The organism is Terriglobia bacterium (assembly GCA_020072845.1).
In the GTDB taxonomy this organism is placed as follows: Bacteria; Acidobacteriota; Terriglobia; order Terriglobales; family Acidobacteriaceae; genus JAIQGF01.
This window is the reverse complement of sequence record JAIQGF010000007.1, coordinates 1-230,686: the sequence shown is the minus strand read 5'-3', so window position 1 is coordinate 230,686 and position 230,686 is coordinate 1. Positions and strand designations below refer to the sequence as shown.

Here is a 230,686-nt window from a genome sequence, read left to right as displayed (position 1 = left end):
CGAATCACCATGAACCATGTACTGAACGCGGCGCGGCGCGAGGTTGCCAAGCACGGCGTGATGCTGCGTCCGGGAGATTGGGAGGGGTGAGCTGTGGTCGAGCTTACGCTGGATAACGTCCGGCTGAACCTCTCCGGAATTTCGGAGAGCGAAGCAAAGCGCCTGGCCCGTCTGATTGCCGATGCCCTGGCCGGCTCGGTTGTTCACCTGCGGCGGTCCGGAAACGTAGAAGCGATGCGAGTGTCGGTGCCGGCCGGGGCCGGCTCGACGGACATGCTCGCGAAATCCATTGCGGACGAGATTGTGAGGCAAATCGAGCGCTCGCTCTGAGCCGCGTGCGCCGCAACTTCGAGGATTCGTCGCCGCAAGCATCGCGGGCCCAATGACAACGGAAAGGAACACGAACCTGTATGCCGGGCAAGTATCTACGAGGCGCGCTGGTGGAGTTCATGCCGACGTTCCTGGTGCCTCTGCCGAACGTCATCATCTTCCAGTACAACCCGGAGACGATGACGCACACCTGGAGTCAGCCGGAGCCGGCGCACGCCGCGGAGGCGACCGGGTCGGCGAATCCGCTTGCCGTCAAGGGCATGCCCGGAGAGCAGTTCTCCTTCACGCTGTTCATGGACGCCGGAGACATGATCGCCGACGGGAGTCCTGTGGCGGCGGGCCTTGCTGACTCCACCGGCGTGTACAGCAGGCTGGCCGCCCTGGAGATGCTGTTGTATCCGACCGGCGGTTCCAGTGTCCGATACCTCCTCGGCTCGGTGTCCGCATCGGCCGGCGCGGGCGGCATTTCCATCGGAGGCTCCGCCGGCGCGCAAGCGAAACGCTCGGTCCCGCAGTCAACCGTCCCAACCGTGCTGTTCGTTTGGGGGCCCGGGCGAATCCTGCCGGTGCGTGTCACCCAACTGCAGATTACCGAGCGGCTCTACGACGCGCTGTTGCTCAACCCGACCCATGCCGAGGCGACGATCACGCTGAGAGTGCTGACCAGCGACGAGCTTCACGCCGTTAAGGGTCCGCTCAGCAACATCGCCAAGGCGGCCTACGTGTACTCGCAGGGACTGCGGCAGACCCTGGCGCTCGCGAATCTGGAAAACGCGGTGGAGTCGATTATCGGCATGTTGCCGCTGTAGTCGTTTTTCGAGTGGGGTCCATATGTTCTTTCCAGGTAGCCGGTACGAAAATTCGGCCACGTACACGATCACTAAGGCGGACGGCGCCAGCATCTCCGTCGCCCGTCTTCCGCTGCCCTCGAGCAATCCGCTGATCGGTTTTCATCGCCGGCACGAAGGACAGCGGCTGGACTTGATCGCGTCGCACTACCTCGCGGACGCAACCGCCTTTTGGCAACTGGCAGACGCCAACAACTCGATGGCGCCGGATGCTCTGGCCGTCCATGACCTGGTGGGTGTGCCGGGAAAGGGCCGCTGAGCGATGGCAAGCGCGTATCGAATGCTGTTTAACGGAGCGGAGGCGGACGACGATCTTTATGCCCAGACCACCGCGCTGGAGGTGGAGGAGAACGCCGATGGACCGGCCGCCATTGAATTCACGCTGCCCGTGAGCGCCGACGATGCTGGCGACCTCGCCTACGTGAACGACGACAGATTCAAGCCGTTCGCGAACGTGGCCGTCGTCGTGAGTGCGGACGGGGGATCGGATCAGTGCATCTTCGATGGCTACGTGCTCACGCACAAACTGCACCTGGGCAGGGGGACCACCGGTTCGAGCTTGACCGTTTGGGGACAAGACGCCTCGTGGCTGATGAACCTGGAGGAGAAAGTGAAACAGTGGGTGGACGTGACCGATGCGGACGTGGCGAACGCGGTTTTCAGCGATTACGGCATCACGCCCTCGCCCGACAACACCGAAGACGATTCCCCTTCCCATACGGAAGACGGCCACAGCCTGATGCAGCGTGCGTCCGACATCCAGTTTCTGCGCAACCTTGCGCGCCGCAATGGAAAGCTCTGCCGCGTTACCTGTGCCGATACTCCCGGGCGGCGCGTCGGCTACTTCGCCAAGCCGAGTCTGGGCGGCGACCCGGAGGTCACTTTCGAGCTCAACGACCCAGATGCGTGGAACGTCGATGCGCTGGATTTCGAGTGGGACGTGACCCGCCCCACGGAGGTAAGCGCGCGGCAAGCATTGTTCAACGATGACGATCCCGACGGCGCCAGTGGCGGCACCAACGATTCCGGGCTCGACCCTCTCGACAGTCGAACCCTGGCAGAGTTCGCGGGCAAGGACATGGTTGTTGTGCTGACCACCCCCGTGGACGACGCCCAGGAATTGACGCTCCGCGCCCAGTCGGTGCTCCGCGAAGCCGGCTGGTTCGCGCGCTGCGAGGGCGAAGCCGACGTGGCGCGGCTGAATGGCGTGTTGCGAGCGGGCATGATCGTTTTGGTCAATGGCGCCGGCAGCCTGAATTCCGGCAAGTACCTGGTGTGGAGCGTCCGGCACAGCATTACCGCGGAGTCGCACAAGATGAAATTCACGCTGGTGCGCAATGCGGTCGGGCCGGCCCCATCGGGAGGGAGTTTGCTGGGAGGTCTGTTATGAGCGGCATCAACGAACAGGCGATCCTCGATGTGCTGGAGCGCATCCGTTACCGCTTCTACGGCAAGTATCGCGGAACGGTCACCGACGTTGACAAGGACACGCTGCGAATTAAGGCAAAAGTGCCGGCCGTCCTGGGCGACCAGGAGAGCGGGTGGTGCGTGCCTTGCGTTCCCTACGCCGGCCCGGGCGTGGGCTTCGCATTTCTGCCCGAAACCGGGGCGGGGGTCTGGATCGAGTTCGAGGGCGGCGATGTGTCGTACCCGATCTGGACGGGCTGCTATTGGCGCGCGGACGAAGCGCCTTCCGACGCAGCCCCGGCCGTCAAAGCCATGGTCACCAAGTCCGGCAACAAAATCCTGCTGGATGATGACGGCGAGAGCATCACCATCACCGACTCGCACGATAACAGCATCACGCTCGACTCTTCCGGCGTGACGCTGAAGCACGGATCGAACACGGTCGTCATCAACGACTCGGAAGTAAACGTCAACGATGGCGCGTTGGAGGTGATGTGATGGCGGGCTTGCTGAACTCATCCAGCGTCTTGATGTGCCCCCACCTGGGGACCGTCTCAGTCGTTACCTCAAACACGCGAGTGAAAGGCGGGGGCGATTTTCTCTTGCGTTCGTCCGACACCTTCACCATCAAGGGATGCACGCTGAACGTCTCCGGCGCGCCGCATCCGTGCATACAGGTCCAGTGGATGGAAAGCGACCTCCGCAGCAAGGCCGCGGGAGATTTCACATTGAGCGAGGACAGCGTGGGAATGTGCGTCGCCGCGGATCAGGCGCCGCAGGGAACCGTGCTGATCCAATTCACGCAGCCACAGGTTTCAGGCGAGTAGCGCGAGACCGACATGAACCGTTGCGATTACGCATTTCCGTTTCGTATTGACGCCAACTCAGGGCAGGCGGCGCAGACCACGTATGAGGCGCACGTCGAACAGATGATCCGCCAGGTTCTGCTCACGTCGCCGGGCGAGCGCGCCGACCTGCCCGATTTCGGCTGTGGCCTGCGGCGGTTGCTGTTCGCACCCCATTCGGACACGCTCGACGCGACCACGCAAATCATCGTGCAACAGGCCTTGAACAAGTGGCTGGCTGGGCAGATCGATCTGAAGGCGGTCACGGTCGCGCCGCCCTCCGAAACCGGAGACGAGGCGCAATTGTCAATCCGCATTGACTACGCGCTGGTCGAAACCCGGACCGACAAGAGCATCACGGTGCTGGTGTTCTGAGATGAACGCAAAAGACAGGCTCGAAGCACTGCTGGTTACGCCGCTGGCGCTGAACGGCATCGACTACGTCGAGATCGCCAACCCGGCGCAGACCGAGCTGCGCGTCCACTTCCTCACCAAGGTTGCGGTCGCGGGCACGATCACCGGCGTGCGCATCAGCGGCGGCGAAACCATCCCCGTCGTGCCGACGCACAAGATCAACGACGCAACTGACTGGCTCACCGACCCGAGTGGGCGTCCGGTGCTGAAGCTGTTGGTGGACAGCCCGGGAGACTTTTCCCTTTACACCCTGGCCATCACCAGTTCAAAGCTGGACGATTTCTTCAGCGACGCGCAGTTCACGTTCAAGGCCGCGTGCCCGTCCGATTTCGACTGCAAGCCGCCGGCCACCGTCTGCCCGCTACCCGAGGGAGACATTCCGCCGATCGATTATCTGGCCAAAGACTTTCTGAGTTTCCGCAAAGCGCTTTCCGATTTTTCGGCGTTGCGCTACCCCGAATGGCGCGAAGGTTCCGAAGCCGATTTCGGCGTGATGTTCATGGAAGCGCTGTGCAGCCTCGGCGACGATCTCAGCTACACGCAAGATCGCATCGCCGCGGAAGCCACGCTGGACACCGCCACACAACGGCGGTCGATCGTGCGCCACGCCCGCCTGGTGGACTATGAGCCCCGGCCCGCGACCTCCGCCGGCGTCCTGCTGCAGTTTGACGTCGAGAGCGGGCCCATCCCGTCGGGACTAGTGGTCAGCGCTCTCGGGCCGGACGGGCTGGTGATCGACTTTGAAACCGGTACAGGCCTGGTCAATCCCACGACCGGCACGTTGAACGCAACGAATTATCTGGTCAGCAAAACCTGGAACCGTCTCGACGATGCGGGCGTCAACCCGAACATCGTGGCGTATTACTGGGACGATAGCCGGCGCTGCCTGCGTAAAGGCGCCACCGAAATGTGGGTCGCCGGGCACAACTTTAATTTCTATCCCGGCCAGCAATTGTTGCTTGACACGGCTGGCGAAACGACGGCGGACCCGCATATCCGCGAGATCGTGCAACTGATTTCGGCGACTGAAGAGACCGACAAGCTGTTCAACCAGGACGTGACGCACCTCGTCTGGCGTCCGGAAGATGCGCTGCAATTCGATCATGATTTGACGCGGCAAGCAGATGGCCAGCCCAAGACGGTGTTGGCGGGGAACCTGGTTCCGGCGACGCAAGGAAGACGCTACACGGAGGCGTTCGCGATCGACACTGCGCCGCCGTCCGCGCCGGGAACGGCACTGGCCATCGATCGCATCGGCCCGAACAGCGCGCCGACATTCGACTGCGTGCAGTACCTGTACACACTGCAACGCGATCCGCTGGTGTGGCTCGCTCAGCCCGGCGGCAATACTCCGCCGCTCCCGGAAATCCACCTGACGCAGTTGCCGGAGCAGATCAGCGGACAACCGACGGAATGGATGTGGCGACGGCGCCTCCTGGAGGCCGGCGCAACCGACCCGGCGTTCACCTTGGATTCGGCCCGCTTCAGCCGCATCGCGCGCAATGGGGATGCGACAGTTTCCTACGACTACGACGACGACACCGGCGCTACCATCCGTTTCGGCGACGGCATTTTCGGGAAAATTCCTGACCCGGGCGCCGTCTTCCAGGTCACGTACCGCGCCGGGATGGCATCCGCCGGCAATGTAGCTACCGATTCGATTACGCGCGTCGATCCTGCTGCAGGCTCGCTCGTCTTCCGGGTCACGAATCCATTTCCTGCGACCGGCGGCGCCGACCGCGAGACCGATGAACAGGTGCGCCGGCTGGCGCCGCAAGCATTTCGCGCCAAGCGTTTTTTTGCGGTCCGGCCCCAGGACTATCAGGACGCGGCTCAGACGTTGGCCTGGGTTGCGCGCGCGGGTACGACCTTCCGCTGGACCGGCAGCTGGTTAACCGTGTTCACCACGGCGGATCCCAAGGCCGCCGAACAACTGACGGTTGGCCAGCACACGGAGCTCATCAACCTGCTCAACCGCTACCGGCTTGCGGGATACGAATCGTATGTTCCGGCCCCGCGCTTCGTGTCGCTGGACCTGCTCATCACAGTTTGTGCTCAGTCCGGCGCGTTTCGCGGCGACGTGGAGGCGGCGATTTTGGCCGCACTCTCCGCTTCCCGCCTGCCGGATGGAACCGCCGGATTTTTCACCCCGGACAATTTCACCTTTGGGACCCCGCTTGAGCCAAGTGATCTGGACGCCGCCATCCAGAAGGCCTATGGCGTCGCGGGTGTAGTGGCCGTGCGGTATCGCCGCCGCGGCGTGAATAAGGACTACATCGACCTGACAGACAGTTACGCGCCTCGCGCGGACGAAATCCTGCGCGTGGACAACGATCCGAGCCGGCCGGAAGCGGGCTCGATCAAAGTGATCGTGAACGGTGGGAAATGAGTACAGGCGTTTGTCCGTGCCAGCAAACTGACGCCAGGGCGATCTCCAACCCTCCCGGCAGGGATGCGATCGCCTATCGCGTGGGCGATTACCTCAGCTTTCGCCACGCACTGTTGTTGCCGCGCGCCGGCGAAACCGAGCTGGCGGCCTGGCGCCCGGGCGCGCAAGGCGACTTGGCGGTCCAGATGCTGGAATGGTGGGCCTACGTTTCCGACGTGCTTACGTTTTACAGCGAGCGCATCGCGAACGAGGACTACCTGCGCACGGCGATATTGCCGGAAAGCGTCCACCGGCTGATCCGGTTGCTCGGGTACCGTCCACGGCCCGGCATCGGCGCAAAAGCTGTCGTCGCCGCGCTACTGAGCGGGCCGAAAGCCGTGAAGCTCCCGCGCGGGTTCGCCATCCAGAGCAAGCCCGGTCCAGGCAAACAACCGCAGGTGTTTGAACTCGACGCCGATGTCACCGTCCCGCAACGCGATCAGCTTCCGGACGCTGTCCCGGCCGAGCCCGCCCCCAGTCCGTTGCTGCTCATCGACGGCAACAGCGTCTTGGTCAGGGGCACGATCTCCTCGGTCAAAACAGGAGACAAATTATTGCTGCTGCAGAAGGGCTGGCAGGCGTCGGCACAAAACTACGCACTCGTGACCGTGGGCCTCGTTCAGCCGGCCAAGGATCCGCTTGGCAAAACGAACACGCGCCTGTTTATCACGGGCGACCTCAGCGGCCTCGGCGCCGATCCAAAGTCGGCCGACTACCGCCTGTTGCGCGGCACGCGGACTGCGCGCCTGTGGCAATACGATGTTGACACTGGTCACCCGGTCGTGGACACGACCGGCAAGACGATTCACCTCGACTCGGCTCACCGCGACCTCAAGGCCGGCGACCCGCTATTGCTTACTTCGGCGGGCGGCGCTACGGCCAGTGGAGGAGCGCTCAACAAAATTGGGTTCAAGGTCAGCGCAGTAAAGAAGACGGGCGGGTCACACTTCGCCAAGGCCGGAGCAGTTGCAGGTGAGTACACGATTTACACCGGCATCGAAGTTTTTAATCCCCCGGTCGCTCCCGAGTTGGTGTCCGTAACCAGCTATCAGGAACAGATCTGGTACGCGAATGGCGATTTGAAGGATCCCACAAAGCCGCCCGCAGCGACGGCTCCCCCAATCAGCATCCTGCACTCGGTCATCGGTTATTCACCGAATTTGAAAGGCGATTGGGGCGGGAGTACGAAGCTCGCACTGCTCCGCTTCGGATGGCAGGAGGTGGGGGAGTTGATCGGTCAGGCGGCGACAACATTCGACGGAAAGAATCCATTGCTGCAGTCGGTTCTGCCGGCGGTTTTCCCGCAAATACAGAGCGAGGCCATCTTGGTCGAAGACACCAATGGCAACGGTGTCTCGGCGAGCGGTTCTCTTGATAGCCAGGATGCGTCGCTGTTGCATCTCTCCAATCTGCCTCAGTCACCCTTTTCCTTGACGCTGCCGTTACGAACGCTCTTTGATCTGCTGCCTTGTTCGCGCGGCAAGACTGTCCTGAATGAAGTCTTGGGCAGCGGTGATGCGACCATCGCGGCGCAGGAATTCGTTCTGCAGAAGTCTCCCCTGACCTATCTGCTGAGTGGAGATTCGACCTCCGGAGCGAGTTACAAAAGCGCGCTTCGCGTGTGGGTGGAGGGAGTGGAGTGGAGTGAGGTGCCGAGTTTCTACGGACAGAGTCCGGCGGCGCAGATCTTTGTGACTCGGGAAGATGAGGGCAACAAAACACATGTGCTGTTCGGAGACGGCATGAACGGCCAGAGGCTTCCTTCGGGCGTCAACAACGTTGTTGCCACGTATCGACACGGAAGCGGGGCGGATGCGCCCGCAGCCGGCTCTTTGAGCGTGATTCTGCAACCCCAGCCCGGACTCAAGGCGTTGCGCAATCCCGTGGCCGCCGGTGGGGGAGCCGATCCCGATGCTTCTACTCAAATCAAGCAATATGCGCCGCTATCGGTTTTGACCTTCGGACGTGCCGTCTCCGGCGCCGACTATGAGGCCATCGCCGCGCGCGCTCCCGGCGTCGGCCGGGCGCGTGCCTACTGGTCGTGGGATTCGAGCCAGCAGAGGACAGCGATCACGGTCTACGTGGGGGACGACGCCAATGCGGTCTCCGCCGCGCAGACGGCCCTGGCCGGCGCGGAAGATCCCAACCGTCCCGCCGTCGTGAAACAAGCTGTCCCCATACCATGCGCGCTTGGTCTCACCTTGCGCATCGACGTGCGTTATGTTCCCAGCAACGTAGTTGCGGCGTGCCAGACCGCGCTGGTTGACCCCGACAGCGGCTTATTCGGCGCTCATGCCGTTCGCATTGGACAATTCGTTTATCGCAGCCAAATTGAACAAGCTTGCCTGGCAGTGCCCGGCGCTCTTGCGGTGCACGGATTGAAGTTTTCTACCGACCGCGGAGCGGGCCCGCAAGTCGAACCAGGGTTCCGGTTCGATCCTGGCGAGGGCGGCTTTTTCCAGCTTGATCCATCCGACCTGACTGTTGCACCGGAGATCGCAAACGATGCCGGATGACTTGGATCATTACGAGGCTTACTACGCCGATAAGCTGTGGAACCTGCTTCCCGCAGTGTACCGCTCGGAGGACTCTGCGGCGCTGGGCGCCAACGGGCCCTTGCGCGAACTGGTCAACCGCATCGGGGCGCAAGCGGCAATCCTGCGCCGCAGCATCGACCGCCTGTGGGAAGACCAGTCCATCGAAACCTGCGACGACTGGGTCATCCCCTACATCGCCGACCTGCTCGCGACACGGCTGGTGGCCAGCCTTGATGCCCGCGGACAGCGGCTCGACGTCGCCAACACCATTTATTACCGCCGGCGGCGTGGGACAGTTGCCATCTTGGAGCAGATCGCCTCCGACATCACCGGCTGGGACGGCCGGATTGTCGAGTTCTTTCGCCGCCTGGGAAGAACCCGTCACGGCCTCGACCCGGAACTTGGCCTCCCGGCGCAGAGCGACGATCCCGCTGGCGCTCGCGCTCTGCAATTCGCCGAAGGCCTCACCGGCATGTGGACGCACACCGCGATCGGCGGCTGGGCCGACCTCCGCAGCGTTTACGGTGCCTCGAAGGTGCAAAGCGCGTTTGACGAATACTTCCACACGGCAGACTTCCGTTTAGGCCGCGGACAAATCGGCTGGCACAACATTCCGCGCTTGGGCGTGTTTTTGTGGCGGCTGAAGAGCTTCGGAGTCGACTACACCACGCCGGTCGCCGTGAAGAACTGCCCCGGCTACTTCACTTTCGATCCGACGGGAAGGCAGATTCCTCTGTTCGCCCGGTCCGCGCGCGCATTCGGAGATGCGTGGGTGAGTCCGCAGGAATGGCAGTTGCCGGTGCCGATCAGCACCCCGCTGTTGCATTCCGCCCTGTCGGACCCGGGATCCGAGCCTTTGTACGCAGCCATTGATCCGGCGGACGGGACAACTCTGCAGGACAACTCGCTTGGAATTTTCACCAAGCCAGGCGTGTTTTACCAACTGGTCAGCGGGTCGCAAGTTACCACCAACCCGGAAGTCGCGCCCCCGCACGTGATCATGATCTTTCCCGAGTGCGGAGAATTCCAGGCGCTTCATCCCCCATTGGACGGCCCGCCGTTCGTGAAGTACCACTACGGATTTCCGTCCGCCATCGGCGCCGGACCTTACGACCGCAGTGCTGCCAGGCGCGAAGCCACGCCGACTCCCGTCCCGGTCCAGGCTGTTCCCGCAGTGGGGCCGCTGGACGCGGCATTAACAGCCACTGGCGCTACCGGCACCGTGCGCATTGACGACTCGCTCACCTACACCGCGGTCAAAGACTTGAGCGGAATCAGCGCCGTCACGATCCTCGCCCGAAACGGCGGTCGTCCAGTGATCCGTCTTGCCGGCGGTGCAAAGTGGACCTTCACCGGCGCTGCCGGCGGCACCCTGGTGCTTGAAGGCCTGTTTGTGACCGGCTGCGACATTGTGCTGGCCGGCGAATTCGACAGCGTCACCCTGACCTGCTGCACGTTGGATCCCGGAAGCCTGGATGCAAAGACCGGCAAGATCGCCACAGCTGTCGACGGCCAGGATTTGGCGCCGTGCCATCTGTCGATCACGGCGAAAATCCGGCAACTTACCATCGATCGCTGCCTTCTGGGGCCGATCGCTACTAGCGCGGCCGGCGCGGTCGAAAATCTTGCCATCAACGACAGCATCGTGCAGGCATTGCAAGCCGACAAAGCCATCGATCTTTCCAGCGGAAGTGTCTCGCTGACGCGCTGCACCCTCCTGGGCCCCGGCCACATGCACCGCCTGTACGCGAGCGATTGCATTCTCGGCGACGTGGCCAGCGTGGAGAACGCGCAGGATGGCTGCGTTCGCTTCAGCGCCTGGTCCACCGGCAGCACTCTGCCGCGAAAGTACGAATCCGTGGAGATCGCGCCGAAGTCGCCGCTGTTTGCCAGCCGCACCTTCGGCCAACCCGCCTATGCGCAACTCATTCAGGCTGTGGACCGACAGATTGTCTCCGGTGCGGTGGGCGCCAGCATTTCCCAGGGCGCGGAAGACGGGTCGGAGATGGGCTCGTATGCGCTGGAGAAGGGTCCGATCAAGGAGCGCAGCCTGGCAATCAAGTACGAGGAGTTCATGCCGTTGGGACTGGTCCCGGTCATTGTTTACGTCACGTAAGAGAAGGATGTGGGCGTCGGGCCGAAACTGCTGAAATCACCGGCGAGCAATCACTGCGAAGCAAGGAGCAATCCATGGGCAGCGACAGGGTACGCGTTTCCTACGACGAGAAGCAGCAGTACCGATCCGTGGTCATGCAACAGGGGCGCGTCACGCTGGAAGCTGACGCCAATGAAGCGCTGCAAATCGTCAACGAAGAGATTCGTCACGACGCGCTCGATTTCGTGGGGCCGACTGGCACTCCCGACGACGGCTATCGCATCACGCCGGACGGCGCCGGCACCGATTTCCAAGTCCAGGCCGGAACCATGTACGTGGGCGGTGTGCGCGCTTACCTCCCCAAGGGAAACCCGCCCATCACCTACAAGTACACTAGCCAGCCGGATTGGCTTTTTCCCGCGCCGCCTGATCCTGCGCCGCCTTCAACCGAGCTTGTCTTCCTCCATCTGCTCGAACAGGAAATCAGCGCGGTTGAAGTTCCTTCCCTGAAAGATGTTGCGCTTGGCGGTCCGGATACGGCGCAGCGCAGCCGGCTACTCCAGCATGTTCATCGCCTGGCGACGCAGTCGAAGGACTGTTCCGGAGCATGGCAGGAAGCCATCGCGCGCTGGAACGCACAAGGCCTTGATTTCCATCCCAACTCCATGCGCGTCCTGCCGCAGGCGGCATTGAAGGTCAGCTTCAGCCAGGACAACACCAGCCCTGACCTGTGCAAGCCGGTCGCTCAGGGAGGATATCTCGGCGCGGATAACCAGTTGATCCGCGTGGAAATCTGCGAAGTCGATCAGGCGGGCAACGCGAAGTTCCTGTGGGGCTTTGACAATGCTTCATTTCTGTACCAGGTGACCGCGGTCGACAATCAACACCTGCAATTGGGCTCGCGTCCTGTCGATCAGTACCACCAGCCCCGCAATCAACAGGCAGTGCAAGTGTTGCGCTCCACTGCCAAGCTCAGCAACGGCGCCTACGTTGCTTATGCCGCGGATATCGACAATCCACCGGCGAACAAGTTCAGCGTGGTCACGACGCTCGCCGGCGCTTACATTCCGGATAGCCAACAGGTCGCACTCAATGACGCCTTGTCCAATGACTTTGTCAATCTCACTGATCCCACCGATCCAACTCAGAAGACCCAACTCTACCTGCGCATCTGGGAGGAACGGCTCGACCTTGTGGCGAACACGGCCACTTCCTTGGGACAGACAGGCGTGCAGGTGACGTTCAAGGCGGGAGCAAGCGGGAAGTACCACGTGGGCGATTACTGGACATTCGCAGTCCGGCCCAGCACCTCGACCCCCGTGTATCCGGAGCGTTATCTGAATGACTTTCAGCCGGCCGATGGTCCGCGTCAGTGGGTATGCCCGTTGGCCGTGATCGACTGGAAAGCGACACCACGTTCCGCCGTCGACTGCCGAAACCAGTTCGATAACCTGGTTGAACTCACCAAACGCACGCTCACGGCTGGCTGCTGTACAGTCCAAGTCCGGCCCGAGGACCTGAAGGGCAACGCCAGCTTGCAGTCGGTGGTGGACCAGTACAAGGGCAAAGGTCCGGTCAGGATTTGCTTGATGCCAGGGAAGTACTTGCTGGCCGAAACACTCCGGCTCGGTTCCGAGCACTCGAGCTTCACCATTGAGGCGTGCAATGGGGGCGTAGTTCTCCAAGCCGCCGAAGGCGCAGGACCCAAACTGCTCCACGGCCTGCTGCTTGTGGACCGTGCGAGCGACGTTACGGTGAAGGGTTTGCAATTCGAAATGCCTTGGGCGCCGTTTGAGAAGGCGGGCGGGAAGCTGGCGGCGATCGATGCGCAAACCATACGTAAGGTCGGCGGGCCTGTGGTCAGCAGGCTGCAGGTGTCCATTGGACTGAGGGCATTGGAGTGTTCAGGATTGACGATCGACTCCTGCGCTTTTCACTTCACCGATGCTAAGGAGGCGAACGCCATCGCGATCGGCGTTCTCGCCAGCGGCGCTTGCAACGGCCTGAAAGTTTCGCGCAACAGTTTTCAGCACGATGGGGAGTCGATCCAGACCGCCAAGGAACCGTTCCAGGTTTCTTTCGGCCTCGTAGCGGCGCCGTACGCGGCCGGCAAGCTGGACCTTTCAGGTGAAAACCGCGTCTTCGAAGTCGTACTCGTCCCCAGCCTGTTGCAGGACTGCATCCTGCAAAACAACGACTTTGAGCGCCTGACCGCCGCCGCCGTGCTGTATGCCGAGTACGGAGATGTTTCCATCCAGCACAACACGGCACGCGATTGTTATGCAGGCATCGAAATTTTCTCCCTGCGATCGCTCCCGGTTCCCCCTGACGTCCCGAACCAGCCAGTAGATAAATGGCTGAACGATTCCGTGGTGCTGCTGGGGGCGACGCTGGCACGAGCGTATCCCTGGCCGTCCGGCTTCAAGCCCGCAAACCCGATCGAGTTCAAAGTGACATGGCCTGTTGTACAACCGCCGGCGATCGGCCCCGTCCTGACCCCGTTTTTTGTCCTCCACAACCTGCTTTCGGCGGCGGAGCGGCAAGGGTTCGCAAAGCCCATCAACAATGTGACCTTGAATCTGGATTGCTCCCACAACACGTTGGTGGCGATCGCAACCAATAAAAGTGCGGTACCCCAGGAGATCAAGGTGCTTTCCACCTTCGCCCTGTTCGTTTTCGACGACCGGTTCGACCTCGGCGGCAGCGCCATTGTGCATGCCAACAACTTCAGCAACGATACGGGGGAAGGAAGCATTCCGACGGTGGCGCTGATTCAAATTGCGCGCGCGACCGTGACCGGCAATTTGATATTCAACCAGAACGCGCAGGGCGGCAAGCGCAGCATCGTTGTTGTGCCGCTTCCGATCGGCACAGAAAACGCCACCGTGGCGGTGACGGGAAACGTCTTCGCTGGTACGCCCCAGCTACCGGTGAGGCCGCTGCCGGCTCCACTTAATACCTGGGGCGTCTTGAATGCCGTGGTGCCCTGAGGCTGTCTGATGCTGCACGTTGCCACAACCGAAACCAAGCAGCGCAACGATCCGGCAAACGCTGCGCCGGCGCCGGAGCCGCGGCGTGAGTTCCACTCCCGCGTGGCATCGCCGGGCGCGTATCTCCACGGCGGGCCTGAAAACTCCGGCGGGCGTGAAGCGTCGTGGCGTCACTCAGCTCATCAACTTCAGCGGTCGATGGGCAACCGGGCCCTGATGCGGATGGTCGATCGGCGCGCAGCGCGCCCCCCCGCTACACCTGTGCCAACTGTCCAATTACAGCGGAAGTGCGCCTGCGGCGGGTCAGACGGCGAGTGTGAATCCTGCAAAGAAAAGCGCGAGCAAGGCTTCCTGCAACGCAAGACCAGCGGCGCATCGGCAGAGACTGGAGTACCGCCCATTGTGCACGAAGTTTTGCGTTCGCCGGGCCAGCCCCTGGACGCGGTCACCCGAACATTTTTCGAAAACCGGTTGGATCATGATTTCAGCGATGTGCGCGTGCACACCGGTGAGCAGGCCGGCGCCTCGGCGAAGGCTGTCAATGCGCTGGCCTACACCGTGGGAAGTGATGTTGTGTTTGGAGCCGGACAGTATGCTCCTTCCTCAAGCGCGGGTCGGCGTTTGCTCGCGCACGAACTCGCGCACGTAGTGCAGCAGCGAGGCGCTGCCCCGGCGGCGGCGAGAAAGCTCACCATCAGTGAACCTCAGGATGCCGCCGAACAGCAGGCCGACCGCGTAGCCGAATCGGTGACCACGGGCCATTCTGTTCCTTCCCCAGGTTCAACTTCCGGTCCAGTTGTGCAGCGAGCGTGCGGAAGTTCGGCGGTCAAGGCGGGCGAGTGCCCCGGGCTCAGCGGGGATGTAACCGGCGAACCATTCTTGTTCAAAGTCGGATGTGATGAATTTCGTGACGGAGAAGAGCCGCGCCTACTCGCCTTTGCAGCCACACTACCACGGAACAACATCTTGGAAGTGCACGGCTTCGCCAGTGAAGAAGGTCCTGTCGCGTTCAACGATACGCTCTCGTGCGCGCGTGCGGAAAAAGCCATAGACGTGCTGACGACAGCCGGCATCTCCGCTAGCCAGATACGTATCTTCAAGCACGGCGCGACAGCAGGTCCAAGGCCGGAGCATCGGAGCGTAGTGATTCATCGTGTCTCTGCCGTTGAACCAGTCGACCACAAGCACAAGGTGGATTGTGTCCCAGCGTACGACACGACCTCCTCCCCATCCGCCACGAACTGCAGCGCGTACCAAGGTCCGTTGGCGAAGACCTGGCTGACTTGGACTTATCGCCACAATGCAACGTGCGCGTGTGAGAACACGCCGGACAATGCCACTAACAATTGCGTGCGGAAATGCCTGCAAGCAAAAATGAGTGCGTTCCTGTCAGGTCTGAGCCGCGCCGGCGCCGTGAGTGGAACATGCCTCGATCCCATCGGTCTGCTTGATCCGGCGTGTCCAGAGCCGTATTGCCGCGATCTCTACCGTCACCACGTCGAATGCTATCGCGAATGCTGTTGTACTCACGGCTTCATCGCTTATCCCGCGTTCGTGACGATGTGCGAATCTCCGTTCCCTTGTTCGTTCGTCGGTACAACGATCGACTGGTTTAATCGCTGTCTTTGAACCGCTTTCCTCCCTTCCGGGTGACGCCCGGCAGCTCATCGCTGAGTACATTGGGGGGAATCACGACAACCGCTGGCGCGCGCTCCGGGCGCAAGATCCTGGTCCAGGTCGGCGTTGACGTCGGCACCCTGGTGCACGAGGCTTGTCATTTCTACGTGCACAACAACTTCACCCAGATGATCGCCGCACGCAAGGACAGCGAAGAATACCTGCGGGGAGCTTCCACGACGTTCGGGCGCATGTCGCCTTTGGGCGCAGCGCAAGGCGGAAATGGCTGTCCGCTTAAGTTGGTAATTCAAGCTCCACTTTTCGCGGAGCGGTTTGACTTCGCGGGCGCCCCGCTGCGGGAGCAAGTCATGTGCGCTGGCTCTAAAGTGAGCGGTTTAGAAAACGGATTTCTGTTCTGACGCGCATAGCTCTGCCTCCAGATCCTCGCAGCGCCTTTGCCCGCGCCATACCCTCAAGCCTCGCGGCGGCATCAAACGCTGTCTTGCCAATTATCCTGTGCCGGTTCGGTGCTTCCATCATCGTAGGTGGCGGTCACGACAAGTGTGTGATCTCGAAACGGACTTGCGCCGCCCGCTTGAAGATGCGTGTGAGCATGGTGATCGACCGGGACCATGATCGTGGGCTCCTGTAAGCCGAGGCCATCGAGGAGGCACTTGACCGCTACGATGCGCTTCCCCTGCGGCGCCGTCACCTTGATCCCCAGATCGTTGCCGGTAATCGCTCGCTTGTGAGTGGTCTCGATTGCCATTGTCCTTTCCTTTCCTGTGACATGGTCAATGGGTGCGACGATGGCCACGTGCAGCCAGTTCGCCTGCCGCCAACCTGATTGTCAGGATTGTTCTCGTCGGCGGCCGGAACGCCGTCGATAACGGATTCTTGTTCCGAAAACGGAACAAACCCCTGGCGGTTGGCACATCCTCCCTTCGTGATCCTCTCGACCCGCCGACGCGCCCCGATCTGCTGCAAGTCCCCGGCAGAAGCTGCGTTCTTGACTCTCCGGCAAGTAGCGGCAGACCCGTACACGCAATTCCTCAACCAGCTTTGGCATTAAAGAAACTTCTACTTGACGCAGGGGGGCATATTGGCCGGGCCTGCGACGCAGAGAACATCCGTCGAGCACTGCGTGTTCGCGCAGTATCTTGCCGCTGCTCGCAATGCGCAACACGGAAAACGGCAGCGCTTTGGGACGATGGCGCTGGGTCATAGAATGACGGCATGCCTCACCTCGGGCAGACTTTCGCGGGCTTTGTCCCGAGGCGCGCCACTACCGCTGAATGCGTGCCGAGCCCCCTGCCGCGAAGCTTCGGACTTGGTCGAGAGTCGCCATCGTAGTGTCGCCCGGAAACGTGGTAAGAAGAGCGCCATGCGCCCACCCTAAGCGAATCGCCTGTTCTGGCGACTCGCCGTTCATGAGCCCGTAAAAGAAGCCCGAGGCAAACCCGTCGCCGCCGCCCACGCGGTCATACACTTCCAACTCCGCCGCCGGCGCTGATACGGTCTGACCGTCAATCCACGCCACTGCGCTCCAACTGTGACGATTCGTCGAATGCACTTCGCGAAGAGTCGTCGCGACGATTTTCACGTTCGGGAAACGCTTCTTCACCGTCTCCATCATGGAGAAGAAAACGGTAGGGTCCAGTTTCGACTTGGCAGCAACATCCGGCCCGGCAAGGCCCAAGCCTTTCTGCAGATCCTCTTCGTTCCCGACCAGGACATCCACATGCCTCGCGATCTCGCACAAAACATCTCGCGCACGCGCAGCGCCGCCCGCACCCTTCCAAAGTTTTTCGCGGTAGTTCAGGTCGAAAGAAGTGACGCAACCAGCCGCCTTGGCTGCCTGCATGGCTTCGATCACCAGTTGCGAAGTGGTCTCGGAGAGCGAAGAGAAAATGCCACCGCTGTGGAACCAGCGAACGCCCTCCGCAAAAATCGACTTCCAATTGAAATCTCCGGGTTGGAGCTGAGCGGCAGCCTCATTGGATCGATTGTAAAAGACCACCGGCGGGCGAACCCCGAAGCCGCGGTCACTGTAAACCGTGGCCATGTTCGGCCCTCGGCTGCCGTCGTGGGTGAAATGCTTGTACAACGGCACCACACCCATGGCTCGCACCCGTTCGGCGATCAAATCGCCGATCGGGTAGGAGACCATCGCCGTCGCGATCCCCGTGCGCAGGCCAAAGCAGTTCGCCAGGTTGGCGGCGCAGTTGTATTCGCCGCCGCTGACATGCATGTCACAATGTGTCGCCTTGCGGAAGGGAACGATCCCGGGGTCCAGTCGGCAGACCAAAGCTCCCAGCGACAGGAAATCGAAGCGACCTAGGTGAGGAATTTTCAAGGATGAAGCCATCTCTTCGTCTCCGAACAGTTGGAAATACCGTGGCGATCTACACCTCTAACTGGACTGGTTTGCCAGTACCGGAAAGCAGGTGAACGAAAAGGAGAGCAACCAGGTAAGCGGAGCCCGCGATCATGAAGACCAGCACGTACGAGCCGGTCCACTGCAGCACATAGCCAACCACCTTGGCGATGAGCATCCCGCCGATAGCGCCCGCCATTCCTCCAATGCCAACCACCGAACCCACAGCACGCCGCGGAAATAAATCAGAGGCGACCGTAAAGAGGTTTGCCGACCAACCTTGATGTGCCGCGGCAGCAAGGCTGACCAAGGCGACTGCCGCCCACAGGCTGGAGACTCGCGACGCGAAAACGATCGGCACCACGGCGAGGGCACACATCAGCATGGCTGTTTTTCGGCTGGAGTGGACACTCCAACCGCGCTTAATGAGCGAAGATGAGACCCAACCTCCGAAAACACTGCCTACTGTGGCTACGTTGTAAATGATCAGCAGTGGAAGCATCATCCCGCTGAGATCCACGCCATGGTTCCGATGGAGAAAATCAGGCACCCAGAACAGATACAGCCACCAGATAGGATCGGTAAGGAACTTGCCGATGCAGAACGCCCAAGTCTGGCGGTACTTGGTTAATTTCAACATCGGTATGGAGGAGGCCTGGTCCGGAGGATCACTGCGAATGTAAGCGAGTTCCCCGGCCGACAGTCGGGAGTGAAGCTCGGGCGCGCGATAGAACCAGACCCAGAGCACAACCCACACAAATCCCAGAGCGCCGGTCGCGATGAATGCCATCTGCCAACCGTAGGTGTAGGTCAACCAGGGGACGACCACGGGAGTGACAATGGCGCCGACGTTCGTACCGGAGTTGAAAATCCCGGTCGCCAGTGCCCGTTCTTTCTTCGGGAACCACTCCGCCACAGTTTTGATCGAGGCCGGAAAACTGCCGGCCTCTCCCAAACCGAGAGCGAACCTGGCCGCGGAGAATCCGAACACCGAGCGAGCCGCTGCATGGCACATGGCGGCAATGCTCCAAACGAACACTGCCAGTCCAAATCCTCTCCGGGTTCCGAGCCAATCCATCACCCGTCCAACGATCAGCAAACCGGCGGCGTAGGCGACCTGGAAATAGAAAACGATGTTGCCGTAATCGATCTCGTTCCAGTGCAGTTGTGCCTGCAAGGTGGGCTTGAGAAGTCCAATCACCTGGCGGTCGATGTAATTGACCGTAGCGGCGAAGAACAGAAGTCCACAGATCACCCACCGGAGTCTTCCTACGGGTGAAACTTGTTGAACTCCTTCCACCTGTGCTGCTAACGCGGAGCCGGTCGTTTCGGTGTCGGCCATTTTCTTATTCCAGTTCCTAAACCCGCGTACCCGTTTCCGGATGCGACCACTCGGTATGGAATACGCCTTCCCGGTCCACTCTTCGATAGGTGTGTGCGCCGAAATAGTCGCGTTGCGCCTGCGTCAGATTGGCCGGAAGCCGCTCGCTACGATAGGCATCGAAGTAGGCCAGCGAAGAGCTGAGGGCGAGTACGGGTATGCCCATACCGACAGCGGTCTGCACGACCAGGCGCCATGCCGCTTGACGACTCTCCACCGCTTCACGGAAAGCAGAATCAAGCAAAAGGTTGACGAGCCCAGGATCGCGGTCGTAAGCCGCCATGATTTCGCCCAGCAGCGTCGCGCGGATGATGCAACCCGCACGCCAGATTTTCGCGATGTCGCCGGGGCGCAGCTCGTACTTGTACTCGGCCGAGGCGATCCGCATCAGCGCCAGGCCTTGGGCATACGACGTGATCTTGCTGGCATAGAGCGCCTGCTCGATCGCCTTGATGAGCTTGTTCCGGTTTCCACTGTAGGCCGGCTTCGGACCACGCAGTAGCGTGGAAGCCCGTACACGCTCCGGCTTGAGGGCGGAGAGGATCCGGCTTTCCACCGCCGCATTAATCGTGGGAATGGGCGCACCGATGTCGAGCGCGTTCTGACTGGCCCACTTTCCGGTTCCCTTCTGCTGGGCCTCGTCGAGGATGACGTCCACGATCGGCCTGCCGGTGGTATCGTCGATCTTGGAGAAGATGTTCGCGGTGATTTCGATCAGGTAGGACTTCAGCTCCCGCTGGTTCCAGTCGCTGAAGATGGCATGCAATTCGGCCGCCGGGATCCCCAGGCCACGATGCATCAGGTCGTAGCACTCGGCGATCAACTGCATATCCCCGTACTCGATTCCGTTGTGAACCATCTTCACGTAATGCCCGGCGCCGCGTGGCCCGATGTATTCCACGCAAGGCTCGCCGTCTTCGGCGCGGGCCGCGATGGCCCTCAGAATGGGCGCGACCGCCTCCCATGCTTCCCGCTGCCCGCCCGGCATGATCGCCGGGCCCCAGAGCGCGCCTTCTTCGCCGCCGGAAACGCCCGTACCGATGAAGTTGAATCCCTCCGCCTCGAGCGCCTTGCTGCGGCGCTCCGTATCGAGGAAGAAGGAATTGCCGCCATCCATCAGAATGTCGCCGCGCTCCAAGTGCGGCTTCAGGTGGGCAATGGCGCTGTCCACCGCCGCACCGGCAGGCACCATGATCAGGATGCGCCGGGGTCGTTCCAGACACTGCATCAAGGCAGCGGGAGAATCCACTCCTTCTGCGAAAGCGCGTGTTTTGGCCGGGTCGAGATCATAACCCGCGACGGGAAAGCCATGGCGCTCCATGTTCCGCGCGAGGTTCGCCCCCATGACGCCCAAACCCACGATGCCGATCTTGTATGCCAAGTTGGTTCTCCTACGATGCCGCTGCCATCGTCGCTCTCTTGAGCCGGAACAGGATTTCGCCGGCGCGCGGGATCGCGACCACGCCTTCGTCCTCGCGACCACGCCACTCGTCGAGATGAACGGTTGCCGGGTTCAGATATCCCAGGTTGATGCGGCGGCAGCGCTCTTCGGGAATACCGGTGGCCAGCGTCACCTTGATGCGTGGAGTTTCAATCCCAGTACTGGCGTCGTACTGGCCGAGGCCTTTGACGTGCGTCGAGTGCGCCAGTACTCCGCCCGGAAAATGCTTAAAGCGGTCCCACTGCTTCATGAAGTAATCGCGGCAGTGGTAGCCAATCTGATCGATCAGCTTTCCGTGGGTATAGCTGACCTCGGTAAGGCCCGGACTGTAGATGACGACTTCGCCGCCGTCGGCAACCGCAGGCTCGATCTTGTACATGCCTTTGGCCGCGGTCCACAAGTCGTCGTACATCTCCGGCATGATGGACAGCACGCGACGGAACGGCCGCTCGACATAGACAATGTGCTTGCGGGCCGAAAGTGCCGACGCCGCGGTCCACGCCTCCTGGGGAGATCCGAAGTACAAGCCGGCGACTCCCTCATGGGTGACGACCAGCGCGAAACAGGACCTGGGGCGGGGAATCATTTCGGCGGCGCGATCAATCACCGCCCGCACCGGCGTGTAGCCCGCGCCGATCACCTCGTAGTTGGTGATCACGGCGCCCAGCCAGTGCGTGAAGTTGATGATCTCCGGGCCGGCAATGCCCGGGAAAAAGTATTTATTGCCGCCCGAGAACCCGACCACTTCGTGCGGGAACACCGGGCCACAGACCACAAGATGGTCGTAATCGAGGATCAGCCGGTTGAGCGTGACCGGCACTTCTTGCGACATGAGGCCGCTGGTAATCAGCTCCATATCCAGAGCAGGGATGGCGCCGAGCCGGATAAAGTTCTCTGGGTTTTCCCAGCGGTGGTTGAAGACGTAGGAATCGCCTGCCTTCCCATCCACCACCGGCTGGCCGACCAACTTGCTTAGCTGCGCATCGCTCATGGGAGGATGGGTGCCCAAGGCAACCAGGTAGTCCAGCGCCTTCGTCCGCGGCCGCAGCAGCTCTCGAAAAATTACAAACATTTCCGGCATGGGCATGGTGCGTGTCCCATCCGGGATAATGATCAGAATGCGTTTGCCATCGAAGGCGGCCGTGGCAATCGCCTCGGAAACGATCTGCCGCATGTCATCGGCACTCAAGTATCCAACGGCAGATCCTCTTCCGACCGTCATCTCTTCGCTCCTTCAAACACCGCTGTAGGCTGAGAAACCACCGTCGACCGCGACCACCGTGCCGGTAACGAACGCGGACGCGGGCGACAACAACCACAGCACGGCGCCAAACAAATCTTCGGCTTCACCAAACCTGGCCATGGGAGTGTGGGCGATGATCGATTTGCCGCGCGCGGTCAATGCGCCGGTGTCGCGATCCGTCAGCAGGAACCGGTTCTGTTCTGTGAGGAAGAATCCGGGCGCAATGGCGTTGACGCGAATGCGCGGCGAGCACTCCTGGGCCATGTGCACCGCCAGCCATTGGGTGAAGTTGCTGACGCCCGCCTTGGCCGCCGAATACGCGGGAATGCGAGTCAGGGGGCGAAAGGCATTCATCGAGGAAATATTCAGGATGGTTCCGTGCCCTTGCTCCGCCATGATCTTGCCGAAGACCTGGCACGGCAGGATGGTTCCGAGAATGTTCAAGTCGAAAACCCAGCGCAGCGCTTCGGTGGGCAGGTCGAAGAACTTCAGCTCAGCACTGGTGGTTGCCTGGGGCTTGTTTCCTCCCGCGGCGTTGATCAGGCAATCGATCTTTCCGAAACGGGCCAGGACGTCGGCCGCCGCCTTCTTCAGGCTGTCAACCTGAAGCACGTTGCAGGCAAACAGTTCGGTCTGCGCGGCGCGCTTGCCCATTCGCTCCAGGAGTGCCTTGCCGGGTTCGAGGTTGAGGTCCAGAATGGCGACCTGCGCGCCGCAGCCGGTCAGGGCGCACGCCATTTCGCCGCCCAGGACGCCGGCGCCGCCAGTGATCACCACCGTTTGCCCGGTAAAGTCAAAAGCTTTGATGAACCCCTCGTAACTATTCATCGCCTCGATATTGCCTTCCCTTTCTTCTCCGCGGGGAGCGCTCATTCCCGCTACGCGAACCAGGCCCTGGCAATAAAGCAGACCTGCGCTCTGTGCCGGATTGCTCTTGCGCCTGATGTTGGCCGGATATCAGCAGGTGCTTGTCCATGGCGGATCGTGCGGCTTCGGGATCGTGAGCGCGAATCGCCTGATAGACAAGCCGGTGCATCTGGGCTGCATCGCGAAGATTGGTATCGGTCGCCAGCCTCGCCGTCTGTTTGCGCCTCTCGTAGAAAAGAGTGGAGACCATCTCCACCAATGACGCAACGATCGGATTCTCCGATGCTGCTGCCACCGCACGGTGGAAACTCATGTCGTGGACCAGGAAAAGTTCCTTTTCGTCGATCGCCGCAAACAGATTGCTGACCTCATCGGCAATTTTGGCGATCGCTTCCGGCCGGGCGCGCTGTGCCGCCAATCCCGCTGCGCCAACCTCGAGAATGCGGCGTGCCTCGAACATTTGTTCCTGAGTAAACCCGTGCAGCGCCGCCTGAAAATTCAGCGGCTCAGTACCCAAACTCGGCGGCCCCGCAGTGATGTAGGTTCCCGAACCAGGTCTCGACTGCACCACCCCCATGGCGGACAAGGCCCGTAGGCCGACGCGAACCGTGGGACGGCTGACGCCGATTTGCAGGGCCAGGTCCCGCTCGGCCGACAGACGGTCTCCCGGGCACAACTGACCGCGCTCGATCAAGTGGCGTACGAAGGAAACCACTTGTTCGGCGCTCCCTTTCCAGGTCGCCTTGCCGTTGCCGCGCTGAGGAGTATGCATTGGGCTGCTGCTGGCCATGTCATGTACGAATCGACAACCAACCAAAGTGGTATAGCCACCTTGGGTAAGAGTGGGCAGATTGCGGCACGAGTATCCGCTTCGAAATAAGCGTTGTCAACGGTAATAAATGCTATTTTGAGCATGCGTGAGTGCCATTATGGTCCGGCGGTCGGGGTATCCTGCTCGCATATGTGGCAATGCCACTTTTGTTTTGCTAAACATATTGGTCTATCCTAACGCCGCTGACCTGTGGCCACTCATCTGGGATCTAATATGTCGGTTGCCATGCGCATGCGCAATGTCGCCATCGCGGGTTTGGTCCTTCTGCTTGCTGGGCGCCTTGCCGGCGCGCTCGACATTACGGTTGCGGCGCACGGGCCGGCCCAATTCCCGACCATTCAAGCCGCGGTGGATTCGGTGCCCGAGGGCAATCGCGAGCGCGTCGTAATTCACATCAAGAACGGGACGTACCGCGAGCAGGTGCGGATTCACCGGTCCTTCCTGACGCTGCGCGGGGAAGACCGCAAAAGGACGTTGATTACAGCCGAAGTTGATACCAGTTCCTGTCCCACCGCTGCCGATCAATCCAAAGAGGAGCAGTGCGCCACCGTAATCGCCGACGGTTCGGAATTGGTCTTCGAGAACCTGACCGTCGCCAACTCGTTCCAATCCGAGAAGGGCAAAGGGGCGGCGCTGTCGATCGTCGGTGATGCGACGCACATCGTGATCGCCAACGTGGACGTGGTGGGATTTGGCGGGGATACCTTGGTGCTCTCGGCGCGGCGATGGAAGCTTGGGGACGGCGCCGAGTATTACCTGAACGACGTGTATGTGTCGGGCACCTATCACATCATGGTGCCGCGCGGGACCACCTACGCCGTGAACTCCAGGTTCTGGTGCGCGGGCGGAACGAAGAGTTGTTTGTTCAACGAAGGGCTGGCGCGCGAGTCCGACAAACTGGTCATCCGCAACTCGGTGATCGACGGCCCGGAGCCATTCGGACTAGGGTCGTATTTCCGCGACGCGGCATGGTACTTCGTGGAGGACAGGATTTCAGACCGGCTTTTACCGAGCGGACAAATCTGGCGCGAGCCCGCGAAGAATTATCAAATGAAATGGGGGGAGGGGCGCATCTACTTCGCCGACAACAAGGCCCCGAATTACCCGTGGCTCAAGAACAACATTGAACAATCCCCGGCCCAAACCAAGACAACGGTGACGGCGGAGTGGACGCTGCCCGGCTGGAATCCGGAAAGCACGTCGGTGCCCCGGGTCGTCAAGGTTGAGCGGACAAGCGGCCGCGTGCTGGTGAAGTTCAATGAGAGCGTCACGGTCCGCGGAGTTCCCGCCCTGGCTTTTGCGTCAGGAGCGAAGGCCGGTTACAGGCGCGGAAGCGGCACCGACTCTTTGGAGTTTGCGGCGGGCCCTGCCAGCGAACCAGTAGCGATCGAGTTGCGCGGAGGAGATATCTTTGCCTCCTCCGCATCCCTTCGTCGCCGCAATGCCGACTTGTCACTCACCCGGGCCGGAAGAAGTCGCTGAAATCTCAGCTTCGCTTGACGATGGCGCTGTCGCTGGCGCCATTGACCAGGCCGACTTCGTGAGCAGCCCGGCTCAAGCGGTTGCCGATCAAGCTGATGTCGCGATTGGCCGTACCCTTCAGTTCCAGGAAAGTGCCGGTGCCTTCGGGAGCGGTGCACGATTGCACCACCGCGTCGGTGACATTTTCAAAACGAATGACCGGTTCGCCGCTCCTTGGCTTGCGCGTGGTTGCCCTGCTGATGTCGAGGTTGTGAACTGAATCGGCAGCCACCACCGGTCCCTTCGCCACATTCACTACGACATCGGAGAATCTGACTCCGATTGCGTTGGTACAAGCAATGCCGGTTTCGGCGCCCTCGACCGTGAAGTTGCTGATACTGACCTCCTGGATCGGCATCTCCTGCAGTCCTTCGATGACCGCGGCCTTCTTCACATTGGTGGCGAAGATGTCGCTGAAATGGAAGTTGCGGAAGCGGGGCGTACCCTGGTTGACCGGTTCGGACTTGTGCAGGTCACCCCCGGTGTAGAACATCGTGACCACCACAGCCTCGCCGACATCGCGCATCACCACGTTGGAGGCGCGGACGTTTTCCACCACGTTGCCGCGGCTCCTGGCGGTCTTGAAGCGCAGCCCTCGGTGGGTCCCGTCGCAGAGGCAGTTACTGATGGCAACGTTTCTCACGCCGCCCGCGGTTTCGCTGCCGATTCCCACCCCGGCATGACCTGTGCCAAAGACGCAATTGGTGACGGCGATGTTCTCGCAGGGGATTCCATCCTCCCGGTATTTGTATCCGGACTTAATAATGATGCAGTCGTCGCCCACGCTGATGTAGCAGTTCGCGATGCGCACATTGCGGCAGGAGTCGGGATCGATGCCGTCGGTGTTGGGAGAGCCCCAGGGCGCGGTGATAGTGAGGCCGTCGATGACCACGTCGTTGCACTGCACCGGGTGGACATTCCACGAGGGCGAATCGACGACGCTGATGCCGGCGATTCGCACATTGCGGCAGCGGAACAGGTTGATCATCCGCGGGCGGCCCCATTTCAGCAGCGATCCGGGAGGATTTTCCGGTTCACGCTCCTCCAGCCCCAGCTTGCGCCGCAGTTCCTCGTCCCGGCGGAAGGCTTTCCACCAGGCTTCGCCCTGTCCATCGAGCACGCCGCGGCCGGTGATGGAGACGTTCTCCAGATCAAGCCCGGTGAACAGCGCGGCATAGGTTGTACGATCGATCCCTTCCCAGCGTCCTTGCATGGCAGGAACACCACCGAAGTCGGTGGTGAACAGCAGAGTCGCGCCCGCCAGAATCTCGACTTCCACGTGGCTCTTCAGGAAGATTGCGCTGGCGAGAAACTTCCCGGGCGGCACGATGACCTTGCCTCCGCCGGACTTCGCACAAGTGTCCACAGCCGCCTGGATCGCCGGAGTGCACAGAGTCTTGCCGTCGGGAACGGCGCCGAAGTCGAGGATGTTGTAGAGCGAGGTGCGCGAACCCGCCGGAGTCGGATCAGGTTCAGCACCGTACGCGCTGGCGACTGGAACGGTTACGGCAGCCACAGCCGCCAGGTTCCTGATGAAGCCGCGACGCGGATTATCGTCAGACATCTTTCCCCCTTCTTCCGCGGGCGCTACTGGGCCGCCAGTGACACCTGAAGCGGCGAGCGCAGGCGAGTTGCGAACTGGGCAACGTAGCGGTCCCACTCTTCGGGGCCTTTGAAGTCGCCACTTTTATTCCAGCCAAAGCCGGCGTAATAGACGGCGACTTTGTCGGGCGGCATTTTCGCGGTCACGAGGTAGTTCTTGATGTCTACTGTGTTGCCGATCACGCTGGCGGGATCGACGATGACAGCGCAGCCCAGTTGACCATCATCGCCCTGCAGGGCTTCCCAGGCACGGAGCGTGCCCTGGTCCCGCGAAAAAGCCAGTTGAACCGCCGGCGTCTTCCTGATGCCGATAGCTTCGGCGAGATCGCCCGAGCCACTCTCCACGGTGTAGTGGCTTTCAAAGCGATCAAGGTTCTGGCCCGCATCGAGCGTGATTCGCTTCACCATGGAAACTCGGACGCCGCCCGCCTGCCATGCCGGGTACACCAGCTCGAACATCACGCGGATGGGCCCGTTGGCGAGCACGCGAGTATCGCGGAAGTTGGCCGAGGGATAGAGGCGTCCACCGGCCCAAAGGCCGTCTCCGCCGCAACCGCGGCTGCTGCCGGCAGAGTACAGGTCTGCGCCCTCACCGTGGTCGTGGTGATAGTCGTCCACCATGTACCAATCGTTGATCACCAGCTTGCGGGTCCGCTTCGTCCACACATCCACCGCACTGCTGGTCAGCGGTTCCTGGGCCCAAGTCTCCAGCGCCGCGCCGTACATGCGGTGAGCGATGCGATCGTTTTCCCAGGCGAAGTCGTCGCGGCGTTCTCGAACGAAGCGGCCGTAGGCCTTGAACTGCTCACGGGCGGCGATCTGGACTTCACCAACCGTGAGGACAAACTTCCGCGTCTCCGACGGCCCGATGTCGGTCTGGAACAGAAGTTGGTCGAACGTTCCGTCGTCGTTGAGGTCGACGGCTTGAACGAGCAGGTCCTGCGCGGAGCGGGCATCGCGCACATGGACCCGACGTACGTCTTTGACGCCGAGAATTCGACGCAGCTCGGCAGCGTCCAAGACAATAGTCTCCGAGGATCGAGCGAGATCAATGGGGTTCTTCACCATGACCGTGGCCGATGAGGAAGCGGCAGCGGCGGGGCCCGCGGCAGCCATGAAGCTGAGGCCGATCAGCAATGTGGCGATGATGCGGGCCATGTACTACTCCTCTCGCGACTATTTCCCGCGCGGACGGTAATGAAAGGTGTTGAGCTTGCGCTCGACATCGAATGACCGGAGCATCTGGATCATCTCCGCGCCGGCGAGCAGGGTAGGGCCGTAGCCCTGCATGGCGCGGGTACTGGTCGGACGGTGGTAGTAGTAAACGGCATCATAGGCAGCGGTCGTGCCCACGCAGATGCCGTCAATCTCTCCGCTCTCGCGCACGCGCTTGGCTACCGCCTGCCAGCCGGCTTGCGCAACCGGGGCATAGATCGGGCTAAGCCAGCCGCGATTCACTCCACGCGCAATGGCAAAGGTAAACATCGCCGATGCCGACGTCTCCAGATAGCTGTCGGTACGATCGAGCAGTTGGTGCCACAGGCCAGTGCTGCCTTGCAGTTCGGCGACCCCGCGAATACCCGCTTGGAAGAGTTCGAGCACGCGTGCGCGATCTGGATGATTGTCCGGCATCACGCTCAACAGTTCCGCCAGCGACATCAGCGCCCAGCCGTCGGCGCGGCCCCAGTAGAACCTAGGGTCGTGATCCACTCCTTGAAACCAGGCGTGGTCGTAGAGTCCATTGGCGGGGTTGAAGACGCGTGCCGACATCTGTATGGCCTGCCGGGCGGCATCGTCGAAGTACTTGCCATCGCCCGTGAGGTGCCCCATCTGCGCCAGCAGCGGGATGCTCATGTACATATCATCGGTCCAGATGGAGACCGGCAGCGGCCGCGGGCGCGCCAGCGTGCCGTCGGGCATGCGCGTCATCTTGTGGGAGACGAAATCGGCAGCTACGTCGATGGTTTCGCGGTAGCGCGGATCCTGCTTCTTCGCATAGGCCTTGACGAGTGCAAAGCCGATGGCGCCGCAGTCATCGAGTTCATGCATCGCCAGCAGTCGGCGATAGCCGTGCGGCTGCGGCCCAAACTGCTGGGCCTGGCGGCGGAAGTAATTGAGGTGGTCGAAGATGAAGTCGAAGTTCTTGAGCGCGTAATCCTGGTAGCGCCGGTCCCCGGTCACATCGGCAACGTGCAACATGCCGGCCAGCGCAACGCCGGTAGAGTAGGTCCAGTCGTTGAACTCCCCGTTGCTGAGATCGACTTCGGCGGTTTTCACCGGATGAGAGAAGTCGGTGATTGGCTTGCCGGTACTGGAGTCAATGATGCGATACGGTGTGGAGCGGACGAAGTGAGCAAGAATGCGATCGAGCGTGGCCTTGATCTCGGTCTCGGTGGGAACGGTATAGTCCACGCCCGGCGCGAGAGAAGGTTCTGTGAACGATGGATCGCTGCGCCCCGGCTGCTGAGGAACCGCCGCCTGGGTCTGCTGTGCGATCGCGCCGATGGTGACCGCCAGGACGAAGGGCAGCACTCTTCCGAAGACGATGGTCGCTGCTCCCCTCATGCCGGTTCTCCGCACTTCGCCAACTGCTTGCCGGCGGCTGCGCTTTCGGTCGTGCCCAAGTCGAGTTCCAATCCGAGATACTGACGGGCGTTTTCGAAGCAGATGTTCTGCACCATGCCGCCGATGAGCGCTTCATCGCCGGGCAACTCGCCACTTTCCATGTCGGCCCCGAGCATATTGCACAGCACGCGGCGGAAGTACTCATGGCGGGGATAGGACATGAAGGAGCGCGAATCCGTGAGCATGCCGATGAAACGCGACAGCAGGCCGGCGTTGGACAGGGCATTGATCTGCCATTGCATGGCTTCCTTCTGATCGAGGAACCACCACCCGCTGCCGAACTGAATTTTTCCGGCCACCGACCCGTCCTGAAAGTTGCCGATCATGGTGGCGAGGACGTAGTTATCAGCCGGGTTCACGTTGTACAGGATGGTTTTCGGCAGCGCATGCTCGCGATCAAGCGCGTCCAGGTAGCGGCCAAGCGCCTCGGCCTGCGGCCAATCGCCAATGGAATCCGAGCCGGTGTCGGGACCGAGTTGTTGCAGCAGGCGGGTATTCGCATTGCGGAGCGCACCCAGATGCAACTGCTTGGTCCAGCCTTTCCCGGCATCGAGGTGGCCGAAGTAGAGCATCATGAACGACGCGAATTGGTGCTGCTCGACCGGCGTAGCGGCCTTTCCGGCACGCGCGTTGTCGAATATGCGCGCCGCCGTCGATTCCGAACACAAATCGGCATAGCAGTAGTTCAGGCCATGATCGGAAAGACGGCCGCCCATGGCGTGGAAGAAGTCGTGCCTCTGGCGGAGGGCAGCCAGAAAGCTCTCGAGCTTGACGATATCGACGTCGCTGGCCGAAGCCAAGCGATCTACCCACGGGTTGAACAGGTCGGGGTGGTGGACGTTGAGCGCTTTGTCGGGCCGGAACGCCGGATAGACACGCGTGCCGAACGGCCGGCCGGCAATCTGCCGGTGGAAGGCGAGGTCGTCAGCAGGATCGTCGGTGGTGCAAACGGCCTTCACCTTGAACTTCTTCAGGATGGCCTGGGTGCGAAGGCTTTCTCCTGCAAGTTGGGCGTTCGCCTTCTCCCATACCTCGCGGGCGGTGCGCTCATTGAGGAGGTCATCGATTCTGAAGTAGCGCTTCAGCTCGAGATGCGTCCAGTGGAAAAGGGGATTGCGAATCGTGTGCGGCACCGTGCGGGCCCAAGCCAGGAACTTGTCGAACGGAGAAGCGTCGCCGGTGCAGTAGCGCTCGGACTCGCCGTTGGTTCGCATGGCGCGCCACTTATAGTGGTCGCCTTCCAGCCAGATTTCGAAAAGATTGCGAAAGCTGCGGTTCTCGGCAATGTCTCGGGGCGAGAGGTGGCAGTGATAGTCCAGGATCGGCTGCTGCTCGGCATAGCCGTGATAAAGGCGCTTGGCGGCTTCCGAGTGCAGAAGGAAGTCTTCGTTGATAAAGCCCATGGCTCTCCTCCTGGGCTAACGGGCTTACGCTGACGCGTCCCCAGCCAGGAAAATCGGGGTGATATGCCGTTCGTACAAGTTGGCGATCACATTACGTGAGATGGAGTCTTCGCACGCCACCAGCATGTCCAGATAGCGCTGGCCCAGCTTGGCGGCGACCTTATAGCCAACGTGCAGCAACTGGCGGAAATCGGAGTTGTACTCGGGACACTTCTGGTCGTGACGCAGAGCGTTGGCGTACTGCTGTGACGACCACCCGTTGACCTGTTGCGGGGAGGGCAGCCTCCCTGCGCTGATGTCAATCACGGCTGCGTACGGAGCGCACAGCTCATCACGATGCGCGTGCGCCTCGGCGTAGATCTCCTTCGCCAGTCCAAGTCCATCGCCGCCGGCTTCCGCCAGTCCGACCAGTTCTTCGAGCCAGGTGGTGCCGGCAGTCTTTACATGCACGCCGGCCCCGGTTTCGCGCAAGGCGCGGCGGATGGCCGGATAGATGGAGAACTTGTCGCTGCCAGAATGGATGCTCAGCTTCAACTGGGCAGGCAGGCCGTAGACCTGGATGGCATGAGCGATTACCGCCAGGTCGCTGCGAAACTCGACTTCAAACTGCGCGACGTCTCCCACATAATCCACGCCCTTGTTGAAGCGGCCGGTGAACTTCGGCGCAATCGTTTGCAGCGGAATGCCCTCATCGGACAGGGCCGCGAGGATCACCAACAACTCGGCTGGACTCTGGGGAGTGTCGGTTTCGTCCATCGAGACTTCGGTGATGAAGGCGCCCGTTCCCAGCGCGCCCGCGATGTGCCGATAAATCCTGCCCGCCTCCAGGGTGGCGAACAGGTACTTGGTCGCAATCTCCGCCAACCCTTCGCGCGACAGTTGCCGCGAGAACCCGCGGCCTTGCAGTTCGATGGGCCGCAGCAACTCAGGATGGCGGTGGATAAATGCGTCGATTGCCGACGCCTCCGATGGTTTGCCAATGGCGTAAGCAACGTCCAGGGTATAGAAGTCGCTCGATGGCAGGAAGCCGTCCACGGTGTCGAGGTTGATGTGGTCGGCGTCCACGTGGAAGGGCCTGGTCCATTCCAGTTCGCGCACTGCCTTTTCGGCGGCGGCACGCACACTCCCAGGCTTGGAACCAACAATAAGGTGTTCGCGGTTCGACTTGTTCCAGACCGGAATGATCTCGACGCCACGCTGCGCAGCCATGACGCAGGCGCGCAACTGAGCCCGGGCCTGATGGGCAAAGCGGTCGCCGACGCCCAAAGAGTATCTCGCGAGGCGGAGGCCGGCTGAGGATGCCAGGGAATGAGTCGCGGATGAGGTCATCGGGGTCCCTCGCGGAGCGGTCTGGGCAGAATCATTGGATGTGCCCGCTTAGTTGCTCCGCATCCTGAATCGTTTTATACAATACAACGATGTTGTAATTGACAAAACAATAGTTTCGTGTTTCCTGTTGTGTGTCAACCCACTTCTTGGTCCGCGACCCCCGAGACGACGCCATGCCGCAGCCCGCAAATCAATCCGTCGCCGCCATAACAACGGGTGACGTCGAAGGGGCAGTCGCGGTCTGCAAAGTGGGGGCCATTGTACGACTTCACCGTCCCGGCGGCGGCGCCGGCAAGCGAGCCGGCTTTGCGCCCCACCGGGGACGGGTGGATTCCCGAAGCGGGACAATCAATCTTTCCATGAAAGGAAGAATGCTGCTTGACAAGCCGGCTCGCCGGTGACAGGCTGTGGCCGATGATTTGTCTATTGCAACAGCATTTTAATAGATAAAACATGAAGGTAGCGCGAACCACCTCCGGCAAGTACGTTGTGGATGCGGTCGCCAAGGCGCTGGATGTGCTGGAAGTCTTTGGCGGCAGCGAAGGCCTTACGTTGATCGAAATCAGCCGGCGGGTCGGGTTGAACAAGAGCCGCACGTTCCGGCTGCTGCACACCCTGGCCAAGCGCGGTTACGTGGAGCGCAGCGCCGATGGCAGCCTGTACATGCTGGGCATCAAGTTGTTCGAGCTCTCCACCCATGTCCGCCGCGACATCAAGGACATCGCCCGCCCGCTGATGCTGGAACTGCGCGAGCGCTTTAACGAGATGGTGAACCTCAGCGTGCTCGACGACGGCAACGTTCTCTATCTGCAGATTGTGGATAGTGCGCGTCCGTTCCGCATGAGCGCGACCGTGGGATGCCGCATGCCGGCCCACCAGACGTCCATGGGAAAGGCGATGTTGGCTTTTCTGGGAGCGGACGATTCGCGTTCTCCCTACTTCTTCTATCTCGCCAAGCTTTCGCGGCAGCGCCTGCAAACCGTGCGCAAGGAGCTGGAACTGGCGCGCCAGCGGGGCTATGCGGTCGACAACGAGGAGAACGAGCCCGGTGTGGCCTGCATCGGGGCGCCCATCTTCGACGAGAGCGGGCAGCCCATCGCGGCCATGAGTGTCTCCGGGCCGGTCCATCGAATTCTGGAAGGCGAAAGCAAGATTGCGAACGCGCTGATCGCGGCCTGCAAGGGCGTTTCGAAAAAGCTTGGCTACAGTGCGCAAGTGGCCGCGGCGCCCGCCAAGCAGCGCCTTCGGGCGAAAGCATGAGGCCGCCGGGGCGGCAACATGACGGAGGGAATGCGAACCTGCTTTCCTTCCGCCATGCGACCCCAGCCGGGTGAAGGGCAATTCGATGTTGCAGAGTAAGCCCAAGGCCGGTTGCAAGTGGGACCTGGTCAGCTTGGGGGAAGTCATGCTCCGGCTCGATCCCGGGGATGAGCGCATCCATACCACGCGCACTTTTCGCGCCTGGGAGGGCGGCGGTGAATACAACGTCGCCCGCGGCCTGAAGCGTTGTTTCGGAATGGACACGGCGATCGTCACCGCGTTCGCCGATAACCCGGTGGGCAGGCTCATCCAGGACCTTATCTATCAGGGCGGCGTGGACCAGTCGCATGTGAAGTGGGTGCCGTATGACGGGGTGGGGCGCTCGGTGCGGAATGGCCTCAACTTTACGGAGCGAGGATTTGGGGTGCGTGCGGCCCTGGGCTGCTCCGATCGCGGGCACACCGCGGTTTCGCAACTCAAGCCCGGCGACATCGACTGGACCGGGATTTTTGCGCATGAGGGTGCGCGCTGGTTCCACACCGGCGGAATCTTTGCCGCGCTTTCCGAAACCACGCCGGGCGTTGCCAAGGAAGCCATGCAGGCGGCAAGGCAGCACGGGGTCGTCGTTTCCTACGACCTCAACTACCGCGAGTCACTGTGGAAGTCGGCCGGCGGCAAGCCGGCGGCGCAGAAGATCAACCGCGAGCTGGCTCCGTTGGTGGACGTGATGATCGGGAACGAAGAGGACTTCACCGCCGCCCTGGGGTTCGAAGTCGAGACCCTGGATGAAAACCTTTCGAAGCTGGATCCGGAAAACTTCTGCCGCATGATCGAGCGCGTGGTGGCCGCCTTTCCCGGGATCAAGGCGGTTGCCATCACGCTGCGCCATGTGAGGTCGGCAAGTATCAACGACTGGAGTGCCGTCTGCTTTTGTGACGGGAAACTCTATCGCGCCACGAGTCGGGAAAGTCTCGCGATCCTGGATCGTATTGGCGGAGGCGATTCCTTTGCCTCCGGTCTTATCTATGGGTTTCTGACCGGCCGCGAGCCCCAGTGGGCTGTCGAATGCGGAGCGGCGCATGGCGCACTGGCCATGACCACACCCGGAGACACCACGATGGCGACGCTGCCGGAAGTCGAGAAAGTAATGAAGGGGGCAAGCGCGCGCGTCACTCGATAGGTTTTTGTGCGCCCAGCAGCCCCGGACCGATCCTTGGGAGCTTTACCAACTTCCTAGCCGAAGGGCAGTTTGGAGAATCGCCATGAAGTTCGTACAGATGCTGAAGATTCTGGCCGTAGTTGCGTTCGTAGCATTAGCGCAAAACGTTCTCTTCGGCCAGGCAGTTAACTTCGCCCAGATCCATGGCCGCATCACCGATGCGACCGGGGCGGCAATCGTCGGAGCACAAATCACCGCCAGCCAGTTCAATACAGGATTGGTCAGGACCACGGTCTCCGGTTCGGAGGGCAATTACGCCCTGCCCAACCTGCCGGTCGGCCCCTACCAATTGAAAGTCACGGCCACCGGGTTCCGGAACTTCCTGCAGACGGGCATCGTGTTGCAGGTGGGCGAAACCCCAGAAGTGAATGTCAAGCTCGTCGTGGGCAGCGTTGCCGAGACCGTCGAGGTGAGAGCCAATGCCGCACTGGTCGAAACCCACGAAAACTCAATCTCGACCATGATCGACAACGCGCGCATCCTGGAGCTTCCGCTCGATGGCCGCAATATGGTGTCACTTGTCATGGGGTCGGGTGCGGCGACGAATCCCACGCTCACCAGCAACGACCTGAACAGCACCAAGAACTACGGCAACAACCAAGCCAACGGGCCCTCGCAACCCATCTCGGTGGGTGGCGGCCAGGAGAATGCCAACAACTTCTTGTTGGATGGCAGCGACAACAACGACGCCTTCTCGAACGTGAATGCGCCTTATCCGTTTCCGGATGCGGTCCAGGAATTCAGTGTTCAGAGCAGCGGACTTTCGGCGCGCTACGGCGTGCACGCCGGCGCCACGGTGAATGCAGTCACCAAGTCCGGCACCAATGCCTATCACGGCAGCGTTTTTGAATTTCTGCGCAATCCGGCAGTGAATGCCCGCCTCGTGGTCTTCTCTACTGGCGCGAAAGACGAGAGCATCAAGCGCAACCAGTTCGGGGGAACCTTTGGCGGACCCATCAAGAAAGACAAATTGCTGTTCTTCGTGGGCTTCCAGGGTACCCGGCAGTCGGCATCGGCGCCGTTCGCAACCATCATCGTGCCGACTCCCGCGACGCTTACTGGCGACTTCAGCGTGATGATGTCGGCGGCATGCCAAGGCGTCGGCAAAGCCAAGACATTGAAGACGGTGAACGGCATCACCATTCCAGGCAACAAAGTCAATCCCGCAAGCTTCAATGCCTCGGCGTTGGCCCTGCTGCAGTTCGTGCCTCCTGCCACCCCCGATCCTGCCTGCGGCAAGATCAGCTATTCCTACCCGCAGATTTGGAACGAGGACCAGGGCGTGGCCAAAGTGGATTGGAACCTGAGTCCCAAGCAGACCGTGTTTATGCGTTATTTCGGCACCGATTCCAGAGCGCCGCTGCCTTTTGACAAGACCAACATCGTACCGCAGAGCGTGGTCTCTAACCAATTTGCCCGGTTCCAGACCGCGGCTATAGGCCACACGTCTACCATCAGCTCGAACCTGGTCAACTCCTTCCACGTCACAGCTACCCGGCTCGCCATCCACCGCGGCCCGGCTAACGACATGATCAATCCTGCCAGTATCGGCATCACTGTCCCGAGCCCGGTTCCGAACGGATTAGTGCTGAGCATTTCCAACTACTTCGCGGTCGGCGGCGGCTCCTCCATGCCGGGATACTTCATCAACAATCTGTACCAGCTTGCCGATGATGTGGACATCGTGCATGGCAAGCACCAGTTTTCTTTTGGCGTCAACTTCATGAAGATGCAGCTCAACTACCTCTCCACCTTCCAGTCCAACGGGCAGTTTACGTTCAACACCACCGGCGGCAGTGGAGACAACCTGGTTGACTTCATGCTCGGCTTCCCCTCCAACTTCGCGCAGGGCAATCCGGAAGCGGAAAACTGGAGATACACTTACTGGGGTCTCTACGCACAAGACAACATCAAACTGCTGCCCAACCTGACGTTCAACGTCGGTGTGCGCTGGGAGCCGTATCTACCGTCGACTGACATCATGCATCGCGGCAGCCATTTCGACTACGCTGCCTTCGTGGCCGGCACGCACAGCACGGTATACCCGAATGCGCCCGCCGGCTTGCAGTATTGTGGTGATCCCGGCGTGCCCTGCGCGTTCGCGCAGCATAAGTTGGCGCAGTTCTCGCCTCGCATCGGCCTGATCTGGGACCCAACCAAGAAAGGTAACATGACCGTGCGGGCCAGTTACGGCCTGTTCTATGACAGTCCGGAGCTGTACTACTTCGATCGCTATGCCGACAATTCACCTTTCGGCAGCGGGGTCAGCTTCGTTCCGAAAGCCAGCGCGGGCGGTACGCTTTCGAATCCCTACGCCGGCCAGGCGGGCGTTCCCCAGTTCCCACTGCCATTCCCCAAACCGGGAGATCCGGCCGCCTTCTTCCCGCTGAACGGCGTCTACATCAACAACAATTTCGACGTCCATCCCATGTACGTACAGAACTGGAACTTCAGTGTCGAGAAGCAGTTCGGCGCCGACTGGCTGTTCTCGTTGAGTTACCTGGGCAGCAAAACGACACACGTCTGGGTAGCGTATGAAGCCAATCCGGGCATGAATGTCGCGACAGTAGCTACGCCCTCAGCGGCGAGCGGCGGAAGCGGTTGCACGGCCGGAGCCGCCGCCGCCACCGGCAATACCAACTGCCGCCGCGCCCTGGTGATAGCCAACCCGCTGCAGGGCCAGTACTTCTCTAACATGACCTCGCTTTGGGATGGCGCCAACGCCAACTACCACGCGATGCTGGCCAGCTTGAGGCATCGCTTCAGCCACAACTTCACGCTGCTGTCGAACTACACTTGGTCGCACTGCATCAGCGACCAGGATTTCACCGGAGAGCTGACCAACAGCCGTCCGGATCTTTACGTCTCTCCGGTTACGAATCCCAACCTGGCCGTGCTCAAGGGCGACCGCGGGAACTGTGGCTTCGACGTGCGCCACAACATGAACATCTCTCTGGTGGCGAATACGCCCAAGTACCAGGGTTGGAAGGGTGTGGTGCTCAACAACTGGCAGATTGCGCCACTTCTGACCTACCGTACCGGAATCCCCATCACGGTACTGACCGGCGTGGATACGGCCCTCACCGGCACGACCACCTCGTTCAAGGACCGTCCCAACCTGGTGGGCGATCCCAGTAGTGGGACCTGCTCTAACGGAGCCACCGTGGGAAGCCGCGATTGCTGGTTTAACAACACGGCTTACGCATCGCCCACCAACGGCACGTTTGGAAACGTGGGGCGCAACTCCCTCTCGGGCCCGGGCGCCTTCACGCTCGACACCGCTCTCTCCCGTAAGTTCATTTTTAGCGAGACCAAGGAACTGGCTCTGAGGCTCGACACCTTCAATCTGCTGAACCACCCGGTTCTGGGCAACCCGGTCACCAGCCTCAACAACACCGCCAACGTTGGCAGAATCCAAACCCAGAATGGCTTTGGACGTACTTTCCAAGCCGCGGTCAAGTTCAGCTTCTAGCCGACAATCCGGGCGGCAGTCCACGGTGCCTGCCGCCCGGGTTTCCAAGCTGAAGGGGCCAAGAACATGATGCCAACCGCCACGTAGGTCCGGAGTCATGAACAACCAGTCGAACGTTCCCGTCGACAAGATGGTGTTCCGGGGCACCAACTCCCATACCGGCCGGGTCATCTCGGTTACTCCCGAAAACAGCACCAATAAGCACCTGGCTTACGGCCGCATCATTTTGAATTCCTCAAAGCCAGCCGTTTCCTTCAGCAATGGGAATCGCGAGACGGGCCTCATTGTGCTCTCGGGGGAAGCCACGCTGAAGGTAGCGAGCCAGTCGTTCCAACTTGGCCAATACGACTCGATCTACATCCCGCGAGAGTCTTTCGTCGAAGTCATGAGCGGCAGCCTTGTTGATATCGCTGAGTTCTCCGCCGATGTCGAACACCGGTACCCTCTACAGGTCGTGCGCTACGCCGAAATACTGAAGGATCCGGGATTGGTCTTCCAGGCCGGGTCCGGAACTAACGCGTCGCGCCACCTGCACATGGCGATCGCGAAAAACGTTGAAGCGGGAAGGCTGGTGGCGGGCTTCACCTGGTCCGATCCCGGCAATTGGACCAGTTGGCCGCCGCACGAGCACGCCGCCATGCTCGAAGAGATGTATGTGTACTTCAACATGCCGGCGCCGGCCTTCGGAATCCAGATGGTTTACAACAACCCTGACTACCCCGATTTGGTTACCGTGGTGCGCGATGGCGATGCGGTGCTGATGCCCACCGGTTATCATCCCAACGTCTCGGTTCCGGGCCATCGTATTTGCTTCCTCTGGGCCATGGCCGCGCACCGCGAGGTCCTGGACCGCCAGTTTGGCGTGGTGAATGTGCAGCCCGGATTCGACGGCGGGGGCTCAGGCCTGGAAGCCGGGCGTAAGAAGTAGATGGTGGTTGCGAAGAGCCGGGCCAGGTCAGGCCCGGCTCAATCGTAAGGGGCGCTACCGTGATCTTGGATGCTTTCCGACTCGAAGGTAAGAATGCGCTCGTGACCGGCTCGCAGAGTGGGCTTGGCTTTGGGATTGCCCGTGCGCTGGCCGAAGCCGGGGCCAACGTCGGCTGCCATGGGCTGACTCCGGAGCCGTGCGACATCCGCGACCACGTTCTCCGGCTTGGCCGCAAGGCGTTTTTCATGTCGGGCGACGTGGCCGAGGAGAAGGTCTGCTCTGCACTGATTCAGCGAACCGTGGACGAGTTCGGATCGATCGACATTCTGGTCAACAACGCCGGCACCATACGCCGCGCGCCGGCCGCCGAGTTTCCGCAACAATACTGGGATGAAGTCATCGCAGTAAACCTGACCTCGGTATTCCGTCTTTCGCAACTGGCGGCGCGGCACATGCTGAAGCAAGGTAGTGGGAAGATCATCAATATCGCTTCGCTGCTGGCGTTTCAAGGTGGCGTGCTGGTGCCCTCTTATGCGGCGGCGAAGTCGGGGGTGGCCGCCCTGACCAAGGCCTTCGCCAATGAGTGGGCCTGCAAGGGGATCAATGTCAACGCCATCGCGCCCGGATACATGGCAACCGACAACACCGCCGCTCTTCGCAAGGATGCGGAACGTTCCAGGCAAATCCTGGAACGCATTCCCGCCGGGCGATGGGGCGAACCCTCGGACCTGGGGGGTGCGGCAGTTTTTCTCAGCTCCGCGGCCAGCAATTACGTCCACGGCCATATTCTCCTCGTGGACGGAGGCTGGATGGCCCGATGAGTTTGCGCCCACGCTGTCAACCGCAGCAGAAGAGGCGAGTCGATGACTAAGCAGGAAGTGCGCCATCAGATCACCCAAGTCGGCATCGTTCCGGTAGTCCGGGCAGCTTCCGCAAAACAGGCGATGATGGCCATCGAGGCGGTATGCCTCGGGGGCATCCCTGTCGCCGAAATCACCATGACGGTTCCGGGGGCGGTTGATCTGATTCGCGAGGTGGCCAGGTCCATGGGGTCGGAGGTGCTGGTTGGGGCAGGAACGGTACTCGATGCGGCCACCGCCAGACAGTGCGCCGATGCCGGCGCGCAGTTTCTGGTCAGCCCTGGACTGGATTACGAGACAGTGGATTTTGCCAAGTCTCGGGACATCGTGATGATGGCCGGCGCCCTTACTCCCACCGAGGTGATGAATGCCTGGAAAGCGGGCGCGGACTTCGTGAAGATCTTCCCGTGTGGCGAACTGGGCGGCGCTAGCTACATCAAGGCGCTTCGCGGCCCGCTCCCGCAAGTCCCGATGGTGCCAACCGGCGGCGTGAACCTGGAGACCGCGGCAGATTTTATTCTCGCGGGCGCAGTTGCCTTGGGCGTCGGCGGTGAGCTGGTTTCCTCGGCCGCACTCAACGCCGGCAATAACCACGTGATTTGCCAAGCCGCCCGCCGATTCATCGAGGTGGTTCAGAACGCCCGCATGCTGCTGGACCAGCGAAAGGACGAGGCGAGCGTCGCTCGGCGCTAAGCCCGCCCACTGAAATTGACGGGGAGTGGTCCGCCGCGATATCAGCCTAACTTGGGCACGGAGGATCAGCGACCGGACTCTTCCGTGGTGCCGGATGTGCCGACCTTGACAGTTTTCTGGCCGATTGTTAGCATCCGCAACTCAACGGAAACTCTCCCAAAAATTTGCTTCCTGTGAGGTGGCCTATGGCCTCTGTCAATGCTCGCCGGGTCCTCTTGGGCGCCTTGGCCGGAGGCGTCGTGTGGAACATCTGGAGCATCATCATCAACCTGGTGGTACTGCGTGATCGATACGCCGCCGCTCAGCAGGGCGGCGCCTTCTTGCAACAACCGCGGTACCCATTCTTCGTGGGTGCGTGGATAGTGATGCTGTTTATCCTCGCCGCTATCGTCGCATCGCTTTATGCGTCAGTGCGGGCGACCCGAGGGGCCGGACCGAAGACTGCGGCTGAGGTCGGTGTTCTCGTCGGCTTTGCTGCGGGGCTTCCCACAAACTTCGCCATCGCAACTTGGGCCCCGTTTAGCCGGCACTTCCCGCTGTGGTGGATGCTGGAGCTCTGGGTGGGAGCAATTCTTGCAGCCCTGGTGGCTGGCTGGATCTATCAGGATTAGGCAGTTTCCTGAAAAAGGAGCTCAACGCCAGTACAGCCCCCGGTCGTGAAGCCGCTGCCATCAGGTGGAGGAGGGGCTCCGAGTTCCATCACTTGCGCCGGAGGCGGGCAAGTGCGATTCGTCCACGATCTGCTGCAGAATATCGACAACTTCGAAAACGGCGCAGTTGAAGTACTGGGCTACATTGGGACGAAACATTGCGCCAGGGCCCAGCATTTCAGCGAGGGCCCGGTTGATGTCGTCGAAACTGCGCAGCACGATGCCAAAGCGATTGCTCCGGATCCACTCGGCGTTGTAGCGCTCTTGGGGAAGCGTCCAGGCATTGCACACGACAATGACGGGCAGGCCGCAGGCCAAGGCCTCGCTGACGCAACCCGGCCCCGGTTTGCCGATAAAAAAATCCGCCAGGCGCATGAAGTACGGAATCTCGAAGGTGAAACCTTCGATGTGCCGTCTCTTGCCGGTGCGCATGCCCCGCAGCTTTGCTGCCAGGTCCTTGTTGCGTCCGCAGATGAAAATGAATTGCAGGGCGCCCGGATAGTGATCGACGCGGCGGGACCGTTATCCCGGCTCGCAGCCGGTGGAGGTCAAGGACGCCAACCTCCCCGACATCGGCATCCCCGTTGCCAGCGCGGCCTATACCACTTCCGACTCCATCGCAACGGTCGTCAGCTACTACCGGCGCCTTTACCCCGACGCCGAAGTGACGGAAATCAACGGCCAGAAGATCATCGCCGTCAGCCGGCCGGGGGCCACCAAGGTGTTTGCCATCGGCACGACCGGCGCGGAGACGCGAATCGCCATCGTTCAGCCGGCTCATTAGTTACCAATGAAAAAGCCGACGGAAAGCAGCGGTGCTCATGGGTCCCGGTGGTAAGTTAGGGTTTGCTGTAACTCAACTTGACGCCGAAAGGAGTACCATGAGCACGCGCCAGAAGCTTATCAACGCCTGGCTTTCTATGCTAGCCCTGGCCGAGCAGAATCTGACCTAACACGAAGTGATGGTCACGATTGGAAACAACCGCTGACCCCGAGGAGGTCCAGATGGAAGACGGCACAAGAGAGCTCGTTGACCTGCTCTATAAAGAGCTCGTGCGGGTGAAAGCAAAGAGTCGCGCGACCGATGAGTGGGTCTATCGGTTTGTGTCCATAGGCGTGGTTCCGTTCTTTTTTTTTCTTGGCTACTGTGCCGTAAACTCAAGCTACCGAATTCTGCTGACTGCCCTACCATATCTCTCCACCCTTGGGTTTTTGCTGGTTATGAACCTATGGAACCACTATTCGTACTCGAGTCACTACGGCCGCTACCTTGAGGAGCGTATAAATAGGCTCCTGAGAGGAGAGGAACTTCTCGATTCGCGCTTTAGCAAAATCTATTATGAAGACTGGCGCTCACTGGTGCCCTTCACTTTCATTCTTAGTATCGTATTGCTCATTGCGTTGAACGTCGCGGCGTATCCGGTAATTACCACCGCGATCGAGACGTTCCGCACCTCTCAACAGAAAGCTATTTGCGAATCCAAGATTTTGTTGTTTCTAGTGAATTACTTCTGGTACTTAACCATCGGGTTCTTCATCGTGGCGGTAGCCATGTCCTTCGTTTTTGTCGTCAGCTCGGAAAAGCGCGCCAAGGCCTTTGCTGCGGCCCAACGCCTCACCTCTGCCGCTCGTGCCGATGATCCTGTGGAACCAGACCCCAGGGCTGCGGACCAACTGCCCAAATGATCCCGGTGAAAACGGGTTCTGATCCCGTAGCCTAGGAGCGAACTCCCAGTACAGCCAGGAACCGCTTACCCTTGCTGCTGATGCGAATCGATCGGTGTGGTCGTGGCTTTGTCGCGCACGATGAGACCAGGACGAACCAGCGCGTCCACGGTCACCTCCCGAACGGCGTCCACGATTGCCATGCCAAGGCCAAAGTAGAAATGTCCGTGCGTCGGCTGGAAGATCAGGTGTGCGTCGTTCTGATCCAAACGGCGGAGTAGCCGGTGAGCGGTTTCGGTCAGCCGCAACCATCGTGAATTCTTGCGATCCAACCAGCGTGCGATCTTGCTGTCCTTGAAATCAACCTTCTGAATGTGGAGGTAAATCAACTCGCCGAGCGCACTCAGCAAGGCGCTGTCCACGAGAAAGCGGTCGAACTGGTGGCCATGAATGCCGCGATACTTTACGCCGCGGTATTGCCACCCGTAGTCGTCGTACACGCGCACGCCGACCAGGTGCGACATCAACTGCGCCAGGCCGCGATCGTGATTGCCCTCAACCCAGACGACTTCGACTCCACGTTTCGGGTTCGAGAGCTTCCGGATCAAGGAAAGGAACTGCCAGTGCTCCTTCTTGAGCCGCCGGAAGTTGAGATCGCAGAAAATGTCGCCCAGGAGGATCAACCGATTGAACATGGCGGAATGCAAGAACTGCGCAGCCTCGCGGGCACGGCTGGTCTCGGATCCCAAGTGCAGGTCGGACACGAGAATCGTATCGGCGATAACGGTGTCCATGCCACATTAGAAACCGGCTTAAGTTAACGTTCGATGACAGCCAGGTGAATTAGCGTTCACATCGGCGTGCGGGAACCAGGATCGTTAGGAGGGTGCTGAACATCACCCAAGCCATGAAATCCCGGTGGCCGATTCCTGTCACGGAGTTTTCACATTCCAGTAATCCTCCCGTAACAGACTCAACCTAGCATCACGACCAGTAGCTCGCCGCATGGCCTAAGGCTATCCGGGCGTGGTTGCATGAACTTGTATTTCGTGAGACACGGAAGCGCCGGCGCCCCCAGACCACATCCACAGGCGGACGCCGCGCGCGGGCTCGATCGAGAAGGGCGGCGGCAATGCGAGCTGATCGGCAAGCTTCTGGCGGCGCTTGGCATCCGATTCGACACAATTGTCTCCAGCCCACTGCGGCGAGCGTCCGAATCTGCCGCCATCATTGCCCAACAAACCGGTTATCAAGGCCGGATTGCGCGCGCGCCGGCATTGCGGCCGGACGGCACCTACGAACGGTTCCTCGAACTGCTCTCCGGGATGCGAAACGCCGATTCCGCCTTGCTGATCGGGCACAATCTCAAGCTCGCCGAATTCATCGGAAAACTGATCAGCAACAGCAGCGGGCGCGCCGGCATTCATCTGAATACGGGCGCAGTAGCTAAGGTTGTAAAGAGGCGCGCGGGCGCCGCTACGCTGCAGTGGTGCCTGACGCAACAGATGCTCCGTGCATATCTGGCGGAGCAGAATAGCGGGCCGCCTCGCGCACGGGGGCTACGCTAAATGACCCAGGTCCAACCACGACAAACCGTCTTCGTCGTTGAAGATGACCCGGACGTGAATCGGCTGATTCGCACCAACCTGCAAACCGCGGGATACATCGCCGAGCCCTTCACGAACGTACTGTCGGCTCTGGCCAAGGCAAGAATTCAACCACCATCTCTGTTTCTGCTCGACATCATGGTGCCGGGCGAGGACGGGCTTGAATTTTGCCAGCGCCTCCGCAGCATGCCGGAATTCAGCAAGACCCCGATCATTTTTGTGACCGCGAAGGGTTCGGAAGACGATCGCATCCTCGGCTTCGAGTGCGGCGGCGACGACTACATCACGAAACCTTTCAGTCCTCGGGAATTGGTGGCTCGTGTCAAGGCCGCTCTGCGCAAGCAGGGCGACGACCCGGCAATCCTGAGATTCGGGGATCTTGAAATCGACACTGCGGCTATGTTGCTCCGCGTTCGCGGTGTAGAAAAGACTCTGACCACGGTTGAGTTCCGCATTCTGGAAATGCTGGCCCGGTCGCCAGGGCGAGTTTTCAGTCGCGAGCGAATTTTGCGCACCATCGGCAGCGACGTATTTGAATCCAGCCCGCGCGCGGTGGACGCGTTCATCAGCAAAATCCGCGCAAAAATCGAAGATGATCCTCGCTCCCCGGCTTACTTGCTGACGGTTCGTGGCGCTGGATACCGGTTTGCCGGCCGGTAATGTCGCGCGGACGGCATGTTTCCGATCAGAAATTCAGGCGATTCGAGAGGGCAATGGCAGACTTGTCGCCATTCCTGACGCTTGGACGATGGTTCCCGAGTAACGGGCTATCCGGAAGTATGGGCAGCCCTATTTCACCAGACCCACCATCAGGTCGCTCGGCCCGGGCAGGTTGATCCGGCCTACCTCGGTGAACCCCGCATCCTTCATCCAGCGGGTGTACTCGAGCTCGCTGTAACTGGCGCCGGCGTCGGTGCCGACGAGCATGTTCAGGGAGAACAGTGCCGCCTGTTGCGGCGCGGTTTTGTCGGGATTGAGGATGAAGTCTTGCACGACGAGGCGGCCGTTCGGCGCCAGTGCCTGGCGGGCCCGGCGGAAGATGTCCCGGTTCTGCTCCTCGGAAAACATGTGGCAGATCGCGTTCAGCATGATGAGGTCGTAGCCGGAGCCAAAATCGTCATGCAGCATGTCTCCAGCGCGAAGGCTGACTTGCGCTGAGACACCGGCCTTGCTGACATATTCGGCGGCGAGCGGCACGACCTCCGGGATGTCAAGGATCTCGCACTGCACATCGGGAGAAGCCTTGGCGAAGGCGATGGAGTAGGCGCCGGAGCCGCCGCCGAGATCGAGGATGCGGCGAACCCCGGCTGTGCCCAGGGTCTTCACCACAAGTGGGGCGCGATCCTTGGCGATGCGCTGCATGCCGGCAATGAAGTTGTGTGTCCATTCGGGGCTCTTGTCGCGCACGGCGGTGCGGGTACCCTGGCGCACGGCGTCGGTCAGCGTGCTCCAGCGATGCCAGATGTTGGCGGTGTGCAGCAGACCATTGCGGTGGTTGTCCTTGGAGCCCTGAACAAAGAAGCGTGCTGACTCGGGCGTGTTCTTGTAAGCGTCGCCGCTCTTCGAGAGTAGCCCGAGAGCGACCAGCGCGTTGAGCAGCATACCTGCCGCGCGGACATTCGCGTGGATCTTGGTCCCGATCTGTTGGGCATTGGCCCCGTCCCCGACGGCGGTAAAGATGTCGAGTTCAAGCGCCGTAAGAATGCAGCGACTCGGCATGTAGCCGCGGATCATCTGATCGAGGCGATCCGGCAGCGTCCCTGCTTTGTCGCGGGCCGCCATCGCGTCACGGAACTTCTCCCCATGCTCGACCGACATGGCCTTCATCGCCAGCGCATCGTTCCATAGGAGACGATCGACGGGCTTGCCGTCCCGCAGATGCGCACCGACGATTTCGCCTACATCGGCCGGTTGCACACGCCGGTACCACACCCCTGCGGGATAGACGACTATCACTGGACCTTCATCACACAGTCCCATGCAGCCGCAGGTGGTGAGTTGCACATCGCTGTGGAGGCCGCGCGCCCCTATCTCGCGGTCGAGCGCGTCGAGCACAGCGAACGACCCGCTGGCCGGGCAGGAGGGGACGCCTTCTGGCTTTTGCTGCGTGCAGACGAAAAGATGAAAGCGGAACGGTTCCATCGCGGTCTCCGATCGTAGATCAATGTTAGCGCTTTATCTCGCGGACGCAGAGCCCGACGCTGGAGGTTGCGCGCTCGGCATCTGTGCCGGCGGCTGCGCAGGCGGCGTGATTGTTGGCGACGACGTTGGCGGTGCGGGAGTGCCCGGCTTCGGCTGCGGCGGAGGCGGGGGCACCGGGTTGTAGAACCCCAACTCTTCCGCCGGCGTCATCACGCCGGTGTCTTGCGCATTCGCTTTTGCCGCCTTGACCGCTTGGATCTTTGCCGTATACAGGTCCGCCAGGTGGTCGTACCGGACCTGCACGTTCGCCAGCCAGTACGGCCGGCTCTCCTTCAGCCACAGGTCCGAATAAAACTTTTCCGCGCGCGTGGTGGCGTCGCGCAAGTCCTGCAGGCGTCCGTTGGTTCCGGTGATTTGGGCGATGTCGCGGTTGATGCGCCCACGCGCCGCCGGGTTCTGCGCCGCTTCCTGATGCGCCTGTTGGGCGTCGCGGTAGCAGCGGTTGATCTCATCGGCAAACTGCACCTTCATGCCGAGCAGATCGAGCCGCATGGCGGCAACAACCATGTAGTCGAGCGTGTCGGCGTGCAGGCGCGCTTTCGGCGCATTCTTGTAGAGCGCGACCAGCGCGTTCTCCGCTGCGATTCGCAGGTCGTGCATGACCGGCAGGGTCCGCCCGACCAAGCGCGCGCCCTCGGGCGTGAACGGATCGATCCAGAACATGTCGTTCGACGCGGCGCCGGCGCCGGCCTGCTTGAGCAGCGCGTTGGTCGTGTTCAGGTTCAGGATGACGTCGCGAAACGTGTTGTCCTGGTGGTTGCGGTAGAACGCCCAGTCGTAGTTGGCAAGGACTCTCTGGATGTCCACTTCGCCGGGCTGCCACGAGGCCGCGGCGCCCAGCACCAGCGCGGCCCAAGTCGAGCCGAAGAACGCCTCGCCATCGTCGTCCCAGGTGGTGTTCAGCATTCCCATCGCGCCGAGCTTCTGGCCGTCGCGCACGAAATTGCGCACGTTGACGAAGGCCACGTCGAGGTCCGGCCAGACTCGATTCCAGGAGTTCGATCCCGGCGAAACGAAGACGTCGAGGCCGGTATCGCGGAACGGCTTGATCTTCGAGGTGAAGTCGGGACGCGCATCATATCCCCACGCGTTGGCGATCATGTCCTTGGGCAGAGCGCCCAGCAGTTGCGGATACTTCTCCGCAACATCGGCCCAGAACAGCAGCCGCTTGTGGTACGGCTTCATGATTTCGTAGAGCTGGATGATGTCGTCGAGGTAGACCTTCCCGAGACCTTCCTTCTGCGCCAGTTCCTGGGTGCGCCCCTGGCCGAGCTCGAAGGTCTCGTCGGCGCAGATGTGGAAGAGCGGGGAGGGAAATGCCTGCGCCAGCTCGGCGAACATGCTGCGCACAAATTCGAAGCTCCGGGGGTTCGTCGGCGTGATGACGTGCCCGTGCGGCGTTTCGGCGATGTCCTGATACAGCTCGTACTTGAGCACGTGGTGCAGGTGCCCGAAGGGCTCCTGTTCGGGCATGACGGTGACGTGGTAACGCCTGGCGTAGGCGACCAGTTCCTTGACCTGCTCCGGCGTGATCGCCGCCTCGTGGGGCGCGACCAGCGGCTGGCTGGCGTAGTCGAAGACGTGCTCCATGTAGAGCGAGAACAGGTTCATCTTGTACTCGGCCAGTGTCCGCACCTCTTTTTTCATGTACTCGAGCGTGGGAATGGGGCCGCGGCTGATGTCATCATGGACGCCGCGCCAGCGCATCGCCGGCCAGTCGCGGATCGCCACCGCAGGCACGCTCAGCTTTTTCGGGTCCCCGGCGGCGGGAAGCAGCATCTGCCGCAGCGTCTGTGCGCCGTAGAACACGCCCGAACCAGTGCGCGCGACGATCAGAATGCTCGACGGCGTGGCGTCGAGCACGTAGCCTTCTTCGTCGAAGTCGTCGGGAATTTGCAGGTTGGCGGCTTGCAGGCGCCGGGCGACTCCGGGCTCGTCGGTACGCGCCAGGTAAATCAGGCCGGCGCCGGAAGGCAGTGCGCCGGCGGTAATGCGCAGCTTGCGCCCGGTGGCGTTTTCAATCTCCGCGGCGATGGTTTCGGCGGCGACGCGATCTTCGCCCGCGTGCTTGGCGCCGACCACGATACGAGTGGCCGCACCGACCTCAAACCTGCCGCTCTTGCGCTGTACCTCGCGCGGTTCGGGAATCAGCTTGAGCTCCTGCGCGGCGACCGGCGGCGCGAGCGCGCAGAGCAGCAACAAAATTGCGGATGATCTACGCATACAAGTCCTGAACCATGGAAGGATCACGTCAATATAGCAGCGGAGCGGGTGTGACCCGGTGCGCCGCAAAAAAAAGGGGGGCCTGCACAGGCAGGCCCCTCATGTTTCCACGAACGCGACTCAGAAATTCAGCTTCATGCCGACCTGCATGGTTCGAGGATCGCGCGCCGAGCGAATTTTGTTGTAGCTGCCGCTGCTGGTTGTGAATGAGGCGCAGCAGATGGGGTTGAGGTGGTTGAACGTATTGAAGGTCTCCAAACGTACCTGGCCGCCGAGACGCTCGGTAAATTTTATGTTCTTGAAAACCGACATATCGGTGCGCCAGTAGCCGGGGAGACGGAGCGCACCCGGTCTTTCCGAGGGAGGCGTAGCCTGGCCGGCCACCGGGTTCGTAAAGGCGGCTGCATTGAACCAGTTCTCGTAAGACTGAGGCTGGCCGCTATTCGGATTGCCGACCTGGTTGGCTCGGAGCACGCATGGTGATGGGCCAAGGCAATCCGCTCCCGTCGGATCGATCAACTGGTTGGCAGCGACGGTCGCGGGAATTCCGGTCTGGAAGGTCTGGATTCCCGAAATCTCCCAGCCGCCCAGGACGTGCCCGATGAATCCCTGCTGGGCGCGCAGCCACGGCAGGTCCCAAACGAAACTGCCCGTCAGTACGTGGCGGCGATCAGCTACGCAGGGCCCGTAATTCGCCGCAAGATCGCCTTGCACCGGCATGATGCTGCCGGTGGTGCGATCGGCCTGGTAGGTAGTGAGGCAGTGCGACCAGGTGTAAGCGACATTGATGAGCGTGTTGGCCGAGAACTGCTTCTGCAGTTGGGCTTGCAAGGCGTTGTAGTTGGAGGTGTAGATCTCGCGGAACCCGTTGCCGCCGGCCCATCCGATGTACGGCCGAACTACATTCAGCAGGCTCGTGTTGCTGGTATCAACCACCGTCGTGGGCACGCCATTCACGTTATGCGTGAAGCTGATGGTGTTCGGCCCGCTATGGCACGGAGTGGTGGCGTTGCACGCCAGATAGGCGTTCGGCGCCGGCTGGTTGATGTCAATAAATCCCGGCAGGTGAATGCCTGAGTTGCCGTAGTATCCGACATCCACCAACCAGCCATGTCCCACTTGACGCTGTACGTCGAGGCTCCACTGCGTGGTGTAGGGGTACTTGTAGTCGATCGGGACGCGGCTTTGGAGCTGCGCCGCGGCGGGCGAAAAGCTGCGCGTTCCACCCGTGGGATTCTGCATGGTGGCGTTGGTAACGGAGAGGCTGGTCACAAATCCGGTGCCGAGAAAAACGTCATTCTCGGCGTTTCCGAACTCCTGGCCGTTGTCATAGAACATTCCGAAACCCGCCCGAATGGAGGTCTTCCCATTCGACCACGGGTCCCAGGCAAAACCGATCCGCGGAGCGATGCCGCGGTTATATTCCTTACCCAGCTTGTCGCCATAGGGCGACTTGGTCCCGCCGGCGGGTGGGTGGGCGAAGATGTAGCCATTGAAGGGGCTGAAGTTGGGGTTGCAGGCGCTGACGATCTGCCCGCTGGCATTCAGGCTCGTATCCAGGTTGCCGTTCGACAGCACACACGGCGCTTTGGCCGGATCATAGAATGCAGGATCGAACTGACCCAGCAATCCGTTGGCGTCCGTCGGTTGCCGGAAGAACGAGTGGCGGATGCCATAGGTTAAGCTGAAGTTCGGCTTCACGCGCCAGGTATCCTGAACGTAATACTCGAATTGATTGTCCATGATGTTGGCGGTGAGGTCGAACGAAGTCTGGCTGAAGGTGCCCACGCGCCCCAACAGGAAATTGGCCCACGCCTGCTCGAAGGAGAACGAACCGGTGGGCACTCCATTGTTGTTCATGGCGAACGATCCGGCGTTGCTGCTGGCGTTGTTTTCCTGCTTGTTGTAGTGGTAGTAGGTCGCGCCGAACTTGATCGTGTGGTTGCCCGCAATTTTCGTGACATTGCCGAAAACGGTGTGATTGCGGTTGAAATCGCCATAAGGCCCGTAGCTGCCCGGACCGGTGGTGAACCCACTAGTGACGGAGACGCCGGCGAACGTCAGATTCGGAATGCGGGGTAGGGTTGACGCAAACGGCAGCTTGACTGCGGCGGCGACATCGGGAGAGTTCGCCGTGTTCATCAAGCCGATCGGGTTGCTGATGATGGCGCCATAGGAGTAGGCGTATCCGGACTCGATCAGGAGTGTCGGACTCAAGGTGATGGTGGCGCTGACCGTGTAGTTGTGGCCGGGGGAATTGGTCGAGGTCGTTCCGATACCCGCCACCGCCGGACCGCTGGAGAACAAGGCTCCCGGTTCCTGCGTGGGAATGGTGTCGCGGAGCAGCTTTCCGGATACGCTCAGCTTTGGGCCGAATACGTGGTCAATCTTTACGAGCTCTTCCCGGAAATTGAAAATCGCCTGCAGGGTGGCAGTGTATCCAAAGGGATCGCCCGCGGTAGCCGCGTTCGGCTGCGGCGGATAATGCGAGTAGATGTCCTTCAGGTAGGCCTGCGCGATGGGATCGAACGCCGTTATCGAGTTGCCGGTCGTGGCGCATGTGTTGTTGGCGTTAAAGGCCACGCATACCGGGTGGGCGAATTGACCCTGGAACATGCCCGCGGTCGGCACATCCGAAAATGTCGAAACGTAATTGATGTTGCGACGCGCTTCTTCGGAGAAGAAAAAGAAGGTCTTGTTTTTCTTTTCGTAAATCTTGGGGATCCAGACCGGGCCGCCGATCGTCCCCCCGAAATCGTGATACCGCAGGTAGGGAATGTGCGGCAGGATGGTCGGGTACTTGTTGGCGAAGGGCCGGGCATTGAGGGCGTCGTTGCGCCAGAACTCGTAGACGCCGCCGTGCAGCGAACTGGTGCCGGAGCGGGTGATCACGTTCACCTGTCCGCTCGCCGCCCGCCCGTATTCCGGATCGTACTGGCCGCGAATGACGCGGAATTCCGCAATCGCGTCAACGCTGGGGAAAGCCAGCAGCGTCAGATTGCTGCCGCGATCTATGTTGTCGGCGCCGTCAATCATGTAGTTGTTCTCTTCGCGCCTACCCCCATTCATGGAGAACGTGATCAGGTTCGTGCCCTGGGGGGCGAAGGCTCCCACGTACATCACGTCGGAATCGTTGCTGGCGGACACTCCGGGTGTCAGGGTGACCAGTTGTTCCCAGTTGCGGCCGTTCAGAGACAGCTCCCGCACCTGCGTCCCTGTCACCAGGCCCGCCGCCTGCGCCGACTGCATTTCCACCTGGAAGGGGGCGGCTTGCACCGTCACCTGTTGCGAGGTCGAGCCCACCTTCAGTTCGGGATAGAACGTCAGCTTGTCCCCGGCGTTGAGCACGATGCCAGTTTGCGTGGATTTCTGGAAGCCTCCAGCCTCGACCGACAATGAGTAGTGCCCGATCGGCAGCAACGGGGCGGTAAATTCTCCTCCTCCCCCGGTCTTGACAGTTCGCACAACAACGTTGGTATCGGTGTTAGTCAGAGTGACCGTAGCGTTCGGGACCACCGCTCCGCTGGCATCTTTCACCGTTCCGGCGATCAGCCCCGTGTTCACCTGCGCCCATGCCCCGGAACAACAGAGCAGCACGGCGAGCAAACACACCGACGTGATCTTGAACGGTAAAATTCCTCCACTCATTACTTTGTGCCTCATATCGCCTCCCAAACCAAGGTTGAAGAGCACGGCGGTCCACCTTTGTGGCGGATCAGCAATCTCCGAACTTCGCGTCGGAGCACAAGCTTGCATTGGAAAACAGGCGGGTTATTCTACGCCTAGCATGTGGGACGCTTTCAAGGAGAAATTTCACTTACATTTGCGCCCCATCAAACCCATTCCCATTCTGGCCTAGGCCCCCCGCATGCGCGTTACACCGTCTGGGTAATCTTTTTGAGCGCACGCGGACGATCCGGATCCAGCCCTTTCACCTCGGCGAGCGACGCCGCGAACAATTGCGCTGGAATAATGTAGGGAATCGGTGTGTATAGATCTCGCGGCCCGCGGCTCGCCGCCAAATCAAGCGGAATGAGAATGTGATTGCTGAGCCTGCCGGAGCCGAACCTCTCGACCGCTGCCCGCTGGCTCTGATCGGTGATCATCAGCATTTCTGCCCGGATCTGAACCAGCCGCTCCAGCAACTGTGCCAGGCCGGTCCAAGTCACGCCCGGCGGGGCAAACAGGAAGACCGGAAACGCCGCCTCCAGCATCGCGATCGGACCATGGAGGAGATCGGCGGAAGAAAACCGCTCCGCCACCACATAACATGTCTCCATCAATTTGAGCGCAAATTCAAATGCGTTTGAATAATTCAGCCCGCGCCCAACGACCAATGCCTGGTCCATGAAGCGATAGCGCTCAGCGCGCTCGGCGATTTCTGTTTCCATCTTCAACGCCGCGCCGGCCCACTCCGGCACGCGCCGCAATTTGTCTAGATCAATCGCGCCACCGAGGGCGTGCGCCAGCAGATACAGCATCAGCAACTGGCCGGTGTACGTCTTGGTCGCCGGCACGCTTTTCTCTTTTCCTGCCCCGACCAGGAACACGTGATCGGCAAGCTTGGCCAGTGTGCTCGACGCCTCATTCGTGATCCCCACCGTCATGGCGTGTTGCTGGTTCGCCTCGGTCAGCACCAGGTTCGTGTCCGTTGATTCGCCCGACTGCGAAATCGCCACCACCAGCGTGTCATGCAGGTTCACCGATGCGTGGTACAGCGTGTAAATGGACGGCGCCGCCAGCGACACCGGAATGCCGGTCATGATCTCCAGCAGATAGCGCCCGAACTGTGCGGCATTGTCCGAGGTTCCTCGCGCCACCAGCACGATCAGCCGCGGCTTCTTCTTCTCGAACAGGCGCCGCAAGCGGTTGCCGCCCGGCAGCTCGGCCTTCAGGGTGCGTTCCAGTACGGCGGGTTGTTGCCGGATTTCCTGCAACATCTTCGAAATAGTCATGGTTGCGAATCCCAGTGTGCACACCCCGGTGGGATTAAGCAATGGCGCCGTGCGGGTGGGCCGAGCGAAGGGCTCGACCGGCCGCTCGGAGCGCGGGACCTCGGTCGAGGTTTGGCAGGCGCCGACGCAGCGGCAAGACAGCAGGTGGAAGCGCCGGTCGTCCTTCACGACTTGAACAATCAGTTCGACAACTTGCATACTGCCTGGAACTTGGCTAAGCAGGACATGGTCGCTTCTGATCAGATTTAGGGGAGGCCCACACGACGGACAAACTGTTGGAAACGCGGATCGGATCTTAAACTGTCAAGGTAGGGTTCCGCATTGAGCAGGATAAATCCACCAACGTGGCTGCGATATGCCTGCTCCATGGACCTGAAAGCCAGGTCTTTTTCGCCCAGATTGCCATAAATTTCGATAACGATGACTTCGTCAGGCAAAACACCGCCCCGGCTCATACGGGCAGCCTTTTTCAAGCAGGCTTGCATTTCTGAGTTTTTGCCCGCCAGGGCGTAGGTGAGCGCCAGCTCACACAACATCCAGACATCATCTTGATTGAGCGCCACCGCGCGCCGGCCTTCAGCAATGGCTTGGGCAAACAGATGCTTTTGGTTGTAAATGCGCTCCAGCATGCGGTGAACCATGGAAAAGTTAGGATGCAGATCAGCCGTGGCGCGGGCCTGCTTCAGGGCTTCGTCATACCTGTGGTCGAAGTAGAGCATCTCTGCTAAATCAGTGTTGATGATGGGTGAAAGCGGGTCGCTTTCCAGTGCCCGCTTCATTTCCGCTACCGCGTCCTCGGTCCTGCCAAGAGCGACGAGATCAAATGCATACCATTGGTGAGCGACGGAATAATTTGGGTTCAGCGCAAGGGCGCGCTTGAACTCCTGTTCCGCTTCCGCAAACTTCCATTCGTAATGCATTTTGACGAAAGCCAGTGAGGTGTGCGCGTCGGCCAGCGAGTCATCCAGGCGCAACGCCGTCAGCGCCGCATCTTTGGCTTTGGGCATTGCCGTCTCGCGCGGGATTGCTGCGCCGGGCAACGAACCCAACAAAGCATTGGCATCCGCCAGCCCGGCGTACGCTGGTGCGAACTGTGGGTCTGCGGTTACCGCTTGCTGGAAGTATTCAATCGCCTTCAGGTAGCCCGCCTGGGTGCGCTGGTTCCAAAAGAACCGGCCTTTCAAATAGTCTTCGTGTGCCTTCGGGCTGGCCGCACCGATATTTCCGAAAATGGTTTCAGCACTGAGACCGACATTTCGCTGCTGAAGTGGGAGCGCCGGCCACCATCACCGCAGGCGGCGGCAGCGGATCGCAGAGCACGCCTATTCACACCGCTTTTCCGCTGCCGTTGCAAGCAATAGTAAAGGACAGTGCCGGCAACGGTGTCCCCGGCGTGGCAGTGACATTCACAGTGCCGGGCAGCGGACCGAGTGGGACCTTCCCCGGCGGAGTGCTCTCCGTTCAAGTGACGACTGACGCCACCGGCACGGCCACCTCGCCTACGCTCACCGCCAACGGCACGGTGGGCTCGTACCTCGGAACGGGGACAGTGGCGGATGGCGGCGCACCTGAATCTCCCCGCAGCGCCAGCGTCACGGTGGGCTCGTACCGCGCGAACGGGGCAGGGACGGGCCCTCTAACGGCGAACTATTCGCTGACCAACACATTGAGCGCGGGCGCAACCATCACCGCGGGCGGCGGCAGCGGATCGCAGAGCACGCCCATCCACACCGCTTTTCCTTTGCCGCTGCAAGCGACGGTGAAAGACATCGATGGAACCCCTGTTCCCGGCGTGACGGTGACGTTCACCGCACCCGACAGCGGAGCGAGCGCAACCTTCCCCGGAGCAGTGCTCTCGATTCAAGTGACGACTGATGACAGCGGCGTAGCTACTGCTCCTACGCTGACCGCCAACGGCACGGTCGGCTCCTACCTCGCGACGGGCACGGTGACGGGCATTGCAACGCCGGCAAACTACTCTCTCACCAACACGCTGAGCGCCGGGGCGGCGATCAGCACCGGGGGAAACGGCAGCGGTACGCAGAGCACGCCCATCCACACCGCTTTTCCGTTGCCGCTGCAAGCGGTAGTGAAGGATAGCGGTGGCGTCGGCGTTCCCGGCGTGACCATCACCTTTACGGTGCCAGACACCGGACCCAGTGGGACCTTCCCAGGAGGGGTGCTGTCGGTCCAAGTGACGACCGACGCCACCGGCACGGCTACCTCGCCTACGCTCACCGCCAACGGCACGGTGGGCGGTCCGTACACGGCGACAGGAACGGTGACCGGAATCGAGACGCCGGCCAACTACTCGCTCACCAACACACTGAGCTCCGGGGCGACGATCAGCACCGGCGGAAACGGCAGCGGGTCGCAGAGCACGATGATCCACACCGCATTTCCGTTGCCGTTGCAGGCGACGGTTAAGGACAGCGGTGGGACTCCTGTTCCCGGTGTGACAGTGACGTTCACGGTGCCGAGCAGCGGACCGAGCGCAACCTTCCCCGGTGGAGTGCTATCGGTTCAAGTGGTGACTGACGCCACCGGCACGGCCACCTCGCCTACGCTCACCGCCAACGGTACGGTGGGTGGGCCTTACACGGCGACAGGAACGGTGACCGGCATCGCAACGCCGGCGAACTATTCGCTCACCAACACTCCGGGACCGGCAAGCTCGGTTGCGGCCAACGGCGGTTCGGGGCAACGCGCGGCCGTCACTACAGCTTTTGCCTTGCCGCTGCAGGTGACCGTGAGAGACAGCGATGGCAACCTTGTTCCGGGTGTGACCGTGACCTTCACGGCGCCGGGCAGCGGGGCCAGCGGCACCTTCGCAGGAGGCGTGAATACGGCGGTGACCAACGCCAGCGGCGTGGCCACCTCGGCCACGTTCACCGCCAACTCGGCCTCCGGCAGCTACAACGTGAATGCCACCGTGCCGGGAGTGGCAACGTCGGCCGCGTTCGCGATGACCAACGTGGACTTCAGCGTAGCCTCCGCCACGGGAACCCAGGCGGTCGCAGCCGGCGGCACCGCGAACTACACGCTCAACTTCGTCGCGATTGCGGATAAGTCGGTCAATCCAACAACGTTTTCCTGTCAGAACCTGCCGGCGAACTCGGCCTGCGCGTTCAACCCACCGTCCCTGCCCGCCGATTCCGGGAACACGCCGTTCGGGCTGGGGATCACGACGACAGCCCGGCCAACCACGGCCGCCAGCGTCGGCAGTGGTGGAGGGTTCGGCCTGCCGCTCGGGGTCCTGCCGGCGGCCGTGCTGGCCCTGTTGGCGATGATCGCGATGTCACTGGCTTCTTTCTCAAAACGCGCGCCGAAGTTTGCCCCAGCGCGGATCGCAGCCTTCGGCATGCTGGTCCTCATGGTGGGCTACATCGCCGGCTGTGGGGCCGTAGGCACCGGCTTCCCGGCGAGAAGCGCTGGCGTGCAGGGCACGCCTGCTGGCACCTACACGGTGACCGTGGTAGCGACTTCCGGCACGTTGCAGCGGACCACCACCGTTTCGCTGACGGTGCAGTAGGGATTCGGCGGTCCAGGAGGATGCTCGATGCACAGAATCCGGTTAGGGCTGGCTGGCATGCTCCTTGCCGTGGTGCCCGTGGCCGCGCAGAGTGCTGCGCCTGCCAACATCACGCCGCAAGTGGAGGTCGCCCTCGACTATACCTACGTGCGCGCCAGAACCGTGGTCGCCGGGGGCTGTTGCTTCAACATGAACGGCGGCAGCGTTTCGGCAGCCGTCGGCGTGAACCAATGGCTGAGTCTGGTCGGCGATTTCGGCGGCTATTACACCGGGAACGTGCGCAACTCAGGCGACTCGCTCAGCGTCTTTCCCTTCGTTTTCGGGCCCCGTTTTTCCTATCGCCGGAGCGAGCGTTTCACACCCTTTGCACAGGCACTGTTCGGCGGCGGCCACGCGGGGGGCACAGTCTACACGCGCACTTTTCGCGAAGGATCGGCCCCGCCGTCGGCGCGCAACGCCTTTGCCATGGCCCTGAGCGGGGGGCTGGATGTAAATATCAGCCGGCATTTTGCTATCCGCGCTTTCCAGGCCGATTGGTTTTTCACAGAATTTCCCAACGGCGCCACCAACCACCAGCATAATTTGCGGTTATCCGCGGGAGTCGTCTTCCGCTTCGGAAAGCGTTAGCGCGACTGCACCCGCGCCGTCTCAGCACGACTGAAGTCGTGCCTCACCCGACCCACGCAATCGGCAGCCGGGAGTCCGGCCAGTCGCCTGTATCCGGAAACAACAGACTCAACCCGAGAGCGCATTGAGGAGTACGATAACATCGGGTAAGGATGTAGCTCCGTATAGGAGGTAACGGTTTATGGCAGAGTCTGTATTCGAAAAAGCCGACGTGCAGGTCGCGGAATCGATCCACAAACTTACACGCGCAACCTCTGCGATGGCAGACGCGATTGACGAGGGTGTAGGGGTGATCAAGCGTGCCGTGAGACGGAGCGGCGATGCGGCTGAGGAACTGATGGACGATGCGACCCAGCGCGTGAAGCGTCACCCTGCAGAAACCATGGCCGCCACCTTCTTTTTTGGAGTGATCGTCGGAGGGCTTATCGGCTGGATGATAGCGCGAAAGTAGACGGCGTGCGCGGGAGACGCGGGCTCGTTTCCAAGATCTGCGCTCTCTCCTGAATGTGCTTTGCAGCCTTGGTCGCACCTGGCATTCGAGGGTAAACGGCGCAGCCCAGCCCGGAACCCTGTTCTTTGCCGGTGCAGGGGCTGACGTATAATCCCGCACTGCAACCAGTTATGCCGCTCCTACCCGGCTCCAAACTCGGCCGGTATGAGATTGTGTCGGCGATCGGCGCCGGCGGCATGGGCGAGGTGTACCGCGCCCGCGACCTGGAACTGGGCCGCGAAGTCGCCATCAAGATTCTCTCGGAAAGAATCGGTCTCGACCCAGACCGACTGCGCCGCTTCCAGCAGGAAGCACGGATCACGGCGAGCACCAACCACCCCAACATTCTTGCGGTCTACGATGTCGGCACCTGCGAAGGCACGCCGTTCATTGTTTCCGAGTTGCTCGAGGGGATGACCCTCCGGGACCGGCTCCGGACGGGTCCGTTGCCGACGCGTGGCGCGATTGAGATTGCGGGTCAAATTGCATCCGGGCTGGCCACGGCGCACGAAAAAGGAATCATCCACCGCGACCTGAAGCCCGACAACGTCTTCCTGACGAAAGACGGGCAAGTCAAGATTCTCGATTTCGGGATTGCCAAGCTGTCGGCGCCGGACCCAGGCGGAGATCAGCCAACCTTGACCACCGCGGGCGTGATCATGGGCACGCTCACCTACATGTCGCCGGAACAGGTGTGCGGGGCGGCGGTGGATCATCGCAGCGACATCTTCAGCCTGGGAGGAGTGCTCTACGAGATGCTGGTGGGGGCGCCGCCGTTCTCGAGTCCCAGCCGAACCGAGACCGTGCGCGCCATCCTCAACCTCGATCCGCTGGAAGAACCGGCAGCGGAAAAGATTCCTGCCGCGGTGCGGCGCGTGCTGCAACACTGCATGGAAAAAGACGCGGCGAACCGTTTCCAATCGGCACGCGACCTGGTGTTTGCTTTGCAGGGAACGGTGGGAGAAACTTCCGCCACTGTGCGGGTGCGGGTAACGCCGCAGCCGGCCCGGCGCGTAGGGCGGCGCGGGGTGCTGGAAATTGCCGGCGCGCTGGTGCTGCTGGCAGCAGCCGTTTTCGCCGTGCGGCGAGCGACGATAGTCCAGCCGCAGTTCGATCGCCTGACCTACGAGCGGGGAACCATCGCGGCGGCGCGCTTCGCTCCCGACGAACACAACATTATTTACTCGGCGTCCTGGTCGGGCTCTCCGGTCGAGGTCTACTCGACCAGCCCGGAATTCCCGTCGTCAAGGCCGCTCGGGTTGGGCGATGCCACCGTCCTGGGCATATCGCGCACCGGCGAACTCGCGCTGCTGAGGCACGGCAGGTTATCGGCGCATCTGGTCGTTGTGTTCGGGACGCTGGCGCGCGCTCCGATGGCGGGTGGCGCGCCTCGCGATGTCGCCGAAAATGTCCGCTGGGCGGACTGGGATCCACATGGAGAATTGGCCGTGGTGCGTCACCAGGGCGGGCCGGCGGGCCGCAGCCGGCTGGAGTACCCGATCGGCAAGGTACTGTACGAAACGCCCGGGTGGATCAGTCATATCCGGTTCTCACCCACGGGAGATCGCATTGCTTTTCTCGATCACGCGATCTGGTCCGACGATCGCGGGACGGTTTGCGTGATTGACACGTCCGGCAAACGGACGGTCCTCTCCAGCGGCTGGGAGGCGGCGGACGGGCTGGCCTGGTCGCCAAGCGGAGAGGTGTGGGTAAGCGCGACCCGACGCGGCTTCAGCCGGTCCTTGTATGCCATCAGCATGTCGGGTCACGAGCGGGAGGTGCTGGCCGTACCCACCGGGATGACGCTGCAGGACATCGCCAGCGACGGCCGCGTGCTGCTGACATCGGAAGACGAGCGATCGCTCATGCAAGGGACCGATGGCAGCGGGCCGGAACGCGACCTGTCCTGGTTCGACTGGACGATTGCGCGCGACATTTCACCCGACGGCAAGTTGCTGCTGTTCGAAGAAGCAGGCGCGCCCGCCGGCGAGCATTACATGGCGGGGCTGCGGAAATTCGACGCAAGCCCGCCGCTGCGGCTGGGCGAGGGCAGCCCCGGCGGTCTGTCGCGTGATGGCAAGTGGGTGGTGGCGACGACGCCCACCCAGGTGACATTGCTTCCGACCGGGGCGGGGCAACCGATCACGGTCAGCGTCACCGGGTTGGAAAACTTCGGCAGCGCGCGGATTTTTCCAGACGGCGAGCATCTCCTGCTCAATGCGGCGGAGAAGGGTCACGCGGCTCGCGCTTACATCATCGACCAGCACGGAAGCCAACCCCGCGCCATCACGCCTGAAGGAGTTCCCGCACTGGTCGTCTCGCCGGATGGCAGGTTGGTGGCCGCTCCCGACAACGAGCATCTGATCACGGTTTATGCGGTGGACGGATCACCGTCACGGCGCATTCCCAACCTGCCCACCGGTTTCGACCCGATTGGCTGGAGCGCCGATCCTGGGGCGCTTTACGTTTCCGAGCCCGCTTCTCTGCCCAATAATGTCTACCTCGTGGACATTGCGACGGGAAAGCGGCAGCTCGTCCGCAAGATGATGCCGAACGATCCGGCCGGCCTGGTCAATATCGGCGGCGCCGTCATCACGCCCGACGGCAAAGCGTACGCCTACAACTATTACCGGGTATTGTCGACGTTGTACGTGGTGCGGAACCTGAAATGAAACGTGGGTGAGCCACGAGGTTCGGAAGTCACTCTCAATCCAGCGGTCCGGCGAAATCCTCCCGCACGTAATGCAGCAACAGCGTGGTGGAGGTAAATCCTTCGACAAGTTTGGGGCGGAAGTGCGGCAACTGACGTCCGCAGAACAAAACCGCGTCCCCGACATTTTGGATCACTCTCACCGTGCGCTTGCCTGGCTGGATGCACAAGGGCCAAGGCGACTCCCGCTCTCGCTCCGGGGGATAATCCACCAGAACGCTCAGCGTGAATTCGCACTGCTCGCGGTCGGTGTGCGGTTCCAATTCCGCGCCGCCCTGGTAAGAAACCACGTAGGTGTACGACGGCTTCAGCTTCTCGCCGGCAATTTCGCTGATGGCGTCAGTCAGCTGATGGTGGAAAAAGCGCGAGACAGCCTCATTGTGGCAGGCGTAACGGCAGGACGCCTGAGCATCGCCGAGACACATGCCGCCGGTGCGAACCAGGCGGCGGTAGTACTTGCGGAGGGCGTCGATCTGGAAGGCGTGAATCAGGCCGGACACGGTTGTGTAGCGGCGTTGGCGAAACCGGCGCGCCGATGTCGCAGCCGCGGCGTGCCACCGCTTGCCGGCAGCGTCCACGCGGCTGCTCTCTACTAGAATGCCGGCCTGACGCAAGACGTCAACGGTGCGGTCCGACGCGCCGTCCGGAACGGGCCCGCCGAGAGAGCAATGGTTCAGCAGTTTTCGGTACGCGTCTCCTGCCCAGAATGCTTGCCACCCGGTTGCAGTTGGAACCCAGACGATTGGGTCATGCGCGCCGGCGGCCAGCCACGCAGCAGCTTCCGCTACCTCGCGCGGTGTTCCGCTCGTCCAGGAAAAACGGCAATCCGGGTTGATGATGAGCCGCTTGGAAGCAACGCGAGGGCGTCCGGCCGAGGATGGCGAAAGGTATCCGGGCTGCTCGTCAAGTACGCAGCGAAACACCGCGCCACCTGCGCATTCAGCGGCGGCGGCGTCCGCCCGATGATCGGCAAGTTGCGGGCTAGGCGCTGCGGTCACAGTGGATCCATCCGTTCAAGGCAAACCGGCTGTCGGCGAAGTCACGCGACGGGCAATGCACGACGGAAACCTCATGGATGGCTGCGGCAGAGAAGAAAACGACGAAATTCTGCCCCGGCACGATGACGTCGTGGTTCCAACTATCCTCTTCGTAGATGCGGAGTTCTCCGCCGGAGTACGCCTTCGGCTCGCGATGAAAGTAGTAGACGTAGGAGATCTCCCGGGTGGAATTGGCGGCATCCACGTCGCGATGAGGGCCGAAAAAATCTCCGTCATTGCTGGCGCTGAGACCGGCATCAACCTCCAGGACAGGGAAGGGCTTGCGCGCCAATCTCTCCAGCGCGTAATCCAGGAAATGGCGGACGCGACCGGTCACCAGTGAGAAAAACGGACCCAGTTCATACAACAGCCGCGACCGCCGGTGATCGAGCATGAGGGCGCGCTCGTTCTCGGCGGTCACAACTGTGCCGGCTTGAAAATCCGCTTCCCGGCTAATCGCGTATTGCAGCAGTGCCGACAGTTCGTCAGGAAAAAGGAATTCCTCCAGCACAACGAACTCCGGTTTCGTTGCCGCAGACCTCATCGGTTTGCGATCCTGCTATGTCTTCGGCCTGCTAGTAGGCGCCGCACCGGGAACAGGACCGGGTTTCGGTCCTGGTTTTGGGGCGGTTGGCGCCGCACCGGGAGGTGGGCCTGGTCTTGGGGCGGTTGGCGCCGCACCGGGAACATGACCTGGTTTCGGTCCACCCGGTGGGCTGCACTGCATACTCCTCCGTCCTGCGTCGGAAGTTGAGATGTCTGTCATACGGCTTCTCCTTAGCCAACCAGTTGATCCTGCGTAAATCGCGCACGCCGCCGCTCACCTGGATTCCGAGTGGTCGCGCACTGAGTTGCAATGGGTCCGAATGCAGTGAAATGAAAGCTGGCTTCGTAAGAGTTGGTCGCAAACGATAGAATGTGCCGCCTCGATTGTCAAGAAAGGGCAGCCACCCGAGAAAATGGCCAGCCGGCTCGTCTGTTATTCGGTGACCGATTGCGGTGAAGGACCGCATCTCGACCAGCTACTGCGCAGCACTGCCAGCCTGCGGCAATACAACACCAACATCCCGGTGTGGGTGTTCGTGTATGGCGATTTGCCGTCGGCCGCTGCGGCTCTCCTGGAAGCGAACCACATCTGTGTGAAGCCGGTCGGCGCCTACGTCGCCTCGCTTGGCAGTCTGTCGCCGCATGCGGAGGCGCTGAGTAGCTATGGCGTTCTCTGCAAGTATTTGTCGCTCGCCAAACTGGCCGATGTGGACGTGGCGCAGTTGCTGTTGGTTGATTGCGACACTTTCTTCTTCGACGACGTCACCAAGCTGTTTGAACGCTATGCGGAATGCGAATGCTACGGGCGCGAAGAGCCTTTTTCCCCGTATAGCGCTCATGGCGATGCCGCGTATCTCGATCCTGCCGCGCTGGCGGCCTTGCTGAAATCGGAAGCCTTGCGCGAAGTTCCAACCTTGAATGCCGGCGCTCTGCTGTTGAATCGTGGTCTGCACCGCAAACTGGCGCCGATGCTCGGTTTCATGCTGGACTACGCATCGCGCTTGATGATGTGGTTGCGCTTGCACCACGATGGCGCGTTGCCTTACCGGACGCCGGAGTGCGATCCCAACAGCGCCGTCGGTTCAGCGGAACCGTCGCACCCTCCGCTGCCGTTTCCTTCCTCCAACGCCTGGATCGCTGATGAAGTGGCGTTCTGGATGATGCTAGGGCGCCTGCCGGAAGTCTCGTGCGGAATTTTCGCGTGGCACGATTTCTTGCAAGGCCAGGAATTCCTCTCAACCAGCCGAGAGCAAACCTCCGCCTTGGGGTGCCACTACTTCAGCGTCAATGAAGGTGTTTTCACCGATTGGGTGAAGGACAGAGCTAAATAGGTCGCAGTGGTGGGGCAGCGTCGGCCTGGGCTTCCATTCGCCGGCTTGCGAAGCTCAATATCGGCAGGAGCATCGGCATTGCCGGCTGGGGTCTGGCAACCATGGTGCGCACCACAGTGCCTGCCCTTTGCCACCAGCCATGGAACACTTCACCGTGTTCGCAATCAACCTGCAGCGAATACCAGCGATGGACTTCGTCGGCCCACCCACTCAGGCGGACCGACACCGACCGGGTATCGAGCCGAAGTCCCTCTTGCAGTGCCTTGAGCGCGCTCTCCTTCGCGCTCCACAGGGCGGCCACAAGCGATCGCTGGTGGCTCGCAGGCGCCCGCGCAATTTCCACCCGCTCTTTATCGGTAAAGTAGTCCCGGATGAACGCCGTGCTGTGGGTTTCCACGATCTCCAGGTCGCATCCGATCGCCGCGTCCGGCCCCGCGACCGCGCACATGGCGACGCCGCCGCGGTGGCTTAGGGAAATTTCAGCCGGCGCGGGCCCGGTCGCCAACCTCACCTGCGGCGCTCCGGATGGCCGCGCACTTATTTCAATTTCCGCCATGCAAGCCGGAGGAACGCGCAGCTTCAGGTAGGCGGCCACCGCGCTTTTTGCCGTCCAGCGTCCCAGCCGCCAGTCGGCTCGGCGCTTGGCGACATGAAGTCCTTCGAGCAGGATGATTTCGTTTCCGCTGAGCCACTCATTGCCCGGCGGAACATCCGACTCCGTCTGTTCCAGCCAATAAACGTCCATGGTCATGATGGGGCGCGCCTTGCTGAGGCCGATGTTCACGCCACTGCTTGCAACGCTTTCAGCGCTTCGCCCTCGATCTTGTTGGCCAGCGCGACGGTGTGGTAGCCGCTGAGCTGAACGTACCGCGTCCCTCTCTCGTCCACAACTTCCGCGTCGAACCTTCCCCCGGCGGAGGGCGTAACCACGGCATAGAGCTGCGCATCCGCCAAGCCGGGTGCGCTGCAAACGCAGACCCGGTCCACGTGCTGCGGCAGGCCAAACCGGCCTTCCCCTGTCATCTCCAGCAGGCCGGCAGTTTGGAAGCAAAGCTCGAGCAGCCGCGGCGCGCTCACGGCCGGCCATTCGGACGGCTGGTGATTGCAGGGCAGGCCTTTCGCCAACTGTCCGATCATCCGTTTCCCATCCCGCCACGCCCGCCCGATCACCTGGTAGGCCGGTCCGTGGAAATAAATGCGGTAGATATCGGCGGCTTCGATGGTCTTTCCCGGCGGCGCGCCAGGCGCAACCACCGTCACCGCCTGCGGCGGCTTGCGCGTCAGCCGCACCCGGCCCGTGAAATGTGTCGTGACTTGCGGGTCCTTCTGGTTGGGCAGTGAGCGGCGGCCGATCAAACGGCAATCGGCGAGGATGGAATCACCCTGCGCATAGAACGTTGCTTCCGTTGTCAGGGTGCGTGGCTCGCTGCGATAAAACTTATGAGGCGCCAGGAAATTCACATCCTCGATCGCCTCGGCGTGCCAGCCCGGAAGCATCCACAAGGCCGCTTCGACGAATGCCTCGACGCCCATCACCCCAGGCAGCACGGGCGTGCCTTCGATCTGATGGTCGTACAGGAACGGTTGGATCTTGGGGTCGAGCGTCGCCTCAATGAGCAGCCCCGCGCTGTGAAGCCCGGCGCCCGTGACCTTGCCAATCATCGGTCCTTGCAGGCGATTCGTACGGGAAGCCGCCGTCGTTTCCAGTCCGCCGGCGACGTCCCACTCGTTAGTCAGAATGCCGAGTCGTTGCCCGACTACGATTTCGCCGCGGGTTGCTCCCGCCGTCAGTTCGCGGCGAATCATGGGAATGCCCGCTTCCGGCGGAATCATGTCAATACCGGCCAATTCCATCATCTTGGGGATGGAACCGCGTGTCGCCATGCCAATGCCGCCCCACGCGCTCCAGTCAAGCACGATGCCGCGCGTCCGCGGCCGGGTGGTTCGCAAGTTCGATGTCAGCTTGCAAAGCAGATCGTTGGCCGAGCTGTAGTCCGTTTGTCCTGCGTTGCCGAAGCGTCCCGCCACCGAACTGAACGCCACGGTCGCGCCCAGCGGCATGTCGCCGATCGCGCGCAGCAAGTTGAACCAGCCGATGGTCTTGACGTCAAACACCAGATCGAACTCACTTGGTGTCTTGTCCGGAAGCAAGTGGCTGCGCTCGATCCCGGCGGCGTGCAGCATCACGTCAATCCGGCCGCTGCGCGCACGTACTTGATCGACGACCTTGGCCACCGCATCCGGATCGGTCAGATTCACGCTGAAGTACCGGGCGGTGCCGCCGGCCGCCTGCACGGCCGCAATCGCGCTCGCCGCCGCCTGCGCCCGTTCCAGCGCCGCCAGTTCCTTTTCCACCAGCGCCGGAGTAGCCCGCTCCCCGCGTTGCTGGATGCGGGCGAACAGGGCGCGTTTCAGCGCGTCTTTGTCGCTGACAAAAAGTTTGAGGTCGGGATCATTGCTATCGGGCTCCGGCACCAGGTCGAGCAGATAAAACGTGCCGCCGGAAGCCGCCGCCAGATCCGTGGTGATGGCCGAGACGATGCTGCCCGCGGCGCCGGTGATCAGGAAGACAGTGTCTTTGTCCAGGGTCAGGCCAGGCTGGCCGTCGGCCGCCGGCTCTTCCCGCAGCCCAACCGCCCAGCGTAGTCCTTCCTTGTAGCCGATCTCGACCGCGCCGGGATCGCGCAGCGCTTCTTCAATGAGGGTCTCAGCAATCTGGAACGCGCCGCGGCGTGATTCGAAATCGACTGCCTTCACCAGAGCGTCAATACGCTCGCGCTTGTAAGCTTTGCTGAAGCCCGCCACGGCGCCACCCAGCGGTGCGGCTGCTCCCGCCGGATCGTAGCCGTGTTGCCCTCCCAGGCGAGTGGCGGAAACCAGGAATGTTCCCGGCGCCGCAATCTGGTCGTAGAGCCTGCGCATGGCGACGTAAAAAGACTTCAGACGGATACGCACCGCCTCGCGCCAGGATTTGAGATCCATCTCGCGATGGTTGCCCTCGTCGTCCAAGGCAGGAAGCCAAAAGACTCCGTGCACCGGGCCCGCAGCCAGACACCGGTTGAGATATTCGCTGAGCGCGTCCGCAGACAGCTCCCGGTCGAGCTGGAGTACTTCCACGCCCATCCCCTGGAGCAACTGTGCCAGCGCGCTCGCCACGCCGCCTTTGTCCGGCATGACGATCACGCGCTCGCCGTGGTTGAGCGCCACGCCGGTCGGCTTGCAGATGTCGAGTGTGGGACGCACCACGGGTGTCGGCACGCGGCGCGGGATAAGATTAGCCGCGTCGAAACTGGCGACCGCCGGGCGTGCTTTGGGTGTTTCCTCCGCCGGCCCATGCTGGTCCACCGGGGCGGCAGGAGGCGTTGCGGTTGGTGCTGCCGCGGCCGGCTGCCGGTCGTGCGCGAACTTAATGACTTGTGCCAGCGTGGGGAAGTCCCGCAGTTTGAGATTCGGGTCGCGCGGAATTTTGTACAACTCGCGGATGGCCGCAAACATTTCCGCCTGTTTTACCGTGTCAATGCCGAGGTCCGCTTCCAGATCGAGGTCCAGGTCCAGCATGTCTTTGGGATATCCGGTCTTCTCGGCGACGATCTGCAGTACCGCGTCCGCAATTGGATCTTCGGCCGTGGCCGCTGGTTCGACCGTGGGCTTGATCGGTTCGGGTTGCTTCTCTGCCACCGTTACTGGAGGGGCTGGCGCGGCAAGGTCCGGACGCCTGTCGTACACGAACTGCATGACGTGTTTCAACGTGGGGAAATCCCGTAGCTTGAGATTCTGATCGCGCGGAATGTTGTAGATCTCGCGGATCGCCGCGAACATCTCCGCCTGCTTTACCGTGTCAACTCCCAGGTCCGCTTCCAGATCGAGGTCCATGTCCAGCATGTCTTTCGGGTAGCCGGTCTTTTCCACGACGAGTGCGAGTATCCGCTCCTTAACCGCGTCGTCGGCCGCGGGTGTCGTGGGGGCAGCGAGCGCAATCGCCGCCGGTTCCTTGTCTGCCGCCCTTGTCGGAGCAGGTGGGGCCGCAAGGTCCGGGCGCTTGTCGTACACAAACTGCATGACGTGTTTCAACGTGGGGAAATCGCGTAGCTTGAGATTCTGATCGCGCGGAATGTTGTAGATCTCGCGGATCGCCGCGAACATCTCCGCCTGCTTGACTGTATCAACTCCCAGGTCCGCTTCCAGATCGAGGTCCAGGTCCAGCATGTCTTTCGGGTACCCGGTCTTCTCCACTACGAGTGCGAGAATCCGCTCCTTGACCGCATCGTCGGCCACGGCTGTGGTGGGGGCAGCGATTGCAATGGGCGCTTTTACTTCCTCCTTTATCTTTATCGCTGCCGCAGTCGGTGCAAGCTCCGGACGCCGTTCGTAGACGAAGCGGATCACATGGGCAAGAGTCGGGAAATCCCGCAGCTTGATTTTGTCGTCGCGTACGATGCCGTACGCTTCGCGGATGGCGGCAAATACCTCTGCCTGCTTCACGGTGTCAACGCCCAGGTCCGCTTCCAAGTCCAGGTCCAGGTCGAGCATGTCAACCGGATACCCGGTTTTCTCCGCTACCAGGGCGAGGATCCGCTCTTTGACCGCATCGCCGCCTGCCGCGGGCTGCGGAGGCGCAAACGGCGGGGGGGCTGCGGCCGCAACCTTCGCAGGCGCAGAAACTGAGGGCGCTGCGGCTGCAACCTTCACCACCTCCACTTTGGTTGCAGCGATTGCGGTCGCCGCCGCTGCCACGGGTTTCGCCGGCGCGGCAACCGCAGTGCGCGGAGTCGCGGGCCGCTGTTGCTCTGCAGGTATCGGCGGCGCTGATTGCATCACGGGTGCCGGCGCCGGCTTGGATTGCTGCGCGGATTCTGCGTCGCGTGCAGCTTGCGCCTCATCGCGCACGCGCAGCGTCCGGTGAACCACTTCCAGGTCGGCGGCCGAATGTCCCACGATGCGAGTCAGCCAGGCATTCCATGCATTGGGGTCGACAATGCGATAGGCATAGCCCAGGGCATTGGGACTACGGTGCACTCCGTCCGCTGTCGCCACCCAGCGCGTCAGCGTCATGCTGATTTGCGAGCCGAAGCCGGCGGCGAGCCGCAACGCATACTCCACCGGATAAGCGCCGCCCTTCGACAAGTTCAACCGCCCCAACTCAGGATCAATTTCCCTGAAATTGGCCACCGGCGGCACGCACCCGGTTTCCAGCGCCTTGATCGCGACCACGTCCTCGATCCCCGTGCCCATCGCATGCCCAGTGAAGCCCTTGGTATTGGCGATCACGATCTGGTCCGCGGCGTCACCGAACACCCGCCGCAATGCATGGATTTCCGCCGACGCGCTGCCGCCCCGTGCCGGGGTGTAGGTCTCATGCGAGACGAAGACCGTTTTCGCCGCGATCTGATGACGCTGAATGGCGCTCTGCGATTCGGCTCGGACCACCAGCTTCTCCATGACCTGCGCGATATGCTGGACGTCCAACCGGGTGCCGTGGAAGGCGCTGTTTGCCGTCACTGCGCTCAGCACTTCGCAAATCGGCTGGATGCCCCGCTCGCGCGCGCCCTCCGCGCTCTCCACCACCAGCGCCGCGGCGCCCATGCCGATCAACATGCCGTGCCGGCGGCGGTCGAAGGGAATGGCCGCCTCTTCCACGATCTCATCCGTCGCCGCGGCTCCGCTTGCCAGGAACCCGGCCCCAAACCATTCCAGCATGTTGTCGGAGGTGACGTCGTCGGCCGAGACCACAATCACCCGGCGGCACCGTCCGGCGCGGATCCAGTCCTCCGCCAGAGAGATGGCCTGCGTCGTGCTGGCGCACGCGGCATTGATTTGCGTGTTGGGACCACGCGCGCCGATGAATTCGGCGAACTGCGAATGTCCCATGGACAATGTCCTGAACAGGAAACGCCGGTCGAATTGATACGGCTCTTTTTCGATGACTGCGCGCAGCTCTTCCATGCGCCGCTCAATTTCCTGCCGCAAACTGGAGGCATGACCGTTCGCCTCCACCGCCCGTGTCCGCAACCGTTCCAGCAGCTCCAACTGCTCGCGGCGAGCTTGGTCGGCGCAGCAATGCGTGACCTCTCCGATCAGCGAATCCATGCCGGGAAATGCGGAGGCGAAAATCACTCCGGTGTCGTCGCGCATCACCTCGGGCAGCCCCCACCGGTCCGGCAGTTGCGTTCCCTTGCTGGTTTTCTTGTAGCGCATCACCAGGGGAATGCCGGCATCGCGCAGGGCATCAATACCGGCCCCGATCGCCAGCCGGGTCACGCGGTCGAGAGCGGCGATCCGCTCCGCGGAAACACCAAACTCGCTTTCCAGGTCGAACACCCCTCCGCGCCCCGCTAACTTGATCACGTCCGCCAGGTCGGTGATGGTGTCGAACGTTGGACCTCCGTTCTCGTTCTTCACCAGGCGCGTGATGTGCTTGTCGAGCATGGCGCGGCGGAAGCGCGCCGGGATGGCATCGATGAATTGCTCGCCGCGCAAAATGCGGCCGATGTTCGCGTCATCGAAGATATGTTCGGTTCCGGGCAGTCCCAGCGCGGCCCCGGTAATTGCGATAGGCCGCACGTCCACGGTTGACTTCTGTCCCTGGTAAAGTTGCAAGCCGCGTTCCACGGCTTCGGCGAAGATGCGCCCGAGGGCGATGTAGCGATCATCAGCCGCCGGCGCGCTCGTTGCCGTGGGAGCTTTCGGCGCAGCCGCGACCACAGGCAGCGATTCAGCGCGTTTTTCCGCCGGCGCGATCGCACGCTGCGGGGTCGCCGCCGCCTGCTCGGCGCGACCGTGTCCTAAGCCGGCCGCATAAAGTCCGCAAAGCGCCTGGTTGAATGACGCCACGTCGCCGACTTTCGGATGATTGGTGAACAGGGAAACCACGTCACCGCGCCCGCCGAGCACATCTTCGGCGAACCCCTGCAACGCCTTCTTCGGCCCGGTTTCCACGAACACGCGCGCGCCGGCGTCGTACAGCGTGCGCAAGCCTTTCACGAATTGCACCGGGGCAGCGACCTGGCGGGCGAGAATGTCGAGCATTTGCGGCACGACATCCGGACCGGTCGGATAAAACTCGCCGTTGACATTGGCGACGATGGGCAACTGCGGTGATTGCAGGCCAAGCCGCGCCAGCGCCTGCCGCAGCGGCTCGCTCGCCGGAGCCACGATCGAAGTGTGGAACGCATGGCTGACGGTGAGCGGAGTCACTTCGTAGCCGGCCTTGAGAAGCAGTTCCATCGCCTGCTCGACCGCCTTGCTCGCGCCGCCGATCACTCCCTGGCGGTCGCTGTTAATATTCGCGATCACCACGTAGCCATCCACCGATTTCAGGATGCGTTCGATCTCGGAAATAGGCGCAAACACGGCGGCCATTTTGCCGTTGTCGCCGAACGCCACGCGCGTCATCTCGCGCCCGCGCGCGCTGACCGCCTCCAAAGCGCCGGCCAGCGGAAGCGCGCCGGCCGCAACCAGTGCGCCGTATTCGCCCAAGCTGTGTCCCATCGTCATGTCGGGCCGAATGCCGTAAGCCGCGAGCAGCCGGGTGAGCGCGAGGTCGGTGGCCAGCACGGCCGGCTGCGTAATTGCCGTCTGCATCAGATCCGCTTCCGCCTTTGCCACTGCATCGGCGTCCGTTGACTCAACAAAGATGAATTCCGACAGCGGTTTCCCCAGCAGCGGTGTCATGATCCGGTCCGCCTCGGCGAACGTGTCGGCCACGATGGGCTCAACGGCGCGCAGCGGCTTCAGCATGTTGACGTACTGCGAGCCCTGGCCGGTATAGAGGAACGCCACCTTGGGCGCGGGGCCGTGGCCGCGGAAGATTCCTTGCGCGCGCAACGCTTTCCAGACCGCCGGCTGATTTGCGGCCAGCGCCTGCAGTGCCTTGCTCGATTTCTCCGCCAGATCGGCGGCGTCGGTGTAGTCAATCGCCAGGCGTTCCGGCGCTCGCAGGTCCGATTCCGCAGGAGCAAGCCAAGCCGGCGCGCGGCCCGCTGCCGCAGCCTTCTGCACCGGCCGCAAACGGTCGGCAAGGGCGGCGTCTGAGTCAGCGCCGATGACCAGCGCTCCGCGTAACGGCGCCTTGTCCGACAACTCGGCATGGGAAGTCTGGGAAACACCGCTCGTATTCATGGCTCCGCCTTCCGCCGTGACCGGCCCTATGTTGCTGACTGCCACCGACCGCTTGCCATTGCCGGTCAGCTTGTGGGGAATGTGCTCTTCCAGCACGCAGTGGAAGTTGGTGCCGCCAAAACCAAAAGCGCTCACGCCGGCGCGGCGCACACCATCGGCGGCCATCGTCCACGGCTTGAGCTCGGTATTCACGTAAACCGGCGAGTGCGCAAGATCAATGCCGGGGTTGGGACGCTCGTAGTGCACGCTGGGCGGCAAAACCTTGTCGTGTATCGCAAGGGCGGCTTTCAGCAAACCGGCCGCCCCCGCCGCGCTCTTCAGGTGCCCGATATTCGATTTCACCGAGCCGAGCGCCACGGAGTGCGTGGGAAGATGAAGATCGCTGAGCACGTCCAGCAGGCTTTGCAATTCCGCCAAGTCACCCGCGCGCGTGGACGTGCCGTGACCTTCGATCAACGTCCCGGGTGTGGGTGACAGCCCGGCATTTTCCCATCCCCGCTGCATTGCCAGCCGCTGCCCCACCGGGTTCGGCGCCGTAATGCCTTTTCCCTTGCCGTCGCTGGAGCCGCCGACCCCTCGCAGCACCGCATAGATTTTGTCGCCGTCGCGCTCGGCATCGGCCAGGCGCTTGATCACAAATACCACCGCGCCTTCGCCCATGACAAAGCCATCCGCGCCCTCGGCATAGGGACGCGATCCCGTCCCCGACAGCGCGCCGATCTTGCAGAACTTCACGAAGGTTGACGGGCCCATGTTGCGGTCAATGCCGCCAGTGATTGCGACATCAAAATCGTGTTCCGCCAGTCCCTCAACCGCCGCGCTCAGCGCCGCCATGGCCGAAGCACAGGCAGCGTCCACCACGTAATTGGGACCTCGAAAATTGAATAGGTTTGCGATCCGCCCGGCAACGCAGTTGGACAACTCGCCCGGCATGGTGTCTTCGGTGATTTCCGGACACAGATGGTTCATGCGGCCGTGCACTTCGTCGAGAATCGTGTTCCGCACCGGCTCTGGCAGCGCGGCAAAACTCGCGCCTTCCGCCAGCTCGCGCGCGAATTCGGGAAACAGGGCACGCATGACCGTGAAGTAATGTTTCTCTCCGCCCATGGCGTTGCCCAGGATCACCGCCGTGCGCTCCAGGTTCAGCGGCCGCTTGGGATAGCCATAATCCTCCAATGCTTCGCGCGTGCATTCGATCGCCCACTGCTGCGTCTCGTCCATGGCCGCGGAAACCCGTGGCGGAATCGGCAAGTGCCACTTCATCGGGTCCCATACGTGCTCTCTCACCCAGCCGCCGATCTTGGAATACGTCTTGTCGGGCGCGGCGGGATCGGCATCGTAGTAGAGTGCCGGGTCCCATCTCTCCGGCGGGACCTCGGCGATGCTGTAGCGGCCGTTCTTCACGTTTTCCCAGAAAGCTGCCGCGTTCGGGGCGTCGGGCAGGACCGCACCCACGCCCACAATTGCCATCGCGCGATGAACGTTGTTTTCCATGATGGCGCTCCTCAACTCGAAACCGTCCGACCTGCGGATCGGGGCCGGACTGCTGTCGTTTCCTTTTAGGCGGACATGAGTGCGCTCTTGAGTGCGCTCTTGGCGGCGCGATCGTAGAGGACGTCCGCAATGCTATCCATGTCGGCCAACCAACCCGCTTGTGCACGGTGAATGGCGGGCATTTGTAAAGCCGCTTCCAACGCTGGCAGGTCGGCGTCAGCTACGCCGCCCGCGCCGATGACCAGACGCAATCCTTCTTGCGCGACCTTGAGTGCTGCCTCGCGCGCAAAAACCCGGCTGAGCATTTCCAAAGCGGTCGCATCGAAACGGCGATTCGTTTTCTCGTGCAGCCGGTTTTCCGACGCGAGCGCCGCCCGGCGAGATAAACAGCCGGCACATTCGGCGAAAGCGATCAGCTCGCCGAGGCGCAGGAGAATGTGCTGGTAGCGGGTGAGGCGCGCGACCCTCGCCCGCTCCATCACTTCGGCCAAGGCATGCGACGCCAGTGCAGCGATCCCGGCGCCCACGTCCGGATGCCGCGCGTGCAGCGCCTCCAGCTTGCGCGCCTCTTCGTGGTAGTGCTGGCCGCGTGTTTTCAAGTGCACCTGCCAGCGGTCGCGGCTGATCGTCATCTCCATGATCTCGGAGGTGCCTTCGTAGATGGTGGTAATGCGAACGTCGCGGCTGATCTTCTCCACCATGTACTCGTGCGTGTAGCCATAGCCGCCGAGTGCCTGGATGCTGGCTTCGGCAGCCTGATTGCCGGCCTCGGTTGCCATGTACTTCGCAATCGCGCCTTCGGTGTTCAAGCTGCCTTCGCCGCCGGCGTCAATGCGCGCCGCCGTTTCCTCGATATATGCGCGGGCGGCCTCAAGCCGAGCCACCGGCGGCACGATCAGCTTGTGCGTATAGCCCTGCTTTTCCGAGAGTGGCGCGCCGGCCTGGATGCGCTTGGTCGAGTAGGGTATGGCGCGATCGAGCGCGGCCCAGCCCGCGCCCAGGCCAAACGCCGCCACCATCAGGCGCGTGTAACCGAATACGGCCTGCGCTTGGAGCAATCCCTGTCCTTCCACGCCGCCGATCAGCCGGTCGGCGTCCACGTAGACGTCATTGAACGCGAGCGCAGCCGTGTTGCTCAGGCGGATGCCGTGTTTCTCTTCGGGTTCGTCGTGCGTAAAACCCTTGGCGCCCTTTTCCACGATGAACCAACCCGGACCCGCGGGCGTGTTCGCCAGCACGGTGTACGCGTCGGCTACGCCGCCGTTGCTGATCCATTGCTTGTTGCCGTTGATCTTGTAACCCACCGTCCGTCCATCCTGTTTGACGGGATCGGCCGTCGTTTTTAGTGCGCCCAGGTCGCTGCCCGCTTCCGGTTCGGTGGCGCCGTAGGCGAACAGGATTCCCTCGTCGGCGATGCGGCTCAGCCACTTCTTCTTTTGCTCCGGAGTCGCACCGACCCTGATCGGATCACTGCCCAGGAAGGTGGCCAGCACGGCGGTGGCGATGCCCAGGTCAATGCGCGCCATCTCCTCGCAGACGCAGTACACGTCGAACGCCCCTCCGCCCATGCCGCCGTAGTCTTCGGGAATGAACAGGAGCTGGATCCCGAGCTTGTCGGGGCTGCACATGTGCTGAACAATTTCCAGCGGACATTCGTCGCGCTCGTCCAGGTCCAGAAGCGTCTCGTCCGGCAGGCGTTTCTTGGCGAAGTCCCGGAGCGACTTCAAGCTGAGTTTCAGCGTTTTGTTTGCAATCATGGCCAGTGCCTCTCAGTGCTTCACGCAATGCATTTCGTTGATCTTGTTGGTCAACTGCGGCAGGAACTCCAGCATGTCGGTGACGATTCCAACGTCGGCCACCTGGAAGATGGGAGCTCTGGGGTTCTTGTTGATGGCAATGATGAATGCATTCCCCTTGATCCCGGCCAGGTGCTGGAAGGCCCCGCTGATACCGCACGCCAAGTACACCTTCGGTTTCACTGTCTTTCCCGATGTCCCGACCTGGCGCGACTTTGGCATCCACTTGGCATCCACCACCGGACGCGAGCAGCTCACCACTGCGCCCATCGCGTCGGCCAGTTCCTGTGCGATCGCCACATTGTCCTGCTCCTGGATTCCTCTCCCGACGGAGACCAGGATGGGTTGCTTGCTGATGTCCACATCGCCCGCCTCCGCCGCCAGCCGTCCGAGATAGCGCCGCTTCGCGGCCAGCGCGCCGATTGCGGATGACTTCTCGACCACCGGGGCCGCGGTGGCGGCGCTCTCCAGCGGCTTGAACGCGCCCGGCCGCACACTGATCACCGCTCCCGCGGAAATGTCGCAGCGCACATGTGCGCTAACCTGCCCGCTGAATTCCTGGCGGACCAGGTTGAGATGAGTCCCGTCCACTGCCTCAATCTGCAACACGTCGGGGACAAACGCTGCGTTCAACTTCACGGAAAGTCCCGGTGACAAATCGAGCCCGAAGTGATCGTGCGGGACCAGCAGGATGCTGCCGCGCGGCAAGACCTTCACCAGCGCCTGCCGCACCAGCTCGGCGTTCGGGTAGGCAAGGGCCTCGTGCGCCATCTTCCATATCTCGCCATAAGAACCCGGGAGGGCTTGGCAGACGGCATCCAGGTCCGCGCCCCAACCGGTGACAATCGCCGTGGGCAGCGTCGAGGGATCGATCTTTCTTGCGGCCGCCGCCAGCTCAGCCGCGGAATCGTCGGCCGCTCCGGCCTTGTGCTCGATGTACGCGAAAATCCTCATCGCAACCCTCCCTTGGCTTTCATCAGCTCAATCACTTTGTCGGCCATCTCTTCGCCGCTGCCTTCGAGCATCTCGGCGCCTTTGCCGAGCACCGGCATGAAGTAGTCCGTGCGTTTGACTTTCGCCGCCGCCGCTCCTGCCGCTGTTGGCGCAAGGCCCAGGCCCGCCGCGCCCAGCGTCGGAATGGGAATGGACGCAACCTGGCGGATGCCGCGCATGCCGACGTAGCGCGGCTCGTTAATGCCGGTCTGAATCGAGAGCACGCATGGCAGATCGATCTCGTTGATCTCCTTGTCCCCGCCCTCCACCTCGCGTGTCACCTTCAGCTTCGTGCCATCGAGCTCTTCGATCGAATTCACCAGGGACGCAAACGGATAGTCCAGCATCGCCGCCAGCATGCCGCCCACCTGAGCGCACCCGTCCGCCGCCTGCACACCGGTGAGGATCAGGTCGTAATGACCGTTCTGCACGAAGGCTTTCAGGATTGTGGCGATGCCCGCGCCGTCGGACCCGGTGAACGCATCGTCGGAGAGGAGCACGCCGCGCTTGACTCCCATCGCCATCTCTCGGCGCAGCACTTCCTCATCGTCCTCGCCGCCCACGGTAACCACGGTGACGTCTCCTCCGACCCGGCCCACGATCTGCAGCGCCTCTTCCACGGCGTAGTTGTCCCACTCGTTGACCGAGTACACCAGGTCGTCGCGCTCAATGTCGTTGCCTGCGCTGTTGATCTCGATTTCGTTCTCCGAAGTGTCCGGCACGCGTTTTGCGCACACTAGAATTTCCACGTCAAAACCTCCACGCCTTGTTTTGGTCCCTGATCCTTCTTCACAATGCCGGCGCGCCTTCGCGCGCCAGGTGCTTGTCGGCCAGCTCCGCCAGGTCAATGGCGGTCATCTTTCCTTCCAGGCCCGCAACCTTGATCGCATCTTCCATATTGGCCATGCAGAACGGGCACGCAGTCACGATCACGTTTGCCCCCGCCTCGGCCGCCATCTTCACCCGCAACACGCCCATCCTTTGTTCTTCCTTCGGCTCGTAAAACAGCATCAGCCCGCCGCCGCCGCAGCAGAACGAACGGTCGCGCGAACGGCGCATTTCGACTCGCTGGAGACCCGGGATCGCGTCCAGCACGGCTCGCGGCTCGTCGTAAATCTGGTTGTGCCGGCCCAGGTAGCAGGCGTCGTGATAGGTGTAAACGTTTCCGTTTTCTGCGGGTGTGAAGTTGATGTTGCCGGACTTTACTTCGCGGGCGATCACCTGGCTGATGTGTTCCACCGGCGGCACATCCCGGTAATCGTGCTTCAACGCGTTGTAGGCGTGCGGGTCGGAGGTAACGATCCGTTGCACGCCCGATGCTTTGATCGCCTCCACGTTGTGGTCCCGCAAGGCCATGAACAGCGTCTCTTCGCCAAACCGCCGCACCTCATGGCCGCTGTCCTTTTCCGCTGCGCCCAGGATCCCGAAGTTCGTCCCTGTGTGGCTGAGAATCCTCGCCGTGGCGCGCGCGATCGCCTGCATGCGGTCGTCATACGAGCTCATGCTGTCCACGAAGTACAAAGTGTCCGCGCCGTTGGCCCCGTCCAGGATCTTGACCGCGCAGGCCGGCTGCAACTCTTTCGCTTTCGTCCAGTCTGCTTTCTTCTTTTCCAGCTTTCCGTACGGGTTGCCACGGCTCTCGAGAGCTTTCAGCGGCTTCTGCAGAGTCTGCGGGACCTTGCCGTCGTCAATCATGCCGCGGCGCAAATCGACGATCTTGTCGACGTACTCCACCAACAGCGGGCATTCCTGCTCGCAAGCGCCGCAGGTCGTGCAGGACCAGATTTCGTCTTCGGAGTAAATCCCGCCGATCAGGGGCGTGCCGTTGCCGGACCGTCCGAGTACCGGGTAGTGTCGGAAGCTGTAATCTCTCGCCTTGATGGTCAGGAATCTTGGCGACAAGGGCCTGCCCACCGCGTTCGCCGGACATTGGTCCGCGCACCGGCCGCAATCGGCACAGGAATAGAAATCCAGCATGTGCTTCCAGGTGAAATCGGTGAATGTCTTCACCCCGAAGGATTTCACTTGGTTCAGTTGCTCATCGCTCACACCCCACCGCACCGGCTTGAGGATCTCCCGGTCTAACTTCGCGAAATAGATCGTGAACAGCGACGTTTCCACGTGGAACTGGATCCCAAAAGGCCGGTAGCACAGCAAAAAGAAGAAGGTCACTTCGTGCAGAAAGTAAGCGCCGAGGTGAAGGTGCTGCAGAGTGGACAGCGAACTGGCGAGAAAAACACTCTTCAACAGCCACGGCAGGGAAAAGGCCGCCAGGAATTCAATGGGTTGACCTTGTCGCGTCTGCGCGGCTGCCTTGGCCGCGTCAAAGATGCTGTCGGCCAGCATCAAGGTCGCAATCAGCGTCAGGAGGAAGATCGCGTCGGCGGCATGACCCTTGCCGTACTTTGCCGGCACCGCGTACCGCGCCGGTTTAAATGCCGCCCGGCGGATGATGAGAACGGCCATGCAGACGAACACCAGAGTGGTGGCATAGTCCCGGATAACGTCGTAGACGTGACCGGCGCTCCCCGAGAAGCCCGGCATGACGAAGCCGTCGTCCACTCCGAGAACCAGGAGAGTGAATGCCCGCGCCGCCAGGATGATGAAGCCGGCAAAAACAAGGATGTGGAGGATTCCCGCCGTCGGGAAGCGAGGGTGCTTCCACTGCCCCAACCAAAACTGAAGGACCCTGCCCAGGCGCAACCACGGGCGATCAAAACGAAAATCGCGTTCGCCCCGTACCAGTGGCGCCAGCCGCCTGGCCACGATGCAGGAAAAGCACGCCAGGCCCAGCAGGTGAAGCGCGAGGTACAGTATCTTCCCCTGGATCAACCAGTAGGTCGCGTGCGCGGGTGATTGCATGTCCATGGGGCGGCGGTTTCACGCTCGAAAGGCAGCAACTGTCGGTGCTAATGATGACCTCGCTCGGTAACTGCCACTCGCAGCCGGTATCGATCTTCTGGCGTGGGCATTATGGTTTTCACCCCTTCTGTCTGCTGTGAGGCCCATCACACAACGCGGTACTTGCAGCCAATTTTCCCGAATCAGGAGCGTTTCAATTCAAGTTTGGAACCATGCAAAAACGGGATGCCGGTTTCCCACTTTGCGCCATCACCCGCCCCTCGTCACCCGATTTGGTGCTACGTGTCACTGAAGATTTTTCCGCGAGGTGAAAACATCAGTCGCGATTTGCCTTGCCGTCGATCGATGCCTAGACCTTCAACCGCAGAAAAGAGGACGACGATGACCCATACATCTGGAAGTCCTTTTGACAGCATCGAGAGCGCGCACGATTTCATCAGCTTGTTCTCCGATTCCGTCGCCGACGCCAAGCGAGAAATTGAATCCGACCTTCAGCGCGAGTTGACCTCGAACGCTCCGCGCCGCTTGGATGCCTTGCGACTGGCCGCGTATAACCTGGAGAGGTTGGAGCTGCATTTGAACAAGAGCCGGCGGATCCTCAACGATCTCCGTTCTCTTCGCCGGCTTCTGTTCGAGGAACGGGCTGTCGCCCGGCCGCCGGCCAGGCTGAAACCAGTGCAAGAAGCGGCGCCTGAAGCCCAGGTGCACACACTCGGTTTGCCTCTTCCGCCGTCGCCGACTCGGTCTCCGGCTACCCAGCCACGGGCGAGGCGGCCGGCGCCGACACTCATGGCCGCGGACTGAACGGCAGACCTGGGGCCGCGGCAGAGCTTCGTATGTGAATGGGGGCAGCAATGACCTTGCGCCAGTGGTCGAGTTCCAATCTTCACTACGGCCGGAAGCTTCTGGACTCAGGGCTGGAGGGAGCGCGTTCCGGTGAGCAAGCATTCCTTGGCGGAGCGCGCCTCAGCCCCTTCTTGAATCGATCAGCGCGGATTGCTTTGGCGCCCGCGGCACTCGGCGCGTTCCTCGGTTTCTTCGGAAGTCATCCTGGCAGCCGGCACAGGTCCGCCGCGCGCGCCTTCACCTCCGGCGTTCTTGGTTGCGTGGTTGGGTTCGGCGCGGGCGTCGCCTGGGAAAGCCGTCGTCTGGGCGCCAGCATCGCTTCCGGTGCTATGAGAAACATCGGCAGAGTTCGCGACGAGCACTGGCTCGATCGGCATCCCATCGACTACGCCTAGCGAGCCCAAATCACAACGCCGTCGGCATCAGCACTGCCGCCCGTAAGAGCGTAGGGGGGGCCGGGCGTGCGGTCGCCAGCTTCTACCGGCCTGCTGCCATTGCCTCCGACATCGGCCGCTTCAGCACCGCCGCCGCGACCAGTCCTGCGACGAGAAAGCCCACGATTTCGATGGTCATGTACGCGACCGTGTAGCTGCCCGGGAAACCGTACCAGTTCCAGTAGGGAATGTTGGTCGGGATTGCGGCCGCCAGCCCGACGACGAACACGAATCCGACGCGCGCGGCATAGCTTGCCAGGCGCGTCCGCGACAGCAGCCATGCCGCCAGCAGCGCCTCGACCACCTCGGTGACGAACTCGGTCACCAGTTGGCGCGGCTCCATCGCCTTGCCGCCCGGCGGATGATAAATGAGCAGCCCCTGCGGATTGCTCGCCAGCTTTTTTTCATACTGCGGCATGGCAGCGTTCACGTCTTTCATGCTCGGACTCGGCCCCAGCCCCATGCCGGGAAACATGTACATGCCCGAGCGTCCCCCCATGGAGGTCTGCATGGCGGATAAGACCGCCTGTTCGTTGGGAATTTCGCCGATGCCGGTCATGCCGAGCGGCAGAACCATGTGCGCAATGGACGACCAGGCAAACATTGCAATGCCCCCCAGGATTCCCGCCAGCAGAATGCGCTGTGCCATAAAACCTCCGATTGTGGCGCGCATTCTAGCTGCTTTTTGCCGCCTGCGCATGGCCCAACCGTGGCAGGGACGAAACGTGCGATGCGACATTTTGTCCCGGAACCAATTGTCACCGGCTCACGTATTTACAGATCAAACGTCTGTTTGTGAGTGGGGGTGAGGCGTGCTCAGGAAACTCGCATATCTGCTGTCTGGATTTCTTGTCGTGCTCGCGTTGCATTACGCCGCTGATTCCATGCAGGCACAAATGGCGGTGAAGACCCCGCTCAGTCCGCGATACACCGCGGACGGAAAAATGGAGTTTCCCGCCGGTTACCGCGAGTGGATCTTCCTGAGTTCGGGCATTGACATGAGCTATAACCCGCGCGCGATGGCGATGAACCACTCCATGTTCGACAACGTCTTTGTCAATCCCGAGGCTTACAAGGCGTTCCTCGAAACCGGCACGTGGCCCGATAAAACCATCCTGGTGCTGGAAGTCCGCGGCGCCGAATCCAAGGGCTCCATCAACCATGCCGGAAAATTCCAAAACGCCGAATTCATGGGGGTGGAAGTTCATATAAAGGATGAGGCGAAATTTCCCGGAAAGTGGGCCTTCTTTGGCTTTGACGACGAAAAGCCGGGGAAGATGATCCCCACTTCCGCCGACTGCTACTCCTGCCACCAGCAACACGCCGCCGTTGACACGACCTTCGTGCAGTTCTATCCAACGCTGCTGCAGGTTGCGAAGAAGAAGAACACGCTCAGCCCTGCGTATGTGAAGGAAACGGCGAGCGTAGAGCCAGCCCGCTGACCACGCACCGCCAAAGTGGCGGAGAAGTTCGACTACGAGATCGAATTGGTGATCGTCATGGGTAAGACGGCGCACAACGTGAGCGAGGCGGATGCGCTCTCCTATGTCGCCGGTTACGCCACGGGCAACGATTTCACGGCGCGCGACCTGCAATACGAGCGTGGCGGACAGTGGCTGATCGGCAAGACGCCCGACGGCTTCGCGCCCGTGGGACCGTACATGGTGACGGCCGACCAGATTGATCCGCAGAATCTGAAGCTGGGGTGCCGGGTCAACGGCGAGACGCGGCAGTCGTGGAACACCAACGACATGATCTTCCCGTGCAAGCAGTTGATCGCCTACATCTCGAAGCACATGACGCTGAAGCCTGGCGACATTATTTATACCGGCACTCCCCACGGCGTGATCAACGGCATGCCCAAGGACAAGCAGGTATGGCTGAAGCCGGGAGACAAGATTGCGTGCAGCCTGGAAAAGTTGGGTGAGTTGAAATTCGAGCTGGCGCAAACAAGACTAACCGCGGATTGACGCGGATTGACGCGGATCGGAAATTGATCAGCGAAAATCCGTGTGAATCCGCGGTTGCGTTTCCCCCGTTTATTTCTTTACGAAAATCGACTTCGGAACCATGCAGTGGACGCCCTTGCGGATGTCCACCATCTGGGTGATGTCGCAGTCCACGGCGATCGACGTGAGTGCGTACGCCTCGTAGCGGTCCATGGGCACCATCTTCTGCGTGGAGAGCCAGTCGATGGTGTTGCGCACCGCGATCTTGGTGGCTTCGGTGAGGTCTTCGTCGAAGCCGAGGAAGATCCAGTGCGTCGGCGTCTCCGCCCACGGCCAATCGGTCTTCATGCCCTTGTGCACGATGGGCTGGATCTCGATCTCCTTGTAGGCGCACTCAATCGCTTCCAGGTTCATCTCGCCGTTGCCTTGGCGGCAGTGCGAGTCCCCGGTCCAGATCAGTGCGCCCTTCACGAACACCGGCAGATACAAGGTCGAGCCTGCCTGCAGTTCGTTCAGGTCCATGTTCGATCCGTTCTTCCACGGACGCAGCGTGCTGGTGCGTCCCTTGGCATCCTTGATCGGCGGACCGGCCTTTTCCTTGGGCTCGGCCGGATCAGGCGCCACGGCAATGATCCCGGGAAACGGCTTGAGGTCGACCATGATGCCCGGCTTGAATTCGGTTTGCATCTTCTTCAGGTCGAACTGGTAGTAGCGAACGAAGCCTTCGGGAAATTCCTTGGGCAGCAAACCCGTGGGGAACTCTTTGCCGGGAAGATTGAAGTTCTGCCCGTATTCCTTGGGAACGATTTTGAGGAACCGGATCTCGAGCGTATCGCCGGGTTCGGCGCCCTCGACGTAAATCGGTCCGGTGATGGAGTGTGGGCCCCCGCCGGGATTGGCTTTGCGCAAACGCCCCAGTTCGTCCATCTGCGGGCCGGCGATGGTGTGATCGGTCGGCGCCGGCTTGATGGCGTCGAGCGCGTGGTACCAGGTCTCGATCGAGACGGTATCGCCGGAATTGATCGTGAGCCGCGGCTTCTCATTGACGTCGAACCAGCCCCACTGCACGTTCTCCTTGGTCGCGGGCAAGGTGTAGTGCTTTCCCGCTGGCATGGAGCTCTTCTTCGTCGTTTTCGTTTTCGAAGTCTGCTGCGCGCCGGAACAGAGGCTGGCAGCGACCATCAGAGCAAGCGCGGATGTACTGGCAGCGCCCCACTTCATGTGTCGCCTCCTGAATGGGAAATCAAGGAAAATGTTGTGCCGAGTCGCCCCGTGAAATTTGGTTGCGAACTGTATTCCGCTTTGATCTCAGGGGCAACATCGCGGACGCAAAAATATCTCGTGGTGCGAGGCACGGGACCACAAGAAAAATCTATTACCTGCATTCGTTTCGTTCGCCCGCGGAGCCAGCGTTCACGACGCGTTGTGGAGCAGGCCACCCATTCGGTTCGCGCGCGCCAAGAGCGAAATCGGAAAGACTGATTCCGAAAATAGGTTTCTTGCATTGCACGAGCAAAAGCGCATGGGGCGGATGCAACCAGAGCCGCGAGGACATTGGTGTTTAATGAGGCACACCGTGGGAAGCGGCCAGTAGTGCGGGAATCGGCAGGCTGTGGAAAACTCGCAAACGCCATACCGGACATATCTTGCTCATAAGAAAGGAAATAAAAAGTTTTCCAAGCTGTTGACATGCGTGTCCACAAGCGGCGTAGAATTGGTCCGGTCATCGGACCAATTCCCGGAACGGGAATTCCGCCCTATGGAAGTCATGAGCCCGGCCGTCAAACCCGAGTTCGAAGCAGTCCGGCGCAACCGGATCTATGAAGAGATCGCCCGGCAAATCGAAAAGATGATCACGGAGAAGATGAAGACGGGTGACCGGCTTCCGCCGGAGCGGCAATTGGCCGACATGTTCGGCGTGAGCCGCAGTTCGATCCGTGACGCGATCCGCACACTGGAAATGTCGGGCCTGGTGGAAGCGCGGCAGGGGTTGGGCACCGTGGTGCGCGAACACGCCGCCGATGCCGTGGTCAATCCACTCACGCAAGTGCTCGTGCAAAAACGCAAGCTGGTGGGTGAACTGCTCGAGGTGCGCAAGATGATCGAGCCACCGTTGGCGGCACGGGCGGCGGTGCACGCCACCTCGGACGAAGTCGCGGAGATGGACAACATCCTGCGGCGCCAGGAAGAGAAGATGCGGGGCGGCGAACTTGCGATTGAAGAGGACAACGATTTTCACTACGCGATTGCGCTGGCAGCCGACAACAGCGTGGTGCTGAAGGTGCTGGACGTACTGATGGACTTATTGCGCGAAACGCGCGAGCGGTCATTGCAGGTGGAAGGAAGGCCGGAGCGTTCCATGGCCGGCCACCGGGACATCCTGGACGCGATCAAGCGCCAGGATCCGATCGGCGCGGAAACTGCCATGTGCCGGCACATCGAGTCAGTGGAGAAGATCGTACTCACGAAGTTTTGACAGAGCGGAGGACGTGATGGGCAGGTTGTTCGCGGTCGAGATCGTTTATCGAGGCATATTCCAGAAGAAACTGGCCAACAACATCAGCCGTGCCATCGTGCTGGCGGCGCACCTGGACGGGAAGCCGGGGATCAGCTTCGGCCGCTACGGCGACAGCCCGGAGCGCAACGGCATTCCGGCCAAGAACTTCGCCATCGTTGCCACCGACGAGCAGACGCTCCAGGAAGGCATGGCGAAATACGAACCCAAGGAAGTGGACGTCACCATCTGCGTGGATGACACGCTGTGCAAGGGTGTCGAGTCCTGGGCATGGTATGGACTCCAGCCGATCAACAAGCTGACCAAGCCCGGCGGGACGCTGATCATCACCTCCATGGAGCCGCCGGAGACTCTGATCGGCATGGCCCACAGCAAGGACACGCCGTACAACCTGGCGATCGTGAAGGGCACCAGGAGTTTTTCCGGACTGTGGGTGTTCAAAGACGACCACAGCGATGTGCGCATCATGGGCGCGATCGCCAAGGTGCTGCCGGAAATCTTCAGCCTGGACGCGATCAAGCAGACGATTCAAAGCGAGTGGAAAGACCCGCTGAAGGTGACGTCGGCGGAGAAGTCGTACAACCGGGTCACCAAGGTAGCGGTGAAACCGGGGCAGGGCAATCCGGAGACGCCCTACAAGTTCGACCTGCCGAAGTGGCATGAAATGGGCGAGGGTGTCGCGATCCCGTGCATTACGGCGGGCAAGCAGATGGAGGACCCGACCACGCACGTGATGGGCGGCATCCGTCCGGACCGAAACCCGACGTTCAAGAAGTTCTCCACGCGCACCATGCGGCCGGTGGTGAATTTCGAGACCTGCATCAAGTGCACGCTGTGCTGGCTACAGTGCCCGGACACCTGCTTCGACGTGACGCCGGAAGGCCTGTACGACGCCAACATGGAAGCTTGCTGCGGTTGCGGCGTTTGCGAAGCGGTTTGCCCGGTGGACAAGTGCGTGACCATGGTGGCCGAAACCGAGTTCAAGGACAACGGCAGCCAGTGGGAAATGTGGCGCAAGGATTCGACCGGCTACTTGAAGTGGCTGAACGAAAAGATCGAACACCGGCCGGAGCGGTCGCATGGCTTCCGCTATCTCGGCCAGTACCAGGAACAGGTCGGCGAGATGCTGCAAATCGCCCAAGAAAGCTAAGACGCGAGGAGAAGAGAAGTCATGGCGACAATAGCCCCTGCGATAGACGAAAAGAAGAGTGTAGAAAAGACAGCGCTCATCACCGGAGCCGAAGCGATTGCGGTCGCTTGTCAGCTCGCCGACGTGGATGTGATCACGGCGTATCCCATCCGCCCCTACGACACGGTGATGCAGTACATCTCGAAGCTGGTGTCGAACGGCGAGATGGACTGCGAATACATCGTGGCCGAAGGCGAACACTCGCAGTTTGAAATCGTGAAGCACGCCTCCGCGGTGGGGGCGCGTGTCTTCTGCGGCTCCAGCGGTGTGGGCTGGATGTACGCGATGGAAGCGCTGACGGTGACGCCGGCACTGCGTCTTCCCATGGTGTGCATGGTCGGCAACCGGGCGCTCGACGACCCGGGCGCCTTCGGCACGGAACACAACGACGCGCTGACGGTCCGCGACCTGGGCTGGATGCTGAACTGGGTGGACAGCGGCCAGGAGGCCCTGGACACCACCCTGATCGCGTATCGCGTGGCCGAGGACCGGCGCATCTTCCTGCCCTGCGCCATCAGTTGCGACGGCGCCTTCCTGACGCACTCGCAATCGCTGGTCAAGGTCCCCTCACAGCAGAAGGTCAACGAATTCCTGCCCAGGTATAACCGCGCCGATCTCCTGCTGCATCCCGACAACCCGATTACGGTCGCCCCGCAAGCGAACGAAGACTGGGTGATGGAGATCCGGCGCCAGGGCTACGCCGCGATGGAGAGAACATTCGGCGTCATCAAGGAAGCGTACGCCGACTTCGAGCGCATCTTCGGACGGTCGTATGGCAACCCGTTCTTCGACGAATACGAGACCGACGATGCCGACGTGGTGCTGATGGGCATGGGCACGCTGTCCACGCCGGTGAAGGTCGCGATCCGCCAGATGCGCAAGGCCGGGAAGAAGGTCGGGTTCGTGCGTATGCGCTGGTTCCGTCCGTTCGATGCCGACGGCGTGGCCAAGTGCCTGTCCCGGTTCAAGGCGGTGGGCGTGATCGACCGCGATTACTCGTTCGGTTCGCCGCATCTCGGCGGGGTGCTGGCCGGCGAGGTGCGCAACGCGCTGTATCCGGGAGCAGGCAAGAAGCCGCCCGTGCTGGACTTCATCTGCGGCCTGGGCGGGCGCGAGGTGACCATCCCGGACGTGGAGAGAATCACGGATTCCGTCTACAAGGCCGCGGAAGGCAAGGCGCAGCCGTTGACGCAATGGATTGGGTTGCGCGAGTAGCCCACGGGCGAAGGCGCGTTCCCTACAAGATCAGACGAAAGGGTGAGGAGTTATGGCGACAATCATACAGATTGATCCAACGCAACATTTGGATCCGTTCAAGTCAGTCAAGAAAATCCCGACGCACGAGTTTTTCACCTCGGGGCACCGCACCTGCCAGGGGTGCGAGTCGGCGCTGGTCATGAAGATGATGGTGAAGGCAGCGGGCCCGCGCACCATCGTGCTGGGCAGCACGGGCTGCATGTACGTGGCGAACACCACCTACTACAGCACGTCGTGGGTGGTGCCGTGGATGCACACCCAACTGGGAAGCAGCGGCTCGGCGGCGCTGGGAGCGGCGGCCGGACTGAAGGCCCAGATGCGCAAGGGCAAGATGAAGAAGGAGCCGATCAACGTCATTGCGTTCTGCGGCGACGGCGGCGGCGCCGACATGGGCCTGGGCGCGATCTCGGCGACCATGACCCATCCCGACTACAACCTCCTCATCCTGCTGTACGACAATGAGTCGTATGCCAACACCGACATCCAGCTATCCGGCAGCACGCCCTGGGGCGCGAACACCACCTTCAGCACGCCCGGAACGGTGAAGCGCATCATGCACCACCGCTGGAAAAAGAACATGGCGGGCCTGATGGCGGTGGGACATCCGACCTGCCGGTACGTCGCTACCATTTGCATGTCCTATGGCTTACATGGTATGAACAGCATTCGCAAAGCGCTGACGATCGGCGGGCCGACCTTTATTCACTCGCTGGATCCGTGTCCCAAGGGATGGGATTACGATCCGATCCAGTCGCACGAGCTGGGTGAACTGGCCGTCCAGACCGGCATTTGGCCGCTTTACGAAGTTGAGGATGGCAAGCTGCGGCTCACGGGGAGAACGCAGCAGATCGCCGACAAGAAGATACCGCGCAAGCCGGTTCGCGATTACCTGCTGCGGCAGGGTCGGTTCGCGCACTTCACCAACGACGATCTGGATTATTTCCAGAGCAAGATCGATGAAATGTGGACCAAATGGCTGATCCCGGGCGTGATTCCGTTCGAAAAAGATTTGGCAGCCGATAACCCGCCGGCGTAAGCCGGCGGGTGTAACCCGGGACAGTTGGCACCTCCGATTGGAAGCAAAAGGAAGTGCTGATCAAGGCCAAAGTCCGCAGCTCGGCGGTGGACATGACGCCCTGGCAGATGGTGAGCACCGGATCGTTCTGGGTGGTCTACCTGATGATGACCATGGTCGCCTTCGGCGGGCTGGTCGTGACCGCGCAGCTGAACCCGATGGCGGCGTCTTATAAGGTGGACAAGGTCGTCGTGTTCGGCGGCATGACGGCGCTGGTGCTGGCCATCGAGGTCGACCGACTCCTCAATGGCGTGACCCGCCCCTTCTGGGGCTGGGTGTCGGACCACATTGGCCGTGAGAACACCATGTTCATCGCCTTCATGGCGGAGGCGGCAGCGGTGTTCGCGCTCCTGCAACTGATCCACAAGCCCTTGTGGTTCATCGTGCTGTCCGGGTTGTGCTTTTTCGCCTGGGGCGAGATCTTCTCGCTCTTCCCGGCGATAACCGGGGACCTGTTCGGAAAGACGTGGGCAACGACAAACTATGGCATTGTTTATACCGCCAAAGGGACGGCGTCGTTGTTCGCCGGTTTCGGCGCAGCGTGGTTGTTTGAAAAGACTGGAGCTTGGAGCCGGGTCTTCTGGGTGATGATCGCCTGTGACGTGATCGCAGCGTTTCTGGCACTCCTGTGGCTGAAGCCGGTGGCGGCTAGGACAATTGCGAAGGCTGACGCCATGGCAACCTCGACTACGCCGCAAGTTGTCTCAGGCAAACGTTCGGTTGGAGTAGCATAGGCGGCTGGCGCGGAGGTGGGCCGCGCCAACCTCCACTGATTCCCCGCCCGACTAAGTTCAACAGGAGGAGGCAATATGGCGGCAAATCCGGTAGTTCCCTCTGCCCAGATCAATCTGGAAACGCAGAAAACTCCGACGGAAAACATCATTCGCTGCAGCGGCAAGATCACATCGGCAACAACCGATCAACTGCAAGCTGCCGTTCGCGGGCTGATCCCGGAAAAGAAACGCATCGTGCTCGATCTGACGAGCACCAACTATGTGGACAGCTCCGGCCTGGGTTCTCTGGTGGGCTTGTACGTCTCCTGCAAGCATGGCGGGGCGCCGCTCAACCTCGTCAACCTGACCCCGCGGTTAAAAGACCTGTTCACCATGACGAACCTGGCGCCGATCTTTGAGGGCCACGACGACATGTTGGGGCATACGCCCGACTAGCGAGGGTGCGCGGTGGCGGTGACCTGCGGTGCCCCGAGGCGGCGATGTGAAGGGGAGACAGCAAACCGGTGGGGGAGTGTGTAACTACTTATGTACCCCAGTTATTGTTAAAAGTTCGTTAATCACTTGCATTTACGCGGTTTGTTTCCTATATTGCTGCGGAAATTCAAGCGGGACGATCCAGCATCACCTGCGGAGTTGACTGAGAGGCGGGCTTTTTCATTTGCGATTTGTGATGTATCGAATTCCATCGGCGGACAGCCCCGATCCCATTTTTCATACATTGCTGTGATTTTCAAAATCGGAGTCAGTATCGGGGGCCAGGGAACTGGCGTAAGTAGTTGATTCTTCTACCAGGTTTGTTTGGCTTGGAACGTGCACAGTTGGGAGCTAAGTATAGGGCTGTTCGGTCGGGCTTAATCCGTTGTTTCCGCAGGTTGGCGTGGATTCCTTGTATCTTTGTATCTTTCTGGCAAACCGACGGAGAGAAGCAAAGGCTAAGTCTGGCGTGAAAATCGGCATCACCACATTTTTTCCAACAACCGAGGCGGTGACTCAGCACTTGTTCAGCAGTCGCAGGCGACAGCGGTGAGCCAAGAGCTCGAAGCCGCCATCGGTGAGTCTGGGCCCAGCAGCACCGACGTAGAGGGGGAGAGAGACGATGAGATCTTGGCTGGCAAGTATTCTTCTGTTAATGGTTTCTGCCCCATTGTTGGCGCAAACGGCGGCAAAGCCAAAGACAACGACAACCACCACAACCACCACCACGACCACCGCGACCACCGCAAAACCTAAAGCTAAGAAGAAGCCGGCTGCCACGGCGAAGAAGCCGATGGCAAAGCCGACGAAAGAGACGGAGATGCAGACGCTGCGCGACGCGGTGAGCGCGCAGCAACAGCAGATCCAGATGCTGCGCGACGAACTTGCTCGCCGCGATGCGGCCGTACAGCAAGTTCAGCAGCAGGTGAACTCGCTGCAATCGGCGGCGCAACAGGCGCAGAGCACCGCGCAGGCGGCGCAAAGCAGCAGCAAGCAAAACGAGGACGCGCTGGCAGCCCTGAGGACGAATGTCACCACGGTCGAAAAAACGACCACGACGGCGGTCCAAGGGATGGAGAAGCGCGTCAAGGGTCTTGAGGAGCCGGTCTCGCTCCGCTACAAAGGCGTCAAACTTACACCGGGCGGCTTCGTCGCGTTGTATGGGCTCTGGCGCAACCAAAACACCGGTTCCGACGCCACTAGCAATCTCGGCACCTTCCCGTTCACAAACACCGGGTCCAATGCGCATCTTTCCGAGTTTCGCATAACCCCGCGCCATACCAACCTGAGCCTCAGGGCGGATGGCGAAACCAAAGGGCTGAAAACAATTGCCTACTTCGAGATCGACTTCGAGGGCGCGGGCGTAGGCGCCAATGAAGTCATCAGCAGCAGCTTCAATCCGCGTGTCCGAGAGGCCTGGGTCAATGTCGAAAAGAAAGATGGCCTTGCCTTCCTCGCAGGCCAGACTTGGAGCCTGTTGACGCCGAATATAAAGGGCATCGCTCCGGCCAATGAGAAACGTCCCGCCACCGTCGACGCTTCCTACCTCGTTGGTTATCACTATGCCCGCCTCGGCTCGTTCCGCGTTACCAAGAACTTCAACAACAAGGCATGGGCCGCATTTGCGGTTGAGAATCCGGAACAGAAGTACGTTACGGTGGGGGCACCCGCCAACGCCGTTACGGCCGGCGTCCAGGGATCCGGCTTCTCCGCCGCAGTGACGACCGACGCCGCTCCTGACTTCGTGGGCAAGATCGCCTTCGAGCCCAGCTTCGCCCACATTGAACTCGGCGGCATCGTACGCTTCTTCCGCGACCGCGTGGTCACGGATGCTGCTGCCAGGTCAGGCGGTTCGAACAACGTGGCCGCGACTGGCGCCGGCACTTTCAACGCCACATTCCACGTGGTTCCCAAGAAGGTGGATGTCCTTATCAACACCTTGGCGGGCAAAGGGGTCGGGCGCTATGGTCCTGCCGGAGGCCCGGACGTGATCGTCAAAGCCAACGGAGGTCTGCAAGGGGTTCTGGGGGGGATCGGCATGTTCGGAATCGAAGGTCACCCCACCCCGCTCACCGATGTCTACCTGTATACCGGAGCTGAGTACTACGACCGAACAGAGTTCGGAGCTGGCGGAAGTGGCGGCTACGGCTATCGCACGCAAAGCCAGGTCGGGTGCTACACCGAGGGTGGCACGAACTGCAACGCCGACAACCGTGCTATTTTTGAGGTAACGCCCGTGATATGGCACAGCTTTTACAAGGGCCCTGCCGGCACTTTGCGCGTGGGGCTTGAATATGAGTGGATTAAACGTAGCGGATGGCGTAGCACCCCCGTGCTCAGCCCACACGGTACTCCCGAGGGCACCGAGCACGTCGCGTTCGCTGCCATTCGGTGGTTCTTCCCGTAAACCGAAACCCAACGTTGATCAACCGCAGGCGCCGGTTGCATGACCGGCGCCTGTCGCCGTTCATGGGCTCGGAAGCGTACAATCTCCACTCACGATCAAGGGGGCCTGCAACCCCAGTTCGGATCAATCTCTTGTGGAGGAGTGGTCATGCGCCCCAGAACCTCTGCTGTCCTCGTCATCATCGTATTGTTGAGTGTCGCTGTCCTGGTCGGCTGCCAGAACAAAGGTGGCGGCAACACCGTCAAGATCGGCGTGATCAGCTCATTGACCGGTAGCCAGGCTGCGTTCGGCCAGGCTCACAAAAACGGCTACGCCATCGCGCTGGAAGAGTTGAACGCCAAGGGCGGAATCAACGGCAAGAAAGTCGAGCTGGATTTTTACGACGACCAGAGCAAGCCCGACCAGGCGGTGCAGGGCGTCAACAAGCTGGTCGACCAGGACCACGTGCCCATCATCCTGGGATCGTATTCCTCCGAGAGCACGCGCGCCATCGTTCCGGTTGTGACCGCGAAGCAGGTTCCGCTCATCATTCCGACGGCGGTCGCGGACAACATCATGCAGACCGGGTCGCAGTGGATCTTCCGGCTGTGCGCGGGCTCGGGCGATTATGCCAAGTCGACGCTGGATTTTCTGAAGAACAACGGCAACCCGAAAAACCTGGCCATCGTGTATGAGAACACGAATTTCGGCCAGGCGAATTTCAAATCTATGAGCGAAGCAGCAACCGCTGACGGAATGAACCTTGTGGACACCGAGGCCTACCAGACCAGCTCGCCCGACTATAAGTCGCTGCTGCAGCGGGTGAAGTCGAAGAACCCGGAGGTCGTGTATTTCGCCTCCTACCTGCTGGACGCGACCACGCTGATGCGGCAATCCGAGCAGGGGACCTTCAACCCGAAGTACTACACCTCCGCCGGCACCGGTTTTGCGGTGGCGGATTTCCCGACGGAGAAGGGCGCCGGCAAGTACGCCAACTACACTTTCTCGGTGGCGCAGTGGCTGCCGTCGGCGAAATGGGCGGGCTCGAAAGAGTTCGATGAGAAATTTTTTCAGTTGACGAAAACGCATCCGTCGTTCCATGCGCTCGAGGCGTACATCGCGCTGATGGTCGCGGCGGAAGCCATGAAAAAGAACATGACATCGCCGGCGGCCATCCGCGATGAGGTCCGCAAGACCGATATGCCCACCACGCCGTTCGGCTCCATCAAGTTCGACGCCACAGGTCAGAACGCGCACCCGACCTTGGTGACGCAAGTCCAGGACCAGAAATACAAGGTGGTCTGGCCCCTGGATGCGGCCGAAGCCAAGCCGATTTATCCCACACCGACATGGAGCCAGCGTAAGAAGTCGGGCGAGCTGTAAACAGCGAGTTGCGGGCGGGGTAACGCGGTGGACTGGTTCTATCCTTTTTTGCAGGCGGTCCTGAACGGCTTGCTGACGGGATCGCTGTACGCGCTGATCGCGATGGGCATGGCGCTGATATTCGGCGTCATGCGCATCGTGAACTTCGCCCACGGCGCCTTCCTCATGCTCGGCATGTACGCCACCTGGGTGATCTTCGAGTACGGCCACGTCAATCCATATTTTGGCTTCCTTGCCGCCGGGATGCTGCTGTTCGCCATCGGCGCGGCGGTCTATGCGGGCTTGGTGCGGCACGTTCCGGTGCAGGCCGAGTTCATGATCATCCTGCTCACGCTGGGCGTGTCGCTGATTTGCGTCGACAGCATTCTGCTGATCTTCGGCGCTGATTATCACCAGCTCAACTTTCCGCTCCTCGGCAAGAACTTCCGGCTGGGATCGCAGATTTCGCTCAATGCGCCGTGGGTGATTTCGTTCGGGATCGCGATGCTGGCGGCAGCCGGGCTGTACATGTTCGTGATGCGCACCATGTTCGGTCGCGCGGCGCGCGCCATCGCGCAGAATCCCTATTCAGCGCCGCTGATGGGCATCAACGTCCACCGCGTGCAGGCGGTCACGTTTGGGCTGGGAGCGGCGGCGGCGGGAATTGCCGGCGGACTGTTGTTGCCGGTTTTCTATCTGTATCCGGACGTCGGCCACCTGTTCAACCTGAAGTCGTTCCTGATGGTGGTGATGGGCGGCATGGGATCGATCGAGGGCGCAGCGGCCGCGGGCCTGGTGCTGGGCGTGGTCGAGAGTCTCACCAGCCTGTACTGGGGCAATGAGTGGGCGCTGGTGGTGGACTTCGTCATCTTTATTCTTGTGCTGTCGTTCAAGCCCAGCGGCATTTTCGGGAGCCAGCGCGTATGAAGCGCCCGCAGGTGATGATCGGCGCGGCGATATTCGCGGTGGCGCTCGTCATCCCGTTGTTCCTGCACAACGACTACTTCCTCCAGGTCATCTTCCGGCTGTTTCTGTTCGCCACGCTCGGTCTGGCGTGGAATTTGGTCGGCGGATATACCGGGCAGTTGTCACTGGGCCACGCCGCGTTCTTCGGCATTGGCGCATACGGACTGGCGCTGCTGAGCCAGAAGGTGTCGCCATGGCTGGCGATTGGTGGGGGCGTGGTTCTCGCTCTGGTCGCCGCCGTGATTATCGGTAGCGTCTCCTTCCGCTTGCGCGGACCCTACTTCTGCCTGGCGACCATCGCTTTCGCTGAGGTGGTGCGGCTGATCGCCAAGAACCTGCCCGATGTTACCGGTGGTGACGTCGGCGCGGCGGTGCCGTCGCTGTTTCCGCGCAACACGATGGTGTCGTTTTATTACGCCTGCGTGGTGCTGGCCATCGCCGCGTTCGCGCTCAACTACTGGGTGGAGCGGTCGCGCTTCGGCTATTACCTGATGGCCATCCGCGAGGACGAGGACACGGCGCTGTCCGTAGGCGTGAATACCGCAAGGGTGAAACTGTGGGCACTGCTGCTCAGCGCGGCCGTGTCGGCACTGGCCGGCGCGCTCTACGCCAGCCTCTTCCTGTTCATCGTGCCCGACCAGATGTTTGGAATTGAAGTGTCGGTCGAAATCGCGATTTTGCCGATGCTGGGCGGCGCCGGGACGCTACTGGGGCCGGTGGTGGGATCGCTGGTGCTGGAGACGGCGTCGGAAGTGTTCAAGAACATCTTCAAAGAAGCGCACCTGCTGATCTACGGCATCCTGGTGGTGCTGGTGGTGCTGTTCCTGCCGGAAGGCATTGTGGGGACGTTGAGCCGGAAGCTGCGCTGGTTCAGGCCTGGGCCAGTCACGCCGTTTTCGAGTACGCCGCCGCCCGGACCGGCGGAGGAGAGCAAACGCGTGCCGCTACCGCAACCGCAGTCGGAGTGAGTTGTAAGTTCCGAGATTCTTGCCTATGGCGTTGCTGGAAATCAAGAACGTGAGCAAGCGGTTTGGCGGACTGAAGGCCGTCTCGGAGGTCTCGATGGCGGTGGAGGCCGGCGAAATCGCGTTCATCGTCGGGCCCAACGGCGCCGGCAAGACGACGCTCTTTAACCTGATCACCGGCGTGCACCAGGCCGATGCGGGGCAGATCATCTTTGACGGGCGCGACATCACGCATTCATCGCCCGACAAGGCCGCGAAGCTGGGTCTCGGCCGCACCTTCCAGCTCGTCAAACCGTTGCGCAACCTGACGGTGCTGGAGAACGCCATGTTGGGAGCGTTCCTGCATACGCCGTCGCCGCATGTGGCCGCGCAGGAGGCAGCCAAGGTGCTGCAATTTCTCGGCATGGGGAAGGTCATGCACCTGCCGGCGCGCGGCATGGGAGTGGCGATGATGAAACGGCTGGAGATTGCGCGCGCACTGGCGACCAAACCGAAGTTGATCCTGCTGGACGAAGTCGTGGCCGGCTTGCCGACGGTGGAAGCGCTGAAACTGGCGGACCTGCTGAAGCGCCTGCCGGAGTGGGGCATCGCGGCCATTGGCGGCGTCGAGCACGTGATGCAAGTGGTGATGAAGATCGCCGATCGCGTGGTGGTGCTCGACCACGGCGTCAAGATCGCGGAAGGCAAGCCGCAGGACGTGGTTCGCTGGCCGGAAGTGATCGCGGCCTACCTGGGAGTGAAGTACAAGGAATTGCTGAAATGAGCGCCAACGGAAATACTCCGCTGCTGGAGTTGACGGAGGTTGAAGCCGCGTACGGCGATTTCCAGGCGTTGTTCAACATCACTTTGACCGTGAACCGCGGCGAGATCGTGACCCTGATTGGCGCCAACGGCGCGGGAAAAACCACGACCTTGCGCGTGATCAGCGGCCTGCTGCGCGCGACCAAGGGTGCCGTCAGCTTCGAAGGGCAGAATATCGCCAAGACGCCGGCGCACGAAATCGTAGCGCGCGGCATCAGCCACGTACCCGAGGGCCGGCAACTGTTTCCCTACATGACGGTGGAAGAGCACCTCGCGCTTGGCGCCTACATCCAGCGCACGCGCCCCAGAATTCCGCTGTTGATGGAAGAGCAGTTCACGATGTTTCCGGTTCTGAAGGAGCGCCGCAAACAAATGGCGGGAACCTTGTCGGGCGGTGAGCAGCAGATGGTGGCCATCGCGCGCGGGCTGATGTCGGAACCGAAGCTGCTCCTGCTCGACGAACCCTCTCTCGGACTGGCGCCCAAGCTGGTGGAGGAGGTTTTCCAGAAAATCCGCCAAATCGGGGAAAAGGGCGTCACCGTCATGGTCGTGGAACAGAACGTCGTCGACGGCCTGAGCGTCTCCAAGCGCGGCTACGTGGTCGAAAATGGCGCGGTCATTCTGCAAGGGTCGGCGGAGGAATTGTTAAACAACGAGCAGGTCCGCGCCGCCTATCTGGGACTGTACTAACGCCTCTCCTCTGAAAAGTGGCCAAAAAGCTGCGTTACCCGCTATTGTCTGCCCGCGTCGCCGCCGGTTGAGCGGGCAGCGATGACGCGCCGCGCGTTCTCGGTCAGTTGTTTTGCCTGCGGTAAAAGCTCGAGTGCCTTGGCCACTTCGGGGTCCGCCTCCGCTCTGGCTTGCAGGCCGGCGTCGAGGCCAAATGCTTCGGTAAACAACTCGCCTTTGACGTTCGACTTCACCCAATCCAGGTTCTGCTGCAGGTCGGCCTCGGTCCACGGCACTTTATTGGCGTTGAGGAATTCCCGGAATTGCTGCAGCACCTGATCATCGACGGTGAAGCTGCGCGAGATCGGACGGCTGCTCAGGTAACGCTTGGCAAAATCGAAGAACACGTAGTGGATCTGCATCTCAGTCTGGAATGCGTTCGGCTTCGGCTCGGCGAACTTCACGTCCGGCGTGATGCCATCGCCCCCGTACACGGTACGCCCGCTATCGGTGGCTTTGGCCTCGCGCCCGGCGGTGTTGTCCTGGCTCCCCGCGCCGTAGTAGTAGTCGTAGAGTGACATGCCGGTATATTTTCGCTGGATCAGGCGGCCGCTCGGTGTGTAGTACCTCGCCGTGGTCAGCGCCAGACCTGTGTGGTCGGACAGCGGGTACACCGTTTGCACCAGCCCCTTGCCGAATGTGTTTTCACCCAGCACCAGCCCGCGGTCGTGGTCCTGGATCGCGCCCGATACGATTTCCGCCGCTGAAGCCGTGCCGCGGTTGACCAGCACGACAATCGGGTAGTTCTTGCCGGCGTTGCCGTTCTTGGCGCGATACACGATTTCCGGCGACGACCGCCCGCGCTGCGACACCACCACCGCGCCCTTGGGCAGGAACTTGTCCGCCACCGCCACCGCTTCCTTCAGCAAACCGCCCGGGTCCTGTCGCAGGTCGAGAATCAACCCATTCAGGTTCCCGAACTCCGCCAGTGCCATGTCGAGTTCGTGTTCGGTGGTTTCGATGAAGGAACTGATGTGCAGATAACCGATCCCCGGCCGCACCTGGAAATGCACATCCACGCTGTGCCGTGGAATTTCGTCGCGCGTCAGCGTGAACTCCAGCGGCTTCGGCGCGCCTTCGCGCAGGATGCTGATGTGCACCTGCGATCCCCGCGGGCCCTTCACCAGGTCGGCAACTTCGCCCGTGGTCATGTTGTCGGTGGGCTTCCCGTCCACCGCCATGATGACGTCGCCGGCGCGAATTCCTGCTTTGTACGCGGGTGCGCCAACAAACGGCGAGATCACTACGATCCTGTTGCCGCGCGGGCCGATCTCCATGCCAACGCCGAAGTAGTTGCCCCGTTGCTCTTCATTGAGCTGCGCGAACGCCTTGGGGTCGAAGAACGTCGAATGCGGGTCCAGCGCGCGCAGCATGCCCGGGATCGCCCCGTCATAGATTGCCTTGTCGGGCTTGACCGGCTCGGCGTAATTCTGTTCTACCACGTCGTACACCTGCGTGAAGTGGCGCAGGTTTTGCTGCATGTCGGCGTCCTCGTTCTGCGCCGTTTGTACACGCTGCCCGAAAACCATGCCCAGCAATCCGGACGCAATGAGAATTACGATGAGGGCCACGGAGGATCGGTTTGAATTTGGCATAGAGGTGAATTCGCCTGCGCGTAAGAACGCAGTCCTGGTGTATAAGATGCGCAACCCGCGCCCGCGACTGCCCTACCTGGGCCGGAACGGAGCTTTTTTCCGTTCCGGGGATTACCCCGGCTCCCGCCTTGTTCGGGCCGATTTCCCAACTTGAATACTCATCACCCTTGATTGTGACCCGCATCACACCGTGATTGGCTCCCACGGGCTCACACTGTGGCCAGGTTTGCCGGACCGGGTGGGGTTTTCATAGCGGTTCCCTTTCATAGGCCGATCATCCCCGCCCTCCGGCACTTGTTGTTTTTAGCCCTGGTTCCTCACTGCCGCCTTGCCTATTCGTCCCTGGTCAACGTCTTTCCGCACAACTGCCGGACGCCGCGTGACGCCTGCGCAACCGTGCTACAAACCTCGGAGATTCGTCGGGGACCCGTTCTTCAGAGTTCCCGCAGGGCGACGGCGACGCGGGCGCGGGCAGCGCGGACAGCCGGTGGCACACCGCCGACGATGCCCATCAGCAGCGCAAATACAACGCCTCCGGCGAGCAGCGCGGGCGTAACCCGAAACGCAAACGCCAGGTGCGAGAAGGTCTGCCAGTTCATGGTGCCGGTGGTGAGCCCGTTGAGCGGCAGGATCGCAAGGCAGCCGAGCACGCCGCCAATGAACGCGATGCACAGGGCTTCGAAAACAAAGGATGAGACCACGCTGCCCGCGCCGAAACCCAGGGCGCGCATGGTGGCGATTTCCCGGGTGCGCTCGGCGACCGCCGAGTACATGGTATTGAGCGCGCCAAACACCGCGCCGATCCCCATGACAATGCCCACCATGGTCCCGAGCACGAGGATGAGATTAGTGATCGCCCGCGATTGCTTATCGTAGTACTCGATCTCGCGGTCCGCCTGGACGGAGAGGCGCGGGTCGGAGGTGAGCGCGTCCTTGAAGGCCTTGAACGCGTCCGGTGAGGTGAGGCGCACAGTCAGCGAGGAGAAGTTCGCCGGAGGGCGCTTGTAAACGTCCTTCACGACATTGGCGTCGGCCCAGATCTCTGAGTCGAAGGCGCTGCCGCCGGCGTTAAACACGCCTACCACCGTCCAGCTGCCGCCGCCAAACTTCACCGTGTTTCCGAGTTCAAGTCCAGCGTACGTGCCGGCGACGTAGCGGCCGACTACCAGCTCGTTGAGGCCGGGCTCGAACATGCGCCCGGAAACAATCTTGACGTTGTCGCGGACCTGCAAGGCCTTCGGGGAGACGCCGCGCACCTGAACGTTGGCGTCGGTCCCGGTCGACTTCAGAGGAAATGCGGCGACAACTACAGTTTCCGGGCTGACCAGCGGGCCGGAGGCGCCGCGCTCCACGCCGCCCGCCTCTTCGATGATCTTGACGTGGTCCACCGAGACAGCGCTGTCCATCTCCGACGTGGCGCCCGCACGGCGCACCACGGCGTTGCGCGGCGAGCCGGAGGAAACCAGGGTGGATTTAAATCCCTTGGCTAAAGACAACATGGCGACGAACACGCCAACCGTGCCCGCAATGCCGAGTACGGCAACCACGGTGGACGTCCAGCGCACGCGCAAGCTGCGGAGGTTGTAGGTCAGAGGGATCGCCATGGTTCACACGCTCCGCAAAGCGTCCACGACCCTGAGCCGCATGGCCGAGAGTGCGGGCAGAATTCCACCGAGGATGCCGACCAGCAGCGCGAGGGCGATGCCGGCGACCGCCGCGCCGGGCGCCAAATAGAAGAAGGGCAGCATGCCCCGGGTAGGGTCGCCGTTCAGGGTAAGAAGTTTCGCGAGCAGAATGCCGATGCCGCCGCCTACCAATGCCAGCAGCAACGATTCTGCCAATATCATGCCGAGGACAAATTTGTCGGAGTATCCCACCGCCTTGAGCACCGCCAGTTCGCGGACGCGGTCGCGCACCGCAATCGCCATGGTGTTGCCGGTGACCAGCAGGAGGGTGAAGAAGACCACGCCTCCGATGCTGAGCATCAGGAACTCGATATTGCCTGCCTGCTTCACAAACGATGCGGCAAAGGCCTTCTCGGTATCCGTTTTCGTCTCCCAGGGCGAGTTGGCGAAACTTTCGTCAATCGCCTTGGCGATCCTCACTGCGTGGTCGGGATTGTCAATGCGCACCGTGTACCAGCCGACCAGCCCATGCCAGTACTGGTTTTGCCGTTCCTCCAGAAGCTTGTAGTGAAACCAGAATTGGGTGGTGTCGTCGGCCTGGCGGCTGCCATGATAAATGCCGCGAATGTTGAATTCCCATGTCCCGGGGAAAATCGTGCCTTTGATGGGTACGCGGTCGCCGACCTTCCAGTGAAAACGTTTCACCAAGTCCTCGCCCGCGATGACGCCTTCGCGGTCGGCGAGGAAGGCTTTCCATTGCTCGTCCGGCATGACGAACTCGGGGAACATGGCGCGATAGGTTTCGGTGTCAATGGCGAACTGCGGGAAGAAGTTGCGCTCGTCCTGGTAAACGCCGCCGAACCAGTTGGCGTGCGTGACGGCCTTCACCCCCGGGATCTGGAGAAGGCGCTCCTTGTAGGAGATGGGCAACGGCTGAATGAGCGAAACTTTGTTAATGATGACGAGCCGGTTGGCGCCTGCCACGTCCAACCCCTGATTGAAAGCGCCGCGCACCACTGCCAGCAGTCCAAACAGGAATAGCGCCACCGCGAAAGAGCCGATGGTTAGCGTGGTGTGGATCTTCTTCCGCGACAAGTTGGAGAAGAGGAGATGGCGGTATTTCATTTCACTGTCTCTCCCCAGTCAATTTCTCCGCCCAGACCTTTTCCTCCAGCACGCCCTTGTTAAGGTGCAGCACCACCTGGGAGCGCTCGGCCGCGGCCGGATCGTGGGTGACCAGCAGCACGGTTTTCTTGTGCTCGCTGACCAGCCGGGTGAGCAGGTCCATGATCTCGTCGGCGCTCTTGCGGTCGAGATCGCCGGTGGGCTCGTCGCAGAGGAGGAACGTGGGGTCGGCAACGATGGCGCGCGCGATGGCGACACGCTGCTCCTGGCCGCCCGATAATTGCCGCGGAAAATGATGCATGCGGTCAGCCAGCCCAACCACCTGGAGCACGGTTTCCACGTGCTGTCGCCGTTCCGCCTTGGAGAGCCTGGTCAAGAGCAGCGGCAGTTCCACGTTTTGGAACGCGGTCAGCACGGGAATGAGGTTGTACATCTGAAAGATGAAGCCGACGTGACGGGCCCGCCAGCTGGTCAGCTTGCCCGCAGACATGCGGGTGATCTCGTCACCGGCGACGGTGATGCTGCCGGCCGAAGGCAGGTCGAGCCCGCCCAGCAGGTTGAGCAGCGTCGTCTTGCCCGAGCCGCTGGGACCCATGAAGGCGACAAAATCGCCGGCGTCCACGTCGAGGTTCAGGCCCTGCAGCACGTGGATTTCCTCGCTGCCGCGCTGATATTTCTTGTCCAGCCCGCGTACCCGGACCAGGCTGGTGCCGTCGCCGCGACCGTCAACCCTGACCATGGAATCTCCTGAACGGCCAAGTGGTCGGTGGTCAGGGGCCAGTCTTTAGGTTTCGCTGACCACTGGCCACTGAGCACTGGCCACTTACTTTCTTATCCCCACCCTGCTGCCATCCTTCAGCCCCTCAGCCCCGCCGACTACAACCTGATCGCCGTCCGAAACGCCGGCCAGTACGACCTGGTCCTCACCCCGCGTGCCGCCCGCGCGGATGGCACGGTGTTCCACGCGGCCATCCTTGTAGATGAAAACCGCCTGCTGCCCGCCTTCGTCGCGTACTGCGGACTTGGGAACGACCACTTGCTTGGCCGCAGTCTGCTTGCCCGCGGGCTCGTCACTCAGAAACGCGACTTTCACTCCCATGTCGGGCAGAATGCGCGGATCGAGCTTATCAAAAGAAATGCGCACCTTCACCGTCGCCTTCTGGCGGTCGGCGGTGGGAATCACCGTGCGGACCTTACAGGGTATTTTCCAGTCGGGATAGGCGTCGAGCGTGGCGGTGACCGGCTGGCCGGGTATAACCCGGGCGATGTAGGACTCGTTGACGTCCACCTCGATCTCATTGGAGTCCATATCCACAACCGTGGCGATGCCGGTACGCGTGAAGCCACCTCCGGCGGAGATCGGCGACACCATTTCTCCGACCTGCGCGTCCTTGGAGACCACGATGCCGTTGTAGGGCGAGCGCACGGTGCAGTTGTCCAAGTCCTGCTGCGCGACCTTGATGCGGGCGTCGGCGGCGCGGATTTGCTCCTTGGCCAGCGCGATCTTGGCGCGATAGCTGTCCGCGGTGGTGCGGGCCAGATCGAGTGCCTGCGGGCTGGCGACGCCCCCCTTTTCCAGCGCTTCGGTGCGGCGTAACTCGCGGTCTGCGTTGGCCAGGTTAACCTCAAGATCGCGCAGCGCGGCGGAAGTGGCGTCGCGATCGGCGATGGCCGAATTGAGGCGCACGCGGGCGTCGGAGTCGTCCAGCAGCGCCAGCACCTGACCCTGCTGTACCCGCATGCCTTCCTCGGCGTTCATGACGGTGACACGCGCGGTGATCTTGGCGGCAACCGTGGCGCGCCGCCGCGGCGTCACGTAGCCGCTCGCATTCAAAAGCGCCACCCGGTCGTTGTCCCCGGCAGTGCGCGCGACCGCAACTTCCACCAGGGGAGTCTGGCGCTGCAGCACGATAACAAGGGCTGACACCAGGAGAACCGCACCCAGTACTGCCGCGAACCAGGGCAGGAATTTGCGCCGGCCGCCGCTGCCGCGGGCGCGGTCGTCAATCTTGAGCGGAGACAGATCCGGAAGGGTTGACCCTGGGCGCGGGGCCATACAGCACGCCTCCTCTCGCGGCGCGGTCCGACACCCGAAATTACACGGGGCGCTGCAATCTTGCAACCGCCACAGCCTGCATCGCCGGCCGATGGCAGCTTGGAAATCCCGTTCAGGGAACGCCGGCAGTGCGTCCGTCACAGACTGGCTCCGCGTTGTTTGCTAGTCTTGCGGTGGCATGAACGGCAAAGTCGTCGAAAAGCTCGCGCATGCGCTGGACCGTGCGGCGGGTGCGGTGGGCCGCGAAAATCCCGACCGCCTTCCCGAACACCTGCTGACCGGGCGGCGCGGCGAGGACGATGCCTACTTCTATCTGCGACGGCTTGGCTATGTGATGGTGGCGCGCAACTGGCGTTCGCCGCGGCATCGGGGCGAGTTGGACTTGGTGGGCTGGGATGGCGACGTGCTCTGCTTCATCGAAGTCAAGACCCGCACCACGCGCGACGTTAAGCCCGCCGAAGCGGCGGTGGACGACGAAAAACGCAGCGATCTTGGTGCAGTGGCGCGCGATTTTCGCCGCCGCCTGCCGGGCGAGCCAGCCCTGCGTTTTGACGTGCTTACGGTGTATTACGACACCGAGGATAACTCTCCGGATATCACCCTATTCAAAAATGCCTTCCCAATGCCGTAGAATCGTAGGTAGCGCATTACCGGGGGAGAGTCCTCTTTGCCTGAACTAAGAAAAGATCCGATTGTAGGCCGCTGGGTCATCATTTCCACCGACCGCGCCAAGCGTCCCACTGACTTCGCCCGGGAGCAGAACAAGCTCAAGGGCGGATTTTGCCCGTTCTGCTACGGCAACGAAAGCAAGACGCCGCCGGAGATTTTGGCCTACCGTCCGAGTCCGAACGGCGGCCCTACGCCGCCCAAGGACTCGCCGGGATGGACCGTGCGCGTGGTGCCGAACAAGTTTCCGGCGCTGGGCATCGAGGGCAACCTCAACCGCCGCGCCGAGGGAATGTTCGACCGCATGAACGGCATCGGCGCGCATGAGGTGATTATCGAGACGCCGGACCACGCGGCCAGCTTGGCCACGATGAAGGACCGGCGGGTCGAGGACTCGCTGTGGGCGTTCCGCGACCGCATCCTCGACCTCAAGCAGGACAAGCGGTTCAAGTACATCCTGATCTTCAAGAACCACGGCGAGGCGGCCGGCGCGTCTCTGGAGCACCCGCACTCGCAGTTGATCGCGCTGCCGATTCTTCCCAAGCAGGTGGTCGAAGAGCTGGAAGGCGCCAAGCAGTACTACATCTACAAGGAACGGTGCGTGTTCTGCGACGTCATCCGCCAGGAACTGGAGAACGGAATCCGCATAGTGGGCGAAAACGAGCAGTTCGTCACCATGGCCCCTTATGCGCCGCGGTTTCCGTTTGAAACCTGGATCCTGCCCAAGCGGCATGAGTCGGCGTATGAGAATTCCTCATCGGCGATGTTTGAGCACCTGGCGCGGGCGCTCAAGAGCCTGCTCGCCAAGGCGTACAACGTCCTGGACAATCCGGCGTACAACCTGGTGATCCATACCTCGCCGGTGCAGGACCCGTTTAACGAGCACTATCACTGGCACATCGAATTCATGCCCAAGTTGACCAAGACGGCGGGATTCGAGTGGGGCACGGGGTTTTATATCAATCCGACGCCACCGGAGGAAGCCGCCAAGTTCCTGCGCGAGGCCAGCGTGGAGACGCAGGCGCCCGTTCCTGGGCCGGCGGCACCGGCAACGAAATAAACTTTCCGCAAATTGAAAGACGCCCACAAATCTGACCGTGGGCGTCTTTGATTTGGCTGACGATCACGCCGCTCTCTCACCCTGATGCACGCCGTCATGCCCGCGCTTCGCCTGGGACGCAGCACGCCCGAAGCCCGCAAGAAGGGACGCGTGCAAGTCGGCGCCGATGCCGACCTTGTAATCCTCGACCCAGAAAGCTTCCGCGACCAATCCACCTTCGAAGCCTGCTGTACCCAGCATCGGCGTGCGCTATCTCTTGGTAAACGGAATCTTTGTAGCTCCCGGCCGCGCTCTCGTCGGCACCGTATAGTGCACCGCCGGCGAGGTGCTGGCCAGAAAGTTCGTGTCTCCGGCGTACACCGCCGTCAGGGAGTATCTGCCCGCCGCCAGACGTGACGTGCGCAGCGTCGCCACCCCGGAGGACAGTGTCCCCGTCCCCAGCGTCGTCGCCCCGTTTATGAAGGTAATTGTCTCGCCACCCGTGGTGAAGTTGCCCACCGCAGAGGGACTCAGCTTCGCCTTCAACGTTACCTTCTGCCCGATATCACTGCTCGAAGCCGGAGAGGCACTCAGTATCATGCTAGTGGTTATCCGTGATCGCCGCTGGAGCTGCCCACGGGTCGTCGGGGTCAGGGTTGAAATCAGGGATATCGTCCCGGACTCGCTGGCGGCAAAATTGGCGTCACCCGGATAGACGGCCTTGACCAAGTGCTCCTCGCCCGAGCCCGGGACCGAGATGCCGGAGATCGTGGCCGTCGCGGTCTGGGTGATGTTGTTCAACAGCACGCTCACCGTATCCGAAATGATATTCGCCACCGCCAAGTCTGGGATGCCGTCGCCGTTGAAGTCTCCCGCCGCGATCCCAATTGGAGTGCTCCCCGCCGCGTAGGCGACTGGCGGCTGGAACGTGCCATCGCCGTTCCCCAGCAACAGGTTCACCGTGTCGGAAATTATGTTCGTTACCGCCAGGTCCGGGTTGCCGTCGCCATTGAAGTCGCCCACGGCAACGAAGTATGGCTGGCTGCCCGTCGCGTAGGTGACCTGCGTCCCAAACGTCCCATCCCCGTTCCCCAGCAGCACGCTCACCGTTTCGGAAGTGAAATTCACTACCGCCAAGTCGGAGAGGCCGTCACCATTGAAGTCTCCCACGGCGATGGAGTATGGATTGGTGCCGGTCGGGTAGGTGACTTGCGTCTGAAACGTGCCATCCCCGTTCCCCAGCAGCACACTGACTGAGTTGGCGCCGAAATTCGCCACCACCAGGTCGAAGAGGCCGTCCCCGTTGAAGTCTCCCACGGCAACGGAATATGCTTTATCGCGGGTCGCATAGGTAGCCTGCGCCAGGAATGTGCCGTCGCCGTTCCCCAGCAGCACACTCACCGTGTTGTCAAGGTTATTCGCCACCGCCAAGTCCGGCTTACCGTCCCCATTGAAGTCTGCCACGGCAACCCACTGAGGAGTGGAGCCGGTCGCGTAAGCGACCTGCGCTTGGAAGGTACCGTCGCCGTTCCCCAGCAGCACGCTCACCGTGCTGGAATTGGTATTCGCAACTGCCAGGTCCAGCTTGCCGTCGCCGTTGAAGTCTCCCACCGCTAGCGAACACGGACTCGTATCCGTCGCATAACTCACCTGCGCCTGGAAGGTGCCGTCGCTGTTCCCCAGCAGCACGCTCACCGTGTTGTCGGACCAGTTCGCCACCGCCAGGTCCAATATTCCGTCGCCGTTGAAGTCTCCCACCGCAACCGGAAATGGCATAGCGCCGGTCGCGTACGCGGCGGGCGACGCAAAGGCTTCCGCCAGCGTGGCCGCCCCCAGCGCCGCCGACCCCAGCGTGGAACTGGCGGTCGTGTCCACAAACTCCACGCTTCCGGTCGGCGACAGAGCCCGGCTACCCGTGCCAACTACCGTCCCGGTTAGCGTGTAGTTGCCTGGCACGCCCGACGCTGAAATTGTTGTCGTCGTGGCATACGTCCCGCTCACCGTCAGGGTCTGCGTTGACGACGTGCTGGGCAGGTCCGTCGTCGTCCCCTTGAACACGGCCTTGTAAGTGTGGCTCCCGATGCCAGGCCGAAACTTGATCACCGCCGTGCCCGACGGTGTCAACTGCGCTGTGCCAAGCATCGCCCCGTTTAAGCAGAAGGCCGCCGCCGCATCGCAGAATGTCACCAACCCCGTCGTGACCGGAGATCCATTCGACACTGCGGCGGTAAAGGTCACCACCGTTCCCGCGGTCACCGAATTCGATGACAGCGTCAGCGTCGTGTTGGTCAGATTCGCGGCGTGGAGCATGGGCGCACCTATGTCACAACACACCGCCAGGATCGCGGCCACGCACACCCATCGCGAAAAGAAAGTACAGAAAGAAGAGCCAGCATCGGGCACGGAGGGCCGGCTTGTGCTCAGAGTACGCGATTCCATAAATTCTCCCTTCGGCGGCCGTAATGCGAATGAATCGGTCGGCGTTTCGTCCATGTCCCCTTGTACGCCCGCTGCGCCGCGCGCCCCAAGCGGTTGGTGCGCTATCTCATGGTCTCTAAATTCGTTTTGGTGCTGGTGCCGAAATGGATGCAGTCGCGAGGCGCTGCTTGCCAGGGATTGAGTCCCGCCCCAACTCGAAAATCTCGTGCCGTTAGCAGCCGCGACGGGCGTGCGCATACAGCGCCAACGATGTAACCGAGGAACTCTCTGGCGTTGTGCGGGGTTTTACATCAATCCGACGCCACCGGAGGATGCTGCCAAGTTCCTGCGCGAGGCCAGCGTGGAGACGCAGCCGCCCGTTCCTGGGCCGGCGGCACCGGCGACGAAACAAGAGTCTTCAGTCGGAAGTCTTCAGTCGTCAGGAAGAACGAAGCAGCTGAAAGTTGACACGGCAAAATTGAAGACGCCCACAGTCGGACTGTGGGCGTCTTTGCTTTGGCTGACGATCACGCGGCGTGGCGGTCTTCGTACTCCTCGTTCCAGGCCATTTGGATGGCTTCCAGCTTGCCTTCCGTGGACTTCTTGGGGTCGTCCACAAAGGTGGGCAGCTCGGTAATCATGCGGTGAAGATCGGTGAAGCGCACCTCAAGCGGGTTGATGTCGGGGTAGGTATCCGCCAGCAGCAGGCCGATGTCTTCGGTGTCGTCCCAGTGAAGGTCAGTGGGCATAGCGCTCCATTTGGTAATTTCGTAAATTCGTAATTTGGTAATTTGAAAACCAATCACGCGATCGGCGACTCGCGCCAGGGCACAAGTGAAGCAATTACCAAATTACTAAATCACCAAATTACTAAATTTCTCAGTGGTCCCCGCCCTCGGAGACGTAGTTGCGGTTCCACTCCGGCACGTTGACCACGATCTCGCCCGGCTTGGTGATGACACACTGGCAGCCCAGGCGGGAGTTGAGTTGCAGGTCGGCGGCCATGTCGAGGCGGTCGGCCTCGTCGTCGTCCATCTCGCTGAGCAGATCGGCGCCCTTGATCACCTGCACGTGGCAGGTGGTGCAGGCGCAGTTGCCGCCGCAGGCGTGGTCGAGAAACACGTGGTGGTTCAGCGCCACGTCGAGCAGCGATTCCGGCTTGCCGTGGTCCTTGTAGGGCATCTTGCCCAACTCGAATTCCACCGTCTTGCCTTCCGGCAAGAACGTCACCTTGACGGTGTTCGCGCCCGGTGCGTCCACGGTTGCCGCTCCAGTTCCTTGGGTGTTCTCTTCAGCCATAAATCCTCAATGTCAGTCTCCGCTCTTGATCTCCGCGGGCGCGATGGGATGCGGCGACTCCGGGCCTTCGCCCAAGTCCGCTTCGTCCATGGTCTTGCCCTTCAGCGCGGAGGAAACCGCCGAATCCATCATCAGTTCTGCCAGACGCATGGTGCCCTGGTTCAGCGCGTCAATGGCGGAGCGCATGGCGTGGTGGTCGTCCTGGCCCATCACCGCGCGCAGCGCCTTCTCCTGCCTGGCAATCTGCTTGCGCTCATCCGACGTGAGCTGGTTCCACGCCGGGCCGGCCTTGCCCTTCTCCAGTGCGGTCAGGATGGTGTTGGCCTCGTTGCGCGCCTCGATCACCTGGCGCTGGCGGAAATCTTCCTCCGCGTAGTCGAACGACTCCAGGATCATGTTCTCGACCTGGTCGTCGGTCAGGCCATAGCTGGGCTGCACGGAAATTTCCGCTTCCTTGCCGCTGCGCTGCTCGCGCGCGGAGACGTGCAGGATGCCGTTGGCGTCAATCAGGAATCGCACCTCGATGCGCGGCAGGCCCGCCGGCATGGGCGGAATGCCCTTCAGGTCGAAACGAGCCAGCGAGCGGTTGTCCCTGGCCAATTCGCGCTCGCCCTGCAAGACATGGATGGCAACGTTGGTTTGCCCCTCCACGCCGGTGGTGAAGTGCTCGGTGGCCGAGGCCGGAATGGTCGAATTGCGATGGATGATCTTTGCCACCACGCCGCCCAGCGCCTCGATGCCCAGCGACAGCGGCGTGACGTCCAGCAGCAGCATGTCCTGGGTGGCTTCCGAGCCGCCACCGAGAATGTTGGCTTGCACGGCGGCGCCGAGCGCGACCACCTCGTCCGGGTTCAACTCCGAATGCGGCTCGCGCCGGAACAGCTCTTTGACAATGGTGTGCACGCGCGGAATGCGCGTCGAACCGCCCACCAGCGCGACCTCGTCGATCTGCTGCGGCGCGAAGCCGGCGTCCTTCATCGCCTGCTTGACCGGGCCGACGGTGCGCTGCAGAACCGGTTCCATCAGGGCCTCGAATTGCTCGCGCGTAATCTCGCGCTGATACTTCCTGCCCTCGGGGAGGTCGATCTCGATCGTCGTTTTGTGGCTGGACGAGAGCGCGATCTTGGCGTCGATCACCGCCTTGCGCACCGCCTGCACGACTTCGGCGTTGCGCCGGTAGTCCAAACCCATGTCGCCGCGGATGTCGTCGAGCGCGATGGTGATCAGCAGATTGTCGATGTCGTCGCCGCCGAGGTGCGTGTCGCCGGCGGTCGAGATCACTTCGAAAATGCCGTCGTGGAGGCGCAGGATGGAGATGTCGAACGTGCCGCCGCCGAGGTCGTACACCGCGACCACCCCGTTGTGCTGCTTGTCGAGCCCGTAGGCCAGCGCGGCCGCGGTCGGCTCATTCACCAGGCGCAGAACTTCCAGGCCGGCAATGCGGCCGGCGTCCTTCGTCGCCTGGCGCTGCGCATCATTGAAGTACGCTGGGACGGTGATGACCGCCTTCTTCACCGGCGCGCCGAAATAGCGTTCGGCGTTGCGCTTGAGCTGGCGCAGGATGAACGCGGAGATTTCCGGCGGTGTGTAATCCTTATCGGCCAGCTTGATGCGCAACACTTCGCCGGGCTGAAGGTCTTCGGCGACCCGGAACGGAAACAGCTTCAACTCGTCCTGGATGTCCTCCACCCCGCGGCCCATGAGCCTTTTGATGGAATACACCGCGCGCTCCGGGGTCTCGATGAGGTACTTGCGTGCGGCATTGCCGACAATAATCTGGCCCTTGGGGTCGAGCGCCACCAGCGAAGGGACGAGGTTCGACCCGTCCTCGCCGGGGATGACCTGGGGCTTGCCCTCGGGCCCCAGGAAGGCCACCAGCGAGTTCGTGGTTCCGAGATCGATTCCTACAACGCGTTCTTCAGGCATGAGTCAAAAACTTTGACCGCGGATTTACACGGATGAACACGGATCCATTTTTCTTTCTCTTATCCGTGTGAATCCGCGGTGATCCGTGGTTAATCTTCTAAAACCTCGTTCACGTCCCGCACCAGGTTCCGGATATAGCTGCGCCGGTTCAGCAGCCCGACCATCTTGTCGAGGACCGGCTTGCGCTGCGCGTCATTGGAACTGGCGTCTTCCGGCAGCGCGTCCCACTCGTTCCAGTAGCCATGCAGCTCGTCCATGAGCGCATCGTGCTTGGCCTGGAGGTCGTTGCGCGTGCCTTCCACCTCGCGCAGCAACTCGGGATCGCGCTCGCCCATCTTCTTGTTCATGCGGGCTTCTTCGAGCTGCATGTTCAATTCGAAAACTTCTTCCAGCAGCTCCGGCGGGATCACCTGCTTCTTCTCTTCGCCGGTCTGCCGGGCCTTGTCGGTCGCCGCCTTCGACTGCTCCTCCCACTGCACGCCTTGCAGCTTCAGCAAGTACTGGGTGCGCGTGATGGGGTCGCGCAGCGTGCGATAGGCGTCGTTCAGCTGCGAACTCTTTTCCAGGCTCCAACTCTGTTCCTGCCCCGAGGCGCGCGCGTAGAGGTCGGGATGCAGCTGCCGGCTGAGCTTGTAATAATCGTGCTCCAGCGCCGCCGTATCCAGATTCAGCTTCCGCGGCAAGCCAAAAAATGTGAAGTAATCCGCGGGTAACGCAGGTTGCAGCTTGCCGCAGGACTGGCAAAAGTGCGCCACGCGCATGTCGCCGCACGACCAGCAGGAGTGCGTGACCGTGCCTTCGTCGAACATCTGCAGCGCGGATTCGGGTTTGTTCGTGGTGCTCATAAATCGGCTATCAGCAATTAGCGATTAGCAATTAGCCATCTGTGCCGTGCCGCAGCTAATTGCTAATCGCTAATGGCTAATCGCTGCTGTTAGCTGAACGACGTGCCGCAGCCGCAGGACTTGCTCGCGTTCGGATTCACGAACACGAAGCTCTGCTGCATCAGCGTTTCCTGGTAGTCCAGGGTCATGCCGTGCAGATAGATGAACGACTTGGGATCCACGAAGACGCGCACCTCGCCGAACTGGAAGATGCGGTCGCGCTCGCGCGGCTGCGTGTCGAAGCGGATGTTGTAAGTCAGGCCGGAGCAGCCGCCGCCCTGCACCCCCAGGCGCAAGCCGCCCTGCTCGGGCGAGATGCCTTCCTTCGCCATTGCCGCCTTGATCTTCACCAATGCGCGCTCGGTGACCTGAATGCCGCGCGCCGGCGCCGCCGACGCAGGCTTCTCCGCTGGCGCCGCCTGCTGCCCTGCGCCGTTTGGCGATACCGTTATCGCGGCCGCCTGCTCTGCCGGCTTGTCGGTCATAGTTGCCATGATAGTGCCATCGGGTGATCGGATGATCTGGTGATCTGGTGATCGAGAACTTTTTCCCGAAATGATCACCCGATCACCGGATCACCCGATCGCCAGATTCCTAGTCTCCCGCCTTGGCCATGGGCGCGTGCGTTTCTGAGTGCACCGCCACGCCGTTCTTTTTCTTCCAGTCGCCGATAGCGGCGCGAATGGCGTCCTCGGCCAGTACCGAGCAGTGAATCTTCACCGGCGGCAACGAAAGCTCACGCACGATGTCCGTGTTCTTGATCGTCAGCGCCTCGTCCACGGTTTTGCCCTTCACCCACTCGGTCGCCAGCGAAGACGATGCGATCGCCGATCCGCAGCCGAAAGTCTTGAACTTGGCGTCCTCGATGACCCGGGTCTCGGGGTTGACCTGGATTTGCAGCTTCATGACGTCGCCGCACTCGGGCGCGCCAACCAAACCCGTCCCCACCTTCTGGCTGCTCTTGTCCATCGAGCCAACATTGCGCGGGTTGGTGTAGTGGTCCAGTACCTTGTCGCTGTATGCCATTGTTTAATCTTCTCCTAAACTTTGAGAACTCGTGATCAGGTCGCTCGGTCTAGCGGTCATTCGGTCAGCAAACGACCGATAGACTGATGGACCGACAGACCAGCATTAACCTTCTGCAGCCCAAGACACGGTCTTCAGATCGATGCCTTCCTTCGCCATCTCGTAGAGCGGCGAGAGCTCACGCAACCGTCGCACAACTTCGATGAGCCGATCCGCCACGTAGTCCACCTCGGCCTCCGTGTTGAAGCGGCCGATGCCGAACCGGATCGAGCTGTGGGCCAGGTCGTCGCCCGTCCCCAGGGCCTTCAATACATACGATGGTTCCAGCGTCGCCGAGGTGCAGGCCGAACCGCTCGACACCGCGATGTCGTTGATGCCCATCAGCAACGACTCGCCTTCCACGTAGGCGAAGCTGATGTTGAGATTGTTGGGCAGGCGGTGCTCCATCGAACCGTTGATGTACACCTCGTCCAAGCCGCCCATGAGCTTGTCCTTGAGCCGGTCGCGCAGACCTGAGAGACGCTTGCTCTCCTGCGGCATCTCTTCGTGGCAGATGGCGCAGGCCTTGCCCAGACCGACGATTCCGGGAACGTTGAGCGTGCCGCTGCGCATCCCGCGCTCGTGGCCGCCGCCATCAATGATCGGCGATACCTGCACGCGCGGGTTCTTGCGGCGCACGTACAGCGCGCCGACCCCCTTGGGGCCGTACATTTTGTGCGCCGAGATGGACATCAGATCAATGCTCATCTTCTGCACGTCAATGGGAATTTTGCCGACGGCCTGGGTGGCATCGCTGTGGAACAGCACGCCGCGCTCGTGACACAGCTTGCCGATTTCCGCGATCGGCTGCAGCACGCCAATCTCATTGTTGGCGGCCATCAGCGTCACCAGGATCGTTTTCTCGTCCATGGCTCGCTTCAGGTCGTCCAGGTCAACCAGTCCGTCCTTCAACACCGGCATGTAGGTGACCCGGAAACCATACTTCTCCAGGCGCTTGCAGGAGTCCAACACCGCCTTGTGCTCGGTGACCGCGGTGATGATGTGGTTGCCCTTCTCGCGGTACATCTCGGCCACGCCTTTGATCGCCAGATTGTCGCTTTCGGTGGCGCCGGAGGTGAAAATGATTTCCTTGGTCGTCGCTCCCACCAGCTTGGCAATGCGCTCGCGCGCCTGTTCTACCGCTTCCTCGGCCACCCAGCCGAACACGTGGTTACGGCTGGCCGAATTCCCGAACTTATCGGTGAAGTAGGGCAGCATCTCTTCCAAAACCCGCGGATCCACCGGCGTGGTGGCGTGGTTGTCCATATAAATGGGCAGCTTTACCCCGTTGTGCCCAGTTGTCGTCTGCTGTTCAACGCTCATCGGAGTCTCCATGATTGCTTGGTTCAACTCAACGTCACTAATTCTTCCGGCAGCACGCTCGCAGTCGGTTCACCCATGTCGCCGATATTGATTTTGCTCAAAACCTCTTCAATACTCTGGCTGACCCTGCGCAGCGGCTCGCGGACCGTGCACCGGCTGGTATGGCCGCACTCGCCGCGCGTGGTCACGCACGACGTCAGGAACAGCGGTCCCTCGATCGCCTTGATGACTTCGAGAGCGGAAATCGTGCGCGCATCCCGCGCCAGCAGGTAGCCGCCGTTGGTACCTTGGTGCGAAGTCAGCAACCTGGCCTTGACCAGCTTTTGCAGGATCTTGGCCAGCAGTTCGGGTGGAATGCCGTGCGCCTCAGCGATGTCCTTGGCGCTGCACGAGGCCGCGGCGTTCTCCGCCAAATAGCGCATGGCGATCAGACCGTAATCGGCTTTCTTGGTCAGCTTCAGCACGCGCTCGCCACTCCTGACATTTCCGACCTAATTGGTCGCATATGTATTTTAGATGCCGCAAGGGCCTGAAAGCAACACAAAACAGGGAATGGTGATATCCGGTATTGGAGCGTAACTCATTGCGGATTAAACGGTTAAAGATCGGCGATAAATTTGGTCGGATATCGTCCGGTGACGGCTACCGCCGGACCGCTGCCTGGACGTAGTCAGACAGTATTTTGTCGGTTTGCTCGTGCATGCCGCGGGGCTGTTGATTGGTTCTGGTGACGACCACGACCATGTCGAGATCAGGGAAAATGGCTATCTTGTTTCCGCCGTCCGCACGTCCCGGCGGACGATAACTTCCTCTAAGGTTACCAAAGGTGCCAGGGCAGCAACCGGAATCGCGAGTAGCTCTTGACAACGCTCCGGGGCGGGCTAAAATACCCGGCATTTCCGGTTGCTTACCGGATCTATGAACTCGAACCAGCCGCTACCACCCGCCAAACCTCCCCTGCCGAGCATAAGCATGGATAAGTGCGAACATCCGCGTGTGCGGATCGTGGCCCGCGAAGAGGACTCGGAATTTGTCGAGTGCCTCGAATGCGGTGACATCTTCGAATCCAGTGAGTTTAAGGACATGGCAATCGAAGAGCGATCCACCGGCACGGACGCCTAGAGGACCCCTCCCGCAAGTCGCGCCCTGCATGACCGCAGCCGCGGTGTGGCCGCCGGCAAATAAATTGCTTGACTCATGCAAATACTTGGGTGTAGTCTTTCGCTCATGCGCAACACCCTCGACATCGACGCCTGGTGGAACCAGCTCGAACGGCTGGAGCGCGTCCTCATGTGCGTCGGGCCCGACGAAGTCTGCTGCGAGGGCATGACGCCGCGCCAGACCTCGATCCTGCGCACCCTCATCGCGCAGGAAGGAGCGCGCTTGTCTGATTTGGCCGCCGCATCGCGCATCTCGCCCAGCGCCATGACCCGCAACATTGAAAAGCTGGAGAAGCAGGGCATGGTGGAGCGCGTCCGCGGCCAGCAGGACGACGGCCGCGCTGCCATGGTGCGCATCACTGCCGCCGGACGCAAGGCGCGCCGCCGCATTGATCAGCTTATGCGCGAGCGCGCCCGCGCCGTCGCCGAAGCGTTTCCGGCAAACCGCCGCGCTGACGTGCTGCGGATGTTGCACGAATTTAATCACGCGTTGGAATCGAGCGGGTGTTGCGGTCTGCGCCCGGCCGCCCTGACGCAACTGAAAGGATCGTTGCCATGAAAATTCAGGATGCAGTGAAGGAACACTACGGCGCGGTGGCGCGTGGCGAGCAGTCCGCATGCGGCTGCGCCTCGACCTCTGACCTCGCCCACGCCATCGGCTACTCCGCCGAAGACCTCGCCCTGGCCGGCGCAGCCAACCTCGGCCTGGGCTGCGGCAATCCGCTGGCTCTTGCCGAGATTCGCGAGGGCATGACCGTGCTCGACCTGGGCAGCGGCGCCGGTTTCGACGCCTTTCTCGCGTGGCGGCGCGTCGGCCCGGCCGGCCGCGTCATCGGCGTAGACATGACCGACGACATGCTGGCCCAGGCGCGCGCCAATGCCGATAAGCTGGGCGCCGCCAATGTCGAGTTCCGCAAGGGCTTCATCGAGAAGCTGCCGCTGGAAGACGCGTCGGTGGACCTGGTGATCAGCAACTGCGTCATTAACCTGAGCGTGGACAAGCCGGCGGTTTTCCGCGAGATCGCGCGCGTGCTCAAGCCCGGCGGACGGATCGCGGTCGGCGACCTGGTGCTCCTGCAGGAACTGCCGAAAGACATCGCGAACAGCGTGAGCGCGTACGTCGGCTGCATCGCGGGCGCAAGCATGATGACCGACTATGTGCTGATGGCGCTCGATGCCGGCCTGACCGACCTTTCGATCCCGCAGATCGCGCACGGCAAGAAACTGGCCGACGCGGTGGCGCCCAGCGGCTGCTGCGGCAGCGATCCGATCGCCGAGGCCGCGGCCAATGCCGTTGCCTCGATCAAGCTCCACGGACGCAAGCCGTAAGAACCAGTTTCTAGCTTCTGGTTTCTAGTTCCCACTCGCTCTAGAAAACTCGAAACTAGAAACTGGAAACTGAGTTATGCTGCGCCGCACAGCGAGGGAGTTATGCCGGGAGTCAGAGCGTCGGAGCGATGGCCGATTCGGTGTGAGATTCACTGCCAGGCCGGCGATCAGGTTTTCCAGGCGGAGTCTTTTGATGTCAGCGAAGATGGCATGTCCTTCCTCACCGACGCACAGCTACCTGTCGACAGCGAGGCTATCCTGCATTACCGCCCGCACGCCGACGATCCACTGATTGTGGTCCGCGTCCTGGTGCGCTCGCAGGTCGGAAAGCGGGTGGGCGTGCAGTTCCTCGACCTCAAACACGAGCACCGCGAGCATTTGCGCCGCCACAAGGCACGCGTCGCGGCCGCCGGAAAAACGTAGCTGGTAGCTGGTAGTTCGTAGCTGGCGAGAAGCTCCGGCCCAACTACCAGCCACCAGCCACAAAACAGCGTTCATTTCCGCTTCCAGCGAACGCCGTCCTTTGTGTCTTCCAGAATGATTCCCGCCGAGGCCAGTTCGGTCCTGATCTCGTCCGCGCGCGCGAAATCGCGCGTTTTCTTTGCTGCCTGCCGCTGCGCGATCAGGTTGTCGATCTTGGCGTCACTCAGCTCCATGGATTTTGCGACTTCCACCGTTTCCTCGCTGGCCTCCTGGATGCGGCCTTCCTGCTTCGCCCACTGCAGCACCTGGCGCACTTTTTCCGCGTCATTGTCGGTCATGACGGCGAAGACTTCGTCAAACGATGCCAGCGCGCCCAGCAGGGGAGCGACATTCTCCTGCCGCAATTGCCCGGCATCGGCGGCCGAGTTCGCCTCGCGCACCATGTCGAACATCGCTCCCAGGGCCTCGGCGGTGTTCAGATCGTCGGCGAGCGCCGCCTTCATCTTCTCCACCGTTGTGTTCGCAAGCTCGGTGAGTTCCGGTTTGCTGCCGGCAGGGAACTGCGCCGTTTCCAGACGCAGCTTGAAATTCCGCAGCCGCTCCACTGCCTGCGCCGCCTGCTTCAGTCCGTCAAAGGTAAAGTTGAGCTGCTTGCGGTAGGGCACCGAGGTCAGCAGGAAGCGCAGCGACGACGGCTTGTGGCCCTTCAGAATCAGGTCGCGCAGGGTATAGAAGTTGCCCAGCGACTTCGACATCTTCTCGCCCTCGACCAGCAGAAAGCGAGCGTGGATCCAGAAGCGCGCGAACATCTTTCCCGTGAGCGACTCCGACTGCGCGATTTCGTTCTCGTGGTGCGGGAATATGAGGTCTTCGCCGCCCAAGTGGATGTCGAAGGTCTCGCCCAGATATTGCATGGACATGGTCGAGCACTCGATATGCCACCCAGGACGCCCCGGCCCGATTGGCGTCTCCCAGAACGCCTCGCCCGGCTTGGGCGCCTTCCACAAGGCGAAGTCGCGCGCATTATCCTTGTCGTACTCGTCCACGTCCACGCGCGCGCCCTCAATGATCCCTCCGAAATCTTTTTTCGACAGCTTGCCGTAGCTGGGGAAGGTAGCAATGCGGAAGTAGTAAGAGCCGTCGTCGGTGCGGTAGGCGTGCCCGGCGTCCACCAGCCCCTGGATGAACTCCGCCATTTCTTTGATATGGTCGGTGGCGCGCACCACGATCTCGGGCTTCTCGATGTTGAGAAAGCTCGAGTCCTCCAGGAACGCCTTCTCGTATTTCTTCGTGTACTCCTGGACGCTGACGCCCTGCTTGGCGGCGTTGCGGATGATCTTGTCATCCACATCGGTGATGTTCATCGCGTGCTTCAGCTTGAACCCGCTTTGCCGCAGAAAGCGTCGCAGCAGATCCACGAAGATAAAGGTCCGGAAGTTCCCGATGTGGCCGTAGTCGTAGACCGTCGGGCCGCAGGCGTACATGCGGACGAGGTTGTTCTCCAGGGGCTGGAAGTCCTCGACGCGGCCGGTCAGCGTGTTAAAAAAACGAGCCATAGTGACCCAGGCTTCAGGCTCCGGGCGGATGAGTCCACAGTGCTGACCATGAAACCTGAAGAAGTTCGATTGTAGGGGCTGCGCGAAAAACGGGTCAACCGTCGTCACAACTGCGTGAAATACTACTGCGCCGATGCCGCTGGACGGCCACTTTTTTCGTAAGCGCGGATCCGCTGGCCGATCTGGAACACGTAGTGCAGTCCCGAGATGAGCGTGAAGGCAAAGGTGGCGTAGAGGCCGACTTTGCGGCAGTAGTAGATCCACGCGGTGGAATCCACCTGGAACAGCAGCACGAAGAAAATGGTCACCACTTGCGCCCCGGTGTTGATCTTGCCGAAGATGCTCGGCCGGAAATCGCGGATTGAGGTGGTGGCGTACAGCACGGCGCAAGTGAGCAGGATGATTAGGTCGCGGCTGAACACCAGGACCGTGTACTTCCACGGAATCAGGTGAAGAATGGAGAGCACGAGAAACAGCGTGCTGATCAGCAGCTTATCCGCGATGGGATCGAGGTACTGGCCGAGCTTGGTCTGCTGGTGCAGGGTGCGCGCCAGCAGGCCGTCGAGGGCGTCACTGAGCCCGGCGATCACCAGCAGGATCAGCGCCCACCGGTGATTGTTGTCCACGATGTTGATGATGATGAATGGAATGAAGATCAGCCGCAGGAGCGTGAGCTGGTTGGGCGCGGTGAAAAGCTGGCGAAGCATCTAGGGCTGGCGCTCCGCGGAGAATTCGGATAGGCCGAGCACCTCGGCGAAATCGTGGCCGCTCTTGGACGCGAAGCGCTCCGTCAGCGAGGGAATGCTGCCGTTGCGCGTGTCCAATTCGATGCGCTCGACGCGGTGCATGGGAAAAAACACGGCGCCGGCGCCAACCGGTTCGCCCTCTCGCACCAGGCGGGCGAAGTCGTCGAATGAATTCAGGTCAATGCCGCGCACGCCGAGCCCCGCCGTGGTCAACTCGAGCACCACGCCCCAGAACTTTTCGCGCGGCGTGTTGAGCGTCACCAGCACGACGGCGCCCCGGGCAAAAATCGCGGCTGCGGCGGTTTCGGGCACGCTTCGATTGTCAACGCCCGCGAGCGCGAATGCAACAGAGTCTTCAGGCTTCAGGCCTGAAGACCGAAGACTGTCGACTGAAGACTAAAGCGCCTGAAGACCGAAGACTTCCGACGGAAGACTACGTATACAGGGCGATGATGCGCTCGATGGCGCGGCGGCAGACGGCGCAAAAGGCGTCGTGACGGGTGAACATGATGCAGTTCTCCTGTGGGCGGTAGTATCCCTTGGCCTCGTAATCGGCGCCTTCGAAGGCGCCGACTTTGCCGGAGTACTTGTCAGAGGCGAGCAGCTGGTCCTCGTGCTTCTTCTCCTCGGCGAAGAGGGCATCCATTTCGGATTCCGGGCGGTTCTGCTTGCGGATCTCACGGCGCCGCGCCTGGATTTCGCGCTCGTAGGCTTCGAACGAATCTTTATTCCAAGGCGTGGGTACGGGTGTCCCTGCCGACACCATGTCTTTCCACTTGAGCGCGGCGGGATCGAGCAGGGCGGTCACATTGGGTTCCCAGGGCTCGAATTTGCGCGCCGGCGGCAGGTAGGACACGTCGGAGGTGTAGTACTCGTCAGCCAGGCCGGCAAAGTGGTGGCCGAACTCGTGCACGAACACGTACGGCGACCAGAGGCTGTCGGCAGCGACGGTGCTGTAGAGGTTGAAGATGCCGCCGCCACCGTAGGTCGCGCCGTTGACCAGGATTTCGACAAATTCGTAGGGCGCGAAGGAGGCGATGTCGCGAAAGCGGCGGTTTTCAAAGGTCAGGACGTAACGCTCGGAGCCGAACGCGTCGTAGGTGGCGCCGGCTGGAGTCCGGTGGTGAATGCCGGTGGAGGGCCGCGAAATGCCAGATTCGGGCGAGGCCGGACAGAGCGCCCAAACGTTGAAGTCGGCGCGGTGTTCTTTGAACGGCGAGGTGGAGAAGAGGATCTCGGTCAGGCGGCGGGCGTCTTTTTCAAACTTGGGCAATTCGGCGGCGGTGTAGCCGTCGCCGAGGATGAGGAAATCAACTTTGTTGGCTGAATCGCCTGTTCTCTGCAACGTCATGAGCGGGCCGGGCGAGGGCGGGACCGAGGTGTCAATGAACCGATCTTTGGGATCGATGACCGTGGACCAGATTTCGCGGAAGGCATTGTTGGGGTCGCGCTTCATGAGCGTGACCTGAACGGGTGCGGCGGGAGCGGGGAAGCGCAGCGACTCGGAGAAGGTGCGGTTCATCTGCTTGGCTTCCTCGGTGCTCTCCCACTCGCCAAAAATGGAGGCAAAACCGCGCGAGTAAACCACGCGGTTGGTCGCCCGCTCGCGGACCTCAAAGAAGTACTTTCCCAGGTTGGTGTCGTCGATCGCTTTGCCCGGGTTGCCGGGCCAGGGCGCCGGCTCAATCACGATGCGATCAAGCGCGAACGTCTCCTGGCGGTCGTTGCCGGTATGGTAGTAGTCCACGCGCATGGTTTTGACGGCGGCGGCGGGAAGGGCCGCGAGCAGAAGGGCGGCGAGAATCAAGGATTTCATCGGCGCGATTGTACACAGGCTCAGGTGATGTCTGCACCCTCTCTCGCCAAGGAGGCCGCCTGCCCGTTGTCAGGCAGCCGGACCTGGCGCCAATCATTCTGCTTGCGTCGCGGTGCCAGGCCGGGCAATATAGGCTCAGTACTGGTTCGGCGGTCAATCCCCTTGGCCGTCTATCTTCCCTGTATTCCCAAGTGAGCAGGTTGTTTCGGGCACTGGCGCGAATGTCAGCGCAGGAGCAACATTCGAGATGCGAGTTCGATTTTGGGGCACGCGGGGGTCGATTGCGACCCCGGGACCAACCACGGTACGCTTCGGCGGGAACACGTCCTGCGTCGAGGTAGTCACCAAAGTGGGCCGGCGGTTCATCTTTGACTGCGGCACGGGCGCCCGACTGTTGGGGCTCCGCCTGATGGAGCGGGAGCACCCCCGCATCCGCGCCACCATGTTCCTGGGGCATACCCACTGGGATCACATCCAGGGATTTCCGTTCTTTAAGCCGGTGTTTCAGCCCGGCAATGAAATCCTGATCTGCGCCCCCTTCGGAATGACCGGCTCGCTGGCGCACGTGCTCTCCGGACAGATGGAAACGACTTATTTTCCAGTGGAACTGGACGAGCTGCCGGCGAAAATCCAGTTCCGTCACCTGGCCGAAGGTGTGTTCGACTTCCACGGCGTGCAGGTGAGGACGCAGGCGCTGCATCATCCGGCGGTAACACTGGCCTATCGACTGGAGAGCGATGGCGTGGCCGTGGCCTACATGACGGACCACGAACCCTTCAGCGAGGTGCTCTGGCGGCCGGGAGCGAAGCCGGGGAAGATCGAATCCATCCTGCACGACGGCGACCGCCGGCACGCGGAGTTCATGCGCGACGCTGACCTGGTCATCCACGACGCGCAATACACTCCGGAAGAGATGCCGGAAAAGAAGAACTGGGGGCACAGTACGTACGCGTACGCGGTGGAGCTGGCGGGCGCGGCCGGAGCGCGGCGGCTGGCGCTGACGCATCACGACCCGGCGCACTCCGACGCTAAACTGGTGGAAATCGAGAAGCGGGCCCGGAAACTGGCGGAATCTCGCAAGTACGACCTCGAAGTGTTCTGCGCTTACGAAGGGTGCGAAGTCGCTTTGAAACCCCGAAAGACCAAGTCAGCAAAATCAGGCAAGTGACGGTTCGCGCGCGGATAACGCTTTCCTAAACAGAGAACGGTGGGGCCGGAAGCGACTCGAGCCGCTTTGAAGCCGCGTTCTTGCTCCCGGGCTGGTCCGATTCCTGTGAGCTGCACCGGGGTTAACCACCATGGTACCTAACCTTTTCGTACTGGACGGGGGCTTCCGCCATTGCCAACATGGACAAAACTTCCCTCGGTTGAGGTGTGCTCGTGCCGGCAAAATGGATGAAGATCACTTCGTTTTTACTGCTGTTTCTTATGCCTGCGACGACCATGGCGACGAATGCGGTCGGCATGATTCACGTTTCCGGAGTTGATGCCACCATTGATGGCCGGCCTTGCCACGCCGTCGATATGGGATTCGATGGCGAGCGACTGGCTACGGGAGCGAACTCGAAAGCCACGGTCACCAGCCGCGGCACCATGGTTTCGGTGTCGTCGAACACGAGCGTGAAGCTCGGTACAAAGGCGCTGGAGTTGCTCGACGGATCGGTGGTCGTAAGTTCCGATACCGGCGCCTCCACCAAAATCGAGAATCTCACGATCTCGACGCCTCCCGGCGTGCACGCCAAGTTTCTAGCCAAGCGCGTGAATGATGAACTGCAACTGCTCGCGCTGGAAGGCAAGGTTGATCTTAGCGACGGCCAGCAAACTGAGCCAGTGCCTGCGGTGAGCGGTGTGAAACTCAAGCTTCCGAAAGACTCCAACGGTTCATCTTCTTCCACCGTGAACAAGAAGAGCTGGTTGACGAATGACGAAATCGGCATTCTGATTGTTGTCGCTGCCGGTGTGGCGGCTGGCGTAGCGCTCGGCATCGTCAACTCCGAGAACGCCACGCCCGTCAGCTCACATTAAGAATGTTGCGCTGAACCCGGTGCGCCGTCGCCATTTGGGACCAAGAAAATCCTGGGAAACCTATGCCGCATCAACCGGCAGCAGTCGACAACCTTTCCGGATTGGTGACGAATGGTGACGAGAAGGGCCAATGCGCGGCAGAGCTGCCGGTGCTTCCCCAGCAGATTCAATGAAGTAGATGGTAGGCACGAGCGGACTCGAACCGCTGACCTCTTCCGTGTCAAAGCTCATCTATGCAAGTCCCTCAACAACTTATGCCACCGCGGGGGACCGCCCAAGACTCCAGCCCGGAATGGTTCGCCAGTCGCCAGTGGCCCTATGATGCATCAGGGCATCGGTGTCGAAGCCAAGGCTTTTCTGCGACGGCGGAGATTTTGTTTGTACCGGCATGCGTCACTCCCAGTTCTCTGATTACTGCATCTGATTTCACGAAGGTGCTTGAATCGGCCCGCTGCCGCGAATCGCAGCCTCGGATTGGACCCAGGCCCGTTTTGACAAGCGCGCCAGCGCTGAGGCGAGCCGGTTGCGCTTCGCAAGGCCCTCTCGCCGGCCCGGTGATGCCTGTCACAAGCCGGCATGATCTCCGCCCTAGCGCAGGCTTACTGCATCGATGAGACTCTGAAGACTGCGGCGAATGGCAGGAGCCATGAATGGAGATTCCTCATCATCAACTGGGTGCGGCACCCATGGTTTTGGTTGATGAGAATCGCATCCCGAGCTTCGGGATCGCGGGCGGATTGCTGCTTTTCGTGGTGGCGACGGGCTGTGCGGTGTGGCTGCTTCCGTTCGGCATTGTTGCCCAGGCGTGTCTTCTGCTCCACGTGGTCGTGGGGATCATCGGCGGCGCACTGTTCGCGGTCTGGCAATGGCGGCATTGGCTGGCAGGTCGCGACCAACCTCGGACGTTCAGAAAAATCTGCGCCTACCTGGGTTTCTGGTTGCTGGCAGCGAGCGCGGTGACGGGGTTCGTCGAATCGTGGCAGGCGCTGTTCGGCCGTTACGTAAGCAGCGCCTGGGATTCACTCCACTTGTGGACGAGCCTGTGCGCACTGCCATTCCTGGCATGGCATGCATGGCCGGTGAAGAAGGCCCAGGCTGGTGAGGGTGACGTAGCGTCGGAACGCCGCGCATGGCGCATCCGGAGTTGGGCAACAGCGGCTGCGGTAACCGTGATTCTGTCCGGGGCTTGCGGTGTCCTTACGGCGTACTACGCGCGTACCCAGAATGCCGACCGTGCGCGTCAGCGCGTGGGCCGCTCGGACTTCACGCCCAGCATGGTCGACACCGAGAACGGACGCCCGATCGCGGTCGAGGTGCTGGCCAACTCGGATTCCTGCGGGACGTCGGATTGTCACGCGGGAATCTACCGCGAGTGGAAGGCGAGCGCGCATCGCTGGTCAGCGGAAGACGAATTTTTCCAGGAAGTCCGTCTGGTGACGACGCGGGTGAAGGGAACGCGGGAGACAGAAAAATGCGGCGCTTGTCACGATCCGGTGTCGATGCTTTCCGGCCACAAGGACCCGGCGCTTGGGCGCGCTGCGCCGGGGTACAGCGAAGGCGACAGTTGCGTCGTTTGCCATGCGGTACGGAAAGCGGATGAACGGGGCATTGGGAGTTACGTTCTGGGCTCGCCGGCGCCGTACTTATACGAATGGCCAACCACGGCGCTGGGCCGGAGGGTGAACCATTTCCTGATTCGGTCGTATCCGGCGCAGCACAACCGCGACTTCGACCTGGCACTGCCACGCAAGCCGGAGTCCTGCGCGGCCTGCCACAAGGAATACGACGTGCTCGATGAAAAGGAAGGGCCCGTCCAGGTTGAAACCCAGTACGACGACTGGAAACGGGGGAAGTGGAACACCGATCCTGATTTGTCGCGACGGCTTTATTGCCATCAATGCCACATGCACCTGGTGGCCACCACGCGCGCCGCAGCGGACCCGTACAACCTGAAAACGCAGCGGGGCAGCCGCCATCACAATCACGCATTCTCGGCCGCCAACCAGTACATGCCGGCCGCTTTGTCGGTGCCGAATTCGAAAGCCCACCTGGAGCGAGTGCATGAATGGCTGCGGGGCGAGCGCGTGGTGACTGAGATCGAGAAAATCTGGCCGCGCGGGCCGATCGTCGAATTGAAGATCCAGGCTCCGGAAACCGCAAGGGCGGGCGAACGCGTCCGGTTCAGGGTCACGCTTTCGAACCACAAGGTCGGCCACGGTTTCCCCACCGGGCCTTTGAACATTGCGCGCGCGTGGATTGAAGTTGTGGTGGAAGACGGGGCCGGCCGCAGGGTGTTTCACTCCGGCCTGGTGGACGATCAGAATCACATCGAAGCGGGTTCCTACATTTTGAAACCGCTGGCCATCGACACCTCGGGGCGCATGTTCATGAAGCCCGACCTGTGGCATCCGGTCGGGCCGAAATTCCGGCGTGCCGTGCTGGCTGGCGACTCGGATACGTACGACTACGATTTCAAGGCGCCGCCCGGCAGGCTGTCCATCAAGGCACGATTGCGCTATAGCAAGGCCAACCAGTTCTTCATGGACGCGGTCTATCCGGAAGCGCGCCGTGAGGCGCCGATAACCGACATCTCTTCAGCGCATGCCCAAATTGACGTCCAACCGTAGAGTGCCAATTCGGTAAAAATCAGCAGCACGGCACACCCAGAGGTGAGGAGCATCACAAGAAGCCATCTCCGCCGAGGTGTAGCCTGACGGCGTTTGCTTCGCTCCGCTCTTGGGCGCATGCGGAAAGTATCGTGCCGCGATGTGCCAGTGGAGCGCAGGCTCGCGTATGGCTCTGATTGACACACAGGGTCGACGTATCAACTACCTCCGGCTATCTGTAACCGATCGTTGCAACCTGCGCTGCAGGTACTGCATGCCGGCCGAGGGAATCCGCAAACTCAACCACAGCGAAATCCTCAGCTTTGAAGATCTATATCGCCTTGCCTGCATTGCCGTCGGGCTGGGTTTGGACAAAATCCGGGTGACCGGCGGCGAACCGCTGGTGCGCAAGGGCGTGGTCGGTTTCTTGCAGCGGCTGGCGACCATTCCCGGGCTGTCGGAGCTGGTTCTCAGCACCAACGGCATGCTGTTGCGGGACATGGCGAAGGATCTGCGCCGTGCCGGCGTGCAGCGGCTGAACATCAGCCTGGATTCGTTGCGGCCCGAGGTATTCGCGGAGATCACGCGCGGCGGCCACCTGCAGCAGGTGCTGGACGGGCTGGCCGCCAGCGAAGAGGCCGGTTTTCCTCCGGCGAAGATCAATGTCGTGGTCATGCGGGGCGTCAACGATGACGAGGTCCTGGATTTCGCAGCGTTGACGCTGCGCACGGCTTACACGGTGCGCTTTATCGAATACATGCCGACGATGATGGATCCCGACTGGCGCTCGATATGGGTGCCGGCCCACGAGGTGCTGGAGCGGATCCAGCAGCGGTACATGCTGCGGTCCATCGAGGTTGCCGACCGAGCGGGGCCCGCCCGGAGTTTCAGGATTGCGGGAGCGCCGGGCACGCTGGGCATCATCAGCCCAATTTCACATTGCTTCTGCGATCGCTGCAACCGCATCCGCATCACGGCCACGGGAATGGCGAAGGGATGCTTGTTCGCCGCCGACGCAGTCGATCTCAAACCATGCTTGCGTGCCGGCGATGATGTTGTGCGCGAGACGCTGCGTCGAATCGTGACCAGCAAACCCGCGCGGCACGGCCTGTTTGCGCCACAGCCGCAGAACGAGCCTTTTTCAATGGCGCAGATTGGAGGATAGCGAGAGTCAGTTGCACGGGAAGAGTTGTGGGTTCCAAAGATTCATTGCTGAATGAGGTATTCGAGGTAACTGGTCCCTGGCGTAACACCGAACGTTTGCGAGAAGGAGGCAAGATGGAGGAAATCAGTAAGCTCTCTCGAAGAGGCTTCCTCAAAGCCGCGGGAATCGCGGGCACGGCATCGGCAGTAGCCGCGTTCCCGTTTCAGAATCTCCAGGCCCTGGAGGAGTTCGAGAAACACCCGCAGGAAGCGCCCACGTACAAAGTCATAAAAAAGGTGCCGCAAGTCTGCACCCGCGCCTGCGAGGTCAACTGCGCAATCCAGGTAGTGGTCGGCACGGAGCCCAAGACCGGCCTCGAGCGCGCGATTACCGTCGAAGGGAGACCGGAAGATCCCGTTGCCGAGGGCAAGTACTGCGTGAAGGCGATGGGCTTTGTCGATTCCATGTACGACCCCGACCGGCTGATGGTCGCCTTGAAGCGGACCAATCCGCAAAAGGGAACCGACTTCGATCCGGGCTGGGTCACGGTGAAATCCGCCGATGCTCTCAGCGACATTATCGCGGTAATGAAGAAGCACGCGCCGGAGGAGATCCTGATCGCATCCCCCGGCAACCCGTTCACCAACAAGCTGTGCAAGTCCTTGGGCGTGATCCGAAGCGATCAGCGCACCGAGTGTTTCGGAACGCACTACTACATCAATTGCCTGACCATCACCAACCCGCCGAACGACGTTTATTCCAGCACTTACACTCCGTCGCACCACCTGCCCGGCTATGACTATGACATGGCGAAGTACCAGATCTGGTTCGGATTCGATTCCTTCACCAAGTCGGCCAAGGCAGGCATGTTGCCGCACTGGAACAAAGCCAAGCAGAACGGCGCCAAGATCGTGATGTTCAACCCGGTGAGAACGCCCATCTCCGACAATCTTGCCGACGCCTACTATCCGATCAAGCCGGGCACCGACCTGGCGGTCACGCTGGCCCTGATCAACACCATCATTGCCAACAAGAAGTACAACGTCGAGGCCCTCAAGAAGCATTCCGATGCGCCGGCGCTGGTAGACCTGAAAACCAAGTTGGCGTTGAAGAACAAGGACGGCATGTTCTACGCCTGGTGCTCGAACCACAAGCGGGTCGAGCCCCTCGACACCTGCGACGAGCCGGCAATGGATGGTGGCGCGTTCACCTTCACGCTGGATGGCAAGGAAATCACCGCCAAGCCGGTCCTGCAACTACTGGCCGAAACCACTCGCGATTTCACTCCGGAATGGCAAGAGCCCATCACCGAAGTGAAGGCGAGCGCGATCCGGCAGATCGCACTCGATTTCGCGGCGGCGGCCCCGTACGCCGTGATTCCGTCGAACAAGCGCGATGCGGCCGGCCCTAACTACGCGAATAGCTGGAGGCTGCGTCACTCCATCGCCATCATCAACACCCTGGTCGGGTCGATTGACCACGAGGGCGGACTGCTGTTGTTGCACGACGTGAAAATTCCCTGGCTGGAAGACCTGTCAGAACCGGTGCAGCCGTATCCGGCTCTACCGACGAAGTCAGTGGACTTCCGGCACGAGTTCCCGGTCACCAATGACATTTACCGGAACAAGGACTTTTCCGCGCCGGGCCACTACGGCATGGTTGGCTTCGGTCTGTACACGACGGACACCGTGAAGGTCGTGTTCTACGCCAACCCCCACCGGGGCCTGTTTGCCACCATCCAGCCGCAGATGCTGGAGGCGGCGCTGGCCAAGAAGGAAATGGTGGTGGATTGGAACCTCTACCTCGATGACCTGGGCTACTGGTGCGATTACGTTCTGCCCGCACCACACCAGTACGAAGAGCCCAAGCTGGACGTGCGCACCTACTACCCGAAGTGGGCATGCCTGGTGGGCGGTGCTCCGGTGCAGAAGAGTCCGGGCGACCAGATCGGCTGGGGCGCGGTGACGATGAAGATCGGCATGGCGCTGGCGCCGAAGTACTGGACGACGGACGGTAGCGGGGACCCCAAGAAGCAGGTGCCGCTCAACATCGGCGACGTAGCGGTCAAAGCTGTGGGCGCGGCTGCCAACACCAAGGAGTTCATGGAAAAGGGCGCCTTCTGGATCGACAAAACCCCTTACCAGAACTACAAGCAGATCAAGAAACAGGGATACAGCCGGCCTGACGGGCGGGTGAGAATGTTCATCGACGAATTTTCCAAGGTCGATCATTCGCCGCTGCCGATCTGGGCTCCGAGATGGCAAGAGCCGGACGATCAATACCGGTTCTCACTGCTCATCACCCGGGCGCCCTGGTACATGCATGCCGATCCCAACTTCATCAACAATCCCGTCCTGAAGCAGCTCACCACCAAGAACTACATGGACTGCGTGTGGATCAGCAAACGCGCAGGCCAAAAGCTCGGCCTCAAGGATGGGGAACAAGTCATCGTCGAAAGCAACCCGAAGTACATGAAGGTACTGCGGCGTCCGGTGACGGCGAAGGTGCACCTGTCGGAGCGCATCACGCGCGACGATTGCGTGCTGACCTTCCACGGCATTGGGCATCGCGCCAAGAACCTGAAGGTGGCCAGCAACTTCGGATACCGCGATGGCGACCTGATCCCGCAGAAGGACCCGATGATGAGCAAGAAACGGGATCCTCTCGGCATGGGTTGGGTGGAAGACGTTTTCGTCAGCATCAGGAAGGCGTGAGGAGGCCGGGATGAAAGAACAAGCTATTTTGGTCGATACCACCCACTGCACCGGGTGCAATACCTGTTCCTACCGCTGCATCCAGGAATTCGGCGAACACGATCAGGCTGCCCGGGGCATGTTCCGCAGCGTCGTCCTGATTAAGGACCACGGTGTCGTCAAACAACAATGCATGAACTGCAAGGATGCGCAGTGCGTGAAAGCTTCCGCCGGGGCGCTGACCAAGTCAGCGTACGGCCCGGTGCTGGTGGACGCGTCGAAGGTGAAGGACGGGAAGGCGATCGCTGACTCCTGCCCGTTCCATGCTGCGCAGTACGACGAAGTCTCCAAGAAGCTGATCAACTGCAACCTGTGCGCCCACCGGCTGACCGCTGGTCAAAAGCCGGCGTGCGTGGAAGCGTGTCTGTCGGGGGCACTGCAATCCGGAGACTACGAGGAGATGTCCGCACGCGCCAGGCAACTGGCGGCGAGCAAGCAACTCAAGATCTACGGGTTGCAGGAGAACGGCGGGACACACGTGATCATCCTGACGAAGACCGATCCGGTCGCGCTGGGATATCCGAAGGTCAAGGGACGCCTGCGGGCCGAACTCAACGACCTGGCTGCGGCTCCACTGGTTGCCGGAGCCTTGTACGCCGGGTTCAAGAAGTACAGCGAACGAAGGACCGCAGTCGAACAGACGGAAAACAAAAAGGCGGAGTAGTCGGGTTCGGTTTCGAGGTCCGGCAGGTCGAGCTCATCGATTCTGCCGGACCTCGAGGCTCGGCCCTGGCTGCCGTTAGCCAATCACAAAGGTGGATGAATGCAAGCACTCACTGAAACACTCGTTGAGCAGGAGGCCAAGGCAACACTGTACTCACTGCTCGCCAAGGCGCTGAATTATCCCGACGACCAGCTTGTGGACGCAATCGCGAAGGGTGAATTCGCCGAAGCGCTGGCCGGCTCCCTGGAAGCCCTCGGACAAGGCTCAATCGGGCGCCATGTCCGTCAGTTCGGCAAGGACATGCGGCGCAAGCCGATCAACCGGAAAAACCTGCTGCTGGAGCTCGAGAAGGACTACACGTGGATGTTTTTCGCCTCCAAGCCTCGGGCAGCGTACCTGTTCGAGTCCGTGTACCGGGAAGGGAAACTGCTGCAGGACTCCACGTTTGAAATTGCAGGACTTTACCGGGACGCAGGCTTGGTGCTGAACGAGGATTTCAGGCTTCCGCCGGACCACATTGCGGTGGAACTGGAATTCCTGTCGTTCCTTTTTTTCAAGGAGCTCGAAGGACACAAGAAAGAAAAACAAGAAACGGTGGCATACGCTCGCGAACTGCAGGCCGCGGTCGTGGATCGACATCTCCGCTCGTTCGCACAGAACGTGGCGGAAAGATTGACGCAGCACGCGAAAACTTCCTTTTACAAAACCGTAGCGCGGGTGCTGGGAACGATCTTCTCGCAAAAGGCGCCGGCCTGACGAAATTGCAATGGGCTAAGTGTCGCCCGCATGGAGGTTTGCCTTGAAACGCTCGCTTTATATCGCAATCGTACTGTTGCTGTTGGTTACGGCGACGTTCGGTGTAGCGCAGGTTGCTACGCCGTCAAACGATATGGTGGTCAGCACCGATTGGCTGGCGGCGCACGGAAAAGACGCGAGCCTGGTGGTGCTGCATGTTGGCGTGGACCGCAAGGCCTACGACGCGGGCCACATCCCGGGAGCGCGGTTTCTCGCCCTGAGCGACGTTTCCGTGAGCCGTAACGGCGTGCCCAACCAGGTGCCCGCGCCCGGCGATCTCAAGAAGTCCTTGGAGAAGGCCGGTGTGGGCGACGCATCATTCGTTGTTGCCTACGGGGACGGCCCCCTGCTGGCGACGCACGTTTATTTTGAGCTCGACTACATCGGCCATGGCCGGCACGCCATCCTCGACGGCGGCCTGGAAAAATGGAAAACGGAAAAACGTGCCGTAAGTGTGGTTGCAGCAGAAGTCAAGCCGGCAACGCTGACCGTGAAGTTACATCCGGAACTGCTCGTTGACCTCGCCACAATGCAAAAAATCGTGGCGGACAAGAAGACCCTGGTGATTGATGGCCGCGCCGCAGATCAATTCTCAGGCGCCATCCCCGGCGACGGCATCAAGCGCGGCGGCCACATCCCCGGCGCCAAGAATGTGTTCTGGCTGCAGGCCCTGGTCAGCAGGGAAAACCTGGCGCTGAAGCCGGTGGCCGACATCCGTGCCTTGTATGAGGCTGCCGGTGCAAAGACCGGGAAAGAAGTAGTGGTCTACTGCCGGACGGGACCGATCGCGAAGCACCAATACTTCACGCTCAAGCTCGCCGGATTTCGTCCCTTGATGTACGACGGGTCGTTCATGGAGTGGAGCAACGCCAGCGGAACGCAAGTCGAGACCGGAACGGGCGGTCTTTGATCGCCATGGCTTCGAACATCACGCGCCGCCAGTTCGTTAAGCTCTCTGCCGGTGCGAGTGCCGCGCTCGGGGTTTCTGGTACCGCGCTCGCCGAGCGGCCGCACCCGCCCGGCTGGCGCGGTTCGCAGCGGGTGGAGCAGATTGCGACCACCTGCGAGATGTGTTTCTGGCGCTGTGGCATCATCGCCGAAGTCGTCGAAGGAAAAGTTGTAAGGATCACGGGGAATCCCGATCATCCTTTGACCAAAGGGCGGTTATGCGGCCGCGGCAATGCCGGCACGGAGCTGCTCTACGATCCCGACCGGCTCAAGTACCCGCTCCTGGGAACCGGCAGACGCGGCGAGAAAAACCTGGCGCGCGCTAGCTGGGACCAGGCGCTGGACTACTTCGCCAAGCGGCTTTCCGACTTGAAAACCCAGTATGGTCCGGAAAGCGTGGCGCTATTTCCTCACGGCGTGGCGTCATCGTTTTTTGGCACGCTGATGAAAGCCTATGGCTCGCCCAACCGGGCAGAGCCTTCCTTCGCACAGTGCCGCGGTCCGCGGGATGTTGGCTATGCTCTGACATTCGGACGTGACCTGAATTCTCCTGAGCCCCTCGATCTGGAGGAAGCGAAGCTGATCGTCCTGATCGGCTCGCACATCGGCGAAAACGTATTTACGTCGCAGGTCACTGCCTTTGCCGATGCGCTCGCGCGCGGCGCCCGCCTGATCGTTGTCGACCCGCGCTTCTCCACCTCCGCGGGCAAAGCCGACTGGTGGTTGCCGATCCGCCCCGGCACGGACACGGCGCTGCTGCTGGCGTGGATGAACGTGCTGATCAGCGAAGGCGGTTACGACAAAGATTACCTCCAGGCCTACGCCACGGGATTCCCTGAACTCGAGGCCCACGTGCGCGGATTCACGCCGGAGTGGGCCGAGGCGATCACGGAATTGTCCGCTTCCGATATTCGAGAAACGGCGCGCGCCATGGCGAGTGCACGGCCGGCGGTGCTTTTGCATCCCGGCCGCCACACCAGTTGGTACGGCGACGACACGCAACGCGCGCGTGCCATGGCCATCCTTACTGCGCTGACCGGGAGTTGGGGGCGCAAGGGCGGAATTTTTCTCCCGACGCCGCTCAAGCTGGGAAAGCTGGCAACGCCGCCATTACCACAATCGCCGCGCGGGCGGGCCGACGGCGCGGGCACTCGTTTCCCATTTGCCTCGGAGGAGCAAGGCGTCACCAACGGGCTGGTGGATGCCACCCTCACCGGCAAGCCCTATCCCATCAAGGCATGGATCATCTACGGGCAAAACGTGCTGGAGAGCATTCCCGAGCGGCAAAAGACATTGCAGGCGATGGAAAAACTCGAGTTCATTGCCGTGGTCGACGTGATGCCCATGGAGCAGATCAACTACGCCGATCTGGTGTTGCCGGAAGCGACCTACCTGGAGCGCTACGATCCGCCGCACATTGTCGCGACCGCGAAGCGGCCGTTTGTGGCCATACGGCAGCCCGTAATCGAGCCGTTGCACGAGTCGCGGCCGGGTTGGTGGATCGCCAAGGAACTGGCTGGCCGGCTCGGGTTGGCGGCTTACTTCCCGTGGAACAAACCCGAGCAACAGCTTGCGGCGCTGATCCAGCCGCTGGGCGTCAGCCAGGATGCGCTGTATGCCCGCGGTGCCGTGGGGTTCGATGGCCGTCCCTACCTGGAGGATCGCCTGCCCGACGACGGCCCGCTGTTCCCGACCGCGAGCGGCAAGATCGAACTGTACTCATCGGCGCTGAAGGACGCGGGATTCGATCCACTGCCGCGGTACACGCCGCACCCGGACGCTCCTCTCGGGTATTTCCGCCTGCTTGACGGGCGCTCTCCGCTGCACTCGTTTGCGCGCACGCAGAACAACGCATTGCTCAATTCACTGGTCGCGGAGAACGAATTGTGGATCAGCGCAAAGGCAGCTCACGACCTTGGCCTGCGCGACGGGCAGAGAGTCGTGCTCGAGAACCAGGATGGGGTCAGGAGTTTACCGATCAAGTTAGCGGTCACCGAGGGCATACGCCGTGATTGCGTGTTCATGGTTCACGGATTCGGCCAGGGATCCAAACGGATGCGCCGGGCTTATGGCCGCGGCGCTTCCGATACCGGCCTGATGACGCGTGTGCAGGTGGATCCGATCATGGGCGGGACCGGCATGCGGGTCAATTTCGTGCGCGTACTGCGGCAAGAAGAAGGATAGAAGCGCATGGCACGATACGCGATGGTCGTAGACATGACGAGATGCGTGGGGTGCCAGGCTTGCACGGTGGCGTGCGACAAGGAATGGGATGTCCCGTTGGGATTTGCCCGCACGCGCGTACAGCGCACGGGTATCGTCGGGACGTTCCCCAGGCTGGCGTCCAGCTTCCGCGTGGCCCAGTGCAATCACTGCGATCGGCCTCCCTGTGCCGAGGCTTGCCCGACGGGCGCGACGCGGCAAGGCGTGGACGGAATCGTTCGCATCGACACCGGGGTCTGCATCGGCTGCGGATATTGCGTGGACGCCTGTCCTTACGACGCGCGCTTCATCAATCCGTCCACGCGCCAGGCCGAAAAGTGCGACTTCTGTGCCGCCCGCCTGGAGCGCGGCATGGAACCGGCTTGCGTCGCTACCTGCACCGCTCACGCCAAGTACTTCGGGAACCTGGAAGACTCCCGCAGCGAGGTCTTCCACATGGTTTTCGACTCGGGCGCACGAAGGCTGCAAACCGCGCAGGTGGCGGTCGCGCCCAACGTTTATTACCTCGGGAAAAAATCGGAGGTTGATCTCGCGTTCACCAAGTTTCCGCCCCATCCGCCGCGCGTCGTGAGGGCCAGGGAATTTTGGGGCAGAGTGGTGAAGCCGTTGGTTTTGGCGGCGGTGGGAGCAAGTTTTGCCGGGCAGGCAATCGCGTTCTTTCACCAGTTGCACTCGGGCGAAGATGCTGACGACAAGTAAGGCGATTATGGCAGCTCACACCATTTCGCAGTCTCCCCCACGGATCACGGCGGCGGAAGCGGATGTGCTCTTGCACCGGCAGATGAAGAAGCACGACGTGGCCATCATGCTGCTGCACTGGTTCAACGCGACGGTGTGGGGCCTCGAATTGATGACGGGCGCCGCCCTGGTTACCTCCACTTCCTTGCGAGTTGCGCCCCCGTCGTACGCCCGGATCGTGCAGGGCTTTTTCCATTCCCAGGCCAACATGCTGCAATTCCACATTGCCGTCGGAATCACCTGGGTGTTGGTGTTCGCCGTCTACGGCACGTTTGGGTTTCGGACCTACCTGCGCAAGCAGGTGCTGCAGCGCGAGGTCAGCCTGGATGGCGACGACATCCAATGGCTGCGTATCCGGCTACTGAGAATGCTCAAGCGCACCAGCGAGCCGTTGCCGCCGCAGGGTATTTACAACGCCGGCCAGAAGCTGTTCGCCATCGCGGTGTATGCGATGGCGCCGGTCATCATGATCACCGGCATCATCATGACATTTCATCTCGTGGGAACAGCCGTGGTCGGCTGGGCCGCGGTGGTGCACTTCGCGGCGGTCGGAGCGGTGCTTTCCGGACTCATCATTCACGTGTACATGGCGGCCGTGTTCCCGGAGGAAAAGCCGGCGTTCTTCTCGATGATTACCGGAAGCGTGAATGAGCTGTACGCCTACCGGCACCACTTCAAGTGGTGGAACGAAGTTTGCGGCAACCGCGGCAAGGCGGCATCGGAAAACGGCCCCGGGCCAGAGGTATCGCCGGTGAGTGCGCCGAAACCGCTTGAAAACTGCGCGCGCAGAGAGGCAGAAGAATGACGCAACCAATCTCACTAAGCCGAAGCCGACTGCTGGGATTCGCACTGATCTTTGTTGTCGTTGGCGTAATCATGGCAACCGTTGTCAGCCAACGTGTCAAGGCGGCGGAGACCGCAGCCGCGGTGAAGGCGATCGCCGCCGACGCCGGCCATGTCGCAGCCGGCGAACTGGCGCAGTGGATTCTGGAGAAGCGTCAGGATTACCAGTTGATCGATTTACGCGATCGCTGGCACTTCGACGACTATCACATCCCGACGGCCGTCAATATCCCCTTCGCCGAGCTTTTTCGGGCCGATAACCTGCAGCGGATCGATCGCCAGAAGAAAGTCGTGGTCTACGGCCTGGGCGCGGGCAACGCGGCGCAGGCGCAGTTGCTGCTCAGCATGAAGGGATATCGGGCCTACATGTTGGAAGATGGCATCATCGCCTGGTGGGACGAGCTGATGACGCCGACCAGCCTCCGCTCCGCCAAACCTTCGTCATCCGGGTATCAGCAGGCGCGCCAGTTGCGCGAATATTTCATGACCGGAGGCCAGGCTGCGGCGCCCGCGATCCCGGCTGCTGCTCCAGTGCCCGCGGCATCGCCAACGACTCCGGCGAAAACCGCGGCTCAAGCCCCGGCCAAGCCCATTGCCAAGCCGGCGACAAAACCCGCCAAGCCGGCCAAGCCGCCTGCAGACGACAAGGAAAAACAAAAGCTCAAGCTCGGTGTCGGTTGTTCATGAGCTACAGGTTGAATCCGGCCTAGCCGTTTGCGGGCTCCAACTGCTGAAGAAGTTCTGAGACATACAGGCGAGACTTCTGAATTCTTGCGCCAAAGTGATTCTCTAGTCTTGCTTTTACCATTGTTTCCAAGTCGAGCACCTGCTCAAATCCCGTGTATTTATTGCGCCACTGTTGTTGAGGGAAATGGTAACGAATGACCGAGTTCTTGAGCGCATGCTTGTTGGTCGGGTGGCGGAAGAAATCCGGATTGTTCAGGACAAAATTAACCAGGGGAATTCGGAGCCATGCAAGCATGATCTCAGGGGTGCTGAAATAGAAAAACGGTTCATGCCGCACACGGTTTCTGCGGCACCATTCAAGGGGAGTCGTATAGGTGATATCCGCCTTCAAATATGGATCAGCCGCGGTCAAGACTTTCTTGGATGCATCGACTTCATACAGCTGCTCCCCGCCGGCCAAAACCGCAAACCCGCCCATGTTTTCGACGACAGACATCTCTTTGATCATCATGTAGCGAAAAAGCTCGCCGGCGACATAGCCATCTTCGATGTAGGTATCGAGTTCGTTCTTCACGAAATCGAAAATGTCGAGGGCATGCAGCTCCTGATGTACTTTGTTTTGCTGGCACCATCGTTTCGCATGCATGACGTCATGAGCGTTCTTGCCATCGGCAAATTCGATTGTCAGCACCTTGAATGGCAGGTTGAGTCTGAGAAAAACCTCACAAAGCGTTTCGCTGTCGACTCCGCCGCTGGAGCAGATCCAGATAGGCTTGGTGGTGGACTCGGCTAAAGAAATCGCCGCCTTTTCAAGCTCTTGAGTCCATGAGAGCGGCGTCCGCTCACAATGGGAAAATTTGAACCGGGAAGTGGCGGTCGGATAATTGGGCTCATCCCACCGATACTGCAAATTATCCATGCTCCCCATGACCGGATTATAGCTTTCAAGCCTCCCTTCCCCTGCACTACCGCGTCACATCTGGATTCCCCAAAATGGGCAGCAGTCCGTGCAGTCGTGTTTGCACATCACTGCAGGCTTAGCCGAAGGTGTGCTAGCTTTTAAGTGTTTCGAATACTCGGCCCTGCGTTGGCTTGGGCAGACTCAAGCAGGACTGGACATGAGCAAATTGAAGAAGCGGCTTAATAGTGTTTTCGTCTTTGTGATTTTCCTTTTCAGTTGCACCCGACTGGCATTCACACGCATTTGGCCCTTTCAGCAGGCGAGTCAAAAACCTCCGAGTGTTAAGGTTTTCGCGCTCACCGAGGCTGCCTGGCTGGAGCTCCGCGCTGGTGGTGCTGGCGCGGCTCAAGACAAAAGCGGATCGAAGAGCGGCGACGACAAGAAGGAACCCTCGAAAGGCAGTGAGGATAAGAAGGAGCGAGCGAAGGGTTCTGATTGCGACAAAGGCGGTTCCAAGAGCAGCGATGACAAGAAGGACGCATCGCCGAGCGCCGATGACAAGAAAAAGGATGCACCGAAGAGCGGTGAGTGCAACAACTCTGGGCCGGGGGGCGGGGATGGCGATACCGGCGGCGGTGGCGGTTAGCTGTTTTGCTCTCAGCGTTAGCTGAACAGTAGTGGAGTCCACTCCTCCTACGTTCCTGTTTTCAATCACTTAGGATGATGCACCTGTGGTTCCGCCGATACAGGAACGCCTGCGTGACCGCCCTGAGGACCGACTCATGCGACTTCGACTCCTCATTCGCGCCCTCGCGCGGCGCACTGTGGGCCATGATGGGGTTCTAGGGCTTGTTCTACGCCTTTACCACGCCGGTGCTGAAGAGAGTGGTAGTGGAGAATGCGCCGCCGGAAGCGCGCGGCCGCGCCTTCGGCATCTTCTATTTCGTCACCAGCATCGCCGCGCTACTCTCCAGCATTCTCACCGGCGAACTCTGGAAGCATTACGGCGCCGAGCTTCCGTTCCTGCTCTCCGCCGCGCTGGCCGCGGTTTCCGCCGTGCTGGTACTGATCGCACCGAAACTGCGAATCCAAGCTATGAGCGATTTGCAACTTAGGAATTAGCCAATCACGTTAGGCCGCGCTCTCGCCCTGAATGGCTCGGCGTCCGACATTCTTCAAGTCTGCAAACCGTTGTAGCCATTCCATTGGCGATCCGATTGACCGCGAGCCGTCTGTCACGACTCAACACACTCTTTTCCATTGCTCGATGCTATTCCGGCGCTCCAAGGACGGCGTGGAAGCAACTGTCAACAACAGCACGCGACCAGTCGATCTGGCCATCGCGCGAAAATGGGGCGCCTGCGGTTTGGAGTAACTTAGGAGTAAGGAGCCAGCAGTCGAGTTTCTCGGCGGCTCTGAAGGCGTGATAAAACCCGCATGAATACTGGAAAAAGAAATGGTAGGCACGAGCGGACTCGAACCGCTGACCTCTTCCGTGTCAAGGAAGCGCTCTAACCAACTGAGCTACGCGCCTACGCGTGACCTTATTGTAGCCGCGCTGCTGGTCAGGGGCAAACGCAGGCGCGTCATGGCGGTTTCCGTTACGACTCCACGCCAGCCGCTTTCGCCGCCGAGTAGAGCAGCTCGACGACCGTGCAATCGTCCTGCAGGGGGCAAGAGCCGCAGAACTCTTTGACAGCGCGGAACACGCCTTCAAATCCAGCCCCAGCGGCGGCATCGTCGAGACGCTCGTATCCGAAGAATTCGCCCGCCGCATTTTCCGCTTCCACGACGCCGTCGGTGGTGAGGAAGAGCCGGTCGCCGGGCTTGAGTTGCATGCGCATGCTGTGGAACGAAACATCGGGCAGCAAGCCGATGGCGGGATTGACATTGTCAGGTTCGATGACCTTGCCTTCCCTCAGCAGCCGGGGCGGCACGTGGCCGCAATTCAGCAGTTCCAGCCGGCCATCCGCCCATAGCCGGACGACGACCATGGTGGCGTATTTCTCGCCGACATCCTTTTCGCAGAGAAAATTGTGGGCGGCGGCGACGGCGGCTTCCAACGAGATGCCTTGCGCCAGCTGCGAATAGATCATGCCCTGGATGACGGAGCCGAGCAGCGCCGCGGAGACGCCCTTGCCGGACACGTCGGTGAGCACGACCGAGACCGAGTCGGGCGTGCGCACGACATCAAAGAAGTCGCCACCAATTTCCTGGCAAGGCAAATTACGGCCTTGGACTTCGGCAAACGGGATGTCGGGGATGCGCACCGACATGAGCCGCTGCTGGATCGCGGCCGCGATGGACAACTCCTGCTGGTAGCGGCGGGCCGCCTCTTCGACCTCCGCCAAGTGCGCGTTCTCCAGCAGGCCGGCGGCCTCTTTCGCAATCGCGTGCAGAATGTCCTGGCTCACGCCGGAGAGATCTCGAGAAGCGATACGGCTGTCGAGATAGAGCACGCCGAGAACGGGATGGCGCATCGATCCGCTCTTGCTGCCCCGCGGAGCTCCGGCCTTATCCGCGGCGGAGCTATGGGCGCGGCGCAGCGGGATAGCGATCACGGTGCGCAAATCGTGGCTTACGATGCTGGCGCGTCCCGCCAGGTCGGCGGATTGCGCGGTGTCGCCAACCACGAACTCGGAGCCGGACTCTGCGGCCTGTTGCAACAGGGAACGGGTAATGGTGCTGTCGTCTCGTAGAGTCTCGCCCTTGCTGCTGCGCCCCGCGCCGAGGTGAAGTACGCCGTCGGAGCCGCGCAGGAACACGAATCCGCGCTCGGCTCGGGTGAGGCGCAGAGTACAGTCGAGCAGGATGGCAATCACGTCAGCCAGCACCCCGGTGGTGCGCAAGCGGCGCGCCGCCTCCAGGAACAACCTGAGTTGCTGCAGTTCTGAGCCCGCTCCGGACCGCGGCGCCAGCGACATCTGGCTGAGGAAATCGGACGCGGTCGCAATGGGCGCGGTGGGATTGAAGACCAGGTAAAAATCCTCCAGGCCAAAATCGCAGCGGTCGTTCGGCTCCAGTGGGTGACGCTCGCGGCGCATGCGGTTGACATAAACCCCGCTGCGGCCGCCCTCGTCCACAATGTAGTAGCGGCCCTCTTCCGCGACAATCGAGGCGTGTTCGCGTGAAACCCGGGAGTCGGGGATGGGCAGGTCGCGGTCGGTTTTGCGGCCGATCGTAAACGGCGTGTGATCAATGACGATGCGCCGCTGCTCGGTGCCGTGGACGAACAGCAGCACCGGCGCCGATGGCGAGACCGCGGGCATGCTGGACATGGCGTGACCTTCCGGTTTTGCGATTGCCCCGGCAATCTGCCAGGACGTCCCCAATTGCGGCACCAGGGCAGTGCCCCGAATGATCAACAGCGTAGCACAAGGCGCGCGGCTGGCGGTAGTCGCCGCCTTCTTAACGACAGAGAGACAGAGGAGGTACAACCGGACCATTTCTGATTGCCGTTTCAATCACTCCGAGAGCAGAACAGAACCCGACAGTCAGGAATCGGCAATCGAAGATGGATTTCTGTTTTGTTCCTCTGTGCCCTCTGTGGCTAATGCCCGCGCTCAGGCTTGGGCGTCGGGATCGGCGAGCATCTTGGGCAGCGTGGGTTTGTGCTTCGGTCGGGTTTTCTTGGTGACGTCCGGCTCGAACCGGGTAGGCGGAGGCGCCCCGATGTGCTCCCGCGCGGCCGCTTTGACGGCGGTGACGGCGCGAAACGGCTTGGGTTTTTTCTTCTTCGCCATCGTGCTTGGACCTGCGACTCGCTGCTGTTGTTTTGGTGAACAGCATACGCCAACACTGTTACCAGGCCGGTTGTGCCATAATTTTTCCCGGCGACATCGGCGAGGTGGCCATGGACGAGCGCGATTTCTATGACGAGCGGCAGGACAAAAAAATGACCACACTGAATTGTCCACACTGCCGTCAGCCCGGGGAATACGAGCTCGGCTGGATCGTGCGCACCAAGAAGCGTCAACTGCCCGGCCGCGCCGATGAGCGCGATCGTGCGAAATTTGCCAAGGCCCGCTCCTACATGGTCCGGCGCGACGACATGGTGATGTGCAAGAACGTGCGCTGCCGCAAGCGCTTTGAAGTCTCCGGCGTGCAATCGGTGGCATTCCTCGACTAGGCGGTCCGCTTACATTTTCTTCCACCTTCAGGGGTTCATACTCCCCGTACCGGAGCCCCGCTTTCGGCCGGGGTTTTTGTTTTGCCAAATCAGGACAGAACCGCATAGGCAACTCTGGCCATGTCCTTTCGAAGCGGCGCCCGCGTCATTTATACTGCGCGTTTGCGTGGGCGGTGACGAACCCGCTCGTCGCATTTATACGAGGTGCGGCTTGAAAATTCTGGTATGCATGAAACAGGTTCCGCAGAAAGACGCTCCGTTGAAGCTAAACGAGAGCGGAACCTGGATCCGCGAGGATGTTTCCTACGAAGTGAACGAGCCGGATGCGTACGCTCTGGAAGAGGCTTTGCGGCAGAAAGAGAAACACGGCGGTGAGGTGGTGGTGATCACCGCCGGCCCGGCGCGCGCGCAGCAGGTGTTGCGCGAGGCGCTGGCCAAGGGGGCCGATCGCGCCATTCACCTTGAGGATGCCGGCTTTGTCGGCCTCGACGCCTTCAACACGGCGCGGGCATTTGCCGCCACTATTCAAGATGAGAAATTTGACCTCGTCTTTACCGGACTGCAATCGGACGACTATGGCTTCGCGCAGACCGGTGTCCTCCTGGCCGAATTGCTCGGGTGGCCGCACGCCACCATCATCATGCAGATTGAAAAGAAGGATGGCGGCATCCGCGTCAAGCGGGAACTCGAGGCCGGGTTCTTCCAGTATGTGGACATGCCGGTCCCGGCGGTGCTGACCATCCAGTCGGGCATCAACAAGCTGCGCTACGCGACGCTGATCGGGATTAAGCAGGCCAAGAACAAGCCCATGAAAAAAGTGACGATGACCGAGGTGCAATCGGCGCTCGGTCCCAACCTTCAGCAGATTCGGCGACTCTACGTACCGGAGAAGACCAAGAAGACAGAGATGCTGCAAGGCGGGCCCTCCGAAATCGCGAAAAAGCTGGTGGAGAAGCTGCGGGATGAAGCACGAGTGATCTGAAGGGGCGGCCTGAACGTGTGTGATCCGCTTCCTGGCCGCCGGGGAAGCGGTTGTGATAATGCGTACCTCAGCAGCGACAAGGTGCGTTATGGCAGTCCACAGCGATGAAGAAAGAGTTCGGGAAAAGGGCCTGAGCCTGGAAGTGATCGGCGGGATGATTTGTTTTTTCGACTTCCTCATCCTGTTTTTTCTGCCCGCCGGTCTGAAGTTGGGCCACAAGTCAACGTTCGTGGCGCTCATGGCGGCGCTGGCCGTGGTGGGGTTGGCGCTGATCGTGAGCGGTTACCTGATTCGGGCGAGGGCGGAATAGCGGCCCGTCGCGAGTGCTCCGTGGCACGACCCGGCTGTAAACCGGGGCTCGAGGGAACCAACATTTTTCTAGCAGAGAGAAGGCACTGATGGCTGACACCATTCTTGTGATCGTCGAGCAACGCGAAGGCAAGCTGAACCGCGTTTCGATCGAAACCATTGCGGGCGCGCAGGCGATCGCCGCCGAAACCGGCTGGACGCTGGAAGCGGCGGTGGCCGGCAGCGGCGTGGGCGAGATCGCCAAAGAAGTTGCGGCCAGGAAGCTGGCCAAGGTTTACGCGGTCGAATCGGCGAAGCTGGAGCCGTACACCCCGGATGGATTCATCGCGGCGCTCAAGCAGTTCATTGGACTGCGCCAGCCGCGCTTGGTGCTGATGCCGCACACCTACCAGGTACGTGACTTCGCGCCGCAACTGGGGGCTGCGATGGGACGCTCGCTGGTCAGCGACTGCACCGGCTTCCGCAAAGAGGGCAGCGACCTGTTGTTTACGCGGCAAATGTTCCAGGGGAAATTTGCTGCTGACGTGGCCTTGGGTGGCGATCCCCCGTACTTTGTGACCTTCCAGACCGGCGCCTTTCGCGCCGATAAAGCGGAAACGGGCGCCGCCGCCGCACCCGTCGAAACCGTCAACGTTGAAATCGGCGAAGGCGTGATCCGTACCCATCCCGAGGCGCCGTTCAAGGAAGCGAAGCAGGCCGTGGATTTGACCCAGGCGGAAATCATTGTGGCCGTCGGCCGCGGAATCAAGGAACAGAAGAATATCGATCTCGCCAGGCAACTGGCCGACGCGCTGGGCGGGGAACTGGCGGCGTCACGACCGATCTGCGACTCCGGCTGGCTGCCGATGGATCGGCAGATCGGATCCTCAGGCCAGACCGTGGCGCCCAAGCTGTACCTCGCGCTCGGCATCAGCGGCGCGATTCAGCACATTGTCGGCATGAAGGGCTCGCGCACCATCGTCGCGGTGAACAAAGATGCGGAAGCGCCGATTTTCGAAGTCGCGGATTTGGGCGTGGTCGGAAACCTGTTCGACATCGTGCCGCCGCTGATTGAAGAAGTGAAGAAAGCGAAGGGCGCGTAAAATCAGAGTCGCAAGTAAATAATTTGAGATGGCGAGCAAATCCCACAGCTCGGGACCTGGGTTCTCCGGCATTGTCGAACAATGGCGAAGAGAACGTAACTCAGTGCGGCGACGTAAATCCGACCCGCTCATGGAGCGCATTCGCGCACGCCGCGAACGCATCCGCAAGCGCGTTGGCCTGCTCGACGACTCTGTTGATCTAGTCCGCGAAGATCGGGACAGGTGAAGATTGCGGTACGTGATCGACGCCAGCGCGGTGCTGAAGTCCTTACTTGCGGAAACCGACAGCGCTCCAGCCGATGCATTAATTGCGAGTCATCGCGACGGATCCTCGTCACTCATCGCCCCCGATCTCATTGTGGCTGAGGTCGGCAATGCACTGTGGAAACGCTGCGAAATCCGGAGGCAGATCACAGCTCGTGAGGCCCGCGAGGCATTCACCGATTTCCTTGCGCTGGGCGTGCTTCTTCATCCATCTGTGGCGCTGGCCGGTGCAGCCATGAACATCGCAATCAGGGAGCATCATCCGATCTATGACTGTTTCTACATTGCCTTGGCGGAGCAGGCGAGTTGTGCATTCGTAACTGCGGATGAAAAGCTTCGCATGAAGTTCAAGCGCCACTCCATCATCGGTCTGAGCAGCTTCACAACATGATCACGTTCCGAAAACCTGTCGAAGGTATCGAGCGCCCGCAAATGGAAGCCGACGTCGTGATCGTCGGAGGCGGGCCTGCCGGACTCGCCTGCGCCCTCCGGCTTTCGCAGCTCATTGACGAGCACAACGCCAGGCATTCCGACGCGCAGCTCTCCAAGGAAAACATCTACATTCTCGAGAAGGCGCGCGAGATCGGCCAGCACTGCCTCTCCGGCGCGCTGCTCGATCCGCGGTCCATGCGCGAACTGCTGCCCGATTTCGAAAAAGAAGCGCCGCTGGAGGCGCCGGTCAGCAGGGAATCCGTCTATTTCCTCACCCGGAGCGGAAAATTCAAATTTCCCATCACGCCGCCGCCCATGCGCGATCACGGCAACTACGTGATCTCGCTGAACCGATTCGCCAAGTGGATGGGCGAAAAAGTTGAGGCCACCGGCATCACCATTTTCACCGGATTTGCCGGGGCAGAATTGCTGGTGGAAGGCGATCGGGTGGTCGGCGTGCGCACCGATGATAAAGGCGTGGACAAAACCGGTCAGCAGAAAGGGAATTTCGAACCGGGGTACGATCTCAAGGCCAAAGTGGTGGTGCTTGCCGAGGGCACGCGTGGCTCGCTGACCAAGCAGCTTGTCGGACGATTCCAACTCGACAAAAACCGCAACCCGCAGACTTACGGCGTCGGCGTCAAGGAATTGTGGGAGGTGCCGGCGGGGCGGATCGTTCCCGGCGAAGTGATCTACACCATGGGCTGGCCGCTCACCGCGCGCGAATACGGCGGCGCCTGGATCTACGGCGGCAAGGACAACGTAGTGTCGCTGGGTTTCGTCACCGGTCTCGACTATCCCGATCCCCGGCTCGACCCCCAGCACGTGCTTCAGGAGTTCAAGAAACATCCGTTTGCGGCCAAGCTGCTCGCGGGCGGGCACATGATCCGCTATGGCGCCAAGTCGCTGCCCTACGGAGGATGGTGGTCCATCCCGCCGGTCTCCGGCGACGGGTGGATGATTCTGGGGGACTCCGCGGGTTTCCTGAATTCGCAGCGGCTCAAGGGCATCCACCTGGCCATCAAGAGCGGCATGCTGGCCGCCGAAACCGTCATCGACGCGATGGTCGCAGGCGACTTCACCAAGAGCACGCTGAATCTCTACGCCAGCCGCGTCGAAAAAAGTTGGATCAAGCAGGAGCTGTGGCCGGTGCGGAACTTCCACCAGGGCTTCGAGCACGGCTTCTGGCACGGCATGTTCCACGCGGCCCTGCAACAAGTCACCGGCGGGCGGGGGCTGCATGAGAAGTACGTGTCCGAAGCGGGACATCGCCGCCTGAAAAAATTGTCGCAACTGCCGGCCGACGGAGGCGCCGAAGCCCACCTTCTCAATGACACCAAGGGCGACGGCAAGCTGACCTTCGACAAGCTGACCGATCTTTATCACTCGGGCACCAAGCACGAGGAGGACCAGCCGGCGCACCTGGTGATTCACGATACCAACATCTGCAACACTCGCTGCGTGACCGAGTATGGCAATCCCTGCCAGCACTTCTGTCCGGCGAATGTGTACGAAATGGTGGAAGCGTCAGACGTGCCCGGCGGCAAGCAGATTCACCTGAACGCATCGAACTGCGTGCACTGCAAAACGTGCGACATCATGGATCCCTACGAGATCATCACCTGGGTGCCACCGGAAGGCGGCGGCGGGCCGAGCTACGACGGCATGTGACGGCCTTCTGCGCGCGTCGCCACCGCGCGCACAAGTCAGGTTACAATCTCTCCGTGCCCTTAACGTTTGCGCATCCTGCCGCGGTGCTGCCGTTGCGCCGCTGCGGCTTGGTTATTTCGGCCATGGTAGTTGGCAGCATGGCCCCGGACTGCGAGTACTTCTTTGGCCTGCGGCACCCGGCCTCGCACGCCATGCCGGGTGTGGTTACGTTTACGTTTCCGCTCGCACTGGCTGTGCTTGTCATTTTCCACGCGATCGTCAAATGGCCGCTGATTTCGCTAATGCCGGCCGGGATGCAGGCACGCTTGATCGGCCCGGCGCGGCGCTTCCGCTGGTTTCCGGCGAACAGGTTCCTGTTGATTCTGCTGTCGCTGGCAATCGGCATCGCCACTCACATTCTGTTGGACGGATTCACTCACCCGGACAGTTGGGCCATACTGCATTTCGCGGCGCTGCGCACCATGGTGCCGATTCCGGCGCATCGCCCCATGCCGATGTACGCACTCTTGCAGTATGGGACATCCGCGGTGGGCCTACTCGCGCTGGCAATCGGTTCGGCTTTCTGGTACAGGCGCGCGGCCGCGGAGAGTGTGCTGCTGCGCCCGCAATTCTCCGCGGCCGTGAAGTGGACGATCCTATCCGTCATGCTGGCGACGGCGGTGGTGCTGGGTTATGTGAACGGAGCCGCCTGGTACGGCCAGGTATTTCGCGGGGCTTCGGCGCGCGTGCGTTTTGTCTTCAGTTTTGCGATTTCCACCAGCATCGTCGCCGCGGTCGAGCTGTTCGGATTCAGCGTAATTTGGCAGACCTGGCTGGGCCGCCGCGAGACCGTATCGGACAGCCACACCGCTTGATCGCAAGGAGCTGAATAAAGGCTGCAGCAGAGGGAATCGGGTCCCTGGCTCGCCACATCCCTGATGAAGGCAATCGTCCTAGAATCGGTCAGCAAAGCGTTTCGCCCGCGGCTTGGTTTATTCGATCACGGCCGGGGACAATCGCAGCGGGCGGCGATCCACGCGGTGCGGCAGGTGTCCTTGACGGTCGAGCGCGGCCACGTTCTGGTCCTGCTGGGTCCCAACGGCAGCGGGAAATCGACGCTGTTGAAGCTGATCGCAACCATGCTGCTGCCCGACGAGGGCCGCATCGAGATTGAGGGCGATGATGCCGTTCGTCATCCTGAGCAGGCGGTCAGGAAAGTTGCCCTGGCGGTCACCTCCGAACGCTCATTCTTCCCGCGGCTGACCGCGCGCGAAAACCTGGATTTCCATGCCGTGCTCGACGAGGTCCCGGCGAGGTTGCGCGCACGCCGCGTGGATGAAGTCCTGGAAATCACCGGACTGGCGGGCGTAGCCGGCAGGCTGGTGCAGAGCTTTTCGGCCGGCATGTATCAGCGCTTGGGGATTTCGCGCGCCTTGCTGAAGAGTCCCGCCCTCTTGCTGCTCGATGAACCCTCCAACAGCCTCGATCCCGACACCGCCTCCGCCTTTTGGAGTTGGGTCCGGGAGAGCGCCGGCGCCGGCATCACGGTCGTGGTGGCGACGCACAGCTTTGAAGAGGCGGTCAACGTCGGGCGTCAAATCGCGGTGTTGCGGCAAGGCGAGCTGGTGGGCCTGCACGCGATTGATTCCCAAACCAGCGTCGAAGACCTGCGCCGCTATTATCACCAGCACGTTTCCACTCCCGGCGTCGCCGCTGCCCTGCCATGGAAGGCCCACAGTGTCGCGTCTGCTTGAAAAATTCGTGGCCTTTCTCCGCCGCGACCTGCTCATCGCCCCGATCGCGCTGGTCACCGAGCTGGCGGGAGCGTACTACCTGGCGCGGGCCATCGGCGGCGGGTTCCGTCCGGACGGTTTCGATTATTTCTCCTTCCTGCTGGTGGGGACGCGCATCACCCAGGTAATCGTCGTGACCATGCATGCCTTCGTCGGCAGCGTGCGCGATGCGCAACTCTCGGGGACATTGGAAATGATGATGGCCACCGCCACGCGCCCCTTGACCGTGATGCTGCTCTCGTCGGCGGTGCTGCTCATCAACCGCGTCGTCCTGTTTTTTGCGTATCTGGCGTGCGGCTTCGCCCTTTTCCGCGCGCCCATTCACTCCCCGAACCTGCTGGCGATCGCCGCGGTGTTGCTGGTGCTCGCGGTCATGACGGTCAGCCTGGGACTGTGCGCCGCTTCCATCCAGTTGCACTTCCAGAGAGGCAGCTCCGCCGTCTGGCTGTTCGGTACGGTCGTATGGCTGTGTTCCGGCGCCATGTTCCCGGTGAGCACGCTGCCGGCCGCTCTGCGTACCATCTCGCGTTTACTGCCGGTCACCTACATCGTGAACGCCGCCCGCGACGTGTTGCTGCTCAAAGCCACGCTGCCCGAGGTGGCGCGGCCCGTCCTCATCCTGGCCGCGATCACGGCGCTGCTCCTGCCCGCCGCCATTTGGTTGTTTTCCACCGTGCTGCGCACCGCGCGCTTGCGCGGAACCCTCTCCGTGTACTGAGCTTCGATCGCCGCGGTCTGTGCTCGCGGCCGGAATAATTCCCGGCAGCGACATTGATCGTGTTTCGACATACCGGTTCAGCCGCTCGCGGCCGCCCGGCTTTGGAAAATCCATCGGGTTACAGAGTTTACTTTCTCGGTTCCTGGGTACCTGAACGGTCATTGACCCCATTTGGGAAGCAAGTTAGCATGCGGCCAATTGCCAGAAGTCTCGTTGTCGTTCGCATCACGTTTGCAGGCAGTGGCCACGAACGGATTGGCGTTGCACGAATTCTTGTGGGCTGAGGTGAAGTACCTTGACATTTGCGAAAGAAGTTGCCGCGCGGCTGGCTCAATTTACCCTTTTACTCGCCTTCGTCGGGTTGACAGGCCTTCCCGGGCTCGCGCAGAAACGCGCGATCCAGCCAGACATCGGGCTGGTGCAAGACCGGAATGATCGCCACACTGTCGTTACTGATACCGATGCCAATGATGTGCAGGAGCCCGCGATCCAACCTAGTACCCATACCAATTCCACCAATACCAATGAAGTGCAGCAGCGCGCGAACCAGCCACACATCGGGCTGGTGCAAGACTGGAGTCATCGCCACATTGTTTTCACCAATACCAACGATGTGCAGACGCGGGTGAAGCAAGCCAGCGACCTGCGCGCTCTGTCGTTCTGGATCAAGCGTACGCGGGTGCAAAACCCGAATGGGTTCGCCGGAGGGCCGATTGAACTTCCGCGCGAGGCAACCCCCAGCAGGTTGAAGAGAAAGGGCGGCGGCACAGGCGGCGGCGCCATCAGCGGCGTGTCCGTGGATTGGGCGCTGCCGCTGGGCAAAGGCATTGGCGCCAGCATCGCCAATTACGGCGGCCTGGCTGCGGGCGCGTACCCTGCCAAATACTCCTTCGACATCAACGCCACCCCGGACTGCATCAACGACTACATTGCCATGGGGCTGAACACCCCGGGCTCGGCGACTACTCCCAATGTCGTAGGCATTAACAATCTCTACTCGAATTCCGTCGGCGGCGGTTTCTGCAGCGGAACGGGTCCGGCCGCGTACTTTGCCTATTTCACCGCGTCGGCCAACCCGACGTCGGTAGTGGTCTCGCTGGACGGCACCAAGATCGCGTGGGTGGAGAACGCTGCCACCGCAGTTTTCCACGTGCTGGCGTGGAAGGCGAACGACGGGACCTTGGCGGCGCCGGTGCAATTGAGTTTGCATGTGGTGGCGGCCGCCCCGGTGGTGAATAGTGGAACCATGACCAGCTTGAATCTGGCCTCCACCGACACCAACTCGTCGCCGTATTACGACTACACCACCGACACGGCGTATGTCGGCAACAACAACGGCCAGTTGTTCAAGATCAAGAACGTATTCTGCCAGACCATCGCCAGTCCCGGTGCTAACAGTACTTGCGCAGGCGCAGCGCCCAGTCTAGCGGCTCCCGGAGACGGGTGGGCGGCGAACCCGGTTTCGATTATCGCTGGCCAAATCTTGACCTCGCCCGTGTTGGACACTTATATAACCGCCCCTGCGGCCGTCCCGCTGGTGTTTGTCGGGGCATCGGGCGGCACCGTGCGCGCGCGCATCGCCTCCTCCGGCGCTGCCCCCACAACCAACTCTCTCGCCGTGGGTGACGGCTCGGCCAGCGGCGGGATCGTCGATCCCCCCGTGATTGACGTAACCAATCACAAGCTTTACGTGGCCACCGGCTGCAATGGCACGAGTGCGTTGGCGGTCCAGAATCCCTATAACTCTAACGGTTTCGGAGCGTCGCTCACGGCCAACATTGGCCGCAAGACCAACATTGTGACGGCCTGTCCGACGGACAACATGCACGCCCCCACGCCGGACGACGCCTATATCACGGCCATCCAGAGCAGCACCACCACGTTCAGTGGCAACATGATCTTCTGCGGTGCGACGCAAGCCGGTAACTCCAATTACCAGGCGGTGCTCTACAAGTTTCCAGTCACCAACGGGACCATGGGGACTACGCCTGTGACGAGCGGCAATACGGTAGCGGACGGGTTTGGCGTCACCGCCGCCGACGCCGAATGTAGCTCGATAACCGACGTGTTCAATAGCAACTTCGCAGCGCCGACGGAGCGCATTTACATGGGAATCGGCGGAACCCTGGATGGGCATCTGCGCAGCTTCGACGCCGCCTTCACCACGCCCGCCGTCAGTGCGGCAAAAACGGTGACCCCAGCCTGGACGGTCGACGCAAGCAACGTGGTTACGTTCCCCGTCCCCAACAGCCCGGTGACGATCGGACCGGGTAACTACGTAACCATTGCCGGCACCGCCAACGGCACCTGCGGCGGGAACACGAACGGGACCTTCGAGGTGACTACGTCTACCACGACGCAGATCCAATTCGTCAACCCTGCCCGCGTCTCTTGCACCGGGACGGCAGCAGGCACCGCCACGAGCGACAACACCATTCCCGGCATCTCGTTAGTTGACATCACGGTGCCTCTGGTGGCGCAGACGACGCGGGCCACCAGCGGGATCATTATTGACAACGTAAAGGCCACCGGCTCCTTTGCGGAAGCGTCCAACATTTACTTCACGCAACTGGCGCCGGGGAATATCGCCGGGGGAAGCTGCCCGGCCACGGCAACCATCACTACCATCACTTTTGGTGGTACGACCGTGACCGTCAATACCGCTGCTGCACATGGTCTCGCCGTCGGAGACACGGTAACCATCTCCGGCAATGCCACTGCGGCTAACAACGGTGTTTGGACGGTTCTCGCTACGCCCCTCACCACGCGTTTCACTTACACCGACGCCGCTGGAGGCGCCGGCGCCGGCGGCAGCGTGTTCGCCAACACTTGCATTTACAAATTGTCGCAATCGGGCTTGCAGTAGAATGAAGGCAGGAGTGAATAACCATATGTCTAACGAAGACCGCTCAACCGCGCAGTCGAATCCGGCGGCCGAGGGTAAGCTGCCGAAGAAGCCGTATCAGAAGCCTTCGTTCCGTCATGAGCGGATCTTCGAAACCATGGCGCTGAGCTGTGGCAAGCACGACTCCACCCAGCAGCAGTGTCACCTCAACACCAAGAGCTCCTAGGCCGGGCGACGCTTGCTTGCGGTGGGCGACAGTCCGGCTATGACCGTAGCGCTCGACGTGCTGAAGCAATTCGGCCGTTTGCGCCTGCGGGCCTGGGGAGAGAGCATGCTCCCCTCGGTGTGGCCGGGCGACGTGCTCACCCTCAAGCGGTGCCGTCCTGAACAGCTAAAGCGGGGCGAGATCGTGCTCTACCGGCGCGGCGAGCGCCTGTTTATCCACCGCGTCACCCGCATTCGGGAGGCCGAGGGAGAGAGGTGGGTCGTCACGCAGGGCGATGCGACTCCGCATTCCGATCCGCCGGTGGCGGCTTCGCAAGTTCTGGGTTGCGTGACCAACATCGCGCGCGGCGCGCGTGGGGTGTGCCGGACGCGCTGGGGACGGGCGCCGCAGTTGGCGTCGTTCCTGTTTCGGCGAGCATGGTCCAGCCGCGTGGCGCTGCGGGTACACGCGTGGCGGCGGAGCATGACGTTCTGAGCTTACCCGGCCGATCGAACGAGGATATGTGTCCGTAGCCGCGCCAACCACGCTCGACCGGATCGCCATTCACATCGGGGGCATCGCCATTGATGTGCGCACCTCCGACCCCGTCTTCCAGGACATGCTGCGGTCGCGCTATGACACGTTTGTGGACGACGCCGCCGCGCCGGAGTTCGAGTTGGCGGTGGAGCTGTGCGCGCCGGAGTCTTCCCATCCCGACGAGGACGTCAAGGTGTGGTGCCGCGACGGGCTGTGGTCCATGCGCCGGGGCGACTTCCGCGCCGAGTGGAATCCGGCCGAAGGCCGCGGCCGCGTCCGCCAGACGGCGAATCCCTACTCCATCGATGCCGTGCTGCGCATCCTGCACAGCCTTATCCTGGCGCGCCAGGGCGGATTCCTGCTGCATGCCGCCGGCGCTATCCGCAACGGCAAGGCGTTCCTGTTTTCCGGAATTTCAGGCGCAGGCAAGACCACCATATCGCGGCTGGCGCCGGCGGACGTTACGCTGCTCACGGACGAGATTTCCTACGTCCGCCGCGAGGCCGGCGGCTACCGCGCCTACGGTACGCCGTTCGCGGGCGAGCTGGCGAAAATTGGGGAAAACATTTCGGCGCCGCTGGAGGCGGTCTATTTTCTCGTGCAGGGTCCGGAAAACCGCTTCGCGCCGGTTGATCCTGCCGAAGCCGCCGGCATGCTGCTGAGAAATACTTTATTCTTCGCTCACGAGCCGGAGCTGGTGCGAACGGTGTTTCAGAATGCATGCGAATTTGCGACGCGGGTGCGCATGGAGCGGCTGGTGTTCGTTCCCGACGCCCGCGTATGGGAGTTGATCGGGTGATGTACATTGCACGGAGTTCGGCGATAGCTTCCCGCAACCTGGGTGGCGAGACCATCGTCATGTCAGCGGTGGATTCCACCTTGTTTACCCTCAACCCGGTGGCGACGGCGATCTGGGAATCGGCCGATGGCGCGACCCCGCTGCGTGACATCGTGGAGCAGCGCGTCTGCCGCGACTTTGCGGTGGACGCGGACGCGGCGTACCAGGACGCCTCGTCGTTCGTGCAGGAACTGGCGCAGCACGGGATCCTGCTGGTTTCACCGGATCCGATTGGGGAAAGCGCGAAGTTGCCACAACAGGAGCCGCGATGAGCCTGATGGTCGACGTCAATGCGCGCGCGCTGGCGCTGGGCATTCCCATCAGCGCGCAGCTCGACATTACCTACCGCTGCAATGAGCGTTGCGAGCACTGCTACCTCGACCACGACGACAAAGGCGAGCTCAGCCTTGCGGAGATCAAGGACCTGCTGAAGCAGTTGGCCGAGGCAGGCATCTTGTTTCTCACCATCAGCGGTGGAGAGCCGCTCCTGCGGCAAGATTTCTTCGACATCGTTACTTATGCCCGCTCGCTGCTGTTCAACGTCAAGATCAAGAGCAACGCGGTCATGATCCGCGAAAAAGAGGCGCAGCGGCTCAAGAACCTCGGTGTGGAACAGGTGCAGATCAGTATTTACTCGGATCGCCCCGAGGTGCACGACGGCATTACCAAGCTGCCCGGCTCGTTGAAGCGAAGCATCGCCGCCATCCGTTTCTTGAAGTCGCAGGGGCTGAAGGTGACGATTGCCAATGTCCTCATGCGGCAGAACATGGACCACCATCTCGGCGTCCATGAGTTGGCGGCGGAACTGGGCGCCAATTACACCCTCGATCCCACCATCACGCCGATGATGGACGGGAATCCGTCGACCCTGCGCATGCGGGCTACGACCAAGGTTTTGCAGGAGACATTCCGGGATCCCGCCGTGGTCGGCAACGTCGAGGAGTTTTGCGCTCCGCCGCCCGCGGCCGACGACGACGTCATGGATGGATTGCCGTGCAGCGCCGGACACACCGCGTGCTACGTCTCGCCCTATGGCGACGTTTATCCCTGCGTGCAGTTTCCGCTGCCCTGTGGGAACGTAAGGCGGCAGAGATTTATTGACATCTGGAAGGACTCGCCGCAGTTGAAGGAAGTGCGCGCCATCCGCGCCCGCGATCTGCCCACCTGCTCCAGTTGCACTCACGTCGCGTCCTGCACGCGCTGCCCGGGCTTGGCTTACATGGAAGGCGACATGCACGGGCCCTCCACGGCGGACTGCGAGAAGTCGTTCGTGCGCACGGGAATTCCTACCGCGAACATGCTGGCACGCGGAATCAATGCCGCGGCGGCACTCGCAGGACTGGTGCAGATCCGCCTGCAATAGATCTGCGGCCCTTTCAGCCCCGGACGCTGCGGTACACCATGCGCCCCGCCTTCGCGACCCCGCGCAGCACGCGCATGCCGGAGTAAAGGAAATGGACGGGGCGCGGCAGGCGCACGGTCGTCCATTCCTGCATGGTCGGCGTCAGCACGAACCGCGAAGCGTAGCGGACTCGATCCTGCCAGCGTTCGCGGACGCGCAGCAGAAAGCCATGGAACTGCACGTCCGAGAATCCCTCGTGGAATAACAACTCCCGCCTGACTTCGCCGGCGAGTGCCGCCACCGCTCGATCCTGCGCGATGGCTTGCTGGACATCGGCCGGCAGCGGCGTGTGGAACACCGACTGCACCAGCGCCAGCGCGAGCAGGACGATTCTCTCGATCCCCGCGCCGCGCGCTCTTCGGAGTACCTGGCCGAAGTTGATCTCCGGCGTAATCGCAATGAGCCGGTGGATGTCCAGCATCCACGCAAGCTTTCTCCACAGGTGATGTGCGCCGTGAACGCTGAGCGCCAGCAGCAGGTTTTCCGGCGACAACGCGGGCGCTTGCATCCCCCCGACAACCACCGTCTCCAGGGGAGCCCAGAGTTCCTGCGCCGGAAGCGCCATCGAGAAGTGTCGCGGAGCGATGTCCCAGTGCAATTCGATCAGGATTCCCGCCGGGCTCGAGAATGCCAGTTCATAGTTCGAGTCCAGGAATCGCTCCTGGTGCTCCTCCTTCACCGGGTACACCTGTGAGTATCCGGCATGGCGCATGGCCGCCGCCGCCGCCGCAACCTGTGCGCGCTTGACCAGGACGTCGAGGTCGGAATATTCCCGAGACGCGACGTCGCCGTACAGCGATACTGCCAGGGCCGGGCCTTTGAAAGGAATCGCTTCGATCTTGATTGACGACAGCAGTTGCAGGATGCGCACCAGTTCACTGGTCATCACCAGGCTGCGGCGCACGTGCAACTCAAACCGGTGGCGAACTGCCGCCCGCACTTCCGGGTCCAGGAATTGGTTCAGCGGCTCCAGGCGGCTGGCCAGCGCCGGGAACACTCCTTGCGTTTCGGCCAGCTCGAAAACCGGTGTCCAGTCCAGGTTTTTGCGGGTTTCGCTGCAATACTCGTCAAGCTGATCCGGGTCTGCGAGAGCGCGGATCAGCAACCCCTGCGCTGGGTCGAATTCGGCAGTATCGGCGTGAACGATGGGAGTTGCCTTGCTGACGATGGATACTCCTCAATGCTGCTGGCGTCAACGCCCGGATCAGCACAGGGTAATGTCGTGCACCAGCACCGGTCCGTTGTGGTGGGCCGCCAGCGGTTGCCCGGCGCCTTCCACCTCTTCGGCGCTCGCCAGGGCCGCCATGACGTAAAAGAGCGCCGCATTTGCGCCCACATGCAGGTTGAAGTCCATGAAACTGTGCACCAGGATCCCGGTGCACGCCAGCGTGGCCGCCATTTTCGCCGACGACACAAAACCCGGCGGGACTCTGGGCCGCAACCCCGAGCGGAACATCGCAATCACGAACCACAACATGATGGCGAAGCCGATGACTCCGGTTTCTGCCAGCAATTGCAAGTAATCATTGTGCGCCGCGTTCACGAAACGATCGCTGTAGAAGGTCTGGAATCGGGGGAAAACACGGGTAAAGCAGTCCAACCCCCATCCCGCGATCGGCCTCGCCTTGGCCATCAACAGCGTGTCTTTAAACAATGCCAGCCGGAAGCGCGCATCCAGCGTGTTGCTCATGGTGGCGCCGTCGGCAGTATAGGCACTCTCAATGCGGTCGGTGACCCGCGAGCCTCCGGCCCATGCCAGGAAGACCACTCCGATCACCGCCAGGATGGCAACGTCGCGAAGCCGCTCGCTGGACCGGCCGCGAAGCAGCAAGAGCGCCGCCCCCAGCACGACTTGCGCCGCGAAGGAAATCATGCCCCCGCGTGATCCCGACAGGAAAATGGTACTCCCCATCATCAGGGCGGCGAATCCCAGCAGCACCGTCTGCGCTCCGGAGTTGCGGCGCCGCATCATCAACGCCAGCGGCAGCGGTGTCAACAGTTCCATCAACCCTGCCCAGTGGCTGTGGTTGACGTAAGGGCCGAAGCCCCAGGCGGTGAATTGGGGCCGCCGGACCCAGTAAATCTTCCCATTCGCCGTGAAGTCCTGGATGATGCCAAACACCGCCAGCATGGCCCCGAAGATCGTCATGCCGGTCAGGAAGCCATGAATTTGCTGGCGGCTATGGAAGCACTGGATGGCGACAAACATCAGCAGCCCGTATGCAAGGTAACGGATGGCCTCCTGCAACGTCGCATAGCGATAGGCCGAGATTCCGGTGACCAGTTGCACCGCAACCAGCAGGGCGAAGGCGAGCGCCGGAAGGTAAAGCGGGCTGGGTCGTAATTCGATGGCCCCTTGCACCACCTGGTGCGCTGCCCACAGCAGGAACAACCCTGCGGCCGCGCACTCGAGGATTAATTCGGACCAGGGCTCCGTCGTGCCAAATGCCAGCACGGCGAAGGCGATGACGATGCCGAGTCCTAACAGAAGCACGCGGTTCCACCAGGATGCGCGATCACTTGCTTCCGGCCAGGTCAAACTCGAGGATGTACCGAACGCCGCCGAAACGGGCATTTTCACCGGCACGCCTCCGGTGCGACGCGCGTCAGGCGCACATCGTCGGCCCACGCGCGCCCGCGAATGGTCGTCAGAGGGCGCTCATGCACGATTCTCAAGTCCAGGAAATACGTGCCCGGATCGGTGCGGAACGTCTGCCGGCGCTGCTCCCATCCGTGCGTACCCGTCATGGATTCGGTCAGCACGTAACTGCGCGAGGTCTTTTCATCGCGCAGGGAGAATTGCGGGCCGCCGACACCCTCTAACTCGCTGGTACGCAAGAATGCCGAGAACTCATAGCACTCGCCGGCGTCCACCGGGATGATCTGCCGCAAACCCAACTCGGCCACCGGTTGGCCGGTAAACGTCATCAGCAGCGCGTGGGTTCCTCCGTGAACTCCCGTAGTGTCGATCTCCAGGGGCACGGCGTCGTTGCGGTTGTAGTGCCAGTCGAAGCCGTCATTCAGGATGTTGTTTTCGAATCGCCCGTTCACCACCAGGTTATCGGTGTACTGATACGGCTCCAGTTCGGGGTTCACCTTGGCGAGGTCATTCCAGGCGGAACGTGCGCGTGCCGAATCGTTGCGCTCGATCAAAGAGGAAAAATAGGCTCTCGTGGATCCGAGGTATACGCGTTTGCCCAGCCCCAGCATGCGCGACCAGATCATGTCGGCAGCATCGAAGCGGTTGGTCCTCACCGCCAGGTTGCTGAAATCAACATACAGATTCGGGTTGCGCGGGATTACTTCTTCGAGCACACGCGCGTAATCGTTGTTGGTGGCGCGCAAGCTGAGCAGGATGGCCCGCCCCAGATGCTTGTATGTGGGGTCACCTTCCAGGGTGGCCCGCAACAGCGGCAGCGCGCGGTCCGTGTTGCCGGCCACGAGATAAAAGTTGCCGGCTTCCCATGCAATGTCGGGGTCGTGCGCATCGAAGCGCACGGCGTTTTCGATTGCGTTACGCTCGGCCGCCGCGTCACCCGTGTATTCATACGCCAGCCCCAGGTCCAGCCAGTAGCGTGCGTGGCGGGGATCCAGCGAGAGGGCACGCTGCGTCGGCGCAATCGATCCCGGAATATCCTGCAGGAGTACGGAGCGCACCCTGCCCAGCCGGTACCAGGCCTCGGCGTTCTGCGGTTCCAATCGCACCGCGCGCTCCAGCACCTCGGGGTCGGTGCTGTCCAGGGAATGCGAAACCACGTAACCGCGCCCCGCTCGATACACGTATCCCGCGATCAGGCCCAGGCAGAGCAGGCCGTACAGGAGCTTGCGTCCGGGAGAGTGCAGCTCGATGCGCATACGAAGTTCGCGGCCGTGCCTGGCAATCCTAAGCAAAGCCAGCCCGGCCGCCGACGATCAGCTTTGCCGCGATTCGCTCTGTCGCGATTCGCTTTGCCGCGATTCGTTGTAGTAGCGGTTCTTCTGCCCGTAACCATACGCGTAATAGTAGTAGTAGGACCCGGGCGAGGTCAGGTCCACGCCGTTCAATAACGTGCCGGTCACGCGCGCATTCACCTGCAGGAGCAGGTCGCGCGCCTGCCGGAGCGCGTTCTTCGTGGTGACGTCGGAGCGAACCACCAGGACCACCGAATCGGCATACACCGAGAGCACCACCGCGTCGGTCACCGAAAGCACCGGCGGCGTGTCAATGAGGACGTGATCGTATTCCTGCTTCCACTTCGTCAGGCATTCTTGGAAGAACTTGGAGGAGAGCAGCTCCGCCGGTTGCGGCGGCGGCGGCCCCGCCGGCACGGCCCACAAGTTGGGGATCTGCTGCGACTTCAGGACGATGCTGTCGAAGCCCTTGCCCGTGGCCAGCAGCGTGCTCATCCCGGTGCGGTTCGGCATGCCCAGCGCGCGGTGAATGCTGGGACGCCGCAGATCGCAATCCACCAGCAAGACGCGCGCGCCCATCTGCGTCAGCACCACGGCGCAGTTGATCGCGGTGGAGGTCTTGCCCTCCTGCGGCAGCGGGCTGGTGATCACGATCGTCTTCGGCGGTGTGCCCGAGCCGGAGAGCAGCAGCGACGTCCGCAGCGCGCGGTACGCCTCGGCGGACTGCGAACGCGGACGGAAATGGGCTACCATCTGCGATTCGCCATGGTCTGGGGCAGCAGCCGTACTGGACCGAGCCAGCAATTTCCGGACCGGCGCGCGCGCGCTCAGCGGAATCACTCCCAACGACGGCAGCGCGGCGGCGGCTTCCGCCTCTTCCGGGGAACTGACGGTGGTATCCAGCGACTCGATCAGGAACGCCAGGCCTACGCCGCTGGCCAGGCCCAGTAACAAGCCCAGCATCACGTTGAGCCGCTTATTCGGCCGCGCCGGATGTGACGGCACGGCGGCGCCGTCCACCACCCGCACGTTGCTGGAATTCAACCCCGCCGAGACCTGCGCCTCCTTCAACTTCTGGAGAAGTCCGTCGTAGAGTTGCCGGCTGGTGTCCGCGTCGCGCTTCAGCATCGTGTACTCGATCGCGTTCTCGCTGAGCGCATTGGCTTCCAGCTTTTGATTCTCGAACTCATGCCGAAACATGCTCTCGCGCTGGGCCGCAATCTGGTACTCGCTGCGCAGCCGTGCCGCGCTGCGCTTGAGTTCCCCCTGGATGGAAAGCTCCACTGCTGCCAGTTGGTTGCGCACCTCCGCCATTTTCGGGTGCGACGGCCCGTACAGCACCTGCATTTGTGCAATCTGCGTCTTCAGCGCAGCTTCTTGCGCCTTCAGAGTGCCCAGCAACGTGTTTTCACCTGACTTGGACAGGTTCGCAATCAGTTCGGGGTCGTCGGTTTGCGTGATCCGGTAGTTGGCCTCCTTCTGGATGCGTTCCGCCTCGGCCTGTGTCAACTGCCGGTTCAGCTCATCCAGCTTGGAGAGAGTGATGTTCTGTTTATCATCCACGCCGACGATCTGCTTTTGCTTCTGGTAATCCACCAGCCGCTGCTGCGAAGTCTCCGCCTTCAGGCGCAGATCGGTCAGTTGCTTCGACAGCCATTCCGACGCCTGCATCGTCGACTCGAAATGGCTGCGGATATTGCGTTCAATGTAGGCATCAATCGTGGTGTTCACGATTTCCGCGGCCACTTGCGGACTGGCACTGGCATAGCGGATGTCCACCAGCCGCGTCCGCGGCACCGTGCTGACGCTCAGGCCGGACTTGATCTTGCCCGCCGAACGCGCGGTCTGCGTCACGTCGAGCTTTCCCGAGTCTCCGGCCATGGTGGCGGCGCTCGCCTTGATTCCCAGGTAAGTAGCCGAGGGCCCGGAGAGCCGCCGCGCCACATCGGCCGACAGCGCATCGCTCTGCAAGATCTTGACCTGGGTCTCGAGCTCGACCGCGTCGTCATCGCCCCCGCCGCCGGCAAACGCGCTGGAGTCCTTGAACGGCAGGATGTCCTGTGCGGGCCGGTTGATTTCGATTCGTCCCGTCGCCTCATAAATGGGCGTCATCCGCACCGTGGCGATGGTCGCCAGCGTCGTCACGATCACCAGGGACGCCAGGATCAGCCAGCGGTGCTTGTACAACGTGCGCAGGTACTCCCAGATCGAGACACCTGGTTGTTGTACGGGATAGTAGCCGGAGGTTATCGGAATGGCGGGAAATTCAACCGATTGGGGCTCGTAAGGAACAGGAATGTTGTTCCCTGCGCTCAACTGCCTCTGATCCATCATGCTCCTGGCGGCACGCCGTCGATTACGGCAGAGGCCACGATGTTGGCCGATAGTAGCAGTTTTTCTGCTTTATTAAAACGCTCTGTATGTGCCGTGGAGAACAGGCGATAATGACTTTTTGCACACATCTGATTCTTGCCCGGAACTTTCGACGCGTACTCGCGGGTGCTATATTCCTGACAACGGCGGAAACCTGATGCGGAAGAACGCGGGCGGAACTCCGCGTCCAGCGCTGGTTTTGGGCGATGCAGGCGGGCGGGAAGGTTTTCCATACCGCGTCCACGAGCCGTTTCTGGCGACAACACCCGGCGTGCGATCTCGCGCCGGCCGGCGGAAACGCAACCCTGCGCTGCTTTCCTCCCGGCGCAAGAGGAACCTTTTTAGTTAACCATGTGCGGCATCGCGGGACTCTTGAAGCTGTCCGGACCGGTGACATCGCAGGATGTGACCGCCGTGTTGCGCATGCTCGACGCCGAGGTCCACCGCGGTCCTGACGATTGGGGCGTTCTCTTCCCCGAATCCCTCGCCGACGATCCCCTGGTACGGCGGGAGATTGAGGCCCGTGGTCGCGGTCACGATTTCCGCTACGCCGCGTCCGCTTCGGGCGCGGCGGCCGTGCTCGGCGCGCGCCGCCTTTCCATCATCGACCTTTCGGAGAAGGCGCGCATGCCGATGGGCAGCTCCGACGGCCGAACCTGGATCACCTACAACGGCGAGATCTACAATTTCCGCGAACTGCGCTCGCAGTTGATGGAGCGCGGCTACCGCTTCCGCTCCGACTCCGATACCGAGGTCCTTCTCCACGGCTACGAAGAATGGGGTGACGGTCTGCTGCCGCGCCTCCGCGGCATGTTTGCCTGCGCCTTGCTGCGCACCGGCAGCGCGCCGGCGCTGCTGCTCGCCAAAGACCGCTTCGGCATCAAGCCGCTCTACTACTATGCCGACGACGAGCGATTCCTGTTCGCCTCCGAAGTGCAATCGCTGATGGCCAGCGGCTTGGTCCCGTACCAGCACAATCTTGAAACCATGGTGCGCTTCCTGCAATTGGGATCGGTGCCTTTGCCGCTGACCACCATTCGCGGCGTACACGCCCTGCCCGCCGCGCACATGCTCACCTGTGACCGTGGAAACCTTCACAAGCGGAAGTACTGGGACCTCAACCAGTGTTTTCATCCCGAGGCTGCGGCCGACCATGCCGACGATCGCCTCTTGCCGCTGCTCACCGATGCCGTGCGCGTCCACTCCGTCAGCGACGTGCCTCTCGGGATCTTTCTCAGCGGCGGCATCGATTCCTCCGCGCTCGTTGCGTTGGCCAGTCTTGCCGGCCAAAAGCCAATCAAGACCGTTTCCGTCACCTTCAATGAACCCGAATTCGACGAGTCCCTCTACGCCCGCGTGATCGCCAGGAAGTACGGCACGCAACACGGCGAGGTCCGCCTGACCCGGCGCGACTTCTTTCAGGAATTACCCCGCATCTTTGACGCCATGGACCAGCCGACGGTTGACGGCGTCAACACCTACTTCGTTTCCAAGGCGGCCAAAGCGTTCGGTTTGACCGTGGTCTTTGCCGGCACCGGCGCCGACGAGCTGTTCCTTGGCTACCAGCATTTGCAGCGCGCCGCCACCCTGTCAACGGTCTCGCGGTTCATGGCGCGCATTCCCAGGGAAGTGCGCTCCCCTCTGGTGCGCACCGCCTACAATACCGGGCTGCCCTATGGACGCCGTGAAAAGCTCACCTACCTGCACCATCCCACGCCGGAGAACATGTATCTCCTGTTCCGCGGCCTCTTCGGCCCACAACAGATCCAGGAATTTCTTGGCGTCACCCAACGCGAGGTGCGCGACCTCGGCGTCTGCATTCCCGGTTCCGGCAGCCTGCCCCGCACCAGCTTTGTCGATTCCCTCGTCGCCCTCGAGTTTCACCACTACCTGCAGAACCAGTTGTTGAAAGACACCGATGTCATGAGCATGCGGCATTCCATCGAAGCTCGTGTTCCTTATCTCGACAATGATGTTGTCGCCGGCGTGCTCGCCGTCTCCGCCGCCAAGCGCTTGCGTGGTAATTCGCCCAAGCCGCTGCTGGTCAACGCTCTGGGGGATGCCCTGCCACGCATTGTCTGGGACCGTCCGAAGAAGGGCTTCAGCTTTCCCTTCGGCGAGTGGTTGCGGGCCGACCCCGGACTCCTCGAGGCCGATGTCCAATCGCGCCGGCTGTTCGAATCCCGCGCTGTCCAGGAATTGTGGTCGCAATTCAGGAAGGGCGGAGTGCATTGGTCGCGGCCGTGGGCCCTTTCGGTCCTGGCCCGGGCCATGGAGACCCAGCGCCCCGCCGCCGCTGCCGCGCGCGCCGGCGCCGCGCCCGTGGCCCGCGTCACTTCGTCCGACACCGTATCCGCATCCACCCTTGGCGTGAAGCCGGCGTCGCTCCATCACGTTCCCCGTATGCGCCGCGGCGCTCCGCGCACGGGACAGCAACGCGTGTTGGTGCTGTTCACCGATCTGTTCGACGCTGTCGGCGGCATCCAGACCTTCAATCGTTCGCTGGTCAAGGCCCTCGACGGCATCGCCGCATCGCGCGGCTGGCAGGTCGAGCTGCTGGTCCTCAATGACCGTCGACGCACCGCATACGATTCTCCCTATTTCAACCCGGAACTCGTCTCCTGCCATGCCTTCCAGCGGAACACGGCGCGCTTTACGATCGCCGCTATGCAGCATGCCCGGCGCGCCACCACGGCCATCATCGGACACGTCAATTTTTGCCCGGTTTTGCCGCTGATGAAGATGTCGGCCCCGGCCGTCTATTCCGTGCTGGTCGCGCACGGGATCGAAGTATGGAAGCCGCTGCCCGCGTTGCAGCGCTGGGGGGTGCGGCGCCTGGATGAAATCCTGACGGTCAGCGACTTTACCCGCGACGAGATGCTCCTCCACAACCAGATCAACGGTCTGGCCTTTACCACCTTTCCCGACACGCTGGATCCGTTCTACGGCGGCGCCGACATCGCGACCGGCGACCCTCGCGCCCTGCTTCATCTGCCGCCCGGCCCCATGTTGCTCAGCGTGTCGCGACTCCATCAGACCGAATTCTACAAACGCATTGATCTCATCTTGGAGGCGATGCCCGCGGTTTTGAAGCAGGCGCCCGACACCTTCCTCGTGGTTGTCGGTGAAGGCAGCGATCGCGCCCGCCTGCAGCGCCTCGCCGCCCAGCTTCGCATCGATGATAGAGTGAAGTTCACCGGCCGCGTTTCGGAGCGCGAATTGCCGCTGTACTACCAGGCCTGCGACATGTTCGTGCTCCCCAGCCTCAAGGAAGGGTTCGGCATCGTGTTCTTGGAAGCCATGCAGTACGGCAAACCTTGCATCGGCGCGCGCGCCGCCGCCGTGCCCGAGGTCATTGTTGACGGCGAAACCGGCCTGTTGACCGCACCCGGCGATCCCCGCAGCCTGGAGCTCGCCATCATGACCTTGATTGCCGACGAACCCTCGCGCCTCATGATGGGGCGCGCCGGGCTGCGGCGGCTGGAAAACAATTTTTCCTTCAACATGTTTCGCCAGCGACTCGAGGAGGTGCTGTGGCGGCCCCCGGAGTGAGCGAACCACAGGTCAACGCGATGCAGCACCTGCCGGCCGGCGTGGTCGCTCCCGCGCCGGCGGTCACCTTGATTGCCCCCTCGCGAGGCTTGTCCGCGGTCAACCTGCGCGAGATTTGGGAGTATCGCGAACTGCTGTACTTTCTTGCTTGGCGCGACATCAAGGTACGCTACAAGCAGACCGCGCTCGGCGCCGCCTGGGCTCTGCTGCAGCCGCTCTTTCTGATGGCGATTTTCACCCTGCTCTTTAGCCGCGTCGCCAAGGTCCCGGTTTCGGTGCCGTATCCGATCTTCGCCTTTTGCGGACTCTTGCCTTGGCAGTTGTTCGCCTTCGGTCTTTCGCAGTCGAGCAACAGCCTGGTGCAGAGCCAAAACCTGATCAGCAAAGTCTATTTTCCGCGGCTGGTGATCCCCATCGCCTCCGTCCTTGCCGGCCTGCTGGATTTCGCCATCGCTTTTCTCCTGCTGTTGGCGATGATGGCGTACTATCGCGTCCCGCCCGGCAAAGGCGTGATCTTGTTGCCCGTGTTCGTGCTGTTCGCCGTGATTACTTCCTTGACCGCGGGCGTTTGGCTCTCCGCCATCAACGTCCGCTACCGCGACGTTCAGTACACTCTCGGTTTTCTTGTCCAATTCTGGATGCTCGCCACCCCGGTCGGCTATCCCGCTTCCGTGGTTCCTGCGCGCTGGCGGTGGGTGCTTGTGCTCAATCCCATGGCGGGTGTCGTCGAAGGCTTTCGTTGGGCGCTGCTCGGGACCGGCCCGAGTCCCGGCGCCATGCTGGGCGTATCGGTCGGACTGGTGCTGTTACTGCTCATTGCCGGCCTCCACTACTTCCGCCGCATGGAAAAGACTTTCGCCGACATCGTGTGAGCCGCAGCTCAGCTCCGCGGTCGCTTCGCCATCGGACCGGGCGCTGATGGAAGTCAATGGCAGAAGGCGCTGGCTCCCGAAATCCTCGACTATCTGTACCGGCGAGGGTTCGAAGTGTGGTACATCACGCCGGGATATGTGGACCCGCGCAGCGGCCAAATGTTGCAATATGACGTGCTGCTGGCACGAACCGAACATCGGCTGGCGGACTGGGAAGCTCATGGTGGCGAATCATGCGCCTGGCTTCCCGCGTCAACTTTCATTCGGTTATAATCCGGCTACTCTCCATTTTTGTTCATGAGCAACATCGCCATTCATTGCGCATCGCTCAGCAAGCGCTACCGGATTGGCGAGCGTCCCACGAACTCCTTGCGGGAAGCGCTCATGCACCGGCTGGCAGCTCCGCTCCGCCGCCACAAGGGCGCCCATGGAAATGATTCGACGATCTGGGCTTTGCGCGACCTCTCATGCCAGATCGGCGAGGGGGAAGTCGTCGGGATCATCGGGCGCAATGGCGCCGGCAAGAGCACCCTGCTGAAGGTGCTGTCTCGCATCACGGAGCCGACCCAGGGCTTTGCGGAAGTGCGCGGGCGGGTAGGTTCGCTGCTGGAGGTGGGCACCGGGTTTCATCCCGAGCTGACCGGGCGCGAGAACATCTACTTGAACGGGGCAATCCTCGGCATGAGGAAGGCGGAGATCGCGCGCAAGTTCGACGAAATCGTGGCGTTTGCGGAAATCGAGAAATTCCTGGACACGCCCGTCAAGCGCTATTCCAGCGGCATGTACGTGCGCTTGGCGTTTGCCGTGGCGGCGCACCTGGAAACGGAAATCCTCCTGGTCGACGAAGTGCTGGCGGTGGGAGACGCACAGTTCCAGAAAAAGTGTTTCGAAAAGGTGCGCTCAGTGGGACAAAGCGGGCGGACCATCCTGTTCGTCAGCCACAACATGTCGGCGCTGCGGCAGGTGTGTCAGCGCGGGATCGCGCTGGAGAGCGGGGGCATTGTCGCCGACGGTGAGATTAATGACGTCGCCGACAAGTACTTGGCGAGCGTACAGATGGCGCTCGCGACTGAAATGCAGGCGGAAACACCCACCTGCATCGTCAGGGATGTCCAGATCCGGTCCCTCAGCAGCCCGGTGATCAAGACTTTCGACCGGGTCGAGGTACGGGTGCGATTCACCGCGAAGACGGCGATGAAAGGGCCGGGAATCTACGTCTCGTTTTTGACTTTGGACGGGCAGCGGATCGCGGGCGTGCCGTCGAATGATTTGGCAACCTTTCCGCCGCTGGCGGCAAAGGAATCGGTGGAAATGGGCTTCGTGATCGAAGACTTTCCGCTGCTGGCGGGTGCTTACGACCTGGAGGTGCAGTTGCGGGACGTCCGGGAGCTGAAGTACGAGTTTGTGCCCGCCATGTTCCGCTTCACGGTGGTGGAGACGCCGGTGTATGGGGCCCGCAAGCTCGAGGGAGGATGGTTCGGAAATGTGGGTCTGCAAGCGCGTGCGTTCTGTGCAACCTTCGATGGCCCAGCGGCAGGTCAGGATTGAAGTGATACAGTGCGACTGACGCCATGAATAAGTAAGATGGCGATTTCCAACTGGAGGCAATCCGAGGTGGTGCAATTCATCCGACGCGCGGGGCGCGCCCTGTATCGCGAGAGCCCGGAACACAACTTCAAACGCATTGGGCAGGCATTGACGGCGCGGCGGCAGGAGCGGCAGGAGCCAACGACGCTGGCGCCGCATTACATCGGCCTCGAGGAACTATTTAACGCCGGTTGCGTCGGCGACCTGGTTGCGTTCCAACTGGCGCGTCAGGAATGCAATGAAATCACCATCCTGGGCGATAAAGCACTCCTCGATTCGTGGCAGTTGCCCTCACGGTGTCCGGGTATTACGCCGCAGATTGTGAATTGGGACTGGCAAGACGCGCCGCCGGCGGCGCCGGGATTAGTGTTGATAGCGCGGATCCCGATGACCGACGAGCACTGGAAAACCGTGGCAAAGCTGCAAACAGCCGTCGGTTCCCGGATCGCTGTGATCACTCAATTGTTGCTGCCCTTCACCCAGGTTACGGCGCTGATGGCGAGAGTTGATTACGCAGTGACTTCGCTGAATGACCTGGTGGGTTTCTATCTCGGGCGTGAACTGTACGGGATTACGCCGTACGAGGAAGCGCCGGCGGTTTCCCCGTTTCGTGAATTGGACCGGCTCCTGCCGCTCAAGGGGAAAAGAGTGATCGAATTCGGACCCTTGGAAGGGGCGCAGACGGCGGCCATCCTGAAATTGGGAGCGGCGCAAGTAGATTGTGTGGAAGCACGGGGAGAAAATGCGGCCAAGACTATGGCTGCGGCGCAGGCCTTCGCATGGCACGGAGTGAAGGTCATTATGGATGACTTCCACAACGTCAGCGGCCGTACCTACGGACGCTACGATCTGGTATTCGCCCACGGCGTTTACTACCACAGCATTGCGCCGTTCATCTTCCTGGAGAACCTGATCTCCCTTTCCGACCACGTATTCCTCGGCGGATTTTGTGCCACCGACGACATGCCCGCAGGACCGTGGACAGTATTGCGATATGAGGGAGATGAATACCGGGCCAAGACATACGAAGAACCCACAACCCTTTCGACCTCAGGCATCAACACCTTCAGCTATCTGTTTGACAAGCAGGATCTGCAGAGGTTCTTCTGCAGCAGAGGATTCAGTTTGCAGGTGATCAGTGACACGCCGCAAAGCGCAGTCGCCGGAAGGTATATACGTTTTCTGGCATCCCGACAAACGGCCGACAGAACGGCAAAGGACAGAGGACTTCGATGGCGTCATTCGTGAGGCGCGCAGGCGGCGTGTTGATGCGCGCGCTGCAAGATCCTTTCTTGCAATACCGGCGGATGAGGTGGCGTTGCGGCCTCACCGTATTCCAACCATTGCTCGATGGCGCGGGCGTGTACCTTTATCCTGCGGAAGAACTCTCGCGACACCTGCTGTATCTCGATTTCGAAGGCGCCGTGCGGCGAGCAATGCAGGATGTCCTCGCACCGGGAATGACCTTCATTGATGTGGGAGCAAACCTTGGACTGTACACGGTGCTGGCGGCCAAACTGGTCGGGGCGACGGGGCGCGTGCTGGCGTTCGAACCCTCGGAGCGGGATTGGAAGCGTGCGCGGAGAGCGATCGAGCGCAATGGATTGCAGAATGTCGAGTTGTTCCGTGTGGCCCTCAGCAACGCCGACGGAACGATTTCCTTAAACGTCTGCGAACCGGCTTACGGCGGATGCAACTCCGTTGGAACGGTGACCCATGAAGCGGCAGTCGGCCACGTTTCGCACGTCGAGCAGGTGACCTGCCGCACGCTCGATTGCTTTCTCGCGGAGAAGCAAGTTCGGCGGGTGGATGTCATGAAGCTGGACGTCGAGGGAGCCGAGCAGTTGGTGCTGCTCGGTGGCAAGGAACTGTTCACCGGCGCCGGCGCACCGGTCCTGTTCTGCGAACTGTCCGACTGGACCGCGCGCGGGCTGGGGACAACTGCGGCAGAGACCTGGGACCTGATGGTGTCGTACGGGTACAAGGTTTACTCGATCCAACGGAGCGAAGGCGGATACCGCTTGGCACAGTGTCCGCGGACCGAACGGATCGAGTACGACGACGTATTGGCGTTGAAGCCTGGGCACGTGAGTGACCTGGCTGGTCGAATCAGGTTTCCCCAATGAAAGAGAGCGGGATATTTCGGCAAAGCCATTGCGCCGCGACGCCCGCGCAGAGAGCGGCCTTGCTGCGTCATAACAACATCCCGGAGGCACTGGCGGCGTTGCGCTCACGGCCGGCGGTGAACCGGTAAACGGATGGACCGTCCCCCCAAGATCTCCGTGGTGACGCCCAATTTCAACGGGGCGGAATACTTGGAGCAGACGATTGCCTCGGTTTTGGGGCAGAACTATCCCAACCTCGAATTCATGGTGATTGACGCCGCCTCGACTGACGGTAGCGTGGAGATCATCCGCAAGTACGAAAAGCAATTGGCGTGGTGGACGTCACGGCCGGACAAGGGTCACGTCTATGCGATTCAAGAAGGACTGCAGCGCTCGACCGGCGAAATCATGGCGTGGCTGAGCAGCGATGACATGTACCTGCCGGGAGCATTTTCCACGGTGGCAGAGATTTTCTCGCAGCATCCGGAGGTGGAGTGGTTGGCCACCACAATGCCGGCGGCGTGGAACGAGAATGGTCAGGCGGTGCTGGTTAAAGAACTGCATGGGTTTAATCGCGATTCGTTCTTGCGCGGGGCAAACCTGCCAGGCGGGGATGTGTACACGCGCGGAGCGATCCAGCAGGAGTCCACGTTCTGGCGGCGGTCGCTGTGGGACCGGGCCGGGGCGTATTTAGACACGTCGGTACCGCTGGCGTTCGACTTCGAGCTCTGGGCGCGGTTTTATCAGCACGCGGAACTGTATGGAGTGCGCGCGCTGCTGGGAGGATTCCGTTTCCGCAAGAACCAGAACACGGACCGGTATGCAAAGGAATACCGCGAGGAATGCGGCGCCATCCTCAGTCGGTACGGCGGAATTCCGTATGGTCGGACGCAATCGTGGCTGCGCCGCAACCTGGCGTGGCGCGTGGTTCCGTTACTGAAACGGGTGCCGCGGGCGACCTCGTCAGGAGTGTTGTTTCCAGCAAAGGTCTGGGTCCATTCCGGCCGCGGCGGCGCTTGGACGTTAACCACCAAGCTCATAATTTGAGCTTACAATCTGAACCATTTCCTCCAGCAAGGCGGCAACATGAATTCGGTGTTGATAACAGGCTCTTCGGGCTTGATTGGTTCGGAATGTGTCAGTTATTTTGACCGGCTGGGATGGCGCGTCCACGGCATTGATAACAACATGCGCATGTCGTTTTTCGGGCCGGATGGCGACACCTCGTGGAACCTGAAGCGGTTGCGCGACACCTGCCATCATTTCGAACATCACGAGCTGGACATCCGCGACCGCGGCCGAATCCTCGACCTGGTGAAGCAATTGCGGCCGGCGCTGCTGATCCATTGCGCCGCTCAGCCCTCGCACGACCTCGCAAAGGACCGCCCGTTCGACGATTTCGAGATCAACGCCACCGGCACGCTGATCCTGTTGGAGGCGACGCGCCAGTTCTGCGCGCAATCGCCGTTTATCTTCATGAGCACGAACAAGGTTTATGGCGATGCGCCCAACGAGCTGCCGCTGAACGAGCTGGAGACGCGCTGGGAGTATGCGCGCCCGGAAGACTGGAATGGCATCAGCGAGTCGTGCCGCATTGATGCCACGCTGCACAGCCTGTTTGGCGCATCCAAAGCGGCGGCCGACCTGGTCGTGCAGGAATACGGGCGGTATTTCAACATGCCGACCGTATGCTTCCGCGGCGGATGTTTGACGGGACCCAACCATTCCAGCGCGGAGTTGCACGGCTTCCTGGCGTACCTGGCGCGCTGCTTTCGCGAAGACCGTGCGTACCGCGTCTACGGCTACAAAGGCAAGCAGGTGCGCGACAACATCCACTCGCAGGACGTGTGCGACGCGTTCTTCGCCTTCTACCAGTCGCCGCGCTGCGCCGCGGTGTACAACCTGGGCGGCGGGAGAGCCAATTCGATTTCCATCATCGAGGCGATCGCCCGGCTGGGCGACCTGTTCGGGAAGAAGTTGACCACAGAATACGTGGACAAGAACCGGGTCGGCGACCACATCTGCTACATCAGCGACCTGGGGCGGTTTCAGACCGACTACCCCCAATGGCGTATCCAGGTGCCGCTGGAGGAAATCTTGCTACAGTTCGTGACGCCAAGCGTGCGGGCCGTTACGGCCTGAGATTTCCTGATGCCAACCGTCCCCCAGCAAACTTCCACGGAAAAGTCGGGGCAGCGACCCGTGGTCAGTTCTCCCGAGAGCAGTTTGCCGGCCACCCAGGAGACTCAGAGCGCGCCGGCACTGCTATTCGTTTTCGAATTTCCGCCGTGCGATGCGACTGCCGGACCCATCCTGATGGCTCGGTTGCTGAAGGGTTATGCCAACGACAAGCTGCATGTGCTGGCGGGCTCTCACTTCCTGAAACGCTTTCAAAGCGGCCGCCTCGACTGTCATCACCTGTCGTTTCCCCAAACCAGCAACACTGGACGATGGGGGCTGGGCCGGCTGAAACAACTGCTGGAGCCGGCGTTGTTGCCGGTGCTGGCCGTTTACTGCTGGTGGGTGATTCGCCGGTACCGCATCGCGGCGGTGCTGAGCGTTGCCCACAACATGTTCTTCCTGGCAGCGGCAGTGGCGGCGCGCCTGGCCCGCGTGCCCTTCGTCCTGGTCGTTCACGATGACTGGATTGACTCCATGCGGTCGCGGATGTGGGTGCCGAGCGCAGCGGCGCGCTGGTGCTATCGCCGGGTCTTGCGCGGCGCGACCCAGATTTACGCGGTGTCCCCGGGGATGCAGCAAGCGCTGCGGCAAGAGTACGGCGTGGAGTCGGAGGTGCAATTGCCGGCATCGGAAGCGCAGCCGGCAAGTGGAGACCCGGGTAGCGCGCGCGACACGTTGCGGGTCGCATACGCGGGCACGATGACGGATGTGACCGTCCCGAGTATTGACTTGCTGGTGAAGGCGCTGCAATCGCCGGCGTTGTCGGGAATCAAGTGGTCGCTGGACCTCTACGGAGCATTGCCGAAGTACCTGCGACAATCCGGGTGGGACGATGAGCGGGTTCACGCGCATGGCTGGGCGCCGCAGCCGGAAGTGCAGGCCGCTTTGCGCCAGGCCGATGTGCTCTATTTGCCGTATTCGTTCGATGACGCGCATTTGAGAGTCGTGCAGACGTCGTTTCCATCGAAGTTGGCCGAATATCTGGCGGCAGGGAAGCCTGTCCTGATTTGTGCGCCTCCGCAAAGCGGCGTCGTGCCTTATGCGCGCGAGGGCGGGTTTGCCGAGTTGGTGGATTGCCCAAGCAAAGACCTGCTGGCTGCGGCACTGGTGCGCTTGGCGACTTCACCGGAGCACCGGCAACGGCTGGCGGCCCGAAGTTTGCAGGTGTTCGCCGAAAACCACGACATCCTGCGCCAGCAGCGCGAGTTCCTGGCTTGCATTGCGCGCCTGGTGCAGCAGCAGGGACAGCTCCGCGAACGGGTGCCAAACCCATCGCTTCGCAATGCCGTGCAACCCAGGACGTTTCGAGTTCTGATTATCTTCAACGACGTATCCCTCTACGGCATGGAACGAGCGACGATTGAGACCTTTGACCTGCTCCGGCCTGAGGTCGAGCCGCTTTTCCTGATGACCTACACCGCGCACCGCCTCGATTTGCCGGTATTGCGGGAGATCAAACGGCGGCAGTTGGCCCACACGTTCCTGAGCGACTGGCAAGGCTGGCCGAGGCTGGCAAAGCCGGCCGGCGCCGCGCACCTCTTGCGGATGTTCTGGGCGTTCGTTCGGGGCAATATGGACTCTCTTCGGGCAGCGCGGGGACAGGATGCCATCTACCTTCCTTCGGCAAACCATCTTGGCTTGGCACTGCTGCCGGCCCTTTGGTTTCGGCTGAGCGGACGCCGTGTTCTAGTCCACTTTCACGAACTGGCGCCGAAGCCGACGTCCGTGGAACGCTGGGCGTACCGAATCGTCACCGACGCAATCCATAACACCGAGTCGGGAATGCAGATTACGCTGGCCGGCAACCCGGCCCTGCGGCATAAGCGTAACGCGGCCCTCTCCATTCGCACTGACACGAGCCAGGGCGAGAGTGAAAGTGCCGATGTGCGGCGGCAATTTGCGGGCAAGCGCAACCTTTTCTTTGTGGGGCAGGTGTCTCACCACAAAGGCACGGACCTCTTGCTGGATGCGGTGAAGATGCTGGCGCCGGATCATCCCGATCTAGCCCTGCACATTTTTGGCGGATGCGCCGATGAAGCCAGGCTGCGGGCGGATATTTCCTCGCGTGGCCTGGACGAAATGGTGCAACTCTGGGGATTTCGGGAGGATGTCGTCGGCCTCATGCGGTTCGCGGAGATACAGATCTATCCCACTCCACCGTCGCGATATGGCGAGTCGTTTGGCCGCTCGGTGGTCGAAGCCATGGCCAAGGGCGTCCCGGCGGTATGCTTTCGCAGTGGTGTTTTGCCGGAGATCGTTGACCATGGCCGCACCGGATGGGTATGCGATTCGGAGAGCGCGGCGGCGCTGGCCGATGGCATTCGCGCTCTTCTGGACGATCCACCGCTTCGCGAGCGCCTGGCGCGCGGTGCCCGCGAAAAGTACGAAACACATTACGCAGACGCCACCGTCCGGAAGCGCTGGCTGGAATGGCTGCAACCATGAATGCTCTGCTTCACTTTCTCCGTGTTGCCGTCGGACTGGACGAACAATCCTCGCAACTCACCGCGGCCGAAACCGAACTCCTTCTCCGCCACCTGGAGGGCGCCCAGGTATTCGTCGAAATCGGCTGCTACGAGGGTAAGACTTCCTGCGCGGCGGCGCGGCGCGGCGTGCGCCGGGTGTATTCCGTCGATCCATTCCCCTCGGGGCGCCTCGCCATCTGCGACGGCGAATGGATTGCTCGCATTCAGCGGCGCCGCGACAAGTGCCAGAATCTTACGGCTGTTTCGCAGGTATTGAGGTGCGTGAGCACCGTGTTCTTGGACATGCACGAATGGATACGCCATTCTTTATCGTGGGCTATAACCGGCGGCAGCTATGCTAACATCGTAAAAATTCATCAGCAGCGGCACAAAAGTGAATACGCAACGCGGGCCCCGGCTTGATGTTTGATCGCAGAGAACTTTCAACATGCCATTGCGCCACATTCCAGTCGGACGGCCGCAAGGTAATATCCGGACGCGCGATGACGCCGCCCAACTGCTCCACTATTTGGCTTTTCCTGTCCTGGTTACAGCCTTCGCCTCGCTAACCGGCGCCGGTTCTCCTACCCTCGTGCAAACAGTGCTTTCTTTTGTGCTGTTGCAGATTGCGTGGGCCTCCTGGGTCTCCTGGAAAGCAAAGCCGCCGGCGGAGAAGGATTTTCCGTTTTTTGCCATTATCGCCGCTATGTTCTGGCTGGCGTACGGCCTGCCGCTGTTTTGGAGCCGGGAAGAGAGCTGGCGTTTTGCCGGAGGCTTCGTCTCCGCTGAAGGAATCCTCCGAGCACAGTTACTCGCTTTGCTCGGAATCGTGTCCCTTTATTTCGGGATGCATCTCGGTGTCGGGCGCCGGCTACGCACCATACCCACGCTTGATCTGCGCGACTCGACCGCGTCGCCCAAGTACCTCATGGCCGCGATGCTGTTCGGGGTTTCATTGCGCTACTTCCCCACTCTTGGCGGCATGCTTGGAGGTTCGTTCCGTCAGGTATTTGCCATCCTGCGCGGTACCCTTCCCCTGGTCGCGTACGCCATCCTGCTGCGGCGCAGCCTCATGCGCTGGGTACCGCTCTACGAACGCGCACTGCTGGTCTTCTTTGTTATCGGCACTTTTCTGTTCGGCATGGCCACCGGGTGGTTGGGAACCGGTGCCGCCATCATCATGGTGACCGGGTGTGTCCTGCTCGATACTCGCTTCACGATTCCGAAAGCAGTCCTGCTGGTCGTATTCGCGTACATACTATTTTTGCAGCCCGCCAAGGAGCAGTTCCGGGCGACGTATTGGGGCAGGGACAGCCAATCCGGCGACGTTTCTCGGGCCTCGGATTGGATTTCAATGTCTCAACAAAAATGGAAAGGCGTCTTGTCGGATTCGGACCCCGAGGCTGTCCGCCGGCAGGTTTATGGATCCATGGGCCGCTTTTCTTTGTTGCAGCAAACCGCCAACGTTATGGATCTGACGCCGTCCATTGTGCCTTACCAGGGCTGGACGATGTATGCCTACATGGCCTACACGCTCATTCCGCGGGCCATCTGGAAGGAAAAGCCGACGGTGAACGATGCCAACCGTTATTATCAGGTCACCTACGGGATGACGTCGGAACGCAATCTCGACTCGGTGTCGATTGCGGTGGGAGTATTGGCGGAAGGCTATATCAGCTTCGGCTGGATTGGTGCCGCTTTCGTCATGGCCCTTGTCGGCGTGGCACTGGATTGCATCTCGGCTTTGCTGCTGTCTCGCGACGCCGGCGTGCTGATGAAGGGTCTCGGCATGGCGCTGCTGCCGGGCTTTGTCGCCATGGAATCGCAAATGGCGCAATACCTTGGCGGAATCGTGCAGCAATTTTTTCTGACATTTGTCGTTTTGGCCCCCGTGGCAGTCGTTCGCAATCGGAACGCTGCGCGCCTGCCCTATATGAGAGCGCGCCGTTTCGCGCCGGCGGTCGCGGCGGGGCGGATTCGACCATCGCGCGTTCCGCTGATCCGACCGCGCAGCCAACCCGTACCCGCGAATGACCGCATTTGAGGTTCGCGTTTAAGAATTTGTTGCCCCATTTTCTACAGCGCGCGCAGCTCCCGTTATTGATTCTGGTGCTCGCATCAGCCGCTCTTTTCATTGTGCGCGGGCCTTTGCGCCTCCTTGCACGGTCTGACTACAACGATTTCGTTGAGCCTTACGTTAGCGCGAGAGCATGGCTCGCCGGAGGCAATCCCTATGATTCAACCACAGTCGCAGAGGTGTGGCAGTCAGCTTCCGGTCGGCCTTCATCGTCGCGTTTGGCGCCCATGTATCCTCCCACTGCATTGCCCCTGCTGGCCACAATCGCGTGGCTCAACTGGCCCCAAGCACTGCATGTGTGGGTCGCGATAAACTGCGCCGCTGCCATCCTGTTGTGTGTTGCGGTGTGGCAAATGGGGGCAGGCACACTGTCCAAGGAGGCACGGCTGATACCATTGGCGGTCGTCTTGGGGTTTGCTCCTCTGCACACAGGTTTTGCTACTGGCCAGATCAGTTTCTCGGTTGCTGCGCTGGTTGTTGCCGCGGTCTGGGTTCGTGTACACCATCCGGTCCTTGCCGGCACGATACTCGGAAGTGCGGCGGCGCTGAAGCCGCAACTGGTCATCTTCCTGCTGCTTTTTTTTGTGCTCGCCAGAGAACATCGGATATGGATTTCCGCTACCTTTACAGGTGCAATTTTCGCCGGTGTCGGGTTGCTCCGCATTCAGAGACTGCATCCCGCGTGGGCTCAAGCGCTCGAGAGCAACGCTCAGTACTGGTTCCAGCCAGGTTCCGTGCACGACTACGCCCTCGGTCCAAATCGTTTCCACCTGATCAACTTGCAAATGCCGTCCTATGCAGTGCTGCACAGCCGTACCGCGGCAAACCTATTCGCATGGTTGATGTTCTCGATAGCGCTGGCCATTTGGGGAATTTTGGTCCTCAGGAATACCCATCAGCGTCTCCTGGCTTTGGCAGGAATATCGGCGATATCGTTGCTCCCGGCGTACCACCGCACGTACGATGCCGGACTGCTCGTCCTGGCAATAGTTTGGGCGTTGCCACAATTTCTGATCACTCGATGTCGCGTTGCCGCGGCATCCCTGATTTGTCTGCTCGCATTCATGTTTCCGACGGGTGCTTTCTTGGGTGGAGCGACAATGCAGGGACGAATTCCGGGCAACGTGGCTACGTCGTGGTGGTGGCAGTCGGTCATCTTACCCCACCAGGGATGGGCGCTTCTCGCATTGGTTTGGTTGTTAATTGCCGCTTTAGGGACGAACTCTACAAATGTTGCCGATTGCGCAAGTAAGTCGCCGCCGGCAAGTCCAACCCGGTTTTCGGCGCCGTCGGATACCCGTTTCACCGCATCCGGTGCGGATTCCTGGAGCGCTCGCACGTGCCAGGGCAATGCACTAGTTCCAAGGTAATGCGCTAAATGAGAGCTATGACTGCTTCCGTGGCAAGGCAATCCACGCACTCCTCGTTATCTCCCGTGCACAAACAATCCCAAGCCGTCATTTGGGCAGCGCTCGCCTTGGTGTGCCTGGTGTACGCGCTCCCTCATCTGCTTTCCATCGCGCAGACCGGGAAAATTCTGCCGATCTTCCGCATCGATGACCAAATTTACATGGTGCGCACCGCGGCCGCGATGCGTGGCGACACACTCGGGAATCCCTATGTCGCGGGACACGAGAACGCGCCTAAGTTCATGCCGGAATTGTCGGAACGGATGGTTGCACTAGCCGGACGAGCTCTGCATTGGGATGTCGTGAGGATCGCGGCAGCCTTCCGCATCTTGCAGCCGGCTGCGATATTCCTGGGTGTTGTGTGGATCTGTTGGGTGTTCGAGTTCCCGCCGGCGCTGGCCGCACTCGCGGGACTGCTCACCGTTCTGGCGCCCTCGCTGCTCATGCTGCGTATCCACCGGCCGGGATTGGCGTCGTTCTTGCGTTATGCTCGGTTCCTCAGTGCCGGATTTCACACGACGCTCTATCTCGCTGCATTAGGTGCTGTCGCTGTCTGCTGGCAACGGCCGACACGCTTCCGCGCGATCGTAGCCGGCCTTGCCGTAGGCGCCATCTTTTACACGCCAATTTTCTACTGGGCCGTGCTTTGGGCGGGAATTATTGCATTGGTGTTCGTCAGCCAAGGCGGGCAGCGCCGCGCTATGGCAGTCATGGCGGCCGTCAGCGCCATAGTTGCGCTACCCTTCGTGATTCGGACAGTTCGCAACGCAGCAAATCCTATCGTCCAGGAAACACTGCGCCGGTGGCCGACCTACACGATGACGCCCGGGCGCCGGCTTGAAGACAATGTCTTGCCTCACCTTGCGCTTTGCATCGCGTGTGCTGTCCTGGCCTGGATGTTGCGGCGCCGGTCGCAAGTGTTTCTGTTCTTGTTCGCATTTTTCGCCGCTAGCGTGCCGCTGCAGCTGCAAAACGTAGTCACCAACCGCCAGATCCAGGCGTACCACTTCACCGATTCGCTGAACCCGCTATGGGCGATTATGGGGGTTGCATTGCTCGCGCAACTCCGCATCCACAAAGTCGTGATCACCTCGATTTTTGCTCTCCTGATCGGATTTGCGACAACGCAACACCTGGTGGATTACGTGCGGCTGCGCAGCCAAGTCGCTGCGCACCCGGAGAGTTGGGCGCTGAGCTGGTGCATGCCGCGGACCCTGGCATGGCTACAGGAGAATACGCCGTCCGACTCGGTCGTGATTGCGCCTCGACCGATGATGGAGATCCTGCCAATCTTCACCCACAACAAGGTGTACTGGGCCGACTTCGCACGCCAACACGTGATGCCGACCAGCGAAGCGGATACGCGATTGTCGGAATCGCTTCACTGGACCCCGCCCCAGCCGCTGACCTATCCCGTCAATTACTACCTGGCAACCGGAGCGAACTGCGCGCAGGTGACACCCTCTTCCGTGGTCTTCCGCGACGCCGAAGAAGGGACATGTGTATGGCAACACGCGCGCTAGGCGCGGCCGCTGCAACACTCAAAGTGAGCCAGAAGGTGCTGCGCTGCGCCGATGTCTCGACCACGCTGTACGTCCAAGTTCAGGGCTCGGCGGCATAGAACAGGGAATCGGTGGGGAAGGTGGTCAGCATTTTGGTCCCCGTCAACTCGAAAGGGCAGCCGACGCTGCCCTTATTGCCCCTTAGAATCGGGCATTTCCCTTGTGGCTCAATGAGATGCTGGGGTGGGAGATGGGAATCGAACCCACAACGTCCGGAGCCACAGTCCGGTGCTCTGCCAGTTGAGCTACTCCCACCGCAAACTACGATTATAGCAGGGCAATTTCAGCGATTAGCTGGTAGTGGCAAGACGCCGGCCCAGCGGCACCGGCGCCAGGTCCATCCAGCGATTGGCGCCGGCTTCGCGCACGAATGTCGCCTGTTCAATCAAGACGCGCCGCGAATCGCGGTAATTGTCCCAGCGGCGGCGGGCTTCCTCCAGTGCCGGCCCCGCCTGCTCCACTGAATCCATGCGGAAGATCGTCAGGTGCGGCATGTAGGGCCACTGCTCCTCGGCGTTCAGTACTCCCACGTTCAAGCGATCGTGCAACTCGCGCATGCGATACGCGGCGTGGGCGACCCGGATGAAAACTGTCGGTGTCACCGGCATGAAAGTCGCGACCTCGCCGAGCACGATCTCAAACGGGTCCACATCCCGGCAGGCGCGCTCCAGGCTTGCCAGCGCCTCCGCTTCCGAGCCCTGCAGGATGCGCGGCGGGAGAATGCTGAGGTGGGCCGGCAGATGCGCCTGGGTCGGGTGAAACTCGTGCCGCAGCCCTTCGACGAAGCCGCCGACCGGACTCTTCACATACGCGACCAAGGCATATTGCGGAGGGGCCATGGCTGCGCAGCATTATATGCCCTGTCCTCCGGCCCTGTGGCTGTCCGCTCCGCGCGCGGCCCCCAGGAGCGCCGCGCAGTTATAATTAAACAGAGTCGGGGCGTAGCGCAGCCTGGTAGCGCACCTGCCTTGGGCGCAGGGGGTCACAGGTTCAAATCCTGTCGCCCCGACCATTCGCGAATCCCGGAAGCCCTATGCAACGCCGCAACCTGATCGTCGCCATCACCGGCGCCACCGGAACCATCTTTGGCGTCCGCATCCTGCAACTGTTGCAGGGCACCGATGTTGACACTCACGTTGTCATCAGCCGCTGGGGCGCGCGCACCCTCGCCGAGGAAACCGACTACACCGTCGAGCAGGTCCAGGCGATGGCGACTCACGCCTATCCCATCGGCGACCAGGGCGCCGCCATCTCCAGCGGTTCCTTGGTCACGCTCGGCATGGTGATCGCGCCCTGCACCATGAACACGCTGGCCTGCATCGCCCATGGCCATGGCGACAATCTCATCCATCGCGCCGCCGACGTCACTCTCAAGGAGCGCCGCAAACTCGTGCTCCTCGTCCGCGAAGCCCCACTCAACGACATTCACCTGGAGAACATGCTCAAGCTCTCGCGCATGGGCGTGGTGATCTTTCCGCCCGTGCCCGCCTTCTACAACCATCCCCAGTCGCTCGACGAGATGATCAACCACCTCGCCATGCGTGCGCTCGATCAGTTCGATCTCCACCTCGATGTCATGCGCAGGTGGGATGGAACCAACGCGACGCCGCAGTCGCGAGTGACCAATTAGGATTAAGAGGATTTCAGCGAGGCGGCGCACGGGTAACCCGTAGTCGGTAGCCCGTAGCGCGGAATCCGGACTACCAACTACCAATCACAAATTACAAATTACCAATTACAAATTTCCAATTCTTCTCAGCCGCTCCGCTGCCGCGTCCAGCGTTTCATCGCGCTTGCAAAACGCGAATCGCACCTGCCGCGCGCCGTCACGCGGATCGCTGTAGAAGCTCGATCCCGGCACGACGGCCACGCCGACCTCCTTCACCAGGTGCTGCGCAAAGCGCACGTCGTCCTCGAACCCGAACCCCTCGATGTCGGTCATGATGTAGTACGCGCCCCGCGGCACAAACACCTTGAATCCCGCCTGCTGTAGCGCGGGCAGCAGCCGGTCCCGCCGCGCGCGATACGACCTCGCCAGGTGCTCGTAATACGACTCCGGCAAGCTCAGCGCCACCGCCCCCGCCGCCTGCAACGGCGCCGCGGCCCCCACCGTCAGGAAGTCGTGTACTTTGCGGATCGCGTTCGTCAGCACCGGCGATGCCACCGCCCACCCCACGCGCCATCCCGTCACGCTGTACGTCTTCGACATGCCGTTGATGGTGATCGTCCGCGCGCGCATGCCGTCCAGCCGCGCCATCGCGATGTGTTCCGCGCCGTCGTAGAGGATGTGCTCGTAGATTTCGTCGGTGATCGCCAGCGCGTCGTGCTCGACGCACAGATCGCGGATGGTTTCCATCTCGGCCCGCGTGAACACCTTGCCCGTCGGGTTGTTCGGCGTGTTGACAACGATCGCCTTGGTCTTGCGGTTGAACGCCGCCCGCAGTTCGCGCTCGTCGAAGTGCCACTCGCCCTCGCCCTCCGGAGGATGCAGCTTCACAAACCGCGGCTGCGCGCCCGACAGGATCGTGTCCGGCCCGTAGTTTTCGTAAAACGGTTCGAAGATCACCACCTCGTCGCCGGGATTGGTAATCGCCAGCAGCGACGCGATCATCGCCTCGGTGGATCCGCAGCACACCGTGATCTCGCGCTCCGCATCCACCGCGATGCCTTGCCACTTCTCCATCTGCCGCGCGATCGCTTCCCGCAGCGGCTTCGCTCCCCAGGTAATCGCGTACTGATTGATGTCGGCGGCGATCGCCTCCTGCGCCGCGCGCTTGATCTCCTCCGGCGCGGCGAAGTCGGGAAATCCCTGCGCCAGGTTGATCGCGCCGTGCATCATTGCCTGGCGCGTCATCTCGCGGATCACCGACTCGGTAAACCGCTCCGCCTTGCCGCTGATCAACTGCTTCGCCCGCCTTGGCGCCGGCTCCATGCCCGGCAGCCTAGCACATGAAATGTTCCTCCGCGTCCTCCGCGACAGATCCCGCGAAACTTTCTCCCGCTGGGCGCATCTCTTGTGCCACCCGCCGGCTCAGAACTTGTTCTGGACGTGAGGGTTTACAATACCTTTGGTGAGGATTACACGACCTACGCGGGTCTCGCTGACAACGCGGCTCAAGCCGCGCCCAGTCAGCCTTGCCGCCATGGTGTGCCTGCTTCTGATGTGCGTCAGCAGCTACGACGCCATTCACGTCCACCGCTCCGTCGGCCCGCTGGAGAGCGCTCCCCTGACGCCGCATCACTGCCTGTTGTGCCTGGCGGCTCATCTTCCGGCGACCATCAGCGCGGGTCCTGCGACGCCCATTCCACGCTTCACTTGCACGGCGCCGTTGCCCCCGGAACAAATCAGGTCCTACGAATCGGCTGCGACGCTCGTCCTCTACACCCGGCCCCCACCCCAGGTTTAGACCTCCTCGGCATTTCCATCCCGGTGCTGACGTGCCGGAACGTGTCCGATTTCGCGGAAATCGGCGGCCCTTGTTTTGTTTTGCAGGCAGGAGGTTCCAACCCATGCGCGATCGAGTTTCGGGTCTTGTGCTTCTGACGTTGTTTCTCGGAGCGGTTTCCCCGCCTGCTCGCGCCCAGCAGAGCCAGGAAGACCGCATCAAGGCGCTGGAGGAGCGCATCATCGCCCTCGAAGGCCAGGTGCGCATGCTGCAGGCTCAGCAGCAATCATCGGCCCCGGCGCCGCCTGCTCCGGAACTTGGCGCCGTCTCTGCCGCCAGCGCCGTCCAGCAGGCGGGCTCGTTGCCGGTATATGGTGGAGCTTCGGCGGCAGCCAAGGCGCTGAATCCCGACATCAGTGTCATCGGCGATTTTCTCGGCTCCATGGGCCACAATCCCATGGTTCCGACGCCCGCATTCCAAATGCATGAATCCGAGGTCGGCTTGCAGGCCATCATCGACCCCTACGCCCGCGGCGACTTTTTCATTTCTTTCGGTGAAGAGGGCGTGAACCTCGAAGAGGGCTACATCACCTTTACCGCACTGCCCGCCGGATTCGTGCTGCGCGGCGGCAAGATGCGTGCCGCTTTCGGAAAAGTGAACACCCTCCACAACCACGTGCTGCCCTGGACTGATCGCCCGCTGGTCACCAACAGCCTGCTCGGCGGCGAAGACGGCATCAACGACGCCGGCCTCTCGCTCACCCGCATTCTGCCTGCGCCCAAGGGCCTTTTCCTGGAGGCCACCGGGCAGATCTTCCGCGGCGACTCTGCCGACATCTTTGCCTCCAGCCAGCGCAGCGACGTCAGCGCCGTCGCCCATCTCCGCAGCTATCGCGACCTCACCGAGTCCACCAATCTCGATATTGGCGCTTCCTACGCGCGCGGCCACAACGACCTTGGCAGCAGCTACCTTACGCAGCTCTACGGCGTTGACGCCACTCTGCGCTGGAAGCCGCTGCGCCGCTCCATTTATCACTCCTTTGTCGGACGCAGCGAGTTCATCTGGAGCCAACGCCAGCAATTGCCGCGCTTGCAGCGCTCCTTCGGTTTCTACGCCTCGGGCGACTACCAGTTGGGACGCCGTTGGTTCGCCGGCGCGCGCTACGACCGTTCCGACCGCGCCCGCGATGCCGCTCTCACCGACAGCGGCGCGTCGCTCGTTTTGACCTACTGGCCCAGCGAATTCAGCCAGCTTCGCGGCCAGTACCGGCTCACCCGCTACGCCGAACACTTCGACGCGCACGAATTCTTGATGCAACTGCAGTTTTCCCTGGGCGCGCACGGCGCCCATCCGTTTTAGGAGGAATGTGTGAAGGTTTTTAGAACGATGATTGCGCTGCTGGCGCTGGCCTTCCTCGCCGCGCCGCTTGCGTCCGCCAAGAAACTCAACGTGGTCACCTCCACCACCGATCTCGCCGCGTTGGCGCAGGAAGTCGGCGGTGACCGCATCAGCGTCGAATCCATCGCCAAGGGATATCAGGATCCCCACTTTGTCGAAGCCAAGCCCAGCTTCCTGCTTAAGCTGCGCCAGGCCGACCTGCTCATCAGCGTCGGCCTGGAATTGGAAATCGGCTGGCTGCCGCCGCTCATCACCCAGAGCGGCAACCCGCGCGTCCAGGTGGGAGCGCCGGGTTACCTCGATGCATCGCAGTTTGCCGAGATCCTGGAGAAGCCAACCGGGCAGATCACGCGTGCCATGGGCGACGTCCATCCCCTCGGAAACCCGCACTACTGGCTCGATCCCGACAATGGCCGCCGCGTCGCCAAGGGCATCGCCGCCAAGTTGGGCGAACTCGATCCGCAGAACAGCAGCTACTTCCAGCAGCGCTTCACCGATTTCGACAAGCGCCTTACCGCCGCCGAAAAAAACTGGGACGACCAGATGAAGCCCTATCGCGGCCGCAAGGTTGTCACCTATCACACCTCCTGGACCAACTTCGCCAAGCACTTCGGACTCAACGTCGTCGGCTACATTGAACCGCGGCCGGGCATTCCGCCTACGCCGCAGCACACCATCGAGATCATCCAGTTGATGAAACGCGACAATGTGAAGATCGAGTTGATCGAGCCTTATTTCGATCTCAAGACTCCGCAGAGCATCGGTCGTGAAACCGGCGCCCAGGTGCTGGTGTTACTACCTTCCACCGGCGGCGAAAAGGGCGTTGACAATTATTTCAAGCTGTTCGATTACGATATCGGATTGTTGACCAAGGCATTCAACGCCACCAAATAGTTTCGGAGACCACTGGATGCTGCTGCTTTCGTTCTTGATCTTGCCGTTCATCGCCAGCCTCATTCTGACTGGCATTCACGCCTACCTCGGCGTGCACGTGGTGGAGCGCGGCGTCATCTTTGTTGACCTCGCGCTCGCCCAGATCGCCGCCCTCGGCGCCACCATCGCCATTCTCGCCGGCATGGACCCGCACGGCAGCGGCGCCTACTGGATCAGCCTCGCCTTCACCTTTCTGGGCGCCGGCATCTTCGCCCTGGTGCGTGCCCATCGCGGGCGCATCCCGCTGGAAGCCTTCATCGGCATCACCTACGCCGTCGCTTCCGCCGCCGCCATCCTCGCCATGAGCAAGGCGACCGGCGAAACCGAGCACCTCAAGGACATGCTCGTCGGCAACATCCTCGCCGTCTCGCGCCTGGAAGTCATCAAGACCGCCGTGCTCTACGGCGCCATCGGCCTGTTTCATTACATCTTCCGCCGCAAGTTCCTGCTCATCTCCACCGACCCGAAAATGGCCGAGCGATCCGGCATCTCCATCGGCCTGTGGGATTTTCTTTTCTACGCCTCGTTCGGATTTGTCGTGACCTCGTCCGTCGCCATTGCCGGCGTGCTGCTGGTGTTTTGCTATCTGATCGTTCCCTCGGTCGGCGCCATGCTCTTCGCCGACAGGATCGGCCCGCGCCTCGCCATCGGCTGGACCATGGGCACGCTGGTCTCCGCCTTGGGATGCTACTGCTCCGTCTGGTTCGATCTTCCCACCGGCGCCACCATCGTGTGCACCTTCGGCGCCGTGCTGCTGGTCATGTTCTTCGTCCGGCAGCTCTTCTGGCGACGCGCCCCGCTTCCGCTGCGCGAAAGCGAAGTCGTCTTGCACGAACGCCGCTGACCTTTCGCATGCGCCTCTAAACTGTCATGTCTGGGATTTCTAAAATGTGTGGGATTTCTAAAGGGATGTCATCCCGAGTTCGCGGCTGGTGGAGCCTGCCCGGAGCGAAGTCGAAGGGGCACGAGTCAGGATATCTGTGCATTTCCTCTTACCGGCCAAATGATTTAATATTGAAGTACCAATACCAGAAAACCGAAAACCGAGGACCGAAGACCGAGAACCTCCCATGAAACACTTCCACGGCGCCGCCCGGCAGGAACGCGCGCTTGACGCCTACGTCAAGCTGCTGCGCGCCGCCGATACCGTGGATTCATTCCTCATGTCGCAACTGGAATCCGCCGGCCTCACGCCCAGCCAGTTTGGCGTGCTGGAAGCGCTCTACCACATCGGTCCGCTGTGCCTCGGCGAACTCGCCCGCAAGCTCCTGAAGACCGGCGGCAATCTCACCATGGTGGCCGGCAACCTGCAAAAACGCGGCCTCGTCACGCGCACGCGTCAGGCCGCCGACAAGCGTTTCTACCTGGTTTCGATTACGGAGAAGGGAAGAAAACTCATCGCGCAGGTCTTTCCGCAGCACGTCGAGCGCATCGTTGCGGCTATGTCCGCGCTCTCTCCCGCCGAGCAGAAATCGCTCGCGGCGCTCTCCCGCAAACTCGGCACCACGGTCGCCGCGCGCACCGACAACCGCAAGTCATCAGGCAAGATCGAACAGCAGAAACTCCGACGATGCTGACTCCGCGCGTCCCGTGATCGTCAGCAACTGCTCGTCTTCGATGCCTGCGCCGTCGCCTGCCGCAAGCCGCTTTCCGTTCACCTCGATCGCGCCGGTGACCACCTGGATCCAGGCGCCGCGTCCCTGCGCCAATGCGTGCTCCACGCTCGCTCCGGGCTCGAGCAGCGAGCCGTAAACCCGCGCGTCGGAATGCAGGATGACCGATCCGTCGCTGGCGTCCGGCGACGCGACCAGGCGCAGGCGGTTCAACTTCTCTTCCGCGGCGAACGTCTTCTGCTCGTAGCTGGGCTTCAAACCGCGCTCGCTGGGGAAAATCCAGATCTGCAGCAGGTGCACCAACTCGTCGCGCGAGTGGTTGAACTCGCTGTGCAGCACTCCGGTTCCGGCGCTCATGCGCTGCACATCGCCGGGAACGATGGTCGAGCCAGTCCCCATGCTGTCCTTGTGCGCCAGCGCGCCTTGCAGGATATAAGTGATGATCTCCATGTCGCGGTGCGGGTGGGTGCCGAAACCGCCGCCGGGCTGGACCGTGTCCTCGTTGATCACGCGCAGGCCGCGGAAGTGGGTGTGCCGGGGATCGTGGTAATCGGCGAAGGAAAAGGTGTGATAGGTGTTCAGCCATCCGTGATCGAAATGGCCGCGCTCGGCTGCGGGACGAAGGGTGATCATGAGCACTCTCCTGCCGATGAGATGCTTTAACGTTCAAGGAAGATTCAGAAACTAGTTTAATGTTGAAGCGTATTCGGAGGACAAACGCGATTGTACGCTTTTGGACTTGACAAACTAATCGATTGAAACTAAAGAAGACAACCCAGGAACCAAAAACATCCTAGAAGTTTTCCAGTTCTTCCCAACCTCGGACATTCACTGACATGATAAAACGATTATCCGTTCTCCTTCTGATGCTCGCCTGGGTTACCGTTCTGCGTGCGGAACTTAGACTTCCGGCCATCATCAGCGACCACATGGTTCTGCAACAAAAGCAGTCCAATCCCATCTGGGGCTGGGACACGCCCGGCACGAAGATCACCGTGTCCTTCGCCGGCCAAACCTATTCCACGACGGCCGGCAACGACGGCAAGTGGACGGTGAAGCTCGCGCCGCTGCCCGCCAACGCCGCGCCCCAGACGCTCACCGTTGTCGGCTCCACCAAGCGCGAGATAAAGGACGTGCTCATCGGCGAAGTGTGGATGTGCTCCGGCCAGTCAAACATGGTCTTTACTCTCGCCGACGACTGGACCGGCGATCTTGAGGCCGCCCGGTCGGACCTGCCGAATATCCGTCTCATCACAGTGCCGCGCGTCGGCACGCAGGAATTGCAGAATGACTTCAAGGGCGAGTGGCAAGCGTCTACGCCCGACTCGGCTCGGAAGTTCAGCGCGGTGGGCTTTTTCTTTGGACGTTACCTCCACGAAATCCTCAACGTGCCGGTGGGTCTCATTGACAACGCGTGGGGCGGCTCGGCCGCCGAAGCCTGGGTACGTCGCGCGTCGCTCGAAAAAGACCCGCGTTTCAAGCCGCTCATGGACTCGACGGTAAAGCATGAGGCGGAACTCCAGTCCGAGAAAGGAAAGGCTGATTTCGAGCGCGCCATGACGGCGTGGAAAGCCGCCGAGGAAAAGGCGAAGGCGGAAAAGAAGTCCCCGCCGCGCGCTCCCTTCTCGCCCCAGCAGTGGCTCGCCGGCAATGCCCGGCCCGGCAATATTTTCGCAGGCGTCGTGCATCCGACCCTCGGTTACGGACTCAGGGGCGTGATCTGGTATCAGGGCGAGACCAATGCCAATGCGGGTCGGTCTTACGAATACGCCAGCCTCTTCCCCTTCCTGATCGAGCAGTGGCGTAGAGAGTGGGGGCAGGGAGACTTCCCGTTCTACTGGGTGCAACTGGCCGCCTACAAAGCGGAGCGACCCGACCCCGGCGCCTGGGCGGAACTCCGCGAGGCACAGACAAAAACGATGCTATTGCCGAATACCGGCCAAGCCGTCATCATCGACCTTGGTGAGGGCAAGAATATTCACCCGCGCAACAAGCATGACGTGGCCGCCCGCCTCGTGCGCTGGGCCTTGGTCAAGGACTACGGAATGAAATTGCCGTATCGCAGTCCCGAGTTTAAGAGTGTCGTTATCACCGGGAACAAGGCGACGATTACCTTCGATTGTTTTGGCAGCCGACTTCGGCCCTTTGATGTTGAAGAACCCCGCGGCTTCGCGATTTGCGGCCCGGACAAAGTATGGCACCCGGCCACGGGCAGGATTCTCGACGGCAACACTGTCGAGTTGTGGAGCGAGCAGGTCGAAAAGCCCATCGCGGTCCGTTACGCCTGGGCGGACAATCCGGCGTGCAACCTCTTCTCAAACGACGGCCTCCCCGTCACGCCTTTCCGCACGGACAACTTCGATTTAATTACCGGGCCGAAACCCGTCCCTCCCGGCCAGCATGACCGTGCAAGATAACGCCTGCTGCAGGCAGCCGCGATTGAATTACCTGTGAGAAAAATTCCTCATGAACGCACTCGATCCGCGAACAAATGAAACCCCGCTTAATCGGAAGGGGGCTGGCCCACCCTTTCCTCCGCAACTACTGTTGGGGTTGCCCCACCCTTGTCGCTCCTGGGCTTAGAGCGACAGGGTGGGGTAGTTCCTGACGGCGCACCACCCGTAAGGCATTGCCCATGCGCTCTCGCTTGCGCGCCGTCCACTGCGACTCGATTTTCCACTACCACCTCGCACCCAGTCGCGATATGAAGAAAACTGCTCCACTTCCAGTCATCGGGCCGTTTCACCAGGGCGCGTTTGACCGGATTGAAATGTATGTAATGCAGCTTCTCAACGCGGTTCTTCTCGCTGGAAACGGGAAAGTCATAGTAGCGGGTTTGCCAGAACTGACGCTCACCGGGCCGGCGCAACTTGCGCGACACCGTCTGCTTCAACATCTGGATCGCCACCGAAAGCTGCTTCCGCTCCGGCTCGCTGACCAGCAGATGCACGTGCTCGGGCATGACCACATAGCCGCTCACGTAAAAGCCGTACCAACGCCGCACCCGCTCCAGTTCCGCTTCGAAGGTGTCCCGCGACTGCGGTGTCGCCAGCAGCGGCTCGCGCCGGTAACAACTGAAGGTGATGAAGTGCAGGCAGCGCGCCTGCTGGTAACGCTTCAGCCCCCAAGGCATGCCACGAGGCTAACGCTCGATCAGGGTCGGTGTCTGTGATGTAGGACGGAAAATGCCCACCCTGTCGCTCCAAAATCGGGAGCGACAAGGGTGGGGCAACCTCAGGATTTGTTTCTGACGGAAAGGGTGGGCCAGCCCCCTTTATTCCACGCAGCAGGCGCCCGGCCCGCGGGAGAGCCCTCAAGTGGAGGGGCTGGCGCCGCACGCGGCCGTGGCGGGAGCGCCGGAGTGGGGCGCGCCGGCGGCGAAGACCGAAAACTGCTGCGCCAGGTTGCGGCCATGGCAGCTCGGGCATTCGGCCTGGCGCGAACCCATGATCAGCGCCTCGAAGGGCTTCTTGCAGTCCTTGCAGATGTATTCAAAGATGGGCATAGTGAATTGCGCTCGCACTAGCAAAAACGCAGAATTGTCCTCGTCCGTTACATCTATTAATTATAAGTGCCCGCGCAAGAATCCAACAACGCTGGAACTCCGCCGCCCACACGCGGGCGCGATGATTTCGTGCCGCGGCGCGGCCTGCGCGGCGGCCACATCCAGACCCTCGCCGGCCATTTCCTGCCGCGCCGTAACCTGCTGCCCGAGCCCGAACGCCGCTTCTTCACCGTCGCCGACGGCGTGCAGGTGCGCTGCGACTGCCACTGGCAAAAGGACCGTGCGCTGACCGTCGTGATCGTGCACGGCCTGGAAGGCTCGAGCGAATCCACGTACGTGATCGGCACCGGCAGCAAGGCGTGGCTGGCGGGCATGAACGTGGTCCGCATGAACGTGCGCAACTGCGGCGGCACCGAGCAGCTTGCTCCTACGCTCTACCATTCCGGGCTCTCCGGCGACGTCGGCGCGGTGGTGAACGAGCTCATCTCCAAGGACCATCTGCCGCAGATCGCCATCGCCGGCTTTTCCATGGGCGGCAACCTGGTGCTGAAGCTCGCCGGCGAGTGGGGCAGCGCCGCGCCGCGCGAGGTGAAGGCCTTCGCCGCGATTTGTCCCGGCATGGACCTGGCGGCGAGCGCCGCCGAACTGCATCGCTGGTCGAACCGCATTTACGAATGGCGCTTCCTGCTGTCGTTGTGGCAGAGCGTTGGACGCAAGGCGCGGCTGTTTCCTGAAATTTTTCGGCGTCCCGGATTGCGCGCCATGCGCAGCCTGCGCGATTTCGACGATCAAGTGACGGCGCGCTACTGCGGCTTCACCGGCGCTGACGATTATTACCGGCGCGCCAGCTCGTCGCCGCTGGTGCCAAGGATCGCGGTGCCGACGCTGGTGATCCACGCCCAGGACGACCCGTTCGTGCGCATCCTCCCCGAATCGCGGGCGGCGCTGGCGGCGAACCCGCAGGTGCGCTTCATCGAAACCGAGCACGGCGGACATTGCGCGTTTGTAGGCGAGGACAGCGGCTCGGACGGCCGATGGGCAGAGCGCCAGATCATTGAGTTCTTCCACGAAATTACCAATCAGTAAACCTTAGACGGCAGCCACCCCCCTCCCCCCTGTTTTCTCGGTCGTCATATTAGAATAAACAACTTACGCATCGGTATCCCGGCGAAATCGCCCGGTTACCGAGGATGTCGAACGTAGAATCAATAACTTACGTCCGAGTTTTCTGGAATACCGAATATATAGTGTTGTCAAAGAGCTAAGACCACACCTGACCACAATATATAGGGCCGCAAGGAGGTCGCCCGCCCTTGCAGCCCAGATGTGTGCCGGACTATCCGGCTGCCTACATTGTAAGAAGTTGGTTAACGCTGTCAATAGGGTTTAGTCACAGATGAGTGTGACAAAATCCCCACCCTCTCGCTCCAAACCCGGGAGCGCCAAGGGTGGGGCAACCGCGAGATTGGTGTTGCGGGAAAGGGCGGGCCAGCCCCCAAGCGCGCTGGCATGGTGTGTTGACAAGTGTTAAGCGACGGGCTACAGTCTGTCAGGTGAAAATAAGGAACTTCGTGCATAAGGGGCTGAAAAAGCTCTACACGGAGGACATCGCGAGAGGCGTTCCGCCTGATACGGTGGATAAGCTCCGCAAGATGCTGGCATTCCTCGATGATATGCAGGACCCCGAGGAATTACGCTCGTTCCCAGCGTGGAAGACGCACACATTGACCGGCGACCGCAAGGCCACATGGAGCCTCAGCGTTACCCGTAACCGCCGGCTGACGTTCCGTATCGACATCGCAGAGTACGAAATCTGCGACTTAAACCTGGAAGACTACCACTAGGATAGAAGGAGTAAGCCTCATGCCCATGAAGAACCCGCCTCATCCCGGGGATTTCATCCGGACGGAAATCATCCGGCCTGCGGGCCTGTCGGTAACGGCTGCGGCTACCGCGCTTCAGGTTTCCCGGCCCGCGTTGTCCAGCCTGCTAAACGGCAAGGCTGACCTTTCGGGCGATATGGCGCTCCGCATTGAGAAAGCTTTCGGAGTGAAGATGGACACGCTCATGCGGATGCAAGCCTCCTATGACATCGCCCAGACCCGCAAGCGTGAGAAGCAAATCCGTGTACGGCGGATTCACCAGGTAGCTCCCGTTCACGCGTGAGGATCATAACTTAGGACAACATCCCACGATGCTTGCGGCCTTCCGGTCCTGACCGACGAACGATTCGCAGCTGTCCGCGCACAGTTCTGGCGACGCTCGCCATGGTTCCGGCCGTATGACGGCCTATCCGGACAATGGCAAAGCGGTAACGGTCGAGAACACTCATCACCTATTCCGCATCCGGAAGTGTTCGACTACACAGAGTGAGCCGCTTCGCATCGCCACCGTTTTTTCTTCTTCAAAACTCAAGGGTCACGTAGCGGGCGGGGGTGGCGCCGGTGTTGCGCAGCTTGTGCAGCCCGGCGGGGAGCCAGCGGGCCTCGCCGGGGCGGAGATTGATGGTGACACGGGCGGCATGCGGGCGCGGCGGCGGTCACGGCGAGGACCAAGAAGCAGGTGCGGGCGGCGTGTAGACTCCTTGTAGTCATCAGTCTCCAGTCTTCAGTCCTCAGGCCGGAGGGGCCACTGAGCAGTAGATGCCGGTTGCGAGTTTCGAGATGCGAGTCGCGAGTCGCGAGTCCCGAGTCGGGAGTGAGAAATGAGAATAATGACGATGCGCGTGGTGATAATTTGCATGGTGGCGATGATGGCGGTAGCGCAGGCGCCAACGGAAAAGCGCGAGAGTCGTCCGCCGGTGGCGTCGGTGGACCAGCAGGAGCTCCAGGCCCTGACCAACGACATCGCCCGGATGCAGTCGCTGGTGCGGCAAATGGAGATGAACCTGGCGTTCGTGCAGACCACACAGACGCCGCTTAAGCACCAGTTCGAACTGGAGATTGACACGTGGCGGGTGGTGCTGAACGGGATGGAGCGCCGCGTACAGCGTCTGCGGGGAACGACGACAGGTGGCGCAGTCCCGCCTGGCACGGTTCCGCTTCGGCAAGACTCAAGGCAGGGAAGACCCTAAGAACCTGCCGCCGCCACCGGTGGATAGTGAGATACGGGCCGGAGGCTGTGGGGTGAGCGCCGAGGCTAGTCCGGGTACAATAATGAGCGGGGCCCGTAGCTCAGCCGGATAGAGCATCTGCCTTCTAAGCAGAGGGTCGCGTGTTCGAGTCACGCCGGGCCCGCCATGTTTTTCAAGAGTTCCTTCGCCTGCGGCTCAGGATTTCGCCAGCAGGCTCTCCGACGCGCTTCGCTGCGCTCGGCGCGGCGTCACGCCTGCTAAGCGGCTCAAGTTCGAGTCACGCCGGGCCCGCCACTTCAAAGTCAGAAGTCAGAAGTAAGAAGTAAGAATTGGCAAAACCACGGGATTCTGACTTCGTGGTTCTGACCTCTTAAATTCTTGCTTCTCAATTCCCACTTCTTAATTCTTACTTCTTAATTCTGAATTCTCAATTCTGACTTCCTCCCCGCCTCAGTTCCGCGCACTGCTCCGCAATCACTTTCCGTCGCCGATGACGGCATTCAAGCGCTGCAACAGGTCCTGGGCAGCGGAACGGAGTTGAAGGAGTTGGCCGGGTTGGAAGCGGAGGTCGGGCCGGCCCAGGTCCTGGCCGATGGCGCGGCAAAGCTGGTAGGCAGCGCGGACGCGTTCTCCGGCGAGCATGGAAAGAACCTTGGAGGGATCGCGCTCGGTGTCTTTGGTCTCGGCGTACTGCTGTGTAGCCCAGGCCGTGGTGCGCACCCGGTTCACGGCGTCGCGGAAGTCGGAAAGAATACGGGCATCGAGATCGGCTGAAGCCAGCAACGTTTCAACCTCGTGCAACTCACTGGTGGCGCTTTGCAGCCGAACCGAAACGGAAACCGAGTCCGCGTCCATGGAACCTCCGGAAAGTCAGACGAGAGAAGGTCAGCAGTAAGAAGTAAGACGAACGGGAGCGGTTTGCAAGTAACTATCGGCGGTCGCCCTTCGGCTTTCGCCTGGCCGGTCCTGACTTCCTGGTATCGCTCCTTGATTCTTACAGCTTGCTTCCGATTTCAATTATTCCGCAGCCGTAACCTGGCGGGCGACGGAGAGCTGAAGTATGGCGTTGCCGATGAGCTTGAGGGCGATGCCCCAGCGTTTGCGGGCGTCGGGCTCGTCGTCGCCGTAAGCCGACAAGTAAAAGGTGAAGTAAAAGCCCTCGCGGTGGCTCGCCGGTTCGGCCCCACCGCTTTCGCCGGCGTTCTCGTAGTAGCAGCGGCGGACGATGAACTCGGCGGCGGCGGAGATCTGCGGCGCACGGCCCAGGAGCTTGATCAGGCGGCGGGCGAATTCCTCGTGCTGGTCGAAGGAGAAGCGCGGGCCGCCGGCGGCGAAGAAGACATCCACGTAGGAGACGAATTTGCCGGCAGCGCCGTAGATGGCTTCCGGCTCGCTGAGTTCGGTGCTGTACCAGGCGTCGCACTTGGCGGATTGCAGCAGCGAGGCAGGCAAGTTGATCTGGACGAGGAACTCGGCGAGTTCCTGGTACCGGCTGGCCTCGTCAACATAGAGGAGCAGGTCGGGGCGGCGCTTGAGGTCATGGTAGCGCAGGCGGCCGTCGTCGGAGGACCAGGGAATGGCGAGCGTGGGATCGCCAGCCGCGAGTTCGACGGTTAATTCGGCATCCATGGCGTGGGGGGCGAGGGAATTGTACGCGAGTCTCGGGGAAATGCAGATTCCTCGCGGCGCTCGCCACGACAAGTGCCGAGAATGCGTACAACAGGCAGCGCAGGCGTTGACGAGTTGGCAGTCGCGGCATAGCATGCCGAGGCGGTGTGGGGGCGCGACCGCGCGGAGAAAATCATGATCCTGGAAATCGAGAAGAAGGCGGTTGGAAATATTGTCGTGCTGGCGATGACGGGGCGGATCACGCTGGGCCGTGATTGCCAGCAGATCGAGTCCGATGTGGATGAGCTGGTGCGCGGCAAGCAAACCAGGATCGTTTTCGACCTTTCCAAGGTGAAGTACATGGACAGCAGCGGCGTCGGCATCATGGTGATGTGCTCCGGGAAAGTGAAAGGGGCGGGCGGAGAATTGCGGCTTGCCGGGGCGACGGGTGTGGTGGACCAGACGCTGCAACTGACGCGGATGAGCGTGATCGTGCCGACGTTTGCGACGCTCGCCGAGGCGTTGGCGGGGTTTTCGGAGGCGGCGCAGGCTTCGTAGGCTGCCGGCTCACACTTCAGTACGAAATTTCAGACGCCAATATCTTCGTTCCAAAGATCAGGATGGGCGGCGATGAAGGAGCGCATCAGCTCGATGCACTCGGGATCGTCCATCACTTTCAGAATCACGCCGCGCTCCCGAAACAAATCTTCCGCGCCCCGGAAATTGCGGTTCTCGCCGATGATGACCCGCGGGATGCGGAACAACAGGCTGGCGCCGGTGCACATGACGCACGGGCTGAGCGTCGAGACCAGGGTGAGCTGCGGCCAGTCGCGGCGGCGTCCGGCGTTGCGCAAGCAGACGACTTCGGCGTGGGCGGTGGGATCGCCGGTCTGGACGCGGAGGTTGTGGCCGCCAGCGACGATGCGTCCCTCGGCATCGGCGAGCACGGAGCCGATGGGCAGGCCGCCTTCGGCCAGGCCGAGCCGGGCTTGTGAGATAGCCGCTTGCAGCAGTTCGTCGTCAATCATCGGCGGCATCACGCCTGCGGCTGCAGGTCACAAGCTTCGCGGCATTCCTGGCAGTAGTACATGCCGTCCTGGCAGAGGCGGACGTCGTGGCCGCCCTGGCACATGAAGCAGTACTTGTCGCACTGGCAGCGAGACTCTTCCTGGTCGCAGAGGGTGCAGCGAAATGTTTCTGCCATGGCGTGAATGTAGCGCGAAACCGGCCGCGTGAGAAGGGCGGAGGTACGGCCGCCAAGTTCCAAAATGAATCCGAACTGGTGTTTGACCCGTCCCAGAGCGCGTGATACCTTAGCGCGTTCATCGCTCGTCATCCGCCCCGTTAGAGGCCCGGGAGAGAGATAGCGTGTCTTCCTCGTCCGACGTTTCAACCGCAAAGGTTCGCAAGACGGCACTGAACGCGGTCCACCGCAAGATGGGCGCGAAGATGGTGGACTTCAACGGATGGGACATGCCGGTGGAGTACCCGAAAGGCTTGATCGCGGAACATCTGGCAGTGCGCTCGGGAGTAGGAATTTTCGACGTCAGCCACATGGGCGACATCCGAGTCTCCGGCCGGCAGGCGCTGGCGGCGGTGCAGCACATCACGATGAACGACGCGTCGAAGCTGCAGCTCGGGCAATGCCAGTATTCGGCGATGCTGTATCCCCAGGGTACGTTTGTGGATGACGTGATCGTCCACCGCTTCGGCGAAAGCGACTTCTACTTTGTGATCAACGCCGGAACGCGCGAGAAGGACATCGCGTGGGTGCGCGAGAACACCCGTTCCTTCGACTGCCAAGTCGAGCACCTGAGCGATGACTTCACCCAGATTGCCATCCAGGGCCCGCGCGGCGTGGACGTGCTGCAGAAGCTGACCGACGCCGACCTGTCGAAGGTGAAGTTCTACTGGTTTACGCGCGGCACGGTGTGCGGGCTGAAAGACACGCTGATCGCGCGCACCGGCTACACCGCCGAGGACGGCTTCGAGATCTACGTGCCCAGCGACGAAGCTACCAGCGAGCGGGTGTGGAATGAAGTGATGGCCGCGGGCAAGGAATTCAACCTCCTGCCATGCGGCCTGGGCGCGCGCAACACCCTGCGGCTGGAAGGCAAGCTGGCGCTGTACGGACACGAGATTTCGGATTCCATCACGGTGTGGGAAGCGGGCCTGGACCGGTGGCTGAAGATGGACAAGGGCGAGTTCATCGGGCGCGGGTCGCTGGAGCGCCAGCAGGCCGAGGGGATCACGCGCACGCTGGTCGGGTTGGAGATGATCGAGCGCGGCATCGGACGCGATGGTTACAAGGTGCTGGACGACGCGGGCAAGCAGATCGGATACGTGACCAGCGGCTCGTATGAGCCGTTCTTGAAGAAGAACATCGCGCTGGCCTACGTGCCGCCGTCACTGTCAAAGCTGGACACGGTGGTCGCGGTGGAAATTCGCGGTCAGGCAGTGAAGGCGAAGGTGGTGCCGACGCCGTTTTACAAGCGGCCTCCGCGGAAAAAGGATTAGTGCGGCATTGGTGATTTAGTGATTTGCGATTTGGTGATTCCGGACGGGTCGAAGGCAAATCACTCAATCACAAATCACTCAATCATAAATTTTGCTGGCGAGATTGATTTCTGGAGCGAACGATGGCCTATCCGGCGGATTTGAAATATACCAAAGAGCACGAGTGGATCAAGGTGGTAGGCGATACCGGCGTAATCGGAATCACCGACCACGCGCAGAAGGCGCTGGGCGACATCGTGTTCGTCGAGCTGCCCAAGCCCGGGGCGACGCTGACGCAGGGCAAGAGCCTGGGCACGGTGGAGTCAGTGAAGGCGGTCTCGGACATTTATGCGCCGGCCTCCGGCACGGTGGCCGAGGTCAACGCGGACCTGGCAACTGCGCCCGAAAAAATCAATGCCGATCCGCACGGCGCCTGGATGGTGAAGGTGAAGCTCAGCAATCCGTCGGAGGTGACGAAGCTGCTTTCCGCCGCCGATTACGAGAAATTCGTCGCCGAGGAAGCGGGGCACTGATTTAGCACGGCTGATAGCACAATAGAAGTGCTGCGGATTTGTAATTGGTAATTTGTAATTGGTAAATGGGTGGGTGCTCCATGGAAAATCCCCACCCCATCTCGCCAAACCCGGGCGAGATAAGGGTGGGGCAACCGCTCATCAAATTACCAATTACAAATTACCCGATTACAAATTCCTATGCGCTATCTTCCGAAGTCCCCAACAGACCGGGAGCTGATGCTGCGCGAAATCGGCATCCGCTCCGTCGACGAGCTTTTTGCTCCCATTCCGGCGGAATACCGGCTGAAACGCGAGCTGGATATTGCGCCTTCGATGGCGGAAGCCGACATCCTGGACTGGTACCGGCAGCGCGCGGCCGAAACCGCTGCGTCCGGCTACGCCAATTTCCTGGGCGCCGGCGCCTACCACCACTACCGCCCGGTCCTGATTGACATGCTGATCTCGCGCGGCGAGTTCTTCACCGCCTACACTCCGTACCAGCCGGAAATCTCGCAAGGCACTCTGCAGGCGATCTTCGAATTCCAGACGATGGTCTGCGAGCTGACTGGCATGGAGGTGGCAAACGCCTCGATGTACGACGGCTCGACCGCCGCGACCGAGGCGGTAATGATGGCTGCGCGCGTGACCGGCCGGAAAGGAGCGGTAGTGGCGCGCAGCGTACACCCGGAATACCGCGAAGTGCTGGCCAGCTACGCCAAGAACCAGGGTATGCCGATCGCGGAGGTCCCGTTCCTCGATACCGGGCGGTTGAACACGGCTGCCCTGGAGAAGGCGGTCACCGACGGCACGGCGTGCGTGCTGATCCAGTCGCCCAATTTCTTCGGCACCATCGAAGACGTGGCCGCGGTCGCCGAGATCGCGCATCGCAAGGGCGCGCTGCTGGTGGTGGCCATCGCCGAGGCAGTCTCGCTGGGCATCGTCAAGCCGCCCACCGAGGCGGACGTCGTGGCCATGGAGGCGCAGTCCTTCGGCGTTCCCCTCAGCTTTGGCGGGCCGTACGCGGGCGTGATCGCGACCAAGGAAAAGTTCGTCCGCCAGATGCCGGGCCGGCTGGTCGGCCAAACGGTGGACAAGCGCGGCAATCGCGGTTTCGTGCTGACGCTTGCCACCCGCGAGCAGCACATCCGGCGCGAAAAAGCGACTTCCAACATCTGCACCAACCAGGCGCTGATCGCGCTGATGGCGACCATCTTCATGACCGTGTACGGGCGCGAGGGGCTGAAGGAACTCGCGACTCACAACCTGGCGAAAACGGCGTACGCGGTGGAGCAGTTCGGCAGGACGGCCAAAGTGCTGTTCCAGGGCGCGCCGCGGTTCAACGAATTCGTGGTGCAAACCGGCGAGGATCCCAAGGCGCTGAATGACCGCATGCTCGAACAGAAAATCATCGGCGGATTCCCGTTGAAGAAGTTCTATCCCGAGCTGGGGAATGCGTCGCTGTGGTGCTGCACGGAGTTGACGCGCAAAATTGCGATTGACGCGGCGGCGAAGGGGGTGGCGCGATGAGCGGCAAAATCAAGAAGGCCACCACCCACGTGAACCAGAATGAAGGCCTGATCTTCGAGAAGTCGTCGCCCGGGAAGAAGGGGTACAAGCTGCCCGAGCTCGACGTTCCCGACGTGAATCCCGCGAAGCTATTGGGCAACGCCGCGCGCGCCGACCTGGGGAACATGCCCGAGGTCAGCGAGATCGAAATCATCCGGCACTTCACGCGCATCTCGACGTGGAACTACGGCGTGGACACCGGGCTGTATCCGCTCGGTTCGTGCACCATGAAGTACAACCCGCGGATCAACGAGATCGTGGCGCGCCTGGACGGGCTGGCGAACGCACACCCGTACCAGCCGGAGAAGGTGTCGCAGGGCGCGCTGGTGATCCTGCAGGCGTTGCGCAAGACGCTGATGGAAATCTGCGGGATGGAGGCGATCACGCTGCAGCCGGCGGCGGGCGCGCATGGCGAGCTGACCGGCATCCTGCTGGCGCGCGCCTACCTGCAGTCGAAGGGCAATCCGCGGAAAAAGATTTTGATTCCCGATTCCGCGCACGGCACCAATCCGGCGACGGCGGCGATCGCGGGCTATGAGGTGGAGAACCTGAAGTCGAATGCACGCGGCATGGTGGACATTCCGTCGCTGGAAGCGCAGATGAACGAGGATGTGGCGGCGCTGATGGTGACCAACCCGAACACGCTGGGAGTGTTCGAGCAGGAGGTCCACAAAGTCGCCGACATCATCCACCGCAAGGGCGGGCTGCTGTACATGGACGGCGCCAACATGAATGCCCTGGTCGGCAAGGTGCGGCCCGGCGATTTCGGCGTGGACGTGATGCACCTGAACCTGCACAAGACGTTCTCGACACCCCACGGCGGCGGCGGGCCGGGATCGGGTCCGGTGGCGTGCAAGAAAATTCTCGAGCCGTTCCTGCCAGTGCCGGTGGTGGTGACGAAGCCCGACGGGTTGCTCGGCTTCGATTACGACCGGCCGCAGTCCATCGGCCGGGTGCGCGCGTTTTACGGCAACTTCGGCATGCACGTGCGCGCGCTGGCGTACATCATGGCCAACGGGCGCGACGGCCTGCTGCAGACCACCGAGGACGCGGTGGTCAACGCCAATTACATCCGGAAAAAGCTCGAGGGCGTCTACGACCTGCCGTACTCGACCCCGAGCATGCACGAGGTGGTGTTCAGCGAGCACAAGCAGGCGGCGAAGGGCATCAAGACCGGCGACATCGCGAAGCGATTGATCGATTACGGATTCCACCCGTACACGGTGTCGTTCCCGATGATCGTGCATGGCGCGCTGATGATCGAGCCAACGGAGAGTGAGTCGCTGGAGGAGTTGGACTTATTCATTGATGCGATGAAAAGCATCGCCGAGGAATGCGAGAACACTCCCGAGGTTGTGCTGAACGCGCCGCACACAACGCGCATCGCACGGCTGGACGAAACCAGGGCGGCGCGGCAACCGATCCTGCGCTGGAAACCGCCGGCGTAATCGGCAAGAGGCGATTAGCCACAGAGGGCACAGAGCTCGCAGAGGTCTTCAATTCAAAAGGCTGAACCGCAGGGTTCAGCCTTTATTTTTGAACCGGACACAATCCTTCCAGTTCTGCGTCCTCCGTGTGCCTCTGCGTCCTCTGTGGTTAAGATTTCTTCGAGGTCACGGCGAAAAACGCCGTAGCTTCCTGGTGGACGTGTTTGCCGCCGCATTTCGGACATTTGACCTGGCCCTTTTCGTATTCGGCCAGGGTAAGGATTGTCTCGAACTCTTTTTGGCAGTCCTCGCAGAAGAATTCGTACCGGGGCATGGGCACCTCCGGGTGTAGAAGAAATTCTAGTCAGGGGCTGGACTGGACGCAACTGCCATGGACGGCAAACTCGGTCGCGAAGGCAGAAATGGGAAAGCGGATTTTCCGCACCTGCGGGCGAGTGTCACAAGGAAAAGCATGGATTCTGGGCTGGCGAAGCCCGCACGAGCTCAGGATGACGCCGGTTGGGGTAGTCAGCCGAGGCCGAAACTCACTTAACTACTGCGGACCACCGAAAACCGATAACCGAGAACCTATTTATTCGCCTGACTAAAATCTACCGACGCACTCGTGTTCTCCCAATCGAACTTCATCACGCCCGCGTTGGGGCCGCGCTTGTCGAAGGAGATGGTGAAGTCCTGGACCGCCGCGGGCGTCGCCGCTGTTTTCATATTGATGCGCGCAAAATCATTCTGCTCGCCGGGGTAGGGAATTCCCCACTCGCCGGTCTTTTTGCTGACGATCAGCCTCCACGGACCGCTCTGCTGCGGGAGAATGAACAGCGTGTAGCTGCCCGCGGGCACCGTGGTTCCGCCGACCTGCAAATTCGACTGCGTGACAAACGAGGTGGCTTCGTTCGCGCCGGCGCGCCACACTTCGCCGTACGGGACCAGGCCGCCGTAGATCTTTCGGTTGCGAATTTTCGGGCGGCTGTAATCGATAGTGATCGTCTTGCCGTCAGCGAACGCGAAGGTCGCGGTTCCCGGCGGGCTGGGACGCGCGGATTTGTCTTGTTGCGCGCTGCTCTGCGCCGCCAGAAAAACAACCGCCAGCATCAGCGCGCAGGCCGCAATTCCATACAGGGTGGGACGCTTCATGTTTCCTCCAGAACTTCAAAATTTGAGTGCTGAGTGCATAGATGCGGAAACCTGCCGGCCGGTGACACTCTATGTGCGGCGCTTCCCGTACAATCACCGGATGTCGGTTTTCGAGGAAAAGCGGGAAGAACTGGAAAAGTACGAATTCATGATGGGGATTCCGCGCGGGCGGCTGGCGGTGACCATGGACCTGATCACCGACGCGATGGCGTTCGTCGGGCAACATGGCGTGTATTGCCAGAGCCAGCGCTGGCCGGGCAAGCCGGTGATGGACATCCAGATCATCATGAAGCAACTGACGGACGCGAAAGAGTTAGTGCAGAGCGTGATGCTGGAGCTGCAGACGAAGAGTTAACCACAGAGGACAGAGAGTCCCCAGCGCAGGCGCGGCAGGGCAATCAAAACGGAGGCATCGAAGATGAATCTCCGTGCCTCCGTGTCTCCGTGGTAAATCAGCATTACGCGGTTACGTACTTGCCCTGTTCGATGACGCGTGCGGCGATTTTCTCCCGCAGCGCGATGGTGTTGATCGGCTCGTATTTCAGCAGGCGGCGCAGGATTGCCATCTGCGTGCGCAGCATGTCGCCCTCGGCAATGGCGGCGATCACCTTGCGCGCGGCGGCTTCAATCGACTCCATCGCACGCGCCACGTACACCTGTGTCATGGCCGTCGCGAGGCCGGCGTCGCGTCCTTTGAGTTTCTCGGCCCGCAGCACCGCCGATTCCATGCAGTAGGTTTCGATAATGATGTCGGCCAGCGCGCCCATGATCTCCTGCTGGTCAACGAGTTTCTGCATATATTTCTGCGAGGCAGCGCCGGCGGTGAACAGCGCAATTTTTTTCGCGTTGCTCACAATCACCCTCTCCGCAGCCAGCGGGCCTTCCGGAATTTCCGACATCGAAGGTCCGCCGAGGACCTCGTCCATCAGCCGCTGGATGGCGGGCATGAGCGGCAATTGGCCGGTCATGGCCCGCTTCATCAGAAAGCCGGTGATGATCAGGCGATTGATTTCATTCGTGCCCTCGAAGATACGGTTGACGCGCGAATCGCGATACGCGCGCTCGGCCGGGTACTCCTCGACGAAGCCGTAACCGCCGAAGACTTGCACGGTCGCGTCCACGGCGCGGTCCAGCGCCTCCGAGCCCCAGACCTTGATGATCGAGCACTCGACCGCGTACTCCTCGATGGCCTTGCGGATTTCGCGCGCCGCTTCGGGCGAGCTCTTGTCAATATCGCCGAGCGCCACGTCCATCATGCCCACGGTGCGATACACCGCGCTTTCGCCCGTCCAGACGTCCACCGCCATGTCGGCAATCATTTCGCGAATAAGGCCGAACTGCGAGATGGTGGTGCCGAACGCCTTGCGCTGTTTGGCGTAGGCGATGGCGTCCTGGAGCGCGGTGCGCGTGCCGCCGATGCAGCCCGCGCCCAGCTTGAAGCGGCCGAAGTTCAGGATGTTGAAGGCGATGATGTGGCCCTTGCCGATGTCGCCGAGCAAATTCTCCACCGGGACTTGGCAGTCGTTCAGGATGAGCGGGCAGGTGGACGAGCCGCGGATGCCCATCTTGTGCTCTTCGGCGCCGACCGCGAACCCGGGGAAAGTCTTTTCGACGATGAAGGCGGTGAACTTTTCGCCGTCAACTTTGGCGAAGATGATGAACACGTCGGCGAAGCTGGCGTTGGTGATCCACATCTTCTCGCCGTTGAGGATGTAGTGCTTGCCGTCGGGGGAGAGCACGGCCTTGGCGCGGCAGTTGAGCGCGTCGGAGCCGGAGGACGATTCCGACAAGGCGTACGCGCCGACGAATTCCGCGGTCGCCAGTTTCGGCAAATATTTCCGTTTCTGCTCTTCCGTGCCGAAATACACGATGGGTAGCGTGCCGATTCCGGAATGCGCGCCGAAGGTCACGACAAAGCTGCCGGACTTGGCGATGTGCTCGGCGACGATGGCGGCGCTAACCTTGTCCATGTCCATGCCGCCGTAGGTTTCGGGGACTTCCACCGAGGTCAACCCGAGCTCGCTGGCTTTCTTCAGCAGTTCCCGGGTGAGTGCCCAATCTTTTTTCTCCAGCTTGTCGGCCGCCGGCACGATTTCCTTAAGTGCGAACTCGTCCGTGGTCTGTGCGATCTGCAAGTGCTCGTCAGTGAAGTCCTCAGGCGTGAAGACTTCGTCCAGGTTGCGTTCTTCAATAAGAAAACTTCCGCCGGTGATTTTCTTGCGGGTTACAGGTGTTGCTGTCGCCATGGTTAACCCTTCCTAATTCTTAGCCACAGAGGTCACAGAGGAAGAAATGGCAGGGCCGGTCCCAACCACGTCCGTAGACAAGCCGTCTAATTCCATCCTTCAAATGAGCCGTCTGGAAATTGATGAGGAGCCCGACATTCTTGTTACTGAGCTTGAGATACGAGAGCAACTGAGCTTCATGTAGAGAACTGAATGAATCCACGCATTTCAACTCAACCACAACCAATTCTTCCACGAGCATATCAATTCGGTATCCCAGTTCGACGAGCACGCCGTCATATGTTACCGGGAGCTCAACTTCAGTACGGACGTTCAGGCCGGACTTCCGGAGTTCATGGGCGAGGCAGACTTTGTAGGCATTTTCCAACAGCCCCGGCCCGAGCGCGGTGTGCACCTTCATCGCTGCGGTAATTATGGCCCGGGTGACCTCGTTGACCTGCATTGTCTTTCCTCTGTGTCCTCTGTGGCTAGGTGATGTTCTCGAAAATTCCTGCCGCGCCCATGCCGCCGCCGACGCACATGGTCACCATGCCGTAGCGTCCGTTGCGGCGCTTGAGTTCGCGGATGATGGTGGCCGTCAATTTTGCGCCGGTGCAGCCCAGGGGATGCCCGAGCGCCACCGCGCCGCCGTTGGGATTCACGCGCGCAGGGTCCAGCCCTGTTTCCTGGATGACGCAGAGCGCCTGCGCGGCAAAGGCTTCGTTCAATTCAACAACGTCGATATCCGACAGTGTGAGCCCTGCGATTTTGAGTGCCTTGGGAATGGCGTAGACCGGCCCCACGCCCATCTCCTCCGGCTTGGCACCGGCAGTGGCGAACGCAACAAAGCGAGCCAGGGGCTTGATGCCGAGCTGCTTGGCCCGTTCCGCGGACATGACCACCGCGGCGGCGGCGCCGTCGGACATCTGCGAGGAGTTTCCGGCGGTGACGATGCCATGCGCGTGGAACGCGGCTTTCAGCGATCCCAGCACTTCCATCGAGGTGTCGGCGCGCGGGCCTTCGTCAACTTTGAAAAGAATTTCCTGGCGTTTGGGCTTCGAGCCGTTCGGCGTGGTGAAGCTCACCGGCACGGGCACGATTTCTTCCTCGAAGCGGCCCGCCTCGATCGCCGCCAGCGCTTTCTTGTGCGAGTTGAGCGAGAACTCGTCCGACATTTCGCGGGTCACGCCGAAGCGCTTGGCCAGGCGCTCGGCGGTCAGGCCCATGGAGAGATACGCGTCGGGATAATTCGCCACCAGCCACGGATTGGCCGAGACCTTTCGCCTGCAGTCCGGAGGAGCAGAAGCGGTTGACCGTCATCGCCGAACATTCCACCGGCAGGCCGGCGCGCAACGAGGCGATGCGGGCGACGTTCATGCCCTGCTCGGCCTCGGGCATGGCGCAGCCCATGATGACGTCCTCGATCTCTTTGGGATCGAGTTGCGGCAGGCGGTCGAGCGCGCCGCGAATGGCGATGGCGCCGAGTTCGTCGGGACGCGTGGCGCGCAGCGTTCCCTTGTAGGCTTTGCCCACAGGCGTGCGGACGGAAGATGCGATGACGACTTCTCTCATAAAGCTCTCAGCTTTCAGCTCTCAGCCATCAGCTTGCGGTTGTTCGATCCCAGACTCAAAACCACCCGAAGCGGGGCCTCTCTTGCGATTTACGCGAGCGCATGCGGTGCGAGCGGCGCGTGATGCGATCGGCTACGACCGCGAGATCAACCTCGACCTTGCGCCATTCCTTAAAGCCGTGCAACTGGTTCCAGGTTTCAATCAGCGCGTCCTGCATCACGCGTGAGGTCAGCCGGCGCTTCGGGCGGCGGTGACGCCACTTCGCGATTTGCTTGCGCGCGTGTTGAGCTTCGCGGCGGAATTCGTCCGGCCCGCCGAGAAGCCGGTTATTGAGCGCGCGAATAATCTTCCTCGTTAGAAACATTCGCTAATTCACGAATCCATCGACGGGACCATCGACCGCCGGCCATCGACGCTTTAGTTCCTCAGCGGTTTCCCCGTCTTCAGCGTGAACGCAATCCTCTCCTGCGTCTTCTTCTCGCCGCAGAGCGATTTGAAAGCCTCGCGCTCCAAGTCGAGCAGATACTGCTCGCTCACCGGCGTGCCGGGCGTCACGGCGCCTCCGCACAGCACCTCGGCAACCTTGTTTCCGATTTTCACTTCGTGGTCGCTGACGTACTCCGCCTGACGCATTAGATGGACGCCGAGCTTCAAGGTCGCCAAAATGCTCTCGCCCGGCGCGGGAATGTCGGTGCGAGGGCGCGGCGGTTTATAGGATCGCAGGAGTTCTACTACGTGCGCCTTGGCGTCGGCGAGCACGCGCTCGCGGTTCATGGTCACCTGATCGCCGCTGGAGAGGAAGCCGAAGGCGCGCGCTTCAGCCGCCGATGTCGAAACCTTCGCCATCGCGACCGTCTCAAACGCCTTCTTGATCGCCTCCATGAATTCCACCGACTCGCCGCGGCCTTCGGGGCGGATGGATGCCGCCGCGTCCACCGCGCGCAGCGTCATCTCTTTGCAGCCGCCGCCGCCGGGCAGCAGGCCAACTCCAACTTCCACCAGCCCCATGTAGAGTTCGGCGTGCGGATGGCGCGCCGCGCCGTGCAGCGAAACTTCGCAGCCGCCGCCCAGGGTCATGCCGAAAGGCGCGACCACCACGGGTTTCGGCGAGAACTTGATTGCCTGCGTCATCCCCTGGAACTGCCGGATGATCATGTCAATCTCGTCCCACTCCTCCTCCTGGATGGCCATCAGCAACAGCATGATGTTGGCGCCGGCAGAAAAATGCTGGCCATCGTTGGTGATGACGAAGGCGTCGAAGTTGTCGCCGGGGCCGCCGGGCTTTAACGATTGCATGACCAGTTGGAGGATGTCGCCGCCGATGGCGTTCATCTTGGTGTGGAATTCGATGCAGCCCACGCCATCGCCCAGGTCTATCAGCGTCGCGCCCGGGTTCTTCTTGACCACGCCGCCGGATTTTTTTGCCACCTGCACCGACCAGATTCCCGGCGAGACCTGCTGGTCCTTGTAGCTGGCGGCGGCGACGTCAAAGTAGGCAACGCCCGAAGGCGCGCCGATGGCGTCGCTGTACCACGTCTTCTTGCCGGAAGCGAGCAGGCGCTCGACATTGGCCGCCACCGGCCGGCCCTCTTTCTTCATGCGCGCCACCGTGGCTTCGACGCCGGCGGCGTCCCACAGTGCGAATGGTCCCAGCTCCCAGTTGAAGCCCATGCCCATGGCACGATCGATCTCCACCAGCGAATCGCAGATTTCGCCGATGCGGTTGGCCGAATACGTCCACAGATCGGAAAGCACCGACCACAGAAACGGCCCGGCACGGTCGCCCTTCTGCGGACCGCCGCCTGCGTTATCCATACCGAGCAAGGTGCGCAGGCGCTGCGGCGTATCCTCGATTTGCTTCGCCATTTCCAGGGTGGGGAATTTCGCCTTCTGGCGCGGCCGGTACTCCAGCGTCTTCCAATCGAGGCCCAGGCGCTCCTCGCCGTCAGCGCCTTTTGCCTTCTTGTAAAAACCGCCCTTGGTCTTGTCGCCGAGCCATTTGCGCTCCACCATGGCCTTGAAGAAATCGGGAAGCTGGAGATCGCTGCGCTCGTCCGTCAGGTTGGTGGTCATGTTGGAAACGACGTGACCCAGGATGTCGAGCCCGACCATGTCGGCCAGGCGGAAGGTGCCCATCTTCGGCCAGCCGACGGCGCTGCCGGTGAGCGCGTCCACTTCCTCGATGGTGAGATCCATTTCCTGCATCAGGCGCATCACGTTGAGCGCGGAGAATGTGCCGATGCGGTTGGCGATGAAGTTGGGCGTGTCCTTGGCGGTCACGATCCCTTTGCCGAGCCGCACGTCGCAGAAATGCGAGATGGCCTCCACCGCCGCGGGATCGCTGTCGGACGTGGGAATGATCTCCAGCAGGCGCATGTAGCGCGGCGGGTTGAAAAAGTGGGTGCCGAACCAGTGGCGGCGGAAGTCGTCACTGAAGCCCTCGGCGATTTTGCCGACCGGCAGGCCGCTGGTATTGGTGGTGACAATCGTGCCGGGACGGCGGGCGGCTTCCACCTTCTTCAGCAGCGTGCGCTTGATGTCGAGGTCTTCCACCACCGCCTCGATCACCCAGTTGGATTCGGCGACAAATTTCATGTTGTCGTCGAAGTTGCCGATGGTGATCAAGTGCGCCAGCGACGGTTCGAAGAATGCCGCGGGCTTGGACTTGCGCGCGGCCTGCAGCCCGGCGGCGGCGACATGGTTGCGCGCGTCGCCATCGGCATCGGGCACCACGATATCCAGCAGGAACGAGGGAACGCCGGCGTTGGCCAGCTGCGCCGCAATGCGTGCGCCCATGGTCCCGGCGCCGAGGACAGCGACTCTATCAATTCGTTTGATCATGGCAGAAATCCCTGGAGGTCCACGCGACAATATAGCAGCTTGAATCGCCGCCAGCCTGTGACGCGGCCGGCTTCCAGGCGAAAGAAATTCTGCCCTTCTGGGACACGATTTTTGCGGGAATTTACCCCACAAAAAAATTCGGGCGCGCCGCGTAGATGTGGGGTGAGGATGGCAACGGCGCGCCCTTTTCTATTAGTTGTGTTGAGCCTAGCGGAGGGCTCTCCCGGCGTCAAGATAAATCCTTGCCTGTCCTACACTTAGGAGATGAGTTCGGTTAGCACAGAGTGGGCGCCAGCGGCAAGTGCACCCGTCACCAGCGTTTGTGACGCGTTCCGAATTGGGACTGCGCCGGGGTGCGGCGTCTGCGGCACCTTTGCCTCGCTCTAAAGTTCCGGATGCGCCTTGAGGTATTCCTGCGCCAGCTTCACCACGTCGCGCTCGCCGCGGTAGCTGAGTTTTTGCGAGGCCTCGTCCAGCGGCAGCCACATGGCTTGCCGCACTTCGCGGCGCATGGCCGGCGTAATCTGCCCGATGCGCCCGCTGCGGTACCGCAGCAGGAAAAAGCTCACGACTTTGAATACGCGCCGGCGGTCGCCCCAGGAGCGCACGTAGATGTACTTGATGTCGCTGAGTTTGGCGACCAGGCTGGCTTCGACGCCGGTTTCTTCGCGCACCTCGCGCACCGCCGTTTCTTCCGGCTTTTCGCCTTTGTCTACGTTGCCCTTGGGAAGCGCGAGCACGGTGGCGGGAGCGTTCCCCGGAGTGCCCGGTTTCCGCCTGCCCTGCGGCTCGATGACCGCCACCCACCACCGCTCCTGCCTGCGGCGGAGGACCACGCCTCCAGCCGAATATTCGCGCTCCATGCGGAAAGGCCGCCTTTAGTTACCTGGAAATGCGTTCGCCGTGACTACCGTAACCTAGCGTGGCCAGGGCCACTGCTTCATCATCAATTGCAGAACCGGGCATCATACCGAATGTAACTTCCGCGTGGGGCCGGATGTGGAATTAGGCACGGTATGCTAAACAAAATAGCGCGTTCGGTGCGCGCGTTTGCTCGCGGGCTGCAACGCATTTCAGATGTCCCGCTCGCCCCGGCAGCGCCGGAAACACCGACCGTCGGACTTGCGCTTGGGGGCGGCTTCGCCCGCGGCCTGGCGCATATCGGCATCCTCAAGGTCCTGGAAGAAGAAGGAATTCCCGTCAATTTCATCGCCGGCACCAGCGTCGGCTCGGTCATCGGCGCAGCCTATTGCAGCGGCATCTCCGCCCGGGAACTGGAGGAGATCGCCGCCCAGGTTCGCTTCAAGGATTTTGCGCGCTGGACGCTTTCGCGCTACGGCTTCGCCAGCAACGACCGCATGGCGCGGTTCCTCAACAAGATGTTGAGGTGCCGCACCTTTGAGGAGCTGAAAATACCGCTGGCGGTGGCGGCCACCGACTTCACCAGCGGCGAAGGCGTGGTCTTCCGCTCCGGCAATTTGGTGGACGCGGTGCGCGCCAGTTGTGCCTATCCGGGCATGTTCCTGCCGGTCAACATCAACGGGCGCCTGCTGGTGGACGGGATGCTCGCCCACGCCGTCCCCACCGTCCCGTTGCGCGAAATGGGGGCGCAGCGCGTCATTGCCGGTTACCTGAGCGCGCACTGGGTGAACGGGGACGGCCCGCGGCACGTCTTCGACGTCATCGGGCAGTGCTTTTCCATCGCGCAATCGAGGATGTGCGGGTTGTGGGAAGCCGCGGCCGACGTCATTGTCCAGCCCGACGTGCGCGGCTTCAGCTACGACGGCTTCGACCGCGCGACGGAACTGATCCGCGCCGGAGAACAGGCGGCCCGCGCCGCGCTGCCGGCGATCCAGCAGTGGTTTCCACGTCCGGAAACGGCGGCCCTCGCGACCCAGGTGAAGGCGCCTTCGCCGGCGTAGATTCGCGCTATGGCCAAGAAAGAAAGCATCGTCTGGACACCAGCACAACCGCCAAACCTGCTAATGGTTCATTGACCCGGCAAATCTGCGCAGATAAACTTGCTCCATTCCCTTCGTGCAGGTACTGCCGTGAAAACTTATCGTTCTGCGCGTGAAGTGCTCGGAGCCGTTTGTCAGGCGCGGTTGCGTGTCGCCGCCGGGGAGAAAGCCCGTTCATGAGCACCCTGGTGGCGCCGCTCACCGGCCTGAAGCAGATCGCCAACCGCATTCGCATTGACATCGTCAAGATGATCGGCGCCGCCGGCAGCGGGCACCCGGGCGGATCGCTCTCCGCGGTGGAATTGCTGGTTGCGCTCTATTTCCGCGTGATGCGGCACGACCGCAATCGTCCCGACTGGCCCGACCGCGACCGCTTCCTGCTCTCCAAGGGCCACGGCGTTCCGGTGCTCTACGCCACGCTGGCCGAGGCCGGCTATCTCGACCCTGCGCTGCTGACCACGCTGCGCAAACTGGGTTCGCCGCTGCAAGGCCATCCCGACAAGCGCATGCTGCCCATCCTGGAAGCCTCCACCGGATCGCTGGGGCAGGGAATTTCTATCGGCATCGGCATGGCGCTGGCAGCGCGCCTGGACAAGCGCGACTGGCACACCTTCGTCATGGTCGGCGACGGCGAAATTCAGGAAGGCCAGATCTGGGAAGCCGCCATGTACGCCGGTTTTCACCGCCTGTCGAACCTGACCGTCATCGTGGACTACAACCAGCAGCAACTCGATGGTTTCCTGGTCGACATCCTCGATCCCGCGCCCGTCGCCGGCAAATTCCGCTCGTTTAACTGGAATGTGATCGAAATTGACGGACACGACCTGGAGCAGTGCATTGATGCGCTCCAGCAAGCGCGCGCCGGCCTGACCTCGCGGCCCACGGCGGTGATCGCCACAACGATCAAGGGCAAGGGCGTCTCGTTCATGGAAAATAATCCTGAGTGGCACGGCGTCGCGCCCAAAAAAGAGCAGGTCGAGGCGGCACTGAAGGAATTGGAGGCCAACGGGCGGTGAAGACCACGAGCAGCAACTTCGAGTTGAAGATGGGCGTCGCCACGCGCGAGGCCTACGGACAGGCGCTGGTGGAGTTGGGCCGCGCCAACCCCAACGTGGTTGCCCTCGACGCCGACCTCGCCAAATCCACTTTCAGCGCGAAGTTCGGCAAGGAATTTCCCGACCGCTTCTTCACCATCGGCATCGCCGAGGCCAACATGGTCGGCATGGCGGGCGGCCTGGCGCTCAACGGAAAAATTCCCTTTGCCTCGTCGTTCGCCGTGTTCCTCATGGACAAGGGCTACGACCAGTTGCGCATGTCGGTCGCGTATCCGCAAGTCAACGCCAAGTTCGTGGGCTCGCACGGCGGCATTTCCATTGGCGAGGATGGCCCCAGCCAGATGGCCGTCGAAGACATCGCGCTGGCCTGCGGCCTGGCCGGTTTTGTCGTGCTGGTTCCATCCGACGAATTCTGCGCACGCGCCCTGGTGCATCGCATGGCCGAATGGAGCGGTCCCTGCTACATGCGCACCGGACGGCCGAAGACGCCCATCCTCTACACCGCCGATGACAAGTTCGAAATCGGCAAGGCGAAACAGCACGGCAACGGCCGCGACGTCGCCATCATTGCCTGCGGCCTTGAAGTCGGCTACGCCCTGCAGGCGCAGGCGCAACTGGAAGCCGAAGGCGTCTCGGCGCGCGTCCTCGACATGCACACCATCAAGCCGCTCGACGACGAAGCTGTCGCCGGCGCGGCCCGCGAGTGTGGCGCCATCGTCACCGCCGAGGAGCATCTGCTCGACGGCGGCCTCGGCGCGCAGGTGGCAAAATCGGCCGCCGCCTCGCACCCCGTGCCGATGGAGTTTGTCGGCATTCAGAACACCTACGCCGAATCCGGCACGCCCGACCAGTTGATGGAGAAGTACGGGCTGACCGCGCCGTACATCGTCACTGCCGTGAAACGCGTCCTGAAGCGCAAATAAACCAAAGTCCATCGCACGAATGTGACGTAGCTTTCCCGGAACCCGGCTGCTAGGTTCGAGGGATGGGTATTCACGGTGAAGAGCGGATCGGGAGCCTGATCGCCGCGGCTGGAGTGATCTGGGCGGTCAGGGTTACCGCCACCAGCATGCTCCCGGCATACGCGACGGAACTGACGTTCGGCCCGCTGGAGATTTGCGCCCTCGGCATCCTCATGTGGCTGCACGCCAAGTGGAGACGCTCGTACAAGGCGCATTGATCGGCGCCGTCGTTGCGGCAGTGCAATTAAATGGTCTTCAGCCGTCAGTCTTCAGTCGTCAGTCGTCAGTCTTCAGTCGTCAGTCTTCAGTCGTCAGGAAACGCCGGAAGCCGCGGAATCTACGCGGCTTCTCGTTTTTCAGACGACAGTGGGCCGACGGCAGAAGACTGCTTTTGTTGCCGTCTGAGTAGTTAGAACTGGTTTCAAAAATCGGTTTTGGGGGGGCACGGCGGAACCTGTCCCGACCCTGAGCGAAGTCGAAGGGCGAGGGAGCCGCGCCGCTCGAAGCCGCAAAATAGGGGGCTTTAGCCCCTGAGGGACATTATTCCCGGGGCGAAAATGTATTTGGAAACCAGTTCTAGTTCGCCGGCAGGAATGCGTTTCCTGACGACTGAAGACTGAAGACTGAAGACTGAAGACTGACGACTATTTGATCGCTACCAGCTTCTTCACCAGCTCCGAGTAGTCTTTCTTCTCGATGCCGTGCACTTGCTTGTTGTACTCGTCTACCTTCGCCGAATAGTTCATGGAGCAGAATTTCGGTCCGCACATGGAGCAGAATGCCGCTTCCTTGTAGTACTTGTCGGGAAGCGTTTCATCGTGCATGGAGCGCGCCGTCTCCGGGTCGAGCGACAGCTCGAACTGCTTTTCCCAGTCGAAGGTGTAGCGCGCATAGCTGAGCGCGTCGTCGCGGTCGCGTGCGCCCGGCCGTTGCCGCGCGATGTCGGCCGCGTGCGCCGCGATCTTGTAGGCGATGATCCCGTCCTTTACGTCCTTGTCGTTGGGCAGGCCGAGGTGTTCTTTCGGCGTGACGTAGCACAGCATCGCCGCCCCGTACCAGCCGATCATGGCCGCGCCGATGGCCGACGTGATGTGGTCGTAGCCCGGCGCAATGTCGGTGACCAGCGGACCCAGCGTGTAGAACGGCGCGCCGTAACACATCTCGACTTCCTTCTCCACCTGCTCCTTGATCTTGTCGATCGGGATGTGCCCCGGCCCTTCGATCATCACCTGCACATCGTCCTTCCAGGCGATGGCCGTCAACTCGCCCAGCGTCTTCAGTTCGGCGAATTGCGCTTCGTCGCTGGCATCGGCCACGCAGCCGGGACGCAGTCCGTCGCCCAGCGAGAAGCTGACGTCGTACTTCTTGAAGATCTTGCAGAGGTCCTCGAAGCGCTCGTAGAGGAAGTTCTGCTTGTGGTGGTAGGCCATCCACTGCGCCAGAATCGCGCCGCCGCGGCTGACGATTCCGGTGATCCGCTTCGACACCAGCGGCAGGTACTGGATGAGCACTCCGGCGTGGATGGTCATGTAGTCCACGCCCTGCTGTGCCTGCTCCTCGATCACTTCCAGCATGATGTCCGCGTTCAGGTCTTCCAGCCTTTTGACGCGCGCGATCGCCTCGTAAATCGGCACCGTCCCGATCGGCACCGGCGAGTGCCGCAGGATGGCCTCGCGGATCTCGTGGATGTCGCCGCCGGTGGAAAGGTCCATCACCGTGTCGGCGCCGTAGTGCACGGAGGTGTGCAGCTTGCGCAACTCCTCGTCAATGTTGGAGGCGACCGCGGAATTGCCGATGTTGGCGTTGATCTTGCATTTCGACGCCACGCCGATCGCCATCGGCTCCAGTTCCAGATGATTGATGTTGGCCGGAATAATCATGTGCCCGGCAGCGACCTCGTCGCGCACCAATTCCGGCGTCAGCCGCTCGCGTTCGGCGACGAACACCATCTCCTCGGTGATTTTTCCCTGGCGCGCGTAATGCATCTGCGAAAAATTGGCGTCGCCGGTGCGCGCCGCCTCGTCACGCCGCTTGGTGATCCACTCTTCACGCGGCTTCAGGATCCACGCGCTGTGCTCGTGCCCGTTTCCGTTGTCTTTTGCGTCACTCATGAGCTTGGTCGGCTCCCCCCAAAACCTACATTATACCCCGCGGCTCGCTTCCTGCCGCCGCCACCCCGGTCACAGCCTTCTGTGATGTTGACCGGAGATTCCGCTACGGGTAAAGTTGGCTGAGTGGGGGCCTATGCTTGAGATGAAAAATCGGTTGACGTATATCCGTTTCGGCGTTGCCATCGCCGTTGTCGTGGTCTCCCTGGGTTACCTGGCCTTCACCGGCGTGCAGCAGAGCAAGAGCTACTACGTCACCATCAAGGAGCTGCGCGAGATGAACGACAGCCGCTACGCCAAGCGGCTGCGCGTCGCCGGCAACGTTGTACCCGGCACCATCAAGCGCCAGGGTTCGCGCGTCGAATTCGCGCTCAAGGAAGACGAGCTCACCCTTCCCGTGGTTTACAACGGGACCGAGGCCCCGCCGGACACCTTTAAGGACGACTCGCAGGCCATGGCCGAGGGCCGCTTTGGCCGCGACGGCGTTTTCCACGCCAACCAGCTCCAGGCCAAGTGCGCCTCCAAGTACGCGCCCGCGCCCGATCAACCCGGCACGCCCGGAACGCAGCCGACGAACGCGCCGGCCAAGCCGCTGCAGAAAGCCCAGGCCGGAACCGCGACGACCACCGGTCTCGCGCAGTAGAATCTTCGCGACTGACCCAGACTGACACCCAACTCGCGCCCGCCATCGTCCTCACCGAGGTCACGAAACTGTTTGGCCGCTTCGCCGCCCTGCGCAGCGTGAGCGCCGAGTTCGCGCCCGGCCGCCTCTATCTCGTGCTGGGCGACAACGGAGCAGGGAAGTCCACGCTGCTGCGCGCCATTGCCGGGCTGATGCGTCCTTCCCGCGGCGCAGTCACCGTGCTGGGTTCGCCGGACCTGCGTTCTGTCGCCGCCGAAATCGGTTACATGGCGCACGCGCCGCTGCTCTATGACGAAATGGACGGCCTGGAGAACCTCCGCTATTTCGCCCGACTCTACGGCATCCGCGGCGGCCAGCGTTGCGACCAGGTCATGCGTGCTGTCGGTCTCGATCCCGATCTTCCGCGCCGCGTCGGGCAGTATTCCCAGGGCATGCGGCAGCGCCTTTCCCTCGCCCGCGCCATTCTCAACGACCCGGCCATCGTCCTTCTCGACGAACCATTTTCCAACGTGGACATCGCCTCGGCGCGCGAGATGGTCCGTCTGCTCGCCGCCATGCGTGACGCGGGCAAGACTGTCTTCGTCGTTACTCACCAGCCGGCGCTGTTGGAGGGCGTCGCCGACGAGGCGGTCACCATGAACGCCGGACAAATCGTTGCCCGCGACCGCGTGCATTCGGCGGTGCCGCGATGAGCGCCTCCGCCATCGCGCCCCGCCGCGCGCAGACTCCCGCGTTCTTCGATATTTTGCGCGTCACCCTCGCCAAGGACATGCGCCTGGAGTGGCGCTCCAAGGACGCCATCAACTCCATGCTGTTTTTCGCCCTGCTGGTGGTGGTGATCTTCAGCTTCTCCTTCGACCTCACCGCCGAAGAGTCGCGCCGCATTGCCGGCGGGCTGGTGTGGGTGGCGCTGCTGTTCGCTGCGGTGGTAGCGCTCAATCAGACCTGGGCGCGCGAGCTGCGCAATCAAGCGCTCGATGCCTACCGCGTCTCGCCGGCGCCCGCCGAATCGCTGTTTCTTGCCAAGGCCATCGGCAATTTCCTCTTCGTCATCATCCTGGAAGCCGTGATGACGCCGCTGTTCGTCGTCTTCTACAATCTGCGCAGCGTCGGTCCCGCCTATCAACTCGTCATCGCTTCCGTCCTGGGCACATGGGCGCTGGTGGTCAACGGCACGTTCTTCGCCGCCATGTCCATCCGCACCCGCAGCCGCGAAGTCATGCTCCCGCTGTTGCTGTTCCCCATCTCGATTCCCGCGCTGCTGGCCATGGTTGCGGGCACCACCGCCATCCTGACCGGCGACAACTCTCCCTATCTCCCGCTCGTCTTCCTCGCCGTGTACGATATAGTGTTCACCATCATCGGATACCTTCTCTTCGAGACGGTCTTGCACGCGGAATGAAATCGACCTTCTCCATCCTCGCCCTCGCCACGCTCGCGCTGCTCTCCTACGGCCTTTACCAGGGGCTCATCGTCGCTCCCAGGGAAATGACCATGGGCGATGCGCAGCGGATTTTCTACTACCACGTGCCCTCGGCCTGGACGGCGTTCCTCTGCTTCTTCGCTAACCTCGCCGCTTCCATCTGGTATCTCGCCTCGCGTGACCCCAAGGCTGATGCCGTCGCGCTCACCACCGCCGAAGTCGGCGTCGTCTTTACCACCATCGTGCTTGTCACCGGGCCGATCTGGGCGAAGCCGATCTGGGGTATCTGGTGGACCTGGGACGCGCGCCTCACCTCCACGCTCGTCCTTTGGCTCATCTACGTCAGCTATCTGCTTTTGCGGCGCTACTCCACCGCCGGACAGAATCCGGTGCTGGCCTCCGTGCTCGCCGTCTTCGGCGCCGTGGACGTGGTGTTCGTTTACATGGCGATCCGCTGGTTCCGCACCCAGCATCCGCAGCCGGTCATCGGCGGCGGCGAAGGCTCCGGCATTGATCCGCGCATGATGCACGCGCTGCTGATCAACTGGTGCGGATTCCTGGCGCTCGCATTTCTGGTGATCTGGCTTCGTTACCGCCTCGAACGCCTGCGTCAGCAGGTGGAAGAAGCGCACGCCATGAAGGCCATTGCCGGCGCGAAAGGGGCCTCGCGATGAAGTGGGTTTACGCCGCCTACGGCGCCGCTTGGGCGATACACATCGTTTACCTGGTAATCCTCACCCGCGGGTACCAGCGCCTGCGCGACGACATCGACGATCTCAACCGCAGCTAGTAACCGATTGACGACTCCGGATTACCGACTACCGACTCCGCACCACCCGAAACCCGTAATCCACATACTGAAACTCAGGCGGGATGCTCGACCGTGTGTAGCACTTGGAATTCTTGACGTGGTGCCTCCACGATCCGCCGCGCGATGCCCGCCGCATTCCGCTCTCCGGTCCGCGCGGATTTCGTTCCGGCGAACTGAAGTAGTAGGACGGGTCGAACCAGTCGCTGCACCACTCGTGGACGTTCTCGCACATCTCGTGCAGGCCGAATCCATTCGGCTCGCTCCGCCCCACCCGCTCCGGCCCCGTCTTCCACCTGTCGCCATATCCCGGACGTGACTGCGGCGGCTCATCACCCCACGGATACGGCATGTCGTCCACGCCTCCGCGTGCCGCCCATTCCCACTCCGCCTCAGTCGGCAAGCGGTACTGCTGCCCCGCCGCCGCGCTCAGCCATTCGCAATACGCCGCCGCCTCGAACCATGACACCGCCACGACCGGCTGCGCGGGATCATTGAAATTCGGGTCGAGCATGTGTGGCACGGGTCTCTGACCCGTGGCCGTCAGGAATCGCCCATACTCCCGGTTCGTCACCTGCGTGGCCGCCATCTCAAAGCCATCAACCCATGCCCGATGCCGCGGACGCTCGCAGTCCAGGCCCGCGTCGCTGCCCATCCAGAACCAGCCATCGGGCACGCGCACCATCCGCGGTTCAGCGACAGCAGCCGCTCCCTTGGCGCGTGTAGTTGCGGAAACGTCCATCCGTGTCGAGGCTAGCACAGGGTGCGCATGGCGACCGTTCTAATAACCAGAAGGGCACTGCCGGCTCGCGAAAAAGTTTTGCCAGAACCTGCGCGGAAGCCGTCGAAATGGTAGTCTTGTTCCGCCTGTAGAGGGCGAGGTACCGCTACTTCGGTCTAGAGATCGCGAGCCGCACTCGGCACTGCCTTCGCTGCTTCCGAGCAAGCCCCCAATCAACAGACCTCAACCGCGAGGACAATATGAAGAACATTTACGTGGGCAACCTTGATTTCAGGACCAGCGAGGAAGAACTGCGCCAGATCTTCGAGGGCTATGGCACGGTCGAGCGCGTCAACATGATTCGCGACCGCGACACCGGACAGCCCCGCGGCTTCGCCTTCGTCGAGATGACCAACGACGCCGAAGCCGAGAAAGCCGTCGCCGGTATTAACGGCACCAACGTCGGCGGACGCAACTTGAACGTCAGCGAAGCCCGTCCCAAGCCGGAACGCGGCCCTGGCGGTGGTGGCGGTGGCGGCGGCCGTGGTGGACGCGGCGGCGGCGGCGGCGGACGCGGCGGCTACGGTGGTGGTGGCGGCGGTGGTGGTTACGGCCGCAGTTACTAAGAGCGGGTCTCTCGGTCTATCGGTCAGTCGGTCGGCGCCCAACTGTGGCGAACGGCTGCACGCCCGATAGGCCGGGAACCGAAAACCGAGAACCGGCAGTCCTCCCCCCTGTGACCCGGCGCACGCATGCGCGTGACATCGCTTTTTGGTCACTGAAAAACCCGCCCTCCCGCCGCTATAATCCGCTCCGCAGTAATCGTCTGTCGTTTTTCTCGCGAGGAGGCGACGTGAAGATTTCGAGATTGTTTGTTGTGCTGTTGGGCCTTGTCCTGTTGTTTGTTATGTGCGGCCCCGCTTTTGCCGCAGACAAGCCGGCACCTGATACGGTCATTCTCAAGGGCAATCCCGCGGGCGGCGTGAAGTTCATGCACAAGGTTCACGCAACCGACCGTAATATCAAGTGCGACACCTGCCACCATGCGTCCAAGCCGGAGAAAGCTGCCACCGGCAAAACGCAAGCCTGCAGCGAGTGCCACGCCAAGGTGGCCGTGGCCCCGATGAAGACCACCTACAAACTCGCGTTCCACGACCCGATGGCCAAGAAGGGCACCTGCATTGATTGCCATATGGCGGAAAACGCCAAGGGCAAGAAGGCCCCGGCCGCCGGAAAGTGCATGGAATGCCACCAGAAAGCCAACGTCTGATCCGATCAGAACCAAGCTGATCGAATTCGGATAACTCTCTCCCGCGCCGGCCTCACCGCCGGCGCAGTTTTTTGCAGGTAGTCCGTAGTCGGTAGTCCTGATCGCGGACTACGGACTACGATCTATTGTCCTCGCAACGCAATGGCTTTTTGGTACTCCTCGAACGCTTGTTCGGACTTCCCTTGTTTCCGCAAACATTCCGCCAGGTACGCGTGCGCTTCAAAGCTTGCCGGATCCAGCCGCGCCGCGCGCGCCAGGTGCTGCTCCGCCGTCGCCAGCTTGCCCTGCACCAGCAATGCCGAACCCAGCTTGGCCTCGGCCGGCGAGCTGCTGGGCATCAGTTCGACAGCGCGCGCCAGGTGGGGCTCCGCTTGCGACGCCCGCTTTTGCCGCAGCAGCATCACGCCCAGGTTGTACTGCGCCGCCGCCAGCCTGGGGTTGATCCGCACCGCCGCGTCGTATTGCGCGATCGCTGCTTCGACGTCTCCGTTTTTCTGGTACTCCGCGCCAAGATTGTTGTGCACTGCCGAATATTGCGGATTCAGTTCCGCCGCGCGCTTCAGGTCGGCAATGGCCGTGGCCGTATCGCCGCGTTCGCTCGCCGTCAGCCCAAGTCCCGCCCATGCCGCCCACGCCTGCGGATTACGATCGAGGGTCGCGCGCCACAGCGTGTCTTCGTCCCGATATTGCCGAGCCTGCATGAAGGTGAGCGCGCCGAGTGCGACGATGATCGCCGCAACCGCCGCCACGCGCGCTGGGTGGCCCACCCTTGTCGCTCCCGGTCTTGGAGCGACAGGGTGGGGATTCTCCAAAATTGAAGCGATCAGCGCGATCGCCGCGATCATCGCCGGATACTGGTAATGGTCGGCCACCGGCGCGAACTGCATCCACGCCATGTCGAACAGTCCCAGCACCGGCAACAGCAGCGCCGCGAAACATGCCAGCGCGACCAGCGGCCCGCGTCCCCATGGCGCGCACATGCGCCACAGACAGGCCGCGACCGCGATCAATGCCACTATGCCGGCCACGGTGAATCCGTCAAGGCCGCTGTGTTTCCAACTCGTGTAGAAGAACATGAGATCGCGCGGCAGCAGCAGTTTATAAAGGTAAAACCATGCCGCTTTCGTCACCTGCGCCAAGCGCTCGCCAATCCCGCCGAGCGGAATGTGTTCCGTGCCGATGGAGCGCCTCTGGTACCAGATCGTTACCGGCGCAAAAATCGCCGATAACGCGAAGAAGGGCGCGGTCTGCAGGTATTCGGTGCGCGTGATCGCGCCGCGCTTCCACCACGCCAGCAGCAGCAGGATCACCGGAAACATGATGACTGCCGGCTTGGAGAACAGCGCCATGGCAAACGTGACGACTGCCATCCAATACCGCCGCGGCCGCGCCTCCGAATTCAGGTACAGCAACAGCGCGCTTGCCGCCAGCAGCAGCGACAGCGTGTTTTTCTCCTCGGCGATCCATGCCACCGACTCGGCGCCCACGGGATGGACTGCGAAAATGGCCGCGGCGATCCATGCGCCGCGCACTTGCAGCCGGCGCAGCACGCGCCACAGCATGACCGCAGCGCCGCCGTGCAGAAGCACGTTCACCAGGTGAAACGCCATCGCGCTGTCGTGCCAGATGCGCCATTGCAGCCAGTACAGCGTGTACGTCAGCGGCAGGTAATCGATGGCCTCGGGTGCAATCCATAGCCTCCAAAGCGGGCGGCGCATCAGCGTGCTGTGCGTCAGGTACATGCGGTCGTCCCAGATGAAGCCGCCGCGCACAGCGGGCAGGTACACGACCACCGCCATGGCGATCAGCGCCGCGGCTTGCAACCAGGCGTGATTCCACCACCGCTGCGGGCTGCGTTTTGCGGAGGTCGGCTGCTGTCGCGGAAATCGCTTGCCGGATGACAACGGGAGTCCTCGATGTGATGGGGATGTTAGCCGATTCCGGCTTGACCCTGAAGCCTGGAGCCTGACGCCTGACGCCTTCCCTTGAGCACCGTGGTTCACGCTCCAACGTAATCTCTTTTTTTCGTTGTAACACCGCTAAAATTGCTATCCATGGATACCAGCGCGGTCATGAATCCAAGCTCGACGGATACCGGCGCGACCCCGCAGTCGAATGCTTTGGCCAGGGCGAGGCTTGCGGCGGTTGCGGTCGTCGTCATCGTCGGGCTCAGCCTGGGCGTCGCCAGCGCCGCCAACCGCGCCGGCTGGGTGCCGCACCGCGAAGACACGACGGTATATTTCGGCCGGGCCGACTGGGCTGTCGGCGAACAGCGCAACTGCATTGCGCTGCCGGAGAGCGATGGCGGCGTGATCTTTCTCGGCTGCGTGGCCGGGGGAACCCCGGAACTTTCGCCCGAGGTATGGCCGGTGACCTACTGGGGCCAGACGCGGCGCCCCGACATGTTCGAATACGTCCACCTCAATCCGGGCATGCACACCTGGAACTGGCGCTGCCGCCGTTACCGCAATTCCTTGACCTGCTGGGCCGTCAATTAACCTCTCCAACTCAGGTTTGCAGAATGTCGGGCCGGTTGAGCGCCTGTTGCCATTGGATCTCCACCTCCGGCGGAGCCACCTTGTAGTGCGCCTGCATCTGCGCGATCACGTACTTCTGGGCCTCGGCAATGGAGGGGTGATTGTGGGCGGCGGCGGCGGCCTGTTTCTTGCCGAAGTCGAACAGCATGGCGGTCCAACTCGAAGGCGCCTCGCAGGTGAGCAGGAGCGCGACGTCCGGGCGCTGTAGGATGGCGAAAATGCGGTCGCCGGCGCGATAGGATTCCTTGGTGGCGAAGAGCTTCACGGCTTAGCCTCCCCCCTGGCGTTGGAAGAGTTTTGCGCGACTCCCTGCGCACGTCAAGATGGCTGTTGCCTTAGAGTGCAGGGAACAGGCATACCGCAGCACGAGGGAGTTTTGACGATTACCGATTGAGGTGACTCTTCGGCGGTGCATAAGCGGCCGCGCACATCAATCCGCCTTGAGTTTCGGCGACGATACGCTCGCGGGCTGGTCGTTTTCCGCGCGGATGGCCCCAGTGTCGTCGGCGAAGAAGGCGCGGTGGGCGGCGTCGAACTGCTTGGGGACAAGGGAGAGCGAAAAGTTCTTGCCGGCATTGGTCGAGGTGAAGTGGACGGTGTAGTCGCCGCGGTCGGGATTCGTCATGCGCCGGGTGAAGGAGCTGGAGCCGACCAGCTCGGGCAGCGTGGTGGCGTAGGCGGCGTGCTTCTTATAGTAGACGCGCTGTGCGTAGATGACGGTGCGCATGTAGCCAAGCGCGGCGGCCTCGGCGGTGGAGTGAGCCGGGTCACCCTTGAATTGCGGTGTGTAGCTGGTTTGCGCGGCGGCGAGCAGCGATAGGACGAGAACGGCGGCGGCGAGCGGGCGGATGTGGTTGAGCATGTCGTAATCCTTACTGAGTGTAATTCAATTCTTGAGCCAGGCGGGCGAGCCGGGTGTCGTCCACGGCAACCTCGTACGGCTGGTAGAGCGCGACGCGGTCGAGCAGCCCGGCGTAGCGCTCCCGCAGTTTGGGGCCGATCGTCTCCCACGTGCCGGTGACGGCAATCATGTCGAGCATTTCGTCAGTGATGAGCGCGGCCATGCCTTGCCAGTCTCCCTGCAGGGACTTGTGGTGCAGCTCCGGAGCGATTCCTTCCCAACCATGCGAGGCCAGCACCGGTTCGTAGGTGCGGGTGGAGGCGTAGAACGCAATCTGCCGGCGGACGGCTTCCGCGTTGCGGGCGCGCTCCTGTTCCGTGTCGCCCACGATGACAAACGCGGCGGTGGCGTAGGTGAAGTCCGGGCGGGAGCGTCCGCCGGAGCGCAATCCTTCGCTGACCGCCGGGTGAACGTAATCGCGCAGGTATTGGGGAGTGTGGAAGGGGTGGACGTGGAGGCCGTCGCAGACCGCGCCCGCGATGCGGCACATGTAATGGTTTACCCCGGCGATAAAGACCGGAATCTTGGGGTGCGCGATGGGGCCGGGATTGAAGAAAGGCGTCATCAGATCGAACTGGTAGAACTGGCCGTGGAACTGGAGTGGCGTGCCGTTTTGCCAGCAGTCCCAGATGGCGCGCAGGGCCAGGACGACCTCGCGCAGCTTGGGGCCGGGGGCTTCGAACTTGACCGAGAAGCGGCGCTGGTTGTGCGCCTTTACCTGCGAGCCGAGTCCGAGGATGAAGCGCCCCGCCGAGGCTTTCTGCAGGTCCCAGGCAGTGTAGGCCAGCACCATCGGGCTGCGCGGGAAGGCGACCGCGATGGAGGTGCCGAGCTTGATTTTTGACGTGGCGGCGGCGGCGACGGCAAGCGGGAGAAAGGGATCGTGCTGGGTTTCGGAGGACCAGAGGCAGTCGCAGCCGGCGGATTCCATCTGGCGCGCGTAGTCGGCGACAGTACGCAGGTCGTAATCGCGCAGGCCGATGTCGAGTTTCATCACGACCACATTTTACAAGTTTCAGTTCTCGCAGAGCTGCCGTGGCGTCATCGGTTATCGGTTCTCGGTCTTCAGAACTGAAACGCTCACCGATAACCGATAACCGATAACCGATAACCGAAAACCGACCACGACAACCGACCACTATTTGGGCGTGATGTCGGTGACGGGAAGGTCCCAGTGAGCGAGCAGGATTTCGAAGCGCCGCTGTTCCTCGCGCTTGAAGGTCTCCTGGTCGGGATAGAGCTGCTTGGTGAGCGCTTCCTCGCCGGGATTGGCGGTGGTGGCGGCGGTGGAATTCTTGAATTTGAGCGTGACGCGATAGTCCCAGCGGGCGTCTTCGGTCATGTGGTTCGCGGGCGTTTCGATCCTGACAGCAAGGATGCGGCCGCTCTCTACCCCCTTTTTCAGCACCGGGTAGTGGTTCTTAAAGAAGAGTTGCAGGAATTCCTGCTGGTGTCCCCATTGAACCTTATAGTAGTACTCCATGGTATAGGGCTGGTCGGCGGCGGCTTGCGGGGGAGCGCCCTGGGCGAAGACCGTGGACGCGGAGAGCAGGATAGCGAGCAAAAAGTTTCTCATCGTTCCTCCGAAAGGCATCTATCGGTTTGTCGGTCCGTCCTGGTCGTGAACCGATCGAGCGAGCGACCCAGGATTGTGACTAGCGGACATGGCCGGAAGGACATTGGCCTTTCGCCGATTTAGGGTATGCTACGCGCCAGGTACAAGGATGAACATATGAAAGCGGCCGCGGCCAAAAAACCCAAGATCCGCGTTGCTGTCATTGAGCCCGATCCGCTGCGGCTGATCGGTTTTCGCGCGTTGTTCGAATCCCAACCCGAATTTGAGATCGTCTCGGTCCCGTTGGATAAGGTGGCGACCGAGCCGGATCTGGACTTGGTGATGCTCGGCAGCCACGGGTCACAGAACCTGTTCGACCTGATGGCGGGGCTGAAGGCGTCACGTCCCGGCCTGCGCTTGCTGGTGTGCGGTTCGGGCGCGGACGACGAAACCATCCTCAAGGCGGTGGCGGCCGGCGCCAAGGGATACGTGGACGAAGCGGCGACGCCGGAGGAGTTCGCGATGGCCATTCGCATCGTGAACCAGGGATCGGTCTGGGCGCCGCGCAAGGTGCTGTCCATTTTTATCGAGCGGGTTACGACCTCGCCGGGGCGGATTTTCCCGGCGGGACGCGTGACTTTTACCGACCGCGAAAAAGAAGTGCTGGAAATGCTGGTTGCAGGACGATCGAACAAGGAAATTGGGGCGGCGCTGGGCATCGAAGAGCGCACGGTGAAGGCGCACGTCGCCAAGCTGATGCGCAAGGTCGGAGTGCAGAACCGGATCGCCCTGTCAGTGCATGCCATCACGCACTCTTTAGTCACAAAGTAGCGCTGCTGCTCGAAATTCAATTCACCACGGCCTCAGTGGTGAACCAAGTCTGGCGGGATTACTTAAGGACACGGACTGGCGAGATTTGCGCGCTTCTGACGCCCGACGCATACTGCGCTCACCTACCACAGAACCCTGGGAGTTAATTCCCCGGGTCGCGGACTCTAAAGCCGCGACCCGGGGCTCGAACGGAAGTCGGGAGCGAACTGGGCCTCGCTCCCGGCTTTTTTATTTTCCCGCACCTGCGAAGCCACCGCTGCCGGCAGCATCTAAGCTGTAGTATTGGGATGTGCGCCACGGAGAGGCATTGCTCATGAAAAAAGTCCTGGTTGGTTTGCTGCTAAGTGTGTTCACAACCCTGAGCTGGGCGCAAGATCGCGACAAAGTGCTGGATCGCGTCAGCGAGGCGGGCACGGTGATGAACGAAATCATGGCCGCGCCCGACAAGGGCATTCCGGAAGACATCCTCGGGTCGTCGCAGTGCGTCGCCGTGGTGCCCTCCATGCTGAAGGGCGGATTCATTGTCGGTGCGTCGTACGGCAAAGGCGTGGCGAGTTGCAAGACCTCGAGCGGCTGGAGCGCGCCCGCGTTTTTCCGCGTGGAAGGCGGCAGCTTCGGGTTCCAGATCGGCGGGCAGGCGGTGGACCTGGTGATGGTGATCATGAACGAGCGCGGCATGCGGGCCCTGCTGTCGAGCAAGTTCAAGCTGGGCGCGGATGCGTCGGTAGCGGCCGGGCCGGTGGGCCGTCACGCCGAAGGCGCCACCGACTGGAAGATGCGCGCGCAGGTGTTGACCTATTCGCGGGCGCGCGGCGTGTTTGCCGGAGTAACGCTGAACGGTGCGGTGATCAAGCAGGACCACGACGACACGCGCGCCTTCTACGGGCGCATGATTTCGTATCGCGCACTGCTGACCGGCGTGCACCCGGCGCCGGCGGATGCCAATCCTTTCCTGGAGACATTGCGGCAATACGCGCCGGTGAAAGCGGCGGAAGCGCCCAAGCCGGCGACGGAAAAGCAGGCGGAAAAACAGTAGCTAGTAGTTGGCGTTCTGCGGCCGGCGTTGATTCATGACCTGGATGCCGTCCCGCTAACTCCCAACTACTGACTCCCAACTCCCTCGTCAGTGCTTATGTTCCTGCTCTCCGTGCTTGTGCTGGTGCGGCTGTGAGCCCTGGCCTTCCTCAGCATGCTTGTGTTCCTCTTCCGCCGCCTGATAGACCGGCGGCGGACCGAGCGAACCCTTCGCGGGCAGGTGGCGGATGTAGCCAATGATGGCCCACTGCTCGTTGTCGTCGAGGACGCCGGTCCAGCCGGGCATGCCGGTGAACCGGATCCCATTCTGGATGATCCATTTCAACTGGCCGTCGCTGTAGGCCTGGACGCTCTTGTCGCCGAGGTCGGCGACCGGGGGCGACATGGTGTCGGCGAATGGCACCCCGGTGTTGTGGCCATCGAGGCCGTGACAAATCTGGCAATGATGCTGGAAATGCTCGGCGCCGGTTCTCTGGTTCTCCGGCGTGTCGGGCAGCGGATTTTTCCAATCTTTCCCGCCGATGGTCTGCTGCTTGATTTCCTTGACCAGCGCGGCCTCGGCGCCGCCCGGGGCGCTGGCTCGGCAGGAAGTCAGGAGCGCGATGACGCCGGCAACGACAACTATCTTCCACCAATACCTGCAAGCAACCATGCATGCCATCCTCTGACTAAAGATAATGATAAATCGTCGGGGCACCGGGTTGCGAACCGGGGTAGGGATCGGTTTGACACTGAATTGGTCGGGTGCTAGCGTCCGGTCACCCCTCGAATGCGCCATCGTCTCGAGTATGCGCTGGTCTGGCCCGTGGTGAAGATCCTGGGGGCAATGCCGCGTTCGCTGGCGCGCGCGGCGGCGATCATGCTGGCGGGCGCGGTGTATCACCTGCACCGGCGCTTGCGGAAGGTGGGGTTGCACAACCTGGAGATTGCCTATCCGGAAATGGCGGCCGCCGAGCGAAGGAAGATCGTGCGCGGCGTGTTTGTATCGCTGGGCCGGCAACTGGCGGAGTTCTGCCGGTTTCCGCGCTACACCCGGGACAACGTTGCGCAGGTCGCGGTCTATGAGGGCTTCGAGAATTTCGACGCGGCGCAACGCCGTGGCAAGGGCGTGCTGTTTCTGACCGCGCACCTGGGAGGATGGGAGGTCGGGTCGTTCGTTCATTCCATCCACGGCCACACCATGCGGATCGTGGTTCGCGCGCTGGACAATCCGTACCTCGACCGCTTAGTCGAGCGCTATCGGACGTTGCACGGCAACTCGACTTTCGAAAAGCAGGACTTCGCGCGCGGGCTGATTTCGGCGATGCGCGCGGGTGAGACGGTCGGGCTGCTGATGGACCAGAACATGACCCCGCCGGCGGGCGTGTTTGTGGATTTTTTTGGCGTGCCGGCATGTGCCGCAAGCGGCATCGCGCGGGTGGCGTTGCGCACGGACTCGTCGGTGGTGCCGGCGTTCACCATCTGGGACGATGTGCGGCGAAAATACCGCATCACGTTTGCGCCGCGGCTGACGCTGCCGAAAACCGGCGATGACGAGCGCGACGTGCTCAACGCCACGCAGTTGTTCACCCGCGTGATCGAGGAGTACGTGCGGAAATATCCCGACCAGTGGTTGTGGGTGCATCGCAGATGGAAGACAAGGCCGGAGGGGGAGCAGCCGTTGTACTAGGCTGCAGGCTCAAGGCAGCAGGCCGAAAGCCATTGCCGATTGTCGATTGACGATTGCCGATTGAAAACGCAAGGTCCCTCGACTCGGACGCGCAAAAGCAGCGCGTCCTCGCTCGGGATGACACGGGTTAAGAGTTGGAGTCGCTCGCGTTGACGTTTGTATGAAAGGAATATGAAGCTCAGCGAGATTGCAAAACACATCGGCGGGAGGGTGGTGGGCGCAGACGTTGAGGTCGGCTCGGTGGCGAGCATCGAGTCGGCAACGGCGCGGGATGTCGTGTTCGTCGACAACGAAAAGCATCTGGCGGCGGCGCTCCGGTCGAAAGCAATGGCGGTGATTGCGGGTGAGTTTGCGGACACGGGTCAGAGACCAGCGCCACACAACTCGCTGCTCATCGCGAAGCAGCCGAGGCTGGCGTTTGCCAAGGCGTCGGAGTTGTTGTCTGCAGAAAAAAGGCCGGTGGCGGGGGTTCACCGAACCGCGGTGGTGCATGAGCGCGCGCGGCTGGGCAGGGGAGTTGCCGTCGGGGCGCATGCGGTGGTTTCGGAAAACGTCACCATCGGTGACCACACCGCGATTGGCGCAGGCGCGTATATCGGCGCCGGCGTGCGCGTTGGAACAGGTTGCGACATCAAGTCGAATGTCAGTATTTATCCCGGCGCGACCGTGGGCGACCGCGTGATCGTGCATGCCGGAGCGGTGCTGGGCAGCGACGGTTTCGGATTCGTGCGCGATGAGCGGAGCGGCAGGTACACGAAATTTCCGCAGATCGGCAGGCTGGAGATTGGCGACGATGTGGAGATCGGCGCCAACAGCACGGTGGACCGGGGCGCGCTCGACGCGACCGTGATCGGGCGCGGCACCAAGCTGGACAACCTGGTGCATGTCGGGCATAACGTGCGCATCGGCGAAAATGTAGTGATCGCGGCGCAGACAGGGATTTCGGGCAGCGCCGTGATCGAAGATGGCGTGGTGGTCGCCGGGCAGGTGGGGATCGCGGACCACGTCACCGTCGAGAGTGGCACGATCTTGGGCGCGCAGTGCGGCGTGCCCAGCGGAAAGGTCATCCGCGGCAAGGGCATCGTTTTCTGGGGAACGCCGGCGAGGCCCATCAAACAGTATTTGAAAGAGCTGGCCGTGCTGGCGAGACTAGCGAAAAAATAGTTTTTAGTTTCTGGTTTCTAGTTTCCAGACTGCCGCGACGGTGGGCCACTAGAAACCAGAAACTAGAAACCAGAAACCAGACTTCCACATTATGGCGATTGTCGTGATTGGCGGACATTCCCGAAGCGTGGGAAAAACCAGCGTGGTGGCAGGGCTGATTGCCGCCATGCCGGAGCGGCACTGGACCGCCGTCAAGATTACGCAGTATGGCCACGGCATTTGCTCGGCGAATGGAGCGCCATGCGATTGCGCCACCGCCGATCATTCCTGGGCGATCACGGAAGAGCACGACCGGTCGGGAGAAAGCGACACGTCGCGCTTCCTGGTGTCGGGGGCGGAGCGCTCGCTGTGGGTGCGGACGCGCCAGGGCAATTTGGCGGAAGCAATGCCGTCGTTGCGGAAACAGCTGGCGGGCGCCGAGAACGTGATCGTCGAGTCCAATAGCGTGATGAAGTTTCTGCGGCCGGACTTGTATATGACCGTGCTGGATTACGGCACGGCGGACTTCAAGCCGACGGCGCGCCAGTACCTGGACCTGGCATCGGCGGTAATTTTGCACGACGCGCCGCCGGATGCGCTGCCGGCGTGGAGCGGAGTGTCGCTGAAGCTGATCCAGGGGAAGCCGGTGTTCCGGGTGCGGCCGCCGCGCTACGTGAGCGAGGAAGTGGTTGCGTTCGTTCGTCAGAGGCTGGAGGCGGTGCGCCATCCGTGATTTGAACCGGTTTCATTTTTCGTAAGGCGAAAATGTATTCTTGAAGCCAGTTCTTAGTAATTTGGGATTGGCTGTTTTCCTTTGTGCTTCGCTCCAACCGGGATTCATTACTCACAACGTACAATTTCGTATGCAAAAGTTCGAGGTCCTGTTTGACGAGGGCGAGCCGGCGGCGGTGGAGGATGCGGCCTACGAGCCGTACGGCCGCTTGGGATTTCCCCCGGCGCCGGCGGGCAGGCCGTGGATTTACTCGAATTTCGTCCAGTCGCTGGACGGGATCGTGTCGTTCAAGGGCAAGCACGCGGCCGGGTCCGACATTGCGCGCTCGCAACAGGACCGCTGGCTGATGGACCTGCTGCGGGCGCATGCCGACGCCGTGCTGGTCGGGGCGAACACGCTGCTCGACGAGACCGAGCTCGGCGGCAGGCCGCGCGGGCCGGTGTTCCGCATCATGGACGCGGAACTGCGGCGTTTGCGGCAGAAACTGGGAAAGCGGCGCGAGATGAACATTGTCGTGACCGGCTCGGCGAGGTTGGACTTGTCGGCCTTTCGGGTGTTCGACGGTGAGCTGGTGGACGCGGTGGTGGTCACCACAAAATCCGGGGCACAGCGGCTGGCGGAGAAGCAAATCCATCCGCAGGTGCGGGTGATCGTGGCGGGCGAAAACAAGTTCGTGGACTTGACCGCTGCCGCCGGGCTGCTGCGGCGCGAGCTTGGCGTCGAGCACCTGCTCTGCGAGGGCGGCCCGACGTTGTATGGATACTTGTCGCGCGCCGGCTTGGTGGACGAGAAGTTCGTGACCATGTCGCCGGTCGAGATCGGACAACTGGCGCCGCCGGAGCAGGAGAAATCAGTGGCGGACCTGCGGAACCCGTCGCCGTACCGGCCGACGACGTTTCACGCGCCTGGATTTACGTTCGAAAATGCACCGTGGTGGCGGTGGATGAGTTGCCGGAGAGTGGCGGACCACCAGTTTTCGAGGTTCCGGAAAAAGTAGTTTACGAATTTCTAGAAACTGGTTTTAAAGATCGGTTTTTGGGTAGGTCACGGCGGAACTTGTCCCGAGCGGAGCCGAGGGAGCCGTGACCGAGGCGCGAAGCGCCGAGGCTCAACCGACTCGAGCTACATTCCGGCGCTGCGCAGGCGATCCAGGTCAATGTGCACGGTGCGCCGCCGGAACAGGTACCGCGCCGTCAGAAGCCCCACCCAGAAATAAATCACACGCCACATGACCGTGCTCCTCCCGAAGCGCCGCCAGCGGTTTTGGACGGGCGCGGCCCGGCAGGTTTGCCGGGCCG

General features: G+C 61.6%; 207 protein-coding genes, 4 tRNA genes and 2 pseudogenes (1 of these 213 cut by a window edge). 130 read left to right on the top strand and 83 right to left on the bottom strand.

Going from position 1 to position 230,686, the window contains the following annotated elements; genetic code table 11:
* The 14 genes from LAN70_07415 to LAN70_07350 all read left to right on the top strand — a co-directional run.
* A protein-coding gene (locus LAN70_07415) for an ATP-binding protein (GenBank protein ID MBZ5510985.1) crosses the window boundary here: on the top strand, positions 1 to 90 show its 3' end. The gene continues 2,019 nt to the left of window position 1, outside the view; only the last 90 of its 2,109 coding nucleotides appear in the window; its start codon lies beyond the left edge, outside the window; its stop codon occupies positions 88 to 90.
* 3 nt (positions 91 to 93) lie between these two features.
* Entirely contained in the window at positions 94 to 330 is a 237-nt protein-coding gene (locus LAN70_07410) for a hypothetical protein (protein ID MBZ5510984.1), read from the top strand.
* Between the two features lie 80 nt (positions 331 to 410).
* Positions 411 to 1,139: a hypothetical protein gene (locus LAN70_07405; GenBank protein MBZ5510983.1), complete on the top strand. Its 729-nt coding sequence runs from the start codon at positions 411 to 413 to the stop codon at positions 1,137 to 1,139.
* A gap of 22 nt (positions 1,140 to 1,161) precedes the next feature.
* Positions 1,162 to 1,437: a LysM domain-containing protein gene (locus LAN70_07400; protein MBZ5510982.1), complete on the top strand. Its 276-nt coding sequence runs from the start codon at positions 1,162 to 1,164 to the stop codon at positions 1,435 to 1,437.
* A gap of 21 nt (positions 1,438 to 1,458) precedes the next feature.
* Positions 1,459 to 2,568, top strand: a complete 1,110-nt coding sequence (locus tag LAN70_07395; GenBank protein ID MBZ5510981.1) for a hypothetical protein — start codon at positions 1,459 to 1,461, stop codon at positions 2,566 to 2,568.
* Positions 2,565 to 3,083, top strand: a complete 519-nt coding sequence (locus LAN70_07390; protein ID MBZ5510980.1) for a phage baseplate assembly protein V — start codon at positions 2,565 to 2,567, stop codon at positions 3,081 to 3,083. The genes LAN70_07395 and LAN70_07390 overlap by 4 nt, the downstream gene beginning before the upstream one ends.
* Positions 3,083 to 3,412, top strand: a complete 330-nt coding sequence (locus LAN70_07385; GenBank protein ID MBZ5510979.1) for a hypothetical protein — start codon at positions 3,083 to 3,085, stop codon at positions 3,410 to 3,412. The genes LAN70_07390 and LAN70_07385 overlap by 1 nt, the downstream gene beginning before the upstream one ends.
* Positions 3,413 to 3,424: 12 nt before the next feature.
* On the top strand, positions 3,425 to 3,805 hold the full coding sequence (locus LAN70_07380; GenBank protein ID MBZ5510978.1) for a GPW/gp25 family protein: 381 nt from the start codon (positions 3,425 to 3,427) through the stop codon (positions 3,803 to 3,805).
* A gap of 1 nt (position 3,806) precedes the next feature.
* Positions 3,807 to 6,233, top strand: coding sequence for a baseplate J/gp47 family protein (locus LAN70_07375; protein ID MBZ5510977.1), 2,427 nt, complete (start codon positions 3,807 to 3,809; stop codon positions 6,231 to 6,233).
* Positions 6,230 to 8,788, top strand: coding sequence for a hypothetical protein (locus LAN70_07370; protein ID MBZ5510976.1), 2,559 nt, complete (start codon positions 6,230 to 6,232; stop codon positions 8,786 to 8,788). Before LAN70_07375 ends, LAN70_07370 begins: the two co-directional genes overlap by 4 nt.
* The gene (locus LAN70_07365) at positions 8,778 to 10,925 is read left to right on the top strand and encodes a hypothetical protein (GenBank protein ID MBZ5510975.1); all 2,148 of its coding nucleotides are present in this window, start codon (positions 8,778 to 8,780) and stop codon (positions 10,923 to 10,925) included. Before LAN70_07370 ends, LAN70_07365 begins: the two co-directional genes overlap by 11 nt.
* 74 nt (positions 10,926 to 10,999) lie before the next feature.
* A complete protein-coding gene (locus tag LAN70_07360; protein ID MBZ5510974.1) occupies positions 11,000 to 13,894 on the top strand; it encodes a DUF6519 domain-containing protein in 2,895 nt (964 codons plus the stop codon).
* A 198-nt stretch (positions 13,895 to 14,092) separates the two neighbouring features.
* Positions 14,093 to 15,523 carry a DUF4157 domain-containing protein gene (locus LAN70_07355; GenBank protein MBZ5510973.1) on the top strand — a complete coding sequence of 477 codons (1,431 nt, stop codon included), beginning with the start codon at positions 14,093 to 14,095 and terminating at the stop codon, positions 15,521 to 15,523.
* Positions 15,520 to 15,930: a hypothetical protein gene (locus tag LAN70_07350; protein ID MBZ5510972.1), complete on the top strand. Its 411-nt coding sequence runs from the start codon at positions 15,520 to 15,522 to the stop codon at positions 15,928 to 15,930. Before LAN70_07355 ends, LAN70_07350 begins: the two co-directional genes overlap by 4 nt.
* A gap of 71 nt (positions 15,931 to 16,001) precedes the next feature.
* Here LAN70_07350 and LAN70_07345 read toward each other — a convergent pair whose 3' ends face one another.
* The 7 genes from LAN70_07345 to LAN70_07315 form a co-directional block, all read right to left on the bottom strand.
* A complete protein-coding gene (locus LAN70_07345) occupies positions 16,002 to 16,280 on the bottom strand; it encodes a hypothetical protein (GenBank protein MBZ5510971.1) in 279 nt (92 codons plus the stop codon).
* Between the two features lie 516 nt (positions 16,281 to 16,796).
* On the bottom strand, positions 16,797 to 17,879 hold the full coding sequence (locus LAN70_07340) for a sugar kinase (GenBank protein MBZ5510970.1): 1,083 nt from the start codon (positions 17,877 to 17,879) through the stop codon (positions 16,797 to 16,799).
* 37 nt (positions 17,880 to 17,916) lie between these two features.
* The gene (locus LAN70_07335) at positions 17,917 to 19,230 is read right to left on the bottom strand and encodes an MFS transporter (GenBank protein ID MBZ5510969.1); all 1,314 of its coding nucleotides are present in this window, start codon (positions 19,228 to 19,230) and stop codon (positions 17,917 to 17,919) included.
* A 16-nt stretch (positions 19,231 to 19,246) separates the two neighbouring features.
* Positions 19,247 to 20,614, bottom strand: coding sequence for an NADP-dependent phosphogluconate dehydrogenase (gene gndA, locus LAN70_07330; GenBank protein ID MBZ5510968.1), 1,368 nt, complete (start codon positions 20,612 to 20,614; stop codon positions 19,247 to 19,249).
* 46 nt (positions 20,615 to 20,660) lie between these two features.
* Positions 20,661 to 21,932 carry a lactate racemase domain-containing protein gene (locus LAN70_07325; GenBank protein ID MBZ5510967.1) on the bottom strand — a complete coding sequence of 424 codons (1,272 nt, stop codon included), beginning with the start codon at positions 21,930 to 21,932 and terminating at the stop codon, positions 20,661 to 20,663.
* 12 nt (positions 21,933 to 21,944) lie between these two features.
* On the bottom strand, positions 21,945 to 22,781 hold the full coding sequence (locus LAN70_07320; GenBank protein ID MBZ5510966.1) for an SDR family oxidoreductase: 837 nt from the start codon (positions 22,779 to 22,781) through the stop codon (positions 21,945 to 21,947).
* A complete protein-coding gene (locus tag LAN70_07315) occupies positions 22,774 to 23,610 on the bottom strand; it encodes a FadR family transcriptional regulator (GenBank protein MBZ5510965.1) in 837 nt (278 codons plus the stop codon). The genes LAN70_07320 and LAN70_07315 overlap by 8 nt, the downstream gene beginning before the upstream one ends.
* A 255-nt stretch (positions 23,611 to 23,865) precedes the next feature.
* Here LAN70_07315 and LAN70_07310 point away from each other — a divergent pair, with 255 nt between their 5' ends.
* Entirely contained in the window at positions 23,866 to 25,134 is a 1,269-nt protein-coding gene (locus tag LAN70_07310) for a hypothetical protein (GenBank protein MBZ5510964.1), read from the top strand.
* A 4-nt stretch (positions 25,135 to 25,138) separates the two neighbouring features.
* Here LAN70_07310 and LAN70_07305 read toward each other — a convergent pair whose 3' ends face one another.
* The 5 genes from LAN70_07305 to LAN70_07285 are packed head-to-tail and all read right to left on the bottom strand — an operon-like array spanning position 25,139 to position 32,132.
* Entirely contained in the window at positions 25,139 to 26,737 is a 1,599-nt protein-coding gene (locus LAN70_07305; protein ID MBZ5510963.1) for a glycoside hydrolase family 28 protein, read from the bottom strand.
* 23 nt (positions 26,738 to 26,760) lie between these two features.
* On the bottom strand, positions 26,761 to 27,933 hold the full coding sequence (locus LAN70_07300; GenBank protein MBZ5510962.1) for a DUF4861 domain-containing protein: 1,173 nt from the start codon (positions 27,931 to 27,933) through the stop codon (positions 26,761 to 26,763).
* Between the two features lie 18 nt (positions 27,934 to 27,951).
* Positions 27,952 to 29,340, bottom strand: a complete 1,389-nt coding sequence (locus tag LAN70_07295) for a glycoside hydrolase family 88 protein (GenBank protein ID MBZ5510961.1) — start codon at positions 29,338 to 29,340, stop codon at positions 27,952 to 27,954.
* Complete coding sequence (gene uxaC, locus LAN70_07290) at positions 29,337 to 30,803, bottom strand: glucuronate isomerase (GenBank protein ID MBZ5510960.1); 1,467 nt, start codon at positions 30,801 to 30,803, stop codon at positions 29,337 to 29,339. Before uxaC ends, LAN70_07295 begins: the two co-directional genes overlap by 4 nt.
* A gap of 24 nt (positions 30,804 to 30,827) precedes the next feature.
* Positions 30,828 to 32,132, bottom strand: coding sequence for a tagaturonate epimerase family protein (locus LAN70_07285; GenBank protein ID MBZ5510959.1), 1,305 nt, complete (start codon positions 32,130 to 32,132; stop codon positions 30,828 to 30,830).
* Between the two features lie 453 nt (positions 32,133 to 32,585).
* On the opposite strand from LAN70_07285, the gene LAN70_07280 reads away from it, so the two are divergent.
* The 7 genes from LAN70_07280 to LAN70_07250 all read left to right on the top strand — a co-directional run bounded on the left by LAN70_07280 (position 32,586) and on the right by LAN70_07250 (position 41,175).
* On the top strand, positions 32,586 to 33,392 hold the full coding sequence (locus LAN70_07280; protein MBZ5510958.1) for an IclR family transcriptional regulator: 807 nt from the start codon (positions 32,586 to 32,588) through the stop codon (positions 33,390 to 33,392).
* Positions 33,393 to 33,477: 85 nt separating this feature from the next.
* Positions 33,478 to 34,572: a sugar kinase gene (locus LAN70_07275; GenBank protein MBZ5510957.1), complete on the top strand. Its 1,095-nt coding sequence runs from the start codon at positions 33,478 to 33,480 to the stop codon at positions 34,570 to 34,572.
* 82 nt (positions 34,573 to 34,654) lie between these two features.
* The gene (locus tag LAN70_07270; GenBank protein ID MBZ5510956.1) at positions 34,655 to 38,083 is read left to right on the top strand and encodes a TonB-dependent receptor; all 3,429 of its coding nucleotides are present in this window, start codon (positions 34,655 to 34,657) and stop codon (positions 38,081 to 38,083) included.
* A 130-nt stretch (positions 38,084 to 38,213) separates the two neighbouring features.
* Complete coding sequence (locus LAN70_07265) at positions 38,214 to 39,011, top strand: 5-deoxy-glucuronate isomerase (GenBank protein MBZ5510955.1); 798 nt, start codon at positions 38,214 to 38,216, stop codon at positions 39,009 to 39,011.
* Between the two features lie 62 nt (positions 39,012 to 39,073).
* Entirely contained in the window at positions 39,074 to 39,832 is a 759-nt protein-coding gene (gene kduD, locus LAN70_07260) for a 2-dehydro-3-deoxy-D-gluconate 5-dehydrogenase KduD (GenBank protein ID MBZ5510954.1), read from the top strand.
* 42 nt (positions 39,833 to 39,874) lie between these two features.
* Positions 39,875 to 40,564, top strand: a complete 690-nt coding sequence (gene eda, locus LAN70_07255) for a bifunctional 4-hydroxy-2-oxoglutarate aldolase/2-dehydro-3-deoxy-phosphogluconate aldolase (GenBank protein MBZ5510953.1) — start codon at positions 39,875 to 39,877, stop codon at positions 40,562 to 40,564.
* Between the two features lie 239 nt (positions 40,565 to 40,803).
* Positions 40,804 to 41,175 carry a hypothetical protein gene (locus tag LAN70_07250; GenBank protein ID MBZ5510952.1) on the top strand — a complete coding sequence of 124 codons (372 nt, stop codon included), beginning with the start codon at positions 40,804 to 40,806 and terminating at the stop codon, positions 41,173 to 41,175.
* A gap of 60 nt (positions 41,176 to 41,235) precedes the next feature.
* On the opposite strand, the gene LAN70_07245 is transcribed toward LAN70_07250, so the two are convergent.
* Positions 41,236 to 41,703 carry a hypothetical protein gene (locus LAN70_07245; GenBank protein MBZ5510951.1) on the bottom strand — a complete coding sequence of 156 codons (468 nt, stop codon included), beginning with the start codon at positions 41,701 to 41,703 and terminating at the stop codon, positions 41,236 to 41,238.
* A gap of 52 nt (positions 41,704 to 41,755) precedes the next feature.
* Here LAN70_07245 and LAN70_07240 point away from each other — a divergent pair, with 52 nt between their 5' ends.
* The gene (locus LAN70_07240) at positions 41,756 to 41,998 is read left to right on the top strand and encodes a hypothetical protein (GenBank protein ID MBZ5510950.1); all 243 of its coding nucleotides are present in this window, start codon (positions 41,756 to 41,758) and stop codon (positions 41,996 to 41,998) included.
* Between the two features lie 221 nt (positions 41,999 to 42,219).
* Positions 42,220 to 42,900 (top strand): hypothetical protein, encoded by a 681-nt coding sequence (locus LAN70_07235; protein MBZ5510949.1) that lies wholly within the window; start codon positions 42,220 to 42,222, stop codon positions 42,898 to 42,900.
* A 65-nt stretch (positions 42,901 to 42,965) separates the two neighbouring features.
* On the opposite strand, the gene LAN70_07230 is transcribed toward LAN70_07235, so the two are convergent.
* Positions 42,966 to 43,673 (bottom strand): metallophosphoesterase, encoded by a 708-nt coding sequence (locus tag LAN70_07230; GenBank protein ID MBZ5510948.1) that lies wholly within the window; start codon positions 43,671 to 43,673, stop codon positions 42,966 to 42,968.
* A 240-nt stretch (positions 43,674 to 43,913) separates the two neighbouring features.
* Between LAN70_07230 and LAN70_07225 the strand changes: the two genes are divergently transcribed.
* Positions 43,914 to 44,447, top strand: coding sequence for a histidine phosphatase family protein (locus tag LAN70_07225; GenBank protein ID MBZ5510947.1), 534 nt, complete (start codon positions 43,914 to 43,916; stop codon positions 44,445 to 44,447).
* A complete protein-coding gene (locus LAN70_07220; protein ID MBZ5510946.1) occupies positions 44,448 to 45,146 on the top strand; it encodes a response regulator transcription factor in 699 nt (232 codons plus the stop codon).
* Positions 45,147 to 45,275: 129 nt separating this feature from the next.
* Here the strand turns inward: LAN70_07220 and LAN70_07215 are convergent, their stop codons facing one another.
* The 5 genes from LAN70_07215 to LAN70_07195 all read right to left on the bottom strand — a co-directional run bounded on the left by LAN70_07215 (position 45,276) and on the right by LAN70_07195 (position 55,050).
* On the bottom strand, positions 45,276 to 46,628 hold the full coding sequence (locus LAN70_07215) for a methyltransferase (protein MBZ5510945.1): 1,353 nt from the start codon (positions 46,626 to 46,628) through the stop codon (positions 45,276 to 45,278).
* A gap of 33 nt (positions 46,629 to 46,661) precedes the next feature.
* On the bottom strand, positions 46,662 to 48,911 hold the full coding sequence (locus tag LAN70_07210) for a beta-N-acetylhexosaminidase (GenBank protein ID MBZ5510944.1): 2,250 nt from the start codon (positions 48,909 to 48,911) through the stop codon (positions 46,662 to 46,664).
* A gap of 120 nt (positions 48,912 to 49,031) precedes the next feature.
* Positions 49,032 to 52,574 (bottom strand): carboxypeptidase regulatory-like domain-containing protein, encoded by a 3,543-nt coding sequence (locus LAN70_07205; GenBank protein MBZ5510943.1) that lies wholly within the window; start codon positions 52,572 to 52,574, stop codon positions 49,032 to 49,034.
* A 212-nt stretch (positions 52,575 to 52,786) separates the two neighbouring features.
* Positions 52,787 to 53,860: an SIS domain-containing protein gene (locus tag LAN70_07200; GenBank protein ID MBZ5510942.1), complete on the bottom strand. Its 1,074-nt coding sequence runs from the start codon at positions 53,858 to 53,860 to the stop codon at positions 52,787 to 52,789.
* A 251-nt stretch (positions 53,861 to 54,111) separates the two neighbouring features.
* A complete protein-coding gene (locus LAN70_07195) occupies positions 54,112 to 55,050 on the bottom strand; it encodes a tetratricopeptide repeat protein (protein ID MBZ5510941.1) in 939 nt (312 codons plus the stop codon).
* A 209-nt stretch (positions 55,051 to 55,259) separates the two neighbouring features.
* On the opposite strand from LAN70_07195, the gene LAN70_07190 reads away from it, so the two are divergent.
* From LAN70_07190 to LAN70_07175, 4 genes are all read left to right on the top strand, one after another.
* Positions 55,260 to 57,398 carry a hypothetical protein gene (locus LAN70_07190; protein MBZ5510940.1) on the top strand — a complete coding sequence of 713 codons (2,139 nt, stop codon included), beginning with the start codon at positions 55,260 to 55,262 and terminating at the stop codon, positions 57,396 to 57,398.
* 27 nt (positions 57,399 to 57,425) lie between these two features.
* The gene (locus tag LAN70_07185) at positions 57,426 to 58,025 is read left to right on the top strand and encodes a hypothetical protein (protein MBZ5510939.1); all 600 of its coding nucleotides are present in this window, start codon (positions 57,426 to 57,428) and stop codon (positions 58,023 to 58,025) included.
* 181 nt (positions 58,026 to 58,206) lie between these two features.
* Entirely contained in the window at positions 58,207 to 58,476 is a 270-nt protein-coding gene (locus LAN70_07180) for a hypothetical protein (GenBank protein ID MBZ5510938.1), read from the top strand.
* Positions 58,477 to 58,646: 170 nt separating this feature from the next.
* Complete coding sequence (locus tag LAN70_07175) at positions 58,647 to 61,187, top strand: protein kinase (GenBank protein ID MBZ5510937.1); 2,541 nt, start codon at positions 58,647 to 58,649, stop codon at positions 61,185 to 61,187.
* 34 nt (positions 61,188 to 61,221) lie between these two features.
* Here the strand turns inward: LAN70_07175 and LAN70_07170 are convergent, their stop codons facing one another.
* Positions 61,222 to 62,223, bottom strand: a complete 1,002-nt coding sequence (locus LAN70_07170; GenBank protein ID MBZ5510936.1) for a hypothetical protein — start codon at positions 62,221 to 62,223, stop codon at positions 61,222 to 61,224.
* Positions 62,207 to 62,806, bottom strand: a complete 600-nt coding sequence (locus LAN70_07165; protein MBZ5510935.1) for a 2OG-Fe(II) oxygenase — start codon at positions 62,804 to 62,806, stop codon at positions 62,207 to 62,209. The genes LAN70_07170 and LAN70_07165 overlap by 17 nt, the downstream gene beginning before the upstream one ends.
* Before the next feature lie 415 nt (positions 62,807 to 63,221).
* Here LAN70_07165 and LAN70_07160 point away from each other — a divergent pair, with 415 nt between their 5' ends.
* Positions 63,222 to 64,139, top strand: coding sequence for a hypothetical protein (locus LAN70_07160; protein MBZ5510934.1), 918 nt, complete (start codon positions 63,222 to 63,224; stop codon positions 64,137 to 64,139).
* Here LAN70_07160 and LAN70_07155 read toward each other — a convergent pair.
* From LAN70_07155 to LAN70_07130, 6 genes are all read right to left on the bottom strand, one after another.
* Positions 64,132 to 64,890 (bottom strand): 4'-phosphopantetheinyl transferase superfamily protein, encoded by a 759-nt coding sequence (locus tag LAN70_07155; protein MBZ5510933.1) that lies wholly within the window; start codon positions 64,888 to 64,890, stop codon positions 64,132 to 64,134. The genes LAN70_07160 and LAN70_07155 overlap by 8 nt on opposite strands.
* 29 nt (positions 64,891 to 64,919) lie before the next feature.
* Positions 64,920 to 73,751 (bottom strand): SDR family NAD(P)-dependent oxidoreductase, encoded by an 8,832-nt coding sequence (locus LAN70_07150; GenBank protein MBZ5510932.1) that lies wholly within the window; start codon positions 73,749 to 73,751, stop codon positions 64,920 to 64,922.
* Between the two features lie 65 nt (positions 73,752 to 73,816).
* Entirely contained in the window at positions 73,817 to 75,508 is a 1,692-nt protein-coding gene (locus LAN70_07145) for an acyl-CoA dehydrogenase family protein (GenBank protein MBZ5510931.1), read from the bottom strand.
* A gap of 12 nt (positions 75,509 to 75,520) precedes the next feature.
* On the bottom strand, positions 75,521 to 76,501 hold the full coding sequence (locus LAN70_07140; protein MBZ5510930.1) for an electron transfer flavoprotein subunit alpha/FixB family protein: 981 nt from the start codon (positions 76,499 to 76,501) through the stop codon (positions 75,521 to 75,523).
* Positions 76,498 to 77,289 (bottom strand): electron transfer flavoprotein subunit beta/FixA family protein, encoded by a 792-nt coding sequence (locus LAN70_07135; protein MBZ5510929.1) that lies wholly within the window; start codon positions 77,287 to 77,289, stop codon positions 76,498 to 76,500. The genes LAN70_07140 and LAN70_07135 overlap by 4 nt, the downstream gene beginning before the upstream one ends.
* Before the next feature lie 40 nt (positions 77,290 to 77,329).
* Positions 77,330 to 79,408 (bottom strand): (Fe-S)-binding protein, encoded by a 2,079-nt coding sequence (locus LAN70_07130; protein ID MBZ5510928.1) that lies wholly within the window; start codon positions 79,406 to 79,408, stop codon positions 77,330 to 77,332.
* Positions 79,409 to 79,783: 375 nt separating this feature from the next.
* Here LAN70_07130 and LAN70_07125 point away from each other — a divergent pair, with 375 nt between their 5' ends.
* A complete protein-coding gene (locus LAN70_07125) occupies positions 79,784 to 80,206 on the top strand; it encodes a hypothetical protein (GenBank protein ID MBZ5510927.1) in 423 nt (140 codons plus the stop codon).
* Positions 80,207 to 80,256: 50 nt separating this feature from the next.
* Positions 80,257 to 80,643 (top strand): hypothetical protein, encoded by a 387-nt coding sequence (locus LAN70_07120; protein ID MBZ5510926.1) that lies wholly within the window; start codon positions 80,257 to 80,259, stop codon positions 80,641 to 80,643.
* 82 nt (positions 80,644 to 80,725) lie between these two features.
* On the opposite strand, the gene LAN70_07115 is transcribed toward LAN70_07120, so the two are convergent.
* Positions 80,726 to 81,331, bottom strand: coding sequence for a hypothetical protein (locus tag LAN70_07115; protein MBZ5510925.1), 606 nt, complete (start codon positions 81,329 to 81,331; stop codon positions 80,726 to 80,728).
* Between the two features lie 235 nt (positions 81,332 to 81,566).
* On the opposite strand from LAN70_07115, the gene LAN70_07110 reads away from it, so the two are divergent.
* The gene (locus LAN70_07110) at positions 81,567 to 82,124 is read left to right on the top strand and encodes a cytochrome P460 family protein (protein MBZ5510924.1); all 558 of its coding nucleotides are present in this window, start codon (positions 81,567 to 81,569) and stop codon (positions 82,122 to 82,124) included.
* 57 nt (positions 82,125 to 82,181) lie between these two features.
* Complete coding sequence (locus tag LAN70_07105) at positions 82,182 to 82,652, top strand: fumarylacetoacetate hydrolase family protein (GenBank protein MBZ5510923.1); 471 nt, start codon at positions 82,182 to 82,184, stop codon at positions 82,650 to 82,652.
* A 69-nt stretch (positions 82,653 to 82,721) separates the two neighbouring features.
* Here LAN70_07105 and LAN70_07100 read toward each other — a convergent pair whose 3' ends face one another.
* Entirely contained in the window at positions 82,722 to 83,852 is a 1,131-nt protein-coding gene (locus LAN70_07100) for an acetamidase/formamidase family protein (protein MBZ5510922.1), read from the bottom strand.
* 538 nt (positions 83,853 to 84,390) lie between these two features.
* On the opposite strand from LAN70_07100, the gene LAN70_07095 reads away from it, so the two are divergent.
* The 6 genes from LAN70_07095 to LAN70_07070 all read left to right on the top strand — a co-directional run bounded on the left by LAN70_07095 (position 84,391) and on the right by LAN70_07070 (position 89,836).
* Positions 84,391 to 85,107 carry a FadR family transcriptional regulator gene (locus LAN70_07095; protein ID MBZ5510921.1) on the top strand — a complete coding sequence of 239 codons (717 nt, stop codon included), beginning with the start codon at positions 84,391 to 84,393 and terminating at the stop codon, positions 85,105 to 85,107.
* Positions 85,108 to 85,123: 16 nt separating this feature from the next.
* On the top strand, positions 85,124 to 86,296 hold the full coding sequence (locus LAN70_07090) for a (4Fe-4S)-binding protein (protein MBZ5510920.1): 1,173 nt from the start codon (positions 85,124 to 85,126) through the stop codon (positions 86,294 to 86,296).
* A 21-nt stretch (positions 86,297 to 86,317) separates the two neighbouring features.
* Positions 86,318 to 87,550 carry a pyruvate ferredoxin oxidoreductase gene (locus LAN70_07085; protein ID MBZ5510919.1) on the top strand — a complete coding sequence of 411 codons (1,233 nt, stop codon included), beginning with the start codon at positions 86,318 to 86,320 and terminating at the stop codon, positions 87,548 to 87,550.
* Between the two features lie 52 nt (positions 87,551 to 87,602).
* Positions 87,603 to 88,628 (top strand): pyruvate synthase, encoded by a 1,026-nt coding sequence (locus tag LAN70_07080; protein ID MBZ5510918.1) that lies wholly within the window; start codon positions 87,603 to 87,605, stop codon positions 88,626 to 88,628.
* A 53-nt stretch (positions 88,629 to 88,681) separates the two neighbouring features.
* Positions 88,682 to 89,401: an MFS transporter gene (locus LAN70_07075; GenBank protein MBZ5510917.1), complete on the top strand. Its 720-nt coding sequence runs from the start codon at positions 88,682 to 88,684 to the stop codon at positions 89,399 to 89,401.
* A 75-nt stretch (positions 89,402 to 89,476) separates the two neighbouring features.
* The gene (locus LAN70_07070; GenBank protein MBZ5510916.1) at positions 89,477 to 89,836 is read left to right on the top strand and encodes an STAS domain-containing protein; all 360 of its coding nucleotides are present in this window, start codon (positions 89,477 to 89,479) and stop codon (positions 89,834 to 89,836) included.
* Between the two features lie 555 nt (positions 89,837 to 90,391).
* Here LAN70_07070 and LAN70_07065 read toward each other — a convergent pair.
* Positions 90,392 to 90,655, bottom strand: coding sequence for a hypothetical protein (locus tag LAN70_07065; GenBank protein ID MBZ5510915.1), 264 nt, complete (start codon positions 90,653 to 90,655; stop codon positions 90,392 to 90,394).
* 13 nt (positions 90,656 to 90,668) lie between these two features.
* Between LAN70_07065 and LAN70_07060 the strand changes: the two genes are divergently transcribed.
* The 6 genes from LAN70_07060 to LAN70_07035 all read left to right on the top strand — a co-directional run bounded on the left by LAN70_07060 (position 90,669) and on the right by LAN70_07035 (position 97,045).
* Positions 90,669 to 92,282 (top strand): hypothetical protein, encoded by a 1,614-nt coding sequence (locus tag LAN70_07060; protein ID MBZ5510914.1) that lies wholly within the window; start codon positions 90,669 to 90,671, stop codon positions 92,280 to 92,282.
* Between the two features lie 147 nt (positions 92,283 to 92,429).
* Entirely contained in the window at positions 92,430 to 93,644 is a 1,215-nt protein-coding gene (locus LAN70_07055) for an ABC transporter substrate-binding protein (protein MBZ5510913.1), read from the top strand.
* Between the two features lie 27 nt (positions 93,645 to 93,671).
* Complete coding sequence (locus LAN70_07050) at positions 93,672 to 94,550, top strand: branched-chain amino acid ABC transporter permease (protein ID MBZ5510912.1); 879 nt, start codon at positions 93,672 to 93,674, stop codon at positions 94,548 to 94,550.
* Entirely contained in the window at positions 94,547 to 95,557 is a 1,011-nt protein-coding gene (locus LAN70_07045; GenBank protein ID MBZ5510911.1) for a branched-chain amino acid ABC transporter permease, read from the top strand. The genes LAN70_07050 and LAN70_07045 overlap by 4 nt, the downstream gene beginning before the upstream one ends.
* Positions 95,558 to 95,582: 25 nt before the next feature.
* On the top strand, positions 95,583 to 96,317 hold the full coding sequence (locus LAN70_07040; protein MBZ5510910.1) for an ABC transporter ATP-binding protein: 735 nt from the start codon (positions 95,583 to 95,585) through the stop codon (positions 96,315 to 96,317).
* Positions 96,318 to 96,337: 20 nt separating this feature from the next.
* Positions 96,338 to 97,045, top strand: a complete 708-nt coding sequence (locus LAN70_07035) for an ABC transporter ATP-binding protein (GenBank protein ID MBZ5510909.1) — start codon at positions 96,338 to 96,340, stop codon at positions 97,043 to 97,045.
* A gap of 41 nt (positions 97,046 to 97,086) precedes the next feature.
* Here LAN70_07035 and LAN70_07030 read toward each other — a convergent pair whose 3' ends face one another.
* The 5 genes from LAN70_07030 to LAN70_07010 form a co-directional block, all read right to left on the bottom strand.
* A complete protein-coding gene (locus tag LAN70_07030) occupies positions 97,087 to 98,679 on the bottom strand; it encodes a S41 family peptidase (protein MBZ5510908.1) in 1,593 nt (530 codons plus the stop codon).
* A gap of 434 nt (positions 98,680 to 99,113) precedes the next feature.
* Positions 99,114 to 100,283 carry an ABC transporter permease gene (locus tag LAN70_07025; protein MBZ5510907.1) on the bottom strand — a complete coding sequence of 390 codons (1,170 nt, stop codon included), beginning with the start codon at positions 100,281 to 100,283 and terminating at the stop codon, positions 99,114 to 99,116.
* A gap of 3 nt (positions 100,284 to 100,286) precedes the next feature.
* Complete coding sequence (locus tag LAN70_07020; protein MBZ5510906.1) at positions 100,287 to 101,429, bottom strand: FtsX-like permease family protein; 1,143 nt, start codon at positions 101,427 to 101,429, stop codon at positions 100,287 to 100,289.
* A gap of 1 nt (position 101,430) precedes the next feature.
* Positions 101,431 to 102,168: an ABC transporter ATP-binding protein gene (locus LAN70_07015; protein MBZ5510905.1), complete on the bottom strand. Its 738-nt coding sequence runs from the start codon at positions 102,166 to 102,168 to the stop codon at positions 101,431 to 101,433.
* An 84-nt stretch (positions 102,169 to 102,252) separates the two neighbouring features.
* Entirely contained in the window at positions 102,253 to 103,485 is a 1,233-nt protein-coding gene (locus LAN70_07010) for an efflux RND transporter periplasmic adaptor subunit (GenBank protein MBZ5510904.1), read from the bottom strand.
* Positions 103,486 to 103,663: 178 nt separating this feature from the next.
* Here LAN70_07010 and LAN70_07005 point away from each other — a divergent pair, with 178 nt between their 5' ends.
* Together LAN70_07005 and galT are read left to right on the top strand one after the other, a co-directional pair.
* Positions 103,664 to 104,116, top strand: coding sequence for a YraN family protein (locus LAN70_07005; protein ID MBZ5510903.1), 453 nt, complete (start codon positions 103,664 to 103,666; stop codon positions 104,114 to 104,116).
* 36 nt (positions 104,117 to 104,152) lie between these two features.
* Positions 104,153 to 105,211, top strand: coding sequence for a galactose-1-phosphate uridylyltransferase (gene galT / locus LAN70_07000; GenBank protein MBZ5510902.1), 1,059 nt, complete (start codon positions 104,153 to 104,155; stop codon positions 105,209 to 105,211).
* A gap of 249 nt (positions 105,212 to 105,460) precedes the next feature.
* Here galT and LAN70_06995 read toward each other — a convergent pair whose 3' ends face one another.
* From LAN70_06995 to LAN70_06955, 9 genes are all read right to left on the bottom strand, one after another.
* Complete coding sequence (locus LAN70_06995) at positions 105,461 to 107,500, bottom strand: FG-GAP-like repeat-containing protein (protein MBZ5510901.1); 2,040 nt, start codon at positions 107,498 to 107,500, stop codon at positions 105,461 to 105,463.
* A gap of 635 nt (positions 107,501 to 108,135) precedes the next feature.
* Complete coding sequence (iscX, locus tag LAN70_06990) at positions 108,136 to 108,357, bottom strand: Fe-S cluster assembly protein IscX (GenBank protein ID MBZ5510900.1); 222 nt, start codon at positions 108,355 to 108,357, stop codon at positions 108,136 to 108,138.
* Between the two features lie 130 nt (positions 108,358 to 108,487).
* Positions 108,488 to 108,907 carry a 2Fe-2S iron-sulfur cluster binding domain-containing protein gene (locus LAN70_06985; GenBank protein ID MBZ5510899.1) on the bottom strand — a complete coding sequence of 140 codons (420 nt, stop codon included), beginning with the start codon at positions 108,905 to 108,907 and terminating at the stop codon, positions 108,488 to 108,490.
* A gap of 12 nt (positions 108,908 to 108,919) precedes the next feature.
* On the bottom strand, positions 108,920 to 110,833 hold the full coding sequence (gene hscA, locus LAN70_06980) for a Fe-S protein assembly chaperone HscA (protein MBZ5510898.1): 1,914 nt from the start codon (positions 110,831 to 110,833) through the stop codon (positions 108,920 to 108,922).
* Between the two features lie 89 nt (positions 110,834 to 110,922).
* On the bottom strand, positions 110,923 to 111,642 hold the full coding sequence (gene hscB, locus LAN70_06975; protein ID MBZ5510897.1) for a Fe-S protein assembly co-chaperone HscB: 720 nt from the start codon (positions 111,640 to 111,642) through the stop codon (positions 110,923 to 110,925).
* Between the two features lie 125 nt (positions 111,643 to 111,767).
* Entirely contained in the window at positions 111,768 to 112,211 is a 444-nt protein-coding gene (locus LAN70_06970) for an iron-sulfur cluster assembly accessory protein (protein ID MBZ5510896.1), read from the bottom strand.
* A gap of 100 nt (positions 112,212 to 112,311) precedes the next feature.
* Complete coding sequence (gene iscU, locus LAN70_06965; protein ID MBZ5510895.1) at positions 112,312 to 112,743, bottom strand: Fe-S cluster assembly scaffold IscU; 432 nt, start codon at positions 112,741 to 112,743, stop codon at positions 112,312 to 112,314.
* A gap of 105 nt (positions 112,744 to 112,848) precedes the next feature.
* Positions 112,849 to 114,105 carry an IscS subfamily cysteine desulfurase gene (locus tag LAN70_06960; GenBank protein MBZ5510894.1) on the bottom strand — a complete coding sequence of 419 codons (1,257 nt, stop codon included), beginning with the start codon at positions 114,103 to 114,105 and terminating at the stop codon, positions 112,849 to 112,851.
* 23 nt (positions 114,106 to 114,128) lie between these two features.
* The gene (locus LAN70_06955; GenBank protein ID MBZ5510893.1) at positions 114,129 to 114,569 is read right to left on the bottom strand and encodes an SUF system Fe-S cluster assembly regulator; all 441 of its coding nucleotides are present in this window, start codon (positions 114,567 to 114,569) and stop codon (positions 114,129 to 114,131) included.
* A 508-nt stretch (positions 114,570 to 115,077) separates the two neighbouring features.
* On the opposite strand from LAN70_06955, the gene LAN70_06950 reads away from it, so the two are divergent.
* The 4 genes from LAN70_06950 to LAN70_06935 all read left to right on the top strand — a co-directional run bounded on the left by LAN70_06950 (position 115,078) and on the right by LAN70_06935 (position 117,017).
* On the top strand, positions 115,078 to 115,227 hold the full coding sequence (locus LAN70_06950) for a hypothetical protein (GenBank protein MBZ5510892.1): 150 nt from the start codon (positions 115,078 to 115,080) through the stop codon (positions 115,225 to 115,227).
* Positions 115,228 to 115,332: 105 nt separating this feature from the next.
* Complete coding sequence (locus LAN70_06945) at positions 115,333 to 115,824, top strand: MarR family winged helix-turn-helix transcriptional regulator (GenBank protein ID MBZ5510891.1); 492 nt, start codon at positions 115,333 to 115,335, stop codon at positions 115,822 to 115,824.
* Positions 115,821 to 116,594 carry an arsenite methyltransferase gene (gene arsM / locus LAN70_06940; GenBank protein MBZ5510890.1) on the top strand — a complete coding sequence of 258 codons (774 nt, stop codon included), beginning with the start codon at positions 115,821 to 115,823 and terminating at the stop codon, positions 116,592 to 116,594. Before LAN70_06945 ends, arsM begins: the two co-directional genes overlap by 4 nt.
* A gap of 102 nt (positions 116,595 to 116,696) precedes the next feature.
* On the top strand, positions 116,697 to 117,017 hold the full coding sequence (locus LAN70_06935; protein MBZ5510889.1) for a PilZ domain-containing protein: 321 nt from the start codon (positions 116,697 to 116,699) through the stop codon (positions 117,015 to 117,017).
* A gap of 71 nt (positions 117,018 to 117,088) precedes the next feature.
* Here LAN70_06935 and cysS read toward each other — a convergent pair whose 3' ends face one another.
* The 4 genes from cysS to LAN70_06915 all read right to left on the bottom strand — a co-directional run bounded on the left by cysS (position 117,089) and on the right by LAN70_06915 (position 121,135).
* A complete protein-coding gene (gene cysS, locus LAN70_06930; GenBank protein ID MBZ5510888.1) occupies positions 117,089 to 118,573 on the bottom strand; it encodes a cysteine--tRNA ligase in 1,485 nt (494 codons plus the stop codon).
* Positions 118,574 to 118,695: 122 nt separating this feature from the next.
* A complete protein-coding gene (gene pgsA / locus LAN70_06925) occupies positions 118,696 to 119,280 on the bottom strand; it encodes a CDP-diacylglycerol--glycerol-3-phosphate 3-phosphatidyltransferase (GenBank protein MBZ5510887.1) in 585 nt (194 codons plus the stop codon).
* The gene (locus LAN70_06920) at positions 119,281 to 119,631 is read right to left on the bottom strand and encodes a hypothetical protein (GenBank protein ID MBZ5510886.1); all 351 of its coding nucleotides are present in this window, start codon (positions 119,629 to 119,631) and stop codon (positions 119,281 to 119,283) included.
* Positions 119,632 to 119,752: 121 nt separating this feature from the next.
* Positions 119,753 to 121,135: an IgA Peptidase M64 gene (locus LAN70_06915; GenBank protein MBZ5510885.1), complete on the bottom strand. Its 1,383-nt coding sequence runs from the start codon at positions 121,133 to 121,135 to the stop codon at positions 119,753 to 119,755.
* 247 nt (positions 121,136 to 121,382) lie between these two features.
* On the opposite strand from LAN70_06915, the gene LAN70_06910 reads away from it, so the two are divergent.
* From LAN70_06910 to LAN70_06855, 12 genes are all read left to right on the top strand, one after another.
* Positions 121,383 to 122,303: an MBL fold metallo-hydrolase gene (locus LAN70_06910; GenBank protein MBZ5510884.1), complete on the top strand. Its 921-nt coding sequence runs from the start codon at positions 121,383 to 121,385 to the stop codon at positions 122,301 to 122,303.
* Between the two features lie 212 nt (positions 122,304 to 122,515).
* Positions 122,516 to 123,160, top strand: a complete 645-nt coding sequence (locus tag LAN70_06905; GenBank protein ID MBZ5510883.1) for a hypothetical protein — start codon at positions 122,516 to 122,518, stop codon at positions 123,158 to 123,160.
* A gap of 686 nt (positions 123,161 to 123,846) precedes the next feature.
* Positions 123,847 to 125,787, top strand: a complete 1,941-nt coding sequence (locus LAN70_06900; GenBank protein ID MBZ5510882.1) for a hypothetical protein — start codon at positions 123,847 to 123,849, stop codon at positions 125,785 to 125,787.
* Between the two features lie 166 nt (positions 125,788 to 125,953).
* Entirely contained in the window at positions 125,954 to 126,931 is a 978-nt protein-coding gene (gene moaA, locus LAN70_06895; protein MBZ5510881.1) for a GTP 3',8-cyclase MoaA, read from the top strand.
* Positions 126,932 to 127,044: 113 nt separating this feature from the next.
* Positions 127,045 to 129,624, top strand: coding sequence for a molybdopterin-dependent oxidoreductase (locus LAN70_06890; GenBank protein ID MBZ5510880.1), 2,580 nt, complete (start codon positions 127,045 to 127,047; stop codon positions 129,622 to 129,624).
* A gap of 10 nt (positions 129,625 to 129,634) precedes the next feature.
* Positions 129,635 to 130,327, top strand: coding sequence for a hypothetical protein (locus LAN70_06885; protein MBZ5510879.1), 693 nt, complete (start codon positions 129,635 to 129,637; stop codon positions 130,325 to 130,327).
* Between the two features lie 99 nt (positions 130,328 to 130,426).
* The gene (locus LAN70_06880) at positions 130,427 to 131,083 is read left to right on the top strand and encodes a molecular chaperone TorD family protein (GenBank protein MBZ5510878.1); all 657 of its coding nucleotides are present in this window, start codon (positions 130,427 to 130,429) and stop codon (positions 131,081 to 131,083) included.
* A 43-nt stretch (positions 131,084 to 131,126) separates the two neighbouring features.
* Positions 131,127 to 132,032, top strand: coding sequence for a sulfurtransferase (locus tag LAN70_06875; GenBank protein ID MBZ5510877.1), 906 nt, complete (start codon positions 131,127 to 131,129; stop codon positions 132,030 to 132,032).
* Between the two features lie 5 nt (positions 132,033 to 132,037).
* A complete protein-coding gene (locus tag LAN70_06870; GenBank protein MBZ5510876.1) occupies positions 132,038 to 134,254 on the top strand; it encodes a molybdopterin-dependent oxidoreductase in 2,217 nt (738 codons plus the stop codon).
* A 6-nt stretch (positions 134,255 to 134,260) separates the two neighbouring features.
* Positions 134,261 to 134,992, top strand: coding sequence for a 4Fe-4S dicluster domain-containing protein (locus LAN70_06865; GenBank protein MBZ5510875.1), 732 nt, complete (start codon positions 134,261 to 134,263; stop codon positions 134,990 to 134,992).
* Between the two features lie 7 nt (positions 134,993 to 134,999).
* Positions 135,000 to 135,836: a cytochrome b/b6 domain-containing protein gene (locus LAN70_06860; protein MBZ5510874.1), complete on the top strand. Its 837-nt coding sequence runs from the start codon at positions 135,000 to 135,002 to the stop codon at positions 135,834 to 135,836.
* A 71-nt stretch (positions 135,837 to 135,907) separates the two neighbouring features.
* The gene (locus LAN70_06855) at positions 135,908 to 136,561 is read left to right on the top strand and encodes a rhodanese-like domain-containing protein (GenBank protein ID MBZ5510873.1); all 654 of its coding nucleotides are present in this window, start codon (positions 135,908 to 135,910) and stop codon (positions 136,559 to 136,561) included.
* Between the two features lie 19 nt (positions 136,562 to 136,580).
* On the opposite strand, the gene LAN70_06850 is transcribed toward LAN70_06855, so the two are convergent.
* Entirely contained in the window at positions 136,581 to 137,489 is a 909-nt protein-coding gene (locus tag LAN70_06850; protein ID MBZ5510872.1) for a hypothetical protein, read from the bottom strand.
* A 190-nt stretch (positions 137,490 to 137,679) separates the two neighbouring features.
* Between LAN70_06850 and LAN70_06845 the strand changes: the two genes are divergently transcribed.
* Entirely contained in the window at positions 137,680 to 138,108 is a 429-nt protein-coding gene (locus tag LAN70_06845; GenBank protein MBZ5510871.1) for a hypothetical protein, read from the top strand.
* A 203-nt stretch (positions 138,109 to 138,311) separates the two neighbouring features.
* Complete coding sequence (locus LAN70_06840; GenBank protein MBZ5510870.1) at positions 138,312 to 138,584, top strand: MFS transporter; 273 nt, start codon at positions 138,312 to 138,314, stop codon at positions 138,582 to 138,584.
* Positions 138,585 to 138,919: 335 nt separating this feature from the next.
* Here LAN70_06840 and LAN70_06835 read toward each other — a convergent pair.
* From LAN70_06835 to LAN70_06825, 3 genes are all read right to left on the bottom strand, one after another.
* Positions 138,920 to 138,996 (bottom strand) — tRNA-Val (locus LAN70_06835).
* A 67-nt stretch (positions 138,997 to 139,063) separates the two neighbouring features.
* Complete coding sequence (locus LAN70_06830; protein MBZ5510869.1) at positions 139,064 to 140,740, bottom strand: SpoIIE family protein phosphatase; 1,677 nt, start codon at positions 140,738 to 140,740, stop codon at positions 139,064 to 139,066.
* Between the two features lie 285 nt (positions 140,741 to 141,025).
* Complete coding sequence (locus LAN70_06825; GenBank protein ID MBZ5510868.1) at positions 141,026 to 141,205, bottom strand: hypothetical protein; 180 nt, start codon at positions 141,203 to 141,205, stop codon at positions 141,026 to 141,028.
* Between the two features lie 110 nt (positions 141,206 to 141,315).
* On the opposite strand from LAN70_06825, the gene LAN70_06820 reads away from it, so the two are divergent.
* The 15 genes from LAN70_06820 (at position 141,316) to LAN70_06750 (ending at position 154,609) form a co-directional block, all read left to right on the top strand.
* Positions 141,316 to 141,591: a hypothetical protein gene (locus LAN70_06820; GenBank protein MBZ5510867.1), complete on the top strand. Its 276-nt coding sequence runs from the start codon at positions 141,316 to 141,318 to the stop codon at positions 141,589 to 141,591.
* Positions 141,592 to 141,802: 211 nt separating this feature from the next.
* Positions 141,803 to 142,573 (top strand): electron transfer flavoprotein subunit beta/FixA family protein, encoded by a 771-nt coding sequence (locus LAN70_06815; protein ID MBZ5510866.1) that lies wholly within the window; start codon positions 141,803 to 141,805, stop codon positions 142,571 to 142,573.
* An 88-nt stretch (positions 142,574 to 142,661) separates the two neighbouring features.
* Positions 142,662 to 142,883: a hypothetical protein gene (locus LAN70_06810; GenBank protein MBZ5510865.1), complete on the top strand. Its 222-nt coding sequence runs from the start codon at positions 142,662 to 142,664 to the stop codon at positions 142,881 to 142,883.
* An 88-nt stretch (positions 142,884 to 142,971) separates the two neighbouring features.
* A complete protein-coding gene (locus LAN70_06805) occupies positions 142,972 to 143,964 on the top strand; it encodes an electron transfer flavoprotein subunit alpha/FixB family protein (GenBank protein ID MBZ5510864.1) in 993 nt (330 codons plus the stop codon).
* Positions 143,965 to 144,202: 238 nt separating this feature from the next.
* Entirely contained in the window at positions 144,203 to 144,619 is a 417-nt protein-coding gene (locus tag LAN70_06800; protein ID MBZ5510863.1) for a type II toxin-antitoxin system VapC family toxin, read from the top strand.
* A complete protein-coding gene (locus LAN70_06795) occupies positions 144,616 to 146,331 on the top strand; it encodes an electron transfer flavoprotein-ubiquinone oxidoreductase (GenBank protein MBZ5510862.1) in 1,716 nt (571 codons plus the stop codon). The genes LAN70_06800 and LAN70_06795 overlap by 4 nt, the downstream gene beginning before the upstream one ends.
* Positions 146,328 to 147,185 (top strand): DUF4184 family protein, encoded by an 858-nt coding sequence (locus LAN70_06790; protein ID MBZ5510861.1) that lies wholly within the window; start codon positions 146,328 to 146,330, stop codon positions 147,183 to 147,185. Before LAN70_06795 ends, LAN70_06790 begins: the two co-directional genes overlap by 4 nt.
* A gap of 63 nt (positions 147,186 to 147,248) precedes the next feature.
* Positions 147,249 to 148,064 carry an ABC transporter ATP-binding protein gene (locus tag LAN70_06785; protein ID MBZ5510860.1) on the top strand — a complete coding sequence of 272 codons (816 nt, stop codon included), beginning with the start codon at positions 147,249 to 147,251 and terminating at the stop codon, positions 148,062 to 148,064.
* Entirely contained in the window at positions 148,048 to 148,821 is a 774-nt protein-coding gene (locus tag LAN70_06780) for an ABC transporter permease (protein ID MBZ5510859.1), read from the top strand. Before LAN70_06785 ends, LAN70_06780 begins: the two co-directional genes overlap by 17 nt.
* A 295-nt stretch (positions 148,822 to 149,116) precedes the next feature.
* Positions 149,117 to 151,687 carry a hypothetical protein gene (locus tag LAN70_06775; protein ID MBZ5510858.1) on the top strand — a complete coding sequence of 857 codons (2,571 nt, stop codon included), beginning with the start codon at positions 149,117 to 149,119 and terminating at the stop codon, positions 151,685 to 151,687.
* Positions 151,688 to 151,712: 25 nt separating this feature from the next.
* Complete coding sequence (locus LAN70_06770; GenBank protein MBZ5510857.1) at positions 151,713 to 151,892, top strand: hypothetical protein; 180 nt, start codon at positions 151,713 to 151,715, stop codon at positions 151,890 to 151,892.
* Between the two features lie 39 nt (positions 151,893 to 151,931).
* Positions 151,932 to 152,366: a signal peptidase I gene (locus tag LAN70_06765; GenBank protein MBZ5510856.1), complete on the top strand. Its 435-nt coding sequence runs from the start codon at positions 151,932 to 151,934 to the stop codon at positions 152,364 to 152,366.
* Positions 152,367 to 152,394: 28 nt separating this feature from the next.
* On the top strand, positions 152,395 to 153,207 hold the full coding sequence (locus tag LAN70_06760) for a hypothetical protein (protein MBZ5510855.1): 813 nt from the start codon (positions 152,395 to 152,397) through the stop codon (positions 153,205 to 153,207).
* Positions 153,207 to 153,518, top strand: a complete 312-nt coding sequence (locus LAN70_06755) for a PqqD family protein (protein MBZ5510854.1) — start codon at positions 153,207 to 153,209, stop codon at positions 153,516 to 153,518. Before LAN70_06760 ends, LAN70_06755 begins: the two co-directional genes overlap by 1 nt.
* Positions 153,515 to 154,609, top strand: a complete 1,095-nt coding sequence (locus LAN70_06750) for a radical SAM protein (GenBank protein MBZ5510853.1) — start codon at positions 153,515 to 153,517, stop codon at positions 154,607 to 154,609. The genes LAN70_06755 and LAN70_06750 overlap by 4 nt, the downstream gene beginning before the upstream one ends.
* Positions 154,610 to 154,622: 13 nt before the next feature.
* On the opposite strand, the gene LAN70_06745 is transcribed toward LAN70_06750, so the two are convergent.
* From LAN70_06745 to LAN70_06725, 5 genes are all read right to left on the bottom strand, one after another.
* Complete coding sequence (locus LAN70_06745) at positions 154,623 to 155,753, bottom strand: nucleotidyltransferase family protein (protein MBZ5510852.1); 1,131 nt, start codon at positions 155,751 to 155,753, stop codon at positions 154,623 to 154,625.
* Positions 155,754 to 155,852: 99 nt separating this feature from the next.
* On the bottom strand, positions 155,853 to 157,142 hold the full coding sequence (locus LAN70_06740) for an O-antigen ligase family protein (protein ID MBZ5510851.1): 1,290 nt from the start codon (positions 157,140 to 157,142) through the stop codon (positions 155,853 to 155,855).
* An 83-nt stretch (positions 157,143 to 157,225) separates the two neighbouring features.
* On the bottom strand, positions 157,226 to 158,503 hold the full coding sequence (locus LAN70_06735) for a hypothetical protein (protein MBZ5510850.1): 1,278 nt from the start codon (positions 158,501 to 158,503) through the stop codon (positions 157,226 to 157,228).
* 57 nt (positions 158,504 to 158,560) lie between these two features.
* On the bottom strand, positions 158,561 to 160,873 hold the full coding sequence (locus LAN70_06730) for a polysaccharide biosynthesis tyrosine autokinase (protein MBZ5510849.1): 2,313 nt from the start codon (positions 160,871 to 160,873) through the stop codon (positions 158,561 to 158,563).
* Entirely contained in the window at positions 160,870 to 161,145 is a 276-nt protein-coding gene (locus tag LAN70_06725; protein ID MBZ5510848.1) for a hypothetical protein, read from the bottom strand. Before LAN70_06725 ends, LAN70_06730 begins: the two co-directional genes overlap by 4 nt.
* Before the next feature lie 139 nt (positions 161,146 to 161,284).
* On the opposite strand from LAN70_06725, the gene asnB reads away from it, so the two are divergent.
* From asnB to LAN70_06665, 12 genes are all read left to right on the top strand, one after another.
* On the top strand, positions 161,285 to 164,464 hold the full coding sequence (gene asnB / locus LAN70_06720) for an asparagine synthase (glutamine-hydrolyzing) (GenBank protein MBZ5510847.1): 3,180 nt from the start codon (positions 161,285 to 161,287) through the stop codon (positions 164,462 to 164,464).
* 20 nt (positions 164,465 to 164,484) lie between these two features.
* Positions 164,485 to 165,336 (top strand): ABC transporter permease, encoded by an 852-nt coding sequence (locus LAN70_06715; GenBank protein ID MBZ5510846.1) that lies wholly within the window; start codon positions 164,485 to 164,487, stop codon positions 165,334 to 165,336.
* Positions 165,337 to 165,633: 297 nt separating this feature from the next.
* Positions 165,634 to 166,884 (top strand): ATP-binding cassette domain-containing protein, encoded by a 1,251-nt coding sequence (locus tag LAN70_06710; protein MBZ5510845.1) that lies wholly within the window; start codon positions 165,634 to 165,636, stop codon positions 166,882 to 166,884.
* Positions 166,885 to 166,920: 36 nt separating this feature from the next.
* On the top strand, positions 166,921 to 168,171 hold the full coding sequence (locus LAN70_06705; protein ID MBZ5510844.1) for a class I SAM-dependent methyltransferase: 1,251 nt from the start codon (positions 166,921 to 166,923) through the stop codon (positions 168,169 to 168,171).
* Positions 168,156 to 169,049 (top strand): FkbM family methyltransferase, encoded by an 894-nt coding sequence (locus LAN70_06700; protein MBZ5510843.1) that lies wholly within the window; start codon positions 168,156 to 168,158, stop codon positions 169,047 to 169,049. The genes LAN70_06705 and LAN70_06700 overlap by 16 nt, the downstream gene beginning before the upstream one ends.
* A gap of 132 nt (positions 169,050 to 169,181) precedes the next feature.
* Positions 169,182 to 170,075 (top strand): glycosyltransferase, encoded by an 894-nt coding sequence (locus LAN70_06695; GenBank protein MBZ5510842.1) that lies wholly within the window; start codon positions 169,182 to 169,184, stop codon positions 170,073 to 170,075.
* Between the two features lie 39 nt (positions 170,076 to 170,114).
* Positions 170,115 to 171,170 (top strand): NAD-dependent epimerase/dehydratase family protein, encoded by a 1,056-nt coding sequence (locus LAN70_06690; GenBank protein ID MBZ5510841.1) that lies wholly within the window; start codon positions 170,115 to 170,117, stop codon positions 171,168 to 171,170.
* Between the two features lie 9 nt (positions 171,171 to 171,179).
* Entirely contained in the window at positions 171,180 to 173,654 is a 2,475-nt protein-coding gene (locus LAN70_06685) for a glycosyltransferase (protein ID MBZ5510840.1), read from the top strand.
* Positions 173,639 to 174,097, top strand: a complete 459-nt coding sequence (locus LAN70_06680) for a class I SAM-dependent methyltransferase (protein MBZ5510839.1) — start codon at positions 173,639 to 173,641, stop codon at positions 174,095 to 174,097. Before LAN70_06685 ends, LAN70_06680 begins: the two co-directional genes overlap by 16 nt.
* Before the next feature lie 25 nt (positions 174,098 to 174,122).
* Positions 174,123 to 175,718 (top strand): hypothetical protein, encoded by a 1,596-nt coding sequence (locus LAN70_06675; protein MBZ5510838.1) that lies wholly within the window; start codon positions 174,123 to 174,125, stop codon positions 175,716 to 175,718.
* 260 nt (positions 175,719 to 175,978) lie between these two features.
* On the top strand, positions 175,979 to 177,121 hold the full coding sequence (locus LAN70_06670; GenBank protein ID MBZ5510837.1) for a DUF2029 domain-containing protein: 1,143 nt from the start codon (positions 175,979 to 175,981) through the stop codon (positions 177,119 to 177,121).
* A gap of 17 nt (positions 177,122 to 177,138) precedes the next feature.
* Positions 177,139 to 178,683: a hypothetical protein gene (locus tag LAN70_06665; GenBank protein MBZ5510836.1), complete on the top strand. Its 1,545-nt coding sequence runs from the start codon at positions 177,139 to 177,141 to the stop codon at positions 178,681 to 178,683.
* A 218-nt stretch (positions 178,684 to 178,901) separates the two neighbouring features.
* On the opposite strand, the gene LAN70_06660 is transcribed toward LAN70_06665, so the two are convergent.
* Positions 178,902 to 178,977, bottom strand: a tRNA-His gene (locus LAN70_06660).
* Between the two features lie 35 nt (positions 178,978 to 179,012).
* Positions 179,013 to 179,561 (bottom strand): 2'-5' RNA ligase family protein, encoded by a 549-nt coding sequence (locus LAN70_06655; GenBank protein ID MBZ5510835.1) that lies wholly within the window; start codon positions 179,559 to 179,561, stop codon positions 179,013 to 179,015.
* A gap of 96 nt (positions 179,562 to 179,657) precedes the next feature.
* Here LAN70_06655 and LAN70_06650 point away from each other — a divergent pair.
* Together LAN70_06650 and LAN70_06645 are read left to right on the top strand one after the other, a co-directional pair.
* A tRNA-Pro gene (locus tag LAN70_06650) sits at positions 179,658 to 179,734 on the top strand.
* A 21-nt stretch (positions 179,735 to 179,755) separates the two neighbouring features.
* Positions 179,756 to 180,352 (top strand): UbiX family flavin prenyltransferase, encoded by a 597-nt coding sequence (locus tag LAN70_06645; protein MBZ5510834.1) that lies wholly within the window; start codon positions 179,756 to 179,758, stop codon positions 180,350 to 180,352.
* Between the two features lie 105 nt (positions 180,353 to 180,457).
* Here the strand turns inward: LAN70_06645 and LAN70_06640 are convergent, their stop codons facing one another.
* Positions 180,458 to 181,654 (bottom strand): aminotransferase class I/II-fold pyridoxal phosphate-dependent enzyme, encoded by a 1,197-nt coding sequence (locus tag LAN70_06640; GenBank protein MBZ5510833.1) that lies wholly within the window; start codon positions 181,652 to 181,654, stop codon positions 180,458 to 180,460.
* A 211-nt stretch (positions 181,655 to 181,865) separates the two neighbouring features.
* Here LAN70_06640 and LAN70_06635 point away from each other — a divergent pair, with 211 nt between their 5' ends.
* The 5 genes from LAN70_06635 to LAN70_06615 all read left to right on the top strand — a co-directional run bounded on the left by LAN70_06635 (position 181,866) and on the right by LAN70_06615 (position 186,017).
* Entirely contained in the window at positions 181,866 to 182,129 is a 264-nt protein-coding gene (locus tag LAN70_06635; GenBank protein ID MBZ5510832.1) for a hypothetical protein, read from the top strand.
* Positions 182,130 to 182,232: 103 nt separating this feature from the next.
* Positions 182,233 to 183,468: a TonB-dependent receptor gene (locus LAN70_06630; protein ID MBZ5510831.1), complete on the top strand. Its 1,236-nt coding sequence runs from the start codon at positions 182,233 to 182,235 to the stop codon at positions 183,466 to 183,468.
* A 9-nt stretch (positions 183,469 to 183,477) separates the two neighbouring features.
* Positions 183,478 to 184,401: a metal ABC transporter substrate-binding protein gene (locus tag LAN70_06625; protein ID MBZ5510830.1), complete on the top strand. Its 924-nt coding sequence runs from the start codon at positions 183,478 to 183,480 to the stop codon at positions 184,399 to 184,401.
* A gap of 16 nt (positions 184,402 to 184,417) precedes the next feature.
* Positions 184,418 to 185,284: a metal ABC transporter permease gene (locus LAN70_06620; protein MBZ5510829.1), complete on the top strand. Its 867-nt coding sequence runs from the start codon at positions 184,418 to 184,420 to the stop codon at positions 185,282 to 185,284.
* 226 nt (positions 185,285 to 185,510) lie between these two features.
* Positions 185,511 to 186,017 (top strand): MarR family transcriptional regulator, encoded by a 507-nt coding sequence (locus LAN70_06615; GenBank protein MBZ5510828.1) that lies wholly within the window; start codon positions 185,511 to 185,513, stop codon positions 186,015 to 186,017.
* Here the strand turns inward: LAN70_06615 and LAN70_06610 are convergent.
* The gene (locus LAN70_06610; protein MBZ5510827.1) at positions 185,979 to 186,686 is read right to left on the bottom strand and encodes a pirin family protein; all 708 of its coding nucleotides are present in this window, start codon (positions 186,684 to 186,686) and stop codon (positions 185,979 to 185,981) included. The genes LAN70_06615 and LAN70_06610 overlap by 39 nt on opposite strands.
* 203 nt (positions 186,687 to 186,889) lie before the next feature.
* Between LAN70_06610 and LAN70_06605 the strand changes: the two genes are divergently transcribed.
* Entirely contained in the window at positions 186,890 to 188,470 is a 1,581-nt protein-coding gene (locus LAN70_06605) for a sialate O-acetylesterase (GenBank protein ID MBZ5510826.1), read from the top strand.
* A gap of 226 nt (positions 188,471 to 188,696) precedes the next feature.
* On the opposite strand, the pseudogene LAN70_06600 reads toward LAN70_06605, so the two are convergent.
* Both LAN70_06600 and LAN70_06595 read right to left on the bottom strand, forming a co-directional pair.
* Positions 188,697 to 189,186: pseudogene (locus tag LAN70_06600) on the bottom strand (transposase).
* A gap of 180 nt (positions 189,187 to 189,366) precedes the next feature.
* Complete coding sequence (locus LAN70_06595) at positions 189,367 to 189,558, bottom strand: zinc ribbon domain-containing protein (GenBank protein ID MBZ5510825.1); 192 nt, start codon at positions 189,556 to 189,558, stop codon at positions 189,367 to 189,369.
* 66 nt (positions 189,559 to 189,624) lie between these two features.
* Between LAN70_06595 and LAN70_06590 the strand changes: the two genes are divergently transcribed.
* The 5 genes from LAN70_06590 (at position 189,625) to LAN70_06570 (ending at position 192,797) form a co-directional block, all read left to right on the top strand.
* Positions 189,625 to 190,644, top strand: coding sequence for an alpha/beta fold hydrolase (locus tag LAN70_06590; GenBank protein MBZ5510824.1), 1,020 nt, complete (start codon positions 189,625 to 189,627; stop codon positions 190,642 to 190,644).
* A gap of 467 nt (positions 190,645 to 191,111) precedes the next feature.
* Positions 191,112 to 191,402 (top strand): type II toxin-antitoxin system RelE/ParE family toxin, encoded by a 291-nt coding sequence (locus LAN70_06585; GenBank protein ID MBZ5510823.1) that lies wholly within the window; start codon positions 191,112 to 191,114, stop codon positions 191,400 to 191,402.
* A 19-nt stretch (positions 191,403 to 191,421) separates the two neighbouring features.
* Complete coding sequence (locus LAN70_06580) at positions 191,422 to 191,724, top strand: HigA family addiction module antidote protein (GenBank protein ID MBZ5510822.1); 303 nt, start codon at positions 191,422 to 191,424, stop codon at positions 191,722 to 191,724.
* A gap of 538 nt (positions 191,725 to 192,262) precedes the next feature.
* Entirely contained in the window at positions 192,263 to 192,631 is a 369-nt protein-coding gene (locus tag LAN70_06575) for a hypothetical protein (GenBank protein ID MBZ5510821.1), read from the top strand.
* A gap of 89 nt (positions 192,632 to 192,720) precedes the next feature.
* Positions 192,721 to 192,797 (top strand) — tRNA-Arg (locus LAN70_06570).
* A 308-nt stretch (positions 192,798 to 193,105) separates the two neighbouring features.
* On the opposite strand, the gene LAN70_06565 is transcribed toward LAN70_06570, so the two are convergent.
* Both LAN70_06565 and LAN70_06560 read right to left on the bottom strand, forming a co-directional pair.
* Positions 193,106 to 193,486 carry a hypothetical protein gene (locus LAN70_06565; protein ID MBZ5510820.1) on the bottom strand — a complete coding sequence of 127 codons (381 nt, stop codon included), beginning with the start codon at positions 193,484 to 193,486 and terminating at the stop codon, positions 193,106 to 193,108.
* A 162-nt stretch (positions 193,487 to 193,648) separates the two neighbouring features.
* Complete coding sequence (locus tag LAN70_06560) at positions 193,649 to 194,260, bottom strand: hypothetical protein (protein ID MBZ5510819.1); 612 nt, start codon at positions 194,258 to 194,260, stop codon at positions 193,649 to 193,651.
* Between the two features lie 174 nt (positions 194,261 to 194,434).
* On the opposite strand from LAN70_06560, the gene LAN70_06555 reads away from it, so the two are divergent.
* A complete protein-coding gene (locus LAN70_06555) occupies positions 194,435 to 194,797 on the top strand; it encodes an STAS domain-containing protein (GenBank protein MBZ5510818.1) in 363 nt (120 codons plus the stop codon).
* 29 nt (positions 194,798 to 194,826) lie between these two features.
* Here the strand turns inward: LAN70_06555 and LAN70_06550 are convergent, their stop codons facing one another.
* Positions 194,827 to 195,267, bottom strand: a complete 441-nt coding sequence (locus LAN70_06550; GenBank protein ID MBZ5510817.1) for a nucleoside deaminase — start codon at positions 195,265 to 195,267, stop codon at positions 194,827 to 194,829.
* An 8-nt stretch (positions 195,268 to 195,275) separates the two neighbouring features.
* Positions 195,276 to 195,443 carry a hypothetical protein gene (locus LAN70_06545; GenBank protein MBZ5510816.1) on the bottom strand — a complete coding sequence of 56 codons (168 nt, stop codon included), beginning with the start codon at positions 195,441 to 195,443 and terminating at the stop codon, positions 195,276 to 195,278.
* 233 nt (positions 195,444 to 195,676) lie between these two features.
* Here LAN70_06545 and gcvT point away from each other — a divergent pair, with 233 nt between their 5' ends.
* The 4 genes from gcvT to gcvPB all read left to right on the top strand — a co-directional run bounded on the left by gcvT (position 195,677) and on the right by gcvPB (position 200,264).
* Positions 195,677 to 196,756: a glycine cleavage system aminomethyltransferase GcvT gene (gene gcvT / locus LAN70_06540; GenBank protein MBZ5510815.1), complete on the top strand. Its 1,080-nt coding sequence runs from the start codon at positions 195,677 to 195,679 to the stop codon at positions 196,754 to 196,756.
* A gap of 122 nt (positions 196,757 to 196,878) precedes the next feature.
* Positions 196,879 to 197,268 carry a glycine cleavage system protein GcvH gene (gcvH, locus tag LAN70_06535; GenBank protein MBZ5510814.1) on the top strand — a complete coding sequence of 130 codons (390 nt, stop codon included), beginning with the start codon at positions 196,879 to 196,881 and terminating at the stop codon, positions 197,266 to 197,268.
* 180 nt (positions 197,269 to 197,448) lie between these two features.
* On the top strand, positions 197,449 to 198,777 hold the full coding sequence (gene gcvPA / locus LAN70_06530) for an aminomethyl-transferring glycine dehydrogenase subunit GcvPA (GenBank protein MBZ5510813.1): 1,329 nt from the start codon (positions 197,449 to 197,451) through the stop codon (positions 198,775 to 198,777).
* Positions 198,774 to 200,264: an aminomethyl-transferring glycine dehydrogenase subunit GcvPB gene (gene gcvPB, locus LAN70_06525; GenBank protein MBZ5510812.1), complete on the top strand. Its 1,491-nt coding sequence runs from the start codon at positions 198,774 to 198,776 to the stop codon at positions 200,262 to 200,264. Before gcvPA ends, gcvPB begins: the two co-directional genes overlap by 4 nt.
* Before the next feature lie 148 nt (positions 200,265 to 200,412).
* Here gcvPB and LAN70_06520 read toward each other — a convergent pair whose 3' ends face one another.
* Positions 200,413 to 200,577, bottom strand: coding sequence for a zinc ribbon domain-containing protein (locus tag LAN70_06520; GenBank protein MBZ5510811.1), 165 nt, complete (start codon positions 200,575 to 200,577; stop codon positions 200,413 to 200,415).
* A gap of 254 nt (positions 200,578 to 200,831) precedes the next feature.
* On the bottom strand, positions 200,832 to 201,395 hold the full coding sequence (locus tag LAN70_06515; protein MBZ5510810.1) for a DUF2911 domain-containing protein: 564 nt from the start codon (positions 201,393 to 201,395) through the stop codon (positions 200,832 to 200,834).
* A 100-nt stretch (positions 201,396 to 201,495) separates the two neighbouring features.
* On the opposite strand from LAN70_06515, the gene LAN70_06510 reads away from it, so the two are divergent.
* Positions 201,496 to 201,750 (top strand): hypothetical protein, encoded by a 255-nt coding sequence (locus LAN70_06510; GenBank protein ID MBZ5510809.1) that lies wholly within the window; start codon positions 201,496 to 201,498, stop codon positions 201,748 to 201,750.
* 103 nt (positions 201,751 to 201,853) lie between these two features.
* Here LAN70_06510 and LAN70_06505 read toward each other — a convergent pair whose 3' ends face one another.
* The 6 genes and pseudogenes from LAN70_06505 to LAN70_06480 all read right to left on the bottom strand — a co-directional run bounded on the left by LAN70_06505 (position 201,854) and on the right by LAN70_06480 (position 208,896).
* Positions 201,854 to 203,641 (bottom strand): acyl-CoA dehydrogenase family protein, encoded by a 1,788-nt coding sequence (locus LAN70_06505; GenBank protein MBZ5510808.1) that lies wholly within the window; start codon positions 203,639 to 203,641, stop codon positions 201,854 to 201,856.
* Positions 203,642 to 203,660: 19 nt separating this feature from the next.
* Positions 203,661 to 204,083 carry a GxxExxY protein gene (locus LAN70_06500; protein ID MBZ5510807.1) on the bottom strand — a complete coding sequence of 141 codons (423 nt, stop codon included), beginning with the start codon at positions 204,081 to 204,083 and terminating at the stop codon, positions 203,661 to 203,663.
* Positions 204,084 to 204,108: 25 nt separating this feature from the next.
* Positions 204,109 to 205,192 (bottom strand): annotated as a pseudogene (locus LAN70_06495) (thiolase family protein).
* A gap of 55 nt (positions 205,193 to 205,247) precedes the next feature.
* Positions 205,248 to 205,556, bottom strand: a complete 309-nt coding sequence (locus LAN70_06490) for a hypothetical protein (protein MBZ5510806.1) — start codon at positions 205,554 to 205,556, stop codon at positions 205,248 to 205,250.
* A gap of 53 nt (positions 205,557 to 205,609) precedes the next feature.
* The gene (locus LAN70_06485; protein ID MBZ5510805.1) at positions 205,610 to 208,033 is read right to left on the bottom strand and encodes a 3-hydroxyacyl-CoA dehydrogenase/enoyl-CoA hydratase family protein; all 2,424 of its coding nucleotides are present in this window, start codon (positions 208,031 to 208,033) and stop codon (positions 205,610 to 205,612) included.
* 383 nt (positions 208,034 to 208,416) lie between these two features.
* Positions 208,417 to 208,896 (bottom strand): NUDIX domain-containing protein, encoded by a 480-nt coding sequence (locus LAN70_06480; GenBank protein ID MBZ5510804.1) that lies wholly within the window; start codon positions 208,894 to 208,896, stop codon positions 208,417 to 208,419.
* 153 nt (positions 208,897 to 209,049) lie between these two features.
* Between LAN70_06480 and LAN70_06475 the strand changes: the two genes are divergently transcribed.
* The 4 genes from LAN70_06475 (at position 209,050) to LAN70_06460 (ending at position 212,229) form a co-directional block, all read left to right on the top strand.
* Positions 209,050 to 209,955 carry a patatin-like phospholipase family protein gene (locus LAN70_06475; GenBank protein ID MBZ5510803.1) on the top strand — a complete coding sequence of 302 codons (906 nt, stop codon included), beginning with the start codon at positions 209,050 to 209,052 and terminating at the stop codon, positions 209,953 to 209,955.
* Positions 209,956 to 210,170: 215 nt separating this feature from the next.
* Positions 210,171 to 211,010 (top strand): transketolase, encoded by an 840-nt coding sequence (locus tag LAN70_06470; protein MBZ5510802.1) that lies wholly within the window; start codon positions 210,171 to 210,173, stop codon positions 211,008 to 211,010.
* Positions 211,011 to 211,039: 29 nt separating this feature from the next.
* The gene (locus LAN70_06465) at positions 211,040 to 211,972 is read left to right on the top strand and encodes a transketolase family protein (protein MBZ5510801.1); all 933 of its coding nucleotides are present in this window, start codon (positions 211,040 to 211,042) and stop codon (positions 211,970 to 211,972) included.
* 62 nt (positions 211,973 to 212,034) lie between these two features.
* A complete protein-coding gene (locus LAN70_06460; GenBank protein ID MBZ5510800.1) occupies positions 212,035 to 212,229 on the top strand; it encodes a hypothetical protein in 195 nt (64 codons plus the stop codon).
* Between the two features lie 426 nt (positions 212,230 to 212,655).
* Here LAN70_06460 and thiC read toward each other — a convergent pair whose 3' ends face one another.
* Complete coding sequence (gene thiC / locus LAN70_06455) at positions 212,656 to 214,122, bottom strand: phosphomethylpyrimidine synthase ThiC (GenBank protein ID MBZ5510799.1); 1,467 nt, start codon at positions 214,120 to 214,122, stop codon at positions 212,656 to 212,658.
* A 142-nt stretch (positions 214,123 to 214,264) separates the two neighbouring features.
* On the opposite strand from thiC, the gene LAN70_06450 reads away from it, so the two are divergent.
* From LAN70_06450 to ccsA, 4 genes are read left to right on the top strand one after another with little or no spacing between them, the layout of a single operon-like run.
* Positions 214,265 to 214,762, top strand: coding sequence for a cytochrome c maturation protein CcmE (locus LAN70_06450; protein MBZ5510798.1), 498 nt, complete (start codon positions 214,265 to 214,267; stop codon positions 214,760 to 214,762).
* A gap of 11 nt (positions 214,763 to 214,773) precedes the next feature.
* The gene (locus LAN70_06445) at positions 214,774 to 215,454 is read left to right on the top strand and encodes an ABC transporter ATP-binding protein (GenBank protein ID MBZ5510797.1); all 681 of its coding nucleotides are present in this window, start codon (positions 214,774 to 214,776) and stop codon (positions 215,452 to 215,454) included.
* Positions 215,451 to 216,164, top strand: coding sequence for a heme exporter protein CcmB (locus LAN70_06440; protein MBZ5510796.1), 714 nt, complete (start codon positions 215,451 to 215,453; stop codon positions 216,162 to 216,164). Before LAN70_06445 ends, LAN70_06440 begins: the two co-directional genes overlap by 4 nt.
* Positions 216,161 to 216,859: a cytochrome c biogenesis protein CcsA gene (gene ccsA, locus LAN70_06435; GenBank protein MBZ5510795.1), complete on the top strand. Its 699-nt coding sequence runs from the start codon at positions 216,161 to 216,163 to the stop codon at positions 216,857 to 216,859. Before LAN70_06440 ends, ccsA begins: the two co-directional genes overlap by 4 nt.
* 144 nt (positions 216,860 to 217,003) lie before the next feature.
* Here ccsA and LAN70_06430 read toward each other — a convergent pair whose 3' ends face one another.
* The gene (locus LAN70_06430) at positions 217,004 to 217,735 is read right to left on the bottom strand and encodes a formylglycine-generating enzyme family protein (protein ID MBZ5510794.1); all 732 of its coding nucleotides are present in this window, start codon (positions 217,733 to 217,735) and stop codon (positions 217,004 to 217,006) included.
* 239 nt (positions 217,736 to 217,974) lie between these two features.
* On the opposite strand from LAN70_06430, the gene LAN70_06425 reads away from it, so the two are divergent.
* The gene (locus LAN70_06425; GenBank protein ID MBZ5510793.1) at positions 217,975 to 218,340 is read left to right on the top strand and encodes an RNA-binding protein; all 366 of its coding nucleotides are present in this window, start codon (positions 217,975 to 217,977) and stop codon (positions 218,338 to 218,340) included.
* 227 nt (positions 218,341 to 218,567) lie between these two features.
* Positions 218,568 to 218,984 (top strand): cytochrome c family protein, encoded by a 417-nt coding sequence (locus tag LAN70_06420; GenBank protein ID MBZ5510792.1) that lies wholly within the window; start codon positions 218,568 to 218,570, stop codon positions 218,982 to 218,984.
* Positions 218,985 to 219,106: 122 nt separating this feature from the next.
* Here LAN70_06420 and LAN70_06415 read toward each other — a convergent pair whose 3' ends face one another.
* Positions 219,107 to 220,888, bottom strand: coding sequence for a tetratricopeptide repeat protein (locus tag LAN70_06415; GenBank protein MBZ5510791.1), 1,782 nt, complete (start codon positions 220,886 to 220,888; stop codon positions 219,107 to 219,109).
* A 150-nt stretch (positions 220,889 to 221,038) separates the two neighbouring features.
* Here LAN70_06415 and LAN70_06410 point away from each other — a divergent pair, with 150 nt between their 5' ends.
* On the top strand, positions 221,039 to 221,482 hold the full coding sequence (locus LAN70_06410; protein MBZ5510790.1) for a hypothetical protein: 444 nt from the start codon (positions 221,039 to 221,041) through the stop codon (positions 221,480 to 221,482).
* Between the two features lie 10 nt (positions 221,483 to 221,492).
* On the opposite strand, the gene LAN70_06405 is transcribed toward LAN70_06410, so the two are convergent.
* From LAN70_06405 to LAN70_06390, 4 genes are all read right to left on the bottom strand, one after another.
* Positions 221,493 to 221,786, bottom strand: coding sequence for a hypothetical protein (locus tag LAN70_06405; protein ID MBZ5510789.1), 294 nt, complete (start codon positions 221,784 to 221,786; stop codon positions 221,493 to 221,495).
* A 165-nt stretch (positions 221,787 to 221,951) separates the two neighbouring features.
* A complete protein-coding gene (locus tag LAN70_06400) occupies positions 221,952 to 222,383 on the bottom strand; it encodes a hypothetical protein (GenBank protein MBZ5510788.1) in 432 nt (143 codons plus the stop codon).
* A gap of 10 nt (positions 222,384 to 222,393) precedes the next feature.
* Entirely contained in the window at positions 222,394 to 223,416 is a 1,023-nt protein-coding gene (locus LAN70_06395) for a TIGR03617 family F420-dependent LLM class oxidoreductase (protein MBZ5510787.1), read from the bottom strand.
* Between the two features lie 144 nt (positions 223,417 to 223,560).
* Positions 223,561 to 223,998, bottom strand: a complete 438-nt coding sequence (locus LAN70_06390) for a hypothetical protein (GenBank protein ID MBZ5510786.1) — start codon at positions 223,996 to 223,998, stop codon at positions 223,561 to 223,563.
* Positions 223,999 to 224,154: 156 nt separating this feature from the next.
* Between LAN70_06390 and LAN70_06385 the strand changes: the two genes are divergently transcribed.
* Positions 224,155 to 224,808 carry a response regulator transcription factor gene (locus tag LAN70_06385; protein MBZ5510785.1) on the top strand — a complete coding sequence of 218 codons (654 nt, stop codon included), beginning with the start codon at positions 224,155 to 224,157 and terminating at the stop codon, positions 224,806 to 224,808.
* A 313-nt stretch (positions 224,809 to 225,121) separates the two neighbouring features.
* Complete coding sequence (locus LAN70_06380; protein ID MBZ5510784.1) at positions 225,122 to 225,844, top strand: lipid-binding SYLF domain-containing protein; 723 nt, start codon at positions 225,122 to 225,124, stop codon at positions 225,842 to 225,844.
* 87 nt (positions 225,845 to 225,931) lie between these two features.
* On the opposite strand, the gene LAN70_06375 is transcribed toward LAN70_06380, so the two are convergent.
* A complete protein-coding gene (locus tag LAN70_06375) occupies positions 225,932 to 226,495 on the bottom strand; it encodes a cytochrome c (GenBank protein MBZ5510783.1) in 564 nt (187 codons plus the stop codon).
* Between the two features lie 117 nt (positions 226,496 to 226,612).
* Between LAN70_06375 and LAN70_06370 the strand changes: the two genes are divergently transcribed.
* The 4 genes from LAN70_06370 to LAN70_06355 all read left to right on the top strand — a co-directional run bounded on the left by LAN70_06370 (position 226,613) and on the right by LAN70_06355 (position 230,385).
* Complete coding sequence (locus LAN70_06370; protein MBZ5510782.1) at positions 226,613 to 227,512, top strand: lysophospholipid acyltransferase family protein; 900 nt, start codon at positions 226,613 to 226,615, stop codon at positions 227,510 to 227,512.
* A 171-nt stretch (positions 227,513 to 227,683) separates the two neighbouring features.
* Positions 227,684 to 228,676 carry a UDP-3-O-(3-hydroxymyristoyl)glucosamine N-acyltransferase gene (gene lpxD, locus LAN70_06365; protein ID MBZ5510781.1) on the top strand — a complete coding sequence of 331 codons (993 nt, stop codon included), beginning with the start codon at positions 227,684 to 227,686 and terminating at the stop codon, positions 228,674 to 228,676.
* A 91-nt stretch (positions 228,677 to 228,767) separates the two neighbouring features.
* Complete coding sequence (locus tag LAN70_06360; protein MBZ5510780.1) at positions 228,768 to 229,388, top strand: hypothetical protein; 621 nt, start codon at positions 228,768 to 228,770, stop codon at positions 229,386 to 229,388.
* 130 nt (positions 229,389 to 229,518) lie between these two features.
* Entirely contained in the window at positions 229,519 to 230,385 is an 867-nt protein-coding gene (locus LAN70_06355; protein ID MBZ5510779.1) for a dihydrofolate reductase family protein, read from the top strand.
* The last annotated feature ends 301 nt before the right edge of the window (positions 230,386 to 230,686 follow it).

Coding starts and splice junctions, on each gene's coding strand:
- LAN70_07405 (MBZ5510983.1), top strand. CDS start 411: ATGCCGGGCAAGTATCTACGAGGCGCGCTGGTGGAGTTCATGCCGACG.
- LAN70_07400 (MBZ5510982.1), top strand. CDS start 1,162: ATGTTCTTTCCAGGTAGCCGGTACGAAAATTCGGCCACGTACACGATC.
- LAN70_07395 (MBZ5510981.1), top strand. CDS start 1,459: ATGCTGTTTAACGGAGCGGAGGCGGACGACGATCTTTATGCCCAGACC.
- LAN70_07390 (MBZ5510980.1), top strand. CDS start 2,565: ATGAGCGGCATCAACGAACAGGCGATCCTCGATGTGCTGGAGCGCATC.
- LAN70_07385 (MBZ5510979.1), top strand. CDS start 3,083: ATGGCGGGCTTGCTGAACTCATCCAGCGTCTTGATGTGCCCCCACCTG.
- LAN70_07380 (MBZ5510978.1), top strand. CDS start 3,425: ATGAACCGTTGCGATTACGCATTTCCGTTTCGTATTGACGCCAACTCA.
- LAN70_07375 (MBZ5510977.1), top strand. CDS start 3,807: ATGAACGCAAAAGACAGGCTCGAAGCACTGCTGGTTACGCCGCTGGCG.
- LAN70_07370 (MBZ5510976.1), top strand. CDS start 6,230: ATGAGTACAGGCGTTTGTCCGTGCCAGCAAACTGACGCCAGGGCGATC.
- LAN70_07365 (MBZ5510975.1), top strand. CDS start 8,778: ATGCCGGATGACTTGGATCATTACGAGGCTTACTACGCCGATAAGCTG.
- LAN70_07360 (MBZ5510974.1), top strand. CDS start 11,000: ATGGGCAGCGACAGGGTACGCGTTTCCTACGACGAGAAGCAGCAGTAC.
- LAN70_07355 (MBZ5510973.1), top strand. CDS start 14,093: ATGGGCAACCGGGCCCTGATGCGGATGGTCGATCGGCGCGCAGCGCGC.
- LAN70_07345 (MBZ5510971.1), bottom strand. CDS start 16,280: ATGGCAATCGAGACCACTCACAAGCGAGCGATTACCGGCAACGATCTG.
- LAN70_07340 (MBZ5510970.1), bottom strand. CDS start 17,879: ATGGCTTCATCCTTGAAAATTCCTCACCTAGGTCGCTTCGATTTCCTG.
- LAN70_07335 (MBZ5510969.1), bottom strand. CDS start 19,230: ATGGCCGACACCGAAACGACCGGCTCCGCGTTAGCAGCACAGGTGGAA.
- gndA (MBZ5510968.1), bottom strand. CDS start 20,614: ATGGGGGCGAACCTCGCGCGGAACATGGAGCGCCATGGCTTTCCCGTC.
- LAN70_07325 (MBZ5510967.1), bottom strand. CDS start 21,932: ATGACGGTCGGAAGAGGATCTGCCGTTGGATACTTGAGTGCCGATGAC.
- LAN70_07320 (MBZ5510966.1), bottom strand. CDS start 22,781: ATGAATAGTTACGAGGGGTTCATCAAAGCTTTTGACTTTACCGGGCAA.
- LAN70_07315 (MBZ5510965.1), bottom strand. CDS start 23,610: ATGGCCAGCAGCAGCCCAATGCATACTCCTCAGCGCGGCAACGGCAAG.
- LAN70_07310 (MBZ5510964.1), top strand. CDS start 23,866: ATGTCGGTTGCCATGCGCATGCGCAATGTCGCCATCGCGGGTTTGGTC.
- LAN70_07305 (MBZ5510963.1), bottom strand. CDS start 26,737: ATGTCTGACGATAATCCGCGTCGCGGCTTCATCAGGAACCTGGCGGCT.
- LAN70_07300 (MBZ5510962.1), bottom strand. CDS start 27,933: ATGGCCCGCATCATCGCCACATTGCTGATCGGCCTCAGCTTCATGGCT.
- LAN70_07295 (MBZ5510961.1), bottom strand. CDS start 29,340: ATGAGGGGAGCAGCGACCATCGTCTTCGGAAGAGTGCTGCCCTTCGTC.
- uxaC (MBZ5510960.1), bottom strand. CDS start 30,803: ATGGGCTTTATCAACGAAGACTTCCTTCTGCACTCGGAAGCCGCCAAG.
- LAN70_07285 (MBZ5510959.1), bottom strand. CDS start 32,132: ATGACCTCATCCGCGACTCATTCCCTGGCATCCTCAGCCGGCCTCCGC.
- LAN70_07280 (MBZ5510958.1), top strand. CDS start 32,586: ATGAAGGTAGCGCGAACCACCTCCGGCAAGTACGTTGTGGATGCGGTC.
- LAN70_07275 (MBZ5510957.1), top strand. CDS start 33,478: ATGTTGCAGAGTAAGCCCAAGGCCGGTTGCAAGTGGGACCTGGTCAGC.
- LAN70_07270 (MBZ5510956.1), top strand. CDS start 34,655: ATGAAGTTCGTACAGATGCTGAAGATTCTGGCCGTAGTTGCGTTCGTA.
- LAN70_07265 (MBZ5510955.1), top strand. CDS start 38,214: ATGGTGTTCCGGGGCACCAACTCCCATACCGGCCGGGTCATCTCGGTT.
- eda (MBZ5510953.1), top strand. CDS start 39,875: ATGACTAAGCAGGAAGTGCGCCATCAGATCACCCAAGTCGGCATCGTT.
- LAN70_07235 (MBZ5510949.1), top strand. CDS start 42,220: ATGGAAGACGGCACAAGAGAGCTCGTTGACCTGCTCTATAAAGAGCTC.
- LAN70_07230 (MBZ5510948.1), bottom strand. CDS start 43,673: ATGGACACCGTTATCGCCGATACGATTCTCGTGTCCGACCTGCACTTG.
- LAN70_07225 (MBZ5510947.1), top strand. CDS start 43,914: ATGAACTTGTATTTCGTGAGACACGGAAGCGCCGGCGCCCCCAGACCA.
- LAN70_07220 (MBZ5510946.1), top strand. CDS start 44,448: ATGACCCAGGTCCAACCACGACAAACCGTCTTCGTCGTTGAAGATGAC.
- LAN70_07215 (MBZ5510945.1), bottom strand. CDS start 46,628: ATGGAACCGTTCCGCTTTCATCTTTTCGTCTGCACGCAGCAAAAGCCA.
- LAN70_07210 (MBZ5510944.1), bottom strand. CDS start 48,911: ATGCGTAGATCATCCGCAATTTTGTTGCTGCTCTGCGCGCTCGCGCCG.
- LAN70_07205 (MBZ5510943.1), bottom strand. CDS start 52,574: ATGAGGCACAAAGTAATGAGTGGAGGAATTTTACCGTTCAAGATCACG.
- LAN70_07185 (MBZ5510939.1), top strand. CDS start 57,426: ATGCACAGAATCCGGTTAGGGCTGGCTGGCATGCTCCTTGCCGTGGTG.
- LAN70_07180 (MBZ5510938.1), top strand. CDS start 58,207: ATGGCAGAGTCTGTATTCGAAAAAGCCGACGTGCAGGTCGCGGAATCG.
- LAN70_07175 (MBZ5510937.1), top strand. CDS start 58,647: ATGCCGCTCCTACCCGGCTCCAAACTCGGCCGGTATGAGATTGTGTCG.
- LAN70_07165 (MBZ5510935.1), bottom strand. CDS start 62,806: ATGAGGTCTGCGGCAACGAAACCGGAGTTCGTTGTGCTGGAGGAATTC.
- LAN70_07160 (MBZ5510934.1), top strand. CDS start 63,222: ATGGCCAGCCGGCTCGTCTGTTATTCGGTGACCGATTGCGGTGAAGGA.
- LAN70_07155 (MBZ5510933.1), bottom strand. CDS start 64,890: ATGACCATGGACGTTTATTGGCTGGAACAGACGGAGTCGGATGTTCCG.
- LAN70_07150 (MBZ5510932.1), bottom strand. CDS start 73,751: ATGGAAAACAACGTTCATCGCGCGATGGCAATTGTGGGCGTGGGTGCG.
- LAN70_07145 (MBZ5510931.1), bottom strand. CDS start 75,508: ATGATTGCAAACAAAACGCTGAAACTCAGCTTGAAGTCGCTCCGGGAC.
- LAN70_07140 (MBZ5510930.1), bottom strand. CDS start 76,501: ATGAGGATTTTCGCGTACATCGAGCACAAGGCCGGAGCGGCCGACGAT.
- LAN70_07130 (MBZ5510928.1), bottom strand. CDS start 79,408: ATGGACATGCAATCACCCGCGCACGCGACCTACTGGTTGATCCAGGGG.
- LAN70_07125 (MBZ5510927.1), top strand. CDS start 79,784: ATGACCCATACATCTGGAAGTCCTTTTGACAGCATCGAGAGCGCGCAC.
- LAN70_07120 (MBZ5510926.1), top strand. CDS start 80,257: ATGACCTTGCGCCAGTGGTCGAGTTCCAATCTTCACTACGGCCGGAAG.
- LAN70_07115 (MBZ5510925.1), bottom strand. CDS start 81,331: ATGGCACAGCGCATTCTGCTGGCGGGAATCCTGGGGGGCATTGCAATG.
- LAN70_07110 (MBZ5510924.1), top strand. CDS start 81,567: ATGCAGGCACAAATGGCGGTGAAGACCCCGCTCAGTCCGCGATACACC.
- LAN70_07105 (MBZ5510923.1), top strand. CDS start 82,182: ATGGGTAAGACGGCGCACAACGTGAGCGAGGCGGATGCGCTCTCCTAT.
- LAN70_07100 (MBZ5510922.1), bottom strand. CDS start 83,852: ATGAAGTGGGGCGCTGCCAGTACATCCGCGCTTGCTCTGATGGTCGCT.
- LAN70_07095 (MBZ5510921.1), top strand. CDS start 84,391: ATGGAAGTCATGAGCCCGGCCGTCAAACCCGAGTTCGAAGCAGTCCGG.
- LAN70_07090 (MBZ5510920.1), top strand. CDS start 85,124: ATGGGCAGGTTGTTCGCGGTCGAGATCGTTTATCGAGGCATATTCCAG.
- LAN70_07085 (MBZ5510919.1), top strand. CDS start 86,318: ATGGCGACAATAGCCCCTGCGATAGACGAAAAGAAGAGTGTAGAAAAG.
- LAN70_07080 (MBZ5510918.1), top strand. CDS start 87,603: ATGGCGACAATCATACAGATTGATCCAACGCAACATTTGGATCCGTTC.
- LAN70_07070 (MBZ5510916.1), top strand. CDS start 89,477: ATGGCGGCAAATCCGGTAGTTCCCTCTGCCCAGATCAATCTGGAAACG.
- LAN70_07060 (MBZ5510914.1), top strand. CDS start 90,669: ATGGCAAAGCCGACGAAAGAGACGGAGATGCAGACGCTGCGCGACGCG.
- LAN70_07055 (MBZ5510913.1), top strand. CDS start 92,430: ATGCGCCCCAGAACCTCTGCTGTCCTCGTCATCATCGTATTGTTGAGT.
- LAN70_07045 (MBZ5510911.1), top strand. CDS start 94,547: ATGAAGCGCCCGCAGGTGATGATCGGCGCGGCGATATTCGCGGTGGCG.
- LAN70_07040 (MBZ5510910.1), top strand. CDS start 95,583: ATGGCGTTGCTGGAAATCAAGAACGTGAGCAAGCGGTTTGGCGGACTG.
- LAN70_07030 (MBZ5510908.1), bottom strand. CDS start 98,679: ATGCCAAATTCAAACCGATCCTCCGTGGCCCTCATCGTAATTCTCATT.
- LAN70_07025 (MBZ5510907.1), bottom strand. CDS start 100,283: ATGGCGATCCCTCTGACCTACAACCTCCGCAGCTTGCGCGTGCGCTGG.
- LAN70_07020 (MBZ5510906.1), bottom strand. CDS start 101,429: ATGAAATACCGCCATCTCCTCTTCTCCAACTTGTCGCGGAAGAAGATC.
- LAN70_07015 (MBZ5510905.1), bottom strand. CDS start 102,168: ATGGTCAGGGTTGACGGTCGCGGCGACGGCACCAGCCTGGTCCGGGTA.
- LAN70_07010 (MBZ5510904.1), bottom strand. CDS start 103,485: ATGGCCCCGCGCCCAGGGTCAACCCTTCCGGATCTGTCTCCGCTCAAG.
- LAN70_07005 (MBZ5510903.1), top strand. CDS start 103,664: ATGAACGGCAAAGTCGTCGAAAAGCTCGCGCATGCGCTGGACCGTGCG.
- LAN70_06995 (MBZ5510901.1), bottom strand. CDS start 107,500: ATGCTCCACGCCGCGAATCTGACCAACACGACGCTGACGCTGTCATCG.
- iscX (MBZ5510900.1), bottom strand. CDS start 108,357: ATGCCCACTGACCTTCACTGGGACGACACCGAAGACATCGGCCTGCTG.
- LAN70_06985 (MBZ5510899.1), bottom strand. CDS start 108,907: ATGGCTGAAGAGAACACCCAAGGAACTGGAGCGGCAACCGTGGACGCA.
- hscA (MBZ5510898.1), bottom strand. CDS start 110,833: ATGCCTGAAGAACGCGTTGTAGGAATCGATCTCGGAACCACGAACTCG.
- hscB (MBZ5510897.1), bottom strand. CDS start 111,642: ATGTTCGACGAAGGCACGGTCACGCACTCCTGCTGGTCGTGCGGCGAC.
- LAN70_06970 (MBZ5510896.1), bottom strand. CDS start 112,211: ATGGCAACTATGACCGACAAGCCGGCAGAGCAGGCGGCCGCGATAACG.
- iscU (MBZ5510895.1), bottom strand. CDS start 112,743: ATGGCATACAGCGACAAGGTACTGGACCACTACACCAACCCGCGCAAT.
- LAN70_06960 (MBZ5510894.1), bottom strand. CDS start 114,105: ATGAGCGTTGAACAGCAGACGACAACTGGGCACAACGGGGTAAAGCTG.
- LAN70_06950 (MBZ5510892.1), top strand. CDS start 115,078: ATGGATAAGTGCGAACATCCGCGTGTGCGGATCGTGGCCCGCGAAGAG.
- LAN70_06945 (MBZ5510891.1), top strand. CDS start 115,333: ATGCGCAACACCCTCGACATCGACGCCTGGTGGAACCAGCTCGAACGG.
- arsM (MBZ5510890.1), top strand. CDS start 115,821: ATGAAAATTCAGGATGCAGTGAAGGAACACTACGGCGCGGTGGCGCGT.
- LAN70_06935 (MBZ5510889.1), top strand. CDS start 116,697: ATGCCGGGAGTCAGAGCGTCGGAGCGATGGCCGATTCGGTGTGAGATT.
- cysS (MBZ5510888.1), bottom strand. CDS start 118,573: ATGGCTCGTTTTTTTAACACGCTGACCGGCCGCGTCGAGGACTTCCAG.
- pgsA (MBZ5510887.1), bottom strand. CDS start 119,280: ATGCTTCGCCAGCTTTTCACCGCGCCCAACCAGCTCACGCTCCTGCGG.
- LAN70_06915 (MBZ5510885.1), bottom strand. CDS start 121,135: ATGAAATCCTTGATTCTCGCCGCCCTTCTGCTCGCGGCCCTTCCCGCC.
- LAN70_06910 (MBZ5510884.1), top strand. CDS start 121,383: ATGCGAGTTCGATTTTGGGGCACGCGGGGGTCGATTGCGACCCCGGGA.
- LAN70_06900 (MBZ5510882.1), top strand. CDS start 123,847: ATGGTTTTGGTTGATGAGAATCGCATCCCGAGCTTCGGGATCGCGGGC.
- moaA (MBZ5510881.1), top strand. CDS start 125,954: ATGGCTCTGATTGACACACAGGGTCGACGTATCAACTACCTCCGGCTA.
- LAN70_06890 (MBZ5510880.1), top strand. CDS start 127,045: ATGGAGGAAATCAGTAAGCTCTCTCGAAGAGGCTTCCTCAAAGCCGCG.
- LAN70_06885 (MBZ5510879.1), top strand. CDS start 129,635: ATGAAAGAACAAGCTATTTTGGTCGATACCACCCACTGCACCGGGTGC.
- LAN70_06880 (MBZ5510878.1), top strand. CDS start 130,427: ATGCAAGCACTCACTGAAACACTCGTTGAGCAGGAGGCCAAGGCAACA.
- LAN70_06870 (MBZ5510876.1), top strand. CDS start 132,038: ATGGCTTCGAACATCACGCGCCGCCAGTTCGTTAAGCTCTCTGCCGGT.
- LAN70_06865 (MBZ5510875.1), top strand. CDS start 134,261: ATGGCACGATACGCGATGGTCGTAGACATGACGAGATGCGTGGGGTGC.
- LAN70_06860 (MBZ5510874.1), top strand. CDS start 135,000: ATGGCAGCTCACACCATTTCGCAGTCTCCCCCACGGATCACGGCGGCG.
- LAN70_06855 (MBZ5510873.1), top strand. CDS start 135,908: ATGGCAACCGTTGTCAGCCAACGTGTCAAGGCGGCGGAGACCGCAGCC.
- LAN70_06850 (MBZ5510872.1), bottom strand. CDS start 137,489: ATGGGGAGCATGGATAATTTGCAGTATCGGTGGGATGAGCCCAATTAT.
- LAN70_06845 (MBZ5510871.1), top strand. CDS start 137,680: ATGAGCAAATTGAAGAAGCGGCTTAATAGTGTTTTCGTCTTTGTGATT.
- LAN70_06830 (MBZ5510869.1), bottom strand. CDS start 140,740: ATGTCCAGCATGCCCGCGGTCTCGCCATCGGCGCCGGTGCTGCTGTTC.
- LAN70_06825 (MBZ5510868.1), bottom strand. CDS start 141,205: ATGGCGAAGAAGAAAAAACCCAAGCCGTTTCGCGCCGTCACCGCCGTC.
- LAN70_06820 (MBZ5510867.1), top strand. CDS start 141,316: ATGGACGAGCGCGATTTCTATGACGAGCGGCAGGACAAAAAAATGACC.
- LAN70_06810 (MBZ5510865.1), top strand. CDS start 142,662: ATGGCAGTCCACAGCGATGAAGAAAGAGTTCGGGAAAAGGGCCTGAGC.
- LAN70_06805 (MBZ5510864.1), top strand. CDS start 142,972: ATGGCTGACACCATTCTTGTGATCGTCGAGCAACGCGAAGGCAAGCTG.
- LAN70_06795 (MBZ5510862.1), top strand. CDS start 144,616: ATGATCACGTTCCGAAAACCTGTCGAAGGTATCGAGCGCCCGCAAATG.
- LAN70_06785 (MBZ5510860.1), top strand. CDS start 147,249: ATGAAGGCAATCGTCCTAGAATCGGTCAGCAAAGCGTTTCGCCCGCGG.
- LAN70_06770 (MBZ5510857.1), top strand. CDS start 151,713: ATGTCTAACGAAGACCGCTCAACCGCGCAGTCGAATCCGGCGGCCGAG.
- LAN70_06765 (MBZ5510856.1), top strand. CDS start 151,932: ATGACCGTAGCGCTCGACGTGCTGAAGCAATTCGGCCGTTTGCGCCTG.
- LAN70_06755 (MBZ5510854.1), top strand. CDS start 153,207: ATGTACATTGCACGGAGTTCGGCGATAGCTTCCCGCAACCTGGGTGGC.
- LAN70_06750 (MBZ5510853.1), top strand. CDS start 153,515: ATGAGCCTGATGGTCGACGTCAATGCGCGCGCGCTGGCGCTGGGCATT.
- LAN70_06735 (MBZ5510850.1), bottom strand. CDS start 158,503: ATGCGCATCGAGCTGCACTCTCCCGGACGCAAGCTCCTGTACGGCCTG.
- LAN70_06730 (MBZ5510849.1), bottom strand. CDS start 160,873: ATGATGGATCAGAGGCAGTTGAGCGCAGGGAACAACATTCCTGTTCCT.
- LAN70_06725 (MBZ5510848.1), bottom strand. CDS start 161,145: ATGGAAAACCTTCCCGCCCGCCTGCATCGCCCAAAACCAGCGCTGGAC.
- LAN70_06715 (MBZ5510846.1), top strand. CDS start 164,485: ATGCAGCACCTGCCGGCCGGCGTGGTCGCTCCCGCGCCGGCGGTCACC.
- LAN70_06710 (MBZ5510845.1), top strand. CDS start 165,634: ATGAGCAACATCGCCATTCATTGCGCATCGCTCAGCAAGCGCTACCGG.
- LAN70_06705 (MBZ5510844.1), top strand. CDS start 166,921: ATGGCGATTTCCAACTGGAGGCAATCCGAGGTGGTGCAATTCATCCGA.
- LAN70_06700 (MBZ5510843.1), top strand. CDS start 168,156: ATGGCGTCATTCGTGAGGCGCGCAGGCGGCGTGTTGATGCGCGCGCTG.
- LAN70_06695 (MBZ5510842.1), top strand. CDS start 169,182: ATGGACCGTCCCCCCAAGATCTCCGTGGTGACGCCCAATTTCAACGGG.
- LAN70_06690 (MBZ5510841.1), top strand. CDS start 170,115: ATGAATTCGGTGTTGATAACAGGCTCTTCGGGCTTGATTGGTTCGGAA.
- LAN70_06685 (MBZ5510840.1), top strand. CDS start 171,180: ATGCCAACCGTCCCCCAGCAAACTTCCACGGAAAAGTCGGGGCAGCGA.
- LAN70_06680 (MBZ5510839.1), top strand. CDS start 173,639: ATGGCTGCAACCATGAATGCTCTGCTTCACTTTCTCCGTGTTGCCGTC.
- LAN70_06675 (MBZ5510838.1), top strand. CDS start 174,123: ATGCCATTGCGCCACATTCCAGTCGGACGGCCGCAAGGTAATATCCGG.
- LAN70_06670 (MBZ5510837.1), top strand. CDS start 175,979: ATGTATCCTCCCACTGCATTGCCCCTGCTGGCCACAATCGCGTGGCTC.
- LAN70_06665 (MBZ5510836.1), top strand. CDS start 177,139: ATGACTGCTTCCGTGGCAAGGCAATCCACGCACTCCTCGTTATCTCCC.
- LAN70_06655 (MBZ5510835.1), bottom strand. CDS start 179,561: ATGGCCCCTCCGCAATATGCCTTGGTCGCGTATGTGAAGAGTCCGGTC.
- LAN70_06645 (MBZ5510834.1), top strand. CDS start 179,756: ATGCAACGCCGCAACCTGATCGTCGCCATCACCGGCGCCACCGGAACC.
- LAN70_06640 (MBZ5510833.1), bottom strand. CDS start 181,654: ATGGAGCCGGCGCCAAGGCGGGCGAAGCAGTTGATCAGCGGCAAGGCG.
- LAN70_06635 (MBZ5510832.1), top strand. CDS start 181,866: ATGGTGTGCCTGCTTCTGATGTGCGTCAGCAGCTACGACGCCATTCAC.
- LAN70_06630 (MBZ5510831.1), top strand. CDS start 182,233: ATGCGCGATCGAGTTTCGGGTCTTGTGCTTCTGACGTTGTTTCTCGGA.
- LAN70_06620 (MBZ5510829.1), top strand. CDS start 184,418: ATGCTGCTGCTTTCGTTCTTGATCTTGCCGTTCATCGCCAGCCTCATT.
- LAN70_06615 (MBZ5510828.1), top strand. CDS start 185,511: ATGAAACACTTCCACGGCGCCGCCCGGCAGGAACGCGCGCTTGACGCC.
- LAN70_06610 (MBZ5510827.1), bottom strand. CDS start 186,686: ATGATCACCCTTCGTCCCGCAGCCGAGCGCGGCCATTTCGATCACGGA.
- LAN70_06605 (MBZ5510826.1), top strand. CDS start 186,890: ATGATAAAACGATTATCCGTTCTCCTTCTGATGCTCGCCTGGGTTACC.
- LAN70_06595 (MBZ5510825.1), bottom strand. CDS start 189,558: ATGCCCATCTTTGAATACATCTGCAAGGACTGCAAGAAGCCCTTCGAG.
- LAN70_06580 (MBZ5510822.1), top strand. CDS start 191,422: ATGCCCATGAAGAACCCGCCTCATCCCGGGGATTTCATCCGGACGGAA.
- LAN70_06575 (MBZ5510821.1), top strand. CDS start 192,263: ATGAGAATAATGACGATGCGCGTGGTGATAATTTGCATGGTGGCGATG.
- LAN70_06565 (MBZ5510820.1), bottom strand. CDS start 193,486: ATGGACGCGGACTCGGTTTCCGTTTCGGTTCGGCTGCAAAGCGCCACC.
- LAN70_06560 (MBZ5510819.1), bottom strand. CDS start 194,260: ATGGATGCCGAATTAACCGTCGAACTCGCGGCTGGCGATCCCACGCTC.
- LAN70_06555 (MBZ5510818.1), top strand. CDS start 194,435: ATGATCCTGGAAATCGAGAAGAAGGCGGTTGGAAATATTGTCGTGCTG.
- LAN70_06550 (MBZ5510817.1), bottom strand. CDS start 195,267: ATGATTGACGACGAACTGCTGCAAGCGGCTATCTCACAAGCCCGGCTC.
- LAN70_06545 (MBZ5510816.1), bottom strand. CDS start 195,443: ATGGCAGAAACATTTCGCTGCACCCTCTGCGACCAGGAAGAGTCTCGC.
- gcvT (MBZ5510815.1), top strand. CDS start 195,677: ATGGGCGCGAAGATGGTGGACTTCAACGGATGGGACATGCCGGTGGAG.
- gcvH (MBZ5510814.1), top strand. CDS start 196,879: ATGGCCTATCCGGCGGATTTGAAATATACCAAAGAGCACGAGTGGATC.
- gcvPA (MBZ5510813.1), top strand. CDS start 197,449: ATGCGCTATCTTCCGAAGTCCCCAACAGACCGGGAGCTGATGCTGCGC.
- gcvPB (MBZ5510812.1), top strand. CDS start 198,774: ATGAGCGGCAAAATCAAGAAGGCCACCACCCACGTGAACCAGAATGAA.
- LAN70_06520 (MBZ5510811.1), bottom strand. CDS start 200,577: ATGCCCCGGTACGAATTCTTCTGCGAGGACTGCCAAAAAGAGTTCGAG.
- LAN70_06515 (MBZ5510810.1), bottom strand. CDS start 201,395: ATGAAGCGTCCCACCCTGTATGGAATTGCGGCCTGCGCGCTGATGCTG.
- LAN70_06510 (MBZ5510809.1), top strand. CDS start 201,496: ATGTCGGTTTTCGAGGAAAAGCGGGAAGAACTGGAAAAGTACGAATTC.
- LAN70_06505 (MBZ5510808.1), bottom strand. CDS start 203,641: ATGGCGACAGCAACACCTGTAACCCGCAAGAAAATCACCGGCGGAAGT.
- LAN70_06500 (MBZ5510807.1), bottom strand. CDS start 204,083: ATGCAGGTCAACGAGGTCACCCGGGCCATAATTACCGCAGCGATGAAG.
- LAN70_06490 (MBZ5510806.1), bottom strand. CDS start 205,556: ATGTTTCTAACGAGGAAGATTATTCGCGCGCTCAATAACCGGCTTCTC.
- LAN70_06485 (MBZ5510805.1), bottom strand. CDS start 208,033: ATGATCAAACGAATTGATAGAGTCGCTGTCCTCGGCGCCGGGACCATG.
- LAN70_06480 (MBZ5510804.1), bottom strand. CDS start 208,896: ATGGAGCGCGAATATTCGGCTGGAGGCGTGGTCCTCCGCCGCAGGCAG.
- LAN70_06475 (MBZ5510803.1), top strand. CDS start 209,050: ATGCTAAACAAAATAGCGCGTTCGGTGCGCGCGTTTGCTCGCGGGCTG.
- LAN70_06470 (MBZ5510802.1), top strand. CDS start 210,171: ATGAGCACCCTGGTGGCGCCGCTCACCGGCCTGAAGCAGATCGCCAAC.
- LAN70_06465 (MBZ5510801.1), top strand. CDS start 211,040: ATGGGCGTCGCCACGCGCGAGGCCTACGGACAGGCGCTGGTGGAGTTG.
- LAN70_06460 (MBZ5510800.1), top strand. CDS start 212,035: ATGGGTATTCACGGTGAAGAGCGGATCGGGAGCCTGATCGCCGCGGCT.
- thiC (MBZ5510799.1), bottom strand. CDS start 214,122: ATGAGTGACGCAAAAGACAACGGAAACGGGCACGAGCACAGCGCGTGG.
- LAN70_06450 (MBZ5510798.1), top strand. CDS start 214,265: ATGAAAAATCGGTTGACGTATATCCGTTTCGGCGTTGCCATCGCCGTT.
- LAN70_06440 (MBZ5510796.1), top strand. CDS start 215,451: ATGAGCGCCTCCGCCATCGCGCCCCGCCGCGCGCAGACTCCCGCGTTC.
- ccsA (MBZ5510795.1), top strand. CDS start 216,161: ATGAAATCGACCTTCTCCATCCTCGCCCTCGCCACGCTCGCGCTGCTC.
- LAN70_06430 (MBZ5510794.1), bottom strand. CDS start 217,735: ATGGACGTTTCCGCAACTACACGCGCCAAGGGAGCGGCTGCTGTCGCT.
- LAN70_06425 (MBZ5510793.1), top strand. CDS start 217,975: ATGAAGAACATTTACGTGGGCAACCTTGATTTCAGGACCAGCGAGGAA.
- LAN70_06410 (MBZ5510790.1), top strand. CDS start 221,039: ATGGATACCAGCGCGGTCATGAATCCAAGCTCGACGGATACCGGCGCG.
- LAN70_06400 (MBZ5510788.1), bottom strand. CDS start 222,383: ATGCTCAACCACATCCGCCCGCTCGCCGCCGCCGTTCTCGTCCTATCG.
- LAN70_06395 (MBZ5510787.1), bottom strand. CDS start 223,416: ATGAAACTCGACATCGGCCTGCGCGATTACGACCTGCGTACTGTCGCC.
- LAN70_06390 (MBZ5510786.1), bottom strand. CDS start 223,998: ATGAGAAACTTTTTGCTCGCTATCCTGCTCTCCGCGTCCACGGTCTTC.
- LAN70_06385 (MBZ5510785.1), top strand. CDS start 224,155: ATGAAAGCGGCCGCGGCCAAAAAACCCAAGATCCGCGTTGCTGTCATT.
- LAN70_06380 (MBZ5510784.1), top strand. CDS start 225,122: ATGAAAAAAGTCCTGGTTGGTTTGCTGCTAAGTGTGTTCACAACCCTG.
- LAN70_06375 (MBZ5510783.1), bottom strand. CDS start 226,495: ATGGTTGCTTGCAGGTATTGGTGGAAGATAGTTGTCGTTGCCGGCGTC.
- LAN70_06370 (MBZ5510782.1), top strand. CDS start 226,613: ATGCGCCATCGTCTCGAGTATGCGCTGGTCTGGCCCGTGGTGAAGATC.
- lpxD (MBZ5510781.1), top strand. CDS start 227,684: ATGAAGCTCAGCGAGATTGCAAAACACATCGGCGGGAGGGTGGTGGGC.
- LAN70_06360 (MBZ5510780.1), top strand. CDS start 228,768: ATGGCGATTGTCGTGATTGGCGGACATTCCCGAAGCGTGGGAAAAACC.
- LAN70_06355 (MBZ5510779.1), top strand. CDS start 229,519: ATGCAAAAGTTCGAGGTCCTGTTTGACGAGGGCGAGCCGGCGGCGGTG.